The organism is Streptomyces sp. NBC_00203 (assembly GCF_045206325.1).
Lineage (GTDB): Bacteria > Actinomycetota > Actinomycetes > Streptomycetales > Streptomycetaceae > Streptomyces > Streptomyces lutosisoli.
Genome location: NZ_CP108126.1, coordinates 1,938,948 through 2,167,450 on the forward strand (window position 1 = coordinate 1,938,948; position 228,503 = coordinate 2,167,450).

Consider the following 228,503-nt stretch of genomic DNA (forward strand, 5'->3'; position numbering starts at 1 on the left):
CGACGCGCTGCTTCTGGCCGCCGGAGAGCTGGGCCGGGTAGACCTTGGCCTTGTCGGAGAGGCCGACCAGGTCGAGGAGTTCGAGTGCCTTGCGGGAGCGCTCCTTGCCGGAGACGCCGAGGATTTCGAGCGGCAGCTCGACGTTGTCCTGGACGGTGCGCGAGGACAGCAGGTTGAAGTGCTGGAAGACCATCCCGATGTGGCTGCGCGCCTTGCGGAGTTCCCTGCCCGCGCGCGGCCCGCGGCCGGCGAGGGCGGTGAGGTCCTGTCCGGCGACGGTGACCGTGCCGGAGGTGGGACGCTCCAGGAGGTTGACGCAGCGGATGAGCGAGGACTTGCCGGCGCCGGACTGGCCGATGACGCCGTACACCTCGCCTTCGCGGACGTGCAGATCGACGCCGTCGAGGGCGGTCACTTCACGGCCGCGCGAGCGGTAGACCTTGGTGAGGCCCGTTGTCGTGATCACTGGGGTATTCCGTCACTGTCGAGTGCGGGGCGTGGGTGTGCGCCGGGCACGGGTGCATTCGGTCGGGAACGCGGCACGGTTCTCGCGGTGGCGATGGAACCGGAGGTATCCGGGGGGAGAACTTGTGCGCGGGGCAGCCCGGTCACGTACGCGGTACGGACACAGGGCGCGGCGATCCCGCTTCGGGGCGCGGGATCAGGCGGTGGTGCAGGGGCCCTCTAGAAGGCGCACATTCGACACATACAACGAGCACCGGGCGTCATGGTCGCCTCGGTCGCAAGGATGCGGCTGCTCGTCGTGGTCATGGGATCAAGTAAAGCAGAACCACAGGTGGAGCCTGCCACCACTGTCCGCTATGCGGACAGTGGTGGACGCCTTTCAGTCGCGGACGGAGATCTCCACTCCGGTACGCGTGACCAGTACGGACAGGGCGGAGAGGTCCTTGACCACGAGGTCGGCATCCAGCTCGTGGGCCTGATGGGTTGTGGCCAACGCCACGGTGGTCATCCCGGCGGCGCGGCCCGCCTGGAGCCCGGCGGGGGCGTCCTCGAAGACGACGCAGCGGGCCGGGTCGACGCCCAGTTCGCGGGCGGCGAGGAGGTAGGGCTCGGGGTCGGGCTTGCCGCGGGTGATGTCGTCGGCGGCGATCATCGTCTTGGGACGGATGCCGACCTCGTCGAGCCGCGCCTCGGCCAGCCGCCGGGTGGCGGAGGTCACCACGGCCCAGCGCTCGGCGGGCAGGGAGTCGAGCAGCGCCAGGGTGCCGGGCAGCGCCTCAACTCCGCCGGGTACGTCCTCGACCTCCAGCTGCTCGATCCGCGCGAGGGCCTGCGGGACGATGCCGGCGGGCAGCAGGTCGGCGGCTATCTCGACGGCGGGCCGGCCGTGCAGTTCGATCCGGGCGAAGTCCTCGGCCGTGATGCCGTACTCCCGCGCCCATCGGGTCCAGCACCGGTTCACCGACGCCAGGGATGAGACGAGCGTTCCGTCGTTGTCGAACAGAAGGGCTTCAGCGTGGATCTTCATGCCGTCGACCCTACGGGGCTGCCGGAACTTGCCGGACGGGACCACCGGCGTCGATCCTCCTGGCATGAGACCCGAAGTGCAGGCCTTCGCGACCGCCGGGCCGCTGCCCGACTGGGACGCCGACGAGGACGAGATCGACCGGCGGGTGCGGCAACTGGAGGCGATCACGCGACCTGTCACGGCCGAGGAAGCCGGAGCGCTGGTGGGCTGCTTCGGGCCGGACGACTGCTACGGCGTCGCGTGGACATTGCTGCATCTCATCGAGACCGGCCCGAACCCGGTACTCACCGACCGGCCCGCGCCCGACGCCAACGAGTGGCACCACACACTGTGGCGGCGGGCCGCGAACGCCGGGCTCGTCGCCGACGAGACGACCGCCTGACGGCCGGGGGCGAGGGCACCGGGTCTTTTGGGTCGTAATAGGGTCGCGGCATGCTTGATGCCCTGACGGTTGCCACCGCCGTCGCCGCGCTCGCGCTCGCCGCCTGGTGCGGCTGGGCCGCCTACCGTGATCAGCCCACGAAGGACTGGCACTTCATCGGCATGGCCGTGGTGTCGCTGCTCGCCGCGGTTCAGCTGGTGATCGGCATCGTGCAGCTGGCGCGTGGGGAGAAGGCGGAGCAGGGCACGACGATCTTCGTGGCGTATCTGCTCGGCGCCTTCGCCTGTGTTCCGGCCGTGGGCTTCATGTCGCTGGCGGAGCGCACCCGCTGGGGTTCGGTCACGGTGGCGGCCGGCGGAATCGTCCTCGCCGTCCTTGAGGTGCGGCTCTATGACATCTGGGGAGGCTGAGATGACGGCCACGGAGGAGAACGGGATCGTGCCCGGCGAGGCGCGGAAGAAGCGGACGCGACTCATCAGCGGCCCGGGCATGCTGCTGCTCTGGCTGTACGGCGTGATGGTCGTCGGCGCGGTCTCGCGGTCCGCCGTGCAGATCTCGACGGAGTTCGACAAGGCGCCGCTCGCCTACTCGCTGTCCGCGGTCGCGGGTGTCGTCTACGGCTTCATCACGTACTCGCTCGTTCGCGGCGGCGAGACGGCCCGCAGGGCGGCGCTGGTGTGCTGCGCCGCCGAGCTCGCGGGTGTGCTGATCGTCGGGACCTGGACGCTGGTGGAGCCGTCCGCCTTCCCCGACGCCACGGTGTGGTCGGACTACGGGATGGGCTATCTGTTCATCCCGGTGCTGCTGCCGCTGTCGGCGATGTACTGGCTGCGCAAGGCCCGTACGGCCGTCCGGTAAGACATACGGGCGCTCGGTGAGCGCTATGCGCTGGCCGCGAGCGCGCCCGCGTCGGCGCCCTTCGCCAGGGTCACCAGGGTGAGCCGCTCGTCGACCTGTTCCCGGGAGACCGGCGCGTAGCCGTGCTTGCGGTACAGGCGCAGGTTGCGCTCGCTGCGGTGGCCGGTGAAGAGCTGGAAGGACTTGGCCGCGCCGTCCGCGCCGAGTTGTGCCTCGATCGCGGCGAGCAGACGTCCGCCGAGGCCGTGGCTCTGCATACGCGGGTGGACGATGAGCTTGTTGATGCGGGCCGTGCCGTCGGCGTCCACCGCGCCGCGGACCGAGGCCACCACCTCTTCTCCGAGCCGGGCCACCAGGACGGTGCCGCCCGCCAGTTCCGCCCTGAGGGAGTCGAGCGGCTGCGTGAGCGGCTCGATGCCGTAGTCGCCGTACAGCTCGGCCTCGCTCTGGTAGCAGAGGTACTGCAGCTTGAGGATCTGCTCGGCGTCCTGCTCGGTCGCCGCCGAGATGGTCACGCTCATGCCCATGTGTGCATACCTCCCGCTCACCTGTTCCACCGGTCGTCCCTCACTCCTATCCCCGCCGTCAGCGAGCCGCAACCTCCACCGTGAGCAATCGACGCAGACATCCCAGACATCTGGAGCGTTCCGGACCAAGACTGCCCTGTGAGATACCCAACTCCCCCGCGATCTCCCGGTAGGTGAGGTCATCCGGGGAGAGCAGCGCCGCCATCAGGCTCGGGCAACGGCCGGGCAGCCGGCGCACCGCGGCGTGCAGCGCGCGACGACGGTCGGCGGTCATCGCCTGCTGCTCGGGGCCGGGCCCGCGGTCGTCGGCGGGTTCGGCGGCGTAGGGCAGTTCGATGCGGGCCGTACGGCGGCTGCGGCGGGCCTCGGAGCGTACGGCGCGGCGCACCCACCCCTGCGGGTCGACGGGCGGGCCGCCCGCGTCGAGTCGCTCCAGGAGGCGCAGCCAGACGGCCTGTTCCAGATCGCTCTGCTCGGCTCCGGACGCATATGCCTCGGCCGAGGCCTCGGCGGCGAGGAGCGGGCGCAGCGTGGCAACCATGTCGTGTGTCATATGCGGCACGACGCGGCCGCCCCGGCGCGAGGTTGCCGAGGCGGCCGACTGTCACCCCAACCGGGGTGGCGGGGTCATCCGTTGACGAAGTCCGCGCGGGCGAGCACCGCGGTGTCCGCGTTGTCGGAGAAGACACCGTCGATGCCGGTCGCGAAGTATGTCTTGAACGCGCCGAAGACGTCGCCGTACGCGGTCGGGTCGGTGCCCTTGCGGAAGTTCGCGGGCAGGAAGGGGTTCTCGTTGCGCATGGTGTACGGGTGCAGGATCAGGCCCGCGTCGTGCGCGTCGTCGACGAGCGTGGTCGGCGTGAGGAGGGCGCCGCTCGCGTCCTTCGGGATGACCAGGTCGAGGGTCGGGCCGATGCCCTGCGCGTACGAGGCGATCTCGGCGAGGCCCTTCGGAGTGATGAGGTCGGCGACCGTGCGCGGGTCGCCCGCCTCCACGAAGTCCCAGGGGCGGGTGCTCGCGGCGGAGAGCAGCACGACGAGCGGGTTGCCGACCAGCTTGTTCAGGCGCTGGATGCTGCTCGGCTCGAAGGACTGCAGGATGACGGGCGAGTTCTTCTTGTCCTTGCCGTACTTGCGCAGCAGCCCCGCGACCCGCTCCTCCAGGCCGAGGCCCAGCTTGCGGAAGTAGGTGGGGTGCTTGGTCTCGGGGTAGATCCAGACCTGCTTGCCGCGCTTGCGGGTCTGCTCGTCCTGCCAGCGGAGCACCTCTTCGAACGTGGGGATCTCCCAGCGGCCGTCGTAGAGGGTGTTGTGCGGGCGGTTGGCCGGGATGCGCTCGACAGCGCGCAGGGTCTTCAGCTCGGCGAGCGTGAAGTCCTCGGTGAACCAGCCGGTGACGGCGACCCCGTCGAGGGTCTTGGTCGTCTTGCGGCCGGCGAACTCGGGGTGCGCCGAGACATCCGTGGTCCCGCCGATCTCCGGCTCGTGACGGCATACGAGGTGGCCGTCCTTGGTGGGCACCAGGTCGCCCGCCTCGACGACGTCCGCGCCCAGGTCGAGGGCCAGCTGGTACGAGCCGAAGGTGTGCTCCGGCCGGTAGCCGCTGGCCCCGCGGTGCCCGATGACGGTGGGCTTGGGCAGGCTCCGGTAACCACCGGAGGAGCTGCCGCCCCCTTGCCGCTCGCCGGCTCTCGCCGCGCCGGGCAGTCCGAGGACGGCTCCGCCGGCCCCGAGCACCGCGGCCCCGAGCAGGGCTCGCCGCGCCGTGCCCCACTCCTGTCCGTTCGACTCCTGCGACTCGTGCGACTGCTGCGCCCCCATGAGCGCTCCTCCCGCCGTAGTGCCCCCGCGTGTCAAAGCGGGACGATCGTAGGTGCCCTCCCATGACGGGAGGGAGACCTGCGGTCGAACACGTGGGTGACCCTGGATGTCGTACGGAATGCGGAATGTGACGGTCCGTCGGCTTCGAAGCGAGAGGGGCGGGTAGGCGGTCGGCGAGGACGCTTTCACCCGTTCGCCAGGTGCGACGCGCGATGTCCGTCACATCGTGTCGCCCGCATGTCGGCCGCCCACTGGCGCGCCACCGCAGGTAAACCTGCGTCAACAGTGCGTATCCAGTCGGTGAACCCGATGTGCAATCACCCGGGGGCCGCGAGTATCGTCCTCACCTGCACAGACTTCCATACCGATCCCTTGACACCGGAGGGCCCGTTGTCCCGCTTCGCGCTCATCAAGGCAGTGCTCGGACCGATCATGCGCCTGATGTTCCGCCCACGGGTGGAGGGCGTGGAGCACATCCCGGGTGACGGTCCGGTCATCCTGGCCGGCAACCATCTCACGTTCATCGACTCGATGATCATGCCGCTCTTCTGCGACCGCCAGGTCTTCTTCATCGGCAAGGACGAGTACGTCACCGGCAAGGGCGTCAAGGGCCGCCTGATGGCCTGGTTCTTCACCGGCTGCGGCATGATCCCGGTCGACCGGGACGGCGGCCGCGGCGGTGTCGCGGCGCTGATGACCGGCCGCCGGGTGCTGGAGGAGGGCAAGGTCTTCAGCATCTACCCGGAGGGCACCCGCTCCCCCGACGGCCGGCTCTACCGTGGCCGTACGGGTATCGCCCGGCTGGCCATGATGACCGGCGCGCCCGTCGTCCCGTTCGCCATCATCGGCACGGACAAGATCCAGCCCGGGGGTGCGGGTATGCCGCGGCCGGGTCGTGTCACGGTTCGCTTCGGTGAGGCCATGGAGTTCTCGCGGTACGAGGGTATGGACCGTGACCGGTATGTGCTGCGGGCCGTGACCGACTCGGTGATGACTGAGGTCATGCGGTTGTCGGGGCAGGAGTATGTGGACATGTACGCCACGAAGGCCAAGGCCGCGTAGGCGCGCAGCGGAAGGGGAAGACCGCACAGCGCCGTTGGGCATCTGCCGTTCGGCGTGTGCGGCTGCTCGTGGGTTGCTCGCGCAGTTCCCCGCGCCCCTATCGGGGCGCCTCCTCGAGTCCCGTTTCCAACCTCTGTCCTTTCAGCAAGAACCATGCCGCCGCCGCTGTGGCGAGGAGCACGATCGCTCCGCCGCCCGACGCGAGGGTGAGGCCGTCGACGAAGGACTCGCGGGCCGCGTTGAGCATGGGCTCGGAGGTGTGGGCCGGCAGGCCCTTTGCCGCCTCGCGCGCGCCGCCCAATGACTCATGGGCCTCGGCCGGGGTGCCCGCCGGGCCGGTGAAGCCCGCGTAGACGCCGGTGACGATGGAGCCGAGCAGGGCGATGCCGAGGGCGGCGCCCAGTTCGTACGCCGTTTCGGAGACCGCGGACGCGGCGCCCGCCTGCTCCTTGGGCACGCTGGAGAGGATCACGTCGGCGGTGACGGTGAACGAGAAGCCCGCGCCGATGCCGACGAACAGCAGCGCGGCGCCGAGCAGCGGGTAGCCGGTGGACTGGCTCAGCAGGGTGAGCGCACCGAGCGCCAGGCCCACCGCGGCGAGACCGCCGGTGACCACGGCTCGCACCGAGAACCGCCGGGCGACCGAGCCCGCGACCAGACCCGTCGCCACCGCGCCCACGGCTGCGGGGACTTCGGCGAGCCCGGCCTCGAACGGCCCCCTGCCCTGCACGAGTTGCAGGTACTGGGAGAGGAAGAAGACGAGCCCGGACATACCGAGGACGGTGAACAGGTCGGCGAGCACCGCTCCGGAGAAGCCCCGGTTGCGGAACAGCCGTACGTCCAACAGCGGTGCGGGCAGCGTGAGTTGACGTCGTACGAACCAGTACAGGGCGGCGGCACCGAGCAGGCCCGCGGCCGTCGGCTCCCAGGCGAGCCCGTGCGCGGCGGCCTCCTTCACCGCGTACACGACGCCGATCACTCCGACGAGCGAGAGCGCGACGCTGGTCAGGTCCCACGGGCCGCGGCTCGGGCTCTTCGACTCGGGCAGCAGCTTGATGCCGACGAGGACGAGGACGACCATCACGGGGAGGTTGATGAGGAAGACGGAACCCCACCAGAAGTGTTCGAGCAGAAGACCTCCGACGACCGGGCCGACTGCCGTACCGGCCGAGGCGGTTGCGCCCCAGATGCCGATGGCGAGGCTGCGCTCGCGCGGGTCGTGGAAGATGTTGCGGATCAGGGCGAGCGTGGCGGGCATCAGGGTGGCGCCCGCGACACCGAGCAGCGCCCGCGCCAGGATCATCAACTCCGGTGTCGTGGCATAGGCGTTGAGCACCGATATCAGGCCGAACGCGGTGGCGCCGACGAGCAGCAGCTTCTTGCGGCCGATGCGGTCGCCGAGGCTGCCCATGGAGACGAGCAGACCGGCGATGACGAACGAGTAGACGTCACCGATCCACAGGAGCTGCGTGCCCGAGGGCTTCAAGTCCTCGCTGATGTACGGGGTCGCGAGGCCGAGGACGGTCGCGTCGACGGCCACCAACAGCACGGCGAGGACGAGGACGGAGAGCGCGAGCCAACGGCCCGGGCGCTTCTCCACCTCCGTCGCGACAGCCGGCTGCAGGGTGCTGGTCATGGTTCCTCTCTCCTTAGTGCGCCGCCGAGCAGCAGCTCGACGATCATGTAGTGGAAGTCCTTGGTGGCGACCCGGCCTTCGGTCACGGCCCACGCCCCCGAGGCCATCAGCCCGTAGAGCGCTTCGGTGAGCCAGGCCGGGGTGAGGTCGATGCGGAACTCGCCGCTGTCCTGGCCGCGCCGGAACAGCGCGGCGATCCGGGCGTCTATCCGCGCCCAGCCCTCGTTCTGCTCCTCGCCCTCGAACAGCTGGTTCTCGGTGTAGAGGAAGGCGAGCAGGCCGGCCGCCTTCTCCAGCTCCTTCACCAGACGGCGTACGGCTTCTTGGGCTGCGCCCTCGTCGGGGCGGGCGGCGTCCAGGGCCGCCTCGCACTCCTCGATTCCGAGCGCCTCCAGCGCCCGTACGAGTGCGTCGCGCCCCGCGAACTGGCGGTGCAGTGTGGCCCGGCTGATCCCGGCCGCCTTGGCGACCTCGTCCATGGTGGCGGTGGATTTGCGGGTGAGCAGGGCGGCTGCGCTGCGCAGCACGTGTTCGCGGTCGACAGCCATGAGACAAGCATAGACCATGTGAGACATCATTGTCTCACCAGACTCGCGAGAGTCTCACACCCTCCTTGCTTGCGGTGTCTCTTAGTGCCCCCCTGTTCACGGGGAGGGGCTTAGCGCTCACTGTTCACGGGGGGCTCGGTGCCCCCACTTCACGGGGCGCTCAGTGCCAGGGCAGCTGTCCGCGTCGCTCCCAGTACGCACGCGGGTCCTCGGCCAGGGCCGCGAGCCGGGACAGCTGGTCGTCGTCGAGGTCGACGACCGCCGCGTGCAGGTTCGAGGCGAGCTGGCCCGCGGTGGCCGCGCCGGACAGCACGACGCCCGCCCAGGGCTGCCGCAGGATCAGCGCGAGGGCCACGGCGTCGCAGCCCAGGGTGGTCTCCGCGGCGATGGCCTTCAGCGCGTCCGGCGCATGAGGATCCGCGAGCCGGCCGTTGGCCATGCCCTCCTTGACGATCACCGTGAGTCCGGCGTCATGGGCCTCGGCGAGCGCGGGCGCGGCCGAGGTCTCCAGCACGTTGTAGGTGGACTGGACGGTACGGAAGAGGGGCTCGCCCTCGACCGTCACGGCGAGCGCGGCGCGGATGGCGTCGGCCTGGGCGGGCCCGCTGGTGGAGAAGCCGATGGAGAGGCCCTGCGCGGCAGCTTCGGCGAGCTTGGCGTGGAGTTCCTTGTCGGTGAGGGCCGGGCTGTCCGGGGTCAGCGAGTGGATCTGGTAGAGGTCGAGCCGGTCGTCGAGCAGCTCGGCCGTCTCGGCGCGCTGCCGCTCGTAGGTGGCGACACTGTGGTCCTTGACCTCGTGCGCCTCGGCGTCGGTCCGCCAGTCCGCCGTGTAGGTATAGCCCCATTTGCTGCCGACCACGACGTCGTCGATGTCGGGCCTGCCGCCCAGCCAGTCGGCGAGGAACTCCTCGGAGCGGCCGTAGGACCGGGCGACGTCGAAGTAACGCACACCCTGGGCGTAGGCGGCTTCGAGGAGCTCGTGGGTGCGGGCGCGCAGCGTTTCGACGCTGCGATTCTCTCCGAGGTCATGGTCTCGACCGAGGTTGATGTAACCCGGGCGGCCTACTGCGGCGAGGCCCAGGCCGATGTGGCAGGTGGGCGTCGTGGCGGTCGCGAGACGGGCGAAGGGCATCGCGGGCTCCGTTCGGTCGGCTCCGGTGCGGCTCCTGACCAACGTAACCCGCGATGACCTCCGCCTCAGCGCTCGGTCGGTGCGGTGATTTGGCGGGTGCGGGATTGTGGGGGTTGCTCGCGCAGTTCCCCGCGCCCCTTTCGGGGCGCTTCCCTTACCGCTTCTCTTTGGCCGTGGCCCACGCGTGCTGGGCCGCCACGTCCGTCTTCACCTCGGCCAGCTGGATCGCGACCGCGCTCGGGGCCGTGCCGCCTCGGCCGTCGCGGGACGCCAGGGCGCCGGGGACATTGAGGACCGACCGCACCTCCGGAGTCAGGTGGGCGCTGATCTTCGCGAACTGCTCGTCGGTCAGACCGTCCAGCTCGATGCCGTCGGCCTCCGCCACCTTCACGCACTCGCCGGCGACCTCGTGCGCGACGCGGAACGGCACGCCCTGCTTGACCAGCCACTCGGCGATGTCGGTGGCGAGCGAGAAGCCGGCCGGGGCCAGCTCCTCCATGCGCTCACGGTTGACGGTCAGCGTGGCCATCATGCCGGTGAACGCGGGGAGCAGGACCTCCAGCTGGTCGCAGGAGTCGAAGACCGGCTCCTTGTCCTCCTGGAGGTCACGGTTGTACGCGAGCGGGAGGGCCTTGAGGGTCGCCATCAGGCCGGTGAGGTTACCGATCAGACGGCCCGACTTGCCACGCGCCAGCTCCGCGATGTCCGGGTTCTTCTTCTGCGGCATGATCGACGAGCCGGTCGAGAACGCGTCGTGGAGGGTGACGAAGGAGAACTCCTTCGTGTTCCAGATGATGACCTCTTCGGCGATCCGGGAGAGGTTGACGCCGATCATCGCGGTGATGAAGGCGAACTCGGCGACGAAGTCGCGCGAGGCCGTGCCGTCGATGGAGTTCGCGACGGAGCCGTGCTCGAAGCCGAGGTCCTTCGCGACCGCCTCCGGGTCCAGGCCGAGCGACGAACCGGCCAGCGCGCCCGAGCCGTACGGCGACACGGCCGTCCGCTCGTCCCACTGGCGCAGCCGCTCGGCGTCCCGGGACAGGGACTGGACATGCGCGAGGACGTGGTGGGCGAAGAGCACCGGCTGAGCGTGCTGGAGGTGCGTACGGCCCGGCATCGCGACATCCGGGTGCGCCTCGGCCAGACCGATCAGCGCGTCCTGGAGCTCGGCGATCAGACCACCGATGATGCGGGCGTGGTCGCGCAGGTACATGCGGAAGAGGGTCGCGACCTGGTCGTTGCGGGAGCGGCCGGCGCGCAGCTTGCCGCCGAGGTCGGGGCCGAGGCGCTCCAGCAGTCCGCGTTCCAGGGCGGTGTGCACGTCCTCGTCGGCGATGGTGCCCACGAAGGACCCGTCCGCGACATCGGCTTCGAGCTCGTCGAGGCCCGCGATCATCCGCGTCACCTCGTCCTCCGTGAGGAGGTTCGCCTTGTGCAGCACGCGCGCGTGGGCGCGTGATCCGGCGATGTCGTACGGCGCGAGACGCCAGTCGAAGTGGACCGACGCGGACAGCTTGGCCAGGGCCTCGGCGGGACCGTCGGCGAAACGGCCGCCCCAGAGCCGTACGTCTCCGCTGTTGCTGCTCACTTGCGTGCTCCTAGAAGACATGGATGTTGATGTGCCAGTGCCTCCCCACCTGTGAGTGAGGAGGCGGCCAATCGGATTAGCCAAACGTAACCACTCCGTGGCAGAGTGTCACGCGCACGCCCGGCGCCCAGGCGACGTCGGGCACCCTCCTCGGCGAGGTCGCAAGACCTCACCGACCAGCGTCCGGAGGGACGTGCCACGCGGACTGACGGCTCCTGCCATTCAGCACCAGGGCACGAAGGCGATTGGCTCACATCCTGAGCAATATTCAGGCTCTCTGGCCGATCAGAGACGCTAGTGCGTGGGAGGTTTGCGCCGGGCGGACCTGGCTTACGCCTGGTCCCGCTTGGCGGCGATCTTCGACGACAGGCTGTAGATGTCGATGAAGCCCTTGGCCGCGGCCTGGTCGAACGAGTCGCCCGTGTCGTACGTCGCGAGGTTGAAGTCGTAGAGCGAGGTGTCGGAGCGCCGGCCGGTGACGACCGCGCGGCCGCCGTGCAGGGTCATCCGGATGTCGCCGTTGACGTGCTGGTTGGCCTCGTTGATGAAGCCGTCCAGGGCGCGCTTGAGCGGGGAGAACCACTGGCCGTCGTAGACCAGTTCGCCCCAGCGCTGCTCGACCTGCCGCTTGTAGCGGGCCAGTTCGCGCTCGACGGTGACGTTCTCCAGCTCCTGGTGGGCCGTGATGAGCGCGATCGCGCCCGGAGCCTCGTACACCTCGCGGGACTTGATGCCCACGAGCCGGTCCTCGACCATGTCGATCCGGCCGATGCCCTGGGCGCCGGCGCGCTCGTTGAGCTGCTGAATGGCCTGGAGCACGGTGACGGGCTTGCCGTCGATGGCGACCGGGACGCCCTCCTTGAAGGAGATGACGACCTCGTCGGCCACGCGTGGGGTGGCCGGGTTCGAGGTGTACTCGTAGATGTCCTCGATCGGCGCGTTCCAGATGTCCTCCAGGAAGCCCGTCTCGACCGCGCGCCCGAAGACGTTCTGGTCGATGGAGTACGGGGACTTCTTGGTGGTGGCGATCGGGAGCTGCTTCTCCTCGCAGAAGGCGATCGCCTTGTCCCGGGTCATCGCGTAGTCACGGACCGGGGCGATGCACTTGAGGTCGGGGGCGAGGGCGACGATGCCGGCCTCGAAGCGGACCTGGTCGTTGCCCTTGCCGGTGCAGCCGTGGGCGACCGTGGTGGCGCCGTGCTTCTGGGCGGCGGCGACGAGGTGCTTGACGATCGTCGGGCGGGAGAGGGCGGAGACCAGCGGGTAGCGGTCCATGTAGAGAGCGTTGGCCTTGATCGCCGGGAGGCAGTACTCGTCGGCGAACTCGTCCTTGGCGTCCGCGACCTCGGCCTCGACGGCACCGCAGGCGAGCGCGCGCTTACGGATGACGTCCAGGTCCTCGCCGCCCTGGCCGACGTCGACCGCGACAGCGATGACCTCGGCGCCCGTCTCCTCGGCGATCCAGCCGATGGCGACGGAGGTGTCCAGACCGCCTGAGTAGGCGAGTACGACGCGCTCGGTCACGGGTTTCTCCTCACACTGCATTCGCTGACATGCATGAGTATGCAGCACTCTGCATGATTCGTCAATCGAGGGGCCGTCAGGGCAGGGGTGCCGGGGCGGGGCGCCGGGAGCGGCCGATTCGAAAATCTCAGCGGTGATTGAACGCAGGAAATCGCTTTCCCGTACTTCCCCCCGAACGCAGGCGCCGCGTTTGTACACCCGCTCGTACACCCGCTTCCCGTGCACCCAACTTCCCGTGCACCCACTCCTGACCAAGTGAGGCTTCCGCATGTCCAGGGCCCTTCCGAAGTACAACAAGCGCCGCGTCGTGATGATCGGCGGCGCCGCCGCAGTGGTGCTGTCCGGAGCGGTGATCGCCGGCAACGCCTTGGCCGGGGAGACATCCAAGAGCGGCGCGCAGAACGCCACGACGAAGGCCGCGTCCCCGGGCACCGTGAACTGCCCGGCCGTCGCGCCGAGCCTGCCCGCGATCCCCGCCTCCGCCAAGGCCGAGGTCGACCGCAACCTCACACTGCTGAACACCCAGATCTCCGAGGCCAACAAGCGGCTCGTCGACACGGTCGGCCAGGGCGGACCGAACTTCATCCAGAACGCGATCCTCGGCCCCCTCAAGGACAAGCGGGTCGCCACGATCAATCGCATCGCCACGGCCATCGGGCGCACCGCGGCCAAGCCGCAAGGTCTGGACGCGCTCGCCCCGTGCACGCTGAACGCGGTGGGGGGTGCCGCCGCCGCGACGCCGACCGCGAGCGCGAGTGCCGCGGCGACCGCGCAGGCGAGTGGCGCCGCCGGCACCGCGAGCGGCTCGACCGCCGCCGGCACCATCAGCTGCCCGGACGTCGCGTCGAAGTTGCCGGCGATTCCCGCCTCCGCGAAGGCCGAGGTCGACCGCAATCTGGCGCTGCTGAACACCCAGATCTCCGAGGCCAACACGCGACTGGTGAACACCGTCGGGCAGGGCGGACCGAACTTCGTCCAGAACGCGATCCTCGGTCCCCTGAAGGACAAGCGGGTCTCCACCATCGACCGCATCGCCATCTCCATCGGGCGCACCGCGGCCAAGCCGCAGGGCCTGGACTCGCTCGCCACCTGCACGCTCAACAAGTGACGGACGGCGCATGACGGACTCCGTGGCCGCCCCGCGCGCCGGCCGGGGTGGCCACGGAACCGTCGACCACAGAACCGTCGGCCACGGAACCTTTAATTCCTTAGACGGGCGAACGACTTTCCTCAATAATCGTTAGACATGGGAAAGACCTATGAGCGCATAGACGGCAGACTGCGTACGTTCATCGAGGCGCAGCCCCTCTTCTTCACCGCGACCGCGCCCCTGTCCGGGGACGGCACGGTCAACCTCTCCCCCAAGGGAGTCACCGGTTCGTTCGCCGTGATCGACGAACTGACCGTGGCCTATCTGGACTTCGCCGGAAGCAATGCCGAGACCATCGCGCACCTGAGGGAGAACGGCCGGATCACCCTCATGTGGTGTGCGTTCCAGGGGCCACCGAACATCGTGCGGGTGCATGGGCGTGGTGAGCCGGTCTTCCGTGACGATCCGCGCTTCAAGGGGCTGCTCGGTCACTTCCCTTCCATCGACCCGACCCCGCACGGTCTGCGCGCGATCATCGTCGTGACTGCCGAACTTGTTCGGGACACCTGTGGCTATGCGGTGCCGTTCATGTCGTATGACGAGGATCGTGATCTGCATGCGAAGCGGTTTGCTCGGGAGGACGACGTCTCGCTGAGCGAGTACTTCACGAAGAAGGATCACGTGGCTACGAGCCTGGATGGGTTGCCTGGGTTGCCGCTTCCGTTGCCGCCGCGTTCGGTTTGAGCAGCGTTCTGTTGTCTTTTGGGTGCGGGTTGTACGTGGCTGGTCGCGCCCGCGCGGCGGAGCCGCACATGTCACAGCCCCGCGCCCCTTAAGGGGCGCTTCCGTCGCCGTCGGTCGGCAGTCGGACCGTGAACCTCGTCGCCCCCGGGCGGCTCTCCAGGGTGACCGTTCCGCCGTGAGCCTCCACCACCGCCGCCACGATCGACAGGCCCAGCCCCGCGCCACCGCCCGCGCCACCGGTGCGGCGGCGATCGGCTCGGGTGAAGCGTTCGAAGACGCCAGGCTGGACGTCCTCCGGGACTCCCGGGCCGTCGTCGTGGACCGTCAGGACGGCCGTCGTGTCGTCGACCTCCAGTGACACCGTGACCTTGGTGTCAACGGGTGTGTGCAAACGTGCGTTGGCCAACAGGTTGGCCAACACCTGTTGGAGTCGGTGTGCGTCGCCCGTCACCGTGACCGGCTCCTCGGCGAGCTCCAGGGTCCAGCGGCGGTCGGGGCCGGCGGCTCGTGCGTCGGTGACCGAGTCGAGGACGAGGTGGGTGAGGTCCACGGGGAGCTGTTCGAGGGGGCGGCCGGCGTCGAGGCGGGCGAGCAGCAGCAGGTCGTCGACCATCTCGCCCATACGGGCCGACTCGGCGGCGATGCGTTCCAGGGCGCGGGTCACCTTGGGGGGCACCGGGCCCGGGTGCAGCAGCGCCAGTTCCGCGTGGCCGCGGACCGAGGCGACCGGGGTGCGCAGCTCATGGCTGGCGTCGGCGGCGAAGCTGCGCAGCCGTTCCTCGCTCGCGTGCCGCTTGGTCAGCGCGTCCTCGACATGGCCGAGCATGCGGTTGAAGGCACCGGCGACACGGCCCACCTCGCTGCGCGGATCGGACTCGGGCGCGCGCGGCGGCAACGCCACCTCGCCGCTGGCGAGCGGGAGTTCGCTGACCCGGGTGGCGGTAGCGGCGACCCGGCTCAGCGGGCGCAGCGACCAGCGCACCCAGAAGGCTCCGGCTATACCGGCGATCGCGAGGGCCGCGCCGAAGACGGCGGAGGCCACCAGCTCCAGACGGTGGACCGCGGCCGTGACCGGCTCCATCGGCAACCCGGTGATCAGGACGTCACCGTCGAGTCCCCGCGCCGCCATCACGCGGTACTCGCCCACCCCTGTCAGACAGATGGTGTGTGCCCTGCCGTCGGCCGGGACTCCGGTGAGGGCCTTCCTGTCGGCGGCTGTCACGTTCACGTTCTGGGCGGTCGCGTTGGTGCCGGAGGGTACGACCGACGCGTTGGTCACGTCCCCGCCCAGCAGCCGGGCGCCGAAGGTGCCGGTGCTCTGCTTGCGGGTGTCGCCATGTTCGTCGCCGTCGTGGTCCGACTTCGGTGTGGCCGTCGGGTGCTCAAGACTCGCGGGGAACCGCACTCCCACGTCGCGCAACTGCTGGTCGAGGCGCCCGGTGAGGAAGCCGTTCAGTTCGTACACGGCGGCCACCCCGACGGCGGCGCAGCTGACGGCGAGCAGCACCACGAGCCCCGCGGTGAGCCGGGCCCGCATCGTGCGCGGGCGCGGCAGCCTTCGCACGCCCGCTCCCAGCCACGACCATCGGCGCCTCGCCCACGCCCACGGCCGCGTCGGCCACGGCCACCGCCGCGGTGTCATCCCGCCACCGGCTTGATCACATATCCGGCGCCCCGCACCGTGTGGATCATGGGTTCGCGACCCACGTCCACCTTCTTGCGGAGATACGAGATGTAGAGCTCGACAACATGGGCCTGGCCGCCGAAGTCGTACGACCACACACGGTCGAGGATCTGCGCCTTGCTGAGGACGCGGCGCGGATTGCGCATCAGGAAGCGCAGCAGTTCGAACTCGGTCGGCGACAGCTCGATCAGCTTGCCGCCGCGGGTCACCTCGCGGGCCTCCTCGTCCATGACCAGGTCGCCGACGGTGAGCCGGGGCCCCTCGTCCAGCTGCCGGGCCATGCCCGCGCGGCGCAGCAGTCCGCGCAGCCGGGCGACGACCTCCTCCAGGCTGAACGGCTTGGTGACGTAGTCGTCGCCGCCCGCGGTGATGCCGGCGATCCGGTCCTCGACGGCGTCCCGCGCGGTGAGGAAGAGGACGCAGACGTCGGGCTTCACGGTGTGCAGTCGGCGCAGTACGGCGAAACCGTCGGTGTCCGGGAGCATCACGTCGAGGACGACGGCGTCGGGCAGCAGCTCCCGGGCCTCGGTGACGGCCGAGGCCCCGTCGCCCGCCGTGCGCACCTCCCAGCCCTCGTAACGCAGGGCCCCGGAGAGCACCTCGGCGAGATCCGGGTCGTCGTCGACGACGAGGACGCGTACGGGGGTGCCGTCGGGCCGGGTGAGCGCGAGCCGGCCGTTGCCTCGGGAGCGGGGAGTGTTCATGTCCTCTCCAGGATCACCCCTCGGCGAGGTCGCGCCGCCCCCTCCCGCCTCTGAGTTTTCTCTGAGTCCGCGGTGAGCGGTCCGGCGTGGGGCGGCGTCGCGCATCCGTTCAGAGCGTCCTCAGAAGTTCCGGACGCACAGTTTCCTCCCGGACATCCGGAAGGACGGACATATGACCACGACGTACGAGCGGGCGGCCCTCCCGCGCCAGGCACGAGGGCGTCGGCGCCCCCGGCCCTCCCCCGCCGGGCCGCTGCTGGCCCTGCTGTGGGCCGGCGCCGCCGCGGTCGTCGCCCTGTGGTGGTACGACACCCGGTCGGTGGTGGGCCTCGCCGGCTGGCTGACCGACGCCGGGAGGATCTGCGGGCTGCTGTGCGGCTACAGCTGCGCGATCCTGGTGGCGCTGATGGCCCGGGTCCCGCTTCTGGAGCGGCGCATCGGCTCCGACCGGGTGGCCCGCTGGCACGCCATGGCGGGCCGGTACACGGTCTGCCTGCTCGTCGCGCACATCGCGCTGATCCTCTTCGGGTACGCCGCCCAGGACGGGTCGGGCATCGTGGACGAGACGCTGAGTGTGGTGTTCGACTACCCGGACATGCTCAAGGCCACGATCGGCACGCTCATCCTCTTCGCCGTCGGGATCACTTCGGCGCGCGTGGCCCGCCGCCGGATCAGCCACGAGTTCTGGTACTACGTGCACCTGCTCACCTACGTGGCCGTGTTCCTCGCCTTCTTCCACCAGCTCGCGCTCGGCTCGGACTTCGTCGGCAGCGCCGCCGCGCGGGCCGCCTGGTACGTGCTCTATCTGGGCACGGCCGCGCTGGTCGTGTGGTTCCGGCTGCTCGCGCCGGTGCGGCTGAACCTGCGGCACAAGCTGCGCGTCGAGTCCGTGTACCGCGAGGCGCCGGGCGTCTTCTCCATCGTCGTACGCGGGGAGCGGCTGGACGAACTGAAGGCCCAGGCCGGGCAGTTCTTCCGCTGGCGGTTCCTCGCCGAGGGGATGCGGTGGACCTCCACGCCGTACTCGCTGTCGGCGCCGCCGCGCCCCGACCTGATGCGGATCACCGTGAAGGCGCTCGGCGACCACAGCGCCGCCGTGGGGCTGCTGCGGCCCGGCACCCGGGTGTGGGCGGAGGGCCCGTACGGCGCGCTGACCGCCGAGCGGAGCACCGCGCCCAAGGCCCTGCTGATCGCGGGCGGCGTCGGCATCACCCCGTTGCGCGCCCTGTTCGAGGCGCTGCCCGGTGACCTCACGCTGCTCTACCGGGCGCGTACGGCCGAAGACCTCGCGTTGGGCGCCGAGTTGGAGGCCATCGCGAAGTGGCGCGGGGCGCGCGTCCTGTACGCGGTCAACGGCGCCGACGGGACGCGTCCGCGATTCACCGCCGAATCCCTGCGCGAGGCCGTGCCGGACATCGCCGGGCACGACATCTACCTCTGCGGCCCGCCCGCGATGGCGCGGGACCTGTACGAGGCGCTGCGCGCGGCGGGGGTCCCCGACCGCCGTATCCACCACGAGTCGTTCGAGCTGTGAGGCCGCCTTGCACGCCCTGAAGAAGAACCGTCCGCTGCGGCGAGTGACGCTGGCCGCCGCGACCACCGTCACCGGTGTCGTCCTGCTGCTGTCGCTGAAGCCGCACACGCCACCGACCGTGGTCCAGGCGTCCTCGTCGTCGGGCCAGTCCCAGTCCTCCGGAAGCTCATCCGGAGGCACATCCGGAGGCTCCCCGAGCAGCTCCCCCAGCAGCAGCTCCGGAAGCACGAAGAGCACGGGTACCAAGACGGTCACCGGCGACACCGTCCAGACCCGTTGGGGCCCCGTCCAGGTGCGCGTGACGGTGAAGAACGGCAGGATCACCGATGTCACGGCGGTCGCGTACCCCACCGACAATCCGAAGGACCAGGAGATCAACAGCTACGCGATTCCGCAGCTCAGGCGGGAGGCGCTGGCGGCCCAGAGCGCGCAGATCGACTCCGTCTCGGGGGCCACGTACACCAGCGACGGGTACAAGCAGTCCCTCCAGTCGGCACTGGACTCGGCGGGCCTCTGAACGCACGGCCGTCGGGGACCGTATCTCTGGGCCAGGGGGCCACTCCCCTCGCCCCGTCCCCACGGACGACACACGGAGGAACCGTGTCCACGATCGCCGGTGGTCGCGCCGCGCGGCGCCAGACCATGCGCCGTATTCGCCCACGCCGCTCGCCCGCCGTCCCGTTGCTGCTCGCCGTCTGGGCGGGCGCGGCCGGGGTCATCTGGCTGTGGTGGAACAACACCCCGTCCATCGCTGACGACAACAGCAAGATCCTCAACGCGGGCCGGATCACCGGGCTGCTCGCCGGCTATCTGATGGCGCTCGTGGTGCTGCAGATGGCCCGGGTTCCCGCCCTGGAACGCCGGGTGGGCTCCGACCGGGTCGCCCGCTGGCACGCCATGAGCGGCCGGTACACGATCTGTCTGGTCCTGGCCCATCTCTTCCTGACCATGTGGGGCTACGCCCTGCAGTCCGGCAAGGGGCTCGGCGGGATCGTGCAGCAGACCATCGACTCGGTCAACCAGCTGCCCGACATGGGCAAGGCCGCGATCGGCACGGGTCTGCTGGTGCTCATCGGGTTCATCTCCATCGGCGGTGTCCGCCGGCTGATCCCGTACGACACCTGGTACCACGTCCACCTGTTGACGTACGCCGCCGTGTTCCTGACGTTCTGGCACCAGCTGTCCACCGGCAACGACTTCGCCGTGGAGCCCACCGCGAAGACCGTCTGGTACGGGCTGTACGGGTCGGTGACCGCGCTCGTTCTCTGGTACCGGATCCTCTCGCCGATCCGGCTCAACCTGAAGCACCGGATGCGGGTCGAGGCGGTCATCGAGGAGACGCCCGGGATCGTGTCGGTGCTGATCAGCGGGCGGAAGCTGCACCGGATGGGCGCGGAGGCCGGGCAGTTCTTCCGCTGGCGCTTCCTGGCACCGGGCATGCGGCTGAGTTCCCACCCGTACTCACTGTCGGCGGCGCCCCGCCCCACCATGCTGCGCATCACCGTGAAGGCGATCGGCGACCACAGTTCCGCGCTGCGCGACCTGGAGCCGGGCACCCGGGTCTGGGCCGAGGGCCCGTACGGGGCACTGACGGCGGGCAAGCGCAGCCGCGGCAAGGTGCTGCTGGTGGCGGGCGGCGTCGGGATCACGCCGATGCGGGCGCTGTTCGAAACCCTGCCCGGCGCGTCCGGTGACCTGACGCTGCTCTACCGGGCCAACAGCACCCAGGACCTGGCCCTGTGGGACGAGCTCGCCGTCATCTCCAAGGAGCGCGGGGCCCGCCTGATGTACGCGGTCAACAGCCCCGACGGGGAGCGCCCGGACATCTCGGCGGAAACGTTGCGCCGCAAGCTGCCGGACATCGACCGCCACGACGTCTTCATGTGCGGGCCGCCCGGCTTCGCCCAAGAGGTGTACGAAGCACTGCGCGGCGCGGGGGTCCCCGCCCGCCGCATCCATCACGAGTCGTTCGAGATGTGAGCGACGGGAGTCAGGAGCGATGAAGAAGAGCCACCCCATTCGGCGCGTCGTGCTCGCCACCGCCGCCACCGTGTCCGGGATCGTCCTGCTGCTGTCGCTGAAGCCCGCGTCCGATCCGGCCGCCGCGTCGGCGCAGGGCGGAGCGGCGGCCCAGCAGACGGCGGCCGGGCAGGAGTCGCCCCAGGGCGGCAGCGCGTCACAGACGGGCTCGCAGACCGTCACCGGAAGCGTCACCCAGACCCAGTACGGGCCCGTCCAGGTACGGCTCACCATGAGCGGCGGCAAGATCACCAAAGCGGAAGCCGTCCAGGCTCCCAAGGGCGGCACCAGCGACCAGAAGACCGCGCTGGCCATCCCCAAACTCAACGAGGAGGCCGTCGCCGCCCAGAGCGCGGACATCGACGCGGTCTCGGGGGCGACCTACACCAGCAGCGGCTACAAGCAGTCCCTCCAGTCGGCCCTGGACAAAGCCAAGACCGCGGGCAGCGGTACGTCGGGATCCTCGGGGTCGGCCGCCGGTTCTTCGGGCTCGTCCTCGTCGCCCCAGGCACCGGCCACCCAGGCCCCCGCCACGCAGGCCCGCATCATCACCGGAAACGTCGCCCAGACCCAGTACGGGCCGGTCCAGGTCCGCATCACCGTGAGCGGCGACAAGATCACCAAGGCCGAGGCGGTCCAGGCACCCAGCGGCGGCACCAGCAGCCAGAAGACCGCGCTGGCCGTACCCAAGCTCAACCAGGAGGCCGTCGCGGCCGGGAGCGCCGACATCGACGCCGTCTCCGGTGCCACCTACACCAGCGGTGGCTACAAGCAGTCCCTCCAGTCGGCCCTGGACAAGGCCGGTGGCTGAGTCCGCGGAGGCGCCGCCCGCGCTGCGCCACGCCGAGGAGGTCATGGGTACGGTCTTCTCCTTCGACGTACGGGGAGGAGAACCGGGGCCCGTCCAGGCGGCGTTGGAGGAGGCGATCGCCCAACTCCACCGCGTGGACGAGGTGTTCAGCACCTACCGCGAGGACAGCCAGATCTCGCGGCTGGCGCGCGGTGAACTGAGCGTCGAGCAGTGCGATCCCGAGGTCGCCGAGGTGCTCGGTCTGGGCGCGGAGGCCGAGCGGCTGAGCGAGGGCTGGTTCAGCACGAGGTACGAGGGACGGCTCGACCCGACGGGGATCGTGAAGGGCTGGGCAACCGAGCGCGCGGCCCGGCACCTCGCCGCCGCCGGGGCGAGCGGGGTGAGCGTCAACGGCGGCGGCGACGTCCAGCTGTACGGCGTGCCCGGGTCGCACCGGCCCTGGCGGGTCGGCATCTCGGACCCGCTCCGCCCGGGCTCACTCGCGGCCGTGGTCTCCGCGGCCGGCGTCGACGAACTGGCCGTGGCCACCTCCGGCACAGCCGAGCGCGGCGCCCACATCGTCGACCCGAGCACCGGCAAGTCCGCGGTCACCGACCTGGTGGCGGTGACCGTGGTCGGCCCCCACCTGACCTGGGTGGACGCCTGGGCAACGGCAGCCTTCGCAATGGGCTCCCGCCAGGCGTTGGACTGGCTGGAGTCGCTCCCGGACATCGAGGCCTTGCTGATCACGGCGGGAGACGAGGTCAGATGCACCGGGGGCTTGGCTCAACGCCTGGGGTGAGGACAGCGCCCCGATAGGGGCGCGGGGAACTGCGCGACCAGCCACAGACAACCCGCACCCGACCGACAACCTCAGTGATTGTTCTGAGCCAACCGCAACAAGTGATCGGCCAAAGCCTGACCCCCCGTGGGATTCCGACTGATCAACAGCAACGTGTCGTCCCCGGCAATGGTGCCAAGGATGTCCTGCAGCTCAGCCTGATCAATAGCCGAGGCCAAGAACTGCGCAGCCCCCGGCGGGGTACGCAGAACCACGAGGTTCGCGGAGGCCTCCGCGGAGATCAGCAGCTCCGCGGACAGCCGACGCATCCGCTCTTCCTTCGCCGACTCCCCCAGCGGAGCGCGCGGCGTACGGAACCCGCCCTCACTCGGCACCGCGTAGATCAGATCGCCGTCGTTGTTGCGGATCTTCACCGCGTTCAGCTCGTCCAGGTCCCGGGAGAGCGTCGCCTGCGTGACGCTCAGCCCGTCGTCGGCGAGAAGCTTCGCCAACTGGCTCTGCGAGCGCACCGGTTGCCGGTTGAGGATGTCCACGATCCGGCGGTGGCGTGCGGTGCGGGTCTGCGGCACGGCAGGCCCTGCGTGCTCATGGTCCTGCGCCTGACTCATCGTCGTCGTCCCATTTCCCGGGATCATCCGTCCCCGTTGGCTGCGTCGAGGATGCCGGGAAGGGCCTGGAGGAACGCGTCCACCTCGTCGTCGCCGAGGTTCAGCGGCGGCATCAGCCGTACGACATCGGGGGCGGGCGCGTTCACCAGGAAACCGGCGTCCTGAGCCGCCTGCTGCACCTGGGGCGCGAGCGGCTCGGTGAGCACGATACCCAGGAGCAGCCCCGCACCCCGGACATGGTCGATCAACGGGTGCCCGAGTGACTCGATTCCGTCCCGCAGCTTCTCGCTCGCGGACTTCACGTTCTCCAGGAGGCCCTCGGACTCGATCGTGTCGAGTACGGCGAGTCCGGCGGCGCAGACGACCGGGTTGCCGCCGAAGGTCGTGCCGTGGTGTCCGGGCTTCAGCAGCCCGGCGGCCCGGCCGAAGGCGACGGTGGCGCCGAGCGGCAGTCCGCCGCCGAGGCCCTTGGCGAGCGTGACGATGTCGGGCAGGACGCCCTCGTGGGCCTGGTACTCAAACCAGTGTCCGGTCCGACCGATTCCGGTCTGTACCTCGTCGAGAACCAGCAGCGATCCGGTGGCGGCGGTGATGGCACGAGCCGCCTTCAGATATCCGGCGGGCGGGACCACAACCCCGTTCTCACCTTGGATCGGCTCGATGATGACGAGGGCCGTCTCCTCGGTGACCGCGGCGGCCAGTGCCTGCGCGTCGCCGTACGGGACATGCGTGACGTCGCCGGGCAGCGGCAGGAACGGCTCCTGCTTGGCGGGCTGGCCGGTGAGGGCGAGGGCGCCCATGGTCCGGCCGTGGAAGCCGCCGGTGGTGGCGACCATGTGCGTCCGGCCGGTGAGCCGGCCGATCTTGAAGGCGCCCTCGTTGGCCTCGGCGCCCGAGTTGCAGAAGTACACCCGGCCCTCGCGCCCGAAGAGCTGGAGCAGCCGTTCGGCGAGCGTGACGGGCGGCTCGGCGATGAAGAGGTTGGAGACATGGCCGAGGGAGGCGATCTGCTTGCTCACGGCCTCGACGATCGCGGGGTGGGCGTGCCCGAGTGCGTTGACCGCGATCCCGCCGACGAAGTCGAGGTACTGCTTGCCGTCGGCGTCCCACAGCTTGGTGCCCTCGCCGCGGACGAGCGGCAGCCGAGGGGTGCCGTAGTTGACCATGAGCGAGCCCTGCCACCGCTGGGTGAGCTCTTCGTTGCCGGCCACGTCCTGGTTCGCGGTCATACGGCATCCCCCTCTTCCTCGTCCGGCACGACCATCGTGCCGATCCCCTCGTCGGTGAAGATCTCCAGCAGGATCGAGTGCTGGACCCGGCCGTCGATGACGCGGGCCGTGGTGACGCCGTTGCGCACGGCGTGCAGACAGCCCTCCATCTTCGGCACCATGCCGCTGGCCAGCTCGGGCAGCAGTTTCTCCAGCTGGGAAGCGGTGAGGCGACTGATCACCTCGTCGCTGTTGGGCCAGTCCTCGTAGAGGCCCTCGACGTCCGTGAGGACCATGAGGGTTTCGGCGCCAAGTGCCGCAGCGAGTGCCGCAGCCGCCGTATCAGCATTGACGTTGTAGACATGTCCGTCGTCCTGGGAGCGGGCGATCGAGGAGACGACCGGGATGCGGCCGTCGGAGAGCAGCGCCTCGATGGCACCGGTGTCGATCGCGGTGATCTCGCCGACCCGGCCGATGTCGACGAGCTCGCCGTCGATCTCGGGCTGGTGCTTGGTGGCGGTGATGGTGTGCGCGTCCTCGCCGGTCATGCCGACGGCGAGCGGCCCGTGCTGGTTGAGCAGCCCGACCAGCTCGCGCTGCACCTGCCCGGCCAGGACCATGCGTACGACGTCCATGGCGTCCTCTGTGGTGACCCGCAGGCCCGCCTTGAACTCGCTGACGATGCCGTGCTTGTCGAGGGCGGCGCTGATCTGCGGGCCGCCGCCGTGCACCACGACGGGCTTGAGGCCTGCGTGGTGCAGGAACACGATGTCCTGCGCGAACGCCGCCTTCAGCTCCTCGTCGATCATGGCATTACCGCCGAACTTGACGACGACCGTCTTGCCGTTGTGCCGGGTCAGCCAGGGCAGCGCCTCGATGAGGATCTGGGCCTTGGGGAGTGCGGTGTGTTTCCGTGCCGTATTGCTCATGAGGAGTACGCGCTGTTCTCGTGGACGTAGTCGGCGGTGAGATCGTTGGTCCAGATCGTGGCGGTCTCGCCGCCGGCGGCGAGGTCGGCGACGATGTGCACTTCGCGGTAGCGCATGTCGACGAGCTCGCGGTCCTCGCCGACTCCGCCGTTCTTGCAGACCCATACGCCGTTGATGGCGACGTTCAGCTGGTCGGGCTCGAAGGCGGCCTTGGTCGTGCCGATCGCGGACAACACCCGTCCCCAGTTGGGGTCTTCACCGTGGATCGCGCACTTGAGGAGGTTGTTGCGGGCGATGGAGCGGCCCACCTCGACGGCGTCGTCCTCGGTCGCGGCGTTGATGACCTCGATCTTGATGTCCTTGCCGGCGCCCTCGGCGTCGCGGATGAGCTGCTGACCGAGGTCGTCACAGACCGCGCGGACGGCCTCGGCGAAATCCGCGTATTCCGGGGTGACTTCGGAGGCGCCGGAGGCGAGCAGCAGCACGGTGTCATTGGTGGACATGCAGCCGTCGGAGTCGACGCGGTCGAAGGTGACGCGGGTGGCGGCGCGGAGCGCCTTGTCCAGGGTGTCGCTGTCCACGTCGGCGTCGGTGGTGAGCACGACCAGCATGGTGGCCAGGCCCGGGGCGAGCATGCCCGCACCCTTGGCCATGCCGCCGACGGTCCAGCCGTCGTTCGTCACGACCGAAGTCTTGTGGACCGTGTCGGTGGTCTTGATGGCGATGGCGGCCTTCTCGCCGCCGTGCGGGCCGAGTTGGGCGACGGCCTGGTCGACGCCCGGGAGCAGCTTGTCCATCGGCAGGAGGACGCCGATGAGGCCGGTCGAGCAGACGGCGACCGTGCCCGCGCCGGTCTCCCCGAACCCCGCGGCGCTGAGCGACTCCGCGACCTTCTCGGCGGTGGCGTGGGTGTCCTGGAAGCCCTTGGGCCCCGTACAGGCGTTGGCGCCACCGGAGTTGAGGACGACGGAGGTCAACTGGCCGCTCTTGAGCACCTGTTCCGACCAGAGGACCGGCGCGGCCTTCACGCGGTTGGAGGTGAAGACGCCCGCGGCGGCAAGGCGGGGCCCGTTGTTGACCACGAGGGCCAGGTCCGGGTTGCCGTTCTCCTTGATCCCGGCGGCGATACCGGCCGCCGTGAATCCCTGTGCTGCCGTGACACTCACGGTGCAACTCCGATCGTGGAAAGCCCCGTGGCCTCATCGAGGCCGAGGGCAATGTTCATGCTCTGCACGGCACCGCCCGCGGTGCCCTTGGTCAGGTTGTCGATGGCGCTGATCGCGATGATGCGGTGCGCGGCGGCGTCGTACGCGACCTGGATCTGAACGGCGTTGGAACCGTAGACGGACGCCGTGGCGGGCCACTGGCCCTCGGGCAGCAGGTGCACGAACAGCTCGTCCGCGAACGCCTTCTCGTACGCGGCCCGTACGGACTCGGCGGTGACGCCGGGCTTGGCCTTCGCACTACAGGTGGCGAGGATGCCGCGGGGCATCGGCGCGAGCGTGGGCGTGAAGGAGACGGTGACGGGCTCACCGGCGGCGGCGCCGAGGTTCTGGATCATCTCGGGGGTGTGCCGGTGGCCGCCGCCGACGCCGTACGGGGACATGGAGCCCATGACCTCGGAGCCGAGCAGATGCGCCTTGGGCGCCTTTCCGGCACCGGACGTCCCGGAGGCGGCGACGATCACGGCCTCGTTCTCCGCCAGCCCGGCCGCGTACGCCGGGAAGAGCGCGAGTGAGGCGGCCGTCGGATAGCAACCGGGCACCGCGATGCGCTTGGACCCCTCCAGCGCAGCGCGGGCACCCGGCAGTTCGGGGAGGCCGTACGGCCAGGTCCCGGCATGCGCGGAGCCGTAGAACCTCTCCCAGTCGGCCGGGTCCTTCAGCCGGAAGTCGGCGCCCATGTCGACGACGAGGACGTCCGGGCCGAGCTGCTCGGCGACGGCGGCGGACTGCCCGTGGGGCAGCGCGAGGAATACGACGTCATGCCCGGCGAGCACCTCGGGGGTCGTCTCCTGGAGGACGCGGTCCGCGAGCGGCAGGAGGTGCGGCTGCAGCGCGCCCAGGCGCTGACCCGCGTTGGAGTTGCCGGTCAGAGCGCCGATCTCGATCCCGGGGTGCCCCAGGAGCAGACGCAGCAGTTCCCCGCCCGCATACCCACTCGCTCCCGCCACTGCCGCACGTACCGCCATGGAACCCTCCTCTTGGATGGCATGACTATACGTTTCGCTGCACGTTTATGCAATCCCGGTATCGGTGGGCCGGAACCGACGGAACGACGGAACGACGGAACGACGGAACGGAAGGGGTGAGAGCCAGGAAGCGAGGTCGCTCAGCCGGAGGCCGTCGGGGGTTCGGCGATTCCGACGATGAAGTTGCCCAGGGGCGGACGTCGGCCGACCAGCCGAGGGTGGCGAGATCGTCGGTGAGGGTGGTGGGGTCGTGGAAGATCTTGACGATGCGGTACTGGCTTCCGTCGTCGAGGCGGCGCAGTTCCGCGGCGACCTCCTCGCGGGCGGCCTCCGCGGGGCCCTCGTCGATGAAGATCGCTCTGCCGTGCGGGGTGAGGGCGGCGGCGACGGTGTTCCAGAACTGGCCCATCCGGGACAGTGGGACGTGGGAGAGCCAGAAGGCGAAGAACACGGTGTCGTAGCGGCGTGGGGGCTGCCAGGTGAAGACGTCGGCCTGGACGAACTCGACATCGGCGGATGCGGTCCGCTCCCGCGCGATGCCCAGGACCTCGGGCGACGAGTCGACGGCCGTCATCGAGTGCGCCCGTGCGGCCAGCCTTCCGGTCCACTGGCCCGTTCCGCAGGCCAGCTCCAGCACGTCTCCGGTGATGGGGAGCTCGTCGACCGCCGTCACCAGCTCGCGCAGGTCCTCACGCTCGGCATAGACCCGGTCGTACTCGAAGGCGCGGGCCCGGTAGTACGCGATCTGCTCCGCCACCAGAGCATCGTCATCGGTGTCCATGACCATCGACGACAGTGGCGGCAGCGGGGCCCCGTCGGCCGCTTTCACGGACCGCGACGGACCCGCCACACGACTGGGCGGGAACCCGCCACACCACCGGGCGAGGACGCGGGAGGCGGTCAGGAACGCTTGGCGGCCCGCTCCGCGTTCTTCTCCTTGATACGGACCGATTCCTTGCGGACGTCGGCCTGCGTGGAGCGCTCGCGCCGCAGCCAGCCGGGGTCCTCCGTCTTGAGGGCCTCGATCTGCTCGGTGGTGAGGGCCTCGGTGACCCCGCCCCGGGCGAGGCCGGCGATGGACACGCCCAGCTTGGCCGCGACCACCGGACGGGGGTGCGGGCCGTTGCGGCGCAGTTCCTGGAGCCACTCGGGCGGGTCGGCCTGCAGCGCAGCCAGCTCGGCACGCGAGACGACACCCTCCTGGAACTCGGCGGGGGTGGCCTCGAGGTACACGCCCAGCTTCTTCGCCGCGGTCGCGGGCTTCATCGTCTGGGTGGTCTGGTGCGACGTCATGGTGTCAAGGGTATCGAGCATGTGAGCCACTGCCGACCATCACGTGTTCGGGAGGCGACGTCACGGGTGCGGCACCCGGTCGTGGTCACGTGCGGGACCTGGTCGTCGTCACGGTGCGGGACCTGGTCGTGGTCACGGGTGCGGCACCCGTGACCATGACCGGTAACCTGACGAAGTGACTGGCTCCGAAGCTCCCCCCTCGTTCCGGCTCGCGTACGTCCCGGGGGTCACGCCCGCCAAGTGGGTGCGGATCTGGAACGAGCGGTTCACCGACATCCCGCTGACCCTCGTCCCGGTCTCCGCCGACGAGGCGTTCGGCCTGCTGCGCGGCGGTGGCGCCGACGCGGGCTTCGTACGACTGCCGGTCGACCGGACCGACCTCAGCGCGATCCCCCTGTACACCGAGACGACGGTCGTCATGGTCCCCAAGGACCACATCGTGGCGGCGGTCGAGCAGGTCTCCACGGAGGATCTCGCCGACGACATCGTGCTGCACCCCCTGGACGACACCCTCGGCTGGGAGCGCCTGCCGGGGAAGCCCGCGCTGGAGCGCCCCGCCACCACCGAGGATGCCGTCGAGCTCGTCGCGGCGGGCATCGGCGTCCTCGTCGTCCCGCAGTCCCTGGCCCGCCTCCACCACCGCAAGGACCTCACCTACCGGACGGTCACGGACGCCCCCGAGTCACGCGTCGCACTGTCCTGGCCCGAGGAGAAGACCACCGACCAGGTGGAGGACTTCATCGGCATCGTCCGCGGCCGGACGGTCAACAGCACCCGCGGACGCTCCCAGACCCCGGCCGCCGACGGGCAGAAAGCGAAGTCCAAGGCCAAGTCCACGCCCCAGCGGTCGGACTCGGGCGGTGGCGCACGGCGCAAGTCCACGGCCGGCAAGGCGGGCGGCAAGAACCCCCGCGGCACTGGTTCCGGTGGCCCCAAGGGCGGCGCCAAGCGCGGCAAGCCTCGCCGCCACTCGTAGCCCCCGCACCTCAGGTACGACACCCCCGCACCTCGGATACGACGGCACCCCGCGGTTACCGCGTCTTGCGCGCCGCGTAGGCGCGTGCCGCCCGCACCCGGTTGCCGCACTTCGTCGTGCACCAGCGCCGGGCCGCGTGGGAGCGGAGGAACCAGCGCGTACAGCCGTCGGCCGCGCACGGGGCGAGCTGCGGGGATTCCGGGCCGGTGAGGAGTTCGGCCGCGTCGTCGGCGAGGAGGGAGAGGGCGGCGCCCGCCGGGTTGCCGGTGTCGGGTTCGTCGGCGCGGTGCGGGCCGTCCGCGGTCCAGGCGAGGCGGGGCGTCGCAGGGGCCGCGGCCAGCGCGGAGTTGAGGGCGTCGAGGCTCTCGCGCGGCGGTACGGAACGGACCTCGCGTGCCTCGAAGAGCGAGCGCAGCGCCTCGCGCAGGCCGAGGAGCCGGCCGAACTGCCGGCCGTTCAGCGCCACCCGGTCCGGCAGCAGCTCGTGCCGTACGAGCCAGAGGTGCGCGGCCTCGGTGTCGTCGAGCAGGTCGACCGGGCCGTGGCTCAGCGCGAAACGCGTGTTGACCAGGGCCAGCGAGACATAGCGCTCCTCGCCGGGGACCGGCGGCTGATGCAGGTAGTGGGGGGCTTCATGCTCCACGCGGTGTTCCACGCGCCTCATGCTAACGCTTGCGATTCTCCGTGAGGAGGCCTAGCGTCCCTCACGGCAAACGGTGCACAAACCCGTGAGACACCCAGCCAACAACCCGTGAGAGGTGAGCCCCCGTGGCCTTCGACGTGGACGCGCTCCGCAAGGACTTCCCCATCCTGGAGAGGACGGTGGAGAGCGGCGCCCGGCTCGTCTACCTCGACTCCGGCGCGACCACCCAGAAACCCCTCCAAGTCCTGGACGCCGAGCGGGACTTCTACCTCACCCACAACGCGGCCGTGCACCGCGGCGCGCACCAGCTGGCCGGGGAGGCCACGGAGGCGTACGAGGACGCGCGGCACACCGTCGCGCGTCTCATCGGCGCGGAGGACGACGAGATCGTCTTCACCAAGAACACGACCGAGGGCATCAATCTGGTCGCGTACGCGCTCGGGAACGCCGGCCGCATCGGCCCCGGCGACCGCATCGTGGTCACGGAGATGGAGCACCACGCGAACCTCGTCCCCTGGCAGCAGCTCGCCGAACGCACCGGGGCGACGCTGGACTGGTTCGGACTCACCGACGAGGGCCGCCTCGACCTCACCCGTGTCGACGAACTGCTCGACGAGCGCACCAAGGTCGTCGCCCTCACCCACCAGTCGAACGTGCTCGGCACGCTCAACCCCGTGCGCCAACTCGCCGACCGAGCCCACGCGTTCGGTGCGCTCGTGGTGGTCGACGGCGCCCAGTCGGTCCCCCACCGGCCCGTCGACGTACGCGAACTGGGGGCCGACTTCCTCGCGTTCTCCGGTCACAAGATGCTCGGCCCCAGCGGCGTCGGCGTGCTGTGGGGGCGGCGTCAACTCCTCGCGGATCTCCCGCCGTTCCTCACCGGCGGCTCGATGATCGAGATCGTCGAGATGGACCGCACGACGTTCCTGCCGCCGCCCCAGCGCTTCGAGGCGGGCGTCCCGATGACGGCGCAGGCGGTGGGGCTGGCGGCGGCCGTGGACTATCTCCAGCGGCTGGGCATGGCCGAGGTGGCCGCGTACGAGGAGCAACTCACCGCCTGTGCACTGGAGTTGCTCGGCGAGATCCCCGGCGTACGGATCGTCGGCCCCCGTGAGCTCACCGACCGCGGTTCCGCGGTGTCGTTCACGGTCGACGGCATCCACCCGCACGACGTCGGCCAGATCCTCGACGAGCGGGGCGTCGCCGTCCGCGTCGGCCACCACTGCGCCCGCCCGATCGTGCGGCGCTTCGGGATCCCGGCGACCACCCGGGCGTCCTTCTACGTCTACAACACCCCGGCGGAGGTCGACGCTCTGGCCGAGGGTGTTCGCGCAGCTCAGAGGTACTTCGGCGGTTGATCGCCGGCCGTCCTGAAGGCTCTTCGCGGCGTGATCGCCGACGAGGCTTGACCTGGAGCGCGCTCCAGGTTCTACCGTTCTTGTCATGACCAGCGGACAGCCCCACCCGCACAGCCAGGAGCCGACGCTCACGATCGCCCAGGTCGTCGAGCACACCGGACTCTCGCACGACACGCTGCGGTACTACGAGAAGGCCGGCCTGATCGAACGGGTCGGCCGGACCACCGGGAACCAGCGGCGTTACGAGCTGGCCGACCTGGCCTGGCTGGAGTTCCTGATCCGGCTGCGCGAGACGGGCATGTCTATCGCGGACATGCAGCGGTTCGCGGAGCTGCGGGCACGGGGCGACGTCTCGGTCCCCGAGCGGCTCGCGTTGCTCCGGGAGCATCGCGCCGACCTCGCGGACCGGATCCGCGCCCTGCGCCGTAACGCGGCCGCCCTCGACAACAAGATCGACCACTACGAACGGCTGCTCGACCAGCCGGGATCGGACGACCTCTCATGAGCGACGCCCTCATCGACAACGCCCCCATGAACAACGCCACCACCCGCGAGGAGCGCTTCGAGCACGGTCTGAAGATCCTTGAGCGCGTGGACGGCGAGGCCGGGCAGCGCGTGGTCGACGCGCTCTCCGACATCAACCCCGAACTGGGCCACCAGATCGTGGCCTGGGCCTTCGGCGACATCTACGACCGGCCCGGACTCGCCCCGCGCGACCGCCAGTTGGTGACACTCGGCATGCTCACGGCGCTCGGCGGTTGCGAGACCCAGCTGGAGGTGCACGTCAATGCCGCACTGAACGTGGGACTTTCGTCGGAGCAGATCGTCGAGGCGCTGCTGCACTCCGCGGTGTACTGCGGCATACCGAAGGCCATGAACGCGACCCTGGTCGCGAAGAAGGTCTTCGGCGAGCGTGGACTGCTGCCGGTCGGGCAGCAGCCCACGGCCGGGGCTACCTCTTCTTGATCCTGAGGAACGTCACGGAGTTCGCCGGGAAGGTGTACGTGAACGTGTCGGCGACCCCTTCGAAGGTGGACTTCACCGGGGCGACCGCGGTGGCCGTCTCCGTGTTCACCGCGTCGGGCGCGGCCTGGAGCGTGGTGACGGCGGCCTTGTGTCCCACCTTCGCCCCACCCAGGGAGATCGCGGTACGGGCGTCCGCGGACTGGGCGTTGACGACCTTGACGATGAGGTCACCGGTCTTCGCGTCCCGCGTGACGACCTGACGGAACGGCTCCGCGGGCTTGTCGTCGGTGAAGCTCCCCCACTCCTGGCCGTCCAGGTAGAGGGTGACCTGACGGCCTCGAACCTTGACGTCGATGTCGTACGCCTTACCCGTCTCGATCGAGCCTGCCTTGGAGATCAGCGTCGACTTGCCGCCGTCCACGGCCTGTTCGACGGCGGAGGTGGTGTTGTTCCAGCCGCCGAGGTTCCACCAGTAGTAGTTGCCGGTGTCCTTGACTCCGAAGGCGACGAGGAAGCCCTCCTTGCCGGACTTCTTGGTGGCCTTCACCTGGAGGTCGTAGTCGTGCCAGGCCGGGTCGCCCGCCTGGACCATGGTGTTGGTCGCGGCCTCGTCGGTCTGTACGTACTGTCCGTCCTCAAGGCTCCAGCTCCCGGTGCCCGTGTGGGTCCACTGCGAGGCGTCACCGCTGAAGTCGTCGCTGAGCAGTGTGGTCCCGTCCTCGCCGGTGACCAAGACATCGTCGTACGCCGCCGTGGTCGCCCACGTCGACAGGCCGACGGCGCCCGAGATCGGCGCGCTCAGCGACGGTGTGGTGGTGGCGCTGCTGGCAACCACCCGGTCGCCGACGTTGCTCATGAAGAGCTTCTGCACCTCGTAGTCGGCCGAGTTCCACGAGGCGTGGTTGTTGAACCAGATCATGTCCGGGCGCCACTGCACATAGTCCTCGTTGGCGAGCAGCGGGGCGTACGAGGCGAGCTTCACGACGTCCGCGTTGCGTTCCAGGCCGGTCATGTATGCGGCTTCGGAGAGGGCGTTCTTGAAGGTGTTGCCGCCCGAGGCGTACTCACCGAGGAAGACCTTCGGGCCGTTCCTGTCGTACGAGTCGTAGCGGTCGTTGTTCTGCAGGAACCACTGCGGGCTGTTGTAGTAGTGCTCGTCGACCATGTCGACGCCGGCGTCCTTGTTGAGCTTCCAGGCCGTGTCGAAGGTAGTGCCCGAGTCGTCCGGGCCGGCGTTCGAAATCACCGTGACGTCCGGGTACTTGGCCTCGATGGCGGCGCGGAACTGGGTGAAGCGCGAGAAGAACGCCTCGGGGAGGTTCTCCTCGTTGCCCACTTCGAGGTGCGTGAGGTGGAAGGGCTTGGGGTGGCCCATCCGGGCGCGCTTCTTGCCCCATTCGCTCGTCACCGGGCCGTTGGCGAACTCGATGAGATCGAGGGTGTCCTGGATGTGCCGCTTGAGCAGCGCGTCGTCGTCGGTGGCCTTGTTCTGGCCGCATCCGGTGACGAGCGCGGGCACGACGGGCAGCGGCATCGCGCCGATGTCCTCGGCGAACTGGAAGTACTCGTAGTAGCCGAGCCCGTAACTCTGGTTGTAGCCCCAGAAGTTGGAGTTGGTGGCGCGCTGCTCGACCGGGCCGACGGTGTCCTTCCACTGGTACGAGCGCTTGCGCTGATAGCCCGACGCCTCGTCATATCCCTGCATGCTGCCGGTGTTGACCAGGCAGCCGCCCGGGAAGCGTACGAAGCCCGGGTGGAGGGCGGCGATCTTCTCGGCGAGGTCCTTGCGCAGGCCGTGGCCCTTGTAGGTGTCCCGGGGGATGAGGGAGATCATGTCGAGCGCGACGGGGTTGGCCGCGGCGACGGTGAGGCGGCCGGTAGTGCTGGTGCGGGTCGCGGTGAACGTCGCCCGGTACTTGGCCCAGCCGCCGCGCGCGGTGACCTGACGGGCCTCGGCGAGCGTGCCCTCGGACTCCTGGAGCGTCAGGGTCAGGGGCGACGCAGCATCGGCGCGGGCCCAGACCGAGAAGTCGTACACCTTGCCGCTCTCGACCGAAATCCCGGTGTTGTAACCGGAGTTGGTGACGGACGAGCCGCCGTCCAGGGAGAGGTAGGTGCGGTTGCGGGCGTTGAGGCGGCCGTCGTCGCTCGCGGCCTGCGCGGTGCCGGAGACGGTCCAGGAGGTCAGCGGCGTATAGGAATTGTTGTCGGCGGTGCTGTACTCGAACGACCGGTTCTGTACGAGCTCCGCATACAGGCCGCCGTCGGCGGCGCGGTTGATGTCCTCGAAGAAGACGCCGTACATCGTGTCGTCGATCTTCGCGCCCGAGCCCTTCGGGTCGACGGTGATCGCGTAGTCGGTGACATCGGCGGCGGCGTTCGCCGGAGCGGTCCCGGGAACGACGGTGGAGGCCACCAGGAGTGCGGTGGCCGTGAGTCCGAGTCTCCAGCGGGTGCGGGTGGGTGACATGGATACTCCGCGGCTCTGTAGTTAGTGTGGAGTTGTTCGAAATATCAGACGTCGATCAATACTTCGAACGGCAAGATAAGGAGGGGGCCAGAGTGCGTCAATGGGTCGCGCAGCATCGGACGGGACGGAGAGCGGGACGGTATGGGCGAGTTCTGGCCAGTCACGGACGTGCTGGCCTACCTGGCCGGGAGCTGGCGGGTCGAGCGTGCCGTGCGGGATCTGGCGAGTGACGCGGAGGGGCGCTTCACCGGCACGACGGTTTTCGGACCACTGGAAGATCCGGAGGACGCGGGGCTTCTGCACCACGAATCCGGCACGTTCGTCTGGCAGGGCGTCGCACGGCCCGCCGAGCGGACGCTGCGGTTCCTGCGGGGGCCGGCCTCGGGTACGACCCTCGTCGAGTTCTCGGACGGCCGGTACTTCCACGACCTGGACCTGAGCAACGGGCGGCACATCGCCGACCATCCCTGCTCGGCGGACCTCTACCGGGGCGAGTTCACGGTGTACACGGAAGACCGCTGGCGCACGGTGTGGCGCGTCGGCGGGCCGGCCAAGGACCTCGTCCTGACGACCGACTACGCGCGCGTGCGCCGGCACGGGTCCGGCGATCCCTGCTGAACAGGCCCAGGCGGCTCCTGCTGAATAGGCCTAGACGCGCTGCATCCCGGCCTCCAGCCGGAGATTCCAGCGTCTGTTGTTCCCGGTGAGGGTGACCGTCGACAGGGGGCGCACATCGATGTTCCAGTACGTCGACGGCTGGGCCTTGAGCGCGTAGACCAGGGCGGCCCGCACCACGGACGGTTCGGCCACGGCGACGATGCGACTGCCGTCGTCGGCGGGGCGGGTGTCGAGCCAGCCGCCGACTCGGGAGATGAAGGACATCAGGGACTCACCGCCATGCGGCGCCGAGCGCGGATCGGCGAGCCAGGCGTCGACGGCCTCGGGTTCGCGGGCCATCGCCTCGCCCAGCGTGAAGCCGCGCCACCGACCCATGTCGCAGTCGCGCAGCGCGAGCTGGACGAGCGGCCCGTAGCCCAGCGCGTCGCCGGTGGCCCGGCTGCGGGGCGTCGGCGAGCAGTAGCGCAGCTCGGCCGCCGCCAGCGGCACCAGCTCGGCGGCGGCGCGCTGCACTTCGTCCCAGCCGGCCTGGTCGAGAGGCCGGTCGTCCTCGAAGCGCTCGGCGAGCAGCGAGGAGCTGCGCGCGGCGGCTACGAACGTGACCCGAAGATGCATGCGGAGATCGTGGAGTGCGGGACTCCGCTGGTCAAGGGGTGTTACGCAGGGTACATGCGGGCTCACTGAAGCGGGCTCGGTGGAGGGTGAGCGCCATCCACTGGTCGGGGCGGGCGAGCGGCTCGAAACCCGGCTTCGCGCAGACGGGGCGAACCGTTGCCGGTTTCGCCCCCGCCGCCCCTACCCGTCCCATCCCTGGGGGCTGCGCCCCCAGACCCCCCTTCGGCCTGAAAGGCCTCGTCCTCAAACGCCGGACGGGCTGAATGGTGCGGGCCGGGTGGAAGGTGCCGCGGAGCTAGAAGGCGCACGCCGCCCGCAGTCTCCGTACGCCCTCCGTGATCTCCTCCGTCCCCGCGACCGCCGCGAAGCTCAACCGGAGGTGGGCGGCAGGGGGTTCGGCGCTGAAGTAGGGGCGGCCGGGGGTGACGGCGACGCCTGCCCGGAGCGCGGCGGTGACCAGGGCGTTCTCGTCGGTGCCGTCGGGCAGGCGGAGCCACAGGTGGTAGCCGCCGAACGGGATGTGGGGCAGGGCGAGTTCGGGGAGGTTCAGGCGCAGCGCGGCGGTCATGGTGTCGCGGCGGGACTTCAACTCGGCGGACACGGCGCGGAGATGGCGGGGCCAGGCGGGCGAGCCGACGAGTTCGAGGGCGGCCTCCTGGAGCGGGCGCGGCACGAAGAAGGAGTCGACGACCTGGATGGCGCGCAGCCGCTCAAGTACCGGACCGCGCGCGGCCAGTGCGCTCACCCGGAAGCTCGGCGAGGTCGCCTTGGTCAGCGAGCCGACGTGCACGACGACTCCGTCGGGGTCCTCGGCGGCCAGCGGACGCGGCAGCGGGCCCGCGTCCTCGTGCACGAGACGGCGTACGAAGTCGTCCTCGATCACGAACGCGCCCGCCTCGCGCGCGATCCGCAGCACCTCGACGCGCCGCTCGGGAGCCAGCACGGCGCCGGTCGGGTTCTGGAACAGCGGCTGGCAGACGAAGACCCGGGCGCCGGTCGCCTTGAACGCGTCGGCGAGCAGGGCGGGCTTCACCCCGTCCGCGTCCACCGGCACGGGTACCGGCCTGAGACCGGCCGCGCGGGCGATCGCCAGCATTCCGGGGTATGTGGGCGACTCGACCAGGACCGGGGCGCCCGGCGGGGCGAGGGCCCGCAGCGCCGTGGTGAGCGCGGACTGCCCGCCCGCCGCGATGAGCACCTCGGCCGCGGTGATCGCGCCGCCGACGCCCCGCGCGAACCACTCACGCAGTTCCGTGAGCCCCTCCATGGAGGGCCGGGACCAGGCACCCGGGCGGCGACCTGCCCGGGCCAGGGCCGCGCCCATCGCCCGCTCCGGCTGGAGCGACGGGTGCAGATAGCCGCCGTTGAACTCGATGACCCCGGGCGGCGGTGCAGCGAGCGAGACGAGGACGCCGGACGCGTCCACCGTGCGCGGTACGAGTTCGGTGGCGGCGTCCGCGCTGAGCGCGACCTCCTGCCAGGAGGTGTCCCCGGTCGGCGTGATGGCGCTGCGCGGCTGCGCCCGGAACGCGCCGGCGCCGGGCCGGGTGACCACCAGTCCCTCGGCGGCGAGCTGCGCCAGCGCCCGCGACACGGTCACCGGGCTCACCCGGAACCGCTCGACCAGCGCCCGGCTCGACGGCAGCTTTCCACCTGGCGAGTAGCGGTCCAGCTCTCGCCGCAGCTGATTCGCCAGTTCATCGCCACTGCTACGCTCATGCATGAGAGCACAGAGTAGCGCTACCGACGGCATGGGATAGCGGTCAGCACGCAGGGCAGCGTCCGTACCGACCCGGCTCACCACGAGGACCGCCACGAGGACGGGGCCCCTGGTTCCCGCGCCGCCAGCCCCCAGGCCGCCGGAAACCCCCGCCCCCGCACCGACCGCCGCTCGGGCACCCTCCAGGCCGCCCTCGGTGTCACCGCCTTCTCGCTCACCTTCCCGGCCACCGCCTGGGGCCTGGAGGGCTTCGGGCCCTGGTCCCTGGTGGCCGTGCGCAGTGGGCTGGCGGCGGTCATCGCGGGCAGCTGTCTGCTGGCCCTGCGTGTTCCCGTGCCGGACCGTCGGCACTGGGCGGGGCTCGCCGTCGTCGCCGCGGGCGTCGTGCTCGGCTTCCCGATGCTGACGACGCTCGCTCTTCAGACGTCGACCACCGCCCACGCGGCCGTGGTCGTCGGGCTGCTGCCGCTGACGACCGCGCTGCTGTCGGCGCTGCGCACCGGAGCACGGCCCTCACGGATGTTCTGGACGGCGGCTCTCGCGGGCGCGGCGGCGGTGATCGCGTTCACCGTGCAGCAGAGCGGTGGCGCCCTGACCGGCGCGGACGCGTATCTCTTCGGGGCGCTGCTGGTCTGCGCGGCGGGCTACACCGAGGGCGGCCGGCTCGCCCGTGTCATGCCGGGCTGGCAGGTCATCGGCTGGGCGCTGATCCTGTGTCTGCCGCTGACGCTGCCGGGCGCGCTGGTCGCACTGTCGTACGAGCCCGTGCGGCTGACCGCGCACAGCGTGGCGGGGCTGCTCTGGGTGGCGGCCGGTTCGCAGTTCCTCGGCCTGGTCGTCTGGTATCGCGGCATGGCGTCGATCGGGATTCCGAAGGCCAGCCAGTTGCAGCTCGCGCAGCCGCTGCTCACACTGGTGTGGTCGGTACTGCTCCTTGGCGAGCAGCTCACACCGGCCGCACCCCTGACGGCCGCCGCCGTTCTGGTCTGTATCGCGCTCACCCAACGGGCGCGGGGCTGACCGGTACGCACGGGCCGGGCCAACCGGCGCCACCAGCCGTAGACTTGCGGCCACGGACCGCTACTCCCGTATATGACGAGGAGACCGTTCAGATGCGCGCATCCGAGGGCGACCAGATTGTGCAGCACGGCAGGGTTGTCGGCCAGCACGACAAGGTCGGGAAGATCACCGAGGTCCTGGGGCCGGAAGGCACTCCGCCGTACCGCGTGAAGTTCGAGGACGGGCACGAGGGAGTGTGCTCTCCGGGCCCGGACACCGAAATCCGTCACAAGGACACCGGCACCATGCACTAGCCGAGCCCGGGGATCGCCCCCGAGCTCAGCGCGGCGGTTTCGCCGGCTGCTGATAGTGGTCGGCGACGACCCGCGCCATCGCGTCGATGCGGTCCGCGGCGACCTCCGCGCCGGAGAAGAAGGCATGCCCGCGCACCTGCGGCCAGCCGCGGGCGAAGGTCAGGTGCCGGGAGAGTTCGGCGGGGTCCTGCCAGGCCGCGGGCTGCGCCGGATCGCCCGCCTTGTACAGCGCCTCCCCGATGTACAGCTGTGTGCCCGTGCCCTCGGCGACCTTGGCCCACCAGGGCAGCAGCCGCGCGTAGTCGGCGGCGGTGAAGCCGATGTTCCAGTACAGCTGCGGGCAGATGTAGTCGATCCAGTGCTCCCGGACCCATTTCCTGGTGTCGGCGTACAGGTGGTCGTACGTCTGCACCCCGGCCTTGGTCGGCGAGCCGAGCGGGTCGGTGGTGGCGTTGCGCCACACCCCGAAGGGGCTGATCCCGAAGCGCGTCCCGGGCCGGATCTCCTTGATACGGGCCGCCATCTCCAGGACCAGGCGGTCGATGTTGTCGCGTCGCCAGGCGGCCTTGCTCGAAAAGCCCGCGCCGTGGGCCGCGTACGTCGCGTCGTCGTCGAAGACCTGACCGGCGACCGGATACGGGTAGAAGTAGTCGTCCCAGTGCACGGCGTCGATCTTGTACTTCCGCACCGCGTCGAGCATCGCGGTCTGGACGAACTTCCGGACCTGGGGCAGCCCTGGGTCGTAGTAGAGCTTCCCGCCGTAGCGCACGACCCAGTCGGGGTGCCTGCGGGCGGGGTGCGAGGGGGCGAGTCTCGTCGGGTCGGTGTGGCCCGCGACACGATACGGATTGAACCAGGCGTGCAGCTCCAGGCCGCGCGCGTGGGCCTCCCGCACAGCGGTGCCCAGCGGGTCCCAGCCGGGGTCCTTGCCCTGGACGCCGGTCAGGTACTGGGACCACGGCTCGTACGGCGAGGGCCACAGCGCGTCGGCCGTGGGGCGCACCTGCAAGATCACGGTGTTGAGGCGAAGACGTACGGCGGTGTCGAGATGGTCGAGCAGTTCGGCACGCTGCTGGCCGGCGGGCAGGCCCGGGCTCGAAGGCCAGTCACGGTTGGAGACGGTCGCCAGCCACATCCCGCGCAGCTCACGCGCCGCCCGTGCCCGGCCCGGGGACGCGGCACCCGGGGAAGCCGGACCCGGGGAGGCAGCACCGTCCCCCGCCGTGGCAAGTCCCGAAAGCGTCGCCACAGCGGCCACGGCAAGCGCCCGACGTGACAGTCGCCCCATCTCCACACCCCCACTACGCTCCGGATCCGCATCGTCACGGATCGTCTCCCCGCACAGCATGCCCGACCCGCACGATCGATCATCGATACTTCGGAGTAACGTGCACGATCGGAGCAGGCACCGGACAACGGGGGTCCTGCGGAGGTCGTAGATCAGCGAAGGGGACGATGTGACCGACATCGAACGCGTCGGAGTGGTGGGCTGCGGCCAGATGGGAGCGGGCATTGCCGAGGTGTGCGCCCGCGCCGGTCTGGACGTCAAGGTCGCCGAGACCACCGGCGAAGCCCTGGAGATCGGCCGTACCCGGCTCTTCAACTCCCTCTCCAAGGCTGCCGAGCGCGGAAAGATCTCCGCGGAGGAGCTCAAGGCCACCCAGGACCGGCTCAGCTTCACCACGGACCTCGGCGAGTTCGCCGACCGCGACCTGGTGATCGAGGCCGTCGTCGAGAACGAGCAGGTGAAGACCGAGATCTTCCAGGTGCTCGACCAGGTGGTGACCCGGCAGGACGCGATCCTCGCCTCCAACACCTCCTCGATCCCGCTGGTGAAGCTCGCCGTCGCCACCTCGCGTCCCGACCAGGTCATCGGCATCCACTTCTTCAACCCGGCCCCGGTGCAGCAGCTCGTCGAGCTGATCCCGGCGCTGACCACGTCCGAGGGCACCCTCAGCCGCGCCCAGCTGTTCGCCGAGAAGGCCCTCGGCAAGCACGCGATCCGCGCCCAGGACCGCTCGGGCTTCGTGGTCAACGCGCTGCTGATCCCGTATCTCCTGTCGGCGATCCGGATGTTCGAGTCGGGCATCGCGAGCCGCGAGGACATCGACAACGGCATGGAGATGGGCTGCGCCCACCCGATGGGCCCGCTCAAGCTGTCCGACCTGATCGGCCTCGACACGGTGGCCTCGGTCGCGTTCAGCATGTACGAGGAGTACAAGGAGCCGCTGTACGCCGCTCCCCCGCTGCTGCAGCGCATGGTGGACGCGGGACGGCTCGGCCGGAAGTCGGGCTCGGGCTTCTATACGTACGCCTAGTGACAGCAGGCTTCTGACTACAGTCCGTACTGCTCGGGCTCGCGCGGGCCCGGCACCCTTTTCGGTGCCGGGCCCGCGCCATTCACACACCGTGTGCGCGCCGGGCTCGCATATGCCCCTCGCACACGCTCCCCACGCGTCCACCAGGCGAGTTGACTTTCCGTGCGCATGTAAGGGATGTGACGACTACGGAAAGGAGCGGACTTGTGACCGCCGACCCCGAGCATCCCGTGATCCCAGGGGAACTCGCAGAGTTACGCCGGTCCCTCGAAGTGGGGTTCACCCGCATCGAGGGAGGACTGGCGCTGCTCACTCAGCGCGACGACCAGACTTCCAAGGATCTCGACGACCTGAGCGCACGGGTCGTCGCCCTCGAACACACCCGCTGGCCCCTGCCCGCCGTCGCGGTCGTCGCGGCCGTGGGCGCGCTGGCCGTGGCGGTCTGGCAGGCTCTCGGCCATTAGGCCTCTGGACGCGTGGGGGGAATGGATCAGGGCAACGCGTCCTGCCCGAGCCTGAGATGGTGCAGAAGGAGCAGTGCGGCAGCCATGTTGGCGGCCGGGACCTCACCGCGGGCGACCATGTCGGGGACGAGCTTCAAGGGAACCCACTCCCTTCGGTCCGACTCGAAATCGTCCACGGGGTGTCCGATGTACGCGCCTTCCTCGGCCCAGAAGATGTGGTGCCGGGCGTCGGTGAGCCCGTTGGAGGGCTCGACGCTCATCAGATGCCGTAAGGGTCCCGGCCGCCAGCCGGTCTCCTCCTCCAGTTCGCGGGCCGCCGCGACGGCGATGTCCTCACCGTCCTCGACGACGCCCGCCGCGAGTTCCCACCCCCAGCTGTCGGTGATGAAGCGGTGCCGCCACAGGAGCAGCACCTCGTTGGCCTCATTCACCACCGTGGCCACGGCAACGGCCCGCAGCCGTATCAAAAAGTGATCGAGGTGCCGACCGTCCGGCAGCTCCACATCCGCGAGATTGACGCTGAACCAGCGGTTTGCGTACACAGTTTGTTCGTTCTGTTTCGTCCACTGCACGGTTCTGCCACCTTCCGCCGAGTAGATGGCAATATCGCAGCAGGAGCGTCCTGACAGCAGGCTCACAGGGTCGGGGCGCAGTGCAGCGGCGGCGGCAGGCACAGTGTCGTAGAGCGGTGCGCAGCTTTCCAGAGCGGTGCGCTTGAGCGGTTTCCAGCGTGGTGTGCCGGTGCGGTTTCTAGAGCGGTACGCGCAGTGCGCCGTCGATGAGTTCGGCGGCCTCGGTCGTGCCGGCGCAGCCGCTGCGCACCAGGTGCTCGCGTACCGCGCGGAGTCTGTCACGCAGGCGCTGGGACTCCATCCCGCGTGCCTGTTCGGCCATTTGGACCGCGGTGGCCACCGCTTTGTCGGCGTTGCCCTGCCGCAGTTCGATCTGGCTGAGCATGGCGAGCCGGTGCACCCGTCCCCGGTCGTGGGCCGGGTTGCCGACGGCGGCCGTGGCGTGCTCCGCCGCCGCCACGAGGTCACCCAGGCTCAGCAGCGCCTCCGCCACCTGGACATTGACCAGGCCCGGCTGGACATAGCCGGTTTCGTCCGGCTCGTAGCCGCGCCGGATGCGGTCTGCGGCCTGTTCGGCACGCCGGATGCAGGACAGCGCGCTGCTGCCGTCGCCGAGGTGTGCGTACGCCTTGGCCTGCATCGCGTAGAGGTCGGAGGCGAGCGCCGGAGTGATGTGCCGCCCGGCGGCGCGCAGCGCGGCCTCGGCGAAGGCGACCGCCTGCCGGTACTCGCGCATGAACAGCGACTGGTTGACGAGCAGGGCTATGACATACGCCCCAAGTCCCCGGTCCCCACTGGCCTTCGCCAGCCGCAGCGCCTGGTGGAAGTAGCGCTGGGCGAGTCCGTGCGCGTCGGAGTCATAGGCGCAGATGCCCGCGATGGCGACCAACCCGCCGGTGGCGCGGTGGAGTTGGCGGCCGGTGGCGTCGGTGTAGCTGCCGCGCAGCAGCGGCGCCGTCTCCGAGTTGAGGAAGCCGACGATCCGGGTGCGGGTCGCTATGCCGCCCGCCTTGCGGTACATCTGCTCGTAGTGGGCGCGGGCCGCGCGCAGCATGTCGATGTCGGCCATGCTCACGAGGTGGCGTCCGCCGCGGGAGACGTCCACGTCCTCGGGCGGGTTCTCCCACTCCCACACGGGCATCACGGCGGGTGTTCCGGTGACGGCCGGGGCACCGAGGATGTGCGGGCGCTGCTGTTCGTCGGAGCGCCACAGGGCGGTGGCGCGCTCGACGAAGCCGGAGAGCGAGGTGCCGTGCGGGGCGGACGGCTGGCCGGGGACGCCGAGGCCGATGTCGTCGAGTGTGACGGGCCGGTGGAGTCGGCCGGCGAGCACCTCGCAGATCAGGTCGGGCACCTGGCCGCGCGGTCGCTGGCCCTTCAACCAGCGCGCCACGGCGGTGTGTTCGTACCTGAGCGCGAGACCGCGCGCTCTCCCCGCCTGGTTGACGTGGGCGGCGAGTCCCGCGTGCGAGATGCCGGCCTCGTCAAGAATCGCGTCGAGCAGAGTGTTGGGCTGCATGGAGGCCCCCCGGGTGGCTCGGTGCCGTCAGACTAGTGCGTCCCGATTCACACGGGGTGTGAAACGAGTGCTCGTATCCGGGCAGTACGCGCACTGTCGCAGAGCGTTTCTGGCCTGTTGACTGAAATGCCTCGCAAGAGGCCGGCCGGGCCGCCGGCTCCCCCTCGTACAGTGCGGCGGCCCGAATCCGCGCCGTCCGCCCAGCTGCCTGCCCGACACTCCGTGGCGGGGCGGACGGCTCCGCCGGTTGCGCCGGGTAACTGCAGGTTGTGCGTCGACTGCGGGTGCGTCGTGGCTGGTCGCGCCCACGCGGCGGAGCCGCATAATGTCACAGCCCCGCGCCCCTAAAAGACTAAAAGCAGGGCGCTGGTGCTTACGTGACCTGATGGGTCACGGAGTGGCCGTGCTGCATCGGGACTCGGGTGCGGTCGTTGCGGAGGACCAGTACGGCCACGTCGTCCGTCGGTCTTCCGCCCGAGTGGCGCAGGACTTGGGTGAGGACCGCCCGCAGGACCGACTGAGGTGAGACCGGGTGGGTGCGGGCCGCCTCGGCGAGCGCGACCGGCAGCGGGAAGAAGCGGCCGTGGGTGTCGCGGGCGTCCTCGACTCCGTCGGTGTGCAGGAACAGGGTCTCGCCGGGGAGGAGTTGGCCGCAGTGGATGGCCGTCAGTTCGGCCGGGAGAGGGAACGGGCCGAGCGGAGGCATTGGTTCGGCGCCGGTGAGCCGTTCCACGCGGCCGGTGCTGAGCAGATACGGCGAGGGATGCCCGCAGTTGAGGGCGTACACCTCGCCGTCGCGGCGGATCTCCAGCAGCAGCACGGTGACGAACTCCTCGGCGACCGGGCTGTCGGGGTCGAGCCCCGTCGAGGGGTGTTCGGCACGGGCCCGCTCCCGCAGATGCCGGGCCAGGGCGCGCTCCAGCCGCTTGAGGACGGAGCCGAGTTCGGGCTCGTCGTGCACGGCTTCGCGGAAGCTGCCGAGGACGGCGGCGACGGTTGCGATGGCGCCGAGTCCATGCCCGCGGACATCACCCATGACGATCCGTACGCCGTGCTCGGTGGCGATCACCTCGTACAGGTCACCGCCGACACTCGCGCCACGGTCCGCGGAGAGCTGGGCCGCGGCGATGCTCAGCCCGTCGATGCGCGGGGGCAGCGGCCTCAGCAGTACGTTCTGGGCGGCGCCCGCGACCTTGCGGAGCTGTCTGAGCTCTCCCAGCAGCGCCCTTCTGACGTGGAGTATCAGGCCCGTACCGACAGCGAAGAAGACGGCGCTGGTGACGATCCGGGCGCCGAGCCCGTTCTGCTGCGCGAGCGGGCAGGCCATTTTGTACGTGATCGCCATCGCGCCCCAGGCGATGGGCAGACCGATGCTCAGCACCCGGCGCAACGGCCTGCGTTCGGCCCGGCGCAGCGGTCGGTCGAGGACGACGCGCGGGCCACCTCTCCGCCTCGTCCGGGGACTTCCGCCGCGCACCGCCCGAGTGAGCCCGGCCCGCAGGCCATCGCCCCGGCCGCGCGGCCCGAGGCCCGCCCGGGCCAGCACCCGCGAATGCCTCCGGGGCGTTGCCCTGCAAGGAGCCCCAGCCTTGATACGGATCATGCCGATTGGCCCCCCAATAGGCCCTGACAACGCAGACGGCCTCCGAGAGGCCGGTCCGATTCTGTCGACCACATGCCCCGATCGGGCCAGATCGCCCGGAGTTGTCACCCGAATGAGTGAGCCACCTTCGGACACCTGCATTTATGCAGGTGGGGGGTCAGGGGAAGCGCCTCAAAAGGGGCCCGGAAGGGCCCCGAAAGGGGCGCGGGGCTGTGACATTGCGCGGCTCCGCCGCGGGGGCGCGACAGCCGAGCCCCGAAAGGGGCGCGGGGAACTGCGCGCCCAGCCACGTCCAATCCGCAGCCGACCAACGACGCACAGTTCCCCGGTACTCCCAGCGGGGGCCTAGCCCCGCAACACCGCTCCCGTACGCTCAGCGGCCAGCGCCACCGCCGCGTCGCGAGCGGCCGACGCCTCGTCCACGGTCAGCGTCCGGTCGGCGGCACGGAACCGCAGCGCGTACGCCAGCGACTTCTTGCCCTCGCCGAGCTGCTCGCTGTTCTCGTAGACGTCGAACAGCCGGATGGACTCGAGGAGTTCACCCGCACCCTCGCGCAGCGCGGCCTCGACGTCCGCGTGCGGGAGGGTCTTGTCGACGACCAGGGCCACGTCCTGGGTCGCGACCGGGAAGGTCGAGATCTTCGGGCCCTTGGGGACGCCCGCGCTCGCCTGCTCCAGCGCGTCCAGGTCCAGCTCCATCGCGCAGCTGCGCACGGGCAGGCCCAGGGTCTTCAGGACGCCGGGGTGCAGCTCACCGGCGTACCCGATGACCTTCTCCGTACCGTCGACGACGACCGCGAGTTCGGCGCAGCGGCCCGGGTGCCACGGCCCGTACTGGCCGGAGCGGACGAGGAGTTCGGTCCCCGCCTCGCGGGCCAGGGAGCGCGCGGCCTCGATCGCGTCGGCCCAGTCGGCCGGGCGGCCCTTGCCCCACCAGCCGGCCTGCTCGCGGGCACCCGCGAGGACGACGGCGGCGTGCCGGGGCTGGACGGGGAGCGCGGCCGTGAGGGACGCGATCTCCTCGTCGGTGGGACGGCGGTCGACGGGCAGCCGGCCCGCGACGCGCAGTTCGTCCTGCGGCTGGAAGACCAGGCCCGTCTCGAAGAGCGCGAGGTCGTGGCTGCCACGGCCGTCGTTGCGGCGCAGGGCGTGGAGCAGGCCCGGCAGCAGCGTCGTACGGAGCGCGGGCTCCTCGTCGGAGAGCGGGTTGACCAGCTTGACGACCTTGCGCTTCGGGTCGTCGGCGGCCAGGCCGAACTGGTCGAAGACGTGCTCGCCGATGAACGGGTAGTTCAGCGCCTCGACGTATCCGGCACCGGCCAGCGCGCGGCCGAAACGGCGGTGCAGCCGCTGCCGGTCGGTGAGGCCCCGGCCCGCAGGGGGCTTGGGCAGGGTGGAGGGCAGGTTCTCGTAGCCCTCCAGGCGGATGACCTCTTCGGCCAGGTCGTTCGGGTCCGTCAGGTCGGGCCGCCAGGACGGCACGGTGACGATCAGCTCGTCCTGCCCGTAGACGTCGCAGCCGACCTGCTGGAGACGGCGTACGACGGTCTCGCGGCCGTAGTCGACACCGGCCACCTTGTCCGGGTGATTCGCCGGGATGGTGATGGTGTGCGGCGCGGAGGGCGCGATGACCTCGGTGACTCCGGCGTCGGCGGTGCCGCCCGCGAGGAGGACCAGCAGGTCGACCGTGCGCTGGGCCGCGGCGGACGCGGCCTGCGGGTCGACGCCGCGCTCGAAGCGCTTGGACGCCTCGGAGGCCAGCTTGTGACGGCGGGCCGTACGGGCGATGGAGAGCGCCTCGAAGTGCGCGGCCTCGATGACGACCTCGGTGGTGGTGCCCTCGGTGTCGTCGATCTCGGTGTTGGCACCGCCCATGACGCCCGCGAGGCCGATGGGGCCGCGGTCGTCGGTGATCACCAGGTCCTCGGCGTCGAGCGTGCGCTTGACGCCGTCCAGGGTGGTGAGCTTCTCGCCCTGCTCGGCCCGGCGCACGCCGATCGCGCCCTGGACACGGGTGCGGTCGTACGCGTGCAGCGGCTGGCCCAGCTCCAGCATCACGTAGTTGGTGATGTCGACGGCGAGCGAGATCGGGCGCATGCCCGCCTTCTGCAGGCGGCGCTTGAGCCAGATCGGGGAGTGTGCCTCGGGGTCGAGACCCGTCACCGTGCGCGCGGTGAAACGGTCGCAGCCCATCGGGTCGGAGATCTGCACCGGGTAGCCGAAGGCGTTCGGGGCCGGTACGTCGAGCAGCGCGGGGTCGCGCAGCGGCAGACCGTACGCGGTGGCGGCCTCGCGGGCCACGCCGCGGATCGACAGGGCGTAGCCACGGTCGGGCGTGACGGCGATGTCGAGGACCTCGTCGACGAGCTGGAGCAGCTCGATGGCGTCCGTGCCGACCTCGTGCTCGGGCGGCAGGACGATGATGCCGCCGCTGCCGTCGTCGCCCATGCCCAGCTCGTCGCCGGAGCAGATCATGCCGTGCGAGGTCTTGCCGTACGTCTTGCGCGCGGCGATCGCGAAGTTGCCGGGCAGGACGGCGCCCGGCAGGACCACGACGACCTTGTCGCCGACGGCAAAGTTGCGGGCGCCGCAGACGATCTCCTGGGGCTCACCGGTGCCGTTGGCGGTGCCGACGTCGACGGTGCAGAAGCGGATGGGCTTCTTGAACTCCGTCAGCTCCTCGATGGTCAGCACCTGGCCGACGACCAGAGGGCCCTTGAGGTCGGCGCCGAGGTGCTCGACGGTCTCGACCTCAAGGCCTGCCGAAATGAGCTTGGCCTGGACGTCGCGGCCGGTCTCCGTCGCCGGCAGGTCGACGTACTCCCGCAGCCAAGAAAGCGGGACCCGCATCAGATCTCCATCCCGAACGGCCGGGTGAACCGGACGTCACCCTCGACCATGTCTCGCATGTCTTCGACGTTGTGGCGGAACATCAGCATCCGCTCGATGCCGAACCCGAAGGCGAATCCGCTGTACTTCTCCGGGTCGACGCCACAGGCGACCAGCACCCGGGGGTTGACCATGCCGCAGCCGCCCAGCTCGATCCAGCCCTCGGAGGAGCAGGTCCGGCAGGGGCGGTCGGGGTTGCCGACGGACTCGCCCTTGCAGACGTAGCAGAGCATGTCCATCTCGGCGGACGGCTCGGTGAAGGGGAAGTAGGCCGGGCGCAGCCGGGTCTTCATGTCGGCGCCGAAGAGCGACTGGACCATGTGGTCGAGGGTGCCCTTGAGGTCGGCCATGGTCAGGCCCTCGTCGACGGCGAGGAGCTCGATCTGGTGGAAGACCGGGGTGTGCGTGGCGTCCAGCTCGTCCGTGCGGTACACGCGGCCGGGGCACACGATGTAGACCGGCGGCTCACGGTCGAGCATGGCGCGGGCCTGCACCGGGGAGGTGTGGGTGCGCAGCACGACACCGGACTCGCCGTGGTCGCCCGTGGGCCCCTGGACGAAGAAGGTGTCCTGCATCTGCCGGGCCGGGTGGTCGGGCGTGAAGTTCAGGGCGTCGAAGTTGAGCCACTCCGCCTCGACCTCGGGGCCCTCGGCGACCTCGTATCCCATGGACACGAAGACGTCCGCGACGCGCTCCATGAACGTGGTCAGCGGGTGGCGGGCGCCGGCCGGTACGCGGTCGTAGGGCAGCGTGACGTCCACCGCCTCCTCGACCAGCACCCGGGCGTCGCGCTCGGCCTCCAGCTCGGTCTGGCGGGTGGCGAGGGCCTTGTTGACCGCGCCGCGGGCCTGGCCGACCACCTTGCCGGCGGCGGCCTTGGCGTGCGGGGGCAGGGCGCCGATCTCGCGGTTGGCGAGGGCCAGCGGCGAGGTGCCGCCGGTGTGGGCGACCTTGGCCTCCTGGAGCGCGTCGAGGTCACCGGCGGCCGCGAAGGCGGCGAGCGCCTCGTCCCGCATGCGCTCGATCTCTTCCGGTTTCAAGGCCTCGACCTCTACAGGGTCGTACGACTTATTCGGTGCCGACATCTCTTCCCGTGCTTCCGGTTGGCTGGCGGATGGTCCCCGTCCCGACTCGGGGGACGCGCATCGTCCCTGAAACGTGAAACGGGGACGCAAAGGTGCCAAAGGCCGAGTCTAACGGGGGTGGGGCCCTGCCCCGGACTGGTGTCCACGGGAGGCCCGGATGCGGATGCGCCCGTGGGGGCCGCTGCGGCGTTACAGAAGGTACGCCGGGGTGCCCACGGGCAACGTAAATCGGAACTCGGCGCCGCCGCCGGGGGCGCGGCCGACCGTGATGCTGCCGCCGTGGGCCTCGACGATGCCCTTGACGATGTAGAGCCCGAGACCGGTCCCGCCGCGCTTGCTGCCCCGCCAGAAGCGGGTGAAGACGCGGTTCATGGATTCCTCCGGGATGCCGGTGCCCTCGTCGCTCACGGTGACCGACGTAGCAGCGTTGACAGCGTTTGCAGCGTTCGCAGTGTTCTCATCGGATCCCCGCTCTCGCGGTGACGCCGAGGGCGTGACGTCGATGGTGACGGTTCCTTCGCCGTGGCGCACTGCATTTTCGAGCAGGTTGCTGAGCACCTGGTCGATCTTGTCGGGGTCGGCCCACAGGGCGGGCAGCGGATGCTCGATGCGCAGCAGGAAGCGGTCGGCGGGCTGGCCCGAGGTGACGTAGGCCTGGATGTGACGGCCGACGGCCGCGCCGATGTCGACGGGCTGGCGGCGCACTTCGAGGCGCCCGGAGTCGATGCGGGAGATGTCGAGCAACTCGGCGATGAGCCGCGTCACACGGTTCGCGTCGGCGTCGACGGTCTCCAGCATGAGCTTCTTCTGGTCGTCGGTGAAGCGTTCCCACTTGGCCAACAGGGTGGCCGTGAAGCCCTTGACCGAGGTGAGCGGCGAGCGCAGTTCATGGGCGACCGTGGCGATCAGCTCGGCGTGGCTGCGCTCGGTGCGGCGGCGGGCCTCGGTGTCGCGCAGCGAGACGACTACGCGGTGGACGGGACCGGTGGGCTTCGTCCGCACATAGCGCGCCGAGACGAGGACCTCACGGCCGCCGTGCAGCAGCAGATTGCGCTCGGGCTGACCGTTGCGGATCGCGAGACCGCCGTACGGGTCGGTCAGCTGCCACCATCTGCGGCCCTCAAGATCTTCTAAAGGGAGCGCCGACTCCAGGCGGCGTCCGAGGACCTCGGCGGCGGGGACGGCGGTGATACGGGCCGCGGCGGCGTTGAAGCAGATCACCCGGCCGTGTTCGTCGGCGACGACGAGTCCGTCGGGGAGGTCGTCGGGGTCGACGCCCAGCGCTCCGAGCCCGGCCGCGGGGTCCACTCCGGATTCGGCTCCGAGGTCGGCTTCGGCCGCGGCGGCGACATCACCGCGCCGGGACGGGGACGCGGTGGTGCCGCGCACGTCCCGTGCTCGCGACGCCTTCTGCGCACCGCTCGTGCCGACAGTCATCCCCGTACCCCACCTCTCGTCTGGCGCCGAGGGCCCCCGAGCCCGTCACCCTACTAGCTGTCGGTGACGGAGCGGCACCCTCCGGAGGCGCGCTGCGCACGGGCGGATGCGTAGAGACATACGGCTGCGGCCGTGGCCAGGTTCAGACTCTCGGCCTTTCCGTGAATCGGTACGCGCACGACGGCATCGGCCAGCGCGCGCGTCTCCTCCGGAAGCCCCCACGCCTCGTTCCCGAACACCCAGGCCGTGGGCCCGCCCATGGTCCCCTTGTCGAGTTCGTCGTCGAGGTCGTCGTCACCGGCGCCGTCCGCCGCGAGAATCCGTACGCCCGCGTCCTTGAGCCCCTGGACGGCCCGCTCGACGGGCACACCGACGGCGACGGGCAGATGGAACAGGGACCCGACCGAGGCCCGTACGGCCTTGGGGTTGTAGAGATCGACGGACGCGTCGGTGAGCACGACGGCCTCGGCACCGGCGGCGTCCGCGCAGCGCAGCACGGTCCCGGCGTTCCCGGGGTCCCGGACATGCGCGAGTACGGCGACGAGCTTGGGCCCGGCCTTGAGGATGTCCTCGAACGAGGTGTCCAGGAAGCGGCAGATCCCGACGAGCCCCTGCGGGGTGACGGTCGTCGAGATGTCGGCGATCACGTCCTCTTCGGCGAGGTGCACCCGGGCTCCGGCGTCCCGGGCCTCCCCGATGATGTCGGCGTAGCGCTCCGCGGCCTCGACGGTCGCGAAGAGCTCGACGAGAGTGGGGACACCGTCGGGCCGATGCGCCGCCGCCTCCCGCACGGCCTGCGGTCCCTCGGCCAGGAACAGCCGCTCCTTGCCCCGGAAGTTCCGCTTCGCCAGCCGCCGCGCGGCAGAGACGCGAGGCGAGCGCGGGGAGATCAACTCGGGGGCGACAGCCATGGGTTCACCTTCGGAGGATTGCGGAGGGTTGTTCGGTGTCCGCCGCGCCGAGCCGAAGCGACGACGGAAGAGCGCCGGGCTACCGGCGACGTTCACGATCCAATCGCCGGCTGAGGGCAGCCGCGCCCCTTAAGGGGCGCGGGGAACTGCGCGACCAGCCACGATCGACCGTGAGCCACGAGACGACCCACACCCCTACGGCGCAGAGCGAAAACGCAATGGACCCGCAAGCCGCAAGGCAAGCGGGTCCACAGCCACAGCTACATCCGGCTCAAGGCCAGCGCAGCGTCACGCAGCCTTCGGCGCGTTGACGTCCGACGGCAGCGCCTTCTGCGCGACCTCGACGAGCGCGGCGAACGCGTTGGCGTCGTTGACGGCCAGCTCCGCGAGGATCTTGCGGTCCACCTCGATGTTGGCGGCCTTCAGACCCTGGATGAGGCGGTTGTACGTCATGCCGTTCTGGCGGGCAGCGGCGTTGATGCGCTGGATCCACAGCTGACGGAAGTCGCCCTTGCGCTTCTTGCGGTCGTTGTAGTTGTAGACCAGCGAGTGGGTGACCTGCTCCTTGGCCTTGCGGTACAGGCGCGAGCGCTGACCGCGGTAGCCAGAGGCGGCCTCGAGGATCGCCCGGCGCTTCTTGTGGGCGTTGACTGCCCGCTTGACGCGTGCCACTTGTTAACTCCTTGTAGCGGGGCCGTGGTGATCGTCACACGGCCCGAAATCGATGGGGTCCCGGTCCAGACGTACGGCGCGCGGCGATCAAATGATCAGGCGCCGACAGGTCACTTGCCGAGAAGCTTCTTGATCTTCGCGGCGTCGCCCGGGGCCATCTCGGCGTTGCCGGTCAGGCGGCGCGTCACGCGGGACGACTTGTGCTCGAGCAGGTGGCGCTTGCCGGCGCGCTCACGGAGCACCTTGCCGGAGCCGGTGATCTTGAAGCGCTTGCTGGCACCGCTGTGCGACTTGTTCTTCGGCATAGCGCCGTTCTCTCCTCGTCAGTGGCGTTCCGGTGCCCGGTCGTGAAACCGGGCACGGTGGAACGTCATATGTATGGATTGCCATCCCGGGGCGTGAGCCCTGGGATCACGCCTCGGCGGATGCCTCGGCCGGAGCCTCGGCGGTCTCGACCTCAGCGGTCTCGACCTCGTCGGCGATGTCCTCGTCGACGATGTCGCTCTCCGCGGCGTTCTGCGACTTGCCCGGGTTGGCCTTCGCTTCTGCCTTGCGAGCCGCCTGAGCCTCACGGGCCTCGGCCATCGCCTCGGTCTTCTTCTTGTGCGGACCGAGAACCATGATCATGTTCCGGCCGTCCTGCTTCGGGTTCGACTCGATGAACCCGAGGTCCTCGACGTCCGACGCGAGACGCTGCAGCAGTCGGTAGCCCAGCTCGGGCCGGGACTGCTCGCGACCACGGAACATGATCGTGATCTTGACCTTGTCGCCCTGCTTGAGGAACCGGACGACGTGACCCTTTTTGGTGTCGTAGTCGTGCGGGTCGATCTTCGGCCGGAGCTTCATTTCCTTGATGACCGTGTGCGCCTGGTTCTTGCGCGCCTCACGGGCCTTCATGGCCGACTCGTACTTGAACTTCCCGTAGTCCATGAGCTTGCAGACCGGCGGACGTGCGTTCGCCGCCACCTCGACCAGGTCGAGGTCGTACTCCTGCGCAAGCTCCAGGGCCTTGGCAAGCGGAACAATCCCGACCTGCTCGCCGCTGGGACCGACAAGTCGCACTTCGGGAACGCGAATCCGGTCGTTGATGCGGGGCTCGGTGCTGATGGATCCTCCTCGGTAGCACCACACGGCGGTCTGGCGGACAGCCGCGTATGTCTCTGATGACAGTTGGACCAACCACCGCGGGGCATGAAAAATGCCCCGGACGGGACACAGGCGGGGCTCCAAGGAATACCGGAGCACCGCCGCGGTGAACCGCGGGGCGCACATTCGGGCGACTCCACCGTCCGTACGGAACGGTGGTGGCCGCCTGACCGGGTGACCCGCCGTCCCGGAGGATGGTCGGGTGGGAGTTCGGAGCCTCCACTTGTGGGCCGAGCACATAGGTGTCCGGCCGGTCGTTACACAAGGTTAGCAGCTCGGGGCAGCCAGGGCTAACCGACGACATCCGCGGGTACTGAAGAGGGCCGACCAGGGGTGTGTAGGGATCGCTCCCAGCTACGACCTATCGTGTGATGCATGAGTGACACCCCTCCCCAGACGCCCGACTACGACACCATGACCCGCGACATCGCCGAGGTCCCCGCGGTCGAGGTGATCGTGACGGTCGCCGTCAACCTGATGAGCGCCGCCGCAGTGAAGCTCGGTCTGACCGAGGAGGGCGACGAGCACAAGGACCTGGACGAGGCGCGCAAGCTGGTGACCGCGCTGGCCGGGCTGCTCGACGCGAGCGCGACCGAGATCAGCTCCTTCCACGCGGCGCCGCTGCGCGACGGTCTGAAGTCGCTGCAGCTGGCCTTCCGCGAGGCGTCGATCGTCCCGGACGAGCCGGGCCAGGGCCCGGGCGAGAAGTACACGGGCCCGGTCTACGGCTAGGACCGCACCGCCAGGACATCAGGAACGTACATAGAGGGGCTCGCCCGGCGGCGTCGCTCCGGCCGGCAGAAATGCCAGGTCGAGGCCGCGCACCAGGCGGGCCCTCAGCGTTTCGTCGGCCGCGAGCCGCTCGCCGAGCGCGCGGGCGGTCTCGGCCGGGGCGGCGGACGGGTCCAGTACGAGGGCGAGGATGCCGTCGGCCTGACCGGGGCCGAGGTGGGCGCGGAGCACCTGGGGCTCGGCGGCGACCGCGGCCCGTACCGCGTCGACGACGGCCGGGTCGGCGAGCGGGTCGGCGGACGTACGCCCCTCGGCGAGCGCCAGCAGGGCCGAGCCCGTCAGTTCGTAGGGCACGGGCCCCGCCATGTCCAGCACGATCGTGTCGGCCTTCTCGTGCGCCGCCGCCTGCAGGGCCTGATGCAGGGGTACGGCGACGGGGCGGGCCTCAGGGTCCCAGCGGGCCAGCGACTCGGTGGACGTGAAGGCGGGCAGCGCGGTGCGGCTGCCGGCCTTCAGGGTCGGCACGGCCATGTCGCTGGTCTTCTCGTGGCGCAGCCCGCCCGCCCGTCTCCCACCACCGCCCTTCCAAGGAGCTTCGCGCCCCTCCTTACTGTCCTCCTCGACCTCGCCGAGGACGGCCACGACGGGCACGAGCAGCCGGGCACCCGTGAGCGCCTCCAGGACGGGCTGTACGGCGGTGCGGTCCTCGGCCCAGGCCGCGAGCGCCGCGCTCAGCCGGGGATCGGCGGAACCGTCGTCGTCGGAGAAGCCGGAGTCGGGAATGTTCTTGTTCGCCACGGTCCCCGACCCTATAGGGGGGATGCTGCTGCGCTTGTGCGGCCCCGGAAACCCCGCAGTGACGGGACTCATCGGTTTCTCAGGTTTCCCTGACACACCTCTAACATTCGTCTAACCGCGGACACAGGCCTGGCATCCAGCATCGCGGGATGGACCGTCACAGAGCACGCGGGCGCCGAGCCCGCCCCTCCCGACGCACGCCAATCCTCTACACCTTGGTGGCCTCCGCCGTCCTTGTGGGCGGTACGGCTGCCGGGGCCGTGTACGTGAAGGCGCAGGCGCACGACGGCCCGGGCCTCGTATCGTCGTCGGCGGCGTCGTCCGCCCCCTCGGCGTCGTCCTCGACATCGCCGGCCGTCAGCGAGGAGGCCTCGGTGGAACCTGTGGCCGAGCCCTCGGTGGACCGGGACGCAACCCTCGCCGAGGCGATGAAGGACGTGACCGTGGCGGACACCGCGAAGGTGTCGGTCGCGGTCCTCGACACCGACTCCGGCGAGAGCGCCACGTACGGCGACTCCGCCTTCGACACGGCGAGCATCGTGAAGGTCGACATCCTGGCCACGCTGCTGCTCCAGGCGCAGGACGCGGACCGCCATCTGACGGCGCAGGAGAAGACGTACGCCACCTCGATGATCGAGAACAGCGACAACACATCGGCGTCGGCGCTGTGGCGGATCATCGGCAAGGCGAAGGGGCTCGACGCCGCGAACAAGCGCTTCGGACTCACGGACACCGCGGGCGGCGACAACATGCTGTGGGGGCTGACCCAGACCACGGCCGCCGATCAACTCACCTTGCTCCAGCAGGTGTTCGGGGACGATTCGAAGCTCAGTGAGTCCTCGCAGACGTACCTTCAGGGGCTCATGGGGGAGATCGAGGTCGACCAGCAATGGGGGGTGTCGGCCGCGGCCGACGGCTCCAAGTGGGCGCTGAAGAACGGGTGGTTGGCGCGCAGCACGACCGGGCTGTGGGACATCAACAGCATCGGGCGGGTCACCGTCGACGGGCACGACTATCTGGTGGCGACGCTGTCGAACGGCAACTCGACGCAGGCGAAGGGGATTTCGCTGGTGGAGGCCACGGCCAAGGCCGCGGTGGCCGCGTTCGCGGACAGCCAGGCCTGAGCGTTCGTTCCGTCGCCGCCGTCGTCGTAGCCGCGGCCGGGTGTGGCTGGTCGCGCCCACGCGGCGGAGCCTCGCATGTCACAGCCCCGCGCCCCTCTCGGGGCGCGTTTTACTGAGTGCGCTCCGAGAATCGGCGGCCCCGCCACAGCGCCACCGCCGTCGCGAGCAGGACCGCGCCGAGGCCGCCGGCGAGTGGGCCCGCCCAGCCGGCGGAGTTGTTGTCGCCCTCGGGGGCGTCGGGGCCCGTACCGAAGTACTTCTCGCCGTACGCCGCCGAGTCGAGGCCCTCAGGCTTGATGCGGGCGGCGGCCTTGATGGCGGCGGCGGGGTCGATGAAACCGAAGCCGCGGGAGTCGTCGTGGCCGCCGGTGGGGGCGTCGCGGGCGGTGTCTTCCAGGAGCTGCTTGATCTGGGCCGGGGAGAGGCCCGGGTGAGCCGCCTTGACGAGGGCGACCGCGCCGGAGACGAACGCGGACGCCGCGCTGGTGCCCCAGCCCGAGTAGTAGCGGTCGTCCGGGTCGGCGATGACGACGTCGACGCCCGGGGCGCTGACGGTGGCGTACCAGCGGCGGGTGGAGAACGAGGCGCGGGTGCCGTACCGGTCGACGGCGGTCGCGGCGATCACGCCCGGGTACGCGGCCGGGTAGGAGATGTGGTCGCCCTTCTCGCCCCCGTTGCCGGCCGAGGCGACGACGACGGCGCCCTTCTTCAGGGCGTACTGGACGGCCTCGTCCTCGGCGGGTTCGGGGTGGGCGGACTTGGAGTCGTCGCCGAGGGAGAGGTTGATGACGTCGGCGCCGTGGTCGGTGGCCCAGCGGATGCCCTCGGCGAGGGCGTTGCCGCGGGTGTTGCGGGCCTTCGTCCGGGCCGAGTCGCCGTCTTCGAGGATCACCCGGACCGGGAGGATCTTGGCCTTGGGGGCGATGCCCATGACGCCGTCGGCGTTGCCCGCTCCGTGGCCGTGACCGGCGATGATGCCCGCCATGGCGGTGCCGTGCCGGGCCCAGGAGCGGTCGCCGCGGGAGGCTCCGAAGCCGACCATGTCCTTGCCGGTGAGGACGTTGCCCGCGAGGTCCGGGTGCTGGGCGTCGACGCCGGTGTCGAGGACGGCGACGGTGATGCCCTTGCCCTTCGTCGTGCGCCAGGCCTCCTGGGTGTGCATCGCGTCGAGGGCCCACTGCTGGGCGCGTATGCCGTCGGCGTGGGCGGCCGTGGACGGGACCAGGGCGAGGGAGGCGGCCAGCAGGACGCTGAGGAGTCCGGTCCTGCGGGTCACTCCGGCCCTGCGGGACGCTCCGGCCTTGCGGGTCATGAAGGCTTCTCCGTGGCCGAGGTGGCGGTCTTGCGAAGGCCTCGCTCCACGCGGTCGGCGAGGCCCTGTGCCTCGTGGCCGAGGCCCGCCTGGGCCGGGGCCGTGGTGGCGCCGGCCTTCATGGCGTCGGCGGCGGGCTGGGGAGCCGTGACGGTGCGGCCGTCCGCGAAGCCGGAGACGGCGTAGACGACGACGGGGGCGTCGGTGAGGACCGACACCGTCCAGGAGGCGCGCTGGGCGTCGCCGAAGCCCTCGGCGGCGGTGCCCTTCGCGGCGTACGGGCGGGGCATCAGGTCGGTGCGGCTGCCCAGGCCCTCTTTCTGGAAGCGGGCCTTCAGAGAGGTCATGGCCGCCGCGTCCGCCTTGGTGAACAGCAGGCCGACGGTGGTGACATGGCTGCGGGTCGCGTCCGTGTAGGTGGCGCGCAGCAGCCGCAGGCAGCCGACCGGGGCGAGGGCCTTGCGCAGCAGCGGGTCGAAGGCGTCCTTGCAGCCGGTGTCCGGGGCGACGGCGATACGCGTCCAGGTACGGTCGGCGCCGCCGGGGCCCGCGCCGTCGCCCTGCACGGTGGGCGGGAAGAGCTCGTCCACGGGCACGCTGTGCCAGAGCTCCGCGGCCGCCGCGTAGGCGCTGCGCGAACCGGGCCCGTCCGCGCCGTCACCGGTCAGCCAACTCCCCGTCGCCGCACCGCCGATGAGCCCGAGCCCGAGGACGACACAGGCCGCGGCGGCCGCTGTACGGGGTCGGGTGCGCCGCCTGGCGACCGGGCGCGGGCGCGGGCCGTCGTCGTACGTCTCCGGCTGCGCGAACGACACGAAGGGGCGCTCCACGCTCGGGGTCACTGACGGGGTTACTGACAGAGGTGTGGGAGCCGGGGGTGTGGGAACCGGGGGTTTTCCGGCGGGGTCCTCGGCCGGGATGGGCCGCAGTCGCCTGGTGGTCTCGCTGGGCCCCTCCACGGACACGCCGGCACGGCGTGCGGCAGCGGCGGGCGACACACCACGGCCGCTCTCCGCGGTCACGGGCGGCGCGTCCGGGAACCGCGCGGAGGCAGCGGGCGGCGGCGGGCCCACCTGACCGGCCCGGCGCCCGGGCCGCAGCTCGGGAAACCGCCGGGCCTCCGCCCCGGCCGCCGACGCGGAGCCCTGCGGGCCACTGGTGGCGTCCGGCGCCGACACCGGCGTATCGGAGGAGGAGTCGAAGAAGTCGAAGGACCTCGCCGGCGCCGGCACACGCGGGCCTCGCCCCGCACCCGACACCGCGCCGCCACCGGACGACCGAGGACCATCACCCTCCACGGTCCCTTCACCCGGCCGGGACCATGACGAGGACGAGGACGAGCCGAAGGCCTCCCCCGCCGCAGGCGGGTTCACCGGACGGGGCGGAGGGCTGCTGCCCGCCGGTGCGGCCTGGGGGCGGGGCGGAAGCACGGGGCTGCCGGACGGCGAGTCCACTCGCCGTGGCGAAGACGACGAGGCATCCCCCGACGACGAGCCCACCGGACGGGGCGCCACGGCATCGCCGGACCCCGAGCCCATGGACCGGGCCGAAGCCGACGGAGCCGACGGCGGGGTCACGGGCCAGGGCGGGAGCGACAGGGCGTCACCCGCGGCCGGATCCTGCACGCGGGGCGACGAGGCATGGCCGGTCGGCGGGGTCGTCGGGCGGGGCGGCGCCAGTGACTCTGCCCGCGCCGCGGTCTCTTCCCGCGACGGGGGCTGTCCCGGCGACGGGACCTCGCGCCCTGCGGTCTCACCCCACCCCGCGGCTTCGCCTCGCGACGCGGGCTCTCCCCGAGAGTCGGTCCCGTCCGGCACGAACGACTCTCCCGACATCGGAGGCCGTTCCGGGCGAGGTGGAGTCGCCGGGCCGGGCGGAGACGTAGGACTGGGCGCAGCTGGAGTCGAGGAACCGGACGGTGCCGAGGAACCGGGCGGAGTCGACGGACGCGGGGGGATGGAGGCGCGGCGCGCTTCCGTGCTCATGGACCCCCCGTTTCCTCGTACCGGGCTGTCGGACCGCCTCGGAGCTCGGCGGGGCCGTTTCACAGGTGCGGAAGGGAAACCGCCACGGGCACGCATACCCGCACCGGTGGACCGTCACCCCGGGCAGAGCCCGTCGGGACAAGGTCGTTCCTCCCTGCGTGCGCGTCACTCTACGGGTTGCCCCTGGCCCGGAGGGAACCAGTCCGAGGCCCCGGGGCATCTGCCCGGAACGTCCCCCTACCCTGCGGTAATCGAGTCTGGCAGGCTTCGGTCATGACTGCCCGCGCCGCAGACCGGGCCCGTTACGACCGGGCCACCGCTCACCTCGACGCCCCCGTCGCGATCGTGGACCTGGAGGCCTTCGACGCGAACGCGGACGATCTCGTCCGCCGGGCCGGCGGCAAGCCGATCCGTGTCGCCAGCAAGTCCGTCCGCTGCCGCACCCTGCTCGAACGCGTCCTGGACCGGGACGGCTTCGCGGGAATCATGTCCTTCACCCTCGCCGAGTCCCTGTGGCTGGCGAGGTCCGGCTTCGACGACGTACTGCTCGCCTATCCCTCGGCGGACCGCAAGGGCTACGCCGAGCTGACCAGCGACCCTAAGCTCGCCGCCGCCGTGACCGTCATGATCGACGACCCGGCCCAGCTCCGTCTCATCGACGAGGCCCGGCAGGGCGGCACCGAAGTCGTGCGCGTCTGCCTGGAGCTGGACACCTCCCTCAAGCTGCTCGGCGGGCGGGTCCGCGTCGGCGCCCTCCGTTCGCCGCTGTACTCCCCCGCCCAGGTCGCCGACATGGCCCGCGCCGTCGTCCGGCAGCCGGGGTTCAAGCTCGTCGGGATCATGGCGTACGAGGGTCATATCGCCGGCGTCGGGGACTCGGTCGAGGGAAGGCCCCTGCGCTCGCGTGCCGTCCGGCTGATGCAGGCCACCGCCCGCAAGGAGCTCGCCCAGCGGCGGGCCGACGTCGTCCGCGCCGTACGGGCCGTGGAGCCCGACCTAGAGTTCGTCAACGGTGGCGGCACCGGCAGCGTCCAGCACACGGCCGCCGAGGACGCGGTCACCGAGATCGCGGCCGGCTCCGGGCTCTACGTGCCGAGGCTCTTCGACAACTACACCTCGTTCACCGGGCGCCCCGCCGCGCTGTTCGCCCAGCCCGTCGTCCGCCGGCCGGGCGTCGGGATCGTGACGGTCCTCGGCGGCGGTTACCCGGCCTCGGGCGCTCCGGGCCCCGACCGGCTGCCGGTCCCGTACCTCCCGGAGGGGCTGAAGTACGACCCCCAGGAGGGCCCCGGCGAGGTGCAGACACCGGTGCTCGGCTCCCCGGCCGACGATCTGCTCATCGGCGACAAGGTGTGGTTCCGGCACGCCAAGGCCGGCGAACTGTGCGAGCGGTTCGACACGCTGCATCTGGTGGAGGGCGATGCGGTGACGGCCACGGTCCCGACGTATCGCGGCGAGGGCCACACCTTCCTGTGACCCACTCCATCCCCTGTTCCCTGTGATCCGGGTTCACTTCCCTGTGACCCGGTTCATTTCGACGGGCCGATGCTGCTGCCCACGCCCCCACCCGTGTCCGCGTCGCCCACCGGCCGGATCCCCTTGGTGATCCTGTCCATGTCGGTGAGCGGCGGGCCGTCGGGTCCCGCGTCGAAGGCGAAGCGGACGATGACGAGCGACTCCGAGCCCACGCTGGACGGGAAGGCCAGCGACTCGACGTAACCGCCGGGCCCCACCCGGGTTTTGACCTTCCACCGCACGAAGTACCCGGCACGTCCGGCGACGGCGACCTGGCCCGACTTCACCTCCTGGTGGGACGTGATGCCCTTGAAGGGGCGGTTGTCGATGAGGTCGCGGTCGTACGAGCTCTTCGCGGCGTCCTCGATGTCCTGCTGGGCGAGGGCCTTCGGGGACCTCTCGTCGTTCGCCGTGACCGTGCGCGAGATGACCCGGCCGTGCCGGCAGAGGCCGGGGTCGCCCGGGCAGTCGTACGTGCCCGGAGTCGTCATCACGACGTCGTGCTCGGCGACGTACTGGGGTCTGACCCAGCCGTCGAGCAGCGGCAACGTGATGCCGTTGAGCTCGTCCACGACGACGGACGGGTCGTCCGCCGAGGGTGCGGAGGTGGACGCCGAGGGCGACGGGGTGTCGCTCACGGAGGGGGACACCGCAGTCGTCGCGGTCGTCGTCGCCGCGTCGCCGCTGCCGTCGTCCCGGCGGAGCAGGACGGCGCCCGTGACGATCGAGGCGACGAGGACGACTCCGGCCACGGAGAGCGCGACGGCCTTGGCGCGGCCGGAACCGCCCCCTGCGGGGGACTCCGGCTGCGTCAACGGCAGTTGGGGCGCCTCGGGCTGGCGCCGGTGGTCGGTCCACGCGGTCCCGTCCCACCAGCGCTCGACGAGCGGGTACGACGGGTCGCGGTACCAGCCGGGCGGAGGCGTCATGCTCATCCCCGCACTCTAGGACGAGCCCCGAAGATCAGTACACGGTGTCCGCCCGGTCGGGCACGACCGAACCGTCCTCCCTCAGTACCGGGCCTCTGGTCCCGTCAGGCTCGTTGTACGCGGTGGTCGAACACGGGTAGGGATCCCGCCTGCGCGGCAGCGGCTCGATGAACATCGGGTTGATCACCCAGCGGCCGTCGGCGTCGTCGTACGCCCGGCACATGAGTTCGTTCTTGTTGCGGTTGAGGACGAGGTGCGCGCCGGTGGCGTCGCCGACGAACGTGACGTCGGTGTCGGCGTCGCCGCCCGCGATCGCGGTGCGGTGGCGCCGGTCCTGCTTCTGCCAGGCGGCGGCGCCGCGCACTCCGTAGATCTCCTGGTTGATCCAGCAGCGCTTCCCGTCGATGTACGGGATGGCCTCGCCCCGGCTCGCCGGTACGTCGCCGCAGCCCTGGTTCCAGGTGGTGATCCGCCCGCGCCGGTCGAGGACGGAGCGGATCGCGAGCGTGTGCCGGGCGTCGACGCCGACGCCGCGCGACCAGACCTCGGTGACGGGTTCGGAGCCCGCCGAGACGATGTAGACGTCGAATCCGGCTCTTTGGAGCGTACGGATCAGATCGCGCTGCTGGTCGTAGTAGCGGACGTACGCCGGGATCGTGTGGGTGCCGAGGGTCTGCGTCGAGCCGACGGGCGCGGCGAGGGCCGCCTTCCGGGCCTGTCGGGCGTACGAGGTCAGCTCGGCGGTCGTGTGTCCGGCGAACAGCTGGGGCACCCAGGCGTACTGCGGGACGGTGCGCCGGTGGTTCCAGTCGCCGGCGAAGGCGGCGGCGCCGCTCATAGTCCGCCCGTCCTCGCGGATCTCGAAGATCTCGTCGGTGCAGCGGGTGTTCGTGGCGGTCGGCAGGGGCGCGCCCACGGGTACGCCGGTGCCGCAGGCGGCGGTGAGGGCGGTGTCCGCCGCGTCGGTGAGCCACTCGCTGGTGGCCTGCCAGTTCGCCGGGCGCAGGATCTTGTCGTGCTTGAGGGCCCAGGCGAGGGTGGCGTCGGTGACGTCGTTCTTGGTGACCGTGTTGTCCCAGTCGAAGGCGGCGACCGGCCGGCCCGCGCCGACGTGCCCGGCGCAGGTGCCCCGTTCGTCGATCACCTGCTGGAGGTGGGCGCGGTTGTCGCCGTACCAACTCACGGACAGTCGGGGGCAGTCCGGGGTGACCGGGCTGACCGGCGGTGCGGCCTCGGCCGGTGCGGCCGCCAGGGCGGCGGCCGCAACCAGGGTCCACGCGAAAACGGATCGGTATCGCATGGGACGTACATACACCGGGGTGATCTACAGGGGCGTGACGTACGCGCCCGAGATTCCGCCGTCCACCAGGAAGTCGGTGGCGTTGACGAAGGAGGAGTCGTCGCTGGCGAGGAACGCGACCGCCGCGGCGATCTCGTTCGCCTCGGCGAACCGCCCGACGGGGATGTGCACGAGCCGCCGAGCGGCCCGCTCCGGGTCCTTGGCGAACAGCTCCTGGAGGAGCGGGGTGTTCACCGGCCCGGGGCACAGGGCGTTGACCCGGATGCCCTCGCGGGCGAACTGGACGCCCAGTTCGCGGGACATGGCCAGGACGCCGCCCTTGGAGGCCGTGTACGAGATCTGCGAGGTCGCCGCGCCCATCCGGGCCACGAAGGACGCCGTGTTGATGATGGAGCCCTTGCCCTGACGCCGCATGTAGGGGATCGCGGCCTTGCAGCAGAGGTAGACGGAGGTGAGGTTGACCTCCTGGACGCGCTTCCAGGCCTCCAGGCCCGTCTCCAGGATGGAGTCGTCGTCGGGCGGCGAGATGCCCGCGTTGTTGAAGGCGATGTCGACGGAGCCGTAGGTGTCGTACGCCGTCTTGAAGAGCGCCTCGACCTGCTCGGGGTCGGTGACGTCGACCTTGACGAAGATCCCGCCGATCTCCTCGGCGGCCGCCTTGCCGCGCTGCTCGTCCACGTCGCCGCAGACGACATGGGCGCCCTCGGAGGCGAGCCGGCGCGCGGTGGCGAGGCCGATGCCGCTGCCGGCGCCGGTGATGACGGCGGTACGGCCGACGAGACGGCGGCAGATGTTTCCTTCGGTGGCTTCGGTCACTGTGCGGGGCCCTCCGTACTGATGAAGACGTTCTTGGTTTCGGTGAAGGCGGTGAGCGCGTCCGGGCCGAGTTCGCGGCCGATCCCCGACTGCTTGAAGCCGCCGAAGGGGGTCCAGTAGCGGACGCTGGAGTGGGAGTTGACGGACAGGTTCCCGGCGCGGACGGCTCCCGAGACGCGCAGCGCCCGGCCAACGTCACGCGTCCAGATGGAGCCGGAGAGGCCGTAGTCGGTGGCGTTGGCGAGCCGGATCGCGTCGGCCTCGTCCTCGAAGGGCAGGACCACGGCGACGGGGCCGAAGACCTCCTCGACGGCCACGCGCGCGTGGGGCTCGACCTCGGTGAGGACGGTGGGCGGGAACCAGAAGCCGGGGCCTTCGGGCGCCTTGCCGCGGATGCCGGGCGCGCCGGCGTCGACGTACGACCGTACGCGCTCCAGCTGCGCCCGGGAGATCAGCGGGCCCATCTGCGTCTGCTCGTCGGACGGGTCGCCGACGACGACGGACTCGACGGCGGGGGCGAGGAGTCCGAGAAAACGGTCGTACACGGAGCGCTGGACGAGGATGCGGGTGCGGGCGCAGCAGTCCTGGCCGGAGTTGTCGAGGAAGGACATGGGGGCGGCGGCCGCGGCGGCCTCGATGTCGGCGTCGGCGAAGACGATGTTGGGGCTCTTGCCGCCGAGTTCGAGGGTGACGCGCTTGAGGAGGGCCGAACCCTTCGCCAACACCCGTTTGCCCACGGTCGTTGACCCGGTGAAGACGATCTTCGCCACCCCCGGGTGCTCGACCAGGGCGTTGCCCGCGACGGGTCCCGCGCCCGGCAGCACCTGGAAGAGGTGCTCGGGAAGGCCCGCCGCCAGGGCGAGTTCGGCCAGTCGCAGGGCCGTCAGGGGTGTCGTCTCGGCGGGCTTGAGGATGACCGCGTTGCCGGCCGCGAGCGCGGGGGCGGTACCCCAGGCCGCGATGGGCATCGGGAAGTTCCAGGGCGCGATGACGCCCACGACACCGAGCGGTTCGAGGATCGTCACGTCGAGGCCGCCCGGGACCGGAATCTGGCGGCCGGTGAGCCGCTCCACTCCCCCGGCCGCGTAGTCGAGCAGATCACGGACGTTGCCCGCCTCCCAGCGGGCGTTGCCGAGGGTGTGACCGGCCTCGCGGACCTCAAGGCGGGCCAGTTCTTCGAGGTGGTCGTCGACGGCGACGGCGAAGCGGCGCAGCAGCCGAGCGCGGTCGCCGGGAGCCAGGGCCGCCCATGCGGACTGCGCCTTCGTCGCCCGTACGACGGCGGCGTCCACGTCCTGCGCGGTGGCGCCCGGCACGGTGGCGATGACTTCTTCGGTCGCGGGATTGAGTACGGGAAGCTCGTACGGGTCGGACAGCCCGTACCACTCGGCCTGCTGGGACTGCTCGGACAAGAAGTGCCTCACATGCGTTCGAAGGAGCGGCGCAGCTCCCAGTCGGTCACCGCGGCGTCGAAGGCGTCCAGCTCGACGCGTGCCATGTTGCGGTAGTGCGCGACCACCTCGTCGCCGAAGGCGGCCTTGGCGATGGGGCTGTTCTCCCAGAGCTCGGCGGCCTCGCGCAGGGTGGTGGGCACGTGCTCGTACTCGGCGGTGTACGCGTTGCCCGCGCACGGCTCCGGCAGCTCCAGCTTCTGCTCGATGCCGTACAGACCGGCCGCGACGAGTCCGGCGACGGCCAGGTGCGGATTGACGTCACCGCCGGGCAGCCGGTTCTCGAAGCGCATCGAGCGGCCGTGGCCGACGACACGGAGGGAGCAGGTGCGGTTGTCGTACCCCCAGGCGACGGCGGTCGGCGCGAAGGAGCCGGGCTGGAAGCGCTTGTACGAGTTGATGTTGGGCGCGTAGAGGAGCGAGAAGTCGCGGAGGGCGGCGAGCTGTCCGGCGAGGAAGTGGCGCATCACCTCCGACATGCCACCGGGCCCGTCCCCGGCCATGACGTTGGTGCCGTCCGCGTCCGTGAGCGAGAGGTGGATGTGACAGGAGTTGCCCTCGCGCTCGTTGTACTTCGCCATGAAGGTGAGCGAGACGCCCTCCTGGGAGGCGATCTCCTTGGCGCCGGTCTTGTAGATGGCGTGCTGGTCGCAGGTGACGAGGGCCTCGTCGTACTTGAAGGCGATCTCGTGCTGGCCGGGGTTGCACTCGCCCTTGGCCGACTCGACGGTCAGGCCCGCGGCCTGCATCTCGTTGCGGATGCGGCGCAGGAGGGGCTCGATGCGCCCGGTCCCGAGCACCGAGTAGTCGATGTTGTACTGATTGGCAGGGGTCAGCCCTCGGTAATGGGCATCCCAGGCCTGCTCGTACGTGTCCTTGAAGACGATGAATTCGAGCTCGGTGCCGACCTGGGCGGTGTAGCCGAGTTCGGCGAGGCGGTCGAGCTGGCGGCGCAGGATCTGGCGGGGCGCGGCCACGACCGGGGAGCCGTCGTTCCAGGCGAGGTCGGCGATGAGCAGGGCGGTGCCCTCGTTCCACGGGACGAGCCGTAGGGTGCTGAGATCCGGGTGCATGGCAAAGTCGCCGTAACCCCGGTCCCAGGAGGACATGTCGTACCCGTCGACGGTGTTCATCTCGGTGTCGACGGCGAGGAGGTAGTTGCAGCCCTCCGTGCCGTGCTCCAGGACCTCGTCGAGGAAGAAGCGCGCGGCGAACCGTTTGCCCTGGAGCCGCCCCTGCATATCGGGGAAGGCCAGGACTACTGTGTCGATCTCGCCGCCCGCGACGAGGGCGTGCAGCTCCTCGACGGCGAGCGGGGGTGTGCGGTCTGCCACCGGAAAAGCCTCCTTGGGTCAGCCGAGAGCCATAAGGTATTGCCGAGAACCATTGCTTGGGAAGGGGGCACGACCAGATGACGCAGGCGGGTCCTGACAGTGGTCCGGCGAGCGGTCCGGGAAGCAGTACGGGAAGCAGTACGGGAAGCGGTCCGGGAACCTTGGGCGACGGGCTGACGCCGGTGCTGCGCCCGGTGCGGGCGGGCAACGGTTTCGAGGAAGCCCTGGAGCAGATCCTCCAGGTCGTCCGGCTCGGCCTGGTGCCGGGCGGCGAACGGCTGCCCGCCGAACGGGAGTTGGCGGAGCGGCTCGGGATCAGCCGGGTAACGCTGCGCGAGGTGCTGAAGGTGCTCCAGGACCAGGGCCTGGTCGAGTCGCGGCGCGGCCGGTACGGCGGGACCTTCGTGGTGCCGAGGACCGACGCGCCCGGCGAGCAGGAGCTGCGGCGGCGGGTCGCCGAGGTCGACATCGAGGACGTGCTGCGCTTCCGCGAGGTGCTGGAGGTGGGTGCGGCGGGACTGTGCGCCGCGCACGGGCTCGACGACGACCAGGCCGACCGGCTGCGCGAGGCGCTCGCCCGCACCCACGACGCGCCGCTGGCCGACTACCGGCGCCTGGACACGATGCTCCACCTCACCCTCGCGGAACTGTGCGGTTCCCCGTCGCTGACGGCCCAGTACGCGGCCGTCCGCGCCTCCGTCAACGACCTCCTCGACTGCATCCCCCTTTTGGTACGGAACCTGGAGCATTCCCAGCGGCAGCACACCGCGCTGGTCGAGGCGGTGCTCGACGGGGACGCGGACGGGGCGCGGGAGATGATGCGGGAGCACTGTGCGGGAACGGCGGCGCTGCTGCGAGGGTTCTTGACGTGACGGGACCTTGCTTCCACCGGACTGGCTCGGCAAAGGTATAAGTCTGTTCCATTGATGTCCGGCGTCTGTTCCTTTGACGTCCGGCGTCTGTGCCATTGACGTCTTTCCATGGAAGCGAGGGAGGCAGCGTGGGCAGGCCGTTGATCGGTGTGAGTACGTATCTGGAGTCCGGGGCGCGCTGGGGGGTGTGGGAGCTGGAGGCCGCGCTGCTGCCTGCCGGTTATCCGCGGCTCGTGCAGCGGGCGGGCGGGCTCGCCGTGATGCTGCCGCCGGACGACCCGGCGCAGGCGGCCGCGACCGTCGCCCGCCTCGACGGGGTGGTCGTCGCGGGCGGCCCCGACGTCGACCCCGTCCGCTACGGCGCCGAGCGTTCCCCGCGTACGGGGCCGGCCGCGCCCGAGCGTGACGCCTGGGAACTCGCCCTGATCCGGGCCGCGTTGGCCTCCGGCACGCCGCTGCTCGGGATCTGCCGGGGCCTGCAACTCCTCAACGTCGCCCTGGGCGGCACGCTCGTCCAGCACATCGACGGGCATGTGAAGGATGCCGGTGTCTTCGGGCACCACGAGGTGACGCCCGTGCCGGGAAGCCTGTACGCCGGTGTCGTCCCGGAGGTGACGGCCGTGCCCACGTACCACCATCAGGCGGTGGACCGTCTCGGCGAGGGCCTGCGGGCCTCGGCCCATGCGGCGGACGGGACGGTGGAGGCGATCGAACTCCCCGGCGCCTCGTGGGTGCTGGGGGTCCAATGGCATCCGGAGGCGGGCGAGGACGTACGCGTCATGCAAGCCCTGATCAACGCCACATAGGCCAGACCACCGGGTTCTCGCCCCCGCCGCCCCTACCCGTCCCATCCGTTCCTGGGGGCTGCGCCCCCAGCCCCCCTAAAAGATTGCGCAGTTCCCCGCGCCCCTTAAGGGGCGCGGGGAACTGCGCGAGCAACCCCCACCCACCCGCACCCGACACACAACCGAACGGGGTCTGGGGCGGAGCCCCAGGAACGGGATGGGACGGGTAGGGGCGGCGGGGGCGAAAACACCCGGCCTCAGCTACACGCCCCGTGTCAGGGACAGTAGGTCTCGGGCCGGGCCCGTGGGGCGGTGGCCCGTTGGCCAGACGGCGCGGAGGGAGCGGGCGAGTTGGACGTCGGCGAGGGGGATGTTCACCAGGCGGTGGGCCGAGAGTTCCTCGCCGAGGGCCAGCTCGCTCAGGACGGCGGGCCCGGCACCACTGACCGCCGAGGCCTTGACCGCGGTAGTCGAGGAGAGCTCGATGAGGGGCCGGGCAAGGCCACCCAGCGCGGTGTCGAGGACCTGACGCGTACCCGACCCCTCCTCACGGAGGATGAGCGGCGTAGCCGCCAGCTCGGCGGCGGACAGGGGCGCCCGGCGCCGCGCCCAGCGATGTCCGGGTGACGTCACCACGATCAGCCGGTCATGGGCGATCACCGTCGAGTCCAGACCCGCCGGAACCGACAACCCCTCCACGAAGCCCAGATCCGCCTCACCGGCGAGGAGCCGTTCCGCGACGGCGGCGGAGTTCCCGGCGAGCAGCGACACCGCCGTGTCGGGCCGCTGCGCACGCAACGCGATCAGCCAGCCCGGAAGCAGATACTCGGCGATGGTCATGCTCGCGGCGACCCGAAGCCGCGAGTCCCGCCGGTCCCGCAACGCCTGCGCCCCCGCGTCGAACGCCTCGGCCGCCTCCACCACCCGCCGCGCCCAGTCCGTGACCAGCGCCCCCGCGTCGGTGAGCCGCGACCCGCGCGGCGACCGGTCGACGAGGGCCACTCCCAGCTGCCGTTCCATGGAGCGGATCCGGCTGCTGGCCGCCGGCTGGGTGATCCCCAGTTCGCGAGCGGCCCGCCCCAGACTTCCGAGGCGCGCCACGGCCAGCAACAGCTCCATCGCCCCCAGGTCCGGCACCCGGTGCGCGATCCCGGACGCGGACGACTCCCCGCCTCTGCTCCCGCTCGCCCCGGCTCCGTTCGCGCCGGTCGGCTCTGTTCCCGTCGACGACTCTGCCCCGGTCGGCCCTTCCGCGTTGCCCATAAACCCAGCTTATGCCCCCATAGAACGACACTCCCTGGTGGGGAGCGCGGCGCCACGCGACCGTGGGGACATGGTCACCGCAGCCCAGCCCCTCACCCTCCGCAAGGCCGGAACCCCCCGCACCTCGGGAACCCCTCGCGCCGTCGCCGTCCGGCACCTCGGCCCCAACTGGTACGCCTCGGTGATGGGCACCGCGATCGTGGCCACGGCGGGCGCCGGACTCCCCGGGGACGTTCCGGGCCTGCGGACCGTCTGCACCGCCGTATGGGCGCTCTCACTCGCGGTGCTCGTGACCCTGCTCGCCGCCCGCGCGCTGCACTGGACGCACCACCGCGACCAGGCCCGCGCCCACCTCCTCGACCCGGCGATGGCCCCCTTCTACGGCTGCCTCTCCATGGCCCTGCTGGCCGTCGGCGGCGGCGCCCTGGTAGTGGGCCAGGACTGGATCGGCACCGGGGCGGCGGTCGCCCTGGACGCCGTCCTGTTCACCGCCGGTACGGTCGTCGGGCTCGTCGCCGCCGTGGCCGTGCCGTACCTCATGGTCGTACGCCATCGGATCGAGCCCGGCCAGGCGACACCGGTCTGGCTGCTTCCGCTCGTCGCGCCCATGGTCTCCGCCGCCCTCGGCCCCCTCCTCGTCCCCCATCTGCCTTCCGGACAGGCCCAGGAGACTCTTCTCCTTGCCTGTTTCGCGATGTTCGGACTGAGCCTGCTGGCCACCTTCGTGATGCTGCCGGTGATCTTCGCCCGGCTCATCACCGGAGGGCCGCTGCCCCTCGTGCTCACCCCGACCCTGTTCCTCGTACTCGGCCCGCTGGGCCAGTCGACCACCGCCGTCGGCAAGTTCGCGGACTTCGCGCCGGGCGTGGTGCCCGCCCCGTACGACCAGGGGTTCGGCATGCTCGCCGTCCTCTACGGCGTCCCCGTGACGGGCTTCGCGCTGCTCTGGCTGGGGCTGGCCACCGCGATGCTTCTGCGGGCGCGTCGCCGGGGCATGGGTTTCGCGATGACCTGGTGGGCGTTCACGTTCCCGGTGGGGACCTGTGTGACCGGCGCCGAGGGGCTGGCCCGGCACACCGGCCTGGTCGCCTTCGACGTGCTGGCGGTCGCCCTGTACGTGCTGCTCGTGGCCGCCTGGTCCGTGGCCGCCGTGCGCACGGCACGCGGTCTGCTCAGCGGCGAGCTGCTCGCAGCGCCTCGCCGAGCAACCGGGGTGCTTGCGCCAACGACGGCCCGTACCAGGTGAGTCGGCGGCCGTCGACCAGCGCGCAAGGCGTGCCCTCGAAGGCTTCGGGTCCGTCGTCGGCGGTGAAGCGGTACGGCTCGTCGGGCAGGACGACGAGGTCCGGGGCCGTGGCCCTGAGTTCGGGGAGCGGGATGCGGGGGTAGCGATCCTCGTGGCGCGCGTACACGTTGTCCACGCCCAGCCGGGCCAGCACGTCCCCGGCGAAGGTGTCCCGGCCCAGGACCATCCAGGGCCGCCGCCAGACCGGCACGATCGCGGTCGTACGGCGGTCGGGAGCGGGCAGCCGCGCCCACGCCGTCTCCGCCTCGTCGAGCCAGCGCGGCCGGCTGCCCGCGCCGCACGCGTCCAGCACCCGCGCCAGCTCGCGGAAGGCTCCCGGCACATCCCGCACCTCGGTGACGAGCACCTCGATTCCCGCCTCCCGCAGGGCGGCCAGATCGGGCTCGCGGTTCTCCTCCTCGTTGGCGACGACCAGATCGGGCGCGAGCCGCACGATCCGGTCGACCCCGGGATTCTTGGTGCCCCCGATCCGTACGACATCGAGGTCCGCGGGATGGCTGCACCAGTCCGTCGCGCCGACCAAGGCGCCGGGGACGGAGACAGCCACGGCCTCGGTGAGTGAGGGCACGAGCGAGACGACACGCGGTACGGCACGTGTCACGGCCGTACGCCCCAAGTCGTGATCAGCGGAAAGGAGTTGACGGCGAAGTCGGGGTCGTCGAGGAGACGCATACAGTCGGCCAGCTGCTCCTCGGTCAGGCCCTTCTCGACCAGGCGGCCGGCCAACTGGCGGATGTTGACCTGGTGCAGACGGGTGCCGGACGAGCCGCCGCGCCAGGACTCGGCGTACGTGGCGGACGCCACCTCGGTCAGACCCGCCCGGCACAGCGCCGCGTAGGCATGCGCGCCCCAGCGCATGTCGGCGCCGGCCGCCGTGATGATGCCCATCACCGCGTCGTGCATCCTCTCGAACAGTGCGGCCGACTCGGGCGAGGGGGACGCGAGCACGGGGATCCAGCCGCAGTCGAACTCGTCCAGCACGAGCAGACCGCCGGGGCGCAGCGCCCGCACCAGCCGGTCGAGGGCCGCCCCGCGTTCGGGCACGTGGAGCAGCACGAGCCGGGCGTGGATCAGGTCGAAGTCGCCCTCCGGGAGCTCTTCCGCGCCGATGTCGTGCCGTACGACGCGCAGGTTGGCGCGTCCGGGGAGGCCGTCCATCCAGCATGGTTCGAGGTCGGTCACGAGGACGGAGCCCGTCGGGCCGACCCGGTCGGCGAGCCAGCCCGCGACGGAGCCGCCGCCTCCGCCCAGCTCCAGGCAGCGCATCCCGGGACCGACGCCCAGGTCGGCGAGGCGGGCGAAGGTCACCGGGTCGTAGCAGGTCTCCAGGGCGTCGAAGCGCCCGCCGGCGAGCTCGGAGGTGTTGTCGAAGGCGTAACCGGAGGTGCCGGACATGGCGTCAGTATCGCAGCGCCCCCCTGCATGGATCCGCCATGGAAGGTCAGCGCCAGCCAAAGGTGTGCAGGTGTGCCCGTCAGGAAGGGAACGGTCAGCGTCTGCCGAAGCCGTGCCGGTCCTCCACCGCGTCGATGTGATCGGCGACCTCGACCACGATCACCCGGGTGTCCGGAACGGTCGCCCGCCAACGATGACGTACACCGCCCGTCAGATACAGCGTGTCGCCGCGCCCGAGCCGATGGGCGCGGCCCTCCGCCTCGACTTCGACGGCGCCGTCGGCGACGTACATCAACTTGTCGTTGCGGTGCTGGAGTTCGCGCCCCTCGTCGTGGTCACCGGTGAACTCCGTGGCGTGCAGCTGGTGGTGACCGCGCACCAGGGGGCGCACTTGGGCTTCGGGAGTGAACTCGGCACCGGCGTCGGCGCGCACGACGTCGACGCTGCACGCCGGGTCGGCCGCGGCGAGCAGTTCCACGGCGGTGGTGCCGAGGGCGTCGGCGACTCTCTCCAGGGAGCTCTTGCTGGGCCGGGCCCGCTCGTTCTCGACCTGGCTGAGAAAGGGGACCGACAGTCCGCTGCGCTCGGCCACGACAGCGAGCGTGAGCTCCAGTGCCCGGCGCCGCCGCCGGACGGCCGCGCCCACCCGAAGGGGCTGTTCTTTGTGGTCGCCCATCGCTCCGGCTGCCTCCCTTGCGTCGTCGGTCCGCTGGTTCGTCAGTTTCTTCGGGTTCTTCGGTCCACTACCTCTGAAGAGTTGTTTGCACCCTACGCATGTTCGGCAAACCGTTTCATGCACCCGTCACATCGCTGTCACATCGAAGGAGTCAGAGGGTCACAGTTCTCGCCAATACACGAGCTGACCCGACTCCCCCGGCGCCGCACCCTCGCGCGGCACGAAAAGGCTGACCAGCAGGGCCGGATGCCCGTCCGGATCAGTGAGCAGGGTCGCCGAGGGATTGGCGAAGGCCCGGCTGCCGCCGTGGGTGCGCAGGGTCAGCCGGTCGGCCCGACCGGTCGCGGGATCGTAGGCGTACGTCCGCCAGCTCCCGAAGTCCTTGCGCCACCGCTGACCCTCTATCAGTACCAGCTTCCGGCCCCCGAGTCGGAGGAGCGAGCGGTCTCCTATGTTGCCGCCGGTCCCCCAGGACTCCAGGGCGCGGTCCAGGCGCCGGTCGGACTGGGCCTGCCAGGTCGTGAAGTCCGTGAGGGTGGCCCGGAGTTGGCGGTCCGTGTCGCACTCCGCCCGGTAGTGGCCGGTGAGTTCGACCGTGCCGTCGTGCACGGAGGTGATGTCCGGCGTGCCCTCGGCGCAGCGCGAGAGGGTGCGCGGCGCGTCGTACGCGTGGGCCGCCTCGCCGGCCAACAGGGCCGCCACATCGGCGTAGCCGCGTACGGCGATGTGGTTGTCCGGATCCCTCTCGTACGCCAGTACGTAGCCACCGGTGTCGTCGGCCGCGAGTGCGGGCTGGCTGGTGCCCGCGCCGAAGTCGTGGCGGCGGGTCCAGGTGCGCAGATCCGTGGAGGTGGCGAGTGCCGCGGACGCCAGCCTATTGGCGACCGTTGGCACGATCGAGTGAACCGTCAGATGATCCGTAGAGCCGGTTGGCGGCCATGTGTAGCTTGGGCAGTGCGACCTGGGACGCCGGGTGTGGCGCCAGCAGTCGGGGCCCCCGCTCCACCAGAGAGATGGTTCGGGGCCTCCCCGTCGCCTCTGGCCACGCCCACTTGGCCAGGTCGTAAGGGATTCCGCCCGCCTGGTACGGACCGCACGCACGACGTGCGTCGCCGCCCGGGACGCGAAAGCGGAGGACCAGTGCGCCCAAGACCGTTCGGGGCGCGCCGGTGGGTTCTGCTCACCGCCCAGGAACGGTGGGCTTCGCCACACGGTGCGGCCCTCTCGCGCGTGCGTGGGCGGTCGGTTTCGAGACGGACCGCCCACGCACGCGTGGTCCTACTGCGGAGTCATCCGCTCCACCATGTCCGGGTGCTCCTTCAGCCAGGCGGCGACGGCGTCCTCCTCGTGCCCCTGCCCGCGCTGCTTGATCTCGCTCTCCAGGCTGCCGAGTTCGGCCTCGCTCATCCTGAAGTTCTTGATCCACTTGGTGAGCTGCGGATACTGGCCCGGGAACTTGCTGCTGGAGATGGTCCGGATGGTGTTGCCCTCGCCGAACAGCTTCTTGTCGTCGGCGAGCTTGGTGAGCTTGTACTCGCTGTAGGCCCAGTGCGGGGACCACAGCACGACGGCGACCGGCTGCTTCTTGGCGTAGGCGCGCTTCAGCTCGGCGAGCATCGCGGGCGTGGAGCCGTCGACGACCTTGTACTCCTTGTCGAGGCCGTAGCCCGGAAGCACCTTCGTCTTCAGGAGGTTCATCTCGCCGGTACTCGGCTCGATGCCGATGATCTTCCCGTCGAAGGTGCTGCCCTTGCCCTTGAGGTCCGCGAGGGACTTGACGTCCTTCACGTACGAGGGCACGGCGATCTCCAGGGAGGTCGGCTGATACCAGGTGCCGAGGTCTGTCAGGTCGTCCTTGTGCTGGTCCCAGTAGTTGGACTGTGCGTACGGCAGCCACGCGTCGAAGTTGAGGTCGAGGTCGCCGGAGGCCAGTCCCGTGTAGACGGGGCCGACGTCCATCTGCTTGAGGTTGAGCGTGTAGCCGCGCCGGGCGAGGACGTTCTTCCACAGGTAGGTGACGGCGACGTCCTCGTCCCAGGGGAACCAGGCCACGTCCAGGGGGCGCTTGGCCTCGGCACTGGCGGCGGTGCTCTTGACCGGGGCCAGCTTGTCGACGACGCCGGGGTTCTTCTTCAGCCAGGCGCGCACGGCGTCCTGCTGCTTGCCCTTGCCCGCCTTGTTGATCTCCGCCTCAAGGCCGGTGAGCTGCTTCTCGGTCATCTTGAAGTTCTTGAGCCACTGTCCGACGACCGGGTTGTCCTGGGCGAAGCCCTTCCGGGCGAGCGTGTGCACTCCGTCGCCCTTGCCCCAGGCGCCCTTGGGGTCCTTGAGCTTCTTCAGCTTGTAGTCGCTGTACGCCCAGTGCGGCGACCAGAGGGTGACGACGACGGGCTCCTGCTTGGCGTACGCGCGCTTCAGCTCGGCCAGCATGGCGGGCGTGGAGCTGTCGACGACCTTGTACTCCTTGTCGAGGCCGTACTCCCCCAGCACCTTGTTCTTGAGCAGGCTCATCATTCCGGCGCTGGGCTCGATGCCGGTGATCTTGCCGCCGAACTTGGCCGCCTGGCCCTTGAGGTCGTCCAGGGAGTCGATGCCCTTCATGTACGCGGGCACGCTCAGCTCCAGCGAGGTCGGGCCGTACCAGGAGCCCAGGTCGTCGAGCTTGCTGCCGTACTTCTTCCAGTACTGCTCGTGCGTGGTCGGCAGCCAGGAGTCCGTCTGGAAGTCGATGTCGCCCTGGGCGAGGGAGGTGTACAGCGGGCCCGCGTCGAACTGCCTGGTGTCGACCTGGAAACCGCGTTCCTCCAGGATCTCCTTCCACAGGAAGGTGGAGGCGACGCCCTCGTCCCACGGGATGTAGCCGATGGTGACCTTCTTGCCCTGGCCGACGTTCGCGCCGTCGGCCGTGGTGGACGTCGTGTTCGTGCCGCCGAAGATGCCCATGCCGCCGGCGACAAGGGCGAGCACGACGACGCCCGCCATGGCCACGGCGGGCCGGGGGCGGTAGGACCAGATCTTCAGGCCCTGCGCGGCGCGCAGTCGGGCGGCGGCGCGGCGGCCGAGCGGGGAGACCTGGGTGCCCAGGGCGCTGGTCATGCGGTCCAGATAGATGGCCAGGATGACGATGGCGACGCCGGCTTCGGAGCCGAGGCCGACGTTCAGCTGGCCGATGGCCTCGTTGACGTCGCCGCCGAGGCCGCCGGTGCCGACCATGCCCGCGATGGCGGCCATGGACAGGCCCAGCATGATGACCTGGTTGACGCCGGCCATGACGGTGGGCAGCGCGAGCGGCAGCTGGATGCGCAGCAGGGTGTCGCGGGGTGTGGTGCCGAACGCGTCGGCGGCTTCGACGAGTTCCTTGTCGACCTGGCGGATGCCCAGCTCGGTCATGCGGACGCCGGGTGCCAGCGCGAAGATCAGGGTGGCCACGATGCCCGCCGGGGCGCCCGTGCCGAAGAAGAGGATGGCCGGGATGAGGTAGATCATCGCGGGCAGCGTCTGCATGAAGTCGAGGACCGGCCGGACGATCCCGCTGACCCGGTCGGAGCGCGCCGCCCAGATGCCGACGGGCACGGAGACGACCAGCGCGATGAGGGTCGCCACGAGGACGAGCGAGAGGGTCACCATCGCGTCCTCCCACAGTTCAAGGGAGTCGATGAAGGCGAAGCCCACGAAGGCGAGGACACCGGCGGAGGTGCCGCGTAGCCAGAACGCGATGACGGCGAAGATGCCCGCGAGGAGCAGCGGCTCGGGAGCCTGAAGGACGGCGTCGATACCGTCGTACGTGCCCTGGAAGACCGTCTTGAAGAAGTCGAAGAGCCAGGCCATGTGGCCCAGCAGCCAGTCGACGGCGCTGTTGACCCAGTCGCCGAAGGGGATCCTAGGCACCGGCCTTCACCGCCTTGTTCCGAGGACTGGCGCAGCCTGCGGGGGTCTCCCGCTCGTCGCCGAGGAAGGCGACGAGGCGCTGCCGGGGAACGACACCGACGAGCTCGCGCCGTTCGTCGAGCACCGCGACGGGGTGTGTGAGGCGGGCGCTGATGGCGCAGAGGTCCACGAAGGAGGTGTCGGGCGTGGCGGTCTCGCAGGCGCAGTCCGCCTCGTCGCCGCGGACGTCCGTGTCCATGACGGCGTCCGCGGTCAGGACGCGGGAGCGGTCGACGTCCTGGGTGAAGGAGGCGACGTAGTCGTTGGCGGGGCGCACCAGGATGTCCTCGGCGCTGCCGGTCTGCACGATGCGGCCGTCGCGCATGACGGCGATCCGGTCGCCCAGGCGCATCGCCTCGTTGAGGTCGTGCGTGATGAAGACGATGGTCTTCTTGAGCTTCTTCTGGAGTTCGATCAGCTGGTCCTGCATGTCGCGGCGGATCAGCGGGTCGAGCGCACTGAAGGACTCGTCCATCAGCAGCAGGTCGGCGTCGGTGGCGAGCGCCCGGGCGAGACCCACACGCTGCTGCATCCCGCCGGACAGCTCGTCGGGCCAGGACTTCTCCCAGCCGGCGAGTCCTGCCAGCTCCAGGGCCCTGGTGGCGCGCTCCTTGCGCTCGGCGCTCGGCACGCCCTGGACCTCCAGGCCGTACGCGGCGTTCTCCAGGACGCTGCGGTGCGGGAAGAGCGCGAAGTGCTGGAAGACCATGCTGATCTTCTTTGAGCGGACCTCGCGCAGTTCACGGGCGCTGAGCGCGGTCAGGTCCTGGCCGTCGAAGCGCACCTGTCCTGCGGTCGGCTCCAGGAGTCCGTTGAGCATGCGCAGCAGCGTGGACTTGCCGGATCCGGACAGGCCCATGACCACGAAGATCTGGCCCGGCTCCACCGTGAAGGACGCGTCGATCACCGCGGCGGTCGCGCCGTCGGCGCGCAGCTCATCGCGGTCGGCCCCCTGCCGGAGCCGCTCCACGGCCTCGCCCGGTCGTCTCCCGAACACCTTGTACAGATGCTCGGCCTCAAGCCTGGATGACACGTGTACCTCTCGTTGGAACGATTCTCTGGAACGGTTTGAACCAGTTTCAAATGGTTTGAACGGCCGGAACGGAATACGCCAAACGGTTGAAAACGAAACCGGACTCGCTCAGAGGCGGCGCCTGCCCCCGCTTACCCGGAGCAAACACAGGAGTGGTTCAGGTCACTGTCAGTGGCGTACGGCATGATGCGAAACGTGACGCAGCAAACTCGACGACTCATGCTTCTCGACACCGCCTCGCTGTACTTCCGCGCCTATTTCGGCGTCCCGGAATCCGTGAAGGCCCCGGACGGCACGCCGGTCAACGCCGTGCGCGGGCTGCTCGAATTCATCGACCGCCTGGTCAAGGACCACCGCCCCGACGATCTGGTGGCGTGCATGGACGCGGACTGGCGCCCGCAGTGGCGGGTCGACCTGATCCCGTCCTACAAGGCGCACCGGGTGGCCGAGGAGCACGAGGCGGGCCCGGACGACGAGGAGGTGCCGGACACGCTCTCACCGCAGGTGCCCGTCATCGAGGACGTCCTGGACGCGCTGGGCATCGCGCGGGTGGGGGTCGAGGCGTACGAGGCGGACGATGTGATCGGCACGTTCACCGGACGCGCCACCGGCCCGGTCGACATCGTCACCGGCGACCGTGACCTCTACCAACTGGTCGACGACAAGCGGGGAATCCGCGTCCTGTATCCCCTCAAGGGTGTCGGCACGCTCCAGCTCACCGACGAGGCATGGCTGCGCGAGAAGTACGGCGTGGACGGCCCGGGGTACGCGGATCTGGCGCTGCTGCGCGGCGACCCGAGCGACGGTCTGCCCGGAGTGCCCGGCATCGGCGAGAAGACGGCCGCCAAACTGCTCGCCGAGTTCGGCGACCTGGCCGGCATCATGGCCGCGGTCGACGACCCGAAGGCCAAGCTGACCCCGTCACAGCGCAAGCGTCTGGACGAGTCGCGGCCGTACGTCGCGGTCGCGCCCACGGTCGTCAAGGTCGCCGGCGACGTCCCCCTGCCGGACGTCGACACGGCGCTGCCGCACGCGCCGCGCGATCCCGCCGCGCTGGACGCGCTCGCCGCACGCTGGGGCCTGGGCGGGTCGTTGCACCGCTTGCTTTCGACCCTTCAGGCATAAGTGGTACCGCTTCATGCATAGGTAACTCAGAGGAAGGGATGCTAAGTTAGGTAAGCCTAACCATGTGAACCAGGAGGCCGTCATGGCAGAGCGCCCGGCACGCAAGCCCCGGAAGCCCCACTCCGCGCAGGTTGTGCGGACCGAGCGACTCACCCCGCACATGCAGCGCATCGTGCTGGGCGGCGACGGCCTGGCCGAATTCACCGCGGGCTCCAGCACGGACCACTATGTGAAGCTGCTCTTCGGCCCCGAGGGTGTCAGCTACCCCGAGCCCTTCGACATGGAGCGCATCCGCGAGGAGTTCCCGCGCGAGCAGTGGCCCGTGACACGGACGTACACCGTGCGCGCCTGGGACCCCGAGCTGCGCGAGCTGACACTGGACTTCGTGATTCACGGCGACGAGGGTCTGGCCGGACCGTGGGCCACCCGTGTCCAGCCGGGCGAGGTCGTACGGTTCATGGGCCCCGGCGGCGCCTACGCCCCCGACGCGGGCGCCGACTGGCATCTGCTGGCCGGTGACGAGAGCGCGCTGCCCGCGATCGCGGCCTCCCTGGAGGCGCTGCCCGACAGTGCCGTGGCCCATGCCTTCATCGAGGTCTCCGGCCCCGAGGAGGAGCAGAAGATCAACTCCGATGTGGAGGTCGTCTGGCTGCACCGCGGGAACCGGCCCCAGGGCGAGGCCCTGGTGGAGGCCGTACGCGCCCTCGAGTTCCCGCAGGGCCGGGTGCACGCCTTCGTGCACGGCGAGGCGGGCTTTGTGAAGGAGCTGCGCCAGCTGCTGAGGGTCGAGCGCGAGGTCGCGCGCGAGGACCTGTCGATATCCGGCTACTGGCGGCTCGGGCACAACGAGGACGGCTGGCAGGCGTCGAAGCGCGAGTGGAACGCGCAGGTGGAGGCGGAGCAGGAGGCGTCCGCCTGACCACAGGGTGACGGTGCGAGACATGGAAGGCGGGCCGCCGGTTCGGTGGCCACGGAAGGCGGCCACCGACTTGGTGGCCGCCTTCCGGTCAACTGCCTCTCGGCCTACTACCTCTTGGCCGACTACCTCTTGGCCAACCGCCTTACACCGACCGCTGGTACGACCGGAACGTACGGATCGACAGCCACACCGCCGCCACCGCGAGCGCGAGCAGCGCGCCTCCCCGGCTGAACACGTCGCCCCAGTCGGGGTCGGCCGACATCGCCGAACGGCCCGCCACCATCGCCCAGTTGAGCGGATTGAAGTCGGCGATGTGCCGCATCCAGCCGGGCATCTGGGACGGGGCCATGAAGGCCGAGGAGAGGAACGTCAGCGGCAGCAGCAGGAAGGTGTTGATGCCGATGATCGACTCCCGCTCCTGGACCAGCATGCCCAGCGCGTTCGACAGCGCCCCGAAGATCGTGCCGAGCAGTACCGAGGCGATGATCAGGATCGCGATCCCGCCGATCCCGCCCGGGTAGTCGGCACCGCCGAGCAGTCCGAGCAGCACGATGATGACCGACTGCAACGCGGTGACCAGGCCGTTGTTGACGACATTGCCGTTCATCAGGGCGGCCCGGCTGACGGGTGTGGTGAGGAACCGGTTGAGGGTTCCCCGCTGGATCTCGTCCAGCGTGGTCATGCCCGCCCACATGTTGGAGCTGAGCGCGCTCATCACCACGACGCCGGGCACCAGGTAGTCGAGATACGAGGTGGTGCCGAAGCCGCCCAGCTCGACGACCTTCTTGAAGAGGTTGCCGAACAGGAACAGCCAGACCACCGGCTGGATCAGCGTGATCAGCATGAAGGCGGGCTGCCGTACGAACACCATAAGTTGACGCTGGGTCATGTACCAGGTCTGGGAGACAGCAGTACTCATCGGGCACCTCCGGCGACGGCGAGGCTCTCGGTGGACTCGGCTTCCGCCTCGGAGTAACGGCGGCCCGCGTAGCGGAGATAGACGTCGTCGAGCGAGGGGCGGGCCACGGTCGCGGCGGCGACTGAGACCCCGGCGCGCTCAAGGGCCCCGAGCAGGGCGGGCACCGCGGCGGCTCCGTCTTCGGCGCGGACACTGATCCGGCGGCCCTCGATGAGTGCCTCGTGCACGCCGGGCAGCCGGGTGAGGGTGCCGTTCAGCAGCGTACGACCGGCTTCGCCGACCGCGTCGCGCAGCTCCAAGTGGACGGCGTCACCGCGGAGTTCGCCCTTCAGGACGTCCGGTGTGCCCTCGACCACGACACGGCCACGGTCGACGATGGCGATGCGCTCGGCGAGCCGGTCGGCCTCTTCGAGGTAGTGGGTGGTGAGCAGGATGGTCAGGCCCTCGTCGCCGGCGAGGCGGGCGATCTCGTCCCACATCGCGGTGCGCGCCTCGGGGTCGAGACCGGTGGTGGGCTCGTCGAGGAAGAGCACCTCGGGACGGTGGACCAGGCCGAGCGCCACGTCCAGGCGGCGCCGCATGCCCCCGGAGTAGCCCTTCACCTGGCGCCCGGCGGCGTCGGCGAGCTTGAAGCGCTGAAGGAGCTCGTCCACCCGGCGGCCGAGGTCGGCTCCCTTCAATCCGTAGAGCCTGCCCTGGAGTTGGAGGTTCTCCCGGCCGGTCGCCACCGGGTCGGCGCCCGAGCTCTGGGCGACCACGCCGATCGCACGGCGCACCCGGTCCGGGTGGCGCAGCACGTCATGGCCCGCGACGGTAGCGGTGCCCGAGTCGGGGCGGGCCAGGGTGGTGAGGATCTTGACGGTGGTGGACTTGCCGGCACCGTTCGGACCGAGGAGTCCGAAGACGGTGCCCGTCTCGACGGTGACGTCCATGCCGTTGAGGGCGGTGACGTCACCGGGGTAGGTCTTGACCAGCTGACGCGCCGCTACCGCGGGCGCACGGGTACTGCTCATGGCGACTGCTCTCCTGAGTGAGCGAATGCGAAATATCCGCAGGAGCGGATCGACGACTGATCCGCGCGTGCGGACGTACGACTGATCCGCATGAGCGGAAAACGACTGATCCGCGTGAACGGATCGACGATTGATCCGCGTGAAGAGCGCCGGGCTATCCTGGGTGTGCCGCACCTCGATCGCCTGGAACTGCCTCACGGTGGATTCGGTTCGGGGTTCGAGACCCTGGTGGAGCTGCTGCAACAGCTCTGCCGGGGTCTGTTTACGTCTGGGTCACTCCTCGAAGTGGCGGTCCTCCAACTCCTGGAACTCCGGCGGGATCTCCCCCGTCTCATGGAAGCTCCGCCACTGCTCGACACCGTCGAGCGTGCCGTCCTTGAGCTCCCGCAGGAGGCCGCGGACCCACTCGGCCTCCGCCTCGACCATGTGCAGGCGGTACTCGCTCTCCACCAGGAAGATCCGCGGCAGACTCTCGGACAGCTTCGTCAGACCGCCGCGTGTGCTGGCGGCCTGGAACTCAAGCGTCTTGAGCCGCTCCCCCAGCAACCGCACGACCTCGTCGGGATGGATCACCCCGACGAGCGACAGCGCGGTCTCGAAGATCGGGAACTCCTGTGCCGGAACGGCGATCAGGTCCGACAGCCACTCCGTGGCCTCCTCGCGCCCGGCGTCCGTGATGCCGTAGAGCGTGCGCTCAGGGCGCTTGCCCTGCCGCTGCACCTCCGCGACCTCGACGAAGCCGTGCTTCTCCAGGTTCTGGACGACGGTGTAGAGCGAGCCGTAGTTGATCTTCAGGCTGGTGTCCTTGCCGCGTCGGCGCAGGGTCTGGGCGATCTCGTACGGGTGCATCGACCGCTCAGTGAGCAGCACCATGACCGCGAGCGCCAGCGGATTGCTCAGCTTGCGGCGTTTCGTCACCATGATGATCCCACCTCGCCTCCGAATATCCGTAGCCGAACATATCGCGTATCCGAAGAGAGCGTCAATACACACGATGTATCGCGTTCTGGCAGGGAAGGCAAGGCGTGAGGACTTAGGCCCGCCGCCGACATGGCCGCGTCACGCGAGCGAAACAGGGTCTCCCTAATTTCTGTCACCCGACAGGAATTCAGCTCGTCGTCCCGCTCACCCTTCCGCGCCGAAGGCAGGTGCCGCCGTGACCACCACCGCCCCCTCCGACGTACGCCCGGACCCGCCGGAGTCCCCCGGCGACCGCTCCCTGGCCGAGTTCGGCTACCGCCAGGAGCTGCACCGCAGCCTCGGCCGGTACGCCTCGTTCGCCGCCGGGTTCTCCTTCATCTCCGTGCTGACGACCGTCTTCCAGTTCTTCGCCTTCGGGTACGCGTTCGGCGGCCCCGTCTTCTTCTGGACCTGGCCGGCCGTGCTGGTGGGCCAGCTGATGGTCGCCGCGTGCTTCGCGGAGCTGGCCGCGCGCTATCCGATCTCGGGCGCGATCTACCAGTGGTCCTCGCGCCTGTCGAACCTCTCGTTCGGCTGGTTCGCCGGCTGGATCATGGTGATCGGGCAGATCGTGGTGGTCGCGGCGGCCGCGCTCGCGCTGCAGATGGTGCTGCCGGCGATCTGGTCCGGCTTCCAGCTGGTGGGCAGCGACCCCTCACCGATCAGCGCCGACGGCGCCGCCAACGCGGCCGTGCTCGGCGTGATCCTGCTGGTCCTGACCACGCTGGTCAACGTCGTCGACAACCGCGTGATGTCCGTGATCAACCGGGTCGGCGTGACCGCCGAGATCATCGGCGCGGTCCTGATCATCGTGCTGCTGCTCACGCACTCCGAGCGCTCTCCCGGCATCACCTTCCACACGGGTGAGGGCAGCACCGGCCTCTTCGGCGCGCTCATGGTGGGCTCCTTCATGGCGGCGTACGTGATGATCGGCTTCGACAGCGCGGGCGAGATGAGCGAGGAGACCCACAACCCGCGCCGTACCGCGCCCCGTACGATCCTCGCCGCGCTCGGCGCGGCGGGCCTGCTCGGCGGGCTGATCGTGCTCGGCGGTCTGCTGGCCGCGCCCAGCCTCACGGACGGACATCTGGGCGTCGACGGCCTGAGCTACGTCCTGACCAGCAGCCTCGGCGACGGGGTCGGCCGGGCGCTGCTCGCCGACGTGGTGGTGGCCATCGCGGTGGCGACCCTGGCGATCCAGACAGCCGCCTGCCGCATGCTCTTCTCGATGGCCCGCGACAACCAGCTCCCCTTCTCCCGCCGCCTCGCGAAGGTCAACCCGCGCACCGGCATGCCGAGCGCCCCCGCCCTGGTCGTCGGCGTCCTCGCCGCCGCCCTGCTGCTCCTCAACTTCGCTTCCCCGGACGCCTTCCTGGCGATCGGCACCACCTGCATCGTGATGCTGTACCTGGCGTACGCGATGGTGACCGGGCCGATGCTGGTCCGCCGTCTGCGCGGCGAGTTCACCGGCTCGGACGGCGTCGACGAGGAGGGCCGCCCCCTCTTCTCCCTCGGCCGCTGGGGCATCCCGGTCAACGCGCTCGCCCTCGTCTACGGCCTCTTCATGACCGTCAACCTCGCCTGGCCCCGGGCGGCGGTGTACGACCCGGCGGGCGGGCACTGGTACTTCCAGTGGTTCACTCTGTTGTTCTTGCTGGTCACGGTGGGGCTGGGGTGCCTGTACCGGTGGCTGAGGGCACATCGAGGGCCAACTGCGGAGGCCTGACGGGGAATCAGCAAGTTGCCGTCACCGTCCAGCGTCGCCGAAGCCCGACGAGCACTCGGCCAGCGCCTTCGTGAGATCCGCAAGGATGCGGGTCTGACTGCTGTGGCGCTGGCCGGTCTCGCGGGCCGGCACGAGTCCAAGTGCTCCCGTATCGAGCACGGGCGAACTCCACCTCCGGACGCGGATATTCGCGGGTAGCACTTCTCCAGCCCAGCGATCAAGCCAACCCGATACAGACGGGTGATCCTCCGTCAATCAGGCACTCTGCAGACACTCCACTCGGACCTGGACACCGTGAGGGGTCAGGGTCACACGGGGTTCGATATGCGGCAGTTGATGGTCACCACTCGAGAGCCTCCATTGGGCCACGATCGTGGACAGGGCGAGTGTCGCCAAGGTCATCGCATAGTTGTCACCGATGCACTTGCGCGCACCTCCGCCGAACGGAATGAAAGCACCGCGCACGTGTTCCTGTTCCGGAAGCCACCGGTCGGGATCGAAGGAGTTGGGGCGCGGATTGAATCGTTCATCGTGGTGGATGAGATACGGGCTGTAGATGAGGGTGGTTTCGGGGGGGATCACAGCGTCCGCCAGCCGCGCTTCCGTGGCGGTCATTCGAGTCAGGATCCATCCCGGAGGGTAGAGACGTAGTGTCTCGGTGATGACCCGGCGCGCCAGGTCGAGCTGGGGTAGATCATCCCAAGTGGCCGTTCGGGTGCCGAGAACCTTGACTGTCTCGATGCGCAATCGCTCTTGGACATCGGGGTTTTGGCACAGGAGATGCACAGCCCAGGTAAGAGCCACTGCGGTGGATTCGATGCCGGCGACGAGCAGGGTCATGATCTGAGCATGGATCTCGGCGTCGCCGAGGACTTCTCCCGCGTCGTCATGCGTCTTGAGGAGCATCGACAGCACATCGCCGTGGGTCTCATCGTCTTGCCGGTACAAGCTGATGGTCTTGCTGACCGCGGCCGATGCTCGGTTGCGAGCCCGCTCGTAGCGCACGTTGGGGGGGAGCGGCAGACGGCTCAGCCAAGGCGGGAGGACAGCCTGCTGATAGATACCTCGGAAGATATCCGGCAGACATTCCTTGACGGTGTCTATGGCGGGCCGCGCGGCTTCAGCCGTGAACAATGTTCGAGAAATTGCGTCACTCGCGAAATCGTACATCTGCGCGGCTACGTCTACAGTCCGTCCGTCGCTCCAGCCGATGGTGAGCGTGTCGATTTGCTGGGTCATGATGGCGGCGTATTCACGCAGGCAAGTGCGAGAGAAGGCCGGCTGTAAGCTGCGTCGCTGCCGCCGATGGGCGCTGTGGGGGCACGAGGCAAGACCGTTCCCAAGCGCATTCCCGATCCGTTCGATGATGGGTCCGCCCTTGTCGTAAGTGCGGTCATGCAGGAGAACTTGCTGGACGAGTTCAGGCCGGCAGACTACGACGGCCGTTTGTGTACCCAGCCGTATCTGCACCAAATCGCCATAGGAGGGGAGGGTGTTCAGAAAACGCAGCGGGTCACGGAGCAGGGGAAACAGATGCCCGACGATCGGCAGTGCCCCTGGAGCCTGTGCGATGCCTACATGGTCCGTTGCCATGGCGTGTTGGCCCTTCTTGTCGATCCAGGATGTTGGCGAGCTACTGCTCCAAGCCGTTCTTGGTTCGCATCGATGGGGCGGGAGCCTCGTAGAGGCCGGCGTCGAGGAAGACGGTGCGTATTCCTTGCTCGTCACCCGCAACTATGCCGGAAGGCACGATCCTGACTCGGGATCATCGCCTGCAGGTGAGCATGCTGTTGATCCGACTCGTCCGAGGCGGTGGGGATTGCGTAGCGGGTGGTGTTCCCGTACCAATGCAGGCATCCATTCGTCCACTGCCGCATTCCGGCAGTGACCTTCAGAATCTCTTCACGGGTGCGGGGCGGCACACCACGGCTCTCCAGGAAGGGCCGGAGCTGCTCTTCGGCGGCCAGGAAGTCGGCCACGCGCCCCTGAACCTTGGCAACGGCCGAGTCGATGGCTTCCTGCAGCGAGATTCCGTCGGCATGCTGCATGACGATGACGACGTTGTGGAAATCTCCACGCATGTCATCCAGGCGAATCGAATGCAAGTCATTCTGCCAGGCGACCACATCGCTCGCAGCTTCGACGATCTTCCTGAACAAGCCTGTCTCATAGATACTTTCAGGCACCTCCGTGCCCTGGCTGAGTTCGACCAAATCGAAGCCGAACTCCATGCCTACCGACAATCGCCTGGTCTGGGTGAAACTGTCAATCCCAGGGGGAGTGCCGCGGAACCGATTCTCGGATTCCTCGGTGAATCCTTGAAAGAACAGGTCCAGGTGCCTGTTCAGTCGTCCATGGAGCGCTGGCGAGAGCCTTTTGCCAGTACGGATGGACAGATCCGTGAGCGCCTCAGTGAAAGGAGTTTGCTCCCATGCGGGGGCAGGGTCTTCCCCGGTGTTGATGATGCTCATCAGCCGCTGGTGGACCGGAGCCCAGGCTTCCGGATCGTCATAGACCTTCAACGTGTGCAAGTCGTCCAGGATGAAGGTGAAGAAGAGCCATTCCGCGCAAAGGCAGAGATCGCGGAATGAAGCTTCTGGATAGGTCCAGGCAACAAATTGCCCGTAGCCTGCTTCCAGCCGCTCCCGGCCGCCCTGTGTCTCTGTCAGCCCGAGGCTCTTTCCGAGTGAGCGGACATACTCTTCGATCCGCCGGGTGTATGGGCTTACGGTCGGGGGGGTGGGCTCCGCGTACGTCGGGATCATGGCGAGCACTAAGTCCTCCATGTCTATGGCGCCGGAGTTGGCTGAGGCGCGTGAGGCGTGGGGCAGGTTGCCTGCTCTCGCAGCGAGAAGCCGAGGATTCGGTGGACGATCGGCGCTTCACGGTGACGTACGAGGACATCCCCGTGTGCGCTGTTGGCGCGCCCGCTCACGGGCGCGCTCCAAGAGGGCCGAGGCAGTGGCGGCCGCGGTGGGCGACGACGGGACGAGTGGCGCCACGGGCTCCCCCTTCCACGGTGGCGCGAACAGGACGCGCCGCCTTCGACGGTTGCAGCTTCTATCACATCGCAGTTCGGTCCAGACCGGTAGTGGACGCCATTGATCCATGCTTGAACGAGTTGCACTCACATCTGGACGGTCGCAGATCGCGACACGCGCGCCCCCTCCGGCAGTTGGGGGCTTTGGCGGCGGTCCTCGGCATCACCCAACAGGACGCCTCGTTGCTGACGGTGCCCGCATCCTGCCGACGGAGCGCGGGCGGGCACACCGTATTTCCACCGGCCCAGGTCCGTGCTGGTCCGGTCTTCCACCGGCCCGAACACAAGGTCGGGACCGGCTCGTACCCTGCCTGTCAGTGCGCCCTCGTACGCTTGATCGTGATGAGACGCAGAAGCCCGATCCCCCCTTCTCCCCTGCCGCAGCGCGACGGGGTCGATCCGGTGCGGGTGAAACTGCCGCAGGGGGCGGCGTGGTCAACCGTGCGTGATCATCTGGTGGAGCGGCTCGCGGCCGGGACGGGGGTGATCGACGGGATGCTGGACGCAGGGCTGATCGTGGACGCCGACGGGCGTGCCGTGCCGCGTGACATGGCGTACGTGCCGGGCATGTTCGTGTGGTTCCACCGAGAGCTGCCGTACGAAGTGCCGGTGCCGTTCGCGCTGGACGTCGTGTACCGCGACGAGCATGTCGTCGTCGTCGACAAGCCGCATTTCCTGGCCACGACACCACGCGGCAGCCATGTCACGGAGACCGCGCTTGCACGGCTGCGCCGGGAGCTGGGCCTGCCCACGCTGGGCGCCGCCCACCGGCTGGACCGGCTCACCGCCGGGCTGGTCCTGTTCACCGTGCGCCCAGCGGAGCGCGGCGCGTACCAGTCGCTGTTCCGCGACCGGCTCATCGCCAAGGAATACGAGGCCGTCGCCCCGTACGATCCGGCGCTCGCTCTGCCGCGCACCGTGCGCAGTCGGATCGTGAAGGAGCGTGGGGTCATGGCGGCGCGCGAGGTCGAGGGCGAGCCCAATGCCGTCAGCGACGTGGAGTTGCTGGAACAGCGGGACGACGGGCTGGCTCGCTACCGGCTGAGACCCCGCACCGGACAGACGCACCAACTGCGGGTGCACATGAGCGCGTTGGGGGTGCCGATCCTCGGCGATCCCCTCTATCCGGTGGTGACCGGCCCCGTGACGGCCGGCGACTTCCGGCGCCCGCTCCAACTGCTCGCGCGGGCCCTGGAGTTCACCGATCCGGTCACGGGGCGCGAGCACCGGTTCGTCAGCCCGCGTGTGCTGCGGGCCTGGTCGTCGTACGAGGAGTGGGCCGGGTAGCCCCGGCGCTCCGGTCGGCTCAGTCGCCGCGCCACCAGCGCAGGAGGCGCCGGAACACTCCCGGTCGGCGGCCCAGTTCGGGCGTCACCACCGGCGTCGTAGCGGCGGGCTCCGGAGCTGTGGGCTGTGGCTGTGCCTGTGGCTGCTGCGTGCTGACCAGCCAGTCGTTCGGGCGCTGCGGCGGCACCGGGTTGATGGAGGGCCGCTGCCTGACGTCCTGCTGAGGCTTCGGCGCGAACTTCACCGGCAGTTCCACCAGGTGCCGGTTCGAGATGGACGCCCGCCAGCGCAGCTCGTGCTCCTCGCAGGCGAGTTGGACGTCCGGAAGGCGGGTCAGCAGCGCGTCGACGCCGACGTCGGCGATGGCGCGGCCGATGTCCTGGCCCGGGCACTCGTGGGGACCGCCGCTGAAAGCGAGGTGGGAGCGGTTGCCCTGCATGTTGGCCGTGAGGTCGGGACGGACGCGCGGGTCGACGTTGCCCGGCGCCATGCCCAAGATGAGGCCGTCACCCTTGCGGATGCGCCGGCCACCCAGCTCGGTCTCCTGCTTGGCGACGTACGGGAGGATGGCGCTGAACGGCGGCTCGTCCCACAGGGACTGCTCGACCGCCTGAGGCACCGTCATCTGGCCGCCGTTGAGCCGGGCGCGGAACCCCGGGTCGGTGAGCACGACCCGCAGCACGTTGGCGATCAGGTTGGCGGTGCTCTCGTACGCGACGATCAGGACGACGCGCAGGTGCTGGCCGATCTCCTCGTCGTCGAGCCGCGCCGGGTGGTTGATCAGGTGGCTGGTGAAGTCCTCCCTGGGTTCGGCCCGGCGGCGGGTGGTGAGCCGCATCAGCACGTCCATGAGGTACGCGTTGCTGGCGATGGCGGTCTCGGTGCCCTTGAGCATGTCGCGGGCGGCGTGCACCAGCCGGTCGTTGTACTCCTCGGGCATGCCGAGGATCTCGCACATCATCGCCATCGGCAGGTGCTCGGCGAACTGGGCCACCAGGTCGGCCCTGCCCTCCTCGCAGAACTTGTTGACGAGGTGCTGAGTCGCGCGGTTGATGTGGCGGCGGATGCCCCGGTGGTCGATGGTCGACATGGCGCCGGTGACCGCGGCGCGCAGCCGCAGGTGCTCGTCGCCCTCGGCGTGGCAGCAGATGGGCTGCCAGGCGACGATCGGCATGAGCGGGTGATCCGGCTTGACCGTGCCGTCCTGCAACGGGGTCCACAACCGGGTGTCACGGGTGTACTGCGAGGGGGTGCGCAGCATGTGCATGTTCTCGGTGTGTCCGAGCACGACCCAGATCGGCACGTCCTCGTGGAGCAGCGCGGGGGCCACCGCGCCGTGCTCGGCGCGGAGTTTCTCGTACACGGCTCCCAGGTCCTCGGCTTCGGGGCCGTACAGCCGGCGCGGTCCGTCGGGACCGAGGCCGTGGGCGGGGCAGCCGGGCGGCGGGCCGAGCGTGGGGTCGTCCGTACCGGTCGGGGAGTGGGATTCAGGCGTCACGGTGATCGCTCCGAAACTGAAGTGGATCCGGTGTCTTGGGAGTTGGCGTATCTGCGTACGGATTCGGTGCGTGCGGGGGGCTCAGTTCAGGCGCGCGTCATGGCCAGCGAGTGCAGGAAGCGCATCAGCGTCATCAGGACATCCCGGCTGGAGGCCCTGCGGCGCGCGTCGCACTTGATGATCGGGATGTCCTCGGCGAGGTCGAGCGCGGTCCGCAGGTCCTCGACCGGATAGCGGGGCGCGTCCGGGAAGTCGTTTATGGCGATGACGAACGGCACACCGCGCTCCTCCAGGCGGCCGATCACGTCGAAGCTGACCTCCAGGCGGCGGGTGTCGACCAGGACGACCGCGCCGAGCGCGCCCTCGAACAGGCCGTTCCACAGGAACCAGAAGCGCTCCTGGCCAGGGGTGCCGAACAGGTAGAGCACCAGTTGTTCGGTGATCGAGATGCGGCCGAAGTCCATGGCGACGGTGGTGGCCGTCTTGGTCTCGGAGCCGTAGTTGTCGTCGACTCCGATACCGGCCTGCGTCATGGTCTCCTCGGTGGTCAGCGGCCTGATCTCGCTGACGGAACCCACCATGGTCGTCTTGCCGACCCCGAAGCCGCCCACGATCACGATCTTCACGGCGGCCTGCGCCGTGTGCGGCAGATGGTCCTCGGCGCGAGGGCCGGTGATCGTGTCAGAGCTTTTGAAGTCCATGCATCACCGCTTCGAGGAGGGAACGGTCGGGGAGCGCCGAGCGGACGATCGGGGCGCGCGCCTGTACCAGTTCGGCCGCCAGCAGCTCGGTGAGCAGGACGGTCACCACGCTGAACGGCAGATTGAGATAGGCCGAGAGCTCGGCCACGGAGAGAGGGGCCTTGCAGAGCCGGAGCAGCGCCGACTGCTCCGGCTGGGCGGCGGGCGTCGGCTCGTCGGCGCACGCCACGATTAACGTCACCAGGTCGAGGGCGGCCCGGTCGCCGCCCTCGCCTCCGCCCGTGAGCACATACAGGCGCTCGGGGTCCCTCGGGTTGTCCTGGCCCTCTGCGGGGGACCCCCTCTCGGGCGACCTCTCTTGGGGGGGCTCCTGGAACTCTTCCTTGGGGTAGCGCCGCCGGCGTTGCGGAGGAGTCATACGGTCTGCCCGTTGCGCCGCGGCGGACTCGTCAGGTGGGCGCCGATCCGTACGACGAGGTCGCGCATACGGTTGCTCATCAGTCCGGGCTCCGCCGTCTGGTCGGCGAGGACCGCGAGGTAGGCGTTTGGCCCTGCCGACATCAGGTAGAAGTAGCCGCCGTTGATCTCGATGATGACCATGCGCATCCGGCCGTCGCTGTTGGGGATCTCTCCCGCGACGGCTCCGGCCAGGCTCTGCAGGCCCGCGCAGGCCGCGGCGACCCGGTCGGCGGCGTCCGGATCACCGCCGAACCGGGCGATGCGCAGTCCGTCGGCGGAGAGCACCACGATCTGCTGGATGCCGGGTACGCCGTCGGCGAGCTCCTTGAGCATCCAGTCGAAGTTGGCTCGCTGCTGGATCACTTGAGGTCCCCCTCGTCGTCGGCCTCGGCAGGGGCCGACTGGTTGTTCGAGCTGAATGCGGTCGGATCCGGGTCACCCTTGAGTCCGTTCATGAACGCCTCGACCCACAGTCCCGGTTCGGGCTCCTTCTCCTCCGGAGCGGGCTCGGCGGCCCAGGAGGGTGCCGCTGCCGCCGCGGCCTCGGCCGCCTCCGCCTCGGCGCGGGCCTCGGCGATCCGCTGGCTGAGCGGGACCTTGACCCGGCTGCGGCGCTGCGGCAGCCCGTTGGGCGTCCATTCGGTGACCGCGGGGACGTCGTCGTCCAGGGAGCCGCCGTTCGGGTTGGGAATGCGGGGTCCGGTGGTCGGGCGGCGCTTCTTGGGCTTGCGCGCCGGGCCTTCGACTCCGCCGGTGTCCATCTGCGGTACGGCGGTCGCGCCGATGCCGTGGGCGACACCGAGGGCACGGTCGGCGGTGAGCATGGCGCTCGGCGCGACGAGGACGACGCGGACACCGCCGTACGCGGACTGCCGCAGCGAGACCTGCATGTCGTACATCCGCGAGAGCCGGCCGACGACGGCCATGCCGAGCCGGGGGTTCTCCCCCAGGAAGTCGAGGTCGGAGCCCTCCGCGGCCTTCCGGAGCAGGTCCTCGGTCTTTGCGCGGGCCTCGTCGCTGAGGTTGACGCCGCCGTCCTCGATCTCGATGGCGATGCCGGTCTGCACCTCGATTGCGGTGACGTGCACCTTGGTGTGTGGCGGCGAGTAGCGCGTGGCGTTGTCGAGGAGCTCGGCCAGGGCGTGGATGAGCGGTTCGACGGACACGCCGTTGACGGCGACCTCGACGATGTTGTGCAGCTCAATGCGGCGGTATTCGAGGATTCGGGACATCGCGCCGCGCAGTACGCTGAACAGCGGTACGGGCTGCGGCCATTGACGCCCCGGACGGCCACCGCCGAGCACCGCGATGGAGTCGGCGAGACGGCCGATCAGCGCGGTGCCGTGGTCGATGCGCAGCAGGTCGTCGAAGACCTCGGGATTGCGCCCGTGGTCCTCCTCCATCTCGCGGAGTTCCTTGTTCTGCTGGTGGACGATCGCCTGGACGCGCCGGGCGATGTTGACGAAGGCCCGGTGGGCCGCGTCACGCATCGACTCCTCGGTGTCGACGATCTTGAGCACCGTCGCCAGCAAGTCGCGCTGCGACTTGGGGACTTCGAGGAAGCCGGGGTCGTCGCGGCCGAGGGTGCGAACCACCTCTGCGGGTGAATCGCCGCCGCGCAGGCGGTCGAGCGCCGCGGGCAGGACCTCGTGGTGGAGGCGCACGATCTCCTGGTCGTGGGCGACGATGCGCTGTTCCAGGTAGGCGGTGCGCCGAGCGAGTTCGGCGCGCAGGCCACGGGCGACGCGGCCGCGGCGTACGGCTTCGGCGCCGATCGCGACGACCAGCAGTGTCGCGATGCCGCCGCACCAGCCGACGGCGGCCCGGGCCGGGTCCGTCACAACGGCGACGGCGGCTCCGGTCACCACGGCCATCAGTATGGCCGGCAGCAACAGCACGCGCGCGTAGGGAAGTTCACGGCCACCGGGAGGCGATTGAACACTCACCATGTATGCCCTCTGAGACAAATCGGCTGGGGGGTCGGGGAAGTTTGTGGGGGAAACGTCATGGTCAAACAGAATTTTCGGAACTTTTGGGAACAAGCGCACGAATACACCTCAACTCGGTGCGCTGCGGGCGAGCTTAGTCCGACCGGATCATCGCTGTGTCATATTCGGCAAGCACCTGAAATCGCCTGCGGGACAGGAGTACTCTCGGCCCCATTTACACGCTGAGCCTTCATTCGCACACGGTGCGTGACGGCGCACGGCCATGCGAAAACCGCTGCCCGGGCGGGTGAAACCCCCCTGAAATGCGGTGAGTTCAGATCCCGGCGATCCGCAGCGCCGCGTCCGCCGTGGCCTCCGCGAACGCCGACACCGGCCGCTCCGGCTCCGAGCGGTGCACGAGGATGACACCCTCGATCAGCCCGAACAGCAGATCCGTCCGCAGGTCCAGCTCACTCTTGGCGAGCGCGCCGCCCGCCGCCGTCGCGGCGAGCAACTGGCGGTAGGCATCCTTGAGTTCGGCCCGTACGGCATGGAAGCCGGCGAAGCGTTCGGTGCGCACCTCGGGCAGCAGATAGAGCCCGCCGAGGTTGTGCGGGCCACCGCAGAGCAGCTCGACGTCCGTGCGGCACAGCTCCCACAGCCGGGCCCCGGCCGGGGTCGCGTCGTCCGCGAGGAGCTCACGGGCGAAGGCCAGCGAGGGCGTGACCGTGGACTCCAGGAGCTCGGCGAGCAGCTCCTCCTTGCCGGAGACGTAGTGGTACATGGACGCCTGACGCATCCCGGCCCGCTCGGCGACGGCACGGGTGGTCGTGGCGGCGTATCCCCGCGTGGTGAACAACTCGGCGGCGGCGTCGAGCAGTTCGGCACGGGGGGTGAGCCCGCTGTCCGGCCGCTGCGCGGCCCGCGGCCTGCCTACCTTTCGCCCACCACCTGTGCCCATGCGTTCGATCCTAGCTGCGGGTTCGCTGTGTCCGGCCGCGCCCGCGCGGCGGAGCCGCATGGCGTCACAGCCCCGCACCCCGTGAGGGATCGGTAACCGTACGGCAACACACGGGCAACGGCTGCGACCCCCTGGGCTCCTAATTTCTGTCGGGCGACAGAAATAACCCAGGAGCCGGAGGACCCGCGATGGCGACAGCAACCACCTACGGAGCACGCGACCACGCCCGAGCCCAGGACGGCACCCGCACCGAGGCCATGCCCGTCGTCCCCGCCAGCGCCTGGCCGACCCCGCCCTGCGAGGCAGGCCACCTGGTGTGGGCGGAGACGGTGGCGGGCGGCAACTACACGCACAAGGTGCTGGCCCGGGGCACGGAGCTCAGGCTGACCGACCTGAAGGGCGATGCCTGCGCGCACGTCCTTCTGTACGTCGCCGACCGCCCGTGGGAGCGCCTGAACGTGGCGGACACCGTCAAGGTCCAGTGGAACGCCTACCTGGGCGAGGGACAGCTGCTCCTGTCCGACCAGGGCCGCGTGCTGGCCTCGGTGGTCGCCGACACCTCCGGGCGGCACGACGCGCTGTGCGGCACCTCCACGCTCGTACGCAACACGGAGCGGTACGGGGACGGCACCCCGCAGTCGGACTCCCCCGCCGGACGCGAGCTGCTCAAGCTGGCCGCCGCCAAGAACGGGCTCGAACCGCGTGATCTGGCACCCTCGCTCTCCTTCTTCCAGGGCGTGGAGGTACGCGACGACGGCTCGCTGGACTTCACCGGCTCGGCAGGACCCGGCGGCAGCGTGACCCTGCGCGCCGAGCAGGACGTCACCGTACTGATCGCGAATGTGCCGCATCCCGCCGATCCGCGCCCCGCGTACGTGAGCACCCCCCTGGAGGTGCTGGCCTGGCGCACCGAGGCGACCAAGCCGGGCGACCCGCTGTGGGAAGCCACACCCGAGGCCCGTCGCGCCTTCCTGAACACCGCCGAGTTCCTTGCCACGAGGGGGATCGCATGACCCGCGTCACTGTCCCGGCCCGGGCCGCCTGGTCGGCCGTCATCCGCACCGGCGAGACGCTCACCGTGACCGATCTGCACGGCAACCAGGCCGTCGACTTCCTGGTGTACGACGCCCAGGACACGGCCGTCCGCTACAGCGCGCCCGACACGATCCACGCGCAGGGCAACCTCTTCCTCACCACCGGCAGTGTGCTGATGTCCAACGAGCACACCCCGCTGATGACCGTCGTGGAGGACGAGGTCGGCCGGCACGACACGGTCGGCGGCGCCTGCTCCAAGGAGTCGAACACCCTCCGGTACGGGCACCACACCTGGTCCCAGCACGCCTGCGTGGACAACTTCCTCGCGGAGGGCGCCAAGTACGGCCTCGGCAAGCGCGATCTCGTCTCGAACATCAACTGGTACATGAACGTGCCGGTCGAGAAGGACGGCACCCTCGGCATCGTCGACGGCATCTCGGCCCCGGGGCTGAAGCTGACGCTGCGCGCCGAGCGCGACGTGATCGTGCTGGTCTCCAACTGCCCGCAGATCAACAACCCTTGCAACGGCTTCGAGCCGACGGCCGTGGAGATGACCATCGAGGCGGTCGATGTCACAGCGGCAGCCGAGGCAATCGGGGCAGCCGAATGAGCTTCGACACGCTGCTGGTCGCCAACCGCGGCGAGATCGCGGTGCGGATCATCCGTACGGCCCGCGAACTCGGACTGCGCACGGTCGCCGTGTACTCCGACCCCGACCGCTCCGCGCCGCACGTCCGGCTCGCCGACGAGGCGGTACGGCTGGGCCCGGCGCCCGCCAAGGAGTCGTACCTGGACGCCGACCTCGTCCTGAAGGCGGCCAAGGACACCGGCGCCGGGGCGATCCACCCCGGATACGGCTTCCTCTCCGAGGACGCGGCCTTCGCGCGGCGCTGCGAGGACGCCGGGATCGTGTTCGTGGGGCCGACGCCGGAGCAACTGGAGCTGTTCGGCGCCAAGCACACGGCGCGGGCCGCGGCAGAGGCGGCGGGGGTGCCGTTGGCGCCGGGTACGGGGCTCCTCCCCGGTCTTCCGGAGGCCTTGGAAGCGGCCGCGCGTATCGGCTATCCCGTCATGCTCAAGGCCACCGGCGGTGGTGGTGGCATCGGTATGTCGGCATGTCGTTCCGCCGATGAACTGACCGAGGCCTGGGAGCGGGTGCAGCGCGTCGCCGCGGCCTCCTTCTCCTCGGCCGGAGTCTTCCTGGAGCGCCTGGTCGAGGACGCCCGCCATGTCGAGGTGCAGGTCTTCGGCGACGGCCGGGGCCGCGTCGTCACCTTCGGCGACCGCGACTGCTCGCTCCAGCGCCGCAACCAGAAGGTCCTGGAGGAGGCCCCGGCACCGGGCCTGCCCGCCGCCGTGCGGTCCCAACTCGCTTCCGCGGCCCGCGACTTGTGCGCCAGTGTCGGATACCGCTCGGCCGGAACCGTCGAGTTCGTGTACGACGCGGCGCGCGAGGAGGCGTACTTCCTGGAGGTCAACACCCGTCTCCAGGTGGAACATCCGGTCACCGAGGAGATCTACGGCGTCGACCTCGTCGCCTGGATGCTGCGGCTGGCCCGCGGGGAATCCGATGTCGTACGGGACCCGGGGGCGCCCCGCGGCCACGCCGTCGAGGCCCGCGTGTACGCCGAGGACCCCTCGCGCGAACACCGGCCGAGCGCGGGCCTGTTGACGCGGGTCGAGTTCCCCGGTGGCGTCCGCGTGGACGGCTGGGTCGAGACGGGCACCGAGGTGACCACGTCGTACGACCCGATGCTCGCGAAGGTCATCGCGTACGGCTCGGACCGGGCGCACGCCCTGGAGCGGCTCGACGAGGCGCTGGCCAGGACCCGGATCGACGGCATCGAGACCAACCTGGGACTGGTACGGGCCGCGCTAGCCGACGGCTCCTTCCGGCGGGCCACGCACTCGACGGCGACGCTGGCCGGCGTCACCGATCCCACTCAGCGCATCGAGGTCGTGTCCGGCGGGACGCTCACCACGGTGCAGGACTGGCCGGGCCGCACCGGCTACTGGCAGGTGGGCGTGCCACCGTGCGGCCCGATGGACGACCTGTCGTTCCGGCTGGGCAACCGGGCGCTCGGCAACCACGAGGGCGCGCCGGGCCTGGAGTGCACGCTCCAGGGGCCGAGCCTGCGCTTCACCCACACCACGACGGTCTGCGTCACGGGCGCTCCGGCGCCGGTCACCGTGGACGGCACGGCGGTCGCGCAGTGGGAGCCGGTGACGGTGCCCGCGGGGGCCGTACTGGAGGTCGGCGCTCCCGTCGAACACGGCCTGCGCACCTACGTGCTGTTCGCGGGCGGGGGCCTGGACGTGCCGGCGTTCCTCGGCAGCGCGTCCACCTTCACGCTGGGCCGGTTCGGCGGCCACGGAGGCCGGACCCTGCGGACGGGCGACGTGCTGCACGGCGGCTCGGCCACGGAGCACGGGGCGCCCGTGCCGGTCGGCGAGCGCCCCGCGTTCTCTGCCACCTGGCGGGTCGGCGCCCTCGAAGGCCCGCACGCCGCACCGGAGTTCTTCACCGAGGACGACATCCACGACTTCTACGCCGCCGACTGGAAGGTCCACTTCAACTCGGCCCGCACAGGTGTCCGGCTGGTCGGGCCGAAGCCCCGCTGGGCGCGCACGGACGGCGGCGAGGCGGGCCTGCACCCGTCCAACATCCACGACACGCCGTACTCCGTCGGAGCGGTCGACTACACGGGCGACATGCCGGTACTGCTCGGCCCCGACGGTCCTTCGCTCGGCGGCTTCGTCTGCCCGGCGACGGTCGTCAGCACGGAACGCTGGAAGCTCGGCCAGTTCCGCCCCGGCGACACCGTGCGCTTCGCGCCGCTCGCCGACGACGGCTCGGCGCGGCCCGCGATCGTCGACGGCGGAGTGCTCGCCCGGGACGGCGACGTGACCTTCCGGCGCAGCGGCGACGACAACCTGCTGGTCGAATTCGGGCCCATGCAGCTCGACTTGGCGCTGCGCATGCGCGTGCACGCCCTGATGGAGGCGGTGGCCGAGGCCGACCTCGACGGGGTCACGGATCTCACGCCCGGCATCCGCTCCCTCCAGATCCAGGCGGACCCGCGCCGCCTCCCCCAGCGCGAACTCCTCGCCGCCGTACGGCAGATCGCGCGGACGCTGCCGCCCAGCGACCAGCTGGTGGTCCCCTCCCGCACGGTTCACCTCCCCCTCTCCTGGGACGACCCGGCCACCCGCGAGGCGATCGCCCGCTACATGGCGGGCGTCCGCGACGACGCGCCCTGGTGCCCGTGGAACATCGAGTTCATCCGCCGTGTGAACGGCCTGGACGCGGTGGAGGACGTGTACCGCACGGTCTTCGACGCGGAGTACCTCGTACTCGGCCTGGGAGACGTGTATTTGGGCGCCCCGGTGGCGACACCGCTCGACCCGCGCCACCGCCTGGTCACCACCAAGTACAACCCGGCACGCACCTGGACCGCCGAGAACTCGGTCGGCATCGGCGGCGCGTACCTCTGCATCTACGGCATGGAGGGCCCCGGCGGCTACCAGTTCGTCGGGCGTACGACCCAGGTGTGGTCGGGCTGGCAGCAGCGCGGCGCGTTCGAGCCGGGCTCGCCCTGGCTGCTGCGCTTCTTCGACCGCATCAAGTGGTACCCGGTGGACGCCGACGAACTGCTGGAACTGCGGGCCGACATCACATCGGGCCGCTTCGTACCGCGCATCGAGGAAGAAGTCTTCTCACTCGCGGACTACGAGAGCTTCCTCACCGAGAACGCCGACTCCATCGCGGAGTTCAGGACCCGCCAGGGCACAGCCTTCTCGGCGGAACGCGACGCCTGGGAGGCCGCGGGCGAGTTCACCCGCGCGGAGGCGGCCTCCACACCCACCGCTCCCCCCGTCGAGGTGACCATCCCCGAGGGCGGCCGCCTGATCGAGGCCGAATTCGCCGCGTCCGTCTGGCAGCTCAACGTCAAGCCGGGCGACACGGTCACCACCGGTCAGCCGCTGCTGGCCCTGGAGGCCATGAAGATGGAGTCACGGGTCCCCGCCCCCATGAACGGAGTAGTACACGAGATCCTGGCGAAGCCGGGCGACCAGGTGGAGGCGGGCACGGCACTGCTGGTCCTCGCTCCGGCGAGCTGAAGACGCGAGTAATTCCAACGGCGCCCTGACACCCCGCCGTCGTCCGTGGTCACACGGCACGCACGCCGACGGCCACCTGACACCGCCGCTGGTCTGTGGGCAGGCGTTCCGCAGGGCGGAACGGGTGGGCACAGACCACCCACCGGCCCGCAGCCGAAAAGCAAGGAGCAACCAATGTCCGCCCTGACCAGAGTCCAGCTGGCCTACGCCCACATCGAGGCCACGAACCGCCCCGAAATCTGGATCGACCTGCGCCCCCAGGCAGAGGTCGAGCGGGAAGCCCAAGCCATCGACGCCCAAGTCGCCGCAGGCGAACACCTCCCCCTCGCCGGCAAGCTCCTCGCCGCGAAGGGCAACATCGACGTGGCCGGACTCCAGACCACCGCCGGCTGCCCGGCCTACGCATACACCCCGGAGACCGACGCCCCCGCGGTCGCCCGCCTGCGCACTGCCGGCGCACTGATCCTCGGCACCACCAACCTCGACCAGTTCGCCACAGGCCTCGTCGGCACCCGCTCCCCGCACGGCGCCGTGCGCAACGCCCTGGACCCGGCCAGAATCAGCGGCGGCTCCAGCTCAGGATCGGCCGTAGCCGTAGCCCTCGGCATCGTCGACCTCGCCCTCGGCACGGACACCGCGGGCTCGGGCCGCGTCCCCGCCGCGTTCAACGGCATCGTCGGCCTGAAGCCGACCCGCGGCCTGGTGCCGACGGCCGGCGTCGTCCCGGCCTGCGCCTCGCTGGACTGCGTGACCGTGTTCGCCCGTACGCTCCCGGAGGCCGAGCAGGCCCTCGCATACCTGGCCTCCCCGTCGGATCGCGAACTCCCGGCGCTCCCGCAGCGCACCCCCGGCCCATGGCGCGTCGCCGTCCCGCCGACGGCGCAGCTCGGCGAACTGGACGAGGGCTGGGCACAGGCTTACGAGTCCGCCGTCGCCCAACTCGCCGCGGCCGGTGCCGAGATCCGCACCCTCGACCTCACCCCGTTCACCGAGGCGGCGGCGATGCTCTACGAGGGCGCGTTCGTGGCCGAGCGCTACACGGCAGTGGGGAGCTTTGTCGACAAGTTGATCAGCGAGGGCGGTGAGGGTCTCGACCCGACGGTCGCCGGGATCATCACCCGCGCCCGCGACATCCCCGCCCACCAGCTCTACGCCGACCAGGACCGTCTCGCCGAACTCCGCACCCGCGCGATCGCCGAGCTCGGCGACGCCGACGCACTGCTGCTGCCGACCACGCCCGGCCACCCCACGCTCGCCGAGGTCGCCGCCGACCCGCTGGGCGCAAACGCCCGCCTGGGCCGCTTCACCAACTCCACGAACCTCTTCGACCTGGCGGCCGTAGCCGTCCCGGCCGGTCTCACGCCCGCCGGTCTGCCCTTCGGTGTGATGCTGATCGGCCCCGCGTTCACCGACGAACGACTGGCGCGGATCGCCGGGCTGCTCCAGCCCCGGCTCCGGATCGCCGTGGTCGGTGCACATCTGTCCGGCCAGCCGCTCAACTCCCAACTCATCGCCCTGGGGGCAGAGTTGGAGCGCACGACGACCACCGCACCCGTGTACCGCCTGCACGCGCTGCCCACCACCCCGCCCAAGCCGGGCCTCGTCCACGTCGGCGAGGGCGGTGCCGCCATCGAGGCCGAGGTGTGGCGGCTGCCCGCCGAAGGCCTCGGGCAGCTGCTCGCCGCCCTGCCCCGGCCGATGGCGCTCGGCCGGGTCGAACTGGCCGACGGCAGTCACGTCCCCGGCTTCCTGTGCGAGCCGTCCGCGCTCGAAGGCGCCGAGGACATCACGGCGTACGGGGGCTGGCGGGCGTATGTGAACCGCTGACGCACCACGCCCGCGCCTGTTCCCCTGAGCCGCACGGCTGGTGCGCCCCGTAGGGGCGCGGGGAACTGCGCGACCAGCCCCCACCCACTCGCAGCCGAGAAACCACCGGGGGTCTGGGGCGAAGCCCCCAGGGATGGGACGGGTAGGGGCGGAGGGGGCGAGAAAACCGCCCCGCCCACACCCACAGGTTGCCCGCGCGGCTCACCCCACCGAGGAGTAAGCCACCACCCCGCGCAACAGTCCGTCGACCGCCTTGCGCGCGTTCTTCGCGACGGTCGAGGTCCCGCCGCCGGAGACGGGCGCGGCGGCCGCGATCTGGCCGAGTACGTCGATGACCTGCTTGCACCAGCGCACGAAGTCACCGGCGGGCATCTCGGCCTCGCGCAGCACCTCGTCGAGGCCCTTGCCGGAAGCCCACTCGTACGCGGCCCAGGCGAAGCCCAGGTCCGGCTCGCGCTGGCCGACGCCCTCGGTCTGGGTGATCCGGAACTCCTCCTCAAGCGCGTCCAGGTGGCCCCAGATGCGGACCATCTCGCCGAGCGCGGCCTTCGCCTTGCCGGAGGGCACCTTCGGTGCCATGGCGTCGTCGGCGACCCGGGACTCGTAGACCAACGCCGAGGCGCAGGCCGCGAGTTCGGCGGGGCTGAGTCCCTCCCAGACTCCGGCGCGCAGGCATTCGCTGGCGAGCAGGTCCAGTTCGCCGTACAGCCGGGCCAGCCGCTTGCCGTGTTCGGTGACGTCGTCGGCGCGCAGGTAGTCCAGCTCGGTGAGGAGGGCCACGATCCGGTCGAAGGTGCGGGCGATGGTGTTCGTCCGGCCCTCGATGCGGTGCTCCAGCTGCTTGGTGTCGCGCGCCAGCCGGTGGTAGCGCTCGGCCCAACGGGCGTGGTCCTCACGGTCGCTGCACCCGTGGCAGGGGTGGGCCCGGATCGCCGTGCGCAGCCGGGCGATCTCGCGGTCGTCGGCGGCCTCGGCCCGCTTCTTGCGGTGCCGGTCGGGGACGATGTGCCCGGCCTTGGTGCGCAGCGCGGACGCCAGGTCGCGACGGGACTGCGGGGAGCGCGGGTTGAAGGACTTGGGGATGCGCATCCGGTCCAGCGCCTCGACCGGCACCGGGAAGTCCATCGAGGCGAGCCGCTTCACCTGGCGCTCGGAGGTGAGCACCAGCGGGCGGGGGCCGTCGTGCTGCTCGAAGCCGCGGTGCCCGTTCGACCGGCCGGCGGGCAGGCCGGGGTCCAGCACCAGCGCCAGGCCCGCGTACTTGCCGGTCGGGACATGGATGACATCGCCGGGCTTGAGCTTCTCCAGGGCGACGGCGGCTTCGGCACGCCGCTGTGTGGCGCCCTGCTTGGCCAGCTCGGTCTCGCGGTCCTTGAGCTCGCGGCGCAGCCGCATGTACGCGTCGAAGTCGCCCAAGTGGCAGGTCATGGACTCCTTGTAGCCCTCAAGGCCCTCCTCGTTGCGCTGCACCTGCCGGGAGATCCCGACGACCGACTTGTCGGCCTGGAACTGCGCGAAGGACGTCTCAAGGAGCTCGCGCGAGCGGTGCCGGCCGAACTGCTCGACCAGGTTCACCGCCATGTTGTACGACGGCTTGAAGCTGGAGCGCAGCGGATAGGTGCGCGTGCCCGCGAGTCCCGCCAGGTGCTCGGGGCTGAAGCCGCGCTGCCACAGCACGACCGCGTGGCCCTCGACATCGATGCCTCGGCGGCCCGCACGACCGGTCAGCTGGGTGTACTCGCCGGGGGTGATGTCGGCGTGCTGCTCGCCGTTCCACTTGACGAGCTTCTCCAGCACCACCGAGCGGGCGGGCATGTTGATGCCCAGCGCGAGGGTCTCGGTCGCGAAGACGGCCTTGACCAGGCCGCGTACGAAGAGTTCCTCGACGACCTCCTTGAACGTCGGCAGCATGCCCGCGTGGTGGGCCGCGATGCCGCGCTCCAGGCCCTCCAGCCACTCGTAGTAGCCCAGGACGTGCAGGTCCTCGTCGGGGATGGAGGCCGTGCGCTCCTCCACGAGTTCGCGGACCCTCGCCCGCGCCTCGTCGTCGTTCAGCCGAAGGCCCGCGTACAGGCACTGCTGGACGGCGGCCTCGCAGGCCGCGCGGCTGAAGATGAACGTGATGGCGGGCAGCAGCCCTTCGGAGTCGAGCCGCTCGATGACCTCGGGGCGGCCCGGCGTCCACATGCGCGAGCGCTGTCTGCGCTCCCGCTCGCGGTCGGCCTCGCGCATGGCGCGGCCCCGTCTGCGGTCCTGGTACGACGGGCGGCTGGCCTCCATGCGCGCCATGCGCGTGAGGTCGGGGTTGACGGCCTTCTTGCTGCCCTCGCCCTCCTCGAAGAGGTCGTACATCCGGCGTCCGGCCAGCACGTGCTGGAACAGCGGCACGGGCCGGTGCTCGGAGACGATCACCTGGGTGTCACCACGGACGGTGTCCAGCCAGTCACCGAACTCCTCCGCGTTCGACACGGTCGCCGAGAGCGACACCAGGGTCACCGACTCCTGGAGGTGGATGATCACTTCCTCCCAGACGGCGCCACGGAAGCGGTCGGAGAGGTAGTGCACCTCGTCCATGACCACATAGCCGAGGCCGAGGAGGGTCTGCGAGCCCGCGTAGAGCATGTTGCGGAGCACCTCGGTGGTCATCACGACCACCGGGGCCTCGGAGTTGACGCTGTTGTCGCCGGTGAGCAGGCCGACCTTGTCCGCGCCGTAACGGCGGCACAGATCGGCGTACTTCTGGTTCGAGAGCGCCTTGATCGGCGTGGTGTAGAAGCACTTCTTGCCCTGCTGGAGGGCGAGGTGGACGGCGAACTCGCCGACGATCGTCTTGCCCGAGCCGGTGGGCGCGGCCACCAGCACACCCTTGCCCGCCTCGAGAGCCTGGCAGGCCTCGATCTGGAAGGGGTCGAGGCCGAAGTCGTACATCTCGCGGAAGGAGGCGAGCGCGGTGGCCTGCTCGACAGCGCGCTGCCGTGCTGCCGCATACCGCTCGGCCGGTGAGAGGTCCTCTGTCATCGTGCTTTCGAGACTACCGGGAGGCACTGACAACAGGACGATCAATATCCGGATCCATACCTGTGAACCCCGGGATCACCGCAGCTCAGGGAAGCGCCACCCGCACCGCTGCCGGTATACAGTCCGCGGTCAGCGGCAGCGGCCCCAGCGGCTCCCCGTCCGCGTACCCCGTGCTGTGTTTTCCCGGGGGATACCCCCGGACCCCCGCCTCCGCGACGAGTTCGACCCTCGCGGCCCGGTGCACGGTGACCTTGGGATGGTCGAGGTGGGTGCCCTTGTAGACCTTCGGGAACACCTTGAGCAGCGTCGTACGGCTGCAGTCCCCCACGACCGTGATGTCGAACAGTCCGTCGGTGAGGTCGGCGCCCGCGCAGATCTTCATGCCGCCGCCGTACGACGATCCGTTGCCGACGGCCACGAGCGTCGCCTCGATCTCCTGGACCTCGCCGTCGTCCAGCGTGATGCGGTACGGGAAGGGCTTGAAGGCGGCCAGTTCGGCGAGCATGGCGAGGTCGTACTTGAAGCGGCCGGTGGGCCACCGCATGCGGTTGCCGCGGTCGTTGACCCGGGAGTCGAAGCCGGAGGCGAGGACGGTGCCGAACCAGGTGTCGCCCACGCGCCCCAGGTCGATGTCGCGCAGCCGCGCCCCTTTCAGAGCCTCGGCGATCAGGCGTCCCGCGGCCGCCGGGTCGCGTACGGGGAGGCCCAGGGCCCGCGCGAAGTCGTTCCCGGTGCCGACGGCGACCAGGCCGAGCGGGGTGCGGGTCCCGGCGACGGCCTGGAGGGCCAGGTTCGCCATGCCGTCGCCGCCGACGGCGATGAGGGCGCCGGTGCCGCCCTCGACTGCGGCACGCGCGCGCGTGAGGGCGTCTTGCGCGTTCTCCCCGAGGATCGCATGGACGGAGAATCCCGCCGCCCGCAAAGCCGAAGCGGCCGGCTGCGCCGCGTGGGCGCCCCGGCCGCGTCCCGCGGTGGGATTGACGAAGAGGGTGATCTCGCTGGTCACGGCCCTGACCCTACGAGATCTACGTGCTTCGTCAGGTCACGTCGTCATAACCGTTGACCCGGTCCGAGCCCGCCTGCTCCGGCAGTGCCCGGCTGGCCGACACGGTCTCGACCTCGCCGATGTCCTCGGGCGTGAGGTCCAGGTCGGAGGCCTCGTCGTCGTCGGGGCCCTCGGCGTCACGCCGGCGCTTGCGCCGGTCGTTGACGAGCGAGAAGGCGACCGCGGCGAAGTACAGGACCCAGATCGGTCCGGCGAGCGCCAGCATCGTCAGCGGGTCGGTGCTGGGCGTGGCGATGGCCGCGAAGACCGTGATGCCCATGATCATGCCGCGCCACCAGCCGAGCATCCGCTTGCCGGTCAGCGCGCCCGTGAGGTTGAGCATGATCAGCAGCAGCGGCAGCTCGAAGGAGAGGCCGAAGACGAGCACCATGCGCAGGACCAGGTCGAGCAGGTCGTCCAGCGGAAGCAGGTTGTTGACGCCGTTCGGCGTGAACCCGATCAGCACCTTCGCCGTGGTGGGCAGCACCTTGTAGGCGAAGTAGGCGCCGCCCAGGAAGAGCGGGACACCCGTGCCCACGAAGGCGAGCGCGTACTTCTTCTCGCCCCGGTGCAGGCCGGGGGCGATGAACGCCCACAGCTGGTAGAGCCAGACAGGAGAGGCCAGCACCACACCGGCCATCAGGGACACCTTCAACGCCAACGTGAACGGCGTGAGCAGACCGTTGATCGTGATCTGCGCACACTGCTGGCTCTTCTGGTGGGCCTGCGACAGTTCCGCGAAGGTCTTGCTGCAGCCCACCGAGTCCAACACCGGCTTGGTGACGATGTTGATGATGTCGTTGTAGAAGAAGGCGGCCACTATCGTGATGGCGACGATGGCCAGCATCGCCTTCGCGAGCCGGTTGCGGAGCTCGCGAAGGTGGTCCGCGAGGGGCATCCGCCCCTCGGGGTCTCTCTCCTGCTTGCGGGCAGACTTAAGCAACCCACGTCCTCATCTCGTGCGGCGGGCCGGAGTCGTCCGGCCCACTCCCTGGATCAGCGCTTGGTCGTGTCCGTCGGCTCGCTGACCGGGCGCGAACTGGTCACGTCGCCGGGGGCGGCCTGGATCGTGCGCTGAGCCGGGGGCTGCTCGTCGGTGCTGGGCGGGCCTGCCGGGGCGGGCGTGCTGCCCTCGTCCTTCATCGCCTTGGCCTCGCTCTTGAGGATGCGAGCGGACTTGCCGAGCGAGCGCGCCATGTCCGGAAGCTTCTTCGCGCCGAACAGCAGGATGATGACGACGAGGATGAGAATGATCTCGGGAGCTCCGAGCCTTCCGAACATAAGTCTTTACCTTCTCACCGAGGCTGCATGGTCGGGGTGCCGTCCGATCGGTCGGACATCTGTCCGATCGTCGTGTTGACAGCGATCGTAACGCTCAGGGGTAAACGCGGGGCAATCCCTGTGCGTACTCCCAGTTCGCGACCCGCGCCTCGTTATCCGGGCCGCGATCAGCAGCGTACCTGCCGTTGCCGGAAAGTTGACAGGGCGAAAGCCACTCAAAACGCAGGGCGCCCGCTACTCACAGTGCATCCACAGAGCGGGCGGTGGTCACAGCCGCGCGTTCCAGGTCTTCGGCGGCTCGATTGATGCGCTGCGCGGAGTCGGAAACCTGTCGCCCCAGACGCTCCGCTTCCACAAAGACACGGACAGCGAGCACTCCGAGAACGGCGATTCCCAGGAAACCCACAGCGATCGCAAACATCGGCCAGAACATGACGTCGACCCTAGAGGGTGGAGTGCAGGCGCAGGGTCCGCACCCCGCCTCCGGTGAGCAGCTCGACGATGCGCTCGCCCGCGGGCTTGCGCACGGCGATGCCGCACTCGGGGCAGGTGAAGGAGTAGAAGGTGGTGCGGCTGCTGGCGCCGATGGCCAGCCGCAGGGCGCTCGCCCTGAGCTCGAAGCCGGCCCGGCAGTCGGGGCAGGCGGCCTTGAACATCACGTCGACCACCCTTCTCATCCCGGCGAACGCGGCCACCACCGACATCTCCGGCGCACCGGAAGGCGCCCCCGCTCTCCCCGGCCCGCCGGTCTTCTCCGAAACAGCGGCCTTCTCCGGGGTTCCGGCCTTCTCCGGCGCACCAGACATCGACGACGTGCTCAAAGCCCCTGCTCCTGCCTGTCGTACGGCCCGTCCTGATCCCCTTGAAGCCCGTCGAGCCCGTCGAGCCCGTCGTAGGCCGCGAGCGCCTCCCGGGCGGCCTGCCGGGCGCTGTCCGCGAGGTCCTGCGGCGACACGATCCGGCCGTCGCCGCCGAGGCGCAGCGCCAGTCGGCGCAGTGACGTGGGATCGGGGGTCCGCAGGGTGATACGCAGCCCGCCGTCCGGCAGCTCATCCGCGCTGTCGTGCGGGTAGTACTCGGCGACCCAGCGCCCGCCGGGCCCCACCTCGACGACCACCTCGGGATCCTCGGCCGCGGGCTGCACAAGCCCCTCGGAGAGGTCCCGCAGCTCCACCTCGGGCGGCGCGGACGGCTCGTCCAGGATGCGGATCTCGGCGACCCGGTCGAGCCGGAAGGTGCGGCGTGCCTCGGAACGGCGGCACCAGGCCTCCACATAGGTGTGGCCGACGCTGACCAGCCGGATCGGGTCGATCTCGCGCTCGGTGAGCTCGTCCCGCGAGGGCGAGTAGTAGCGGATCCACAGCCGGCGCCGCTCGGAGATCGCCCGGTCGACGTCCGCGAAAACGCCGCCCTCCGACTCGAAGGTCACGGACAGCCGGGAGCTGGCGCCCGCCGCCTCGCCGGAGGCGGCCTCCACCTTGGCGGTGGCGCGCAGCAGCGCCTGCCGGTCGCCCTCGCGCAGGCCCGGCAGCGTGGACACCGCGCGGGCGGCCACCAGCAGCGCGGTCGCCTCGTCGGCGGCGATACGCAGAGGCTCCGCGACGTCGTCCGGGTTGTGCCACCAGATCCGGTCGCCGTCGGTGTCGATGTCGAGCAGATCACCGCCGCGGAAGCTGGTCCCGCACAGCGGCAGCACGTCGAGATCGGAGATCAGCTCGTCCTCGGTGATCCCGAAGGCCCGGGCCACGTCACCGACGCGGGCGCCGGGGCGCTCGCGCAGATATGTCACCAGGGAGAGCATCCGCCGGGTCTGGTCGATCGCGTTCGTGGGCCTGGCCGGTTTTCCTGCCACTTTCTTACGTTCCCCCTCAGCCCTTGGCCACAGCGCGCAGCCGGTCCACCACATCGGCCCGCAGTTCGGCGGGCTCCAGGACCACCACGTCGGGCCCGAACTCGACGAGCCAGGCGTCCAGGCCGTGCCCGTACGGAATCTCCAACTCGTCCCAGCCGTCGCCCAGTTCCCGCACCGAGACGGCCTTGGCCCGCAGCGGGTAGCCCGAGCCGCTGCGCAGCCGGATCAGCGCGGAGCGGTCGGCGATCTCCCCCGCCCAGCTCGCGACGGTCTCGCGCACGGTGACGACGTCGGGTACCTCGGCCGTGTACCGCCCCGCGCGGGCGCGGACCTTGCCGGTGATCCGGGAGAGCCGGAAGACACGCTCGGCGGCGCGGTCGCGGTCCCAGCCCGCGACGTACCAGTGACCGCGCCAGCACTCCAGGGCCCACAGCTCGACGTGCCGGGTCTCGGGGTGCGCGGCGGTGGCCTTGCGGTAGTCGAAGACGACCGGACGGCGGTCACGGAGGGCGAGCATCAGCGGTTCGAAGGCCGCCTCGTGGACGGGGATGTGCGGTTCCAGGGCGCCATGGGCCTCGTAGGGGTCCACGTCCTCGGGCAGACCCGCGGCACGCAGCTTCTGCAGGGCGCCGCTCGCGGCACCGGCCAGCCGGGCCTGCTGCCAGACCTTCGCGGCGAGGCCGAGGGCGGCTGCCTCCTCGGCGTCGAGGGTGATGGGCGGGAGGCGGTTGCTGTCGCGGCGGGCGAGGTAGCCGACCTCGCCGTCGAGGTTCTCGACCGTCTCGATGACCAGGCCGAGCTCGCGGAGATCGTCCTTGTCGCGCTCGAACATCCGGTTGAAGGAGTCGTCGGAGCCGGCTTCCAGATAGGCCTCGATGGACTCACGGAGTTCGCGCTTGCTGAGCGGCCGCCGAGTCCCGAGCAGACACAGCGCCAGGTTCATCAGCCGCTCGGCCTTGGCAATGGCCATCGATGCCCTTCCCTATGGTGCTTCCGACCGATGACCGTACCGCTCCGGAGTGTCGCGGCAAAAGCCGAGGGCCCATGCCCGGACAGGCATGGGCCCCAGGTGATCGGGTCCGGTCAGACCCTGATCACACGGCGTACGAAGATCGGACCGAAGTCGGGCCTTCATGATGATCGGACCGGAGCCGGAACTCCATGACCATCAACCCCGACGCCGATCCCCGTGCTGGTGTCAGACCGCGACCAGGTCGCAGACGAAGATCAGCGTCTCGCCGGGGGCGATGACGCCACCGCCGGCGCCGCGGTCGCCGTACGCGAGGTGCGCCGGGATGACCAGCTCGCGGCGACCGCCGACCTTCATGCCCTGCACGCCCTGGTCCCAGCCGCTGATGACCTGGCCGGCACCGAGCTTGAACTCCAGCGGGTTGCCGCGGTTCCAGGAGGCGTCGAACTCCTCACCGGTGGAGAAGGCCACGCCCACGTAGTGGACCTTGACGAAGTCGCCGGCCTTGGCGACCGGGCCGTCGCCCTCCCAGATGTCCTTGATCTGGAGGTCCGCCGGGGGCTCACCCTCCGGGAAGTCGATCTCGGGCTTCTCGATGCTCACGTCTCTAGCTCCTGCTTGTTTACGTAAAGGCAACTCGGACAGTCTTACATCCCCGGAGGGGTTACATCTTCGCCAGGATGTCGACCGAGAAGACGAGCGTGGAGTCCTTCTTGATACCGCTGCCACTCGGCGGGCTGTCGCCGTAGCCCAGGCTCGGCGGGACGACGATGAGGACGCGGCTGCCGACCTTCTTGCCGGTCAGGCCCTGGGACCAGCCCTTGACGACCTGCTGGAGCGAGAACGAGGTCAGCTGGCCCCGGCCGTACGTCGAGTCGAACTCCTTGCCGCCGTCCCAGAGCACACCCTCGTACTGCACGAGGACGCTGCTGTCGGCCTTGACCTCGTCGCCGTCGCCCTCGATCACGTAGTTCGCCACGAGCTTGGTCGGGGCGGTCGCCTTCGGCACGGTGATGGAGGGGGCCTTGCCGTCGGTGTTGGTGCCGACCTTCGGGAGGGCCGCGTCGCTCTGCGCGACATCCTTGCCCTTGGCGGAGCTCTTGGCGTTGAAGGTGTTCTGGATGTCGACGACGAACACCAGCGTGTCGGTGCCCTTGATGCCCGCCTGGGTGTTGCCCGACGTGCCGTAACCCCAGGTCGGCGGCACCGCCATCTCGACGCGGCTGCCCACCTTCTTGCCCACCAGGCCGTAACGCCAGCCGTCGATGATGCCGCCCTGCGCGAGCTGGATGACCAGGGGCGTCTTGCGGTCGTAGGAGTTGTCGAAGACCTTCGCCGTGTCCCAGATCTGGCCCAGGTAGTTGGCCTGGATGTAGTCGTTCTCCGCGACCGTCCGGCCGCCTCCCGCGATGGCCGTCCTGACCGCCAGGTTCTTCGACGGATCCCCGGTGCCCTTGGCGACGGTCGGCTTCTCGTCGAACTTCGTACCGGCGGTGATGGCCGGCAGCGGACCGTCGACGATCTTCGGCGGCGGGGCCGACGAGGCGGAGGCCGAAGCCGACGGGCTGCTGCTGGACTTGGCCGTGTCTGACTTGCCGTCGTCACCGCATCCGGCGAGTGTGACCAATCCAGCGGGTACGGCGATGAGGAGTGAGCGTCGGCGCACGGTGAGGGCCTCGTATCGATCGATCTTGGTTGATGGCGTGCGCGCAACTCTACGACGTGAGAAGGGCGCCGTACGGAAAACGTACGGCGCCCCGCGTTGCGTTCCGGATTCACTCCCGGAACGTACGCATCACATTCCCGCGATGAGCTTCTCCACCCTGTCGTCGACCGAACGGAACGGGTCCTTGCACAACACGGTGCGCTGTGCCTGGTCGTTCAGCTTCAGATGGACCCAGTCGACGGTGAAATCGCGGCGCTGTTCCTGAGCGCGCCGGATGAAGTCGCCCCGCAGCCGCGCCCGAGTGGTCTGGGGCGGCACGGACTTGCCCTCGAAGATCTTCAAGTCGTTGCAGATCCGGGCGGCTTGTCCCTTCCTCTCCAACAGGTAGTACAGCCCTCGGCGACGGTGGATGTCGTGGTAGGCGAGGTCTATCTGCGCGACCCTCGGGTGGGACATCGTCATGTTGTGCTTGGCTCGGTACCGCTCGATGAGCTGGTACTTCATGACCCAGTCGATTTCGGTACCGATCCGGTCGAGGTCCTCGGCCTCGATCGAGTCGAGCACACGGCCCCACAGTTCCAGGACCTGCTCGACGGTGCCGGTGCGGATTCCGCGGCGCTCGCAGAAGTCCACGGCCTTCTCGTAGTACTCGCGCTGCACTTCGAGCGCGGAGGCCTCGCGGCCACTGGCCAGGCGCACCTTGCGGCGGCCCGTGATGTCGTGGCTGACCTCGCGGATCGCCCGAATGGGGTTCTCCAGGGTGAGGTCACGCATCACCGTGCCCGCCTCGATCATGCGCAGGACGAGGTCGGTGGCTCCGACCTTGAGAAGCATGGTCGTCTCGGACATGTTCGAGTCGCCGACGATGACGTGCAGCCTGCGGTAGCGCTCGGCGTCGGCGTGCGGTTCGTCGCGGGTGTTGATGATGGGCCGGGAGCGGGTCGTCGCGGAGCTGACGCCCTCCCAGATGTGCTCGGCGCGCTGGCTGACGCAGTACACGGCGCCGCGCGGGGTCTGCAGCACCTTGCCGGCACCGCACAGAAGCTGCCTCGTGACGAGGAACGGAATGAGGATGTCCGCGAGTCGGGAGAACTCCCCGTGCCGGGCCACCAGATAGTTCTCATGGCACCCGTAGGAGTTACCTGCCGAGTCGGTGTTGTTCTTGAACAGGTAGACGTCGCCCGCGATTCCTTCCTCGTGCAGGCGTCGTTCGGCGTCCACCAGGAGTCCTTCGAGAATGCGCTCGCCGGCCTTGTCGTGGGTGACGAGTTCCGTCACGTTGTCACATTCGGGTGTCGCGTATTCCGGATGTGATCCCACGTCGAGATAGAGGCGGGCACCGTTCCGCAGAAAGACATTACTGCTGCGGCCCCATGACACGACACGGCGGAAGAGGTACCGCGCCACCTCGTCGGGAGACAGGCGACGCTGTCCCCTGAACGTACACGTGACGCCGTACTCGTTCTCCAGCCCGAAAATGCGGCGGTCCATGACTGAACATTACGCCCGATCCCCCGAGCTGAAACGGGGTTCGACAGCACGGTTTGGATCATTTTCCGATGAGACCGCAACGACCGCGCTGTCCCCGGTAGCTGCGAGGACCCGCCCCGTGGCCAGCAGAACCACCAGCGCGGCGGCCCCGGCGGCACCCGGTACGGCGAAGCCCCACACCGCCCCGCCCCACTCGACTACGGGTCCCGCGAGGCCCGTTCCGACCGACGCGCCCACGGTGAACGTCGTCACAAGCCAGGAGAACGCCTCGGTGACCGTGCCGCGCGGCGCGTGCCGGTCGACGAGGACGAACGCACAGGCGATACAGGGCGCCAGGAACACTCCGGCGAGCGCGGTGAGCGCCGTCATGGCGACCGGGCCCGGCACCAGCGTCAGCGGCAGGTAACACACCGCCAGAAGGGCGACGAGCACCCGCAGTCGCCGCTCCGGCGCGCCGCTCCACTGCCGCACGCCGTACACCGCGCCGCCGACGAGAGCGCCGAGACCGATGCCCGCCATCAGCCAGCCGTACACCGCGTCCCCGCCGTGGCCGTCGGCGTACGACACCGCCGCGACCGTGATGGAACCGAGGGCGATCCCGACGAACAGGAAGGCGGCGAGGAGGGCCAGCAGCCCGGACGAGCGCAACGCGCCGAGCCAGTGCGCCTCGCGCGGTGCCGAGCGCCACGCGCGCGAGGGCGGCGACACGACTACGGAGAGGGCGCCCAGCACGCCGATGGCATTCAGCACGAGCAGCGCGGCCTGCGCGGACCAGAGCGACACGCACAGCGTCACCAGCAACGGCCCCACCGTGAACATGACTTCCTGCGCCACGGCGTCCATCGCGTACGCCGTGTGCACCTGGTCCTCCCTGCGCAGGACAGAGGGCCACAGCGCCCGCAGACCGCCCTCCAGGGGCGGCGTGAAGAGCCCGGCAACGGCCATCGAGGCATACGCGAGCGACGGCGTCTGCGTGCCCGCGAACGCGAACACGCTCATCCCGAGAGCCGAGACGAGCGCGGCGGGCAGTTGCACCCGCGGCTGCCCATACACGTCCACAAGGCGCCCCAGCAGCGGCTGCCCCACCGCATTGGCCACGCCGTACACGGCGGCCAGCACGCCCGCCAGGCTGTACGTGCCGCCCTCGGCGCGGATGAAGAGCACGACGGCGATGGCGGCGGTGGCGTTCGGCAGCCGCCCTATGAGGGTGCCGACGAGCAGCCGGGTGGCGTGCCTCGCCCTGAGGATCTCCAGGTACCCCGCAGCCATGTCGAGCCCTTCTCGTAGCGCGCGACGCCGGAAGTTTTACGTATAACGCCGCTCTCCATACGTACCATGTGCGCTGTCCGTGAGTCCATACGAGGGAGCAGGTCGACGGTGGCACGAGGTAGTACGCGCCCCACGAGCCGTGACGTCGCCCAGGCCGCCGGGGTCTCCCAGGCCGCCGTCTCCCTCGTCCTGGGAGACAAGTGGCGCGGCCGGGTCTCCGAGGCCACGGCACAGCGGGTCCGGGAAGCCGCCCAGGAGCTCGGCTACCGCCCGAACCTTGCCGCCCGCAACCTCCGCCTGGGCCGCACCCGCACGGTCCTCCTGGTGGTCCCCGCGCTCACCACCGAATTCTTCGCGGGCGTCTACACCGGCGCGGCCCGCGTCGCGGCCGAACACGGCTTCGGCGTGGTCCTCTACCCCTCCCCCGAGGGCATCGGCCCCGCCCGCAACCCCTTCGGCTCGGCGGCAGCGGCCCTCGACGGCGTGATCGCCTCCTCCATGGCCGCCGACGCCCTCACGGCGATCCGCGGCGACCAGCTCCCCCTGGTCATGCTCGACAGCGACCCCGAGGGCAGCCTGGGCGCGGCCACGGTCAATCTCGACATCAAGGACGGCGTACGCCAGGTCGCCGAACACCTCCTGGCCCTCGGCCACCGCCGCTTCCTGCACCTGGCGGCCGACATCCCCTCCTGGACCTTCGAGGTACGCGCCCGAGAACTGGCCACCCGCCTGTCCGAGGTCCCCGGCACAGACCTCCGCACCACGCGCGCCCCCATCACCATCGAGGACGCCCTCAACGCCGCCGAAACAGCACTCGCCGCCCCCGGCCCCCGCCCCACGGCCCTGGTCTGCGACGACGACAAACTCGCAGCCGGCGCCTACAAAGCGGCCCGCCGCCTCGGCCTCCACATCCCCGACGACCTCTCCATCACCGGCCTGGACGACCTGGCCCTCTCCCGAGCCATCGACCCAGAACTGACCACCGTCCGCCTGGACGCCGAACGCTTCGGCGCACAGGGCATGGAAGCCCTCCTGGCCGTCCTGGACGACCGCACACCCCCACAGGGCGACATCCCGGTAGAACTGGTCGTACGAGGCTCCACAGCCCCACCCCGCCAGCCCGCCACCTGATCCCCCACCCATCCCCAACCGACACGCACCCGCAGCCGACGACACACGGGGCCCCACACACCCCAGCCGACACGCACCCTCACCCCGTACGACGACGCACCCGCGGTCGGCGACGCACGGAAGGGGCCGTGCCGGTACGTCCAGCCCGTCGCATACGTGGTTATGGCCAAGTTCATGCTGTGGCAGCAAACAGCAATGCCCACCGGCGACGGGCTGGACGTACCGGCGCGGCCCCGACCCCCCAAACGACAACCCCCATCGGAAACGCCGAGCGCCCCGACCAATTCGGCCGGGGCGCGCGATGGACAAGGCAAAGCAGAGGCGGTCACTCCTCGTCGTCGCCGTCCTCGGCCTCCGTGGCGGTCTCCGCACCCCCGGCCTCCAGCAACCGGGAAAGCTGACGCCCCACGATCCGCTTGAACTTCCGCTTCTGCGGCCGCGTACGGTCCAGCACCGCGACCTCCAGCCGCTCCGCGGGAATCTCCCGCTCACCACCGTTCGGCTCCCGCGACAGCGACTGCACCGCCAGCTTCAGCGCCCCCGCCAGCGACATCCCGTCCTCATGACGCTGATCGAGATAGGTACTGATCTGCTCGGCGTTTCCACCGACCGCGACCGACCCGTGCTCATCCACGATCGACCCGTCGTGCGGCAGCCGATAGATCTGGTCACCCTCAGGGGTCTCCCCCACCTCGGCAACCACCAACTCCACCTCGTACGGCTTCTCAGCAGCCGACGAGAAAATCGTGCCCAGAGTCTGGGCATAGACGTTGGCGAGACCACGAGCGGTCACGTCGTCACGGTCGTAGGTGTAACCCCGAAGATCGGCGTAGCGCACGCCACCGATCCGAAGGTTCTCGTACTCGTTGTACTTGCCGGCGGCCGCGAAGCCGATCCGGTCATAGATCTCGCTGAACTTGTGCAGCGCCCGGGACGGGTTCTCGCCGACGAACACGATGCCGTCGGCGTACTGCAGCACGACCAGGCTGCGGCCGCGGGCGATGCCCTTGCGGGCGTACTCGGCCCGATCGGCCATGGCCTGCTGGGGTGAGACATAGAACGGCGTCGACACCGGTTATCCGTCCCTTTCAGTCGAAGTCACTGGGTCACCTGGGCAAGAAGGGCCGGGTCAGAGCAGCGCGGCCCGCGGGCCGTCGGGCTGCTCCAGGCGCCGCTCCAGGATCGCGCGGGCGATCTCGGAGGACTCCTCGTCGGTAAGCCGGCGGAAGCCGTCCTCGGTGATCACGGTGACGATCGGATAGATCCGGCGGGCGACATCGGGGCCACCCGTCGCCGAGTCGTCGTCGGCCGCGTCGTACAGGGCCTGGATGACGAGGGTCGTGGCCTGCTGTTCGTTCAGATCGTTGCCGTACAGCTTCTTCATGGCGCCGCGCGCGAAGATCGAGCCGGATCCCGTGGCCGCGTAGCCGTGCTCCTCGGAGCGGCCGCCCGTGACGTCGTAGGAGAAGATGCGGCCCTTGCCACGGTCCACGTCGAACCCGGCGAAGAGCGGGACCACGGCCAGACCCTGCAGGGCCATGCCGAGGTTGGAACGGATCATCGTGGACAGGCGGTTCGCCTTGCCCTCCAGGGAGAGTTGGGCACCCTCCACCTTCTCGAAGTGCTCCAGCTCCAACTGGAACAGCTTCACCATCTCGACGGCCAGACCCGCCGTACCGGCAATGCCCACCGCCGAGTACTCGTCAGCCGGGAAGACCTTCTCGATGTCGCGCTGCGCGATCATGTTGCCCATGGTGGCCCGCCGGTCACCGGCGAGGACCACACCTCCGGGGAACGTGACGGCGACGATGGTCGTGCCGTGCGGGGCCTCGATGACGCCCTGGACGGGCGGCAGCTGCCGCTTGCCCGGGAGCATCTCCGGCTGGTGCTCGGACAGGAAGTCCATGAAGGACGACGACCCAGGCGTCAGGAAGGCAGCTGGTAGACGCCCGGTGCTACGAGTGTTGGCTTCCACGAGGATCCTTCCAAGTAGGCGGCAGCCCGACGAACAGCGTCGGGATCATCTCCCAACTTGCCGATGGCCGAATTGCAGTTGAAGCACAGTACGCCACGGACCCTACCCGTCTCGTGGCAGTGATCCACATGAATGGCAGGAGCTTTCAAACAGATCACGCAGAGCCCCATTTGAGAGGCCACCATCTCGTCACGGTCAGCTTCGGTGAGGCCGTATTGGCGCTTCAAGTGCCCCGCACGTCCCCTGGCTGCCCTACAGGCCTTGCAACTCGTCGAGAGACCGTCGGAGGCGGTCGCATTGCGATGCCAGTCGCTATGGGGCTTGATCTCCCCGCAGCCTGGGCAGAACTTGTGACCTTCGGGCACTCTCACCCTCGGCCTGACATTCTTGCCCTTGGCCAGCTGTCGAGTTTGGTGGTACTCCGCCCAGCACTCTCGACAGTAGGCCTGCAGCCCATCATGGGCCGATCTGTTGCTGGCGAAGGCCGCTCGCGGCTTGGACTCCTTGCACCGCGAGCAGCGCTTCACGCCTTCTTCGTTTACCAACCCGGAAGCCCCCGCTACCTCCGATTCGAAGGCTACTCGCCACCTTTCTGAACGAAACTTCGAACGAAGTCCTCGGCATTCTCCTCGAGGACATCGTCAATCTCGTCCAGGACGGAGTCGACATCGTCGCTCAGCTTCTCCTGGCGCTCCTTGAGGTCCTCGGAGGCCTGCGCGTCTTGCGCTGTCTCCTCGACCTCCTCGGTGTTGCGCGTCGCCTTCTGCTGTCCGCCGCCGGTGTCCTTGGTCGCCATAACCCTCACCCCGCTCGGTTCGACGTTCTTGATCAGACCCTACAAGCAGGGTCCGACATCGGCCCCGCAGTTGCTACAACGTACGGGGGCCACCTCGATGATTCCCGTACGCCGGACTTTCCACCCTGTCCGGCGGGTGCCGGACAGGTGCCCGCTCAGCCGCCCGAAAGGACCCTGACCAGGTCCTCAGCCGTACGGCAGCGGTCGAGGAGCTCCTTGACGTGATTACGCGTTCCGCGAAGCGGCTCCAGGGTTGGGACGCGCTGGAGCGAGTCCCGGCCGGGCAGATCGAAGATCACCGAGTCCCAGGAGGCGGCCGCGACGTCGTCCGCGTACTGCTCCAGGCAGCGTCCGCGGAAGTACGCGCGCGTGTCCTCCGGCGGCTTGGTGCGGGCCCGCTCGACGTCCGACTCGTCGAGCAGGCGCTTCATCTTGCCGCGTGCCGCGAGGCGGTTGTAGAGGCCCTTCTCGGCGCGTACGTCGGCGTACTGGAGGTCGACCAGGTGCAGCCGGGCGGCGTCCCAGTCGAGGCCGTCACGGCGTCGGTAGCCCTCCATGAGTTCCCGCTTGGCGACCCAGTCGAGCTCTCCGGAGAGGCTCATCGGGTCGTTCTCCAGGCGGTTCAGGGTGTCCTCCCAGCGGAACAGGACGTCCTTGGTCTGCTCGTCCGCGTCGGCCCCGAACCGTTCTTCCACGTACTTGCGCGACAGCTCGAAGTACTCCATCTGCAATTGCACAGCGGTGAGTGTGCGTCCGCTACGGAGCGTGACCAGGCGCTTGAGGGTCGGATCGTGCGAGACCTGGTGGAGGGTGCGTACGGGCTGGTCGACGGCGAGGTCCACGGCGATGAAGCCGTCCTCGATCATGGACAGGACCAGGGCCGTCGTGCCCAGCTTGAGATAGGTCGAGATCTCGGAGAGGTTCGCGTCGCCGATGATCACGTGCAGCCTGCGGTACTTCTCGGCGTCCGCGTGCGGCTCGTCGCGGGTGTTGATGATGGGGCGCTTCAGGGTGGTCTCCAGGCCCACCTCGACCTCGAAGTAGTCGGCGCGCTGGCTGAGCTGGAAGCCGTGTTCGTGTCCGTCCTGGCCGATTCCGACGCGGCCCGCTCCGGTGACGACCTGGCGTGAGACGAAGAACGGCGTGAGGTGGCGCACGATGTCCGAGAAGGGGGTCTCCCGCTTCATCAGGTAGTTCTCGTGCGTGCCGTACGAGGCGCCCTTGTTGTCGGTGTTGTTCTTGTAGAGGTGGATCGGCTGGGCGCCGGGGAGCTGGGCCGCGCGCTCCGCGGCCTCCGCCATGATGCGTTCGCCGGCCTTGTCCCACAGGACGGCGTCCAGCGGGTTGGTGACCTCGGGAGCGCTGTACTCCGGGTGTGCGTGGTCCACGTACAGCCGTGCGCCGTTGGTGAGGATGACATTGGCCAGGCCGATGTCCTCGTCGGTGAGCTGGCTGGAGTCGGCGGCCTCGCGGGCGAGGTCGAAGCCTCGCGCGTCCCGCAGCGGGTTCTCCTCCTCGAAGTCCCAGCGGGCGCGGCGCGCCCGGTGCATCGCCGCCGCGTAGGCGTTGACGATCTGGGATGAGGTGAGCATGGCATTGGCGTTGGGGTGGCCGGGGACGGAAATCCCGTACTCCGTCTCGATGCCCATTACTCGCCGTACGGTCATGCGGCCCTCCTTGCCCGGCAGCGCCCTCGGTCGGGGGCGCTGCTCAAGTACCGCTGGTGCTCCGGTGCGTGTGCGGTGCCCGTCCCCGCAACGCGCGACTCGGCGGTACGAAAGAGCCTAGAGCGCCTTTGCGCTGGTGGGGAGATCATTTGCGTCATTGCTCTGCTCCAGCCGTGCCCCGGAAAACAGTCGGCTGCGGGTACCCGCTGAGGGCACCCGCAGCCGCCCTGTCTTTTACAGGTACTGACCGGTGTTCGCCACCGTGTCGATGGAGCGTCCGGTGTCCGCGCCCTGCTTTCCGGTGACGAGGGTACGGATGTAGACGATCCGTTCGCCCTTCTTGCCGGAGATTCGGGCCCAGTCGTCCGGGTTGGTGGTGTTCGGCAGGTCCTCGTTCTCCTTGAACTCGTCCACGCAGGCCTGGAGGAGGTGGGAGACCCGAAGGCCCTTCTGGTTCGCCTCGAGGAAGGCCTTGATGGCCGCCTTCTTGGCGCGGCCGACGATGTTCTCGATCATGGCGCCGGAGTTGAAGTCCTTGAAGTAGAGGACTTCCTTGTCGCCGTTGGCGTAGGTGACCTCGAGGAAGCGGTTCTCCTCGGACTCGGCGTACATCTGTTCCACGGCGGTCTGGATCATGCCGTGGACGGTGGCCGCCCGGTCCCCGCCGTGCTCACCGAGGTCGTCGGAGTGCAGCGGGAGGCGCGCGGTGAGGTACTTCGCGAAGATGTCCTTCGCGGCCTCGGCGTCCGGGCGCTCGATCTTGATCTTCACATCGAGTCGTCCGGGGCGCAGGATCGCGGGGTCGATCATGTCCTCACGGTTCGAGGCGCCGATCACGACCACGTTCTCCAGGCCCTCCACGCCGTCGATCTCGGCGAGCAGCTGGGGGACGATGGTGTTCTCCACGTCCGAGCTGACGCCCGATCCACGGGTGCGGAACAGGGATTCCATCTCGTCGAAGAAGACGATGACGGGGGTGCCCTCGCTGGCCTTCTCACGTGCGCGCTGGAAGACGAGGCGGATCTGCCGCTCGGTCTCGCCGACGTACTTGTTCAGGAGCTCGGGGCCCTTGATGTTGAGGAAGAAGCTCTTGCCGGTGGCCTGTCCGGTCACTTCGGCGACCTTCTTGGCCAGCGAGTTGGCCACGGCCTTGGCGATGAGCGTCTTGCCGCATCCGGGGGGCCCATACAGCAGGACGCCCTTGGGCGGCCGCAGTTCGTGCTCCTTGAAGAGGTCGGGGTAGAGGTAGGGGAGCTCGACCGCGTCGCGGATCAGTTCGATCTGGTTTCCCAGGCCGCCGATCTGCTCGTAGCCGATGTCCGGGACCTCTTCGAGGACGAGCTCCTCGACCTCGCTCTTCGGGACGACTTCGTAGACATAGCCGGAACGGGGTTCGAGAAGCAGGGCGTCGCCGGGTCGGATGACGACGTCCAGGAGGGGCTCGGCGAGCCGTACCACCCGTTCCTCGTCGGTGTGCCCCTGTACGAGGGCGCGCTCGCCGTCCTCGAGGATCTCCTTGAGGGTGACGATGTCGCCGACGCTCTCGTACTCCATGGCCTCGACCACGTTGAGGGCTTCGTTGAGCATCACTTCCTGGCCGCGCCTGAGCTCTTCGAGCTCCACGCTGGGGCTGACGTTCACCCGGAGCTTGCGGCCCCCGGTGAAGATGTCCGCCGTGCCGTCCTCGTTCGCCACGAGGAAGACACCGAAGCCTGCCGGCGGCTGTGCGAGCCGGTCGACTTCTTCCTTGAGGGCCACGATCTGGTCGCGGGCCTCACGGAGCGTGTTGGCGAGCCGCTCGTTCTGTGCGGACACGCCGGCCAGGTTGGTCTGCAGCTCGACGATCCGCTCTTCGAGAATCCTCGTGTGCCGCGGAGAGTCGGCGAGCTTGCGTCGCAGGACGGCGATCTCCTGCTCAAGGTAGGCAATCTGCCCGGCGGGGTCATCGGACCCTCGTCCCGGGCGGATGCCGCGGTTCATGTCGTCGTCGTGGGCTGCCACGGTCCTCACCTCCTCCAAGGGGAGCTGGACGCTTCCAGACCCTACCTGGGTGGGTGTCGATTGAAACCCCTAGATCACAAAGACTGTCGGGGTGTGTCCGATCTTCACCCTTGCGCTCTCCCTCACGCCAGGGGAATACCCACCCAACATGATTGGGAAGCGGACGGAGGTAGGGTCGAAGTGTTCAACACCCGTCAGAGCTGGCCCGACTTGCTGGCCTGGCGGATCGCTCGGCGCAGGAAACGGCAGGAGAAATGACCGTGCAGCAGGAGGCCGGAGTCGACGGCGAGGCACTTGAGGTCTGGATCGATCAGGATCTCTGTACCGGCGACGGAATCTGCGCCCAGTACGCGCCCGAGGTCTTTGAGCTGGACATCGACGGTCTGGCCTATGTGAAGAGCCCCGACGACGAGCTGTTGCAGGTCCCGGGTGCCACAACGCCCGTACCGCTTCCGCTTCTGCGCGATGTGACCGACTCCGCGAAGGAGTGCCCGGGCGACTGTATCCATGTACGTCGGATTTCGGACAAGGTCGAGGTCTTCGGCCCTGACGCGGAGTGACTCCAGGGGTACCCCACGTCACCGACTGTCTGCTTTCTCACACCCTCCGCGGCGCGGAGGGTGTTTTCGTGTGCCGCGGACTTCGTCAGGTGCTCAGACGCTCTGGGCCTCGGACGGGGTCGAGCGGAGGAACGCGCCGTTCTTCCACTGCCACTTGGCGCGGTCTTTCACGTCCGGGCAGCAACTCGGTACGTCGGTCGAGGAGTAGCCGAGCAGGGTGGCGGTGACGGTTTCGTCGCGCAGCGCGAAGTCCGTGACGCTCAGGCGGTCCTTGGGGTCGACCAGGGTGGCCACGACGCGGGGCTTCTTCGCGCCCGCGGCCTGGGTGAGGACGTAGACGCCGTTGGGCGGGGTGCCCGAGCCCGCGTCGCAGCGGACGACGGCCACGGTCTCCGGGCGGCCGTCACCGTCGAGGTCTCCGGAGGCCTTCTTCTGGACGAGGACCTTGGTGGGCCCGCACTCGATCGGGAAGTCGACGCCGGCGGGGTCGGGAGCGATCGCGGCCGCCGCGGACTTCGTCTCGGGGCCCGGCGATGCCGCCGTCGCCGAGTCGGGCTGCAGGACGGAGGACAGCGCGACGACTCCGGCGATGGCGGTGGCCGTGGCGACCCACTGGATGGGGCTGGTGTGCGTGTGTGCCAGTTCCGGGACAACGGATTGCTGCACTAGGAGCGTCTCCTGTGAGGGCTGTGCCGGTGGGGGTGTCCCGCATGGTGCCACACGTCACAGTGTGGTGGAACGGCGGGGTCCGGACTTCTGGCGGCGCGTCAACGGAAAAGCGCTATGGCCGAGTTCCCGGGCGTTTCCGGGAACTCGGCCACAGTCGTGGTGCGTTGGGTACGTCAGCGGCCGGAGCCGCCGTCGGCGTTCGGACCGGTGTAGTCCTCGCCGTATGCGCCCTTGGCGGGGCGGCGGCGGCGCATGGGCGGCTCGACGCCGTCCGCGAGGCGGCGGGCGGTGAGCAGGAAGCCGGTGTGGCCGATCATCCGGTGATCGGGGCGGACGGCCAGGCCCTCGACGTGCCAGTTGCGGATCATCGACTCCCAGGAGGTCGGCTCGTTGAAGCAGCCGATCTCGCGGATGGACTCCACGGTCCGCGCGAGCTGGGTGGTGGTCGCCACGTAGCAGCAGAGGATGCCGCCGGGGACGAGGGCCTTGGAGACGGCCTCCAGGCACTCCCAGGGGGCGAGCATGTCGAGGATGACGCGGTCGACGTCGGTGTCGCTCAGGTTGTCCTGGAGGTCGCCGACGGTGAGCTGCCAGGCGGGGTGCGGGCCGCCGAAGTAGCGCTCCACGTTCTGCTGGGCGATTTCGGCGAAGTCCTCGCGGCGCTCGTAGGAGTGCAGCATGCCCTGGTCGCCGATGGCGCGCAGCAGGAAGCTGCTGAGCGAGCCGGAGCCCACGCCTGCTTCCACGACGCGTGCGCCGGGGAAGATGTCGGCGAAGGCCAGGATCTGCCCCGCGTCCTTGGGGTAGACCACGGCGGCGCCGCGGGGCATGGACAGGACGTAGTCGGGGAGCAGGGGGCGCAGCGCGAGATAGGCGACGTTGCCCGTGGTGCGGACAACGCTGCCCTCGGGAGCACCGATCAGCTCGTCGTGGGGGAAGGAACCCTTGTGGGTGTGGAAGTTCTTCCCGGCCTCGAGCGTGAACGTGTAGTGGCGGCCCTTGGGGTCGGTCAGCTGAACCTGGTCCCCGACCTTGAAGGGCCCGCGCCTGCGGGCGGCACCGGTCGGTTCGGACATGTGACCAGCCTACCGGTCCCTGCGCGGGGCGCTGACCATGGGAGGTACGTGCGGACACTGCGGGTGATGCGTCTTCGAGGGATCCCTTCAGGAGGGGCGGGCCATCGCCTTGACGAAGGCTCGCTCGACGTCCGCCGCCGACAGGACTCCGTAGATCTCGCCGGAGTCCTCCACCACCAGGTATTCGGTCGCCGGGGTCGCGCGCAGGGCGTCCAGGAGGTCCTCGCCCGCGAGCTCGGCGGAGACGCGCATGCCGTCGGTGAGGTCCTGGGCGAGGCCGCCGACGGCGACCCAGGGGCGGCGGTGTTCCGGTACGCCGACGATGGCGGCCTCGCGGACCAGGGAGAGCGGTTCGCCGTCGGCGTCGACCACGACCAGGGCGCGGGCGCCGGCGTCGTTGGCGCGGCGCAGGGCTTCCGAGAGGGGGGTGTTGGTCTCGACGGGGACCGCGCGCCGGGTGAGTGAGCGGGCGCGCAGCTCCGGCAGGTGTTCGCGCAGCCGGGCCATCCGCAGGCTGTTGCCGGCGCCGGTCCAGATGATCGCGGCGAGGATGGCGGCGAGCAGGGCGTCCGTGACGGTGTCCATGCCGCCGATGTCGTCCGGGGTGTCGCCGAGCATTCCGGACTGGGTGAGCAGGGGCAGCCCGATCAGTACGGAGACGGCGAGGGCGCGGCCGACCCAGGCGGCGGCGATCGTGCCGCTCATCGGCCTGCCGGTGATCTTCCAGACGACGGCGCGGAGCATGCGGCCGCCGTCCAGGGGCAGTCCGGGCAGCAGGTTGAAGGCGGCGACGATGAGGTTGGAGATCATCAGGCCGGCCAGCAGGACGCCGGGGACGGTGCCCGGTTCGACGGTCTGCATGGCCACGTAGAAGAGGCCGGACAGGATGAGCGAGAGCAGCGGGCCGACGAAGGCCAGTACGAACTCCCGGCCCGGTGTCTCGGCCTCCTTCTCGATCTCCGAGACCCCACCGAAGAACTGCAGCTGGATCCGGCGCACCGGCAGTTTGAAGCGCAGGGCGGCGACGGTGTGGGCGAGCTCGTGGACGAGCACGGAGGCGTAGAAGACGACCGCGAAGAAGAGGGACACCAGGTAGCGCGCGGCGCCGAGGTCCGGCAGCACGCGGTCCAGCTGGCCGCCGAACACCCAGGTGATCAGCGCGGCCACGAGGAACCAGCTCGGCGCGACATACACCGGTACGCCGAAGGGCCGTCCCATGAGTAGCCCGCCACCGGGCTCCTTGCCGCGGCGCGGCGGCCGGCCCTTGCCGGAACCGGACTGGGCCAGGGTCCGGGTGGACGCGGCGGGGTCGGCCGAGTCGGCTTCCGGGGGCTGGGGGCCGTTCTTCACAAAGGTGTGGTCGGCGGCATCGGTGTCGGTGGTTTCGTCGGCACCGTTTTCGGACCGGGGCTCGTCCGGAGGGCCCTGGGGCGTCTCGGGATCGGCAGAGATGTCAGGGGCCGTCTCGCCGCCCGGCCGGGCCTGGGCCGAGGCATCGGCGTCGGGCTGGGGCTCGGGATCACCGGGGGCCGTGGGCGCGGGCCCGGTGGGGCGCTCGTGACGGTCCGGTCCGGGGCGCGTGGCGTCCACGGCCGGGCCGGTGGAGGCCTGCGGCCCCTCGTGGCGCTCGGCCGCTTCATCGGTACCGGACCGCGGCTGCCCGCTCCCGCCGCTCTCGTCCACGATGTCCCCTCGTTCGAAGCGTCTCCCGCCCCGATCATGCGGAGCAGGAGGGTCTGGGTCGATGGTATGCGGCCGTCTCGACGCGTTCCGCCCCGGCACCCCCTCCGTTTTCCGCGCCGTCGCCCGCGACGGCGGGGTACTGCTCGTATCGCTCACGCGGGCCGTCCGGTGTCGTCGCCGGCGGGTGCGGCCGACCTGCTTGTCCGTCTGGGGGTCCGGGGGTTGTCCCCCGTAATGGCGCGGTGCTGTCAGTGGCGGGCCGTAAGGTCTGTCGTCATGGAAACCAGCACCGAGGGCGTCGCGGAGAACGGCGCCGACAGCGCCGGGGCCGCCGTACCGGCCGAGCGGACCGAAGCCGTCGCGGTCGAAGCGACCGGGGTCGTCGCGAGCGAAGCGGCGGAGGGTATCGAAGGTACCGAGGCTGTCGCGGCCGCCGCTGCCATACCGGCCGCCCCCGCCGTGCCGCCCACGTCGCTGTCGCCGTCGCGTGCCAGTGACTTCATGCAGTGCCCGCTGCTGTACCGGTTCCGGGTGATCGACAAGCTTCCCGAGAAGCCGAGCGAGGCGGCGACCAGGGGCACTTTGGTGCACGCGGTCCTTGAGCGGCTCTTCGACGCACCGGCGACGGAGCGGACGGCGCCGCGCGCCAAGTCGTTGATCCCCGGGCAGTGGGACCGCTTGCGGGAGACCCGACCGGAGGTCGTGGAGCTGTTCGCCGACGACCCGGAGGGCGAGCGGCTGGCGCGCTGGCTCACCGAGGCCGAGCAGCTGGTGGAGCGCTGGTTCACGCTGGAGGACCCGACCCGGCTCGAACCCGCCGAGCGGGAGCTGTTCGTCGAGGCGCGGCTCGACTCCGGGCTCAAGCTGCGCGGCATCATCGACCGGGTCGACGTGGCGCCGACGGGCGAGGTCCGGATCGTCGACTACAAGACGGGCAAGGCACCACGGCCCGAGTACGCCGAGGGCGCCCTGTTCCAGATGAAGTTCTACGCCCTCGTGGTGTGGCGGCTGAAGCAGGTGGTCCCGCGCCGGCTCCAGCTCGTCTATCTCGGCAGCGGTGACGTGGTGACGTACGACCCGGTGATCGCGGACCTGGAGCGGGTCGAGCGCAAGCTGCTCGCCCTGTGGGACGCGATCCGGCAGGCCACCGAGAGCGGTGACTGGCGGCCGCGGCCCACCAAGCTGTGCGGCTGGTGCGATCACCAGGCGGTATGCCCGGAATTCGGCGGCACTCCCCCGCCCTATCCGCTGCCTGTCGTGGCGCCCGGGCCGGACGGCGTGTGAGCCGAGGGGGCTGGAGCGCCCCAGAGGCGAGCCGGTGAACGCGCGCAGGGCAGAATGGGGCCGGACTAGCGAAGGAGACTCACGTGGCCATCCGCGTCCTACTGGTCGACGACCAGCCGCTGCTGCGTACCGGCTTCCGGATGATCCTGGAAGCGGAGCAGGACCTTGCGGTCGTCGGCGAGGCCGGTGACGGTCTCCAGGCACTCGACCAAGTACGTGCCTTGCAGCCCGATGTGGTTCTGATGGACATCCGTATGCCGCGGATGGACGGTGTCGAGGCGACCCGGCAGATCTCCGGCCCCGGCCGGGACGGTCCGGCGAAGGTCCTCGTCCTGACGACGTTCGACCTCGACGAGTACGTGGTGGAGGCGCTGCGCGCGGGCGCCAGCGGCTTTCTGCTGAAGGACGCGCCCGCCGATGAGCTGGTGCAGGCGATCAGGGTGGTCGCGGCGGGCGAGGCGATGCTCGCGCCGAGCATCACGCGCCGGCTGCTCGACAAGTACGCGGGCCATCTGCCGTCCGGCGACGAGCCGGTTCCGGACACGCTGCACACGCTGACCGACCGTGAGGTCGAGGTGCTGAAGCTGGTGGCTCGCGGCCTGTCGAACGCGGAGATCGCGGCCGACCTGTTCGTCAGCGAGACCACGGTCAAGACGCATGTGGGCCACGTCCTGACCAAGCTGGGGCTGCGTGACCGGGTGCAGGCCGCGGTGTACGCGTACGAGAGCGGGCTGGTGCGCCCCGGCGCGCAGTAGCCCGTCGCCGCACATACGTTGAGGGCGCCTCCTTCTGGAAGGGGGCGCCCTCAACGTATGTACACGGCTGGTCAGCCCTTGCTGATCTCCCAGAAGCGGAACACGGTCGAGGCGTCGAGGCAGTATTCGAGCCCGTAGACGTTGTCGCGGACGACGGCGTACTGCTTGGCCTGCCAGATCGGGATGATCGGCACTTCGTCGGCCACGAGGTCCTGAAGCCTGCCGTAGTCGGAGTCGGTCGAGGAGCGGTCGCTCGCGGCGGCGGTCTTCGGGATGAGCTGGCCGGTGATCGTGCTGTTGGTGAAGTTGTTGCTCAGCACGTTGCCCTTGCCGAAGAAGGGGGCCGTGAAGTTGTCCGGGTCCGGGTAGTCGGGCACCCAGCCCTTCACGTACACGCCGTACTTGCCCTTGGCGATGTCCTTCTCGTACTGGTCGTAGGCGACGGACTTCACGGTGGCGTCGAACAGCCCGCTGGCGTTGAGCTGCTTGGCGATCGCCTCGAACTCCTGGTCGGTGGACGGGCCGTAGCGCGACGGCGTCGACCAGAGCGTCAGCTTCACCTTGCCGCTGATGCCCTCGGCGCGCAGCGCGGCCTGGGCCTTGGACTTCGAGGGGCGGGCGCCGTAGGTGTCGAAGAACGACGTGCTGTGGCCGGTGATGCCGGCCGGGATGATCGAGTAGAGCGGTGTCGCCGTGTCCTCGTAGACCTCGTTGACCAGGGCGTCGCGGTCGAGGAGATAGGCGATGGCCTTGCGCACGCCGAGCTTGCCGGCGACCGGGTCGTCCATGTTGAAGACAAGGTGCTGGACTTCGGCGCTGGTGCCCTCGACGACGTTGATGCCACTGCCGGTGGCGGTGTCGTCCTCGATGTCCGCGATGTCCTTGGCGGCGAGGCCTCGGTAGGCGATGTCGATCTGGTTGCTGAGCAGCGCGTTCTTCAGGGCGGACTGGTCACCGTGGAAGAACTTCAGCGTCATGCCGGAGTTCTTCACCTTGGCGGTGCCCTTGTAGTTGCCGTTGACGGAGAAGACGGCCTTGTCCTTGCTGAAGGAGTCCAGCGTGTACGGGCCCGAGCCGACCGCCTTGCTGTCCGTGCGCAGTCCGTTGCTGGAGTACTGCTGGTGGTCGACGATCGAGCCCGCGCCGGAGGCGATCTTGCTCGGGAAGGTGGCGTCGGCGTACTTGAGGTGGAAGACGACGGTCTTCCTGTCCGGCGTCTCCACCTTGTCGAGCATGGGGAACATGATCGCGGGACCGGCGTCGTCGTTGATCTCCAGCATGCGGTCGAAGGAGAACTTGACGTCCTTCGAGGTGAGCTCGTCACCGTTGCTGAACTTCAGCCCGTCCTGCAGCGTGCACTTGTACACCTTGGTCGAGGTGTCCGTGAACGTGCACTCCTTGGCGGCCTCCGGGACCGGCTCGGTGCCGCCGTTGGGGAAACTCAACAGCGACTGGAAGACGTTGTTGAACAGCAGCCAGGAGCCCGGGTCGTAGCCGGACGCCGGGTCGGTGGCGAGGACGTCGTCGGACATCCCCATGACCACGGAGGAGCCGCTGCTCCCGGAGTCGCCCGTGTCCGAGCCGCATCCGGTGAGCAGGCCGGAGGCCAGCCCCGCCACGATGGGTAGGACCGGCCACTGGTTGCGCATGTTCACGAGCATGTGCCTTGTCGTCGGGTCTCGAGAACCCGGGGCCGCCCCGGCCCCGGGTCGGGGAGATCGGTCAGCCGCTGACTCCTCGGCCGAGCTCCCACAGCTGGAGGGTCGAGGAGGAGTTGAGCGCCCACTCCGTGCCCGTGATGTCGTCCTGCGCGGCGATGTACTGCTTGCCCTGCCACAGGGGCAGCAGCGGGACGTCGTCGGCCACGATGTCCTGGATGGTGGTGAGGCTCTTCGACGCGGTGAGGCGGTCGGCCTCGCGCCGGGACTCCGGGATCAGGGTGTTGATGACCTGGCTGTTCGTGTAAGGCGACTTGAGGAAGTTGTCCTTGTCGAGGAACGGGGCCAGGTAGTTGTCGGCGTCCGGGAAGTCGGGGAACCAGCCCATGCCCCAGACGTCGTAGTCGCCGGCCCGCTCGGCCGGGACGAACTTGTCCCAGGCCGTGCCCGAGATGCTGACGTCGAAGAGGCCGCTGGAGTTCAGCTGCTTCTTCAGGACCTCGAACTCCTGCTCGGTGGCCGTGCCGTAGTGGTCGGTCGTGTAGTGCAGGGTGAGCTTCACCGGGGTCGTGATGTTGGCCTTGGCCAGCGCCGCCTTGGCCTTGGTGACGCTCGGGTCCCCGTACTTGTTGAAGAACGAGTTGGAGTGGCCCGTGATGGTGGCCGGGACCATCGAGTAGAGCGGCTCGGCCTGGGAGCCGTACACCTTGGAGACGAGCTCACCGCGGTTGACGAGCTGGGCCATGGCCTGGCGGACGGCCTTGGTCTTCACCGACGAGGCATCGGTGTTGAAGGCCAGGTAGCGGATCTCCAGGCCGGGCATCTCGATCAGGTCGATGTTGCTGTCCGTGGTGCTGCCGAGCTTGGTGATCTGGGCGGGCGTCATCGAGCGGGTCATCAGGTCGATGTCGCCCTTTTCGAGCGCGGTGCCCATGGCGTCGGCGCTCTCGTAGGAGCGCATCTCGACCTTGCTGTTGTTCACCTTCAACTGACCCTTGTAGTTAGGGTTCTTGGTGAAAACAGCCTTGACCATCTTGTCGTTCTTGACCTCGGCCTGAAGGGTGTACGGGCCGGAGCCGTCCACCTCGAAGCCGTCGCGCAGCTTGCCCTTCTCGTAGTCCGCGGGGTTCACGATGCCGGCAACCGGGGTCGACAGCTTGAAGGGGAAGGTGGCGTCCGCGGTCTTGAGGTGGAAGATGACCTCGCGGTCGCCCTGCGTCTCGACGGTGTCGATGGTGGAGAGCAGCGCGAACACACCACTGTCGGACTTGAGCGACAGGGCGCGGTCGATGGAGAACTTGACGTCCTTGGCGGTAACGGGGTCGCCGTTGGAGAACTTCAGGTCCTTGCGCAGCGTGCAGGCGTAGCGCTCGTTGCCCGTGTCGCTGAACCCGCACTTCTCGGCCGCCTCGGGCTGCGGGTCACCGTCGCCGCGCGGCTGGACCATCAGGGTCTGCACGGTCTGGCGGAGAACGTTCCAGGTGCCCACGTCGTACGCGTACGCCGGGTCGAGGGGAGCCGGGGCATCCTTCGAGGCCGTGAACCCGTCCGTGGTGCCGACAACGATGGCATCGCCGCTGTTGCTCCCGCTGTCGGACCCGCCACACGCGGCGAGCACCGGGGCGAGCAGGCCGACCACGGCCGGCAGCACCAAAGTCTTGCGGTTCATGCTCGAGTTTCTCCAGAGCTGTAGATTCCGCGAACCCGCATGCAGGGGTGGTGCGGCGGGTCACGGGGGGTACGGCGATGTTCTCGCGACGACATTAGTCCGCACCACCAGGACGGCTCGCAGGTACCGGAGTTGAGTTCCCATCACGCTACGAAACCGGGCGTGGACGCACCGATAACCCGACAGCGGAAGGATTCGTGCAGGATTCCACCAATCGGGACACAAGGGCACGTCGACCACCCCCGAAAGGGGGGTTACGGCACATGTCCGACCCGATGTCGACCCCTCGCGGCGTGGCGAACGTCACACTCTCAACTCGGTTGGCGAGTACCGGAATTCGGCCATCCGGCTCGCGAATGAATTCCTGCGAGGGGGTCACCTGCGGTTACCTCGGGGAACCCTCGGCTATTCCCCGTATTCGTTCCGCACGCTCGGTGATTCAGTTCTGCACGCTGGGTGAACGCCTAGCGCATTTCCGTCATCAAGCCGCGTAGAAAAGGCAGGTCGACCTCTTCGAGGGATGTCACCACCGTGCGCCGGGCGGCGGGGGCGATGGGCGCGACCGAGGGTACGGCAACGACCTGGCATCCCGCGGCCTCGGCGGCGGCGACGCCCGTGGCGGTGTCCTCGATGACGGCGCACCGGGCCGGAGCCGCGCCGAGCCCCGAGGCCGCGAGCAGATAGGGGTCGGGGAACGGCTTGGTCCGCTCGACCTCGTCGCCCGCGACGGTCAGCGAGAAGTAGTGGGGGCCGAGCGAGCCCAGGATGCGGTCGATGATGCGGCGGTGCGAGGCGGAGACCAGGGCGGTGGGGATCTCGTGCGCCGCCAGCTCGGCGAGGAGTCTGGCCGCGCCCGGCATCAGCGGCAGCGAGCGGCCGATACGGCCCTCGAACCCGTCGTTGAGCAGCACGGTCAGCTCGGCGAGGGTGATGTCGGCTCCGGTGGCCTCGATGAGGAATCCGGCACTGCGGGTCATGGGGCCGCCGACCACGACATGGCGCCAGGAGTCGTCGAGGGTGTGGCCGAGGGCCGCGAAGACCTCGACCTCGACGTCCCACCAGAAGCCTTCGGTGTCCACCAGAGTGCCGTCCATGTCGAGGAGCACGGCCTCCAGGGCTGAGCCTTCGGCCGTACGGGTACCGAGCGCGGGGACCGTACTGGTCATCCGGGCGCACCTCCTTGAGGGACGATCAGGCCGGTTGCCCTTTTTTGGCAAAGGGGCAACCGGCCTGCAGTGGACCGACCAGTGTACGACTTATCGGATCAGTACGCGTCTCGGTAGTCCTCGGCGCGTCTCAGTACGGCTCGGCGGGTCTTGGTACGGCCCGGCGCGCCTCAGCGCGCGTTGAAGTACTTCGCCTCCGGGTGGTGGATGACGATCGCGTCCGTGGACTGCTCCGGGTGGAGCTGGAACTCCTCGGAGAGGTGGACGCCGATGCGCTCCGGCTCCAGGAGCCGGGCGATCTTGGCGCGGTCCTCCAGGTTGGGGCAGGCGCCGTAGCCGAGCGAGAAGCGGGCGCCGCGGTACTTGAGGGCGAACATGTCCTCGATGGCTGCCGGGTCCTCGCCGGCGAAGCCCAGCTCGGAACGCACGCGCGCGTGCCAGTACTCGGCGAGCGCCTCGGCCAACTGCACGGACAGGCCGTGCAGTTCGAGGTAGTCGCGGTAGGAGTTCGACTCGAAGAGCTTGGCGGTCTCCTCGCCGATCCGGGAGCCGACGGTGACGACCTGGAGGCCGACGACGTCCGTCTCTCCGGACTCCTCCGGGCGGAAGAAGTCGGCGAGGCACAGCCGGCGGCCGCGGCGCTGGCGCGGGAACGTGAAGCGCGTGCGCTCGTTGCCCCGCTCGTCCAGGAGGATCAGGTCGTCGTCCTTGGACACGCACGGGAAGTAGCCGTAGACGACGGCCGCCTCCAGCAGGTTGTCCGTCTGCAGCTTGTCCAGCAGCCCGCGCAGCCGCGGGCGGCCCTCGGTCTCGACCAGTTCCTCGTACGTCGGCCCGTCGCCCGCGCGTGCCTGCTTGAGGCCCCACTGCCCCTTGAACAGGGCGCCCTCGTCCAGCCAGGAGGCGTACTCCTTGAGCTGGATGCCCTTGATGACGCGGGTGCCCCAGAACGGCGGCTCGGGCACGCGGTTGTCGACCGCGATGTCGGAGCGGACGTGGCCCTCTTCGGGGCGCTCCTCGACCACCGTGTCGGCCGCGGCGGCCCGCACCCGGCGCTGCTTCAGCTCCGGCAGGACCGCGCCCGGCACCCCGCGCTTGACGCCGATCAGCGCGTCCATCAGACGCAGGCCCTCGAAGGCGTCCCGGGCGTAGCGGACCTCGCCCTGGTAGATCTCGTGCAGGTCCTGCTCGACGTACGCCCGCGTGAGCGCCGCCCCGCCGAGGATGACGGGGTAGTCGGCCGAGAGCCCGCGCTGGTTCAGCTCCTCCAGGTTCTCCTTCATGATCACCGTGGACTTGACCAGCAGCCCGGACATGCCGATGACGTCGGCCCGGTGCTCCTCGGCGGCGTCGAGGATCGCGGAGACGGGCTGCTTGATGCCGAGGTTGACGACGTTGTAGCCGTTGTTGGACAGGATGATGTCGACGAGGTTCTTGCCGATGTCGTGGACGTCGCCGCGCACGGTGGCCAGGACGATCGTGCCCTTGCCCTCCGCGTCCGACTTCTCCATGTGCGGTTCGAGGTAGGCGACGGCCGTCTTCATGACCTCGGCGGACTGGAGCACGAACGGCAGCTGCATCTGGCCGGAGCCGAAGAGTTCGCCGACGACCTTCATGCCGTCCAGCAGGGTCTCGTTGACGATGTCGAGGGCGGGGCGGGTCTGGAGCGCCTCGGCGAGGTCGGCCTCCAGGCCGTTCTTCTCGCCGTCGATGATGCGGCGCTTGAGCCGCTCGTCCAGCGGCAGCGCGGCCAGTTCCTCGGCCTTGCCGGCCTTGAGGGACTTGGTGGTGGCGCCCTCGAACAGCGCCATCAGCTTCTGCAGCGGGTCATAACCCTCGGCGCGGCGGTCGTGGATGAGGTCGAGCGCGGTGGTGACCTCCTCCTCGGAGAAGCGCGCGATCGGCAGGATCTTCGACGCGTGCACGATCGCCGAGTCCAGGCCCGCCTTGACGCACTCGTCGAGGAAGACCGAGTTGAGCAGGATGCGGGCCGCCGGGTTGAGGCCGAAGGAGATGTTCGACAGGCCCAGCGTGGTCTGGACGTCCGGGCGGCGGCGCTTGAGCTCGCGGATCGCCTCGATGGTGGCGATGCCGTCCTTGCGGGACTCCTCCTGACCGGTGCAGATGGTGAAGGTCAGGGTGTCGATGAGGATGTCCGACTCGTGGATGCCCCAGTTCGTCGTCAGGTCCTCGATCAGCCGCTCGGCGATGGCGACCTTGGTCTCGACGGTGCGGGCCTGGCCCTCCTCGTCGATGGTCAGCGCGATCAGCGCGGCGCCGTGCTCCTGGGCGAGGCGGGTGACCTTCGCGAAGCGCGACTCGGGGCCGTCGCCATCCTCGTAGTTCACGGAGTTGATGACGGCCCGCCCGCCCAGCTTCTCCAGGCCCGCGCGCAGGACGTCGACCTCGGTGGAGTCCAGGACGATCGGCAGCGTGGAGGCGGTCGCGAAGCGGCCGGCCAGCTCCTGCATGTCCGCGACGCCGTCCCGGCCCACGTAGTCCACGCAGAGGTCGAGCATGTGCGCGCCCTCGCGGATCTGGTCGCGGGCCATCTCCACACAGTCGTCCCAGCGGGCCTCCAGCATGGCCTCGCGGAACTTCTTCGAACCGTTGGCGTTGGTGCGCTCGCCGATCGCCATGTACGCGGTGTCCTGGCGGAACGACACCGTCTGGTAGAGGGATGCGGCGCCCGGCTCGGGCTGCGGGGTGCGCTGGTACGGGGCGGTGTCACGGACGCGCTCGACGACCTGGCGCAGGTGCTCGGGCGTCGATCCGCAGCAGCCGCCGACCAGCGAGAGGCCGTAGTCGCGGACGAAGTTCTCCTGCGCGTCGGCCATCTCGGGCGGGGTCAGCGGGAAGTACGCGCCGTCCTTGGTGAGGATCGGCAGGCCCGCGTTCGGCATGCACATCAGCGGCGTACGCGAGTGGCGGGCCAGATAGCGCAGGTGCTCGCTCATCTCCGCGGGGCCCGTGGAGCAGTTCAGGCCGATGAGGTCGATGCCGAGCGGCTCCAGGGCCGTCAGCGCCGCGCCGATCTCCGAGCCGAGCAGCATGACGCCGGTGGTCTCGAACGCGAGCGAGCAGATCAGCGGCATGTCCAGGCCGAGCGCGTCCATCGCGCGGCGTGCGCCGATCAGGCTCGCCTTGGTCTGCAGCAGGTCCTGGGTGGTCTCCACGATCAGGGCGTCCGCGCCGCCGGCGATCAGGCCCTCGGCGTTCTGCTGGTAGCCGTCGCGCAGGACGTCGTACGCGATGTGGCCGAGCGAGGGCAGCTTGGTGCCCGGGCCGATCGAGCCGAGGACCCAGCGCTGGCGGCCGTCCTTGGCGCCGAACTCGTCGGCGACCTCACGGGCGATGCGGGCGCCCGACTCGGACAGCTCGAAGATCCGGTCGGCGATCTCGTACTCGCCCGCCGCCGAGTGGTTCGAGCCGAACGTGTTCGTCTCTACGCAGTCGACGCCCACCTCGAAGTAGGCCTCGTGGACGGAGCGGACGATGTCGGGGCGGGTGACGTTCAGAATCTCGTTGCAGCCTTCGAGGTTCTCGAAGTCCTCCAGCGTCGGGTCCTGCGCCTGGAGCATCGTGCCCATCGCGCCGTCGGCCACGACGACGCGGCTGGTGAGGGCCTCGCGGAGTGCGTCGATGCGGGTCCGGTTCTCGGCAAGCTCGGACGAAAGGGACGGGTTCGGCAACGAAGCCATGAAGGTGCTCCCTGGAGTGCGACGGCTGTCGGCTTTGCGCTTCCCATGGAAGGCGCACGCCGTCAGGGTAGCCCGGAGCACCGGCAAAAGGTCAGGGGCGTCCACGGGGCGGACGGGCGTGGCGTCGGTGACGGCGGTGCCACGACGGACGAAACATGTGGCGCCCACCCATTAGCGGGAGATCGGCAACGACCGGTAGTGTTCGACATTGCCGAACGGTGGCAGTGAGTCGCACGCCGGCGGTCGAAGGGGACGGAGGCAGCACGGCGATGGCACGGAACATCCAGTCGCTCGAACGGGCGGCGGCGATGCTGCGCCTGCTCGCGGGCGGCGAGCGGCAGCTCGGCCTGTCGGACATCGCGTCCTCGCTGGACCTGGCCAAAGGCACGGCCCACGGCATCCTGCGCACCCTTCAACAGGAGGGCTTCGTCGAGCAGGACGCCGTCTCCGGGCGCTATCAGCTGGGCGCCGAGCTGCTCAGGCTGGGCACCACCTACCTGGACGTGCACGAACTGCGGGCGCGCGCCCTGGTGTGGGCCGACGATCTGGCCCGCTCCAGCGGCGAGAGCGTCTATCTGGGCGTGCTGCACCAGCAGGGCGTGCTGATCGTGCACCACGTGTTCCGGCCCGACGACAGCCGCCAGGTACTGGAGGTCGGGGCCATGCAGCCGTTGCACTCCACGGCACTGGGCAAGGTCCTGTCGGCATACGACCCGGTGGCGCACAGCGAGGTCCTGGAGGCCGAGCGCAAGGTGTTCACGCCGCGCACCATAAGCGAGCTGGACGATTTCGAGGGCGTGCTGGACCTGACCCGCGCGCGCGGGTACGCGGACGACGTCGAGGAGACCTGGACGGGTGTCGCCTCGGTCGCCGCGCCCATCCACAACCGGCGCCGGATGCCGGTCGGCGCGGTGGGCATCACGGGCGCCGTGGAGCGGGTCTGCAAGGACGGGGAGCTGCGCCCGGATCTGATCGCGGCGGTACGGGACTGCGCCCGCGCGGTGTCGCGGGACCTGGGCGCCGGGCGGTTCTGAGCGCCGCACAGTTCTGAGGATCGTACGAAGCAAGGCCGGGAAGCGGGGCGCTTCCCGGCCTTTGTCGTGCCCCCGCAAGATCGACGACTCACCGATAGCTCATAGCGATCAATAACGATCGTGTTTTCGATAACGGAGCTCTTGACGTGCTGGTAACGCGACGGCAAGACTCCCGTCCATCGGTCGACATTGTCGAACACCTACCGGCAATACGCGCTAGAGTGTGGCGATGCCAAGGGCCGAATCGCTCTCGCTCCCTGAGAGCAACGAACCACCGGAGGGACCCGGGGTTCGGCTTCCCCTGGACGAAGGACAAAGGAGTCGCGGGTGTCCAGCTCCGACATCTTCATCGGCGAGACCATCGGTACCGCCGTTCTCATCCTGCTGGGCGGTGGCGTGTGCGCCGCCGTCACGCTGAAGGCCTCCAAGGCGCGCAACGCCGGATGGCTCGCCATCACCTTCGGGTGGGGCTTCGCGGTACTGACCGCGGTCTACATCTCGGCGCCCCTCTCGGGTGCGCACCTCAACCCGGCCGTGACGCTCGCGCTCGCGATCAAGGACAACGACTTCAGCAACGTCGCCACCTACTGGGGCGGGCAGCTGCTCGGCGCCATGATCGGTGCGGCGCTGGTCTGGGTCGCCTACTACGGCCAGTTCCTCGCCCACCTCACCGACAAGGAGATCGTCGGCGGTCCGGGCGCGCAGGCCACCAAGGTCAAGGCCGTCGAGGCCCAGGAGACCGGCGCCGGCCCCGTGCTCGGCGTCTTCTCCACCGGCCCCGAGATCCGGAACGTGGTGCAGAACCTCGCCACCGAGATCATCGGCACCGTCGTGCTCGTCCTCGCGGTCCTCACCCAGGGCCTCAACGACAACGGCAACGGCCTGGGCACCCTGGGCGCCCTGATCACCTCCCTCGTGGTGGTGAGCATCGGCCTCTCCCTCGGTGGCCCGACGGGCTACGCGATCAACCCGGCCCGTGACCTCGGTCCGCGCATCGTGCACGCCCTGCTCCCCCTGCCCAACAAGGGCGGTTCCGACTGGAGCTACGCCTGGATACCGGTCGCCGGTCCGCTGATCGGCGGCGCGATCGCCGCAGGCATATACAACGTCGCCTTCGCTTAGGAGCAGGGCCCGCAAGCTGCCCGGCAGCTTGCGGGCGCACAGCCCGAGCACCCGCTGACAGCACCGCTAAAGAGCCGCACGCCTTCCAGCACCGCTTAAAGCACGCGCCGTGGATACAGCCCCTCCCATACGGAACCTTCAGGAGCACCCCGTGACCGACGCACACACCGCCGGCCCCTTCATCGCCGCGATCGACCAGGGCACGACCTCGTCCCGCTGCATCGTCTTCGACCGCGACGGACGCATCGTCTCCGTCGACCAGAAGGAGCACGAGCAGATCTTCCCGAAGCCGGGCTGGGTCGAGCACAACGCCGCCGAGATCTGGACCAACGTCGAGGAGGTCGTCGCCGGAGCCATCGAGAAGGCCGGCATCACCCGCGACGACATCAAGGCCATCGGCATCACCAACCAGCGTGAGACCACGCTGCTGTGGGACAAGAACACCGGCGAGCCGGTCCACAACGCCCTCGTCTGGCAGGACACCCGCACCGACGCTCTCTGCAAGGAGCTCGGCCGCAACGTCGGCCAGGACCGCTTCCGCCGCGAGACCGGTCTGCCGCTCGCGTCGTACTTCGCCGGTCCGAAGGCCCGCTGGCTGCTCGACAACGTCGAGGGTCTGCGCGAGCGCGCCGAGGCCGGGGACATCCTCTTCGGCACCATGGACACCTGGGTCATCTGGAACCTGACCGGTGGTGTCAACGGCGGCCACCACGTCACCGACGTGACCAACGCCTCCCGCACCATGCTGATGAACCTGCACACCCTGGAGTGGGACGAGAAGATCGCCGAGTCCATCGGCGTCCCGCTGAACATGCTCCCCGAGATCCGCTCCTCCGCCGAGGTCTACGGCGAGGTCACCGGCGGCAAGCTCGGCGACCTGCTCGGCGGCATCCCGGTCGCCTCCGCGCTCGGCGACCAGCAGGCGGCCCTGTTCGGCCAGACCTGTTTCTCCGAGGGCGAGGCCAAGTCCACGTACGGCACCGGCACGTTCATGCTGATGAACACCGGTGACAAGATCATCAACTCGTACTCGGGCCTGCTGACCACCGTCGGCTACCGGATCGGCGACCAGGCTCCGGTCTACGCCCTCGAGGGCTCCATCGCCGTCACCGGCTCGCTCGTCCAGTGGATGCGCGACCAGATGGGCCTGATCAAGTCCGCCGCCGAGATCGAGACGCTCGCGTCGTCGGTCGAGGACAACGGCGGCGCCTACTTCGTGCCGGCCTTCTCCGGTCTGTTCGCCCCGTACTGGCGCTCCGACGCCCGCGGTGTGATCGCCGGTCTGACCCGGTACGTCACCAAGGCGCACATCGCGCGCGCCGTCCTGGAGGCCACCGCCTGGCAGACCCGTGAGATCACCGACGCCATGACGAAGGACTCCGGCGTCGAGCTCGCGGCCCTCAAGGTCGACGGCGGCATGACCTCCAACAACCTGCTGATGCAGACCCTGGCCGACGTCCTGGACGCCCCCGTGGTGCGTCCGATGGTCGCCGAGACCACCTGCCTCGGCGCTGCCTACGCCGCCGGTCTCGCCGTCGGCTTCTGGTCCAACACCGAGGACCTGCGCGCCAACTGGCGCCGGGCCGCGGAGTGGACCCCGAACATGGACGCGGAAATCCGCGACCGTGAGTACAAGAGCTGGCTCAAGGCCGTCGAGCGGACCATGGGCTGGATCGAGGACGAGGAGTAAGAACCAGCATGACCAGTCAGTCCACCACGCAGACCGTGCCTGCCCTCGGTACGCACCCGGCCTCCGGCTCGAACCCGAGCCGCGCCGAGACCCGGGAGCAGCTTTCCAAGGCGACGTACGACCTTCTCGTGATCGGCGGCGGCATCCTGGGCATCTCCACCGCCTGGCACGCTGCGCAGTCCGGTCTGCGGGTGGCTCTGGTCGACGCCGGCGACTTCGCCGGCGCCACCTCTTCCGCCTCCTCCAAGCTTCTCCACGGCGGTCTGCGCTACCTGCAGACCGGCGCGGTGAAGCTGGTGGCGGAGAACCACTTCGAGCGCCGTGCGGTCTCCCGCCAGGTGGCCCCCCACCTGGCGAACCCGCTCACGTTCTACCTCCCCGTGTACAAGGGCGGGCCGCACGGCGCGGCGAAGCTGGGCGCGGGTGTCTTCGCGTACTCGGCCCTGTCGGCCTTCGGTGACGGCGTCGGGCATCTGCTCTCGCCGTCGAAGGCCGCGCAGGACGTGCCCGAGCTGCGCACCGACAACCTGAAGGCCGTCGCGGTGTACGGCGACGACCAGATGAACGACTCCCGGATGGCCCTGATGACGGTCCGCGCGGCCGTCGAGTCCGGCGCCGTCGTCCTCAACCACTCCGAGGTCACCGGCCTGCGCTTCACCAAGGGCCGGGTCACCGGAGCGGACCTCAAGGACCGCACGAACGGCGAGGAGTTCGGCGTCGACGCGCGCCTCGTGCTCAACGCCACCGGCCCCTGGGTCGACCACCTGCGCAAGATGGAGGACCCGAATTCGGCGCCGTCCATCCGTCTGTCGAAGGGCGCGCACCTGGTGCTGAAGCGCACCTCGCCGTGGAAGGCCGCGCTGGCGACCCCCATCGACAAGTACCGCATCACCTTCGCCCTCCCCTGGGAGGACATGCTCCTGCTCGGCACCACCGACGAGGAGTACGAGGGCGACCCGGGCGAGGTCGCGGTCAACGAGAAGGACATAGCCCAGATCCTGGACGAGGCCGCGTTCTCGATCCGGGACCAGCAGCTCTCCCGTGACCTGATCACGTACTCCTTCGCCGGTCTGCGGGTGCTGCCCGGCGGCCCCGGCGACACGTCGAAGGCCAAGCGCGAGACGGTCGTCACCGAAGGCCGCGGCGGGATGCTCTCCGTCGCGGGCGGCAAGTGGACCACCTTCCGGCACATCGGCCGTACGGTCATGCAGAAGCTGGAGTCGCTGCCGGGCCACCCGCTGGGCGAGGACTTCGAGCCGATCTCCCAGCTGCCGAAGAAGCTTCCGCTCCCCGGCGTCGCCAACCCGCGCGCGGTCGCCCACCGCCTGCTGGTCGACGGTCCGGCGCCCGGCCCGCGCATGGCGGCGGACACCGCCAAGCACCTGGCCACCCACTACGGTTCGCTGGCCTTCGACATCGCCCGGCTGGCGAACGAGAACCCGGAGCTGGGCGAGCGCGTCCACCCGGACGCCCCGGAGATCTGGGCGCAGGTCGTGTACGCCCGGGACAACGAGTGGGCCGAGACGCCGGACGACGTGCTGCGCCGCCGGACGACGCTGACGATCCGCGGTCTCGCCACGGACGAGGTGCGGGGCAAGGTGCAGGACCTGCTCGACAAGAAGTAGCAGATGCTGCGGTGATGTGAGGGGCGGCTCCCACGGGGGAGAGCCGCCCCTTTCGCATGTTCGGGCACGGGGAGGGAACGGGGGCTCGCACACGGGGAAAGCGGCCTCGTTCACGGGGGAACGGGGGCTCCTGCACGGGGGGAACGGGGCTTCCGGGACGCTGCCATACCGCGTACATACGCCCGCAATGTCCCGCAGCGAGAGTAGGAGGATGCCTCCGGTTCCCCTCTCCGTGCTCGATCTCGTGCCCATTTCCTCCGGCTCGGACGCTCCGACCGCGCTGCGCAACACTGTCGAACTGGCCCGCGCGGCCGAGGAGTTCGGCTACCGCCGCTACTGGGTGGCCGAGCATCACCTCAATCCCGGGGTGGCGAGCTCGGTGCCCGCGCTGGTGATCCAGGCCGTGGCACAGGCGACCCGGGAGATCCGGGTCGGCTCGGGCGCCGTCCTGCTCGGCCATCAGACACCGCTGTCGGTCGTGGAGCAGTTCGGGATCCTGGACGCCCTGTTCCCGGGGCGGATCGATCTGGGGCTCGGGCGGTCGGGGCGGCCCAGGAAGGCTCCTGAGGCGTCCGCTTCGCCCGAGGGCACGTTCACGGACGAGGGCCTGTATCTCCCGCCTCGCTTCACCGGCTTCGGGCAGCTTCTCCAATCCCCGCGCTTCCGGCTCCAGTTGAGCCTGTTGCAGCAGCCGGGTGCCGAGGCTCCGGCTTACGAGGAGCAGGTCGCCGACATTCTCGCTCTGCTGGCCGGCACATACGTCGACCAGGACGGCACCGAGGCGCGTCCGGTGCCCGGTGCGGGTGCGGACGTCGACGTGTGGATCCTCGGCAGCAGTGCGGGCGAGAGTGCGGAGGTGGCGGGGGCGCGGGGGCTGCCGTTCGCGGCGAACTATCACGTCTCGCCCGCCTCGGTCGTGGAGGCGGTGACGGCCTACCGCCGGGCGTTCCGGCCGTCCTGGGCGCTGGCCGAGCCCTATGTCGCCGTGTCGGCGGACGTCGTGGTGGGGGCGGATGACGACTCCGCGCGGCGGCTGGCTGCCGGGTATGCGGCGTGGGTGCGGTCCATTCGCAGCGGGGAGGGGGCCATTCCGTTTCCGACGCCCGACGAGGCGTATGCGCGGCAATGGAGTGATGCGGAGCGGGAGTTGGTGGCTGATCGGGTGGATACGCAGTTTGTGGGGGCGGTGGAGACGGTGATCGAGCGGTTGCGGGCGTTGCGGCGGGCGACGGGGGCGGATGAGCTGGTCATCACCACGATTACGCATGATCACGCGGATCGGGTTCGGTCGTACGAGTTGCTGGCGCGGGCCTGGGCGAAGCGGGCCTGAGGGGTGCGCAGTGGTTTCTCGCCCCCGCCGCCCCTACCCGTCCCATCCCCCAGGGGCTCCGCCCCTTCGACCCCGTGGGTTGTGTTTCGGCTGCGGGCCGGTGGGGGCCGTTCGCGCAGTTCCCCGCGCCCCTAAAAGGGGCGCGGGGAACTGCGCAATCTTTTGGGGGTATGGGGGCGCAGCCCCCAGGAACGGGCAGAAAAGGGGTGCTATGAAGTTTCAGGTTCTTTCCATTGTTGGGCATGCTCCGCATCCGGTGAGCGGGGAACTCGCCTCGCCGGCCGACCGGTTGGCGGAGGTGGTCGACGTCGGGGTGGCGGCGGAGCGGCTCGGGTATGACGGGTACGCGGTCGGGGAGCGGCATGCCGGGCCGTTTCTGTCGTCGAGTCCGACGGTCGTGCTGGGTGCGCTGGCGGCTCGGACGAGTCGTATCAGGCTGCTCACCGGTGTCACCGTCGTCGCGATCCTCGACCCGGTGCGGGTCGCCGAGGACTATGCGACGCTCGATCAGATCTCGCGCGGTCGTGTCGAGTTGGTGGTGGGCAAGGGGGCGGAGGCCGGGCACTTCGACCTCTTCGGGCTCGACGAGGAGCGGCAGTGGGATCTGCAGCGGGAGAAGTACGAGCTGTTGCGTCGGCTGTGGAGTGAGGAGAAGGTCGACTGGGAGGGGGAGTTCAGGCCCGCGCTGAAGAACGTGACGACCGTGCCACGGCCCTACGACGGGCCGCCGCGCGTCTGGCACGGCTCGGCGACCTCCCTCAACTCCCCGGAGCTGGCCGCGAAGCACGGCGATCCGCTGTTCACCGCCAACGCCATCCAGCCGCGCGCCGCCTACGCCCGGCTGATCGACCACTACCGGGAGCGGTTCGAGGCGTACGGGCACAATCCGGCGCACGCACATGTGGCGGCGGGCTCGGGCGGGCTGCTGATCGCGGACACGCACGAGCAGGCCGTCGCCCGGTACAAGGACCTGTACGAGGCGAAGGTCCGGCAGTCCTTCCGCCCGCACCTGGAGGGCAAGGCGGGGTACAACACACCGTTCCGCACCATCGAGGACGCGATCGCCGACGGGCCGCAGCTCATCGGCTCGCCGCAGCAGATCATCGACAAGATCCTCGGCTATCACGAGGTGTACCGGCACGATCTCCAGTCGATCACCGTGGACGCCTTCGGACAGTCGACGGACGAGCAGATCGAGACGTTGCAGCGGTTCGCCGAGGAGATCGCGCCGGTGGTGCGCCGCGAGGCGCCCTCTACGCTGTGGGAGTGAGCGCCTCCACGACGGCGCGTACATCGTCGGGGCCGGTCAACTCGGCCCGCCTGACGATCAGTTCGCGGCCCAACAGCAGTGCCCGGCGCGAGGCGGGCACCGGGTCCGGCAGCGTCGTCAGGTCGGTGAGATGGGCGAAGCCGATGATGCGGCGGACGATCTCCGCGCCGGCGAAGCCGACCGATTCCGTCCAGACGCGGCGCAGGAACCGGTCGAGGTAGGCGTCGTCGAAGAAGGTGTCGACCCGGGACGGCCACAGGCGGCGGAACTCGGTCGCGAACGCCTCCCAGGAGAGGCGGAGTTGGTCACCGTGGTCGGCCAGGGCGCCCAGGGCCCTCGCTCGTTCCTCCGACACCAAGGTATTGGCCCAGTAGAGGCCGAGGTCGAAGCCGATCGGGCCGACGAAGGAGAACTCCGGGTCGAAGACGCGTACCACCGGGGCGTCTTCGCGCGCGCCGACCATGATGCTGCCGGTGTGCAGGTCGCCGTGGAGCAGGGCCTGCGCGCTGGTCATGAAGACATGCCGGAGGTCCGCGACCTCGGTGCGCAGGCGGGCGTCCGTCTTGAAGGAGGCGGCCAGGTCGTCGAGGCCGGGGTGCCAGTGGTTGTGCTCGTGCTCGATGTACGGCTCCGACAGCACCACGTCCTCAGTGATCTTGCACAGCTCGGGGCTGACCGAGGCCGCGACGAGCGCCTTGCGTTCGGCCGACGGCATGCCGAAGTCGCTGGTCGCGAAGGACAGTTGAGCCACGAACTCGCCGACGCGGGCCGAGGTGCCGGAGCCGTATGCCGCACCGTCGTTGAGAACCGTACGCAGGACCTCCAGATCGGACATGTCCTCCATGACGAGGGCGTAGTTGTCCGAGTCGTAGCCGAGGACCGCCGGGATCTTGTCGGGGGCGACCTTGGCGACCTGCTCGTACGCGCGGGCCTCGGCGTCGGCGCGCTCGGGGCTCATCGGCCAGGAGGGGCCCGCGACCCGCACCCAGGGCAGGGCCTGCTTGACGGCGAGGCTGCGGGTGCCGTCGGTGGAGGTGGCGAGGAAGACGCGGTTCATGTTGCCGTCGGAGACCTCGCGGACAACGGGGTCGTCCGTGCCCCAGTGGCCGCGCTCGCGCAGATAGCCGGCGACGTCCTCGGTCTCCAGGATGCGGTAGCCCATCGGTGAACTCCCTTATGCGGTGCGGCGCTTGGACAGGGTGAAGCTGAAGACCAGGGCGAGGATGAGGACCGCGCCCTCGACGACGTCCTGCGTGTAGTACGGCAGTCCCTTGATGGTCAGGCCCGTGGTGATGATGCCGATCAGCACGGCTCCCAGGGCCGTGCCCCACACATTGGGCCTGCCGCGGCCGAGCACCGACGTGCCGACCAGCGCGACGGCGACCGCTTCCAGGAGCTGGGAGGTACCGGCGGAGACGTCTCCCTGCCCGATGCGGGAGGCCAGGATCAGGCCGCCGATGGAGGCGAGGACGCCGGAGAGGACGTACGCGAGAGCCCGGTACCCGCCGACGCGGATGCCGGCCAGCCGTGCGGCCTCCGGGTTGGCGCCGATCGCGTACAGCACGCGCCCCCAGCGGGTGCGGGCGAGGAACACCCAGGCGACGACGGTCAGCGCGCCGAAGATCAGCACCGAGACGGGGATGCCGAGGACCGTGCCACGGTCGATGCGCAGGAAGCCCTCGGTGAACCTGCCGGGCGCGGTGGTGCCGTCGGACTGGGTCATGCCGGGGGTGATGGACTGCCCGTCGACCAGGATGAGTTTGATGCCCTGGATCACGAACATGGTGCCGAGCGTGGCGAGCATGTCGGGGATCTTCAGGACGACGATCAGCAGGGCGTTGAGCAGGCCCGCGAGGGCGCCCGCCGCGATGACGGCGAGGATCGCGACCGTGCCGACCTGGTTGTACGTGACCATCGTCTTCGCCGCGACCGTCACCCCGAGTCCGGCGACGGCGCCGACGGACATGTCCATTCCGCCGACGGCCATGGTGAGGGTGACGCCGAGGCCGAGGATCGCGGCGACGGAGACGTACCGGAGGGTGTCGAGGAGCGTCGCCGAGTCGCGGAAGGTCGGCTCGCTGATCCCGAAGTACGCGAAGAGCGTGACGGTGACGAAGATGAAGCCGTACTTGATGACGGCGTTCTGGACGCGCGGGCCGAGGGCGCCGGCGGACGGGGTCGCCGTCTTCGCCGGGGCCTCGGTGTTCTGGGTGGTGGTCATGTGCCCTACGGCTCCTGATCGTCGGGCATCAGACGGATGCCGAAATGGTCTGGATCACGCGGTCGCGCTCCGCGTCTTCCCCGTACGCGTCGAGCCGGATCTCGCCCGCGGCCAGCACGACGACCCGGTCGGCGACCTCCAGGACCTCGTCCACGTCCGCGGACAGGACGAGGACGGCGGCGCCCTCCGCGGCCAGCGCGCGGGCCCGGCGTCCGATGTCGCGGCGGGCACCGATGTCCACGCCTCGGAACGGCTCGTCCAGGATGAGGACTCGCGGGCTCTCGGCGAGCCAGCGGCCGACGACGACCTTCTGCTGGTTGCCGCCGGACAGCTCCTCGACCGTGCTGTGCTCGTCACGGGCGACGACACCGAGCTGCTCGATGGCGGCGCGGCCGAGCGCGTCCTCCTTGGTCCGGCTCACCAGTCCCGCCGTGGACAGGGACTTGAGGAACGGCAGCGAGATGTTCTGCGCCAGCGACCAGCCGGGCACCAGCGCGTCCGTGTGCCGGTCCTCCGGCACGAGGTGGACGCCGCTGCGGATCGCGTCGGCCGGGCGGCGCGGCTCGTACGGCCGGCCGTCCAGCTCGAGCGCTCCCCCGGTGAAGCGCTCGGCGCCGAACAGGCCGCGGGCCAGCTCTGTCTTGCCCGCGCCCAACAGGCCCACGACACCGGTGACTTCGCCCGCGCGGAGGTCGAGGTTCTGGGGGGTGTGGCCGTCGAGGAAGGGGACACCGCGCAGGGAGAGCACGACCTCGCCCTGGTGCCCCGCCTTCTGAGGCCGTGCGGTCGTCGCCTCCTGTGCCTGGGCGAGCATGGCGCGCAGGGCGCTGTCCCAGTCGAAGGGCTTGGCCTGGTCCTCGGTGAGACGGCCGTCTCGCAGGACGACCAGCCGGTCGGCGAGCGCGTCGATCTCACCGAGCCGGTGGGAGACGTACAGCACGGCGATGCCGTCGTCGCGCATCCGCTCGACGAGCGCGAAGAGGCGCTCCGCCTCGGCGGCGGAGAGCGCGGAGGTCGGCTCGTCGAGGATCAGCAGCCGCGGGCGGGTGGCCAGCGCGCGGGCCAGGATCAGCAACTGCCGGTCGGAGATGCCCAGTTCGGTGACATCCCGCCGCAGTACGCTGTCGCTCCAGCCGAGGTCCAGCGCGGACTGGATCTCGCGGGCGCGGGCCAGTACGCGGCGACCGCCCAGGAACGGGTTGCCGCGCGCCTGGGCCAGCTCCTCGAACACCAGGTTCTCGGCGACCGTGAGGCCGGGCACGATGCCCTCGCCGATGCGCTGGTGCACGGTCTGGATACCCAGCCGGCGGGCGGCCAGCGGGGAGTGGAGCGCGGCGGGCTCGCCGTTCACGCGCACTTCCCCGCCGTGGTCCGTGTGGACGCCCGAAAGGATCTTGATCAGCGTGGACTTGCCCGCGCCGTTCGCGCCGAGCAGCGCGACGACGCCGCCCGGGGCGATGTCCAGCGAGACGGAGGCGAGCACCGTCCTGCCGCCGAAGGCCATGCTGACGTCACGGAGGCCGACCGCCGCGACGGTCTCGACAGGGGTGTCAGTGGGCGACATTGGGGATCCAGTCCGCGGTGCTCACCTTGGACAGGTTCAGCGCGGGCAGCGCCTCCCGCAGCTGGTCCATGTTCTCGATCCCCTTGCTCTTCAGGAAGTCCTGGGTGATCGCGACGGCCGGGAACTCGACCGAGGCCTTGTTCAGCTGACCGGCCAGCTCCAGGGCGGCCGTACGGACGACGGCGGCGCCCACCGCGGACGGGTCGGTGCCCGCCGTGGCGACCCACGGGCTGTCCTTGGCGGTCATGTTCTGGATGTCGGCGTTGGAGACGTCCGCGCCGAAGACCTTCACCTTGTCCTGGAGCTTCTTGTTCTGGACGGCGAGGACGGTGCCCTTGGCCAGCTCGTCGTACGGGGCGAAGACGCCCGTCACGTCGGAGTGCTGGGTGAGCGCGGCGGAGACCAGGGGAACGTTGTCAGTGGCCGTGGAGTCGGTCACCTTGCCGACCTTGAACTGCTGCTTCCAGCCGTTGGCGTCGACGGTCGACTTCCAGACGCTGTCGCGCTTGTCGAGGGCGGCGTATCCGGCGACGTTGACGTAGCCGACCTTGGCGTTCTTGCCGAGGTCCTTGGCCATCACGTCGAGGACGGCCTGGGCCATGCTGGCGTCGTCCTGCTCGGTGCTGACGACCGACTTGTTGGTCTGGTCGACGTCGTAGACGACGACCTTGATGCCCTTCTTCACGGCCTTGTCGATCTCGGGCTGGATCGTGGACGGGAAGCCGTGGTCGACGATGATCGCCTGCGCGCCGGAGTTGACGGCCGAGGACAGGTCGGTGGCCTGCTTGGCGTTGTCGGCCTGGGCGTCGTACACGGTCAGGTCGATGCCGAGGGCCTTGGCCTGCGCCTTGGCGCCGTTGCCCCACTGCTCGAAGTAGTCGCCGGCGCCGCTCTGCCGGACCAGGGCGACCTTGACGGTGCCCTTGCTGAAGGGCGCGGGCTTCTTTCCGGTCGCGGCGGAGGCCGAGGCGGCCTTGTCGCCGGTGCTCTGCGAGGCGTTCGACGACTGGGAGCAGCCCGCGAGCAGAAGCGCGGAGACGGAGGCGAGGGAGAGCGCGGCAAGGGGAACGCGGGTACGGGACATGAGGGGGCTCCAGATACACGAATGGCGCAGAGGGAAGCGAGGAAGAAAGCAAGGAGCTTGGACCCGGAGCAAGGGAAAGGAATGCGCCACCGCTCAGACAGGTGGCGAACGCCCGGGAGAATCAGGGCGCGTCGGAGCTCCGGATGAGGTCAGCGACAGCTGGCTGTGGTCGACCGGAGCAAGTCCACGTACAGCCGCCGCACGAGCAGCAGCGTCTTCATATGCAGATCATGAGAACGATTTCAGCCAGCCGTCAAAACAATGGAAGCGGTTTCTCGACAGGTGAGACAACAACAACCTCACACCTGGTCGCCGCGCACCCTGGAGTTACCATCACGGGACCGGCACCCGACCCGGCACAGTGAGGCCCTGATGAAGACACCCCGCGCGACGGCACCCTGCATGCCCTGCATGCCGTGCTGTCCTGGCGCGATGTGTCGCGGCTGACCAGCCGTCCGCCGCCGCTCGCCGTCACCGCCGTCACCGCCGTCTTCTTCCCCCCTTCCTCTCCCGCCCGTCCGGTGCTTGTCTCGGTATCCGGACATCCCTTCCAGCTTCCAGGAGTTGCTCCCATGACCCTGCTGACGACCTGGCCCGAGTCCGGACCCGAGTCCGTCGTGCGCCGTACCTCCGACCCCGCCGAGATCGCCGCGGCACTCGCGCCGATCGGGGTGCGCTACGAGCAGTGGCCGATCCGCGCGGACGTGCCGGCGGACGCCGACAGCGACACCGTGTTCGCCGCGTACGGCCCGGAGATCGACAAGCTGAACGCCGAGGAGGGCTTCACCACGGTCGACGTCCTCGGTCTGCACCCGAGCGACGACCCCGGGTTCCCGGCCAAGGCGAAGGCCGCGCGGGAGAAGTTCCTTCAGGAGCACACCCACGACGACGATGACGAGGTCCGCTTCTTCGTCTCGGGATCCGGGATCTTCTACCTCCATGTGAACGGCGAGGTGCACGCGGTGTACTGCGAGAAGGGCGACCTGCTGGGCGTGCCGCGCGGCACGACGCACTGGTTCGACATGGGCACGAAGCCCGCCTTCACCGCGATCCGCTTCTTCCACGAGGAGGACGGCTGGATCGGCAGCTTCACCGGCTCCACGATCGCCTCCCGCTTCCCGGACTACGACACGATCGACGCCGGGTACCAGCGGGACAGGGCCGCCGCGTGACGTCGCACTTCGACGTGGACTCCGTGGTGCTCGACATCGAGGGCACCACGAGCGCCACGGGGTTCGTCGTGGACGTGCTCTACCCATACTCGCGCTCTCGTTTCGGAGCGGTGCTCTCGGAGCGGAGCGGTGATCCGGATGTGCTGCGGGCGGTCGCGCAGGTGCGGGAGCTGATCGGCGAGCCGGACGCCGACGCCGTACGCGTCGAGAAGACCCTGAACGAGTGGCTCGACGAGGACCGCAAGGCCACCCCGCTCAAGACCCTCCAGGGCCTCATTTGGTCCGAGGGCTTCGCACGCGGCGAGCTCGTCTCGCACTTCTACGACGACGTGGTCCCGGCGCTGCGCCGCTGGCACGCCGCGGGCGTCCGCCTGCACGTGTACTCGTCGGGCTCCGTCGCCGCGCAGCGCGCGTGGTTCCGGTCGTCCCCCGAGGGCGATCTGCTGCCGCTCGTCGAGGGGCTGTACGACACGGAGAACGCGGGGCCGAAGCAGGAGCCGGAGTCGTACGCGACGATCGCGACCGCCATCGGTACCGCCCCCGGCCGCATCCTCTTCCTCTCCGACCGGCCGGGCGAGCTGGACGCGGCGCGTGCCGCGGGCTGGCAGGCCGTGGGCGTACGCCGCCCCGGGGAGCCGTACTACGAGCAGGGCGTCGGCGATCACCCCGAGGCGGGGACGTTCGACGCGATCACCATCGCAAGGAGCACCACATGACCGTCGACATCTCAGCCCTCGGCCTGGAGGAGGCGGGCGCCGTCCTGGCCGCCGAATCGGCCCGCTTCGCCTCCTTCGGCTGGATGCGCGGCACGTCCGGCAATCTGTCGGTGGTCCTGTCCCGGGATCCGCTGCGCCTCGCGGTCACGGCGAGCGGGCACGACAAGGGTGAACTGACGCCCGCGGACGTGGTGCTGGTCGACGGGAACGGCGCCGCCGTCTCGGGCGGCAAGCCGTCCGCCGAGGCCGAGCTGCACGCGCGCGTCGCCGCGCTCACCGGTGCGGGTGCCGTTGTCCACGTTCACACGGTCGCGTCCGTGGCCATGGGCCGCCGCGAGCCGGGCGGCATCGTCTTCAAGGACGTGGAGATGCTCAAGGGCGTCGGCCAGCCCGCCCACGACGTCGAGGTCACCCTCCCTGTCATCGCCAACAGCCAGGACATGAAGGTGCTGGGCGACCGTCTGGAGGCGGCGCGCGACCCGCGCATGCCCGCGGTGGTCGTGGCGGGCCACGGGCTGTACGTGTGGGGTGCGGATCCGCGTCAGGCGCGGCACCACACCGAAGTGGTCGAGTGGCTGCTGGAGTTGGAGCTGACGGGACGCTGAGACCGGCGAAAGGCCGCGGTCCGGTGTGTCACCGGACCGCGGCCTTTCCTTGCCTCGAACGGGCCTCGACGACCCGCACCGCTAGCGCAGGTGATCCCCCGGCAGCTCCCCCGCCGACACCGTCAGCACGCCGCGCTCCGTCACCAGGCCCGTCACCAGGCGCCCCGGAGTGACGTCGAACGCCGGGTTGTGGCCGCGGGACTCCGCGGGAGCCGTGCGGACCCCGGCCCACTCCAACACCTCGTCCTCGCCGCGGAGTTCGATGTGGATGTCGGCGCCCGAGGCCGTCGACAGATCCACCGTCGTCGTGGGGGCGGCGACCAGGAACGGTATGCCGGCGTCGGCGCAGGCCAGCGCGACGCCCACCGTGCCGACCTTGTTGGCGGTGTCGCCGTTCGCGGCGATGCGGTCGGCGCCGACGATGGCGGCGTCGACCTCGCCGCGCAGGATGGTGCCGGCCGCCGCACCGTCGGCCTGGACGTAGTGCGGTATGCCCTCCTGGACCAGTTCCCAGGCGGTCAGCCGGGAGCCCTGGAGCAGGGGTCGCGTCTCGTCGGCGTACACGACCTCGACCTGGCCGCGCGTGTGCAGTTCGCGGATGACACCGAGGGCCGTGCCCCAGCCCGCGGTGGCGAGCGCGCCGGTGTTGCAGTGCGTCAGCAGCCGCAGCGGCCGGTCCACCCCCACCCGCTTGAGCAGCCAGTCCGCGCCGTACGCCCCCATCGCGCGGTTGGCCTCGACGTCCTCGCGCTGCACGGCCGCGGCCTCCGCGAGAACCGCCTCGATGCCCGCGTCGAAGCGGGTCATCACCCGGTCCACGCACACCATGAGGTTCACGGCGGTGGGGCGTGCCTCGCGGATGCGGGCGACCTCCGTGCGCACCCGGTCGGTGTCCCAGCCCTCCCGCTCGCCCTGGAGCAGAGCCAGCGCCACTCCGTACGCCCCCGCCGCCCCGATCGCCGGAGCGCCCCGCACGACGAGCCGCTGGATCGCGTCCACCAGCGCGTCGACGTCACGGATTTCGACGGTCTCGGTGCGGTGCGGCAGCACGGTCTGGTCGATGAGCGCGAGGCTGTTTCCGGTCCAGTCGACCGCTCGCAGTTCCTGGGGCATAGCGGGGCACTCCTGATGATCCGAGGGTGCGCGCAACCGTACATGACCTCGAAGAACCACAGTTCGAGACAGTCGAGCAGGTGTCCTGAAACCGGTGTTACAGTCCAGCACCCGCAGCCCGAAGGCCGATGTGAAGGAGGACGCGTGCTGCTTACGATGCGCCGTTTCCTCGACCACGGCCGGTGCGCCAGCGACGTCTGTCGCGGCTGACCCGCACCCGTCAGCGCCGACGTTCGCCCTCACCCTCTCGCGCTCCCCTCCCCCAGAGCGCGGTTTGCCGTACCTCCGGAAGGTTCACCGATGCCTCGCAGATCCCGTCGTTCCCTCCAGTTCGCCGCCCTCGCCGCGGGCACCGCGCTCCTCGCCACCGCCTGCAACGCGGCCGCCAAGGACACCTCGTCCGACAGCGCCAAGAGCGGTGGCAAGTCCTTCACGCTGGTCACGCCCGACGCCGTGGGGCAGAACGAGTTCCTGAAGCTCGCGGTCGACGGGGTGAAGGCCGCGGCCAAGGCGCACGACGGGACGCAGAAGGTCTACGAGTCCTCGGACACCGCCTCGCAGCAGCAGAACGTGCAGGCCGCCGTGGAGGCGAAGCCCGACGTCATCGTGCTCGTCGGCTTCGAGTTCGCCGACCTGGTCGCTCAGCAGGCCAAGGCGCACACCGACCAGCAGTTCCTGATGATCGACGCGTGCACCACGAAGACGTACAAGAACGTCAGTTGCGCGGTCTTCCGTGAGCACGAGGGCGTGTACCTCGCGGGCGCGGAGGCCGGGCTGCTCAGCAAGAGCGGCAAGGTCGGCGCGGTGGACGTGCTCGACACGCCCCAGTTCCGGCGTTACAGCGACCCGTTCGCGGCCGGCGCCAAGAAGGTGGCCGCCAAGACGTCGACCTCCACCCGCTTCGTCGGCGGCCAGTCCCCGTTCGACGACTCGGCGCGCGCCAAGGAGCAGGCGAACTCGCTGCTGTCCAAGGGCACCGACCAGATCATGGCGGCCGCCGCGGCCGGCAACTACGGCGTCTTCGAGGCCGCGAAGGCCAAGGGCGCATACGCGTACGGCGTCGACGTCAACCAGTGCGTCTCCTCGCCGGGCACGGTCGTCGACAACGTCATCAAGCGCACCGACGTCGCCGTGCAGAAGGGCATCGACGCGGTCCTCGGCGGCAAGGAGGGCACGACGGTCTCGTACGGCCTGAAGGAGGGCGGCATCAGCCTCACGGGTCTGGAGGCCGGCGTCGACACCTCCAAGTGCGTGATCGCCCAGCACAAGGACGTCCTGACCAAGGTCAAGGCGCTGCGCGACCAGATCGTGTCCGGAGAGCTGAAGGTCGATGACCCGGCAGCGAGCTGACGACTCCACCGGCTCCCCTGCGTCCACCGAGTCTGTCGCCGTCGAGCTCCGGGGAATCACCAAGCGGTTCCCCGGCACGCTCGCCAACGACTGTGTCGACCTGACCGTCAGGCGCGGCGAGATCCACGCCCTGATGGGCGAGAACGGCGCGGGCAAGTCCACGCTCATGTCCGTCCTGTACGGCATGGAGCGGCCGGACGCGGGGTCGGTACGGATCGACGGGCGCGAGGTGTCCTTCGGCGACCCGGGTGACGCCATGGCCGCCGGGCTGGGCATGGTCCACCAGAGTTTCAAACTGTTCGACTCGCTGACGGTCGCCGAGAACGTCGTCTACGCCGCCGAGCCGCGCCGCTTCGGTCTGGTCGACCGGGCGGCGGCGCGGCGCCGGGTGCGTGAACTCGCCGAGGAGCACGGTCTCGCCGTCGATCCGGACGCCCGGGTCGGCGACCTCCCGGTCGGGCTGCGGCAGCGCGTGGAGATCCTGAAGCTGCTGCACCGCGGCGCCCGTACGCTCATCCTCGACGAGCCCACCGCGGTGCTGACCCCCGCCGAGGCCGACGCCCTGTTCGCGGTGCTCAAGTCGCTGACCGCGCAGGGCCGTACGGTGATCCTTGTCACGCACAAGCTGCGCGAGGTCCTCGAAGGCAGCGACAACGTGACGGTGCTGCGGGACGGCCGGGTCGTCGCCCGGCTGGTCACCGCCGAGACCTCCGCCGACGAGATCGCGGCCGCGATGACCGGCCGCGCGGTCGAACTGGACCGCGTGCACGCCGAAGGCACCCCCGGCGACGAGGTACTGAAGGTCGAGGACCTCGGCACGGACGCGGTACGAGGGGTCCGGCTCACCGTCCGCGCCGGCGAGATCGTCGGCATCGCGGGCGTCGCGGGCAACGGCCAGAGCGAGTTGATCGAGGCGCTGGCCGGGCTGCGGCCCGTCACCGCCGGGCGGATCGCCCTGCGGGGCCACGACATCACGCACGCCTCCGCGACCGAGCGGCGCGCCAAGGGCCTCGCGTACGTCCCCGAGGACCGGCACGCGGTCGGCACCGCGCCCGCCGCGTCCGTCGCGGACAACCTCGCGATGGGCCATCACCGTACGTCCCTGTCGGCACGGGGGTTGCTGCCGCCCGCGGCCGTACGGGCGCACGCGCGGCGTCTCGTCGAGCGCTTCGGCATCAAGGCGGCCACCCCCGAGGTGCCCGCCTCCGCGCTGTCCGGCGGCAACCTCCAGAAACTGCTGATCGGCCGCGAACTCGCCCACGACGCCCCGCTGTTGCTGGTGGAGCAGCCGACGCGCGGTGTCGACATCGGCGCCATCCAGAACATCCACGACGAAATCGTCGCCTACCGCGACGCGGGCCACGCCGTGCTCCTCGTCTCCGCCGAGCTGAGCGAGATCCGCGCTCTCGCCGACCGGGTGCTGGTGATGTACGAGGGCCGGGTCACCGCCACGTACACCAAGGACGCGGCGGACGAGCGGACGCTGGGGCTCGCGATGGCGGGCGGCGCGAAGCCGGAGAAGCCTCCGGTGGAGGTCGGCGACTGACATGACCCAGCACGACACAAAGGGCTTGGCCATGACCCAGCACGACACAAAAGGCCTTGCCATGACCCGAATAGCGGGAGCCCTGCGCTCCCCCGTCGCCTTCTCCGTGCTCGCCGGGGTCGTGATCGGCGCGCTCTTCCTGGTGGGCACGGGGGCCGATCCGTTCGCCGCGTACGGCGCCGTCCTCAGCGGCTCGCTCGGCGCCGACGGCATCGGCTCGACCCTGTCCACCACCACCAGCGTCCTCGGTCTGGCGCTGGCGCTCGCCATTCCGCTGCGGGCCGGGCTCATCAACCTCGGCGGCGACGGGCAGATGGTGCTCGGCGGGATGGCCGCGGCGGTCACCGGCCTGTACGTGCCGGTGCCCGCGCCGCTCGCCGTTGTCCTCGCGCTGCTCGCGGGCATGGCGGCGGGCGCCGGATACGCCGCCCTGGCCGCCCTGTGCGAGAACCGCTTCGGTGTACCGCTCCTGGTCAGCAGCCTGCTGCTCAGCTATCCGGCGTCCTCGCTCGCTTCCTACCTGGCCCGCTATCCGCTCAAGGAGCCGGGCTCCAGCCTCCCGCAGACGCGGCAGCTGCCGGACGGGGTCGCGCTGCCGGCCTTCGGCTCGTCGACCGTGACGGCCGGGCTGCTGCTGGTGGTCCTCGCGGCGGCCGCGTACTGGTTCACGGACAAGCGCACGGCGATCGGGTACGAGATCCGGATGACCGGACTCAACTCCCGCTTCGCCGCGTACGCGGGCGTCGAGCGCAAGGGTCTGACGCTGCGACTGATGGCCACCTCGGGCGCCCTCGCCGGGCTCGTCGGCGCGATCGGGGTGCTGAGCTTCCCGTACCGCTTCCTCGACGGCGCGCTCACCGCTCCCGGTTACACGTGGACGGGGCTGACCGCGGCGCTGCTCGCGGGCGCGGCCCCGCTGGGCACGGTCCTCGCGTCGTTCTTCTTCGCGATGCTTCAGGTCGGCGGGCTCTCGATGGAGCGGACGACCGAGGTGCCGCGCGAGCTGACGCAGGTGCTTCAAGCCATTGTGATCGTTTTCCTGGCCGCCCGGCTGAGCCTTCCGCGCAGGTGGTTCCGAAGGTCGCGTCAGCAGCGGGAGGCCGTCTGATGTTCTTCGACTCCGATCTCCTCATGTCCGCGCTGCGCGCGCTCACCCCGATCCTGCTGGCCGCGCTCGGCGGCGCGATCTGCGAGCGCGCGGGCGTCTTCAACATCGGCCTCGAAGGCATGATGCTGATGGGCTGCTTCACGTCCGTGGCCACCAGCTGGTTCACCGGCAGCCCCTGGCTCGGCGTTCTCGCGGCCGCGCTCGCCGCCGCCGCGTACTCGCTGATCCTCGCCGTGGGCGCGGTGACGCTGCGCGGGGACGCGGTGGTGCTGGGAGTGGCCATGAACCTCCTCGCCGTGGGCCTGACCAGCTTCCTGTTGCGTACGGTCTTCGGTGTGCAGGGCACTTTTGACGATCCGTCACTGGCCGGGCTGCCGTTGGTCGGTGGCTTCTCGCCGCTCGCCTATGTGGCGTGGGCGGCGGTCGGTGTGGCCGCGCTGATGCTCTCGCGGCATGTGTGGGGGCTGCGGCTGCGCGGGGTCGGCGAGGCCCCGGAGGCGGCGGCCACGCTCGGCGTGAGCCCGGCCAAGTACCAGTACGCGGCCGTGCTGTTCTCGGGTGTGCTGTGCGGGCTCGCCGGGGCCCAGCTCGCTCTGGGCAACGTCACGTTGTTCTCCGAGAACATGACGGCGGGCCGCGGCTGGATCGCCGTCGTCGCCGTGATGCTCGGCCGCGCCCTGCCTCTCGGCGTGCTGCTCGCCGCGCTGCTCTTCGGCCTCGCCGAGGCCGCCGGCTTCCGGCTGCAAGGGCTCGGCCTGCCGCAGCAGGCGACCGACGCCGCGCCGTACGTCGTCACGCTCGGCGCCCTCTTCCTCACGACGGCCCGCCGCCGTCGCCGTACCCGCCCCGCTGGAGCCGCTTCATGACCGCCCAGGATCTGCTGCCGATCACCCGCATACCGCGCACCGGCCTGCCGCCGTACGCCCTGGTCGTCGGCGACCCGGCGCGTGCCGCGGCCGTCGCCGCGCTGCTGGACGGGGCCGAGGAGGTCTCGTACCACCGCGAATACCGTGTGTTCAGCGGGAGTTGGAAGGGTCTGCCGGTCACCGTCGCCTCGCACGGGGTCGGCGCTCCGGGTGCGATCCTGCTCTTCCAGGAGCTGGCCGACGCGGGCGTCACGACCTTTCTGCGGTTCGGTACGGCGGGCGCGATGCGCGCCGGTATCGGTGACGGCGACCTGGTCATCGCGGAGGCGGCGGTACGGGACGACGGTGTGACCCAGCAGCTGCTGCCGCCCGAGTATCCGGCGGTGTCGTCCCCCGAGGCGGTGCTCGCCCTCCAGCGTGCGGCCCGCGCGGCGGACGCCCCGCACCACCGGGGCCTCGTCTGGACGCGGGCGGCCTTCCAGCCGGGGCTGATCCCGCTCACCGCGTACGACAACGCGGGCCTCGCGGCGATCGAGATGGAACTGTCCGCGCTGCTGGTCACCGCCTCGCTGCGGGGCCTCGTCGCGGGCGGCGTGCTCGTCGTCGACGGCGCGAACGCGGACGATCTGGTCGACGAGGAGAACACCGGCGGCTACAACCCGCACCGCGATGTCGTCGCGGCGGGCGTCGAACGCGGCGCCGTGGTGTCCCTGGAAGCACTGCGGCTGCTGGCCGAGGAGCGCGTGGAGCACGAGGAGTCCGCCGCGTGAGCGAGCACGCCGATCTGCTGGTCCACGGCGGGGACATCCTGACGGTCGACGAGGCCGGGACCGTCCTGCGCTCCGGAGCGGTCGCGGTCCGCGACGGAGAGATCCGGGAAGTCGGCCCCGCCGACGAGCTGCGCGCCCGCTACGACGCTGCCGAGACCCTCGACGCGACGGGCTGTCTCGTGCTGCCCGGCCTCGTCAACACCCACACCCACCTGGCGATGACGCTGCTGCGCGGCCGTGCCGACGACGTCACCCTTCAGGGCTTCCTGGAGCGGGTGGTGCGCTGGGAGACCGAGCTGCTGTCGGCGAAGAACGTGGCCGCGGCGGTGCGGGTCGCGATCGCCGAGAGCGTACGGTCCGGGGTGACCTCCGCGCTCGACATGTACTGGTTCCACGAGGCGGCCGAGCGGGTGGCGCGCGAGACGGGCTGGCGCCTGCACACCGGTCCGACCTTCATGGACGTACCGGACCCGGCGGACGGCATCGCGTACGAGGACCGTCTGGCGTGGGCCCGGCGCGACCTGGCCGACCGGGTGTCGACGAAGCCCGGCACCCGTCCGGTGCTGTTCGCGCACTCGACGTACACGCTCACGCCCGAGCAGCTGACCGGCATCGCCGCGCTGGCACGGGAGTTCGGCGCGCTGCTGCACATCCACGCGGCGGAGAACGCGACCGAGGTCGCCACCGTCGAGGTGCGCTACGGCAAGCGCCCCGTGGAACTGCTCGACTCGCTCGGGCTGCTCGGCCCCGATCTGCTGCTCGCGCACGCCGTGGATCTGACGGGTCCCGAGATCGCGGCCCTGGCCCGCACCGGCACCTCGGTCGCGCACTGTCCGGTCTCCAATCTGAAGCTCGGGTGCGGTATCGCGCCGGTGCCGCGGCTGCTCAGCGCCGGGGTGACCGTGGGGCTCGGCACGGACGGCGCGGTCAGCTCGAACACCCTGGATGTGCTGGGCGCGGTACGGCAGGCGGCCCTCGTCCACAAGGCGGCCGGCGACCCCACCGCGGTCGGCGCCGAGCAGGCGGTCCGGATGGCCACCGTCGAGGGCGCCCGCGCGCTGGGGCTCGGCGACCACCTGGGCTCCCTGGAGGCGGGCAAGCGCGCCGACCTGATCGTGCTGGACCTGAACGCGCCCCATCTGCGTCCGCTGCACGACCCGTGGTCCACGCTCGCGTACGCCGCGCACTCGGCGGACGTACGGGACACGGTCGTCGACGGCAGGATCCTGATGCGGGACCGGACGCTCACGACCCTCGACGAGGTGGCGGCCCTGGCCGATCTTGAGGCGCTCACCTGAGCTGACATCGGACTTTCCCCCCGTTCAGCCCACTGAACCCCCATAATGGCGTGAGACATCGGATGTCTGAACGACAGGGAGGCCCGCCATGGCAGTCACCGACGAGGCGATCGAAAAGATCAAGGGAATGATCGTCTCCGGCGCACTGCGTCCCGGCGACCGGCTTCCCAAGGAGAGCGAGCTCGCCGCCGAACTCGGGCTGTCCCGCAACTCCCTGCGGGAGGCGGTGCGCGCGCTCTCCCTGATCCGCATCCTCGACGTACGCCAGGGCGACGGCACGTATGTCACCAGCCTGGATCCCCAACTCCTCCTTGAGGCGCTGAGCTTCGTCGTCGACTTCCACCGCGACGACACCGTGCTCGAGTTCCTCGCCGTGCGCCGGATCCTGGAACCCGCCGCCACGGCGATGGCGGCCTCGCGCATCAGCGAGCAGCAACTGGACGCGCTGACCGCCCAGTTGGACGCCCTCGGCGGCGCGCCCTCGGTGGAGGAACTCGTCGGCTGCGACCTGGAGTTCCACCGGGGCATCGTGCAGAGCTCCGGCAACTCGGTGCTGTGCTCCCTCCTCGACGGCCTGTCCGGGCCCACCACCCGGGCCCGCATCTGGCGCGGCCTGACCCAGGAGGACGCGGTCAGCCGCACCCTGCACGAGCACCGCGCGATCCTCAGCGCCCTGCGCGACCGTGACGCGGAGGCGGCCCGGTCGTGGGCGACGGTGCACATCGCGAGCGTGGAACAGTGGCTGCGGTCGACCCTGTGAACTGCCGTTCCGGGTCCGCCAGATGGTGTTGCAGTTCGATGTGGCGGAACTGGTAGACGGCGCCCACCCGGCGAAGTACGCCCCGGTGCTCATGGGCGTCGGCGAGGAAGGCCATGAGGTCGCGGGGCAGTTTCGCACGGAGGGCGAGGTACCAGCGGGCCACGGCGTAGCGGCCCCAGGCGGTCTGCCGCAGCCCGGCGGCCAGGCCCATCAGCAGGGCGGGCATCATCCCGATGGCATAGCACCAGACGTAGTCGTCGGTGATCGTCGGATGCCACAGGCGCGGTGCCACGAACGTGAGCATGCACCACTCCTGCGCACCGAACACGGCGGCACCGAGCACTACCGCGGCGAGCACGCATGTGCCCATCGTGCGCCGGTCGTTGCGCAGCAGCGCCCGCCCGTCGACCGAGCCCGCGAGATCCACGGGAACGGTCCGCAGCCCCTGCACGAGCATGCAGGCCACCGCGAACAGCGCCCCTTGCCGCCATGACTCCCAGGCGGCTTCGAGCGGCTCGGCCGGGGCGACGTAGAACCTGCCCGGTTCACCCCCGAGCACCTCTGTGAGGACGCCCTCCATGAAGTAGACGGAGGCCACCAGCGTCCCGGCCAGCACTCCCTGGGCGATGACCCGGCGGTCGATGGACCAGCGGACCCGGGCGACCGGGCAGGCGGGGTCCGCGGGCATGCCGTCCAGGCCCATCGTGCAGGCGAGCAGCGTGTAGAGCACGGTGCTGAGCGTGCCGCAGGCGTTGTGGAACGCGGCCATCCACAGGCCCGCTGTGACGACCCCGGTCAGCAGCACTCTCCGGTCCCAGCCGGACGGCCGGCGGAAGACGGGCCGGCTCCCGACCGCGAACCCGCAGCAGATCACCGCCATCAGGGTCACCGCGCCGCTGTCCGCCAGCCGTTGCAGCAGCACGTCGGTCAGTTCGGCGGACGGGGCGGCGGCGGCACCCAGTACGGACACGACCAGCCCGGCCGCGACACCGCCCACCAGCCCGCCGCACAGCCCTCCGGCCAGCACACCGAGGCCGCCGCGCCACGGCCAGCTCGGGTCGTAGTCGGGATCGTGGGTGAAGTGGTGGACGACCTCCAGGACCGTCCCCTCCGCCAGCCATGCCAGAGCCCCGAGCAGCACCCCGGCCAGCGCCCTCGGCAGCACGCCCGGCACGGTTCCGTGCAGCTTCCACCAGGCGACCTCGGCCGCCCCGTCGAACCCGCGCTCCATGTGAACCGCCAGATACCGCAGGGCGGTTCGGGCCTGCTCCGCCGTCCATCGGCAGGGCCTGCGTGCATGCGGCCGGTACGCCGCCCCGACGAACGCCTCGAAGAGATGGTGCTCCACCGCCGCCCGGGTGGGGCAGCGCAGCAGTTCACCGGGGTCCGGCAGAGCGGCGTGTCCCTCCCCCGGGCGCGGGTTGTAGACGGACCGGGCCAGGGACACCATCAGCGGGCTGGTGAGAGCTCGCGCGGCGGGCGCGTCCGCGCCCAGCACCTCGACGACCGGGTCCCAGCGCCCGGCGGCCGGGGTGCCCGAGCCGCCCGCGTCCCGGAGCAGATAGCGGGCGACGTCCTCGCCGCCGAGCGGTTCGAGGTGGATGCCCGCCATCCCGCTGAGCCTCGCGGGCACCCCGGTGCGCGGCCGGAGCGCGGCACGGTACTCCGCGGGACGGCTCGACAGCACCAGCCCGCACCCGTACGGCAGCGCCTCGCTGATGCCGTGCAACGCCATGGCGCCCACGGCGGCCGGGAGTTCGTCGAACCCGTCGAGCACCGGGAGGACCAGCCGCTGGTCCAGCAGCATCCCGGCCCGGGTGACGCACCCGTACCGCTCGGGCGCGGGGGCGCCCAGCTCCGCGTGGTCCTGCACGAGCTTGCGCTCCATCCAGCCGCGCAGGTCCTGGGCGGCCGGGTCCCAGGAGGCGAGCGGGAAGAGCACGGGCACCGGCTCGCCCTCCTGCCGCCGCCCGATCAGCCCGAGCACCAGCCGGACGAGCAGCAGCGTCTTGCCCGAACCGGGGTCGCCGAGCACCAACAGCCGCCGCGTGGGGACGCGTTCGGTGAAGACCGCGTCGATCTCACCGCCCCGCCCGGCAAGCCCGTACGACGCCGGCGCACCGGTGGACGGATCCGGGTCCCTCTCCTCGACCAGCCCGGTACCGGCGGTTCGCCAGGCCACGGGCAGGGGATACGGATCCTCCAGGCGCCGTACCCGCGCCTCGGCCTCCCACTGATGGCGTACGGCGGTGGCGAGCCGGTCGGCGACAGCGCCCGGGCCCTCCACCGCGGCCGCCTCGATCCGGTCGGCCCGGTAGGCGCTCCAGGCGAGGTAGGCACCGGCCCCGGTCGGCAGCAGCGCGGCGAACACGGATGCCGGGTCGTCCAGGTGCGGGGCCACCAGGCACGCCCCCACGGTTCCGACGCCGAGCAGGGCCAGATAGACGATTCCGGCTCGCCGCACACCCGACCTGGGGTCAACTCCGCTCACCCGACGAAGAGTTCCCTACCCGTCCGCCGCCCGGCACCGAATCGGCGTACCCCCACACGAGTGGGTGAACCCGGGCGCCGTAGTCCTCCTCGGACAGCTCGGATGACTGGGCGTGGTTCAGGGTGACGATCACGGGTGTTTCCGTGGCGTCGGCGGGGCAGTGATCCGTTCACTCCCCCGTGCAAGGGGGCTGCGGAGGTCCCCTCGGAACGCCGTAAGGTTGGGGCGTACGCGAGGGCACGTCGGAAGGAGGCGCTGGGTGATCGAGCTGGAGGGGGTTCCCGAGCTGATCGACCCAGTCATGGTGGCCGCGTTCGAAGGCTGGAACGACGCCGGCGACGCTGCCTCCGCCGCGGTCGCGCATCTCGACAGGGAATGGAAGGGCGAGGTGTTCGCGGCGCTCGACGCCGAGGACTACTACGACTTCCAGGTGAACCGCCCCACCGTGTGGCTGGACGGCGGCGTACGCAAGATCACCTGGCCGACCACGCGTCTGTCGGTGGTCCGGGTCGGCGGCGAGAAGCCGCGCGACCTGGTGCTGGTCCGGGGTATCGAGCCGTCGATGCGGTGGCGCTCGTTCTGCAACGAGCTCCTCGGCTTCGCGCACGAGCTGGGTGTCGAGCTGGTGGTGATCCTGGGCGCGCTGCTCGGTGACACCCCGCACACACGTCCGGTGCCGGTCAGCGGGGTCACGTCCGATCCGGACCTGGCCCGCACCATGGACCTGGAGGAGACCAAGTACGAGGGCCCGACGGGCATCGTCGGCATCCTCCAGGAGGCGTGCACACACGCGGGCGTACCGGCCGTTTCACTGTGGGCGGCCGTACCGCACTACGTGTCGCAGCCGCCCAACCCGAAGGCGACACTGGCCCTCCTCAACCGCCTGGAGGACCTCATCGACCTGCGCATTCCGCTGGGCGAGCTGCCCGAGGACGCGCGGGCCTGGCAGCTGGGCGTGGACCAGCTGGCCGCCGAGGACAGCGAGGTCGCCGAGTACGTGCAGACGCTGGAGGAGGCCCGGGACACCGCCGAGCTGCCGGAGGCGTCGGGCGAGGCGATCGCCCGCGAGTTCGAACGCTATCTGCGACGCAGGGACGGCAGCGGTCCGGCGGCGCAGGCCGGGGGCCACGCGACGGAGACCGGCGACTCGGCCTCGTACCTCCGCGACGGCCCCGGCGGCCGCACCCGGCCGCCGAAGCCGCAGCGGCCCGAGACGGACACCGGATCCGAGCCGGACGCTGAATCCGAGGCCGACGCGGGATCCGAGGCCGACGCCGGGACCGATGCCGGTTCCGAGACCGAGACCGATTCCGAGTCCGGTTCCGGTTCCGGTTCCGAGGATTCCTCGGAGGACTGAACCAGCAGGGGCGGTACGCGGGATGCGTACCGCCCCTGAGTCGTCGCAGGCCCGTCAGGCCCGTCAGACCTGGTCCACCGCCACCACGTCGTACTCCGTGTCCGGCGTCGGCTCGACGTCGAAGCGGGCGTTCGGCAGATACAGCCGGCCGTCCCAGGCCGCGACCGTCGTCGGGATCCTGAAGCGCGGGTCGGTGATCCGGGCGATCGCCTTGCCCTGGGTGCCGGCGGCGTTCAGACGGAAGACGTCGATCAGGTTCTGTGCCTGCTGAACGGCGTAGAGGGTGCGGCCCACGAGCAACAGACCGTCGCCATTGGGGAGTCGGGAGGCGCCTAGGTCCACGACGGTGGCCGCCCCCGTACGGGGATCGACCCGCATCAGTGTGCCGCCGCCCGCGACCGTGTTCACCACGAGCAGCGCGCGGCCGTCGGGCGTGCGCTCGATACCGTTGGCGGTGAAGTCGGGGCCCTGCTCCCAGTCACCGGTGAGCGGCACGGCCGTGACGGCTCCGGGCTCGCCGTGCCTGCCCAGCGCGAGCCGGTAGAGCCTCGCCTGGTAGGAGTCCGTGAACCAGGCGGCGTCCGGTGTGAGGATCACGTCGTTCACGAAGGTGCCCCCGACGGCGTACACCTTCTCGATCTCTCCGCTGCGGGCGTCGACCGTCCGCAGCTCGCCGCTGGCGCCGCCGGCGAGGAAGAGCCTGCCGTGCCGGTCGGTCTTGAGGCCCACGGTGGGGTGTTCGGCGCCGAGGCCCTCGCTGATGACTCCCCCGCGCCCGGTGTTCAGGTTCACGCGGTAGATGTCGCCGTTCGCCAGAGAACCGAAGTACGCGAACGGGGCGGAGCCGATGGTGATCCCTTCGGGCCGGAAGCCGTCGGGGAGCGGGAACCGGGCGGGCCGGTGCTCCTCGGCCGCGTGGGCGGTGCCGCCGAGGAGGGCCGCTCCTCCGAGCGCGGCGGTGGCGGTGAGCAGTCTTCGACGTGCGAAGGAACGGTGCATGGAGCGTCCTTCCGCAAGGGGCCGGTTCGCACCGGCCAAGGGGTCAACAGCCGCTGTCACCCCATCACATGACACACGCCTCCGCAGCCTTTGGCCGGATTGATACGTGACATCTGTTTCAAGACGGATTGCACAGGTTTCCCCATTCAACTTGTTTTCAAACCAAGTTGGCGAATGCGGGGTGGACGAGTCGCCGTGGGCGTGCCAGGTTGTGCCCCGAAGGCGCGGCCCGGGGACGGGACATGGCACCGCGTCGTCCCGCAACGGAGCACCACACGGCACGGCAGAGCACACGCATGGACCGGCACCCGCAGGGATCGAAGGGAGCGGTACGCGATGACCGACCAGGTACAGCCGGCGCAGGGCCCGGGAACGTCCGGGCCGGGGCCCGACGGAGCCGGATTCACCTACCGAGGAGCCGAGCAGGAGCTGATCGTCGTCGCACGCCCCGAGGCCCGGCTGCGCGCCCGGGCCGAGGGCGTCCGCTCGGCGGTGGGCGCGGACGTATCGGCCCTCAACATGTTCCTCAGCGACGAACAGCTCGCCCTGGAACCGCTGTTCGGCAGCGAGGAGCGACTCCAGCAGTCGCAGCAGCAGTCCGCGGTGGCGGGCACCGAGAGCGGGCCCGACCTCGCGCTGTTCTACCGGGTGCGCGGCGTCGCGAGCCGTGCCCAGGAGCTGCGCTCACGGATCGCCGCACTGCCGGAGATCGACACGGCGTATGTGAAGCCCGGCGCCGTCCCCGCCTCGGTGGGCTCGGTCGGGCAGAGTTCGGACGACAGCCGGCGCATGAAGGAAGGGGCGCCCGTCACCCCCGACTTCACCAGCCGCCAGGGCTATCTGCGCCCCGCGCCCGAGGGCATCGACGCGTACTGGGCCTGGCAGCGGCCGGGCGGTACGGGCCAGGGCGTCACGGTGATCGATGTCGAGGGGGCCTGGCAGCTCGGGCACGAGGACCTGGCGGCGAAGCTCGCGGGCGTGGTCGTCGGCACCCCGCTGACGGACCTCGCCTGGCGCAACCACGGCACCGCCGTCATCGGGGTGATCGGCGGCGACCAGGGCGAGTTCGGGATCACCGGTGTCGTGCCGGACGCCGTGACCGCGGCCGCGTCCTTCCAGGGCATCGGCTCGGCGGCGGCGATCCACGCGGCGGCCGACCGGCTCGGCCCCGGCGACATCCTCCTGATCGAACTGCACGCTCCAGGGCCGCGGTTCGACTTCGAACAGCGCGACGACCAGCAGGGCTACATCGCGATCGAGTGGTGGCCGGACAACTTCGCGGCCATCCGGTACGCGACCGCCAAGGGCGTCCTCGTCGTGGCGGCCGCGGGCAACGGCGCCGAGTCGCTCGACGACGCGGTGTACGAGCGCCGCCCGGCCGAGTTCCCCGAGTGGTGGCGCAACCCGTTCAACCCCTCCAACCAGTCCTCCGGCGCGGTCCTGGTCGGCGCGGGCGCACCGCCGCCCGGCACGCACGGCCGCGACCACGGCCCGGACCGCTCACGGCTCGCGTTCTCCAACTACGGGGCACGCGTGGACGCGCAGGGCTGGGGACGCGAGGTCACGACCACCGGCGGCTTCTGGGACCGGCCCGGCGACTTGCAGGGCGGCGCCGAGGAGATCGGCTGGTACACGGACACGTTCTCCGGGACCTCCTCCGCCTCCCCGGTGGTGGTCGGCGCCCTGGCCGCCTTGCAAGGCATGCTCAGGGCGGCAGGGCAGGAACCGATGTCCCCGGAGCGTGCGCGCGCGGTGCTGCGGGCCACGGGCTCGCCGCAGCAGGACGCGCCGGGCCGGCCCGCCTCCCAGCGGATCGGCAACCGGCCGGACATCAAGGCGGCGGTCACCCATCTGCTGCCGGAGGCGGTCGGCTCGGGCCAGGCCGAGCGGTACTGGGACGAGCTGCTGCCGTATCCGCGTGAACTCCCGCCCAGGCTCCGGCTGTACGTGTCCGGGGCATGGCGCAACCTCAACACCCCGTCCCCCGAGATCCGCCAGGCGGTGCACACCGCCTTCGCCGGGGGACGGCCCGACGTACGTGTCTGGTTCTCGGACGACGAGATCGTCGGCCTGGTGGTCACGGGCTGAGGACCTGTTCGTCATGGACCGACGGAACGCAACCAACCATTGATGGAAGGTGGCACCCGCATGAGCACGATCCCGCAGATGAGCCAGCAGGGCCAGCAGCAGGGCCAGCAGGGCCCGAGCACCGCGCCCCCTCAGCAGTTCGGGCAGCAGCAGGGCATGGGCCAGCAGCAGCCCTTCGGTCAGCAGATGCAGCAGCCGTTCGGCCAGCAGGGCATCGCTCAGCAGCAGATCCCGCAGCAGCACATTCCGCAGCACCTCCAGCAGCAGCTCCAGCAGCTCGGCCAGCAGCAGCCCTTCCAGCAGCTGCTCCAGCAGCTCGGTGGGCAGCAACAGCAGCTGGGGCAGCCGCTGGTCCTGTCGAGCGCCGTCGAGACGCAGGCGCTGGTGAGTGGTGTGGCCACGCGCTTCTGGGACGTCGTCACGCCGCTCCCGGGCCAGCCGTCGATTCTCTACCTGCTCATCAACAACGTGTGGCACGGCCTGGTCAACCCGAACCAGGTGACGCATGACGAGGTCCAGGAGGCCTTCGCCTACGGGCAGCAGGTCATCGGGATCTTCGACTCCGCCAGCGGCGCCATCCAGGCCGTCATCGTGAACAAGTAACGGCGGAGAGCTCTACGCACAGAGGGCGCCGGGCGGGTGAGAACCCGCCCGGCGCCCGGCCGATGTCACAGGGGTGCGGCTAGAGAGCCACCCCGAGCAGGGCGTCCACGGCGCGCGAGACGACGCCGGGGGCGCCCTCGTCCGTACCGCCCTGTTCGTGCTGGAGCGCGGCCCAGCGGTCGACCGCGGCGAGCGCCGCGGGCGCGTCCAGGTCGTTCGCGAGGGCGTCGCGGATCTCCGCGACGAGCGCGTCGGCGGACGGCCCGTCGGGCCGTGACACCGCCGCCCGCCAGTTCTCCAGGCGCGCGACCGCGTCTTCGAGGACGGCGTCCGTCCACTCCCAGTCGGCCCGGTAGTGGTGCGCGAGCAGCGCGAGCCGTATGGCGGCCGGGTCGACCCCGTCACGCCGGAGCGCGGAGACGAAGACGAGGTTGCCCTTGGACTTCGACATCTTCTCGCCGTTGAGGGCCACCATGCCGGCGTGGACGTACGCCTTGGCCATGGGGAACTCACCTGTCAGCACCTGGGCGTGCGAGGCGCCCATCTCGTGGTGCGGGAAGGCGAGGTCGGAGCCGCCGCCCTGGACGTCGAAGCCCATCCCCAGGTGGTCGAGGGCGATGGCGACACACTCGATGTGCCAGCCGGGCCGGCCGCGGCCCAGCGAGCCGCCGTCCCAGCTCGGCTCGCCCTCACGGGCGGCCATCCAGAGCATCGGGTCGAGCGGGTTCTTCTTGCCCGGACGGTCCGGGTCACCGCCCCGCTCGGCGGACAGCAGGCGCATCGCGGCAGCGTCCAGGTTGGACACCTGCCCGAAGTGCGGGTCGGACTCGACGGAGAAGTACACATCCCCTTCGAGCTCGTACGCCGCGCCCGCGTCCCGCAGCCGCTCGACGAGCGGGACGATCCCGGGTATCGCCTCGACGGCGCCGATGTAGTGCTGCGGCGGCAGCATCCGCAGGGCGGTCATGTCCTCACGGAAGAGGGCGGTCTCCTTCTCGGCGAGTCCCACCCAGTCGACGCCGTCGCGCTCCGCCCGCTCCAGGAGCGGGTCGTCGACGTCGGTCACGTTCTGGACGTAGTGAACCTGCCGCTTGGTGTCGAGCCACACGCGCTGAACGAGGTCGAACGCGTTGTAGGTCGCCGCGTGCCCCATGTGGGTCGCGTCGTACGGCGTGATGCCGCACACATAGATACGGGCGACGGGACCGGGGTCAAGACGTACGAGCCCACCGGTCGCGGTGTCGTGGATCCGGAGGTCGCGGCCCTCACCAGGCAGGGCGGGGACCTCAGAAGCGGGCCAGGCATGCATGTCATGAGCCTAACCGGACGGAAGTTCCGTATACGAACCGGCCAGCTCCTGGTGGCCGGGAACACACCCTTGCGCGGGGCCGAGTGGTGTGCAGGCGAGCCCTGGGGGCCGGTGCCTGAGAGCTCGGGGCGCTCTGTGCTTCGGCAACCGCGGGTTCGCTGTGGTTGATCGCACAGTTCCCGGCGCCCCTGTCGGGGCGCCGGGTCGGCTCATACCGGTGGCCAGGGAATCGCCGGCCACTCCCCGCTCGGCTCCGGGTGCTTCCCCGAGGTGAGCATCGCGTCGACACGCGCGCGTGTGGCGTCGATCTCGGCGGCGGTGATCAGTTCGGCCAGCCGGGTGGCGAGCGGTGCGCCCGGCGCCAGGCCGTCGCGCAGGGAGGTGAGGACGTCGACCGCCTCCGTGGTCAGTGACTCCCCCGCCCAGCCCCACAGCAGCGTGCGCAGCTTGTTCTCGGCGTTGAAGGTGACCCCGTGGTCGATGCCGTACAGCCGGCCCTCGCCGGAGGGCAGCAGATGGCCGCCCTTGCGGTCGGCGTTGTTGATCACGGCGTCGAGGACGGCGAGCCGTCGCAGCCGGGTGTCGTCGGCGTGCACCAGCAGCGCCGTCTTCCCTTCTCCGACCTCGGCGAAGCCGATGGCCTTCCAGCCCTCCTCGGGCTCCTCGCGGTCCACCAGGGCGAGCAGCTCGGCCCCGCCGTCCTCGGCCGACGCCTCGATCCAGAGCTGGCACATGCCCTCGCCGTACGGCCCGTCGCGCAGCACGGTGGGCGGCACGAGCCCCCATCCGGTCGCCTCGGAGACCTCGTACGCGGCGACCTCGCGCTGCGCCAGGTTGCCGTCCGGGAAGTCCCACAGGGGCCGCTCGCCGGCGATGGGCTTGTAGACGCAGAACGCGTCCCGGCCGTCGTACGACACGGAGCAGTACAGCACCGCGTTCGAGGCCTCACGGATCCGTCCGCGCACCTTGAGCTCGCCCTGGGCGAGCAGCTCTGCCGTGGTCACGCTCCGCGGCGGTATCCGTTCTGGCGCGGACATACGTGTCCTTCCGGGTCGAGCGGGAGGCTGCACAGCGGGCACGGGGGCCGGCCGGCGTTGACGACGTCGAGGGCGCGTTTGGCGAAGGCCCGGGCCTGCGCGCCGGTGAGCCGGACCCGGAGCATCGGCGGGCCGTTCTCCTCGTCCTGGAGCAGCTTCTCCTCGGCCTCGGCGAGATCCTCCTCGGACTCCGCGTCGAGCTCCACGAGGGCCTGCGCCTCGACGATCATGCGCTGCTCGTCACCGTCCCAGGCCAGCGCCATGGTGCCGACCCGGAACTCCTCCTCGACGGGGGTGTCGAGGGGGGCGGTGTCGGACACCTCGGTCGGGGCCATGGCCGGGACGGGCGCGCTGCCGCCGGTGCGCCGTACGACCTCGTCGAGGAGCTCGTCCATGCGTTCGGCGAGCGCGGCGACCTGGGTCTTCTCCAGGGCCACACTGGTTACCCGGGGTCCTGAGGAGGCCTGCAGGAAGAAGGTACGACGCCCGGGCAACCCGACCGTACCGGCCACGAAGCGGTCCGGGGGGTCGTAGAGGAACACCTGACGGGACACGTCCTGTCTCCATTGAATCGGCATGAGAACCGGCTGACCGCGCCGGTCCTCATCGGCTGCTGAGAACTTGCTGACAACTACTGCGCTGCTTCGACCGCTTCACCCTACTGCGGCCGACGATCACGGTGCGCCCGCGCCGCCCCCGACCGGGGCGTCACCGCTCGGGGGTTCCTCGCGCGGCGCCAGGGACGCGAAATCGCCGGTGTCCCCGAGGCGCACGAGAAACGGCCTCATCCGTGTGTAACGGATCGCGGTGATCGAACACGGTTCAACAGAGATCCGCTGGAAGAGGTCGAGGTGAAGTCCGAGTGCGTCCGCGACGAGGGACTTGATGATGTCGCCGTGCGAGCACATGAGGTACACGGCGTCACCGCCGTGATCGCGCTCCACGCGCTCGTTCCACTCGCGCACCGCCTCGGCGGCCCGTGTCTGCATGGCGCGCATCGACTCGCCGCCGGGGAACGCGGCCGCGGACGGATGCACCTGTACGACCTCCATCAGCGGCTCGTCCCTCAGCTCGGCGAGCTTGCGGCCGGACCAGTCGCCGTAGTGCGCCTCCCCGATGCGCTCGTCGGTGTGCGCCCGCAGCTCGGGCCGGGCGTCGAGCAGCGGCTGGACGGTCTCCTGGCAGCGCTGCAGAGGGCTGGTGACGACCTCGGAGATCGGCAGCCCGGCGAGCCGCCCGGGCAGGGCGGCGGCCTGCTGGGCGCCGCGCTCGTCGAGGGCGACGCCGGGCGTCCAGCCGGCGAGCAGTCCCGCGGTGTTGGCGGTGGAACGTCCGTGCCGGACGAGGATCAGGGTGGGCATGCGGCCCAGCGTAAACGGGCGCCTCGGGGACAGGCCGGGGCCTGTGGACAACGGCGGCCGGAGTGCGCCCGTGCCCGAGCGGCGGAAGAATACGCTCCGTGATCGTCGACTGCGCCATCTACCGTGCCGGGCACCGAACTGAGGGCCCCGACGATCTCTCCGACGCCCTGGCGCAGGCGCGTGCCGCGGGCGACGCGTTCATCTGGATCGGGCTGCACGAGCCGACGGAGAAGGAGTTCGACCTCGTCACCGAGGAGTTCGGGCTGCACCCGCTGGCGGTCGAGGACGCCCTGAAGGCGCACCAGCGGCCCAAGCTGGAGGTGTACGACGACTCGCTGTTCATGGTCCTCAAGCCGGTCAGCTACGAGCCCGACAGCGACGTCGTCTCCACCGGCGAGGTCATGGTCTTCATCGGGGACTCCTTCGTGGTGACCGTCCGGCACGGCGAGGGCTCGCCCCTGGCGGCCGTACGGCTGCGTCTGGAGGCGGAGCCCGACCTGCTCCGGCACGGGCCGACCATGGCGCTCTACTCGATCGCCGACGCCACGGTCGACCACTACCTGGAAGTGGCGACCGAGCTGGGGACCGACCTGGAGGAGCTGGAGGCGGAGGTCTTCTCCCCGACTGTCGGCGGTTCGCGGAACACCGCGTCCAGGATCTACACGTTCAAGCGGCAGGTCCTGGAGTTCCGCAGGGCCTCGGTCCCCTTGGCGGTACCGCTGACCCGGCTGTCCGGGGCGGGCGCGCCCTTCGTGAACGACAAGGCGCAGCCTTTCTTCCGCGATGTCAACGACCATCTGATGCGGGTGAACGAGTCCGTGGAGGGCCTGGACCGGCTGGTCTCGGACATCCTCTCGGCGCATCTCGCGCAGATGAGCGTGCGCCAGAACGACGACATGCGAAAGATCTCCGCATGGGCGGCCATGGCCGCGATCCCCACGATGATCGCGGGAATCTACGGCATGAACTTCGACCACATGCCCGAGCTGCACTGGTTCTGGTCGTATCCGGCGGTGGTGCTGGCGATGGTCGCGCTGGAGATCCTGCTGTACCGGCAGTTCAAACGGCGGGGGTGGCTGTGATCGGGCTTCGAGCGGCGGGGGTGGCCGTGCGGGTCGGTCCGGGGCGATCAGGCTTCACGCGCGCGTGACGGCGGCTTACGCGAACTCGGGTGCCGCCACGGGGCCGCCGAGCGCGTCACGCCGCTCGGGCATCCTCAGGGAGACCATCCGGCGCCAGCCCACGGCCCGCTCGTAGACGTAGACGGCGTGGATGCCCACGGTGAGCGTGGCCCCCTTGGCCCTGGACCAGCCGAGGATGCGCCCCATGTGGGCCATGACGGCGAGGCTGACGTCCCGGTAGACGCGGATCTCGGCCAGCGCGCACTCGCGCAGCGCCTCCTGGATGGCGCGGCCGTGTCCGGCGTGCGCGAGACGCAGAAGTTCCTCGTGGCAGTAGGCGAGGTGGTTGTCCTCGTCGCTGGAGATCATCTTCACCGCGCGGCCGATGTCGGGGTCGTCCGCGAAGTGCTTGCGCAGCAGCTCCATCTGCTCGGAGGCGCGCTGCTCGGTGACCCGGCTGTGGGCGAGATACGTGACGATGTCCCGCGCGGTGAGGGGCTGGTCGCTCTTGAGCTTCTCGTGCGCGAGGCCGATGCCGTGCCGCTCCAGGAGCATGGTGTAGTCGGTGTCGGACGGCACCTCGACGGGCTGGAGGCCGCGCTTCTTCATGAGGGCGTTGAAGATCCGCCCGTGTTTGTCCTCGTCGGCGCCGTGCCGGGCGATCTTGGGTGCGAGTTCGCGCTCGCCGGGCGGGACGAGCGCGGCGATGCGGGCGTTCTCCCAGCCCCCCTGCGATTCCCCGCTGGCGGCGATGGAACAGAAGAGCCGGAACGACTCGTCGTGGTCGAGGATCTCCTGAAACAGACTTTTGGCCGAAAGCATCTCGCTGACACCTCTCTGCAGGGTTGCGCAGAAAACGAGTCAAATGGGATGCCAGGAGCGCGGCAACCGATGTGTCGGACAAATCCGCCAAACGACGGATGACGAGGGAGGCCCAGGCGCGTAACCAAGGGGACGCGGGCGCGTTGTTCTCCGTGACGGCCGTGGCGGGGAAGACCCCCCGAGCCCCCACCACGGCCGCAGAACCTCTCCTCCGGCCTGCTGTATCGCGCTACGCGAGCCCGGCCCGCTCCAGGGCCTCGAAACCGGCCCGGAGCGAGGCGATCCGGTCGTCCAGGGTGAAGCCCGCGGGGGCCAGTGAGAGCGTGGTGACCCCGGCCGCGGCGTACGCCTGCATCCGGTCGGCGATGCGGTCGACGGAGCCGAGCAGCGTGGTCTGGTCGATCAGGGTGTGCGGAATGGCGGCGGCCGCACCCGTCTTGTCGCCGGACAGGTACTTGCCCTGGATCTCGGCGGCTTCCTTCTCGTACCCCATGCGCTGGGCGAGCTGGTTGTAGAAGTTCTGCTTGGGGCTGCCCATGCCGCCGACGTACAGCGCGGTGTACGGGCGGAACATGTCGGCCAGCGCGGTCACGTCCTTGTCCTCACCCACGGCGAGCGGCAGCGTCGGGCAGACGTCGAAGCCCTCCATCGTCTTGCCCGCCTTCTCGCGGCCCGCGCGCAGATACGTGATCGCGGTGTCCTCCAGGTGGTCGGCGGAGGGGAAGATCAGCAGCGCGCCGTCGGCGATCTCGCCGGTCTGCTCAAGGTTCTTGGGGCCGATCGCGGCGATGTACAGCGGGATGTGCTCGCGCTCGGGGTGCACGGTCAGCTTGAGCGGCTTGCCCGGGCCACCCGGCAGCGGCAGGGTCCAGTGCTCGCCCTCGAACGACAGGCGCTCGCGCGTCATCGCCTTCCGTACGATCTCCACGTACTCGCGGGTGCGCGCCAGCGGCTTGTCGAACTTGACGCCGTACCAGCCCTCGGAGACCTGCGGCCCGGAGACACCGAGGCCGAGGCGGAAGCGGCCGCCCGACAGCGAGTCCAGGGTCGCGGCGGTCATCGCGGTCATCGCGGGCTGGCGGGCCGGGATCTGGAAGATGGCCGAGCCGACGTCGATGCGCTCGGTCTGGGCGGCGACCCAGCTGAGCACGGTCGCCGCGTCGGAGCCGTAGGCCTCGGCGGCCCAGCAGACGGCGTATCCGAGCCGGTCGGCCTCCTGGGCGACGGCGAGATTGTCCGCGTCCATTCCGGCGCCCCAGTAGCCGAGGTTGATGCCGAGCTGCATGGCCGATCCCCTTACCGATCAGTAACGTCCCTTGTTCCGGAGACCCTAGCGCGCTGGTGGGCATGGCGGCAGGGACGGGCTCGGGCATGGCCGGTCCGGGTCGCCCACAGAGCCCTGATCCCGGTTGTCCACAGGCACCCCACGTATTGAGTTCTGGCCAGTAATCTCGGCGTCCATGGAGCAGAGGCATCTCGGCCGTACCGGCCTGCGTGTGTCCCGGATCGGACTCGGCACCCTCACCTGGGGGCGGGACACCGGCGAGCATGACGCCGCGGACCTCTTGAAGGTGTTCTGGGAAGCGGGCGGGACCCTCGTCGACACCGCGGACGTGTACGGCGACGGGGACGCCGAGTATCTGCTCGGACGCCTCATAGAAGGGCTCGTGCCGCGCCGGGACCTGGTCATCTCGACGAAGGCGGGGAGCGTTCCCGACCCGGACCGCCGCTTCGACGGCTCGCGCGGCCATCTGCTGTCCGCCCTCGACGCCTCTCTCGCGCGCCTGGGCACGGACTACGTGGACGTGTGGCACATCCACGCCTTCGACCCGGCCACACCGCTGGACGAGACCCTCCAGGCGCTCGACCTCGCGGTCAGCAGCGGTCGCGCGCGCTACGCGGGCGTGTCCAACTTCTGCGGCTGGCAGCTCGCCAAGGCGGCGACCTGGCAGCTCGCGGCGCCGGGCGTGCGCACCCGCCTGGCCAGTACGCAGATGGAGTACTCCCTCCTCCAGCGCGGCGTCGAGCGGGAGGTGCTGCCCGCCGCCCTCGACCTGGGCGTCGGCCTGCTCCCTTCCTCACCGCTCGGGCGGGGCGTGCTCACGGGCAAGTACCGGGGTGGGGTGCCGTCCGACTCCCGGGGCGGATCGGAGCACCTCGCGCCGTTCGTCGCGCCGTACCTGGACGAGACGGCGAGCAGCATCGTGGACGCGGTGACGACCGCGGCGGACGGTCTCGCCGTGACGGCGCTCCAGGTGGCTCTCGCCTGGGTCCGCGACCGGCCCGGCGTCGCCGCCCCGATCGTCGGCGCGCGCAACGCGCAGCAGCTCACGGCCGCGTTGTCAGTGGAGACCCTTAGTCTTCCTGACGAGATCTGCCGGGCGCTCGACGACGTGTCGGCACCGGTGCACCACTATCCCGATCACGACTGGAGCACGCTGTGACCACGGAGCCGGAGACCACGGAGGAAGCGGAGCCGGGGGCGACGGGCGCGGACATGGCCGCCGACGCCCCGGAGACCGCGGGCGACGACGCCGACGCGGCCGAGGGCGACGCGGACGCGTCCTCCGAAGGCGGGGACGCGGAAGCGTCCTCCGCGAGCGGGGACACGGAAGCGGAAGGCTCCGAAGGCGCCAAGAAGCTGTCCGAGGCCGAGGCCGAGCTGGCGGCCCAGCGCCTGGAGCGGGAGCGGATCGAGCGGCGGAAGGCCGAGAAGCAGGGGCCGGTCGAGGCCGGGGCCAAGCTCACTGGGAAGGCCGCGGATCTGCTCGCGGCGGTGCGGGCCGTGGAGAGCGGCGAGAAGCCCGTGGCCACCGCGTTCCGCGAGCCCGAGCCCGCGCCACGCAGGGTCACGCAGGAGCCCGCGCGGCGCCCGCAGCCCATGGCCGCCCCGGCCCCCGCCCCGTCGGCCGCCGCACCCGAGACCGTCGGAGCCGTACGCGCGGTACTGACCGAGGGCGGCGCCCCCGACGCTCTCGCGCCGCAGGCCGTCGCGGCCCTGGGCGAGGGCGCCGACGAGCAACTGCGCGAGGACCCCTGGCAGTTGCTGCGGGTCGCGGGGGTGCGGCCCGAGCAGGCCGACGGGTTCGCCCGCGCGCTGCTCGGCGCGGAGTGCGGCCCCGACGACGAGCGGCGCGGCCGGGCGCTCACCATCTGGCTCCTGGAGCAGGCGGCCCTCGCCGGACACACCGCCCTCGACGCCCCGGCGCTCACCGCCGCGCTCTCCCAGCGCTCGGTGCCGGATGCCGACGCGGCCGTGCAGAGCGCCCTCGCGGAGGGCGAGGCCCTGGTCTTCCAGGACGCGCTCGACACGGCGCCGGCCCCCGCCGCGCAGGAGGAGGAATCCGAGGAGGCCGAGGAGCGCCCGGTCCGCGTCCTGGTGGGCCTGGAGCGGTACGCGCTGGCCGAGGAGAGCCTCGCCGACGGACTGGCCCGGGTGATGAACTCCGTGCCGAAGGAGGACGGTTCGGCCGCCGACTGGGAGCAGGCCGCCGCCGCGGCCGGCCGCTCCACCGCGGAGCTGATCCGCGCGGTCGCGGGCCACGGCCTGGTCCTGCACACGGGCGGGGACGCGTCCCAGACCGAAGCGGCGGCGCTGCTGTACGCCGCGCGCGGTCTCGGCCTGCGCGGCTGGGCCGCCACCCACACCGCGGGCGGCCGCGACCGCTTCACGGTCCAGATCGCCCAGTACGACCTGCCGGACGGCGCCGCAGACGGCACGGGCACCGGTGTCGTCACCGTCGCGGGGCTCCTGTCCGGCGCCGAGGGGCCGGGCCGGGACGCGGACGGCGCCTTCGACCTCGATCTCCTCGTCGTCCTCGACGCGCCGCAGCTCGACGTCGAGACGGCGGCCGTGCTCGCCGAGTCGCTGCCGGACGGCGCGCGGCTGGTGTTGAGCGGGGACCCGGGGGTGCTGTGGTCGGCGGGCCCGGGGAAGGTCTTCGCCGACCTGCTCGCCGCCCGGGTGTGCCCGCAGGTGGCCTCGCGGACGCCGGACCCCGGGCCGATCGGCGAGCTGGTCTCCGGGGTCGGTATCGGCGAGCTGAACCAGGTCGAGGCGCCCGGCAAGGAGGTCGTGATCGTCCCGGTGCGGGACGCCGGCGAGGCGGTGCACCGGACCGTGCAGCTGGTCGCGGACTCCGTGCCGCGCGCGATCGGCATCCCGGCGGAGCAGACCCAGGTGATCACGCCGGGGCACGGCGGCGCGGTCGGCACGCGCGCGCTGAACGCCGCCCTCAAGGAGCGGCTGAACCCCGGCCCCGGCCGTTTCGGCGGCTTCGACCCGGGCGACCGGATCGCGTACTCCCCCGCGCCGGGCCGTTCGGTGCCGGGACATGTGGTGAAGGCCGACGCCGACGGGCTGCACCTGGAGTGCGCGGGTCTGCCCGTCGTCGTACCGAAGGAAGGGGTGGAGCAGTCCGTGCGGCACGGCTGGGCGCTCACGGCTCACCAGGCGGTGGGCATGCGCTGGCCCGCCGCGGTCGTGGTGCTCCCCGGTGACGCCGCGCAGTCCCTGACCAGGCCCTGGGTGTACACGGCCTTCGGCCGCGCCGAGCGTCATCTGTCGGTGGTGCACGGGGTGGAGCAGGCCCTTCAGCGGGCGGTGGCGGAGGTCCCGCAGAAGCCGCGCACCACGCGCCTGCCGGCCCTGCTCAAGGCGCAGGCACCGGCCTCGGGCTGACCTTCTCCGGCACCCGGCGCCCCGCTCCGTGCACGCAGAGGTGGCGGCCACCGAACCCCGGTGACCGCCACCCCCGTACGTACGCCCTCAGTGATCCACCGTGCTCAGTGGTCCGCGTCCAATGGCTCAAGATCCCCGTCGGAGCCGAGACCGTCCTCCAGGTCGTCCTCCGCCTCGTCGTCGAAGACGGCGCTGACGTCGAAGCGGCAGACCACGCGCTGCGGATCGATCGATTCGAACGGGATCTCCAGCCATTCGCCGGGCTCGGCCGGATCGTCCGATGCGGTCACCCACAGGGTGGAGTCCGCCTCCTCCAGGCCGAACTCCTTGTGCCGGGAGGCGATCTCGTCCGGTTCGAACTCGCCGAACAGGACCCCGAGCGCACCGTGGATCGTGCCGGACGCCGCGTCGAAGCCCGCGGTGGCGGTCGCCCCGTCCTCCTCCACGGCCTCCACGCGCTGGGCCTGCGCCAGCAGTCGCTGTGGCTCCACCACCGCGTAGTCCCGGCGGATCAGCACACTGAGCGCATTCGGCTCCTCGGGGCCCGTGTACGGCGGCAGGGTGTCGTCGGTACCGGGGATCTCGAAGGGTGTGACCTCGTCGTAGCGGTCGTAGAGGAGCTCGTCGTACTCCTCGGCCGCGGCGGCCAGCTCGTTGAACGCCTCGTAGACGGCCGGGTCGTCTTCGCCCGTCCTGCGCTCGACCGCGGCCAGGTGGCGGTCGAGAGCGGTCTTGACCGCCTCGGCGGCGGCGCGTACCTCGGCAGCGGTGGGCTGCACAGCATCAGACATAGTGCAGACGCTATCCGTACACGGCCTCTGCCCGCACAATAGATGCGATGCCGGAATACGAATTTGTCGACGTGTACGTACCTCGCGGGGTCTCCCGCAAGGAGACGACACGTCTGCTGACGGACCATGCCGAGTACGGACACTGGGAGTTGGACCGCCTGAGCCTGCTGCGCGACGGCAGCCGCAGGGTGCGGTTGCGCCGACGGATCATCCGCCAGGTGCGCGCCACGTGGTGACGACAGGCCGCTGAAACGGAGCGGGCCCCGCAGTGGCGGGGCCCGCTCCGTTCTTCACGTCACAGGGGACATGCGTGACGTTGTGCTCATGTTCGTGCCGGTTTATGCCGCCGATCGTGCCTTGCGGTAGAGCAGGGCACCGGCCAGCAGCGCCCCCGCACCGGCGGGCACGACCACACCGAGCGGCAGGTCACTGCCGGTGTGGGCGAGCTGCGCGGCGCCCTTGGGCTGGGTGACGGACTGCGTCCCCGGGTGGTTGGCGTGCGAGGAGCCGCCCGGGTGCTTGCCTCCCGGGGTGGACGGCTGGCCCGGCTGCCCGGGGTGACCCGGAGTGCCCGGGTTGCCCGGCTGACCCGGGTGCCCGGGGTGGCCCGGCTGCCCGGGGTGACCCGGCTCTCCGGGGTTACCCGGAGGCGGCGTCTCGTGACCGCCGCCGGGCGGAGTGGTGGAGTGACCGCCGCCCGTCCCGTTGGCGCAGTCGTTGCCCGCCGCCGCGTTGCCGACGCCGACCACGTTCACGCTGTTGCCGCAGACGTTGACCGGCACGTCGATCGGCGCCTGCACATGATTGCCGGAGCCGACACCCGGCGAGTCACTGGCGTGCCCGCCGGCCTGCGCACCACCGCCGGAGTGGGAGCCTCCGTCGCCGTAGCCGCCCCCGGAGGAACCGCTGCCGCCGCCGTGGTTGACGCACGTGTTGCCCATCGCCGGGTTGAGCACCCCGACGACGTTCACGGTGTTGCCACAGACGTTGACCGGCGCGTGCACCGGCGCCTGCACCGTGTTGCCCGACAGCACGCCGGGCGAGTCCGAACTGGAACCGTTCGCACCCGAGTCGGCGTGTGCGTAGCCGCCGGTCGCGGCGAGTACGCCGGTCGCGGCCGCCACGGTCATCAGGCCCTTGCGGGTGACCTGTCGCATAACTGAATTCCCTGCCTTAGCCCTTGGCTTGGACCATCCGGAACGCGCACGCATCCGTCCAGTGCGTGCGCCGAAAGCCGGTCGGCCCCGGAGCGCATGGCGCGCACTCCGGGGCCGACGGGCTCAGACCCTCATGGGGTGAGGCACAACGTCACTTGTTGATGCAGGTGTTGCCGAAGGCGGGGTTCAGCAGCCCGATCACGGAGACCGTGTTGCCGCAGACGTTCACCGGGACGTGAACAGGCACCTGGATGACGTTGCCGGAGATGACGCCCGGGGAGTGCACAGCGGCACCCTGAGCACCCGCATCGGCGACAGCCAGGCCCGCACCCGCGAGAACCAGACCACCAGTGGCAGCCGCAGCAGCGACGACCTTCTTGATCATTATTCCTCCTTGTTGGCAAATGCGATCCCAAGTAGCTGATCGCAATACCTGTAACGAGGAGGGAGTAGTAGAGCTACGAGCTTATGGTCGCATTCACCCTTCCCGGGTGATCTCCGTACGCGCGGGCGAATACCGGGGTCAACACGTCACGACGCGTCGATGAAACGGTCGAGCACACGCACGCCGAACTGCAGCGCATCCACCGGCACCCGCTCGTCGACACCGTGGAACATGCCCGCGAAGTCCAGCTCCGGCGGCAGCTTCAGCGGGGCGAAGCCGAAGCAGCGGATGCCGAGGTCGGCGAAGGACTTGGCGTCGGTGCCGGCCGAGAGCATGTACGGCACGGCGCGCGCGATCGGGTCCTCGGCGGACAGCGCGGTCTGCATGGCGTCGACCAGCGCCCCGTCGAAGGTGGTCTCCAGCGCCTTGTCCGCGTGCACGTCCTCGCGCTTCACGCGCGGGCCGAGAATCCGGTCCAGGTCGGCGAGGAACTCCTCCTCGTACCCCGGCAGATAACGGCCGTCGACATGCGCGGTGGCCTGCCCCGGAATCACGTTGACCTTGTACCCGGCACCCAGCTGGGTCGGGTTGGCGGTGTTCTGCAGGGAGGCGCCGATGAGCTTGGCGATGCCGCCGAGCTTGGCGAGCGTCGCGTCCATGTTCTCCGGGTCGAGCTCGGTGCCGAGCGCGTCGCCGAGCTCGTCGAGGAAGTGCCGCAGCGTCTTCGTCACCCGGACCGGGAACTTGTGCCGGCCGAGCCGCCCCACGGCCTCGGACAGCTCGGTGATCGCGTTGTCCTTGTGGATCATCGAACCGTGCCCGGCGGTGCCGTCCACGGTCAGCTTCATCCAGTGCATGCCCTTCTGGGCGGTCTCCACGAGATACAGCCGCAGCTTCTCGTTGACCGTGAAGGAGAACCCGCCGACCTCGCCGATCGCCTCCGTGACGCCCTCGAAGAGGTCCGGGTGCTTGTCGACCAGGTGCCGCGCGCCCCAGGTGCCGCCCGCCTCCTCGTCCGCGAGGAAGGCGAGGACGATGTCGCGGGGCGGCTTGCGCCCGCTGCGCAGCCGGTCCCGGACGACCGCCAGCGTCATGGCGTCCATGTCCTTCATGTCGACCGCGCCGCGGCCCCACACCATTCCGTCCGCGATCTCTCCGGAGAACGGGTGGTGGGTCCAGTCCGCCGCGTTGGCCGGTACGACGTCGGTGTGGCCGTGGATGAGCAGCGCGGGCCGCGAGGGGTCCTCGCCCTCGATGCGGGCCACCGTGGAGGCGCGCCCCGTGTGCGACTCGAAGATCTGCGGCTCCAGCCCGACCTCGGCGAGCTTCTCGGCCACGTACTCCGCGGCCTTGCGCTCGCCCGGCCCGGAGTGGTCCCCGTAGTTGCTGGTGTCGATCCGGATCAGCTCGCGACAGAGGTCCACGACCTCGTCCTCGCCAGAGACGCCCCTGGCCGTGTTCGACTCGCTCACGCTGCTTCCTCCCACTGTCACTGCTGGTGGTCCCCCTCATCCTCCCTCCGATCCCTGCCGCTGCCCAAGGCCGGTCCCGGCCCGTCACACGCCGTTCACGCGGGAACAGGGCGTGATCAGGGGCCCTGGAAAGCCTGGTAATGTTTCCTCTGTCGCCGCGAGGGAAACCCCGCGCGACAGACACCTTGTCCGGGTGGCGGAATGGCAGACGCGCTAGCTTGAGGTGCTAGTGCCCTTTATCGGGCGTGGGGGTTCAAGTCCCCCCTCGGACACCATATGAAGCAGTGATCAGGCCCTGGCCGGGAGCAATCCCGTCCAGGGCCTGCTGCTGTCCGGGACGGGTGCGTGGTCGTCGTTACGGCGGGTGCATGGTCGTCGTCACACGGACAGTGCCCGCGCCCTCCCGTTGCGGTCGTGCCAGGCCGCGCGGTGCGCCCGTGCCTCGGCCTCGGCCCGGCGCAGGGCCGGGTCCGGCACCGGCAGCCGGCACAGGGTGTCGAGGGTGTCGAGCATCCGCCCGGCGAACCGCTGCCCGAGCGGGGTGAGCCGGCCGGAGTCCAGGAGCACGAGGGTCGCCTCCCGGGTGGCCGAGCGCCAGCGGGCGAACCGGAGGTGCGCGGCGGCCCGCAGGGCGGCGTCCGGCTCCGTCTCGCGGCGCCGGTTCCAGAACTGTGCCACCCCCAGATGCGCGTACGCCCCGTGGAAGAGCCCCAGCAGCGGGCGCGGGTCACTGCGCCAGGGCGCGTAGTACAGCTCCTGGCCGCCCGCCTCGAACAGGTCGAAGAGGTGCAGCAGGGCCGCGAACTTGTTGTGCTGCATCTCGTGCGCCATCGTCACCGCGAACACGGTCCCCGTCGGGGGCAGCGACATGGCGACGCAGCCGAAGGTCTCCGCACTGCTTCCGCTGACGCTGCCCCGGGCGGTGCCGGTCAGCGGCACCAGGAGCCGCGGGCCGGCGGCCAGCTCCGCGTAGGTCTCCGGATGGTCGGCGCGCAGCAGCCGGCAGGCGTCCCGCGCGACCGACGCCCAGCGGCGCACCTCGTCGGCGCCGAGATCTCCGGGGCGCCCCTCCGCGTGCGGGAAGCACGACGGGTCCAGGGGGTCGAGCAGCAGCGGTGCGTCGGTGTCCAGGACGGTCAGCAGGTGGGCGCCCCGCCAGCGCCCCTTGCTCCGGTACGAATCCCTGGGCACCGTGACCGGGCCGGGAACGAGGGCCGATCCGGGTACGGCGATCCGGGCCCGGCCGTCGTCACCGACGCGCACCTCGACGCGCTCGCCGGGGCGGGCGCCGGGGAAGTGGGCCCTGCCGAGCGAGGGCAGCGCCACCCAGGGGCCCGCCGCCGGCCAGCGCACACGCATGGGCAGCCCGGCGCGGACGGCCGCCGCGGCGGCGAGCGTGGTGAACCAGTGCACCGGCGGCTGCGCGCCCTCGCGCCGTTGGGTCAGACGCGCGAGCAGGCCGAACAGTGCGGGACCGGCCGACGGATGGGTCAGGACGGCGGCCGCGGCGTCGGGTGCCGCGTTCCGGGCGGCGACGAGCAGCTCCCACGCCCGCTCGGCCTCTTGGGCCACGGCGCCCCCGGTGTCACGGGCGGCGGCCGTCACCGCGTACACGCAGGCGAGGCGTCGGCTGTGCTCGGCGCGGGCGAGCAGCCGAAGGGCCCCGGCCCCGCCGCATCCGGCGGCGACCTCGTCGAACAGCACGCCCGGCATGCGGTGCGGCAACGGCGTCATGCCACCTCCGACGACAACGAGGACGAAGACGAGAGCGAGGGCGAGAGCGAGGCCGCCGGCCGCGCGGACGGCGACATGGCCAGGCGTGTCACATCCTCGGCCAGGCGTCCGCGCACGCGTCCGATCAGTGCCGCCAGGTCGGCGCAGTACACGCTCGGGTTGGCGAACCCCGTGTCGTGGCGGTACCGGTTCGCGTAGTGGCCGCCCCCGCACACCCGGTGCAGCGGGCAGGCGCGGCACTCGGCGCACAGTCCGTCGGCGCCCCACTGGCGGGCCGCGACGCCGGGATGGCGCAGCAGCGCGTCGAAGGAGTGGCGCTCCACGTCGAGCCCGGTGCGCGCGGCCCCGGCGTACGCGGTGCGCAGACTGTCGTCCTGGGCCAGCGAGCCGTCGGTCTCCACCACCGCGTAGCGCACCGGGGACAGTCCGAGGGCCTCCGTCTGCGGTTCGGCTCCCAGCAGAAGGGCCATCAGGTCGTCGAGGAGGCGTACGCCGGTCTCGCGCACGGCCGCCCCGTACCAGCGCTCGAAGACGGCCCACAGCCAGTCCGCGTACGGGGTGCGCCGCCCACCGGGGTCGAGGCCGGGCGGCGGCGTGCGCCAATTGCCCAGCGGCAGAAGGAAGTCGACGGTGGGCGGGCGGTGGGAGAGCAGGTCCTCATAGGTGCGTACGGGGTCGTTGCGCAGGTCGATCGTGCACAGCAGCGCGGCGAACAGCGGCCGGTAGGGCTCGCTCGCCAGCAGCCGCAGGGCCGCGTCGACCCGGGCATGGCTGCCGCGCCCGTCGGCGCCCCGGCGGTGCCGGTCGTGGGCGGCGCGTCCGCCGTCGGTGCTCACCCCGATCCGGATGCCCAGTTCGCCGCAGAGGTCGAGCCGTTGCTCGGTCAGGCGTACGCCGTTGGTCTGCAGGGACAGACGCAGCCGTACGCCGTCGCCTACGGCCGCGCGCAGGGTCGAGGCCGTGCGGGCGAGCGCGGCGTCGCCGGCGAGCAGGGGTTCACCGCCGTGCAGGACGACGCCCGCCTCGTACAGCCCGTGCCCGGACAGGTGCTCGGCGATCCGCTCGGCCGTGCGCTCGACGGTGGCGGGGGCCATGGTCCGCGGCTGCGCGCGCCAGCTCTGGTCGTGCGAGCGGTACATGTAGCAGTAGTCGCAGGCCAGGTCGCAGCGGCTGTGCACCTTGAGGACGAAGGAGTGGATCGGGTACGGGACCCAGCCGGCCGTCTCCCGTGCCACCACGTCGGCAGCCCTCGGCCAGGGCGGCTCTGCATGGCGCAGTGGCGGTCGACTCATCCGCTTCCCCCCGAAGATGTGCGCCGCCGTCCCCGTCGTATGTCCCCGTCGTACTTCAGGACCTGGCGCACTCTGTTTGACCAGTATTCGTTCGGGGTGCGGCGAGCGTCAACATCACGAATGAGCCAACGGGTTCCGTATTGCGGGCAGTTGACGAAGCACGGGGCGCACGACCGCTGCCGCGCGGGCAGGGGGTGGCGTTACGCTGAAGTGGACATCGGTCACCCGCTCCGCGTCCACGCGGGCGGGCCGCAGCCGCACAGCGGTCCACGAACATCCTGGAGTGGACACCATGGCAGTTGCCGAGGGAGCCACCCCCGCCGAGCCGGGTACGGGCGAGGGCCGGGGTCCGGTGCCCGACGCCCAGTCCGTCGTCCTGGACATCGCCGGACTGGCACTCGAAGACGTCGCCGCCCTGCCGGACTCCGTGCTCGGCGCGCTGCTGCGCCGGGTGCACGACAGCTGCGCGGCGGGCGACCCGTTCGTCACCGGGCACACCGAGAGCGCGTGAGCGAAGTGGGCGGGGTGCGGGCGACCCGCGGATCTGACGTACACCGGGCGTGCACAGCCGGGGGTGGGGCGGCGAGCCCTATACTGACACCCTCGCATGTCCGTTATGTCCACCTTCCGTTGCTGTGCCGCGCCGAGCGGAGAGGTCATGCCAGACGCCAACCCCCTTGACCGCGCAGGTTCGTTCACCATCTTCTTCACCACGTCGGAGAACCTCGGGCTGAGCACCACGCTGCGCAACGCGGCGGACATCCTCGCCGAGGGCAACCGCAGTGTGCTGCTCGTGGACGGCCGCTCCGGCGATCCGGCGGACGGCCTGCCGGTGCCCGACCCGGTGCCTGGGCTGGTTTCCACCGCGACACTCACCACCCCGGCGGCGCTGACCGCGCTCGCCGGCGACCCCGTCGCGGCCCGCTACGACCACGTCCTCGTCGAGGCTCCGGTGCCGGACGCTCCCGGCGCCGTGGAACCCACCCGGCTCGTGGGGTTCGCCGACGCGGTCGTCATCTGCTTCGCATTGACCGCCTGGTCCATCGACGGTGCCGCCGCCCTCGCCGAGGACCTGTCCGGCGCGCAGAGCGACCGGCCCGTCCGGGTGCTCACCCTCGGGCTCAAGAGCGATGTCGGGGTCCACGACCGGCTGCGGGACGCGCGCGAACGGGTGCGCCGCAAGTTCGGGCCGCTCGCCCAGGCCCGCGAGGAGCGCGAGTTCCCCTTCCTGGAGATCCCGTACAACCCGCTTTACCTGGACAGCCGCAGCCTCGCCGTCGAGACCGAGGGCGTCGGCACCGTCACCGGTCTGCGTCCCTACTACGAGCGGCTCGCCGACTGGCTTCGGGTGCGCCGCCCGGCCCGGTTCACCCACGTCACCGTCGTCCACTCCGCACGGCACGCCCTCTGGGCGGCCTGGCTGCAGGACCGGCTCGGCGAACGGGGCGTGCGGACCGTACTGCGCAGGGACGACACCTACGCCGGTGAGCGCCCTTCGGCCGGTGCGGCCCTGCTCTTCCTCTCGCCGGGTGACGCGGACGACACCCTGCTCGAACAGATCGGCGCCCTCTCCCACACCGATGTGCGGATCGTCCTGGTCGACGAGCCGTTCCCGCACACGGCGGCGGCCCACCACGAGCGGATCGACCTGCGCGACACCACCGAGGACGAGGCGCTGCGGCTGCTCTGCACCACCCTCGGCCTCGACCCGGCGGGGCCCCGCGAGGGCACGCGGGGCGCACGCTTCCCGCGGCTGCCCGAGACCACCAACGTCGCCCCGCGCAACGGCGATTTCATCGACCGCGACGCCCTGCTGGCGACGCTCGACGAGCAACTGCGGGCGGCCGGCCGCGAAGGCGGCTGCCTGGTGCTGCACGGCCCCAGCGGCTGGGGCAAGAGCGAGACCGCCCGGGAGCTGTGCCACCGCTACGGCGCCCGGTACGACGTGGTGTGGTGGGTGCGCGCCTGGGAGACGCTGCGAGTGCAGCGCGGTCTGGCCCGGCTCGCCGGCCGCCTCGGCACCGCGGAGGACCAGCTCGGCATCGTCGCACCCGACGGCGGCGTCTCCCGGCTGCTGACCCGCCTGTCACGCCCCGACTCCGACTCGGGGAACTGGCTGATCGTCTACGACGGTGTGGTCGACCCCGCCGAGCTGCACGGTCTGCTGCCCGTTCCGCACGAGCGCGGCCATGTACTGATCACCAGCCGCGTCGCGCCGCCGGAGCGGCAGCCGGACGCCCGCCCACCGCATATGACGGCCACCGCCATCGGACCCATGAGGCCCGCCGAGTGCCGCGCCCTGCTGTGCGAGCGGCTCCCGGAGATCACCGAGGACCAGGCCCAACAGGTGGGCAGCGTGGTGGACTCCGTCCCGCTCGCCCTGCATCTGGCCGCCCACTGCCTCGCCGAGCGGGCCGACGCCCACCGGCGCGACGATCACATGGGGCCGGACGCCGCGGCCCGCGCGGCTGTCGCGGACCTCCTCGCCGAGTACCGCACCTGCAAGACGGAACTCCTCGGTGAGACCGGCTCCGTACCGCCCGTCGCCGTCATGGTGCGGGTGGCCCAGAACGTCGCGGGGGCCACCCCGGGCGCCGCCGCCTGGCGCGCCGAGAGCCCCGCGCACGACGCCCTGGGCTGGCTGCTGGGCGCCGCCTCCCTGCTCACCGGGCGCGGCACCGGCCTGGAGCTGCTGCGCTCGCGCCGCATCCTGTCCGAGCTGGCCCGCGACGACTCGGCCGAACCCGAGGCCGTCGAGGGCACCCTTCGCCACCGGCACCCCGACGACGTACAGCTGCCCGACGAGCACATGGTGAGCGTCGCCCTGTGGGCTCTGGCCCAAGTGGGGCTGCTCGACGTCGACTTCGACCGCAAGGAGCAGCCCCTCGTACAGCATCACGCGCTGCGCGACCTGATCCGCGACGGCATGGACCCCGCCAAGCGGGAGCACGTCGAGTCGGTGCTGCGCAGTGTGCTCGCCGAGTACGTACCGCAGGAGGACCAGGACCTGCCCGCCGACTGGGCGCGCGAGGTGTACTCGCTGCGGCTGTGGGAGGACTCCCGGCCCCGGGTGCGCCGCTCGATGCTGCGCCATCTCAACGCGCTCAGCCAGCGCGGCGAGAGCGCCGACCTCGCCCGCCTCCTCGACATCTCGGGGCGGGCCCGCGAGGCATGGCGGGCCGACGGCGACGAGCAGACGCCCGAGTATCTGCGGCTGCTCAACCTCACCGCCCGCGCCCACCGCCTGGGCGGCGACTACGAGTGCTCCCGCGAGCTGTCCCAGGAGGCGCTGCGCGGTCACCGCAGGCTGCTCGGCCTGACCCACCCGCGCACCCTGCTGTCGGCCGACTCGCATGCCGCGACCCTGCGGGCCCTCGGCCGCTTCGAGGACGCCCTGATCCAGATCAGGCCCGCCCTGGAGGGGCTCACGCTGCTGCTCGGCTCGAAGCATCCCGCCACGGTCCAGGTCGAGCACAACCTCGCCCTCACCGAGGCGCTCACGGGACGTGTCTCCGTCGCCCTGGGCCGTCTCCAGGCACGCTTCCGCTACCGGCAGGCCGTCGGCGGCAAGGAGGACCCGATCGCCTGGCGCGCGGCCGATCTGCTCGCGTACCTGTACCGGATGAGCGGGCGCGACGGCGAGGCACGGGACCTGCTGCGCCAGCGGCTGCGCCGGTACGGCGACACCTGGGACGGGGGGCGCCTGAAGACGGAGGTCGGCCTGGCCGTCAGCGAGCGCCGCCTCGCCGACGGCTTCCCCGCCGTCAAGGATCCCCGCTACGGCTTCGAGATGGCCCACGAACGCGACCTGCGGGCCTTGAAGCTGTACGTCAGCCGCTTCGGCGCCGACCGCTTCGACACGCTGCGCTGCCAGTTCAGTTACGCCGCGGATCTGCACGCCCTCGGCAAGGTGGAGGAGGCCGAACAGCAGGCGCGCCAGTGCGGGGACGCGCTGGCGGCCCGGTTCGGTGTGGGGCACCCCTACACGGGGCTCAGCCAGGTCCGGCACGCGGTGTATCTGCGGTCGATGGGCGAGGTGCAGCGCGCGGAGGACGAGGGCCGCGCCGCCGTGCACCTGCTGTCCCACAAGGTCGGCCAGTCCCACCCGTGGGTGGCCGTCGCGGAGAACTCCCTCGCCGCCACCCTGGCCGCGGCCGACCGCACCGACGAGGCCGCCCAGCTCGCCCGCAGCGCCCTGAACCGGCTGCGCGACCTCGGCGTCGCTCACCGCCCCGACGGACGGCGGGTGCGGGCCCACCACGCACGGCTGACCGGATCCGACACATCCCGCCCGGTGCCTCCGTCGGGCTTCGACATCGACCTGGAGCTGCCCGGGCTGTAAGAAGAAGACGGACACACGGACACGAGGAAGGCACCGGCACGGGACGCCGGCCCGCACGGGCGTCCCCGCAGTCCCCAGCGAAAGGCGAGCGCACGTGGCAGCCCCGGCACCGCACCGTACGGAGACCCTGAGGGAGTATCACTGGTCGGCCGAACGCCACGGCTGGATCACGGAGTTGTGCGAGGAGGCGGCCGTCGCGGCCCCCGAGATCCGGTCGTTGTCCCACTACAGCAACGGCATCCTCGACTTCGTGGTCTGCCGCGCCGAGCGGGCCCCCCTCAGCAGTCTGGTCACCGAGGCCGACGACGACCTGCACGACGAGTCGCTGCCCGGCAGCCGGCTGCTGCTGTGCGCCCAGGACCTCGGCGCGGTGCTGCGTCCGCTGGGCACCGGAGAGCTGATGCGCACCGTCGTCGCCAACGGGCGCGGCGGCCTGTGGGGCGGCCGGGTCAAGCCCGGCGAGTACCTGGCGGCGCTCGCCGACGGCCCCGACCGCGTCCCCGCCATGGACGACGCCATGAACTGCCTGGTCACCCGGATCCGTACCGAAGTGCACAGGCTGCCCGACGAGTTGCCCGGGGGTGACCCGGACGCGAAGCCCCGGCTCGTCTCCGCGGACACCGAGAACGCGGCACTGCGCGTCGACTTCGGCACGGCCGCCGCGCCCGTCCCGGCCTACGAGCAGCGGCTGCGCTCCCTGTGGCACCACCATGTGAACACCACCGACCTCCAGTACGCGGGCTACTACCGCGACTGGACGCTGGTGTGCGTCGGCGACGTCTTCGACGCGCCCGAACTCGGTCCGCGCTTCATGGATGTGAGCGTGCGCAGTCGGCGCACCTCCTACCGGGACCTCTCGCGGGGCCTGCGCGGCCACGTGGTCCGCCTCACCGACGCGCTGCATCTCGTGGCCCCGGCCCCGGCCGGTCTGGCGCCCATCGACCGACTCGTCCTCGATGTACAGGAAGGCGCGGTCTACGTCGCCTGGCTCTCGCCGCGCGAGTTCGTCGTCGGTGTCACCCTCGACCAGACGCAGGTCGCCCGCGCCGAGGCCCGGTTGCACGGGCTCGCGCACGCGCTGGGCGAGATCACGGCACAGTCGCCGCGCTGAGCGTGCCCCACACCTCCTCGGCGAGCACCTCCACCGTGCGGGCCGCCGTCAACGGGTGCGCCTGGCCGGCGCTGCCCAGCAGATGCACCGGCAGCACCTCGACCGCGGTCTCGTACTCCCGGCAGATCCGGCGCAGTTCGCTCAGCTGGTCGTCGGTCGGCACACCCCGCAGCGCGGTGCGGTGCCAGGCCGCGACGGATCCCCGGAAATCCTCCGTCAGCGCCCGTACCAGCGTGGCGCAGCCCAGGGCGCCGAGCTCCGCGGGCGTCGCGGCGCTGCGTCGCGTCATGGTCCGCCCGGCCACCCGCCGGGTGACCGTGTCGAGGACCGCGAGCGCCTCCCGGAACCGGCGTCGCACCGGTCCCGGCAGATCGGCGGCGGCCTGCTCCGGCTCGGACGGGGACTCGGGCACCGGCCCGGTGAGCTGCGGCGTGGACGGCTCGGTGCGCGGCAACGCCGCACCCGGGCGCGCTTCCAGCGTCAATGTGGCCATCGCCTGGCGCAGTTCGGTGAGCTGGGCGGTCTGCCGCTCCAGGTCGCGGCGCATCCGCTCGCCCAGCTGGACGAGGTCCTCCTCGCGCCGTACCTCCTCCAGCCGCCTGCCGAGCTGCCGCAGCGCCTCGTCGACGCTCTGCGCGAACGGCCCCTGCCGGTACACCAGCGGCCGGGAGCCGATCGAGCGCGCCAGGCGGTCCTGCATGGGCTGCGACACATGGCCGTTGACCACGAGCAGCGCCTCGAACCGTGCCGGATGCACCGCGTTGCGCAGTCCGTGCACATGGGCGGCGATCCGTTCCGCGTCGCCCGCGAGGAGGACGGAGCGGGTGAGGATCACCGCGAGATAGGTGTTGGGGGCGGGGGCGAGCCAGTACAGCACCTCCTCGTCGGTGTCCGGCGGGGAGGACACCCGGGCCGGGACCGGGTCGCTGGAGGCGATGCGCCACTGCCCCAGGTCGAGGGCCTTGTGCACGTCGGCCGTGACCTCCCGCTTCGAGACCTTCTCGTGCAGGAAGCTCACCGCCTCCAGTACGGCCGCGGCGGTCACCTCCCGTACGGCGCCGTGGCGGTCCTCGCTGAGCTGCCAGGCCTGGCGGCAGGTCCTGAGCACCTCGCGGGGTACGCCCTCGGTCAGCTCGTACAGCAGCCGCAGCGCGTCCGGGCCGAACGGGCCGGAGGACCGGCGCGGCCGCGGGATACTCCGGTCGGGGCCCGCCTCGACGTAGGCCGCGACCAGTTCCCCGGTGAGGCGCTCGCTGAAGCCGGTCGGCCACAGCTGGACCACTCGTTCGTGCACGCTCGCCCGCAGCGCCTGGAGTCCGTCCGGCGAGACGCAGAACACCAGGAGACCGCCGCGGCTCGCATAGATGTTGACGAGGCGTTCGAAGGCGTCGACGAAGGTGCGCCGGTTCTCCTCGGGCCAGTCGAGAACCTTCTCCAGGGAGTCCATCAGCAGCACATAGGGGCTGCCCACCCGGCCGTGCAGGAATCCCTGGACCGCCAGCGCGTCGAAGACGCGGTCTATGCCGGCCGCGGCGTACTGCTGTCCGCCGGCTCCGCCCGACGGGCCGATGGCCTCGGTGATGCCGCGCTCGCGCAGTGGCTCGGCGGGCTCCTCGCCGTTCAGCCACTTCCACACCATCCTGGTGAACGGCGGCTCCTGGAGCAGCGCCAGCGCGGTGGCGAAGCGGCGGTGCTCGGTGACCTCGCCCAGTGTGCCGCGCAGGTCCGCGTGGATCACCTCCGGGTCGTAGCGCAGCGCCGACACCACTTTGTCCGGGTCGAGGCTGCGGTCCCGCAGTCCTGCGGCGATCTCGTCGAGTGTGCCCAGGCGCGGATCGCTGCCCTGTTCGCCGACGCGGTTGGCGGTCACGTACGCGTAATAGTCCCGGACCAGTTCCTCGAAGGCGCGGCGTCCGCGGGAGGTGTCGCCGGGGCCGCGCAGCCGGTCCCGGTACATCCGGCCCATGTCCTGGGCCGGTTCGTCCACGATCCACATCGCGGGGTTGTCCGGGCGCGCGCCGAGCGCCGCGTACACCTCGCGCAGGGCGTGGCTCTTGCCCAGCCCGAAGTCGCCGACCAGGGCGATCGTCCTCCCGCGCCGGCCACCGGCGGGACGTTCGGCGAGGTAGTCGTCGACGAGTTGGGAGAGCTCCTTGAGGGTCGGCGTGCCGACGGTCGCGTTTCCGGAGTCCGCCGCTTCGACCGGCGCGGCCCCGAGGTCGGCCGAGGGGCCGAGGCGCACGACTGGGATCAGCGGGAAGGGGTTGTCGTGCCAGATGTCTCCACTGACTGAGGCCACGATGGCACTCCTCGTGTTTCCGATGACGTCGATGCGAGGGGCGGGCGGGTGCGGGGGTGCGGGGCCGGGTCAGGAGCCCGTGGACGGGCCGGGCGGATGGGGCAGCGCGTTGGGGCCGCCGGGTGTGGTGCGCCGCAGGGTCGCCAGGTCCGGACCGGACCGTCCCGACGTGTGCCGGGTGAGCTCGTCGGCGGTGATCCGCACGGGTCTGCCCGCGTGTCGTTGCCCTTCGGCCACCGCGTGGAAGACGCGCCGCAACTCCCGTACGTCGGCGGGCTGCCACTGCTCGTGGGCCCGGAGCAGCTCGTCCCTGAGGCTCTGCGCGGTCCGAGGGGGCGCGCTGTCCGGGTCGGGATGGCCCGAGCGGGCGCTCTGGCTGAATTTCAAGGTGTCCTCCGGCCTGAGGCTGCCGAGTGCGAGGTGGGTGACCGCGGCGCTGGGCAGCAGCTCCGCGACCACCTCGTTCGCCGTCTCGGTCGTTCCATGGCTGACTTCGACGAGAAGTACGATCCGGCTCTGTGCATGACTCAAGCAGGTCTTGAGGAATCTGGTCCGCACACCCACGTCCTTCCAGTCGATGTGGGGAACCACGGCGAACAGCAGTGCGTCCTGCTGGGCCAGCAGGGCGCTGATCGCGCTGAACGCCTTCAGCGGGGATTCCTGGGACAGCGCCGGATCGAGTCCGGCGCCCTCGAATTGCGTGCGCAGTGTGGTGACGACCTTGTCGCGGATGGTGGCGTTGATGGTCGGGGTCGACGCGAAGTCGCCGTTCTCGTCGATGCTGATGGCGCGGCCGTCGTTGCCGTACCCGGCGGTCATCGCGACGATGTGCCGCGGCGGACGGCGGGTGCCGGGCGGCGCGGTGCGGACCAGCTCGTTCAGCTGCGCGATGTACTGTCCGGCCCGGTAGATGCACTGGTGGATGAGGGTGGTCTTGCCCATGCCGACCGGCCCGGTCACCACCACCAGGCGCCCTTGGTCCACGCCGGGCGTGACCAGGTCCGCGAGTCTGAGCAGGCACTGCTCGAAGAGGTCCAGCTGCTCCCGCGCGTGGTCGACGTCCACCCACTGGCCGGCGTGGCTCTCGTCCTCCCACGGCACCAGCGGGTGGTCGTCCCTCGGCGGGACGGCGAAGCCCGGCAGGCTCTGTCTGCTGCCCGGTACGTACACCCCGTACGGGTTGTCCTGGATCGGCGCGTTCATGCGGGCGCTCCCGGGGTCGCGGGGGCGGGGCGTGCCCGCAAAGTACGCCATCTCCAGTACAGCGCACGGCCGTTGAGGTCCGACACGGTGCGCAGCTGCCGCTCCACGGACTGCCGTACACCCTGTGCTTCCTGGGCGCGGGCGCCCAGGCCGAGGAACGCGCCGTCGCGGGCACTCGGGAGCGGACGGGCCAGCGGCAGCTCACCGGCCAGTCGCCGGGCGGTGTCGCGTCGTGCGCCGGGTCCGGACACCTGGAGAAGGGGGCCGATCAGCGCGTCACGCGCGGCGAGCACCGCCGTGTGGTCGGCGTCGGGCCGGCGCTCGTAGTCCGCCAGGTACTCCCTTGCCGCTGCCCTGAACGCCGCCGCGCCGGAGTCCAACTGCTGGGTGAGCCGGCGCCGTTCCGCCGATACGCGCTCCGAGAACTGTCCTCCGAGGGTGAGCAGGGCGCCGGCCCCCAGCAGGGGCAGCGACTTCAGGAACGTCACGAACCAGCCGTCCTCCGTGGTGCCGCCGGCCGCCGCGCCCGGGGAGTCGGATTCGGCCGCCATCAGCGCGGAGCACGCCCGTCCGAAGTCGTCCTGGCTCTGCTCGGCCCACTTCTCCAGCGTCATGCGGGCACCGGCCGCGGTGGGGATGACCGTCTCCTGGGCCGTCGCGCCGGCCTTCAGCAGACCGAGGCGTACGGCGGCCGTGACGAGGTCGCCGCGGTGCGCGGTGTCGAGGCAGTACACGAGTTGGGCGTCGCGCTCCCCTGATCCCCCGGGCGCCGCGAACGCCGGGGTGGGGGCGACGCCCCACCACACGAGTACCCCGAACAGCACGAGTGCCCCGGCGGTGACCGCCGTGCGCGTCGCCCGTAAGTCGTGCCCCATCCCCTGCCCCATGCGGACTCTCCCCGTCCGGCGACTGCCGTGCGCCGGTTCCCTCGTCTGGCTCCCCTGCCGGTACGGACCGCGGTTACGCCGGGGACCGGCCGTTCGCCAACGGCTCCCGCTCCGGCGGCTTTTCGCATGGGGAGGGACGCTCGTCGTCCGCGTCGAGTTCCCGGTGGCCGCGCCTTCGCCGCAGGCTCGGCGGATGTGCCAGCAGTACGTGTGACGTGCCGTACAGCAGGTTGACGGTGACCACGGCGGGGCCGACGGTGGCGACCGTGCCCGGGAAGTCACGCTCAACGGTGAGCGCGATGAGGACGGCCGTGATGCCGTTCTGCTGACTGAGCCCGAGCGCGATCCAGTCCCGCCGCTCAAGACCCCGTACGAACAGGGGCATGACGCCCAGCGCGACCACCGCCTGCGCGCCGAACGCGGCCACGCCCAGCACGAACCCCGTCAGCAGCGACACGCCTTGGGCGAGGAACAGTCCGAGGGCGAGGAACGCGGCCAGGAAGGCGCCGCCGACCGCGCGGTCGAGCGCCTTGCCGAACGCCGCCGTACGCACCACGAGTCCGGCCACCGCCACCGCGAGCATCAGCATGCTCCCCGCGGCGAGCACCAGCATCGCCACGACCAGCAGCCCCGCCGAAGCCGCCCCGGCACGCCGGGCGCGCGGCGAGGCGGGCACCTTGGCCGCCACCCTCCGGCCGGCCCACCACAGGAGCAACACCCCTGCCAGCAGTGCGGCGTTCAGGGCGAGCCCGGTCGCGTAACCGCGCGCGCCGCCGCCCGCGACCGCCGGTGTGCCCTCGTACCCCGCCTTCGTATAGGCGTAGCTCGCGACGTACAGCGTCAGCAGTACCGTCATCGGGTCGTCGAACGACGCCCACGCCGTCAGCAGTGAGCGGGCGCGCGGCGACATGCGTCCACTTCTGGAGAGGGCGGCGACGGACAGCGGGTCGATCTGGGCGACCGCGATACCGAGCACCAGGTATGCGGGCCGCCCGAACGACAGCACCATCACACCCGCGATCAGGGCCGCTTTGAGGACGACGCCGAGCGTCACGGCCGCCACCACGCCGAGCACGTCGGAGCGCACGGCTTCGAGGTCGATCGAGTACGTGCTGCCGTACAGGCCGACGGCGAGCAGGAGGCCCGCGCCGAAGAGATAACCGCTGGTGCCGACCAGTGCGGAGGGATCCACCGCCAGCCCGGCCAGCAGGCCGAGACCCAGCAGCCCGACTCCGCCGATCACGATGCCGGGAACCGACACCGGCAGCATCCAGGCACGGGCGCGTTCGGATGTCGCCACCGCCACTTCCCCCCTCGGTCCGCTTCTGCCGGGTCTGTTCGGGTTCGCCGCCTCCTGGCACGCAAGCTCGCCCCGCGGCCGTCCGCGGCCGTGGGGCAGGTGAATCGTAGGGGTCCCGAGTGCCGCGCGTAAGCCGAACACCGGCCTGCTGTACGGCGGTTGACCGTCGACCCATATGAATATCCGAAGTGGAGCGCCAAGGCCGCGTCGCACGGCCCCAACTTCACGATGCCCGTTCCCGGGCACCGCCGAACGCGAGGCTCGCAGGGCGTCTTGTGCTGTGTTACGTGGAGGTGTGGGCCAGATCTCGTCAGGATGACGTACCCCCACGTCAGAACTCTGGAATCAATGGTTCCGGTGCCCCGCAAAACCTCCTCGCATGGCTGATGACCAGGTCCGCGACTAGCGTCGTACTAAAATTGAAGGCTTGTTTGGAGTTGGACCGGAATATCCCCAGGCATACCTGCGGGCCCACCAGCTCCCCGGACGCTCCGGGAACAACACGTGAGGACCCGATGGCAGCCCTCCAGCAAGGCCCCGCACTCGCGTTGTCCGACGACGAGGTCCGTGCGGAGTTCGGCGACCGGGGGCGGTTCTCCGCCTCCCCGGCCGCCTCGCCGCGCACGCTCGTCGACATCCTCGACGCCTCCGTTCGGGCGTACGCCGACGAGCCCGCCCTGGACGACGGGCACCGCTGCCTCACCTACCGTGCCCTGGCCGTCGAGGTCGAGGCCCTGCGGCGGCGGCTCAGCGCCGCCGGGGTGGGCCTCGGCGACCGGGTCGGCGTCCGGGTCCCCTCCGGCACCAACGAGCTGTATGTCGCGATCCTCGCCGTACTGGCCGCCGGCGCCGCCTATGTCCCGGTGGACGCCGAGGACCCTGACGAGCGCGCCGAGCTGGTGTTCGGCGAGGCGGAGGTGCGCGCGGTCCTCGGAGCCGGACACGAGCTGACCGTGACCGGCCGCTCCGACGTTCCGGCCGCGCGGCCCGGGGTCGAACACGACGCGTGGATCATCTTCACCTCCGGCTCCACCGGCAGGCCCAAGGGCGTGGCCGTCAGTCACCGCAGCGCCGCCGCCTTCGTCGATGCCGAGGCCGGCCTCTTCCTCACCGAGGACCCGATCGGGCCCGGCGACCGGGTCATGGCGGGCCTCTCCGTCGCCTTCGACGCCTCCTGCGAGGAGATGTGGCTGGCCTGGCGGTACGGCGCCTGTCTGGTGCCCGTGCCGCGCTCCCAGGTGCGCAGTGGCGCCGACCTGGGGCCCTGGCTGGTCGAACAGGAGATCAGCGTCGTCTCGACCGTGCCGACGCTCGCCGCGCTCTGGGAGCCGGAGACTCTCAACGACGTACGGCTGCTGATCTTCGGCGGCGAGGCCTGCCCGCCCGAGCTGGTGCAGCGGCTCGTGACCGAGGGGCGGGAGGTCTGGAACACCTATGGGCCGACCGAGGCGACCGTCGTAGCCTGTGCCTCCCTGATGACCGGCGAGGAGCCGGTCCGTATCGGGCTGCCGCTGAACGGCTGGGAGCTGGCCGTCGTCGACGAGGCCGGGGAACCGGTGCCGATGGGCGGCAGCGGGCAGCTCGTGATCGGCGGGGTCGGGCTGGCCCGGTATCTCGACGCCGAGAAGGACGCGGAGAAGTACGCGCCGCTGGACTCGCTGGGCTGGGAGCGGGCGTATCGCAGCGGCGACCTCGTCAAGGCGGAGCCCGAGGGGCTGATCTTCCTCGGGCGGGCCGACGAGCAGATCAAGCTCGGCGGACGCCGGATCGAGCTCGGTGAGGTGGATACCGCGCTCCAGGCCCTGCCGGGCGTGGCGGGGGCCGCGGCGGCCGTCCGCACGGCCCGCGGCGGCAACCAGCTCCTCGTCGGCTATGTCGTCACCCAGGACGGCTGGGACCACGCCACCGCCGTCGAGAAGCTGCGCGCCGAGCTGCCCGCCGCCCTGGTGCCGCTGCTCGCCCCGGTCGACGACCTGCCCACCCGCACCTCCGGCAAGGTCGACCGGGCCGCGCTGCCCTGGCCGCTGGAGGGCCTGGAGACCGGTGGTGCGAAGGAACAGCTCTACGGCACCGAGGCCTGGCTCGCCGAGCAGTGGAGCGAGGTGCTCGGCATCCCCGTCGCCGGCGCGGCCGACGACTTCTTCGCGATCGGCGGCGGCAGCCTGGCCGCCGCCCAGCTGACCACCAGGCTGCGCACCCGCTATCCCAGCGCGGCCGTGCTCGACATCTACCAGCAGCCCGTCCTGCGCAAGCTGGCCCGGCACCTGGAGAAGTCCGCGCAGGACGACGGCGCCGCGCGGACCGTCGCGCCGGTGCCGGTGCGGGCCAAGCTGGCGCAGCTGCTCCTGCTGGTCCCGCTGTTCACCCTGCTCGGACTGCGCTGGACCGTGGCGCTGGCCGCGCTCGGCAACGTACTGCACTGGTTCGGCCCGTATCCGTGGGCACCGAGCGCGTCGTGGTGGCTCGTCGCCGCCGGGGTGCTCGTCTTCTTCAGCCCGCCGGGGCGGCTCGCGATCGCGGCGGGCGGTGCGCGGCTGCTGCTGCGCGGTGTCAGGCCCGGCCGGTACCCGCGTGGCGGAAGCGTCCATCTGCGGCTGTGGACAGCCGAGCGGCTCGCCGAGTTCAGTGGCGCGACCTCGCTCACCGGTTCCTGGCTGGAGCGGTACGCCCGTGCCCTGGGCGCCAAGGTCGGTGCGGACGTGGATCTGCACTCGCTGCCGCCGGTGACCGGCATGCTCAAGCTGGGCCGGGGGGCCGCCGTCGAGTCCGAGGTGGACCTGTCGGGGCACTGGCTGGACGGTGACCGGCTGGAGATCGGCGCGCTGAAGGTGGGCGCCGGTGCGGTGGTCGGGACGCGCAGCATGCTCTTCCCGGGGGCTCGGGTCGGCAAGCGGGCCGAGGTGGCCCCGGGTTCCGCCGTGGCCGGGCAGATTCCGACCGGGCAGCGCTGGGCCGGGGCGCCCGCGGTCAAGCTCGGCAAGGCGAAGCGGGCGTGGCCCAAGGAGCGGCCGCAGCGCGGCACGTACTGGCGGGCGATGTACGGGGCGACCGGGTTCGCGCTGACCGCGCTGCCCCTGCTCGCGGGTGTCGCCGCGCTCCTCGTGGGCCATGTGTTCGTGGGCGCGGACGCCGGGCTCGGCGAGGCCTTGCGCGGTGCCGCGCTCGCCCTGGTGCCGGCGACGCTCGCCTTCGGTCTCGCGTACGCGCTGCTGCTCCTGATCGCCGTACGGCTGCTGAGCCTGGGGCTGCGCGAGGGCACGCATCCGACCCACAGCCGCATCGGCTGGCAGTCCTGGACCGTCACTCAGCTGATGGACCGGTCCCGGCAGACACTGTTCCCGCTCTACGCCGGGTTGATCACGCCGGTGTGGCTGCGGCTGCTCGGCATGAAGATCGGGCGGGGCGCCGAGGTCTCCACCGTCCTCGCGCTGCCCAGCCTCACCACCGTCGGAGAGGGCGCCTTCCTCGCGGACGACACGCTGACCGCGCCGTATGTGCTCGGGGGCGGCTGGATGCGGATCGGGCGGGCCGAGATCGGCCGCCGGGCGTTCCTCGGCAACTCCGGAATGACCGCGCCGGGCCGCAGCGTGCCGGACGGCGGTCTGGTCGGGGTGCTGTCGGCGACGCCGAAGAAGGCGAAGAAGGGCAGCTCGTATCTGGGGCTGCCGCCGGTCAAGCTGCCGCGCTCGACACAGGACGGCGACCAGAGCCGTACGTACGACCCGCCCGCGCACCTGCTGTGGGCGCGAGGCCTGGTCGAGCTGTGCCGGATCGTGCCGGTGTTCTGCTCGGCGGCCCTGGCCGTGCTGACCGTGGCCGCGCTCAGCGCGCTGGGGGCCTGGGCCTGGGCGCTCGCCGGGCTCGTGCTGCTCGCCGTGGGCGCGCTCGCGTGCGTCCTGTCCATCGTGGCGAAGTGGGTGCTCGTGGGCCGGCACCGGGCCGGTGAGCACCCGCTGTGGAGCGGATTCGTCTGGCGCAACGAGCTCGCCGACACGTTCGTCGAGGTCGTGGGCGTGCCGTGGCTGGCCGGATCCGTGCCCGGTACGCCGCTGATGACGGCGTGGCTGCGCGGGCTCGGCGCCCGGATCGGCCGGGGCACCTGGGTCGAGAGCTACTGGCTGCCCGAGACGGACCTGGTGACGCTGGAGGACGCGGCGACGGTGAACCGTGGCTGTGTCCTGCAGACCCACCTCTTCCACGACCGGATCTTGCGGACGGATACTGTGGTCCTCCGTGAGGGCGCCACCCTGGGCCCGGGCGGAATCGTCCTGCCCGGCAGCACCGTCGGGGCCCGCTCCACCCTGGGTCCCGCGTCGCTCGTGATGGCGGCGGAGTCCGTTCCCGACGACACCCGCTGGCTGGGCAATCCGATCGAGGCATGGCGTTCATAGAAGACGTGATCGGATCGGATACGAAGGGCGGTACAGCGGCAGGTCGTACGAGCACAGGGCAGGGAGCAGACGCAGCAGTGAGCGTTCAGCAGACAGTGGGATCGGACCCGTACTTCCCGGTCAACGGTGATCCCCGTTACCGGGTGCACCGGTACGAGCTCGCGCTGGACTACCGCCCCGGCCCGAACCGGCTCTCCGGCACCGCGCGGCTCAACGCCATAGCGGGCCGTGCACCGCTCGCCGAGTTCCAGCTGAACCTGGCCGACTTCCGGATCGGCCGGGTCCGCGTCGACGGCAAGGCACCGCACTACACGCACCGCGGCGGCAGGCTGCGCATCCGCCCGCCGAAGCCGATCCGGGCCGGTGCCGCCTTCACCGTCGAGGTGCACTGGTCGGGCAACCCCAAGCCGGTCAACAGCCCCTGGGGCGGGCTCGGTTGGGAGGAGCTGGAGGACGGGGCGCTGGTGGCGAGCCAGCCGGTCGGGGCGCCGTCCTGGTACCCGTGCAACGACCGTCCGGCTGACAAGGCCTCGTACCAGATCTCGATCACCACACCCTCCGCGTACTCGGTGGTGGCGGGCGGCCGGCTGCTGACCCGTACGACGAAGGCGTCGACGACGACCTGGGTCTACGAGCAGGCGGCGCCGACGTCCAGCTATCTGGTCGGCTTGTCGATCGGGAAGTACCAGACGGTGCTGCTCGGCGACCCGGGCCTCGGCGGCGTACCGCAGTCCGGGCATCTGCCGGGGCATCTGCTCGCCGAGTTCTCCCGGGACTTCGCCCGGCAGCCCGCGATGATGGAGCTGTTCGAGGAGCTCTTCGGGCCGTATCCGTTCAGCGAGTACGCGGTGGTGGTGACGGAGGAGGAGCTCGATGTCCCCGTCGAGGCACAGGGGTTGTCGACGTTCGGCGCCAACCACGTGGACGGGGCGCGGGGTTCGGAGCGGCTGATCGCGCACGAGCTGGCGCACCAGTGGTTCGGCAACAGCGTCTCCATCGCGGACTGGCGGCACATCTGGCTGAACGAGGGCTTCGCGAAGTACGCGGAGTGGCTGTGGTCGGAGCGCTCGGGCGGCCGCACGGCACAGCAGCACGCCGCCACCGCGCACCGGAAGCTGTCCGCGCTGCCGCAGGACCTGATCCTGTCCGACCCCGGCCGCAAGCTGATGTTCGACGACCGGCTCTACGAGCGCGGCGGGCTCACCCTGCACGCGCTGCGCCACGCGATGGGCGACGACGCGTTCTTCCGCATGCTGCGCGGCTGGGCCACCCTGCACCGGGGCGGAGCGGTCACCACGGCGGCCCTCAGCGCGCACGTCTCCCGCTACACGGCCGAACCCCTGGACGACGTGTTCGCGGCCTGGCTGTACGAGCCGACGCTCCCGCCACTGCCGACGCCCGGCGCTCCGGTTCCGGCGCGGCCGTCCTACCCGCCGACGAACGCCGACTCGGCCTAGGCAGAATGGGCAGCATGGCAGCCATGACCAGTCGTTCCTGCCCCTGCGGGCTTCCCGAGCCGTACGCGAAGTGCTGCGGGCGTTTCCACCGCGGTGAGGCCGCGGCGCCGACCGCGGAGGCGCTGATGCGGTCGCGGTACGCCGCCTTCGTGCAGCGGGACGAGAAGTACCTGCTGCGGACCTGGCACCCGCGCACACGGCCCTCGTCGGTCGACTTCGACCCCGGGATGCGGTGGACCGGCCTGGAGATTCTCGGTACGAGTGACGGGTCGGCGTTCCACTCCACGGGCACCGTCACCTTCCGGGCCTCCTACCGGGGCGGCACGCTGCACGAGCGCAGCCGGTTCGAGCGGGTCGACGGTGCCTGGGTCTACGTCGACGGGGACTTCGCCGAGTAGCCGTCAGGGCGCGAGGATGTCCAGTTCGTGCAGCGCGCCGACGGTGATCTCGCGGGTGAGTTCCTCCGCGCGGACGGCGTCGCCCTCGCGGACGGCCTCCGCGACCTTGACGTGCAGGGTGACGGCCGCGGGATCGGGGTCCTCGAACATGACTTCGTGGTGGGTACGGCCCGCCAGGACCTCCGTGACGACGTCACCGAGGCGGGCGAACATCTCGTTGCCCGACGCGCTGAGGATCACCCGGTGGAAGGCGACGTCATGGACGAGGTACCCCTCCAGCTGATGGCCGCGTGACGTCGCGACCATGCCGAGCGCGCACTCGGTGAGCTCGGCGCACTGCTCCGCGGTGGCGTGGCGGGCGGCGAGGCCCGCGGCGACGGGTTCGACGGCGGAGCGCAGCACGGTGAGTGAACGCAGCTGGTGGGGGCGGTCGGCGCCGGCCAGCCGCCAGCGGATGACCTGAGGGTCGTACACGTTCCACTCGGCCTTGGGTCGGACCGTCACGCCGACGCGGCGGCGGGACTCGACGAGGTACATCGATTCGAGCACCCGGACCGCCTCACGCATCACGGAGCGGGACACCTCGAAGCGCTGCGCGAGCTCGTCCGTGCGCAGGACGCTGCCCGGCGGGTACTCACCCGCCGTGATCGCCGGCCCGAGGCATTCCAGTACATGTCCGTGCAGCCCCCGGCCCCGTGTGCTCATGGAGCCAGCGTACGAGGATGCCGCCGGGAACAAAAAGTCAGACTTATATGTCACAGACTCTTGAATTCGTCGTACCTAATGAGTTTCAGTGTCGTCGACATCAGATGTCGACGAAGACGACGAAGACAGCGAGAGCACGATGCAGCTAGTGCGTACCCCCCACGTGGTCGTGGTCATGGGCGTCGCAGGCACCGGCAAGACCACCATCGGTCCCCTGCTTGCGGCCCGGCTCGGCGTTCCGTACGCCGAGGGCGACGACTTCCACCCGCAGGCCAACATCGACAAGATGACGGCCGGGCACCCGCTGACCGACGAGGACCGGTGGCCCTGGCTGGACGCCATCGGCCACTGGGCGCACGACCGGGCCGGACTCGGCGGGGTGGTCAGCAGCTCGGCGCTCAAGCGCGGCTACCGGGACCGGCTGCGGGCGGCGGCCCCCGGTGTCGTCTTCGTCCACCTCACCGGTGACCGGAAACTCATCGAGGACCGGATGTCGCACCGCCAGGGGCACTTCATGCCGACGGCGCTCCTGGACTCCCAGTTCGCCACGCTCCAGCCGCTGGAAGCGGACGAGGCGGGTGTCGCCGTGGACGTGTCGGGCGACCCCGGGGAGATCACCGAGCGGGCCGTGGCCGCGCTCCGGGCTCTCGCCCAGCCCTCGCAGTAGCCCCCCTCGCAGTAACCCCCTTACCTACTCAGGCCTTTCTCAAAGCAAGGGAACCACCGTGACCAGACTCAGCGTCGAGATGCTGGCAGCGGACGCCGTCGAGCCGATCACCTCGGCCGGCCATGCCCAGCTGGGCATCGCCGTGCTGGCCGGCATCGCCGTCATCGTCCTGCTCATCACGCAGTTCAAGCTGCACGCATTCCTGGCCCTGACCATCGGCTCGCTCGCCCTCGGCGCGTTCGCCGGGGCACCGCTCGACAAGACCATCGTCAGCTTCACCGCCGGCCTGGGCACCACCGTCGCCGGCGTCGGCGTCCTGATCGCCCTCGGCGCGATCCTCGGCAAACTCCTCGCCGACTCCGGCGGCGCCGACCAGATCGTCGACACCATCCTCGCCAAGGCCGGCGGCCGCGCCATGCCCTGGGCCATGGTGCTCATCGCCTCTGTGATCGGCCTGCCGCTGTTCTTCGAGGTCGGCATAGTCCTGCTGATACCCGTCGTCCTGATGGTCGCCAAGCGCGGCAACTACTCCCTGATGCGCATCGGCATCCCGGCCCTCGCCGGCCTGTCGGTGATGCACGGCCTGATCCCGCCGCACCCCGGCCCGCTGGTCGCCATCGACGCCGTCGGCGCCAACCTCGGCATCACCCTCGCACTCGGCGTCCTCATCGCCATCCCGACGGTGATCATCGCGGGCCCGGTGTTCTCGAAGTACGCGGCCCGTTGGGTGGACGTCCCGGCCCCCGACCGCATGATTCCGACCCGTGCCTCCGAGGACCTGGAGAAGCGCCCCGGCTTCGGCGCCACCCTCGCCACCATGCTCCTGCCGGTCGTCCTCATGCTGTCCAAGGCCCTGGTCGACATCATCGTCGACGACCCCACCCACATGGTCCAGCGCGTCTTCGACGTCATCGGCTCCCCGCTCATCGCCCTGCTCACCGCAGTCATAGTCGGCATGTTCACCCTCGGCCGCGCCGCCGGCTTCACCAAGGACCGGCTGGCGTCCACGGTCGAGAAGTCCTTCGCCCCCATCGCCGGCATCCTGCTGATCGTCGGCGCCGGCGGCGGCTTCAAGGCGACCCTCATCGACTCCGGCGTCGGCCAGATGATCCTGGACATCTCCAAGGACTGGTCGATCCCCGCCCTGCTGCTCGCCTGGCTGATCGCTGTGGCCATCCGCCTGGCGACCGGTTCGGCGACGGTGGCCACCATCTCGGCGGCCGGTCTGGTCGCCCCGCTGGCCGCCGACATGTCGACCACCCACACCTCCCTCCTCGTCCTGGCCATCGGCGCCGGCTCGCTCTTCTTCAGCCACGTCAACGACGCCGGCTTCTGGCTGGTCAAGGAGTACTTCGGCCTCGACGTCGGCCAGACCATCAAGACCTGGTCCGTCATGGAGACGATCATCTCGGTGGTGGGCGGCGGACTGGTCCTGCTGCTCTCGCTCGTGATTTAGGAGTACGGGAATGGCTCACCCTCTCTTCGACATCAGCGGCCGTACGGCCCTGGTCACCGGCTCCAGCCGGGGCATCGGGCTCGCCCTCGCGCGGGGCCTCGCGGAGGCCGACTGCACGGTCGTCCTCAACGGACGGGACGCCGAACGCCTCACCCAGGCCGCCGCCGAGCTGCCCGGTGACGTCCATACGGCCGTGTTCGACGTGACCGACGGCCCCTCGGTGGCCGCCGGGATAGCGGATGTCGAGGAGCGGGTGGGCCCGCTGGACATCCTGGTCAACAACGCGGGCATGCAACTACGCGCCCCGCTCCTGGAGTTCACGGACTCCGACTGGCACCGGATCCTGGACACCAACCTCACCAGCGCGTTCCTGGTCGGCCGTGAGGCGGCCCGCCGGATGACGGAACGCGGCCACGGCAAGATCATCAACATCTGCTCGCTGCAGAGCGAGGTGGTCCGCCCCGGCATCGCACCGTACGCGGCGACCAAGGGCGCCCTGAAGATGCTCACCAAGGGCATGTGCGCGGACTGGGGCCCGTACGGCGTGCAGGTCAACGGCCTCGGCCCCGGCTACATCGAGACCGAGCTGACCAGGCCCCTGGTCGAGGACGAGGAGTTCAGCGCCTGGGTACGGCGGCGCACACCGGCCGGCCGCTGGGGCCGCACCGAGGACCTGGTCGGCGGGGTGCTCTTCCTCGCCTCCCCCGCCGCGGACTTCGTCGGCGGGCAGGTGCTGTACGTCGACGGCGGCATGACGAGCGTGCTGTGACTTCCAGGGAGACTGTGATGCTGGGTTGCGTGATCCACGGTCAGGGCGACCTGCGCGTGGACGAGTTGCCGGTCCCCGAGCCCGGCCCCGGCCAGGCACTGGTGGCCGTCCGCTACGGCGGGGTCTGCGGGTCCGACCTGCACTACTGGCGGCACGGCGGGGTCGGCGACTTCCGCCTCGCGGAGCCGATGGTGCTCGGGCACGAGGTGGTCGGGACGGTCGTCTCGTACGGTGACGGGGCCTCAGGTCCGGCGGTCGGTACGGCTGTTGCGGTGCACCCGGCGACCCCGTGCGGGGTGTGTCCGGAGTGCGCGGACGGCCGGCGGAACGTCTGCCGGGACACGCGCTACCTCGGCAGCGCGGCCCGCACACCGCACGTCCAGGGCGGATTCGCGGCCCAAGTGGCCGTACCCGCCGAACAGTTGAGGCCGCTCCCGCCCGGCCTCGAACTGCGCCGGGCGGCCCTCGCCGAGCCGCTGTCCGTCGCACTGCACGCGGTACGGCGGGCCGGAACCGTGGCGGGCCGACACGTGCTGGTGACGGGGGCCGGGCCCATCGGCTGCCTCGTGGTGGCCGCCGCGAAAGCCGCGGGCGCCGCGCGGATCACGGTCACGGATCTGCTGCCGCAGGCACTGGCGTACGCCGTGTCGGCGGGCGCGGACGCGGTCGTACGGGCCGACGATCCCGCCGATCCCTCCTGGCCCTCCGAGGTCGACGTCGCCATCGAGGCGTCCGGTGTCGCCGCGGGCCTCGACAGCTGCCTCCGCCTCGTGCGGCGCGGCGGAGTCGTCGTCCAGCTCGGCATGCTGCCGCCCGGGCAGAGCCCCTTCGCGGGGAACCTGGTGGTGAGCCGGGAGATCGAGCTGCGTGGCGCCTTCCGCTTCGACACGGAGTTCGACGAAGCGCTGGCCCTGCTCGCGGTCGAGTCCTCGTTCGACGACCTCGTCAGCGCGGTGGTCCCCGTCCGGAACGCGGAGTCGGCGTTCGCGCTCGCCGCCGACCGGAACAAGTCCTGCAAGGTGCTGCTCGATTTCGCCTCCTGAGTACCTCCTTACGCCTGCTGTCGCATCCTCGGCGGATCGCCTTGTACTCAGAGCCGGCGGACGACCGGACTCAGGGCCGCCAGAGCCGATGCTCGCTCTCCGCCCACTCCTGGCTCACCGACCCCGTCCGCAGTCCCTCGCGGGCCTCCGGGTCGCCCAGTGCCATGCCGATGTGGCCCGCGAGGACGATGCCGATCGTCAGGGCCAGCCAGTCGTGGACGAAGGTCGCCGAGGTGCGCCACATCAGTGGGGTGAGATGGGTGAACCACATCAGCAGGCCCGTGCCGAGCATCACCAGCGTGGCACCGGCGATCCAGGCCGCGTAAATCTTCTGTCCGGCGTTGAACTTGCCCGCGGGACGGGACTTCGGACGCTTGTCGCGCCGCAGGGCCGCGCGCAGCCACACCCGGTCGTGCGGCCCGAAGCGGTTCAGGAAGCCCAGGTCGGAGCGGAAGGCGCGGGAGGCCAGGCCCGCGAGGACCGGCAGTGGGAGCATCACGCCCGCCACTTCATGGATCCTGACCACGAGCTCACGGCGGCCGACGAGTTCGGCGAACTGGGGGATGTACAGGCAGGCGGCGGTGGCCACGCACACGCCCATCAGCAGAGCGGTCACGCGGTGCACCCAGCGCTCGGCGGGGCTGAAGCGGCGTACGCGGGAGGAATGCGGGGACACCGCGGGGGTGTCGTCAACTCGTGGGTGCATCGTCGCGTCCGTTCGAGCGGCCGACCCACGCGTCCACGTCATAGCCCCGGTTCTCCCAGTACCCGGGACGGACGTCCTTGGTGACGGTGATGCCGGAGAGCCATTTGGCGGACTTGTAGAAGTACATGGGGGCTACGTAGAGGCGGACGGGGCCGCCGTGGTTGTGACCGAGGGGCTTGTCCTGCATGCGCAGGGCGACCAGGACGTCGGCACGACGCGCCTGCTTCAGCGTGAGGCTCTCCGTGTACGTCCCGTCGAAGCAGTTGAACCGGATCGCTCCGGCCGAGGACCGCACTCCGGCGGCGTCGAGCAGATGGGACAGGCGTACGCCCTCGAAGGGGGTGCCCGGCACCCGCCAGCCGGTCACGCACTGGACGTCGTGGACGAGCCGGGTCTGGGGCAGGGCGCGCAGGTCGGCCAGGGTGAAGGTCTTGGGGTGGTCGACCAGGCCGTCGATGGTGAGGCGGTAGTCCGCCTCGCTCTTGTGCGGGACGGACGCCGCCACCGAGTAGTAGCGGAAGCCGCCGCCGTTGGGGAGCAGGCCGGTCAGGCCGGTGGGGTCTTTCTCGGAGGCGCCGGCGAGGAAGGATTCGAGGCCGCGCTGGAGCGTGGGCGCGGCGAACACGCCGAGCGCGCCGAGTCCGAGCGTGCCGAGCAGCACCCGGCGGCCGATCGGCGCACCGCGCTCCTGCGGACGCTCCCGGTCCGGCTGTTCCGGGCCTTCGGGGTCCCGCTCGCCCGGTCGCTCCGGGCCCCGCTCGGCGGACCGGCCGGGTCCGCGCTCTTCGGGCTGTTCAGGGTTCACTCAATGATTCGAACACCCGCCACCCTCCTGAGGCCAGCGGCGGCGGGTATCCGTCAGACTTCCGTCATCACTTCTTACTCGATGTTGAGGAAGGCATGCTCCAAGTCGGCCGCCTCAGGACACGGACTCGGCCGCCTTGTCCAGCTGGAACGCCTCGTTGCCGAGCCCGATCCGGGCATGTGCCTCGGGCTTGCGGGAGCGCAGCACCAGGCCCTGGACCACGCCGATGACCAGGGCGGCCCCGATGATGGCGGGCAGCCCCCAGCTCAGCGAGGAGTCCGGTCCGGCACCGACCAGGACGTCGAAGTCCTTGACCGTGTAGACCGCGATGACGAGCAGGGCGATGCCCGCGACCGCGGAGGTGGCGAGGCGCCAGGCCTGGGCCCGCGCGGCGCCGCGGCGGGCGAAGAAGACGATGACGGAGAGCGAGGCGGCCGCCATCAGCAGGATGACGCCGAGCGCGCCGATGTTGCCGCCCCAGGTGAACAGGTGCAGCACGGGTGCGGTCGGGTCGCCGGTCGGCTTGTCGTCGGCGACCGCGAAGCCGATCACGCACACCAGGGACACGGCGGTCTGCAGCAGCGAGCCCGTGCCGGGGGCGCCGCTCGTGCCGGCCGTACGCCCGAACGCCCGCGGCAGCAGCCCCTCGCGGCCCATGGCGAAGGCGTACCGCGCGACGACGTTGTGGAAGCTGAGCATCGCCGCGAACATGCCGGTCACGAACAGGACGTGCAGGACGTCCGTGAAGGTGCCGCCGAGCCGCGACTCGGTGAGGAAGAAGAGCAGGCCCGCGCTCTGTTTCTGCGAGGCGCCGACGATGCCCGAGGGCCCGGTGGCCACGGTGAGCGCCCAGCAGCTGAGCGCGAAGAAGACGGCGACACCGGCGACGGCGAGGAACATCACGCGCGGCACCAGGATGTGCGGCCGGCTGGTCTCCTCGGCGTAGACGGGGGCCTGTTCGAAGCCGAGGAAGGCCGCGATGCAGAAGCACAGCGCGGTGCCGACCCCGGCGCCGGTGAGGGTGTCCGGGTTGAAGGCGTGCAGCGACAGGCCCTCCTTGGCCGGGTCGGCGACGGCGGCGATGTCGAAGATGACGACGAGGGCCACCTCGATGACCAGCAGCACGCCCAGCACGCGCGCGTTGACGTCGATCTTCAGCCAGCCGAGCGCGCCGACGAACAGCACGGCCGCCAACGCCGGTATCCACCAGCCGACTTGGAGGTCGAGGTAGGTGGAGCACAGCCCGGACACCTCGAAGCCGAAGATGCCGTAGATGCCGACCTGGAGCGCGTTGTACGCGACCAGCGCGACCAGTGCCGCGCCGGCGCCCGCGGTGCCGCCGAGGCCGCGCGAGATGTACGCGTAGAAGGCGCCCGCGTTGTGGACGTGCCGGCTCATCTCGGCGTACCCCACGCTGAAGAGCACGAGGACGACGCCGAGGATGACGAAGAGCAGCGGCTGCCCGACGATGCCCATCACCGCGAATGTGGTGGGCATGACACCCGCGACCACCATGAGGGGGGCGGTCGCCGCGAGGACGGACAGCAGCAGGCCCCCCGTGCCCAGCCGGTCGGCGCGCAGTGCGCGCTCCTGCCCCTTGAAGGTGCTGATGCCGCCGCCGGCGACGGCGGGTCTGCCCGTGTTCGACGTACCTGATGTGCTCGATGTGCTCGAACTGCCCGTCGTCATCGCGGGGTTGTCCTTTCGGATGTTCGGATTCCGGGTGGTCGCGGATGGAGCGGATGGAGCGGATGGAGCGGATGGAGCGGGTGGAAGCAGGTGGAAGCGGATGGTCGTCGTGGCTGGTCGTCCCGCCTGGTCGTTCACACCGCGCCGAGCGCGCTGTCGCGCGCGGCACGGAAGGCTTTGTGCGGGTCGCGGTCCGGGTACGACCACGGCGCCGGGGTGGCGTGCTCTCCGATGCGATGGAACAGGGCGGCGGCCTCGGCGCCCCGGCCCTCGCAGAACTTGGCGTGGGCGAGGAAGTTGAGGTCGACGAGGCGGCGCGCGTGGTCGTCGCGCTCCCACTCCAGCCACCAGTCGAAGGCGGCTTTCATCACCTGGCGGGCCCGGCGCCCCACCCAGTGCCCGGAGGCGACCGGATCGGCGGGCTCACGGCCGGCGGTGGCGAGGACGCGGTAGCGCTCGGCGTGCGCGACGACCGGGAGGATCGCGAGCGGCGAGTCGGCGGGGGCCTGTTCGGCGGCCCAGTTGGCGAAGTCGTACACCTCGTGCAGCGGGTCCTGGCCCGCTTCGGCGCGCCGCTCGGCGAGCCGGGCGACCATCAGATGGTGGGCGTGATGGTGATCGGCGTAGCGGTGGCGCACCTCGTCGAAGAGCTGGACCACGTCGTCCTCGGCGCCGAGGGCACGCTCCAGGATGAGCAGGCCGAGCCAGGGCGTGGGGTCGGCGGGCGCGAGTGCCGCGGCGGTGTGGCAGGCCTCGCGGGCGCGCTCGGGGCGTTCCTTGCCCTTCAGGGCGCGCTGGACGACGGCACTGCCGAGGAGTACGGCGGCGTCGGCGGACTCGGGTTCGGCGAGCTGCCAGTCGCGGGCCCAGGCGAGCGCGGCCGATTCCTGCGCGAGGACGGTGACGCGATGACCGCGCCGGTCCCAGTCGTCGCCGGTCGCGGCCAGCAGCGCGCGGACCGCGGTCCACCGCCCCTGCTTGAACGAGGCGCGCGCGGCGACGAGTTCGGCGTCGTCGAGCGCGGCGTCGAAGGCCTGGGCCGCGCGCTTGCGACCGCGGCCGAGGGGAGGCGGGGGTGGTGACACCGCGAGTCGTCCTCACAGGCGCGGTTCGTCAGGGGCCGATCACGCACAGCAAAGCCGCAGCCAAGGGTTCGCGTCAAGGGCCGCCTTGGTCACTACACGTGTCAACTACCCCAGGGGGTCGCGGAGTTGATCCCGCGACCCACCGCCCCTCCCCATGGGCTCACCGGGGCTCAGCCCACCGCCTTGGCCGCCGCCCGGCCCGCCGTACGTCCGGAGAACAGGCAGCCGCCGAGGAAGGTGCCTTCGAGCGACCGGTAGCCGTGGACTCCGCCGCCGCCGAACCCGGCGGCCTCACCGGCCGCGTACACGCCCTCCAGCGGATCCCCGCCCTCGGTGAGCACACGTGAGGAGAGGTCGGTCTCCAGGCCGCCGAGGGTCTTGCGGGTGAGGATGTTGAGGCGCACGGCGATCAGCGGGCCCGCCTTGGGGTCGAGGATGCGGTGCGGGGACGCCGTACGGATCAGCTTGTCGCCGAGGTACCTGCGGGCGCCGTGGATCGCCGTCACCTGAAGGTCCTTGGTGAACGGGTTGGCGATCTCCCGGTCGCGCGAGACGATCACGCGGCGCAGCTCCGCCTCGTCGATGAGCGGCTCCTTGGTGAGCGCGTTCATCCCGCGCACCAGCGCGCCGAGGTCCTTCTCGACGACGAAATCGGCGCCGTTGTCCATGAACGCCTTGACGGGCCCGGGCACATCGGCGCGCGCCCGCCCGAGGACGTCCTTGACGGACTTGCCGGTCAGGTCGGGGTTCTGCTCGGAGCCCGAGAGCGCGAACTCCTTGCCGATGATCTTCTGGTCGAGCACGAACCAGGTGTAGTCGTACCCGGTCTTCATGATGTGTTCGAGCGTGCCGAGGGTGTCGAAGCCGGGGAAGAGCGGCACCGGCAGCCGGTTGCCGCGTGCGTCGAGCCAGAGGGAGGACGGGCCGGGCAGGATGCGGATGCCGTGGTTCTCCCAGATGGGGTTCCAGTTCTGGATGCCCTCGGTGTAGTGCCACATGCGGTCGCGGTTGATGAGGTGGGCGCCCGTCTCCTCGGCGATCCCGAGCATCTTGCCGTCGACGTGCGCCGGGACGCCGGAGATCATGCGCTCGGGCGGATTGCCCAGCCGCTCGGGCCAGTTGGCGCGGACGAGGTCGTGGTTGCCGCCGATGCCGCCCGACGTGACGATCACCGCCTGGGCCTTGAGCTCGAAGGCGCCGGCGACCGTACGGCTGCTGGCCTGGCCGCGTTCGATGCCGGACGGCTCCAGGATCTCGCCGGTGACGGTGTCGACGGAGCCCGCGCTGCGCGAGAGCCCGGTGACGCGGTGGCGGAACTTCAACTGCACCAGGCCCCGGGCGACTCCGGCCCGTACCCTCCGCTCGAAGGGCGCGACGAGACCGGGCCCGGTCCCCCACGTGATGTGGAAGCGCGGCACCGAGTTGCCATGTCCGTTGGCGTCGTAGCCGCCGCGCTCGGCCCAGCCCACCACCGGGAAGAAGCGGACGCCCTGCTTGTGCAGCCAGGAACGCTTCTCGCCAGCCGCGAAGTCGACGTACGCCTCGGCCCATTGACGCGGCCAGTGGTCCTCGGGCCGGTCGAAGGCGGCCGTGCCCATCCAGTCCTGGAGGGCGAGCGCGTGGCTGTCCTTGATGCGCAGACGGCGCTGCTCGGGCGAGTCGACGAAGAAGAGCCCGCCGAAGGACCAGTGGGCCTGGCCGCCGATCGACTGCTCCGGCTCCTGGTCGAGAAGGATCACCTTGCGGCCCGCGTCGACGAGCTCCGCGGTCGCCGCGAGCCCCGCGAGGCCCGCTCCGATGACGATCACATCTGCGTCGTAGGCCATGGGCCCTTCCTCTCGCATTCCGACTGGTCGGATCGGCGTCGTCATGAGGGTTGCTCATGAAGTTCCCCATGGGGGTCCTCATGAGGGTCCTCATGGGGACCCCCATGAGGTCTTTGTCACGAACCGATCGGCATTGTCGCTGGTTGATGAGACATTGGTGGTGGTTGACCGCGAGGGTCGACCACGCCTTGTTACTGATCGGTCAGATCCTTCGGCAGAAGAGTGACCGAGTCAACTGTCTGGTTCCGGGGACTCCCGGGGGCAGGCGCTGGTCCATGGCACTACAGTCGGCGGGAACGCAACCGTGGCTCGCCTGACGTCTAGAGGTACTCAGCGTGTCGGTTCTCGTTCTGATCCTTGCCGTGAGCGCGGCCTGCTGTCTGGGCTTCGGCTTCGTGCTCCAGCAGAACGCCGCCTCGCACGCGCCGCTGAGCGACTTCCTCTCCCCCCGTCTGCTGCTCGACCTCATCCGCGTGCCCCGGTGGCTCGGCGGCATCGGGCTGATGGTGTGCGGCATGGTCCTCGGCGCGATCGCCCTGGGCAAAGGCGAAGTCTCCCTGGTGGAACCGCTCCTCGCGACCAATCTGCTCTTCGCGCTCGCGCTCTCCCGCCACCAGACCAAGCAGTCACTGGGCCGGCAGGGCTGGGGCGGGCTCGCGCTGCTCGCGGGCGGCGTCTCGGCGTTCATCGTGGCGGGTCAGCCGGAGGGCGGCGACGCCGTCAGCAGTCCCCTTCGGCACTGGCTGATCATCGGGATCATGGTGGGCCTCGCACTGCTGCTGACCACCTACGCGAAGCGGTCCCGGCTGAGCGCCGGGCCCGTGCTGCTCGCACTGGCCGCGGGGCTCCTGTACGGCGTCCAGGACGCGCTCACCCGCGTCAGTGGGCAGCGGTTCAGCGCCGGCGGCTGGAGCGAGCTGCTCACCGGCTGGCAGCCCTACGGAGTGCTGGTGCTCGGCGTGACGGGCCTGGTCCTGGTGCAGAGCGCGTTCGAGACCGCACCCCTGCGGATGTCACTGCCCGCACTCACCGCGGCCCAGCCGCTGGCCGGGATCGTCTGCGGGGTGGGCTTCCTCGGGGACCAGCTCCGTACGGACGCGGGGGCGCTCGCCTGGCAGGCCGCGGGGCTCGCGGCCGTCGTGGTCGGCATCGTGCTGCTGGGGCTGCATCCGGCGATGCCGGCGGGGACCGTGGCGGCGGAGCGGTCGCGGGATCTTCAGCCGCATTGAGGGGTACGAGGGATACGGCGGGTCGGGCGCCGGGGGCGTGGCCCCTCGCGCAGGCGCCGGTTCGGCTCGCGCCGGGCTCGTGGCTGCTTGGATGAGGTCATGAGTGCCGCCGACGAAATCCTCGACATCGTGGACGAGAACGACGAAGTCATCGGGCAGTCCCCTCGCGGAGAGGCCTATGCGCGCGGTCTGCGCCACCGATGCGTGTTCATCCAGGCCCGGAACGCCGAGGGCCGCCTCTTCGTCCATCGCCGCACCGCCACCAAGCTGGTCTTTCCCTCCCTCTACGACATGTTCGTCGGCGGGGTCGTCGGCACGGGCGAGTCCTACGACGACGCGGCGCTGCGCGAGGCCGAGGAGGAACTCGGCGTCTCCGGGCTCCCCCGGCCCGTCCCCCTCTTCAAGTTCCTGTACGACAACGGTGCCGGTCAGACCTGGTGGTCGGCCGTGTACGAGGTCCGCTGCGACCTTCCGGTGAACCCTCAGGTGGAGGAGGTCGCCTGGCACGACTTCCTCTCCGAGGAGGAGGTGGAGGCACACCTGACGGACTGGACGTGGGTGCCGGACGGTCTGGCGGCGTATGAGCGCCTGCGGGACTACCGCGCGCTGGACTGAACCCACGTTCGTCGCCCCCGCCGCCCCTACCCGTCCCATCCCTGGGGGCTGCGCCCCCAGACCCCCTGGGTTGTGTGTCGTCTGCGGGCGGTGGGGGTTGCTCGCGCAGTTCCCCGCGCCCCTAAAAGAGCCGGGGCGGGCGGGGGGATGCGGGGCGAAGCCCCGCTCTTTAGGGGCGCGGGGAACTGCGCAATCTTTTGGACCAGCCCCCACCCACCCGCAGCCAACACACAACCGAACGGGGTCGAAGGGGCGGAGCCAAAACCGCTCGGTCCCAGCCCGGTAGGGTCACGGCGTGATCGAACTCGTGCGGAATGTCCGGCTGTGGTTCGCGCCCCAGGAGATCCGGGAGGAGGGCAGGACGCCCGACTACCGGTTCTCGCTGGCGAACGAGCGGACCTTCCTGGCATGGCTCCGCACCGCCCTCGCCCTCATCGGCGGCGGCTTCGCCGTGGACCAGTTCCTGCCGGACCTCCGATGGGCCTGGCGAGCAGGCCTCGCCCTGGCCCTGCTCGCCGCAGGCGTGCTCTGCTCACTCCGCGCCGTCAACCACTGGATCGCCTGCGAACGGGCGATGCGACGAGGCGAGGACCTGCCGGTGTCACGCTTCCCGGCCCTGCTGAGCATCGCCGTGGCGATCGTCGCCCTCGCGATGGTCGTCGTCGTACTCGCAGGCTGGGCAGGATGACGACGCCCACCCCCGAAGGACGGGAAGAGCAGGAAGAACGGGACCCGGGCCTCCAGCCGGAACGCACCCGGCTCGCATGGCGCCGCACGACCCTCTCCAGCACCGTCGCCGCCGTACTCGCCACGAAGGCCGCCCTGAACGGCGGCCGCTCGGCGGGCGGGATCGTGGCCTGCGCCATGTGCTGCGCGCTCTGGCTGGGCTTCCTGGCCGTCGCCCACCGCCGTATCCAGGTGCTCGCGACGTCCGGCCCGGGCGGCCCACCGGCGCTCACGCCCCGGCATGCGACGGCGGCGACCCTGTGCACGGTGGCACTGGCGGTGTGCGCGGCGGCGCTGGTGTTCTGAGGACCTGGGGCAGCCGCCGGCACCGGGGGTACTCGGGTGGCACACAAGTCGGAATAGCCGATATGCCGGAATTGAGGCACTTTGTGGCGCTAGCCTGAGCCGTCACTCCACGCCACTTCCGAAGGCGAGCCGCACCATGACCACTCTTCACCAGGAGCACCCCACCCACGAGCACACCCACGGCCCGGGCTGCGGTCACGCCGAGGTGCGGCACGGGGACCATGTCGACTACGCGCACGACGGCCATCTGCACCGTGAGCACTCGGGGCACTGGGACGAGTGCGAGCCGAGCGGTCACACCGCACACGACGGGCACGGCCACCAGCACGGCCAGGACTGCGGGCACCCCGCCGTCGAGCACGGCGACCACCTCGACTATCTGCACGACGGCCACCGGCACGCCCAGCACGACGGACACTGGGACGACCACTAGAGCCCACTAGAGCGTGTCTCTGGACGACAGGGCCCAGGCATCCGCCGGCGGCCACCCGGCGTCTCCCCCGGTTCTCGGCGCTCCGGGGGAGACGCCGATCACGTTTCGCGCACGCGCTGGACGACATACCGACTGGTCGGCATCATGGTCACGTCCCGTTTCCGCGTGTGTAGGAGCAATGATGAGCCCAGACCACCCGCCAGGTCTCGATCTCGACCAGTTGCGCGGCCTGCTCGACCGTGAGCGGCCCGGACTGGTGAACGGCCCCCTGACCGGCCGGCTGATCGAAGGCGGACGGTCGAACCTCACGTACGCGCTCACGGACGGCACCGCGAAGTGGGTCGTACGGCGGCCTCCGCTGGGCCACGTGCTGGCCACCGCGCACGACATGAAGCGCGAGCACCGGGTGATCAGCGCGCTGCACCCGACCGCCGTGCCGGTGCCCCGCCCGCTGCTGCTGTGCGAGGACGACGCGGTGCTCGGCGCGCCGTTCTACGTCATGGAGTTCGTGGAGGGCACCCCGTACCGCACCGCCGAGCAGCTCGCCCCGCTCGGCCCGGAGCGCACCCGCGACGCGGTGCTCGGTCTTGTGGACACGCTGGTCGAGCTGCACTCGGTGGACCCAGCCGAGGTGGGCCTCGCGGACTTCGGCCGGCCCGAGGGCTTCCTCGACCGGCAACTGCGCCGCTGGGGCAAGCAGTTGGACGCGTCCAGGAATCGTGAGCTGGCCGGGATCGACGAGCTGCACGCGGCGCTAGGACGCGAACTGCCGCACTCCCCCGCGCCCGCCGTCGTGCACGGCGACTACCGGCTCGACAACGTGCTGATCGGCGAGGACGACCGGATCAAGGCGATCCTGGACTGGGAGATGTCCACGCTCGGCGATCCGCTCACCGACCTCGGGCTGCTGGTGATGTACAGCGCGCCGCTGGACCTCCCCAACTCCCCCATCAGCACGACCGCTTCGGCCGCCGGACACCCGGACCCGGCCGAGATCATCGAGCGGTACGCCGCGCGCTCGGGGCGCGACGTGTCCGCCGTCTCCTGGTACACGGCGTTCGCCTGGTTCAAGCTCGCCGTGATCCTGGAGGGCATCCACTACCGCTACACGCTGGGCCAGACGGTCGGCGCGGGCTTCGACCGCATCGGCGAGCTGGTTCCCTTCTTCATCGAGCACGGCCTGACCACCCTTCAGGAAGGCTGATCCGCCATGGACTTCGCATTCGACGCGCGCACCGAGGAACTGCGCCAGAAGCTGCTCGCCTTCATGGACGAGTACGTCTATCCGGCGGAGGCCGTCGCGGAGGAGCAGCGCGCCCGGCTGGCCTCGCCGTGGGACACCCCCGCCGTGGTCGAGGAGCTGAAGGCCGAGGCCCGCAGGCAGGGCCTGTGGAACCTCTTCCTCCCCGACTCCGAGTACGGCGCCGGGCTGACCAACCTCCAGTACGCCCCGCTCGCCGAAATCACCGGCCGTAGCCCGCACTTGGCGCCCACCGCGCTGAACTGCGCCGCGCCGGACACCGGCAACATGGAGGTGCTCACGCAGTTCGGCGACGAGCAGCAGAAGAAGCAGTGGCTGGAGCCGCTGCTCGCCGGTGAGATCCGCTCGGCGTTCGCGATGACCGAGCCCGAGGTGGCCTCCTCCGATGCCACGAACATCACCACGCTCATCGAGCGCGACGGCGATGAGTACGTCATCACCGGCCGCAAGTGGTACATCTCCGGGGCGATGAACCCCGACTGCAAGATCTTCATCGTGATGGGCAAGACGGACCCGGACGGCGCCGACATCCGGCGCCAGCAGTCGATGGTCCTGGTCCCCCGCGACACCCCTGGAGTCGAAGTCCGGCGCGCCATGCAGGTGTACGGCTACGAGGACCACTCCCACGGCGGGCACGCGGAGGTCGTCTTCGACCACGCGCGCGTGCCGGTGTCGAACCTGGTCGGCGAGGAGGGCGGCGGCTTCGCCATCGCCCAGGCGCGGCTCGGTCCTGGCCGTATCCACCACTGCATGCGGCTGATCGGCATGGCCGAGCGGGCGATCGAGCTGATGTGCCGCCGGGCCGTGTCCCGCACGGCGTTCGGCAAGCCGCTGGCCCAGCAGGGCGTCGTCCAGAACTGGATCGCCGACGCGCGCGTCGCCGTCGAGCAGTTGCGTCTCCTGGTCCTCAAGACGGCCTGGATGATGGACACGGTCGGCAACAAGGGTGCCCACACCGAGATCCAGGCCATCAAGATCGCCACCCCGCGCACGGTCGTCGACATCCTCGACAAGGCCGTCCAACTGCACGGCGCGGGCGGCGTCAGCCAGGACTTCCCCCTGGCCGAGCTGTGGGCCAGCGCCCGCACGCTCATGCTCGCCGACGGTCCGGACGAGGTCCACCAGCGCTCGCTGGCGCGACGGGAGATCAAGAAGTACGTGTAACGGTACGGGCCGGTGGGGGTCGGGGAGTTCCTCGCCCCCGCCGCCCCTACCCGTCCCATCCCGTTCCTGGGGGCTGCGCCCCCAGACCCCCCTGAAAGATTGCGCAGTTCCCCGCGCCCCTTAAAAGACTGGGGTTGTTCGTCGTCTGCGGGACGGTGGGGGTTGCTCGCGCAGTTCCCCGCGCCCCTTTTAGGGGCGCGGGGAACTGCGCAATCTTTTGGACCAGCCCCCACCCACCCGCAGCCAAAGAACCCACCCCCGGGGTCGAAGGGGCGGAGCCCCTGGGGGATGGGACGGGTAGGGGCGGCGGGGGCGAGAAAGACCTTCTACGGACGCAGCGCGCGCAGCAGCAGGTCCGCCAAGTGGTCGGCGACCTGTTGCGGGGTGAGGGGCCCGTCGGGGCGGTACCAGGTGGACAGGTGGTGCACGGAGCCGAAGTGGTAGTCGACGACCAGGTCGGCCGGAGTGGCCGTGGAGAAGACGCCCTTCTTCTGACCCTCTTCCACCAGCGCGCGGAAACGCTCGTGGTACCGACGCCGCTCAGCCCGCACCTGCTTGTCCTTCTCGGGACTGAGGTGATGCATCGACCGGAAGAAGATCGACGCGTCATCGAGGTTGTCGATCGTCGTGACGACCACGTCGGCCGCGGCACCCCGCAACCGCTCCTCCACAGGCGCATCGGCATCCGCGAACGCATCCAGCCGCTCCTGCTGAATACGCAGCACGCGCGCGTACACCTCATGCAGCAGGTCGTCCTTGGAGCCGAAGTAGTGGTACAGCGCCCCCTTGGTGACGCCGGCCGCCTCGACGATCTCCTGCACGGAGGTGCGGTCGTAGCCCTGCTCGGCGAAGAGCCGGGTGGCGGCGGCCAAGAGCCGCTGCGGGACGGGCGTACCGTCACCGTCCGTCGTCCTGGGCACTGCCGCCACCTGCCTTCCGGGTGTTCCGGTCAAAAGCTGTCGTCTACTGGTCGTCTACTGAGAGTCGTGGGACCGGGAACGTAGTTCCCGACGGAGGATCTTCCCACTCGCCGTCTTCGGCAAGTCGGGCAGGATCTCCACCTGCCGCGGATATTTGTAGGCGGCCAGTCTCTCCTTGCAGTACGCGGCGAGCGCGTCGGGGTCCTCTTCGGCGCCCGGCCGCAGGCTGATGTACGCCTTGACGGTCTCGCCGCGGTAGCCGTCCGGTATCCCGACGACGGCCGCCTCGCGCACCGCGGGGTGCGTGTAGAGGACGTCCTCGACCTCACGCGGCCACACCTTGAAGCCGGACGCGTTGATCATGTCCTTCTTGCGGTCGACCACGTAGAGCCAGCCTTCGGAGTCCATGAACCCGATGTCACCGGTGCGCAGCTCGCCGTCCGGGAAAGTCTCGGCGGTGGCTTCCGGGCGGCGCCAGTAGCCGGGCACGACCTGCGGCCCGCGGACGAGGATCTCGCCCTGCTCTCCGAACGGCACCTCCTGGCCCTGGTCGTCGACGATGCGTACGACCGTGTCAGGGCCCGGCACGCCGACGGCCAGCGTCCCCGAGACCGGGTCGACGGGAGCCTCCCGGCCCGGCGGTACGGAGGCGCAGGGCGCGGTGCACTCGGTGAGCCCGTAGCCGTTGCGGACGTACGGTCCGAAGCCGGCCCGGAACTTCTCGACGAGGGCGGGCGGCAGCGGGGCGCCGCCGGAGGAGATGTTCACGAAGGAGGAGAAGTGGTCCGGCGTGACGGCCGGGTGCGCGGCCAGCGCCATGAAGGCGGTCGACGGGCCGACCGTGTAGAGAGGCTTGTGCTCGGCGAACGCGTCGAGGACGACCCCCGCCTCGAAGCGGTACGCGAGGACCAGCGTGCCCCCGCTGTTGAGGCAGGCGGCGAGCTGGCAGACCATCCCGGTGATGTGGAAGAGCGGCGCCATCGCGAAGTAGACGGGCGCCTCGGGCAGCCCCAGGCCCGTCCGCTGCCGCTCGGCGTTGTACATGATGTTGCCGTGCGTGTTGGTGGCCCCCTTGGGGGTGCCGCTCGTGCCCGAGGTGTAGCTGATCAGCGCGATGTCGGACGGGCCGAGGTCACGCCCCTCGGGGGCCTTGTGGCCCGCCTGGGCGACGGCCACGAGGTCGTCGGCACCCTCGGCGACCGGCAACCGCTCGAAGGCCAGCACACGCGCGTCGTTGCGCGTTTGGAGATCCAACTCGCATGCCGTCAGCACGATGCGTACGGGCGAGTCGGCGGCCGTCTCACGCAGATACGACTCCCACGCGCGGTCCGAGCACACCAGGGCGCTCACTTCCGCGTCGTGCAGTACGTGGCCCACCTCTCCCGACTTGTACATCGGGTTGACCGGCACGACCGTCGCGCCCGCCTTCCAGGCGCCGAGCAGGGCGAGCACGAAGTGCGGCGAGTTCTGCAGCAGGATCGCGACCCGGTCGCCGCGCTCCAGGCCCCGGGCGGCGAGGTGCCCGGCGACAGAGTCGCTCAGCTCGTCCACCTCGCGGTAGCTCAGCCGTCCGTCGAAGTAGGTGAGCGCGGTGCGGTCCGGGGTGTGCGTCACGGCCTCGCGGAGGGCGTGCACCAGGGTGTCGGCGGGGCTCACCGGGCCGCGCTGGGCGTCGTTGAGCAGGGCCAGCCAGGGGCGGTCGGCGTAGGTGGTCACTGGCCCGCCTCCCACTTCTGCTGGATGTGGTTCATGTTCGTCAGCCAGCGGTCGGGCTCCGCGGCCCGCACCTGGTAGTACCCGGCGACCTCGGGGTGCGGCAGGATCAGGAAACGGTCCTCCTCGATCCCCTTGAAGAGCGCGTCGGCGACGGCCTCGGGCTCGATGGCGGTCGGCTGGAGCACCAGGTCACCCGCGCTGCCGGTGGCGTCGAGCATGTCGGTGCGCACGCCCTGCGGACAGATCGCGTGGACGTTGATGCCGCGGTGGCGGTAGGTCAGCGACAGCCACTCGGCGAAGGCGTACGCGCCGTGCTTGGTGACGCTGTAGGGCGCGGCACCGATCATGGTGAGCAGTCCCGCGGCCGAGACGGTGGAGACGAAACGGCCGCTGCCGCGCTCCAGCCAGGCCGGGAGCAGCTCCTGGGCGGCCCGGACGTGCGCCATCACGTTCACGTCCCAGGCGAGCGCCCAGACCTTCTCGTCGGCCGCCTCCGAGCCGCCCGAGGCGAGGCCCGCGTTGGCGCAGTAGACGTCGACCGTGCCACCGAGGGCATCCCGCGCCTCGGCCACGATCGCGGACGCGTCGCCCGGGACCGCGATCCCGCCGATCTCATCGGCCACGGCCTGCGCCTTGGCGGCGTCCAGGTCGTTGACGACGACCCTGGCCCCCTCGGCAGCAAATCGACGGGCCAGCGCGGCCCCGATGCCGCCTCCCGCTCCGGTGACGACCACTCCGGCATCCTGCACGGCTTCCACCATCGGTCTCCTTCGACGCGACGCAACGCAAACTCGGCTCTGCTGCGGCTCCAGACTAACCAGTCGGTATGTAGCAAGGGAAGGGTCAGCAGCGCCCCTGAAAGGGGCGCGGGGAACTGCGCGACAAGCCACGACGCACCCGCAGCCTACGATCTCCCCGCGGAAGCCTTTAGCCTGCCTATGGCAACCTTCCGCGATCACGGAGGTCCCACCATGCGCCTCTCAAGACGGTCCCTGCTCGCAGCCGGCGCGACCGCAGCGACCCTCGCACCGCTCCCGGCCGGAGCAGCCGAAGAACGCGGCAACAAGCTACACACCGGCTTCGAACGCCTGGCCCAATCCGGCTACGCCCAGCTCCGCGGCCGGCGCACCGGCATCGTCACCAACCCCACCGGCGTCACCCAGGACGTACGCCACATCGTCGACGTCATGCACGCTGACGACCGCGTGAACCTGACCGCCGTCTTCGGCCCCGAGCACGGCTTCCGCGGCACCGCGCAGGCGGGCGGCTCCGAGGGCCGCTACGACGACCCGGCGACCGGGCTCCCCGTCTACGACACGTACCTGAAGAGCGGGCAGCCCCTCGCCGACATCTTCACGGCCTCCGGCGTGGACACCGTCGTCTTCGACATCCAGGACGTGGGCGCCCGCTTCTACACGTACATCTGGACGCTGTACGACTGCATGGAGGCCGCCCGGCTCGCGGGCAAGCGCTTCGTGGTGCTCGACCGGCCCAACCCGGTGACCGGGCGGGCGGCCCAAGGGCCCGTCCTGCACAAGGAGTTCGCGACCTTCGTCGGACGGCAGCCCATCGCGCAGGCGCACGGGATGACGGTGGCGGAGCTGGCGAGGCTGTTCAACGGGGAGTTCCTGTCGGCGCCGGTGGAGCTGGACACCGTACTGATGTCGGGCTGGAAGCGCTCGGACTTCTACGACGCCTCCGGCCTGCCCTGGGTCCCGCCGAGCCCGAACATGCCGACGGCCGACACCGCCCTGGTGTATTCGGGGACCTGTCTCTTCGAGGGGACGAACCTGTCGGAGGGGCGGGGCACGACCCGCCCGTTCGAGCTGCTGGGCGCGGAGGGCGTCGACGGACGCTGGGCAGCCGAGGCCGGCCGGCTGGGCCTCCCCGGCGTGTACTTCAGGGAGGCGTATTTCGCTCCCACCTTCTCGAAGTTCCAGGGCAAGACCATCGGGGGCGTACAGATCCATGTGCACGACCGGGCCGCGTACGACCCCGTACGCACCGGAATCGCCCTCCTGGTGACCGCCAAGAAGGTCTGGAGCGGCTTCACTTGGCGCTCCGACAACTGGATCGACAAGCTGACCGGCTCCACGAGTGTGCGCACGATGATCGACGCGGGGGCGAGCGCCGACGAGGTGGTGGCGGCCTGGCAGAAGGAACTTGCGGCCTTCCGGCGCGTACGCAAGGAGTACCTCATTTACCGATAGGCCTGATACGACATCAGTTCGGGCACCATCGGACTCGACGTGACGTATGGCCAACTTCTCCCACCAGTAGGACGATGCGCCCAGATCGCACCGCCCACGGGGGACGAGGGGGCTTGTCATGGCGGATCCGGCAGTGAGTGTTTCTCCCTACTGGGAGCTCACTTTCGATGCGGACGGGGACATCGACGGCCGGGAGCGGGACCGGCTGCTCAAGGAGGTGCCGCAGCGCAAGGTCCGTGACCTGGTCGTCTTCGCGCACGGCTGGAACAACGACCGCTCGGGCGCCACCCGCCTCTACAGCCACTTCTTCGAACCCGTCCCGGAACTCGCGCCGACCGCGCGCCTTGGCTACGTGGGAGTGGTGTGGCCCTCGATGCGGTTCTCGGACGAGCCGATCCCCGACTTCCCCCCGTCGGTGGCCGCCGGCGTCACCACGGTGGCGCGCCCCGTCCTCGACATGAGCAGCCGGCACGCGCTCCTGGAGGTGTTCCCGGGCCGCGCGACGGTGGTCGAGCAGATCGCGCGGCTGCTGGACCAACAGCCGGACGAGGGCGCCTCGTTGGAGGAGTTCGGACGTCTCGTACGACTGCTCGTCGAGGTCCGGCCGCAGGGACCGCAGACCGCGTTCGCCGCGGACACGCTGGCGGAGGGCGTGCCGGAGAGCGACCCCGAGATGCTCTTCGGGGACACGGCGACGGTGTGCGGCGAGTTCGCGCAGGCGCTGGCAGAGGCCGAGAATCCGGGCGCCGCCTCGTTCGCGCTGCCACGGCTGTGGGACGGCGCCCACGAACTGCTGCGCCAGGCCACGTACTACGCGATGAAGCGCCGCGCCGGCACGATCGGTGAGCGCGGGCTCGGGCGCGCGATCGGGCAACTCGCCAAGGCGGCTCCCGATGTGCGCGTGCACCTCGTCGGGCACAGCTTCGGCGGACGCCTGGTCTCCTTCGCGCTGCGCGGACTGCCCAAGGGCGTGCGCTCGGTGAAGTCGGTGACCCTGCTCCAAGGGGCTTTCTCGCACTACGCGTTCGCGGCGCGGCTGCCGCACGACCCCCGGGCGAGCGGCGTGCTGGACGGCCAGCAGAACCGTATCGACGGCCCCCTGGTGTGCTGCTACTCCCACTTCGACTCGGCGCTCGGCACGATCTATCCGCTGGCCTCGCGGATGGCGGGCGACTCCCGGGCGGTCACGGCGGACTTCGACATCGGCCGCACGCTGGGCGCCAAATGGGGTGCGATGGGCCACGACGGGGTGCAGGCGGTGGCGGGCACCAAGACCCTCACGCTCGCCGACGCCCTGCACACACCGCTGCCCGCCTCGGGCTGCGTGAACATCGACGCCGCCGCGGTGGTCAACCGCGGCGGGCCCCCATGCGGGGCCCACAGCGACATCTGCCACCGGGAACTGGCACAGCTGGTGCTGGCGGCGGGCCGTGTGAAGTGACCCGCCGCCGCACCATTTCCACTGATTTCTTGCGATAGTTACCAGTGTCTAACGGTGTGAGGTGTACTCGACCACCTGCTGATACGTCGGCCGGTTCTGCCAGGTGATCTTGCCGTGCTTGATGCCGCCGAGCGTCCGCTGGACGATCGAGTCGGCGCACCACTGGTCACCGGCCGAGCACTGGTCGTCGCCGGGGTAGACGTCGGACGCGGTCTTGCCGGCCGCCTCCTTGAGCGTGCTGATCAGGGCGTCCCGGCAGGCGCTGAGGCTGCCGGAGCCGCAGTACTTCTGCGAGAGTCCGCCCTGTACCGACTCCCCCAGCACCGCCCGGATGTCCTTGTCGACATAGCTCCACCAGCCGTACTGGAAGGAGCTTCCGGCGTGCGAGCCGGTCGGGCCGTGCGCCGCCGACGGCGACTCGTCGATGGGGAGGTTGTTGCCGAGCGCGGTGTACAGGTCGCTGCCGAGCCCCGGCTGGAACTCCGCCTTCACCAGCAGCGGCCACCAGGCGTCCAGGATGCGGATCGCGTCGGCGTTGGCGTACGTGTGCGAACCGGACGAGGTCTCCGTGCGCTTGGCGCCCGCCGTCACCCACGCGGACAGCTTGCTGACCGCCGCCGCGGCCGTGGAGTCCGTGACCGTCGAGCTGTTGACGACCTTCAGCAGGTCCGGCAGCACGTCCTCGGCCCGCAGGTCGGCGAGCGCCGCGTCGGCCATGGCCTTCACCAGCGCCGACCTGGTCACACCGCCCGCGGCGACCAGCTTCTTGACCCGGTCCTCCAGGAGGTTGCCGCGGTGTACCGAGCCGTCACCCCAGGAGGCCGTCGTGTAGTCCTTGGCCTGCTTGTTGTTCCAGGAGATGTAGTAGTCCTGGTCGACGGAGTTGGGGTGGGCGGACGCCGCGGTGTAGGTGGCGGTGTTCGTCGCCGGGTTCCAGCCCTGCCACTCGTACGCCGCCCGCGCCCACACCGGGAACTCGGCGTCGACACCGGTGGCACGCACCGGGTTGTCGCCGCTGTTGTAGTACGCGGTGTGCGTCGAGTCGGCATAGAACCAGTTGAAGGTGTAGTTGATGTGCTGCACCGCGCTCTGGAAGGTCGCCGGGCTCTTCACGTAGTCCGGGTCGTTGAGCATCTGGAAGCCGATGATCGAGTCGGCCTCGTGCATGAAGGAGGAGCGCAGGGTGGTGTACGCGACCTTCTTGCCGCCGACCGTCGCGCGGTACTCCACCGGGCCGTACTTCGTCCGGTAGACCTGCATCCGGTACGAGCCCGCCGCGGTGCCGTCGGCGGTGGTCGGCTTCCAGGAGTTGGTCTGCTCGATCTTGTCCATGGCCGTGCAGGTGCCGTGGTAGAGGTAGTGGTAGTCGTCCTGGCACAGCTCGACGGCGTACGTGTCGATGATGTCCTGGCCGGAGGTCGTCGCGCTCCAGGAGTAGTCCTGGCCGCGGCCGAGTTCGACGTACATGCTCAAGCCCGCGAACGAGGCGCCGCGGGCGCTGAGGCCCGGGCCCTGGATCTCCTGGAGCATGAGCAGCTGTGGCGCGAAATAGCCGGTCTGCGGGCCGAAGACGGCGATCGGGTGACCGCTGGCGGTGTACTTGCCGCTCACCACGAGGGCGTTGGACATACCGCGCTTGGCCGAGGTGAGGGATGTGGTGGCCGCCGTGGTCGAGGCGCTGGTGGCCGTGGAGGTGGCCGCGCTGCCGGTGCGGTCGTAGACCAGCTGCTCCTGGGTCACCGAACCGGCGTCGGGCAGTGCCTCGCCCTGCGGGCTGTCCGGCTTGGTCGCGTAGGGGAAGCTCTCGCCGTTGTGGACGGTGAGCGCCGCTTCCGCGTCGTTGCGCTCGCGGAAGGACTCCCAGAGCTTGGTGCCCTCGGTCACGCCGTACTTGGACTGGGCGGCGAGGAGCGAGATGGCGTTGTTGACCTCGCCGCCGCCTCCGGAGCCGAAGAGCGCGCCGATGACGGAGGCCAGCGCGACCAGGTCGGTGAGCTTGAAGTGGTCGATGGTGCCGGCGTTGGTGACGGAGTCCTTGTGGCCGGTCAGGACGTACTCGCCAGGGAAGTAACGGCCGCTGTCGGAGGCGTCGATGTAGGCGTTGATGCCGTCGATGTAGGCGTTGGCGTCGGCGAGGGCCTGCGTGCCGCGGGCGCCGGCATTGGCGGTGGCGTTGTCGATCTGGGCCTGCAGATCGGCTTCGGTGTAGGGCGCGTTGCGCCAGAACTCCTGCTCCAGGCCCTGGTTGGAGGCCGCGCCACCCGCGAAGGTGGTCAGCTGGCCGCGTCCGACGTGCCGGAAGACGTCCATCAGCCACAGCCGGTCCTGGGCCGCGGCGTACCCGGCGCCGTACTCGGTGCCGTAGCGGGTGGTGCCGGTGATGTGCGGGACGCCCGTCTTCTTGTCGCGGACGATCGTCACGTCACTGCGGCCGCCGGGCTGGGTGGTCGAGGCTACCTGGTCCGAAGCGACCCCGAAGGAGGCGTCGTTGAAGAAGGTGTTGATCTTGGCGTCGGTGAGCGTGGAGTAGCCCGAGGGCAGGTTGCCGTAGGGGGCGAGCTGGTCCTCCGCGTGATCCGGCTGGGTGCCGAAGGCCTGGTTGAGGAGGATCTGGGCGAGGGTCGCGTTGCCGTTCTCGCCGGGCGGGAGGATGTCGGAACACTGGCCGCCGCAGTAGTCGTTCGCGGCGGCCGCGGTGGAGGTGTCGGCGGCCGCGGCCTGGGTGAGCGGCGACAGAAGACCGGCGAGGAGCACGCAGATGGATGCGGCCTTGAGGAACTTGGGGAATCTTCGGGGAGTTCTCAGTCTGTCGAGCGTGGTGCGTGGGATGCGCCGAGGCATGGCAGCTCCTACCGACGGGGGTGAGCCGGACGTTACCGCCGGTATCCCCGGGATTGAAGATGAACATGCGTCAGTTTTTGGGATTCATCGCAGTCGGACAGCGCCGTCGACAGGCGGCTGACAGCAGCGGGAGGTAGGCCGGGATGGGCTCGGCGGGTGGCTTATGGCGGTCATCGAAAAATGGATGGAGCCGAATCGCTTGTCGATACGTCTATTCGGCGACGTCCGTACGAATCGACGCCGAAGTGACCGAAGTTCAGGTGCAGGTGTGACGGAGGTGCAGGGCGATGGCCGGTTTCCGGAGTCTGGCGAGACAGGTGCGAGATCCGAGGAGCGATCTGGCACTGCGGCGCTATTCACTGCGCAAGTGCCTTGAGAGGTTCGCCCCTTACGGGCATCGGGCGACCTGGGACCATCTGTGCTCCCGGGCCGGGTTCGGTCCCGAGGACCGTTCCCCCGATCCAGCGCGGCTCGTGGCCGCACTGGACGAGCTGGAGGAGGCCCGCTCCGTCTGGCTCGCCTACGAGGTCGAGTTCGCGCAGCGTCGCAAGAAGGAAAAGCACGACGGGCTGCGCAGGCCGGGCAGTGTCGACGACTGGCACCGGCTGACCTGGGGCGGCTTCGGGGTCGCGTGGTGCGAC

The 228,503-nt window shown here is 70.4% G+C and carries 200 protein-coding genes and 1 tRNA gene (2 of these 201 cut by a window edge); 83 read left to right on the forward strand and 118 right to left on the reverse strand.

The genetic code is table 11. The annotated features are described in order from the left end of the window. Positions 1-466, reverse strand: the beginning of a protein-coding gene (locus OG975_RS09015; protein WP_330303242.1) for an ATP-binding cassette domain-containing protein. 569 nt of this gene lie to the left of the window's left edge; only the first 466 of its 1,035 coding nucleotides appear in the window; its start codon is at positions 464-466; its stop codon lies beyond the left edge, outside the window. Between the two features lie 378 nt (positions 467-844). Continuing rightward, entirely contained in the window at positions 845-1,492 is a 648-nt protein-coding gene (locus OG975_RS09020) for an HAD family hydrolase (RefSeq protein ID WP_406328610.1), read from the reverse strand. A 64-nt stretch (positions 1,493-1,556) separates the two neighbouring features. On the opposite strand from OG975_RS09020, the gene OG975_RS09025 reads away from it, so the two are divergent. From OG975_RS09025 to OG975_RS09035, 3 genes are read left to right on the forward strand one after another with little or no spacing between them, the layout of a single operon-like run. Continuing rightward, positions 1,557-1,874 (forward strand): hypothetical protein, encoded by a 318-nt coding sequence (locus OG975_RS09025; RefSeq protein ID WP_406328612.1) that lies wholly within the window; start codon positions 1,557-1,559, stop codon positions 1,872-1,874. 50 nt (positions 1,875-1,924) lie between these two features. Then, positions 1,925-2,284, forward strand: a complete 360-nt coding sequence (locus OG975_RS09030; protein ID WP_330303245.1) for a hypothetical protein — start codon at positions 1,925-1,927, stop codon at positions 2,282-2,284. A gap of 1 nt (position 2,285) precedes the next feature. Then, a complete protein-coding gene (locus OG975_RS09035; RefSeq protein WP_406328614.1) occupies positions 2,286-2,732 on the forward strand; it encodes a hypothetical protein in 447 nt (148 codons plus the stop codon). Positions 2,733-2,755: 23 nt separating this feature from the next. Here OG975_RS09035 and OG975_RS09040 read toward each other — a convergent pair whose 3' ends face one another. From OG975_RS09040 to OG975_RS09050, 3 genes are all read right to left on the reverse strand, one after another. Next, positions 2,756-3,259, reverse strand: a complete 504-nt coding sequence (locus tag OG975_RS09040) for a GNAT family N-acetyltransferase (RefSeq protein ID WP_327427349.1) — start codon at positions 3,257-3,259, stop codon at positions 2,756-2,758. A gap of 58 nt (positions 3,260-3,317) precedes the next feature. Further along, the gene (locus OG975_RS09045) at positions 3,318-3,812 is read right to left on the reverse strand and encodes a sigma-70 family RNA polymerase sigma factor (protein WP_406328616.1); all 495 of its coding nucleotides are present in this window, start codon (positions 3,810-3,812) and stop codon (positions 3,318-3,320) included. A gap of 74 nt (positions 3,813-3,886) precedes the next feature. Then, entirely contained in the window at positions 3,887-5,080 is a 1,194-nt protein-coding gene (locus OG975_RS09050; RefSeq protein WP_406328617.1) for a glycerophosphodiester phosphodiesterase, read from the reverse strand. A gap of 309 nt (positions 5,081-5,389) precedes the next feature. Between OG975_RS09050 and OG975_RS09055 the strand changes: the two genes are divergently transcribed. After that, entirely contained in the window at positions 5,390-6,142 is a 753-nt protein-coding gene (locus OG975_RS09055; protein WP_406328618.1) for a lysophospholipid acyltransferase family protein, read from the forward strand. A gap of 97 nt (positions 6,143-6,239) precedes the next feature. On the opposite strand, the gene OG975_RS09060 is transcribed toward OG975_RS09055, so the two are convergent. The 5 genes from OG975_RS09060 to OG975_RS09080 form a co-directional block, all read right to left on the reverse strand. Further along, entirely contained in the window at positions 6,240-7,778 is a 1,539-nt protein-coding gene (locus OG975_RS09060; protein ID WP_406328619.1) for an MFS transporter, read from the reverse strand. Continuing rightward, on the reverse strand, positions 7,775-8,326 hold the full coding sequence (locus tag OG975_RS09065) for a TetR/AcrR family transcriptional regulator (protein WP_406328620.1): 552 nt from the start codon (positions 8,324-8,326) through the stop codon (positions 7,775-7,777). Before OG975_RS09065 ends, OG975_RS09060 begins: the two co-directional genes overlap by 4 nt. A 160-nt stretch (positions 8,327-8,486) precedes the next feature. Further along, positions 8,487-9,458 (reverse strand): aldo/keto reductase, encoded by a 972-nt coding sequence (locus tag OG975_RS09070; protein WP_406328621.1) that lies wholly within the window; start codon positions 9,456-9,458, stop codon positions 8,487-8,489. A gap of 154 nt (positions 9,459-9,612) precedes the next feature. After that, positions 9,613-11,046, reverse strand: coding sequence for an argininosuccinate lyase (argH, locus tag OG975_RS09075; protein WP_406328623.1), 1,434 nt, complete (start codon positions 11,044-11,046; stop codon positions 9,613-9,615). A 330-nt stretch (positions 11,047-11,376) separates the two neighbouring features. Beyond that, entirely contained in the window at positions 11,377-12,570 is a 1,194-nt protein-coding gene (locus OG975_RS09080; protein WP_406328624.1) for an argininosuccinate synthase, read from the reverse strand. 268 nt (positions 12,571-12,838) lie between these two features. Between OG975_RS09080 and OG975_RS09085 the strand changes: the two genes are divergently transcribed. Further along, positions 12,839-13,678, forward strand: coding sequence for a hypothetical protein (locus tag OG975_RS09085; protein ID WP_406328626.1), 840 nt, complete (start codon positions 12,839-12,841; stop codon positions 13,676-13,678). Between the two features lie 138 nt (positions 13,679-13,816). Beyond that, positions 13,817-14,404 carry a pyridoxamine 5'-phosphate oxidase family protein gene (locus OG975_RS09090; RefSeq protein WP_406328627.1) on the forward strand — a complete coding sequence of 196 codons (588 nt, stop codon included), beginning with the start codon at positions 13,817-13,819 and terminating at the stop codon, positions 14,402-14,404. A gap of 88 nt (positions 14,405-14,492) precedes the next feature. On the opposite strand, the gene OG975_RS09095 is transcribed toward OG975_RS09090, so the two are convergent. After that, complete coding sequence (locus tag OG975_RS09095) at positions 14,493-15,941, reverse strand: sensor histidine kinase (protein WP_406336211.1); 1,449 nt, start codon at positions 15,939-15,941, stop codon at positions 14,493-14,495. Positions 15,942-16,042: 101 nt separating this feature from the next. After that, positions 16,043-16,792 carry a response regulator transcription factor gene (locus tag OG975_RS09100; RefSeq protein WP_406328628.1) on the reverse strand — a complete coding sequence of 250 codons (750 nt, stop codon included), beginning with the start codon at positions 16,790-16,792 and terminating at the stop codon, positions 16,043-16,045. Positions 16,793-16,964: 172 nt separating this feature from the next. Here OG975_RS09100 and OG975_RS09105 point away from each other — a divergent pair, with 172 nt between their 5' ends. From OG975_RS09105 to OG975_RS09125, 5 genes are all read left to right on the forward strand, one after another. Next, positions 16,965-18,326 carry a ferric reductase-like transmembrane domain-containing protein gene (locus OG975_RS09105; protein WP_406328630.1) on the forward strand — a complete coding sequence of 454 codons (1,362 nt, stop codon included), beginning with the start codon at positions 16,965-16,967 and terminating at the stop codon, positions 18,324-18,326. 7 nt (positions 18,327-18,333) lie between these two features. After that, a complete protein-coding gene (locus OG975_RS09110) occupies positions 18,334-18,843 on the forward strand; it encodes an FMN-binding protein (protein WP_406328631.1) in 510 nt (169 codons plus the stop codon). A gap of 125 nt (positions 18,844-18,968) precedes the next feature. Beyond that, positions 18,969-20,306 (forward strand): ferric reductase-like transmembrane domain-containing protein, encoded by a 1,338-nt coding sequence (locus OG975_RS09115; protein WP_406336212.1) that lies wholly within the window; start codon positions 18,969-18,971, stop codon positions 20,304-20,306. Positions 20,307-20,325: 19 nt separating this feature from the next. Continuing rightward, a complete protein-coding gene (locus OG975_RS09120; RefSeq protein ID WP_406328633.1) occupies positions 20,326-21,156 on the forward strand; it encodes an FMN-binding protein in 831 nt (276 codons plus the stop codon). Beyond that, the gene (locus OG975_RS09125) at positions 21,149-21,937 is read left to right on the forward strand and encodes an FAD:protein FMN transferase (protein WP_406328634.1); all 789 of its coding nucleotides are present in this window, start codon (positions 21,149-21,151) and stop codon (positions 21,935-21,937) included. Before OG975_RS09120 ends, OG975_RS09125 begins: the two co-directional genes overlap by 8 nt. A gap of 71 nt (positions 21,938-22,008) precedes the next feature. Here the strand turns inward: OG975_RS09125 and OG975_RS09130 are convergent, their stop codons facing one another. The 7 genes from OG975_RS09130 to OG975_RS09160 all read right to left on the reverse strand — a co-directional run bounded on the left by OG975_RS09130 (position 22,009) and on the right by OG975_RS09160 (position 28,166). Then, a complete protein-coding gene (locus OG975_RS09130) occupies positions 22,009-22,545 on the reverse strand; it encodes an arginine repressor (RefSeq protein ID WP_327427364.1) in 537 nt (178 codons plus the stop codon). Between the two features lie 23 nt (positions 22,546-22,568). Then, entirely contained in the window at positions 22,569-23,774 is a 1,206-nt protein-coding gene (locus OG975_RS09135; RefSeq protein WP_406328636.1) for an acetylornithine transaminase, read from the reverse strand. Beyond that, positions 23,771-24,682 (reverse strand): acetylglutamate kinase, encoded by a 912-nt coding sequence (gene argB, locus OG975_RS09140; RefSeq protein WP_406328637.1) that lies wholly within the window; start codon positions 24,680-24,682, stop codon positions 23,771-23,773. Before argB ends, OG975_RS09135 begins: the two co-directional genes overlap by 4 nt. Next, positions 24,679-25,848, reverse strand: a complete 1,170-nt coding sequence (gene argJ / locus OG975_RS09145; protein WP_406328639.1) for a bifunctional glutamate N-acetyltransferase/amino-acid acetyltransferase ArgJ — start codon at positions 25,846-25,848, stop codon at positions 24,679-24,681. The genes argB and argJ overlap by 4 nt, the downstream gene beginning before the upstream one ends. Continuing rightward, on the reverse strand, positions 25,845-26,873 hold the full coding sequence (gene argC / locus OG975_RS09150; protein ID WP_406328640.1) for an N-acetyl-gamma-glutamyl-phosphate reductase: 1,029 nt from the start codon (positions 26,871-26,873) through the stop codon (positions 25,845-25,847). Before argC ends, argJ begins: the two co-directional genes overlap by 4 nt. A 25-nt stretch (positions 26,874-26,898) precedes the next feature. Beyond that, complete coding sequence (locus OG975_RS09155; protein WP_406328641.1) at positions 26,899-27,630, reverse strand: class I SAM-dependent methyltransferase; 732 nt, start codon at positions 27,628-27,630, stop codon at positions 26,899-26,901. 143 nt (positions 27,631-27,773) lie between these two features. After that, a complete protein-coding gene (locus OG975_RS09160; protein WP_406328643.1) occupies positions 27,774-28,166 on the reverse strand; it encodes a DUF5997 family protein in 393 nt (130 codons plus the stop codon). Between the two features lie 175 nt (positions 28,167-28,341). Between OG975_RS09160 and OG975_RS09165 the strand changes: the two genes are divergently transcribed. After that, a complete protein-coding gene (locus tag OG975_RS09165; RefSeq protein ID WP_406328645.1) occupies positions 28,342-29,142 on the forward strand; it encodes a LysR family transcriptional regulator substrate-binding protein in 801 nt (266 codons plus the stop codon). A 55-nt stretch (positions 29,143-29,197) separates the two neighbouring features. On the opposite strand, the gene OG975_RS09170 is transcribed toward OG975_RS09165, so the two are convergent. Further along, positions 29,198-29,797 (reverse strand): ABATE domain-containing protein, encoded by a 600-nt coding sequence (locus OG975_RS09170; protein WP_406328647.1) that lies wholly within the window; start codon positions 29,795-29,797, stop codon positions 29,198-29,200. Positions 29,798-29,910: 113 nt separating this feature from the next. Here OG975_RS09170 and OG975_RS09175 point away from each other — a divergent pair, with 113 nt between their 5' ends. The 3 genes from OG975_RS09175 to OG975_RS09185 all read left to right on the forward strand — a co-directional run bounded on the left by OG975_RS09175 (position 29,911) and on the right by OG975_RS09185 (position 32,109). Beyond that, positions 29,911-31,143, forward strand: coding sequence for a cysteine desulfurase (locus OG975_RS09175; RefSeq protein ID WP_406328648.1), 1,233 nt, complete (start codon positions 29,911-29,913; stop codon positions 31,141-31,143). An 85-nt stretch (positions 31,144-31,228) separates the two neighbouring features. Next, positions 31,229-31,648 carry a MerR family transcriptional regulator gene (locus tag OG975_RS09180; protein ID WP_406328649.1) on the forward strand — a complete coding sequence of 140 codons (420 nt, stop codon included), beginning with the start codon at positions 31,229-31,231 and terminating at the stop codon, positions 31,646-31,648. A gap of 26 nt (positions 31,649-31,674) precedes the next feature. Next, positions 31,675-32,109: a carboxymuconolactone decarboxylase family protein gene (locus OG975_RS09185; protein ID WP_406336213.1), complete on the forward strand. Its 435-nt coding sequence runs from the start codon at positions 31,675-31,677 to the stop codon at positions 32,107-32,109. Here the strand turns inward: OG975_RS09185 and OG975_RS09190 are convergent. Beyond that, the gene (locus tag OG975_RS09190; protein ID WP_406328651.1) at positions 32,096-34,579 is read right to left on the reverse strand and encodes an alpha-L-arabinofuranosidase C-terminal domain-containing protein; all 2,484 of its coding nucleotides are present in this window, start codon (positions 34,577-34,579) and stop codon (positions 32,096-32,098) included. The two genes, OG975_RS09185 and OG975_RS09190, sit on opposite strands and share 14 nt — an antisense overlap. A gap of 141 nt (positions 34,580-34,720) precedes the next feature. On the opposite strand from OG975_RS09190, the gene OG975_RS09195 reads away from it, so the two are divergent. Next, positions 34,721-35,197: a DUF6314 family protein gene (locus OG975_RS09195; RefSeq protein ID WP_406328653.1), complete on the forward strand. Its 477-nt coding sequence runs from the start codon at positions 34,721-34,723 to the stop codon at positions 35,195-35,197. A gap of 30 nt (positions 35,198-35,227) precedes the next feature. Here OG975_RS09195 and OG975_RS09200 read toward each other — a convergent pair whose 3' ends face one another. Together OG975_RS09200 and OG975_RS09205 are read right to left on the reverse strand one after the other, a co-directional pair. Next, entirely contained in the window at positions 35,228-35,812 is a 585-nt protein-coding gene (locus OG975_RS09200) for a histidine phosphatase family protein (RefSeq protein ID WP_406328654.1), read from the reverse strand. 295 nt (positions 35,813-36,107) lie between these two features. Beyond that, entirely contained in the window at positions 36,108-37,535 is a 1,428-nt protein-coding gene (locus tag OG975_RS09205; RefSeq protein WP_406328656.1) for a PLP-dependent aminotransferase family protein, read from the reverse strand. 33 nt (positions 37,536-37,568) lie between these two features. Here OG975_RS09205 and OG975_RS09210 point away from each other — a divergent pair, with 33 nt between their 5' ends. After that, positions 37,569-38,552 (forward strand): DMT family transporter, encoded by a 984-nt coding sequence (locus OG975_RS09210; RefSeq protein ID WP_406336214.1) that lies wholly within the window; start codon positions 37,569-37,571, stop codon positions 38,550-38,552. A gap of 92 nt (positions 38,553-38,644) precedes the next feature. Then, positions 38,645-38,845 carry a DUF1918 domain-containing protein gene (locus tag OG975_RS09215; protein ID WP_406328657.1) on the forward strand — a complete coding sequence of 67 codons (201 nt, stop codon included), beginning with the start codon at positions 38,645-38,647 and terminating at the stop codon, positions 38,843-38,845. Between the two features lie 25 nt (positions 38,846-38,870). Here the strand turns inward: OG975_RS09215 and OG975_RS09220 are convergent, their stop codons facing one another. Continuing rightward, a complete protein-coding gene (locus tag OG975_RS09220) occupies positions 38,871-40,133 on the reverse strand; it encodes a glycoside hydrolase family 10 protein (protein WP_406328659.1) in 1,263 nt (420 codons plus the stop codon). A gap of 169 nt (positions 40,134-40,302) precedes the next feature. On the opposite strand from OG975_RS09220, the gene OG975_RS09225 reads away from it, so the two are divergent. Together OG975_RS09225 and OG975_RS09230 are read left to right on the forward strand one after the other, a co-directional pair. Then, a complete protein-coding gene (locus tag OG975_RS09225; protein WP_406328660.1) occupies positions 40,303-41,163 on the forward strand; it encodes a 3-hydroxybutyryl-CoA dehydrogenase in 861 nt (286 codons plus the stop codon). A gap of 206 nt (positions 41,164-41,369) precedes the next feature. Then, positions 41,370-41,627, forward strand: a complete 258-nt coding sequence (locus OG975_RS09230) for a hypothetical protein (protein WP_327427382.1) — start codon at positions 41,370-41,372, stop codon at positions 41,625-41,627. Positions 41,628-41,653: 26 nt separating this feature from the next. Here OG975_RS09230 and OG975_RS09235 read toward each other — a convergent pair whose 3' ends face one another. The 10 genes from OG975_RS09235 to infC all read right to left on the reverse strand — a co-directional run bounded on the left by OG975_RS09235 (position 41,654) and on the right by infC (position 53,446). Then, positions 41,654-42,199, reverse strand: coding sequence for an NUDIX hydrolase (locus OG975_RS09235; protein WP_406328662.1), 546 nt, complete (start codon positions 42,197-42,199; stop codon positions 41,654-41,656). Positions 42,200-42,377: 178 nt separating this feature from the next. After that, positions 42,378-43,718, reverse strand: coding sequence for a transcriptional regulator (locus OG975_RS09240; RefSeq protein WP_406328663.1), 1,341 nt, complete (start codon positions 43,716-43,718; stop codon positions 42,378-42,380). 373 nt (positions 43,719-44,091) lie between these two features. Next, positions 44,092-45,063, reverse strand: coding sequence for a PP2C family protein-serine/threonine phosphatase (locus OG975_RS09245; RefSeq protein ID WP_406336215.1), 972 nt, complete (start codon positions 45,061-45,063; stop codon positions 44,092-44,094). Between the two features lie 603 nt (positions 45,064-45,666). Then, positions 45,667-48,171, reverse strand: a complete 2,505-nt coding sequence (gene pheT, locus OG975_RS09250) for a phenylalanine--tRNA ligase subunit beta (RefSeq protein WP_406328665.1) — start codon at positions 48,169-48,171, stop codon at positions 45,667-45,669. Further along, positions 48,171-49,295, reverse strand: a complete 1,125-nt coding sequence (gene pheS, locus OG975_RS09255) for a phenylalanine--tRNA ligase subunit alpha (RefSeq protein WP_381251259.1) — start codon at positions 49,293-49,295, stop codon at positions 48,171-48,173. The genes pheT and pheS overlap by 1 nt, the downstream gene beginning before the upstream one ends. A 189-nt stretch (positions 49,296-49,484) precedes the next feature. Continuing rightward, positions 49,485-50,732, reverse strand: a complete 1,248-nt coding sequence (locus tag OG975_RS09260; protein WP_406328667.1) for an ATP-binding protein — start codon at positions 50,730-50,732, stop codon at positions 49,485-49,487. A 53-nt stretch (positions 50,733-50,785) separates the two neighbouring features. Further along, complete coding sequence (locus OG975_RS09265) at positions 50,786-51,643, reverse strand: TrmH family RNA methyltransferase (protein WP_406328668.1); 858 nt, start codon at positions 51,641-51,643, stop codon at positions 50,786-50,788. Positions 51,644-51,931: 288 nt separating this feature from the next. Beyond that, entirely contained in the window at positions 51,932-52,315 is a 384-nt protein-coding gene (rplT, locus tag OG975_RS09270; RefSeq protein WP_003970214.1) for a 50S ribosomal protein L20, read from the reverse strand. A 110-nt stretch (positions 52,316-52,425) separates the two neighbouring features. Beyond that, on the reverse strand, positions 52,426-52,620 hold the full coding sequence (rpmI, locus tag OG975_RS09275) for a 50S ribosomal protein L35 (RefSeq protein WP_003977225.1): 195 nt from the start codon (positions 52,618-52,620) through the stop codon (positions 52,426-52,428). A 106-nt stretch (positions 52,621-52,726) separates the two neighbouring features. Next, positions 52,727-53,446 carry a translation initiation factor IF-3 gene (infC, locus tag OG975_RS09280; protein WP_406328670.1) on the reverse strand — a complete coding sequence of 240 codons (720 nt, stop codon included), beginning with the start codon at positions 53,444-53,446 and terminating at the stop codon, positions 52,727-52,729. A 390-nt stretch (positions 53,447-53,836) separates the two neighbouring features. Between infC and OG975_RS09285 the strand changes: the two genes are divergently transcribed. Beyond that, positions 53,837-54,193, forward strand: a complete 357-nt coding sequence (locus tag OG975_RS09285) for a DUF1844 domain-containing protein (protein ID WP_327427389.1) — start codon at positions 53,837-53,839, stop codon at positions 54,191-54,193. A gap of 18 nt (positions 54,194-54,211) precedes the next feature. On the opposite strand, the gene OG975_RS09290 is transcribed toward OG975_RS09285, so the two are convergent. Next, positions 54,212-54,991, reverse strand: a complete 780-nt coding sequence (locus tag OG975_RS09290) for an SseB family protein (protein WP_406328673.1) — start codon at positions 54,989-54,991, stop codon at positions 54,212-54,214. Positions 54,992-55,140: 149 nt separating this feature from the next. Between OG975_RS09290 and OG975_RS09295 the strand changes: the two genes are divergently transcribed. Further along, on the forward strand, positions 55,141-56,115 hold the full coding sequence (locus tag OG975_RS09295; protein WP_406328674.1) for a serine hydrolase: 975 nt from the start codon (positions 55,141-55,143) through the stop codon (positions 56,113-56,115). A 109-nt stretch (positions 56,116-56,224) separates the two neighbouring features. Here the strand turns inward: OG975_RS09295 and mycP are convergent, their stop codons facing one another. Together mycP and OG975_RS09305 are read right to left on the reverse strand one after the other, a co-directional pair. Then, positions 56,225-57,427 carry a type VII secretion-associated serine protease mycosin gene (mycP, locus tag OG975_RS09300; RefSeq protein WP_406328675.1) on the reverse strand — a complete coding sequence of 401 codons (1,203 nt, stop codon included), beginning with the start codon at positions 57,425-57,427 and terminating at the stop codon, positions 56,225-56,227. After that, on the reverse strand, positions 57,424-58,659 hold the full coding sequence (locus OG975_RS09305; RefSeq protein ID WP_406328677.1) for a hypothetical protein: 1,236 nt from the start codon (positions 58,657-58,659) through the stop codon (positions 57,424-57,426). The genes mycP and OG975_RS09305 overlap by 4 nt, the downstream gene beginning before the upstream one ends. Before the next feature lie 1,026 nt (positions 58,660-59,685). Between OG975_RS09305 and OG975_RS09310 the strand changes: the two genes are divergently transcribed. Next, a complete protein-coding gene (locus OG975_RS09310) occupies positions 59,686-60,888 on the forward strand; it encodes an amino acid deaminase/aldolase (protein WP_406328678.1) in 1,203 nt (400 codons plus the stop codon). A gap of 53 nt (positions 60,889-60,941) precedes the next feature. Here OG975_RS09310 and OG975_RS09315 read toward each other — a convergent pair whose 3' ends face one another. From OG975_RS09315 to OG975_RS09335, 5 genes are read right to left on the reverse strand one after another with little or no spacing between them, the layout of a single operon-like run. Beyond that, positions 60,942-61,856: a DUF2510 domain-containing protein gene (locus OG975_RS09315; RefSeq protein WP_406336216.1), complete on the reverse strand. Its 915-nt coding sequence runs from the start codon at positions 61,854-61,856 to the stop codon at positions 60,942-60,944. Positions 61,857-61,890: 34 nt separating this feature from the next. Continuing rightward, positions 61,891-63,156: a haloacid dehalogenase-like hydrolase gene (locus tag OG975_RS09320; protein ID WP_406328679.1), complete on the reverse strand. Its 1,266-nt coding sequence runs from the start codon at positions 63,154-63,156 to the stop codon at positions 61,891-61,893. A 24-nt stretch (positions 63,157-63,180) separates the two neighbouring features. Further along, the gene (locus tag OG975_RS09325) at positions 63,181-63,972 is read right to left on the reverse strand and encodes a 3-oxoacyl-ACP reductase (protein ID WP_327427396.1); all 792 of its coding nucleotides are present in this window, start codon (positions 63,970-63,972) and stop codon (positions 63,181-63,183) included. Beyond that, complete coding sequence (locus tag OG975_RS09330) at positions 63,969-65,384, reverse strand: aldehyde dehydrogenase family protein (protein WP_406328680.1); 1,416 nt, start codon at positions 65,382-65,384, stop codon at positions 63,969-63,971. The genes OG975_RS09325 and OG975_RS09330 overlap by 4 nt, the downstream gene beginning before the upstream one ends. A gap of 8 nt (positions 65,385-65,392) precedes the next feature. Then, the gene (locus OG975_RS09335) at positions 65,393-66,757 is read right to left on the reverse strand and encodes a glutamine synthetase family protein (RefSeq protein ID WP_406328681.1); all 1,365 of its coding nucleotides are present in this window, start codon (positions 66,755-66,757) and stop codon (positions 65,393-65,395) included. Positions 66,758-66,834: 77 nt separating this feature from the next. Here OG975_RS09335 and OG975_RS09340 point away from each other — a divergent pair, with 77 nt between their 5' ends. Both OG975_RS09340 and OG975_RS09345 read left to right on the forward strand, forming a co-directional pair. After that, entirely contained in the window at positions 66,835-67,629 is a 795-nt protein-coding gene (locus tag OG975_RS09340; RefSeq protein WP_406328682.1) for a FadR/GntR family transcriptional regulator, read from the forward strand. Positions 67,630-67,757: 128 nt separating this feature from the next. Next, positions 67,758-68,435: a gamma-glutamyl-gamma-aminobutyrate hydrolase family protein gene (locus OG975_RS09345; RefSeq protein ID WP_406328683.1), complete on the forward strand. Its 678-nt coding sequence runs from the start codon at positions 67,758-67,760 to the stop codon at positions 68,433-68,435. Between the two features lie 240 nt (positions 68,436-68,675). On the opposite strand, the gene OG975_RS09350 is transcribed toward OG975_RS09345, so the two are convergent. Next, positions 68,676-69,533 carry a LysR family transcriptional regulator gene (locus OG975_RS09350; protein ID WP_406336217.1) on the reverse strand — a complete coding sequence of 286 codons (858 nt, stop codon included), beginning with the start codon at positions 69,531-69,533 and terminating at the stop codon, positions 68,676-68,678. A 214-nt stretch (positions 69,534-69,747) separates the two neighbouring features. On the opposite strand from OG975_RS09350, the gene OG975_RS09355 reads away from it, so the two are divergent. Next, positions 69,748-70,923, forward strand: a complete 1,176-nt coding sequence (locus OG975_RS09355) for a TDT family transporter (RefSeq protein WP_406328684.1) — start codon at positions 69,748-69,750, stop codon at positions 70,921-70,923. Here OG975_RS09355 and OG975_RS09360 read toward each other — a convergent pair. From OG975_RS09360 to OG975_RS09385, 6 genes are all read right to left on the reverse strand, one after another. Next, positions 70,850-71,584 (reverse strand): helical backbone metal receptor, encoded by a 735-nt coding sequence (locus OG975_RS09360; RefSeq protein WP_406328685.1) that lies wholly within the window; start codon positions 71,582-71,584, stop codon positions 70,850-70,852. The two genes, OG975_RS09355 and OG975_RS09360, sit on opposite strands and share 74 nt — an antisense overlap. Then, the gene (locus OG975_RS09365; protein ID WP_406328686.1) at positions 71,581-72,378 is read right to left on the reverse strand and encodes a class I SAM-dependent methyltransferase; all 798 of its coding nucleotides are present in this window, start codon (positions 72,376-72,378) and stop codon (positions 71,581-71,583) included. Before OG975_RS09365 ends, OG975_RS09360 begins: the two co-directional genes overlap by 4 nt. Positions 72,379-72,472: 94 nt before the next feature. Next, complete coding sequence (locus OG975_RS09370; protein WP_330303312.1) at positions 72,473-73,054, reverse strand: helix-turn-helix domain-containing protein; 582 nt, start codon at positions 73,052-73,054, stop codon at positions 72,473-72,475. Positions 73,055-73,213: 159 nt separating this feature from the next. Beyond that, entirely contained in the window at positions 73,214-73,948 is a 735-nt protein-coding gene (locus OG975_RS09375) for a hypothetical protein (protein ID WP_406328687.1), read from the reverse strand. Between the two features lie 384 nt (positions 73,949-74,332). Further along, complete coding sequence (locus tag OG975_RS09380; protein ID WP_406328688.1) at positions 74,333-76,942, reverse strand: ABC transporter permease/substrate binding protein; 2,610 nt, start codon at positions 76,940-76,942, stop codon at positions 74,333-74,335. Further along, complete coding sequence (locus OG975_RS09385) at positions 76,935-78,014, reverse strand: glycine betaine/L-proline ABC transporter ATP-binding protein (protein WP_406328689.1); 1,080 nt, start codon at positions 78,012-78,014, stop codon at positions 76,935-76,937. The genes OG975_RS09380 and OG975_RS09385 overlap by 8 nt, the downstream gene beginning before the upstream one ends. A gap of 186 nt (positions 78,015-78,200) precedes the next feature. Between OG975_RS09385 and OG975_RS09390 the strand changes: the two genes are divergently transcribed. Both OG975_RS09390 and OG975_RS09395 read left to right on the forward strand, forming a co-directional pair. Then, entirely contained in the window at positions 78,201-79,139 is a 939-nt protein-coding gene (locus tag OG975_RS09390; RefSeq protein ID WP_406336218.1) for a 5'-3' exonuclease H3TH domain-containing protein, read from the forward strand. Positions 79,140-79,221: 82 nt separating this feature from the next. Beyond that, positions 79,222-80,058, forward strand: a complete 837-nt coding sequence (locus tag OG975_RS09395; RefSeq protein ID WP_406328690.1) for a siderophore-interacting protein — start codon at positions 79,222-79,224, stop codon at positions 80,056-80,058. Positions 80,059-80,200: 142 nt separating this feature from the next. Here the strand turns inward: OG975_RS09395 and OG975_RS09400 are convergent, their stop codons facing one another. From OG975_RS09400 to OG975_RS09410, 3 genes are all read right to left on the reverse strand, one after another. Then, complete coding sequence (locus OG975_RS09400; protein WP_406328691.1) at positions 80,201-80,977, reverse strand: ABC transporter permease; 777 nt, start codon at positions 80,975-80,977, stop codon at positions 80,201-80,203. After that, positions 80,974-81,990, reverse strand: coding sequence for an ATP-binding cassette domain-containing protein (locus OG975_RS09405; protein WP_406328692.1), 1,017 nt, complete (start codon positions 81,988-81,990; stop codon positions 80,974-80,976). The genes OG975_RS09400 and OG975_RS09405 overlap by 4 nt, the downstream gene beginning before the upstream one ends. 273 nt (positions 81,991-82,263) lie before the next feature. Continuing rightward, entirely contained in the window at positions 82,264-82,911 is a 648-nt protein-coding gene (locus OG975_RS09410; RefSeq protein WP_406328693.1) for a PadR family transcriptional regulator, read from the reverse strand. A gap of 235 nt (positions 82,912-83,146) precedes the next feature. Between OG975_RS09410 and OG975_RS09415 the strand changes: the two genes are divergently transcribed. Both OG975_RS09415 and OG975_RS09420 read left to right on the forward strand, forming a co-directional pair. Continuing rightward, complete coding sequence (locus tag OG975_RS09415; RefSeq protein ID WP_406328694.1) at positions 83,147-84,676, forward strand: amino acid permease; 1,530 nt, start codon at positions 83,147-83,149, stop codon at positions 84,674-84,676. Between the two features lie 102 nt (positions 84,677-84,778). Beyond that, on the forward strand, positions 84,779-84,874 hold the full coding sequence (locus OG975_RS09420) for a hypothetical protein (RefSeq protein ID WP_406336219.1): 96 nt from the start codon (positions 84,779-84,781) through the stop codon (positions 84,872-84,874). 57 nt (positions 84,875-84,931) lie between these two features. On the opposite strand, the gene OG975_RS09425 is transcribed toward OG975_RS09420, so the two are convergent. Beyond that, a complete protein-coding gene (locus tag OG975_RS09425; protein ID WP_406328695.1) occupies positions 84,932-86,269 on the reverse strand; it encodes a cytochrome P450 in 1,338 nt (445 codons plus the stop codon). Positions 86,270-86,400: 131 nt separating this feature from the next. Continuing rightward, the gene (locus OG975_RS09430; protein WP_406336220.1) at positions 86,401-87,441 is read right to left on the reverse strand and encodes a terpene synthase family protein; all 1,041 of its coding nucleotides are present in this window, start codon (positions 87,439-87,441) and stop codon (positions 86,401-86,403) included. A gap of 617 nt (positions 87,442-88,058) precedes the next feature. On the opposite strand from OG975_RS09430, the gene OG975_RS09435 reads away from it, so the two are divergent. Next, positions 88,059-89,003 carry an RluA family pseudouridine synthase gene (locus OG975_RS09435; RefSeq protein WP_406328696.1) on the forward strand — a complete coding sequence of 315 codons (945 nt, stop codon included), beginning with the start codon at positions 88,059-88,061 and terminating at the stop codon, positions 89,001-89,003. Positions 89,004-89,022: 19 nt separating this feature from the next. On the opposite strand, the gene OG975_RS09440 is transcribed toward OG975_RS09435, so the two are convergent. From OG975_RS09440 to OG975_RS09465, 6 genes are all read right to left on the reverse strand, one after another. Beyond that, complete coding sequence (locus OG975_RS09440; protein WP_406328697.1) at positions 89,023-90,501, reverse strand: cytochrome P450; 1,479 nt, start codon at positions 90,499-90,501, stop codon at positions 89,023-89,025. 86 nt (positions 90,502-90,587) lie between these two features. Further along, positions 90,588-91,202 carry an ATP/GTP-binding protein gene (locus OG975_RS09445; protein ID WP_327427417.1) on the reverse strand — a complete coding sequence of 205 codons (615 nt, stop codon included), beginning with the start codon at positions 91,200-91,202 and terminating at the stop codon, positions 90,588-90,590. Beyond that, positions 91,183-91,620 carry a DUF742 domain-containing protein gene (locus OG975_RS09450; protein WP_327427418.1) on the reverse strand — a complete coding sequence of 146 codons (438 nt, stop codon included), beginning with the start codon at positions 91,618-91,620 and terminating at the stop codon, positions 91,183-91,185. The genes OG975_RS09445 and OG975_RS09450 overlap by 20 nt, the downstream gene beginning before the upstream one ends. Then, positions 91,617-92,024, reverse strand: coding sequence for a roadblock/LC7 domain-containing protein (locus tag OG975_RS09455; protein WP_330303326.1), 408 nt, complete (start codon positions 92,022-92,024; stop codon positions 91,617-91,619). The genes OG975_RS09450 and OG975_RS09455 overlap by 4 nt, the downstream gene beginning before the upstream one ends. Beyond that, the gene (locus tag OG975_RS09460; RefSeq protein WP_406328698.1) at positions 92,021-93,610 is read right to left on the reverse strand and encodes an ATP-binding protein; all 1,590 of its coding nucleotides are present in this window, start codon (positions 93,608-93,610) and stop codon (positions 92,021-92,023) included. The genes OG975_RS09455 and OG975_RS09460 overlap by 4 nt, the downstream gene beginning before the upstream one ends. Positions 93,611-93,923: 313 nt before the next feature. Continuing rightward, entirely contained in the window at positions 93,924-94,550 is a 627-nt protein-coding gene (locus OG975_RS09465; RefSeq protein ID WP_406328699.1) for a TetR/AcrR family transcriptional regulator, read from the reverse strand. A 188-nt stretch (positions 94,551-94,738) separates the two neighbouring features. Here OG975_RS09465 and OG975_RS09470 point away from each other — a divergent pair, with 188 nt between their 5' ends. The 4 genes from OG975_RS09470 (at position 94,739) to atzF (ending at position 101,534) form a co-directional block, all read left to right on the forward strand. Continuing rightward, the gene (locus OG975_RS09470; RefSeq protein ID WP_406328700.1) at positions 94,739-95,563 is read left to right on the forward strand and encodes an urea amidolyase associated protein UAAP1; all 825 of its coding nucleotides are present in this window, start codon (positions 94,739-94,741) and stop codon (positions 95,561-95,563) included. After that, positions 95,560-96,195, forward strand: coding sequence for an urea amidolyase associated protein UAAP2 (locus OG975_RS09475; protein WP_406328701.1), 636 nt, complete (start codon positions 95,560-95,562; stop codon positions 96,193-96,195). Before OG975_RS09470 ends, OG975_RS09475 begins: the two co-directional genes overlap by 4 nt. Continuing rightward, positions 96,192-99,707, forward strand: a complete 3,516-nt coding sequence (locus tag OG975_RS09480; protein ID WP_406328702.1) for a 5-oxoprolinase/urea amidolyase family protein — start codon at positions 96,192-96,194, stop codon at positions 99,705-99,707. The genes OG975_RS09475 and OG975_RS09480 overlap by 4 nt, the downstream gene beginning before the upstream one ends. Positions 99,708-99,881: 174 nt before the next feature. Then, entirely contained in the window at positions 99,882-101,534 is a 1,653-nt protein-coding gene (atzF, locus tag OG975_RS09485) for an allophanate hydrolase (protein ID WP_406328703.1), read from the forward strand. Positions 101,535-101,735: 201 nt separating this feature from the next. Here the strand turns inward: atzF and OG975_RS09490 are convergent, their stop codons facing one another. The 12 genes from OG975_RS09490 to OG975_RS09545 all read right to left on the reverse strand — a co-directional run bounded on the left by OG975_RS09490 (position 101,736) and on the right by OG975_RS09545 (position 114,126). Beyond that, positions 101,736-104,597: a DEAD/DEAH box helicase gene (locus OG975_RS09490; RefSeq protein WP_406328704.1), complete on the reverse strand. Its 2,862-nt coding sequence runs from the start codon at positions 104,595-104,597 to the stop codon at positions 101,736-101,738. A 40-nt stretch (positions 104,598-104,637) separates the two neighbouring features. Further along, positions 104,638-105,558, reverse strand: a complete 921-nt coding sequence (locus OG975_RS09495; protein ID WP_406328705.1) for a diacylglycerol kinase — start codon at positions 105,556-105,558, stop codon at positions 104,638-104,640. Positions 105,559-105,589: 31 nt separating this feature from the next. After that, positions 105,590-106,540: a twin-arginine translocase subunit TatC gene (tatC, locus tag OG975_RS09500; RefSeq protein WP_406328706.1), complete on the reverse strand. Its 951-nt coding sequence runs from the start codon at positions 106,538-106,540 to the stop codon at positions 105,590-105,592. 53 nt (positions 106,541-106,593) lie between these two features. Next, positions 106,594-106,878: a Sec-independent protein translocase subunit TatA gene (gene tatA, locus OG975_RS09505; protein WP_330303336.1), complete on the reverse strand. Its 285-nt coding sequence runs from the start codon at positions 106,876-106,878 to the stop codon at positions 106,594-106,596. Between the two features lie 238 nt (positions 106,879-107,116). Continuing rightward, positions 107,117-107,311 carry a hypothetical protein gene (locus OG975_RS09510; RefSeq protein ID WP_330303337.1) on the reverse strand — a complete coding sequence of 65 codons (195 nt, stop codon included), beginning with the start codon at positions 107,309-107,311 and terminating at the stop codon, positions 107,117-107,119. Positions 107,312-107,321: 10 nt separating this feature from the next. Beyond that, positions 107,322-107,582 carry a hypothetical protein gene (locus tag OG975_RS09515; protein ID WP_406336221.1) on the reverse strand — a complete coding sequence of 87 codons (261 nt, stop codon included), beginning with the start codon at positions 107,580-107,582 and terminating at the stop codon, positions 107,322-107,324. A 113-nt stretch (positions 107,583-107,695) separates the two neighbouring features. After that, the gene (locus OG975_RS09520) at positions 107,696-108,730 is read right to left on the reverse strand and encodes a helix-turn-helix transcriptional regulator (protein WP_406328707.1); all 1,035 of its coding nucleotides are present in this window, start codon (positions 108,728-108,730) and stop codon (positions 107,696-107,698) included. A gap of 16 nt (positions 108,731-108,746) precedes the next feature. Further along, positions 108,747-109,700, reverse strand: coding sequence for a helix-turn-helix transcriptional regulator (locus tag OG975_RS09525; protein ID WP_406328708.1), 954 nt, complete (start codon positions 109,698-109,700; stop codon positions 108,747-108,749). A gap of 228 nt (positions 109,701-109,928) precedes the next feature. Continuing rightward, positions 109,929-110,303, reverse strand: a complete 375-nt coding sequence (locus OG975_RS09530; RefSeq protein ID WP_406328709.1) for an FKBP-type peptidyl-prolyl cis-trans isomerase — start codon at positions 110,301-110,303, stop codon at positions 109,929-109,931. A gap of 61 nt (positions 110,304-110,364) precedes the next feature. After that, the gene (locus tag OG975_RS09535; RefSeq protein ID WP_406328710.1) at positions 110,365-111,366 is read right to left on the reverse strand and encodes an FKBP-type peptidyl-prolyl cis-trans isomerase; all 1,002 of its coding nucleotides are present in this window, start codon (positions 111,364-111,366) and stop codon (positions 110,365-110,367) included. 129 nt (positions 111,367-111,495) lie between these two features. Continuing rightward, entirely contained in the window at positions 111,496-112,857 is a 1,362-nt protein-coding gene (gene pafA / locus OG975_RS09540; protein ID WP_019066118.1) for a Pup--protein ligase, read from the reverse strand. Positions 112,858-112,866: 9 nt separating this feature from the next. Further along, positions 112,867-114,126 carry an MFS transporter gene (locus OG975_RS09545; RefSeq protein WP_406328711.1) on the reverse strand — a complete coding sequence of 420 codons (1,260 nt, stop codon included), beginning with the start codon at positions 114,124-114,126 and terminating at the stop codon, positions 112,867-112,869. 108 nt (positions 114,127-114,234) lie between these two features. Between OG975_RS09545 and OG975_RS09550 the strand changes: the two genes are divergently transcribed. Then, the gene (locus tag OG975_RS09550) at positions 114,235-115,257 is read left to right on the forward strand and encodes a LacI family DNA-binding transcriptional regulator (RefSeq protein WP_406328712.1); all 1,023 of its coding nucleotides are present in this window, start codon (positions 114,235-114,237) and stop codon (positions 115,255-115,257) included. Positions 115,258-115,582: 325 nt separating this feature from the next. Here OG975_RS09550 and prcA read toward each other — a convergent pair whose 3' ends face one another. From prcA to arc, 6 genes are all read right to left on the reverse strand, one after another. Further along, positions 115,583-116,329, reverse strand: a complete 747-nt coding sequence (gene prcA, locus OG975_RS09555) for a proteasome subunit alpha (protein WP_406328713.1) — start codon at positions 116,327-116,329, stop codon at positions 115,583-115,585. A gap of 57 nt (positions 116,330-116,386) precedes the next feature. Further along, positions 116,387-117,232: a proteasome subunit beta gene (prcB, locus tag OG975_RS09560; RefSeq protein WP_406328714.1), complete on the reverse strand. Its 846-nt coding sequence runs from the start codon at positions 117,230-117,232 to the stop codon at positions 116,387-116,389. Beyond that, positions 117,184-117,777 carry an endonuclease VII domain-containing protein gene (locus tag OG975_RS09565; protein ID WP_406328715.1) on the reverse strand — a complete coding sequence of 198 codons (594 nt, stop codon included), beginning with the start codon at positions 117,775-117,777 and terminating at the stop codon, positions 117,184-117,186. Before OG975_RS09565 ends, prcB begins: the two co-directional genes overlap by 49 nt. A 32-nt stretch (positions 117,778-117,809) precedes the next feature. Beyond that, complete coding sequence (locus OG975_RS09570) at positions 117,810-118,028, reverse strand: ubiquitin-like protein Pup (protein WP_362077744.1); 219 nt, start codon at positions 118,026-118,028, stop codon at positions 117,810-117,812. Positions 118,029-118,183: 155 nt separating this feature from the next. After that, complete coding sequence (gene dop, locus OG975_RS09575) at positions 118,184-119,695, reverse strand: depupylase/deamidase Dop (protein WP_406328716.1); 1,512 nt, start codon at positions 119,693-119,695, stop codon at positions 118,184-118,186. A 234-nt stretch (positions 119,696-119,929) separates the two neighbouring features. Then, entirely contained in the window at positions 119,930-121,696 is a 1,767-nt protein-coding gene (arc, locus tag OG975_RS09580) for a proteasome ATPase (RefSeq protein ID WP_406328717.1), read from the reverse strand. A 254-nt stretch (positions 121,697-121,950) separates the two neighbouring features. Here arc and OG975_RS09585 point away from each other — a divergent pair, with 254 nt between their 5' ends. Next, positions 121,951-122,256 carry a ferredoxin gene (locus tag OG975_RS09585; RefSeq protein WP_406328718.1) on the forward strand — a complete coding sequence of 102 codons (306 nt, stop codon included), beginning with the start codon at positions 121,951-121,953 and terminating at the stop codon, positions 122,254-122,256. Positions 122,257-122,349: 93 nt separating this feature from the next. Here OG975_RS09585 and OG975_RS09590 read toward each other — a convergent pair whose 3' ends face one another. The 3 genes from OG975_RS09590 to OG975_RS09600 form a co-directional block, all read right to left on the reverse strand. Beyond that, on the reverse strand, positions 122,350-122,922 hold the full coding sequence (locus OG975_RS09590; RefSeq protein WP_406328719.1) for a hypothetical protein: 573 nt from the start codon (positions 122,920-122,922) through the stop codon (positions 122,350-122,352). A gap of 176 nt (positions 122,923-123,098) precedes the next feature. Continuing rightward, complete coding sequence (locus tag OG975_RS09595) at positions 123,099-124,001, reverse strand: tRNA (adenine-N1)-methyltransferase (protein ID WP_330303350.1); 903 nt, start codon at positions 123,999-124,001, stop codon at positions 123,099-123,101. Between the two features lie 87 nt (positions 124,002-124,088). Beyond that, positions 124,089-125,684, reverse strand: a complete 1,596-nt coding sequence (locus OG975_RS09600; protein ID WP_406328720.1) for a site-2 protease family protein — start codon at positions 125,682-125,684, stop codon at positions 124,089-124,091. A 276-nt stretch (positions 125,685-125,960) separates the two neighbouring features. Between OG975_RS09600 and OG975_RS09605 the strand changes: the two genes are divergently transcribed. After that, the gene (locus OG975_RS09605) at positions 125,961-126,968 is read left to right on the forward strand and encodes a RecB family exonuclease (RefSeq protein WP_406328721.1); all 1,008 of its coding nucleotides are present in this window, start codon (positions 125,961-125,963) and stop codon (positions 126,966-126,968) included. 83 nt (positions 126,969-127,051) lie between these two features. Then, a complete protein-coding gene (locus tag OG975_RS09610; protein WP_369256964.1) occupies positions 127,052-127,723 on the forward strand; it encodes a response regulator in 672 nt (223 codons plus the stop codon). Positions 127,724-127,794: 71 nt separating this feature from the next. Here OG975_RS09610 and OG975_RS09615 read toward each other — a convergent pair whose 3' ends face one another. The 4 genes from OG975_RS09615 to metH all read right to left on the reverse strand — a co-directional run bounded on the left by OG975_RS09615 (position 127,795) and on the right by metH (position 135,917). Next, complete coding sequence (locus OG975_RS09615; RefSeq protein WP_406336222.1) at positions 127,795-129,378, reverse strand: ABC transporter substrate-binding protein; 1,584 nt, start codon at positions 129,376-129,378, stop codon at positions 127,795-127,797. 67 nt (positions 129,379-129,445) lie between these two features. Continuing rightward, on the reverse strand, positions 129,446-131,050 hold the full coding sequence (locus OG975_RS09620) for an ABC transporter substrate-binding protein (protein WP_406328722.1): 1,605 nt from the start codon (positions 131,048-131,050) through the stop codon (positions 129,446-129,448). A gap of 464 nt (positions 131,051-131,514) precedes the next feature. After that, positions 131,515-132,216 (reverse strand): HAD family hydrolase, encoded by a 702-nt coding sequence (locus OG975_RS09625; protein WP_406328723.1) that lies wholly within the window; start codon positions 132,214-132,216, stop codon positions 131,515-131,517. Positions 132,217-132,386: 170 nt separating this feature from the next. After that, positions 132,387-135,917 (reverse strand): methionine synthase, encoded by a 3,531-nt coding sequence (metH, locus tag OG975_RS09630; protein WP_406328724.1) that lies wholly within the window; start codon positions 135,915-135,917, stop codon positions 132,387-132,389. A gap of 269 nt (positions 135,918-136,186) precedes the next feature. On the opposite strand from metH, the gene OG975_RS09635 reads away from it, so the two are divergent. The 6 genes from OG975_RS09635 (at position 136,187) to OG975_RS09660 (ending at position 143,988) form a co-directional block, all read left to right on the forward strand. After that, the gene (locus tag OG975_RS09635) at positions 136,187-136,951 is read left to right on the forward strand and encodes an IclR family transcriptional regulator (RefSeq protein ID WP_406328725.1); all 765 of its coding nucleotides are present in this window, start codon (positions 136,187-136,189) and stop codon (positions 136,949-136,951) included. 327 nt (positions 136,952-137,278) lie between these two features. Next, entirely contained in the window at positions 137,279-138,073 is a 795-nt protein-coding gene (locus OG975_RS09640; RefSeq protein ID WP_327427451.1) for an MIP/aquaporin family protein, read from the forward strand. Positions 138,074-138,224: 151 nt separating this feature from the next. Next, a complete protein-coding gene (gene glpK / locus OG975_RS09645) occupies positions 138,225-139,763 on the forward strand; it encodes a glycerol kinase GlpK (RefSeq protein WP_406328726.1) in 1,539 nt (512 codons plus the stop codon). 8 nt (positions 139,764-139,771) lie between these two features. Beyond that, positions 139,772-141,388: an FAD-dependent oxidoreductase gene (locus tag OG975_RS09650; RefSeq protein WP_406328727.1), complete on the forward strand. Its 1,617-nt coding sequence runs from the start codon at positions 139,772-139,774 to the stop codon at positions 141,386-141,388. 211 nt (positions 141,389-141,599) lie between these two features. Next, entirely contained in the window at positions 141,600-142,718 is a 1,119-nt protein-coding gene (locus tag OG975_RS09655; RefSeq protein WP_406328728.1) for an LLM class flavin-dependent oxidoreductase, read from the forward strand. 211 nt (positions 142,719-142,929) lie between these two features. Beyond that, a complete protein-coding gene (locus OG975_RS09660; protein ID WP_406328729.1) occupies positions 142,930-143,988 on the forward strand; it encodes an LLM class flavin-dependent oxidoreductase in 1,059 nt (352 codons plus the stop codon). On the opposite strand, the gene mtnK is transcribed toward OG975_RS09660, so the two are convergent. Genes mtnK through OG975_RS09680 form a run of 4 tightly spaced genes read right to left on the reverse strand, consistent with a single transcriptional unit; the run spans position 143,972 to position 148,857 of the window. Then, positions 143,972-145,150, reverse strand: coding sequence for an S-methyl-5-thioribose kinase (gene mtnK / locus OG975_RS09665; RefSeq protein WP_406328730.1), 1,179 nt, complete (start codon positions 145,148-145,150; stop codon positions 143,972-143,974). The two genes, OG975_RS09660 and mtnK, sit on opposite strands and share 17 nt — an antisense overlap. 12 nt (positions 145,151-145,162) lie before the next feature. Continuing rightward, a complete protein-coding gene (locus tag OG975_RS09670) occupies positions 145,163-146,209 on the reverse strand; it encodes an ABC transporter permease (RefSeq protein ID WP_406328731.1) in 1,047 nt (348 codons plus the stop codon). A gap of 28 nt (positions 146,210-146,237) precedes the next feature. Then, positions 146,238-147,773: a sugar ABC transporter ATP-binding protein gene (locus OG975_RS09675; protein ID WP_406328732.1), complete on the reverse strand. Its 1,536-nt coding sequence runs from the start codon at positions 147,771-147,773 to the stop codon at positions 146,238-146,240. Beyond that, a complete protein-coding gene (locus OG975_RS09680) occupies positions 147,760-148,857 on the reverse strand; it encodes a substrate-binding domain-containing protein (protein ID WP_406328733.1) in 1,098 nt (365 codons plus the stop codon). The genes OG975_RS09675 and OG975_RS09680 overlap by 14 nt, the downstream gene beginning before the upstream one ends. A 572-nt stretch (positions 148,858-149,429) precedes the next feature. On the opposite strand from OG975_RS09680, the gene OG975_RS09685 reads away from it, so the two are divergent. From OG975_RS09685 to mtnB, 3 genes are read left to right on the forward strand one after another with little or no spacing between them, the layout of a single operon-like run. Next, entirely contained in the window at positions 149,430-150,029 is a 600-nt protein-coding gene (locus tag OG975_RS09685) for a cupin (protein WP_327427460.1), read from the forward strand. After that, positions 150,026-150,745 carry an acireductone synthase gene (gene mtnC, locus OG975_RS09690; RefSeq protein ID WP_406328734.1) on the forward strand — a complete coding sequence of 240 codons (720 nt, stop codon included), beginning with the start codon at positions 150,026-150,028 and terminating at the stop codon, positions 150,743-150,745. The genes OG975_RS09685 and mtnC overlap by 4 nt, the downstream gene beginning before the upstream one ends. After that, entirely contained in the window at positions 150,742-151,350 is a 609-nt protein-coding gene (gene mtnB, locus OG975_RS09695) for a methylthioribulose 1-phosphate dehydratase (RefSeq protein ID WP_406328735.1), read from the forward strand. Before mtnC ends, mtnB begins: the two co-directional genes overlap by 4 nt. Before the next feature lie 81 nt (positions 151,351-151,431). Here the strand turns inward: mtnB and mtnA are convergent, their stop codons facing one another. Further along, the gene (gene mtnA / locus OG975_RS09700; RefSeq protein ID WP_406328736.1) at positions 151,432-152,463 is read right to left on the reverse strand and encodes an S-methyl-5-thioribose-1-phosphate isomerase; all 1,032 of its coding nucleotides are present in this window, start codon (positions 152,461-152,463) and stop codon (positions 151,432-151,434) included. A gap of 300 nt (positions 152,464-152,763) precedes the next feature. Between mtnA and OG975_RS09705 the strand changes: the two genes are divergently transcribed. The 7 genes from OG975_RS09705 to OG975_RS09735 all read left to right on the forward strand — a co-directional run bounded on the left by OG975_RS09705 (position 152,764) and on the right by OG975_RS09735 (position 160,161). Beyond that, positions 152,764-153,813, forward strand: a complete 1,050-nt coding sequence (locus OG975_RS09705) for a BMP family ABC transporter substrate-binding protein (protein ID WP_406328737.1) — start codon at positions 152,764-152,766, stop codon at positions 153,811-153,813. Beyond that, positions 153,794-155,359: an ABC transporter ATP-binding protein gene (locus OG975_RS09710; RefSeq protein ID WP_406328738.1), complete on the forward strand. Its 1,566-nt coding sequence runs from the start codon at positions 153,794-153,796 to the stop codon at positions 155,357-155,359. The genes OG975_RS09705 and OG975_RS09710 overlap by 20 nt, the downstream gene beginning before the upstream one ends. Before the next feature lie 61 nt (positions 155,360-155,420). Next, positions 155,421-156,467: an ABC transporter permease gene (locus tag OG975_RS09715; RefSeq protein ID WP_369257003.1), complete on the forward strand. Its 1,047-nt coding sequence runs from the start codon at positions 155,421-155,423 to the stop codon at positions 156,465-156,467. Beyond that, positions 156,467-157,333: an ABC transporter permease gene (locus tag OG975_RS09720; protein ID WP_406328739.1), complete on the forward strand. Its 867-nt coding sequence runs from the start codon at positions 156,467-156,469 to the stop codon at positions 157,331-157,333. The genes OG975_RS09715 and OG975_RS09720 overlap by 1 nt, the downstream gene beginning before the upstream one ends. Continuing rightward, positions 157,330-158,103: a purine-nucleoside phosphorylase gene (locus OG975_RS09725; protein ID WP_406328740.1), complete on the forward strand. Its 774-nt coding sequence runs from the start codon at positions 157,330-157,332 to the stop codon at positions 158,101-158,103. Before OG975_RS09720 ends, OG975_RS09725 begins: the two co-directional genes overlap by 4 nt. Further along, on the forward strand, positions 158,100-159,401 hold the full coding sequence (locus OG975_RS09730) for an amidohydrolase (RefSeq protein ID WP_406328741.1): 1,302 nt from the start codon (positions 158,100-158,102) through the stop codon (positions 159,399-159,401). Before OG975_RS09725 ends, OG975_RS09730 begins: the two co-directional genes overlap by 4 nt. 88 nt (positions 159,402-159,489) lie before the next feature. Beyond that, positions 159,490-160,161 (forward strand): FadR/GntR family transcriptional regulator, encoded by a 672-nt coding sequence (locus OG975_RS09735; protein WP_330303373.1) that lies wholly within the window; start codon positions 159,490-159,492, stop codon positions 160,159-160,161. Here the strand turns inward: OG975_RS09735 and OG975_RS09740 are convergent. After that, positions 160,067-162,652: an NACHT domain-containing protein gene (locus tag OG975_RS09740; protein ID WP_406328742.1), complete on the reverse strand. Its 2,586-nt coding sequence runs from the start codon at positions 162,650-162,652 to the stop codon at positions 160,067-160,069. The two genes, OG975_RS09735 and OG975_RS09740, sit on opposite strands and share 95 nt — an antisense overlap. Before the next feature lie 259 nt (positions 162,653-162,911). On the opposite strand from OG975_RS09740, the gene OG975_RS09745 reads away from it, so the two are divergent. After that, positions 162,912-164,009, forward strand: coding sequence for a PAC2 family protein (locus OG975_RS09745; protein WP_406328743.1), 1,098 nt, complete (start codon positions 162,912-162,914; stop codon positions 164,007-164,009). Positions 164,010-164,072: 63 nt separating this feature from the next. Here OG975_RS09745 and OG975_RS09750 read toward each other — a convergent pair whose 3' ends face one another. After that, the gene (locus tag OG975_RS09750) at positions 164,073-165,008 is read right to left on the reverse strand and encodes an SMP-30/gluconolactonase/LRE family protein (protein WP_406328744.1); all 936 of its coding nucleotides are present in this window, start codon (positions 165,006-165,008) and stop codon (positions 164,073-164,075) included. A 336-nt stretch (positions 165,009-165,344) separates the two neighbouring features. Here OG975_RS09750 and OG975_RS09755 point away from each other — a divergent pair, with 336 nt between their 5' ends. Together OG975_RS09755 and OG975_RS09760 are read left to right on the forward strand one after the other, a co-directional pair. Next, positions 165,345-167,096: a S8 family peptidase gene (locus OG975_RS09755; RefSeq protein ID WP_406328745.1), complete on the forward strand. Its 1,752-nt coding sequence runs from the start codon at positions 165,345-165,347 to the stop codon at positions 167,094-167,096. A 60-nt stretch (positions 167,097-167,156) separates the two neighbouring features. Beyond that, complete coding sequence (locus OG975_RS09760; RefSeq protein ID WP_406328746.1) at positions 167,157-167,699, forward strand: hypothetical protein; 543 nt, start codon at positions 167,157-167,159, stop codon at positions 167,697-167,699. A 79-nt stretch (positions 167,700-167,778) separates the two neighbouring features. Here the strand turns inward: OG975_RS09760 and mshC are convergent, their stop codons facing one another. From mshC to OG975_RS09780, 4 genes are all read right to left on the reverse strand, one after another. Next, positions 167,779-169,008: a cysteine--1-D-myo-inosityl 2-amino-2-deoxy-alpha-D-glucopyranoside ligase gene (mshC, locus tag OG975_RS09765; RefSeq protein ID WP_381251081.1), complete on the reverse strand. Its 1,230-nt coding sequence runs from the start codon at positions 169,006-169,008 to the stop codon at positions 167,779-167,781. Positions 169,009-169,217: 209 nt separating this feature from the next. Continuing rightward, positions 169,218-170,045, reverse strand: coding sequence for an SCO1664 family protein (locus OG975_RS09770; protein WP_406328747.1), 828 nt, complete (start codon positions 170,043-170,045; stop codon positions 169,218-169,220). Continuing rightward, positions 170,009-170,599: a DUF3090 domain-containing protein gene (locus OG975_RS09775; protein ID WP_369257027.1), complete on the reverse strand. Its 591-nt coding sequence runs from the start codon at positions 170,597-170,599 to the stop codon at positions 170,009-170,011. The genes OG975_RS09770 and OG975_RS09775 overlap by 37 nt, the downstream gene beginning before the upstream one ends. A gap of 120 nt (positions 170,600-170,719) precedes the next feature. Continuing rightward, complete coding sequence (locus tag OG975_RS09780) at positions 170,720-171,406, reverse strand: histidine phosphatase family protein (RefSeq protein ID WP_406328748.1); 687 nt, start codon at positions 171,404-171,406, stop codon at positions 170,720-170,722. Positions 171,407-171,504: 98 nt separating this feature from the next. On the opposite strand from OG975_RS09780, the gene corA reads away from it, so the two are divergent. Further along, positions 171,505-172,488: a magnesium/cobalt transporter CorA gene (gene corA, locus OG975_RS09785; protein WP_406328749.1), complete on the forward strand. Its 984-nt coding sequence runs from the start codon at positions 171,505-171,507 to the stop codon at positions 172,486-172,488. Positions 172,489-172,563: 75 nt separating this feature from the next. On the opposite strand, the gene OG975_RS09790 is transcribed toward corA, so the two are convergent. Together OG975_RS09790 and OG975_RS09795 are read right to left on the reverse strand one after the other, a co-directional pair. After that, a complete protein-coding gene (locus OG975_RS09790) occupies positions 172,564-173,349 on the reverse strand; it encodes a ferritin-like domain-containing protein (RefSeq protein ID WP_406328750.1) in 786 nt (261 codons plus the stop codon). Positions 173,350-173,578: 229 nt separating this feature from the next. Next, positions 173,579-174,634 carry an LLM class F420-dependent oxidoreductase gene (locus OG975_RS09795; protein WP_330303385.1) on the reverse strand — a complete coding sequence of 352 codons (1,056 nt, stop codon included), beginning with the start codon at positions 174,632-174,634 and terminating at the stop codon, positions 173,579-173,581. Between the two features lie 175 nt (positions 174,635-174,809). Here OG975_RS09795 and OG975_RS09800 point away from each other — a divergent pair, with 175 nt between their 5' ends. Continuing rightward, positions 174,810-175,793, forward strand: coding sequence for an aldo/keto reductase (locus OG975_RS09800; protein WP_406328751.1), 984 nt, complete (start codon positions 174,810-174,812; stop codon positions 175,791-175,793). Beyond that, positions 175,790-178,030, forward strand: coding sequence for a helix-hairpin-helix domain-containing protein (locus tag OG975_RS09805; RefSeq protein WP_406328752.1), 2,241 nt, complete (start codon positions 175,790-175,792; stop codon positions 178,028-178,030). Before OG975_RS09800 ends, OG975_RS09805 begins: the two co-directional genes overlap by 4 nt. A gap of 104 nt (positions 178,031-178,134) precedes the next feature. Here the strand turns inward: OG975_RS09805 and OG975_RS09810 are convergent, their stop codons facing one another. Next, positions 178,135-178,821 (reverse strand): hypothetical protein, encoded by a 687-nt coding sequence (locus tag OG975_RS09810; protein ID WP_406328753.1) that lies wholly within the window; start codon positions 178,819-178,821, stop codon positions 178,135-178,137. A gap of 47 nt (positions 178,822-178,868) precedes the next feature. Between OG975_RS09810 and OG975_RS09815 the strand changes: the two genes are divergently transcribed. Continuing rightward, positions 178,869-179,057: a DUF5703 family protein gene (locus OG975_RS09815; RefSeq protein WP_081223519.1), complete on the forward strand. Its 189-nt coding sequence runs from the start codon at positions 178,869-178,871 to the stop codon at positions 179,055-179,057. A gap of 102 nt (positions 179,058-179,159) precedes the next feature. Here the strand turns inward: OG975_RS09815 and OG975_RS09820 are convergent, their stop codons facing one another. From OG975_RS09820 to OG975_RS09830, 3 genes are all read right to left on the reverse strand, one after another. Beyond that, on the reverse strand, positions 179,160-179,978 hold the full coding sequence (locus OG975_RS09820) for a chaplin family protein (protein WP_406328754.1): 819 nt from the start codon (positions 179,976-179,978) through the stop codon (positions 179,160-179,162). 151 nt (positions 179,979-180,129) lie between these two features. After that, positions 180,130-180,363, reverse strand: coding sequence for a chaplin ChpH (gene chpH, locus OG975_RS09825; protein ID WP_330303389.1), 234 nt, complete (start codon positions 180,361-180,363; stop codon positions 180,130-180,132). 146 nt (positions 180,364-180,509) lie between these two features. Beyond that, positions 180,510-181,835 (reverse strand): M20/M25/M40 family metallo-hydrolase, encoded by a 1,326-nt coding sequence (locus tag OG975_RS09830; protein WP_406328755.1) that lies wholly within the window; start codon positions 181,833-181,835, stop codon positions 180,510-180,512. A gap of 187 nt (positions 181,836-182,022) precedes the next feature. Here OG975_RS09830 and OG975_RS09835 point away from each other — a divergent pair. After that, a tRNA-Leu gene (locus OG975_RS09835) sits at positions 182,023-182,110 on the forward strand. A gap of 103 nt (positions 182,111-182,213) precedes the next feature. Here the strand turns inward: OG975_RS09835 and OG975_RS09840 are convergent. Both OG975_RS09840 and OG975_RS09845 read right to left on the reverse strand, forming a co-directional pair. Next, a complete protein-coding gene (locus OG975_RS09840) occupies positions 182,214-183,569 on the reverse strand; it encodes an HEXXH motif domain-containing protein (protein ID WP_406328756.1) in 1,356 nt (451 codons plus the stop codon). Next, entirely contained in the window at positions 183,566-184,861 is a 1,296-nt protein-coding gene (locus OG975_RS09845) for an FxsB family cyclophane-forming radical SAM/SPASM peptide maturase (protein WP_406328757.1), read from the reverse strand. The genes OG975_RS09840 and OG975_RS09845 overlap by 4 nt, the downstream gene beginning before the upstream one ends. 292 nt (positions 184,862-185,153) lie before the next feature. Here OG975_RS09845 and fxsA point away from each other — a divergent pair, with 292 nt between their 5' ends. The 3 genes from fxsA to OG975_RS09860 all read left to right on the forward strand — a co-directional run bounded on the left by fxsA (position 185,154) and on the right by OG975_RS09860 (position 190,314). Further along, positions 185,154-185,372, forward strand: coding sequence for an FxSxx-COOH cyclophane-containing RiPP peptide (gene fxsA / locus OG975_RS09850; protein ID WP_381251053.1), 219 nt, complete (start codon positions 185,154-185,156; stop codon positions 185,370-185,372). A 147-nt stretch (positions 185,373-185,519) separates the two neighbouring features. Then, the gene (gene fxsT, locus OG975_RS09855; protein ID WP_406328758.1) at positions 185,520-189,203 is read left to right on the forward strand and encodes an FxSxx-COOH system tetratricopeptide repeat protein; all 3,684 of its coding nucleotides are present in this window, start codon (positions 185,520-185,522) and stop codon (positions 189,201-189,203) included. A 94-nt stretch (positions 189,204-189,297) separates the two neighbouring features. After that, on the forward strand, positions 189,298-190,314 hold the full coding sequence (locus OG975_RS09860; RefSeq protein WP_406328759.1) for a hypothetical protein: 1,017 nt from the start codon (positions 189,298-189,300) through the stop codon (positions 190,312-190,314). Here the strand turns inward: OG975_RS09860 and OG975_RS09865 are convergent. The 4 genes from OG975_RS09865 to OG975_RS09880 all read right to left on the reverse strand — a co-directional run bounded on the left by OG975_RS09865 (position 190,292) and on the right by OG975_RS09880 (position 196,003). After that, positions 190,292-192,613 carry a hypothetical protein gene (locus tag OG975_RS09865; protein WP_406328760.1) on the reverse strand — a complete coding sequence of 774 codons (2,322 nt, stop codon included), beginning with the start codon at positions 192,611-192,613 and terminating at the stop codon, positions 190,292-190,294. The genes OG975_RS09860 and OG975_RS09865 overlap by 23 nt on opposite strands. Positions 192,614-192,682: 69 nt before the next feature. Continuing rightward, positions 192,683-193,816 carry a hypothetical protein gene (locus tag OG975_RS09870; RefSeq protein WP_406328761.1) on the reverse strand — a complete coding sequence of 378 codons (1,134 nt, stop codon included), beginning with the start codon at positions 193,814-193,816 and terminating at the stop codon, positions 192,683-192,685. After that, positions 193,813-194,703, reverse strand: coding sequence for a hypothetical protein (locus OG975_RS09875; RefSeq protein WP_406328762.1), 891 nt, complete (start codon positions 194,701-194,703; stop codon positions 193,813-193,815). The genes OG975_RS09870 and OG975_RS09875 overlap by 4 nt, the downstream gene beginning before the upstream one ends. A 73-nt stretch (positions 194,704-194,776) precedes the next feature. Next, entirely contained in the window at positions 194,777-196,003 is a 1,227-nt protein-coding gene (locus tag OG975_RS09880) for a hypothetical protein (RefSeq protein WP_406328763.1), read from the reverse strand. A 515-nt stretch (positions 196,004-196,518) separates the two neighbouring features. On the opposite strand from OG975_RS09880, the gene OG975_RS09885 reads away from it, so the two are divergent. The 3 genes from OG975_RS09885 to OG975_RS09895 all read left to right on the forward strand — a co-directional run bounded on the left by OG975_RS09885 (position 196,519) and on the right by OG975_RS09895 (position 202,249). Beyond that, a complete protein-coding gene (locus OG975_RS09885) occupies positions 196,519-200,394 on the forward strand; it encodes a Pls/PosA family non-ribosomal peptide synthetase (RefSeq protein ID WP_406328764.1) in 3,876 nt (1,291 codons plus the stop codon). A 77-nt stretch (positions 200,395-200,471) separates the two neighbouring features. Next, positions 200,472-201,851, forward strand: coding sequence for a M1 family metallopeptidase (locus OG975_RS09890; protein ID WP_406328765.1), 1,380 nt, complete (start codon positions 200,472-200,474; stop codon positions 201,849-201,851). Between the two features lie 23 nt (positions 201,852-201,874). Continuing rightward, positions 201,875-202,249, forward strand: coding sequence for a YchJ family protein (locus OG975_RS09895; protein ID WP_406336223.1), 375 nt, complete (start codon positions 201,875-201,877; stop codon positions 202,247-202,249). A gap of 3 nt (positions 202,250-202,252) precedes the next feature. Here the strand turns inward: OG975_RS09895 and OG975_RS09900 are convergent, their stop codons facing one another. Further along, positions 202,253-202,954: a FadR/GntR family transcriptional regulator gene (locus tag OG975_RS09900; RefSeq protein WP_406328766.1), complete on the reverse strand. Its 702-nt coding sequence runs from the start codon at positions 202,952-202,954 to the stop codon at positions 202,253-202,255. Positions 202,955-203,093: 139 nt separating this feature from the next. Here OG975_RS09900 and OG975_RS09905 point away from each other — a divergent pair, with 139 nt between their 5' ends. Genes OG975_RS09905 through OG975_RS09920 form a run of 4 tightly spaced genes read left to right on the forward strand, consistent with a single transcriptional unit; the run spans position 203,094 to position 206,889 of the window. After that, positions 203,094-203,621, forward strand: coding sequence for a gluconokinase (locus OG975_RS09905; RefSeq protein WP_406336224.1), 528 nt, complete (start codon positions 203,094-203,096; stop codon positions 203,619-203,621). Between the two features lie 58 nt (positions 203,622-203,679). After that, positions 203,680-205,077 carry a gluconate:H+ symporter gene (locus tag OG975_RS09910; RefSeq protein ID WP_406328767.1) on the forward strand — a complete coding sequence of 466 codons (1,398 nt, stop codon included), beginning with the start codon at positions 203,680-203,682 and terminating at the stop codon, positions 205,075-205,077. Between the two features lie 10 nt (positions 205,078-205,087). Then, a complete protein-coding gene (locus tag OG975_RS09915; RefSeq protein WP_406328768.1) occupies positions 205,088-205,846 on the forward strand; it encodes an SDR family oxidoreductase in 759 nt (252 codons plus the stop codon). 17 nt (positions 205,847-205,863) lie between these two features. After that, a complete protein-coding gene (locus OG975_RS09920) occupies positions 205,864-206,889 on the forward strand; it encodes an L-idonate 5-dehydrogenase (protein ID WP_406328769.1) in 1,026 nt (341 codons plus the stop codon). A gap of 70 nt (positions 206,890-206,959) precedes the next feature. On the opposite strand, the gene OG975_RS09925 is transcribed toward OG975_RS09920, so the two are convergent. The 5 genes from OG975_RS09925 to OG975_RS09945 form a co-directional block, all read right to left on the reverse strand. Continuing rightward, the gene (locus OG975_RS09925) at positions 206,960-207,595 is read right to left on the reverse strand and encodes a cytochrome b/b6 domain-containing protein (RefSeq protein ID WP_406328770.1); all 636 of its coding nucleotides are present in this window, start codon (positions 207,593-207,595) and stop codon (positions 206,960-206,962) included. Then, a complete protein-coding gene (locus OG975_RS09930) occupies positions 207,579-208,400 on the reverse strand; it encodes a molybdopterin-dependent oxidoreductase (RefSeq protein ID WP_406328771.1) in 822 nt (273 codons plus the stop codon). The genes OG975_RS09925 and OG975_RS09930 overlap by 17 nt, the downstream gene beginning before the upstream one ends. Positions 208,401-208,514: 114 nt before the next feature. Continuing rightward, on the reverse strand, positions 208,515-210,089 hold the full coding sequence (locus OG975_RS09935) for an APC family permease (protein ID WP_406328772.1): 1,575 nt from the start codon (positions 210,087-210,089) through the stop codon (positions 208,515-208,517). A gap of 134 nt (positions 210,090-210,223) precedes the next feature. Beyond that, complete coding sequence (locus tag OG975_RS09940) at positions 210,224-211,174, reverse strand: hypothetical protein (RefSeq protein WP_406328773.1); 951 nt, start codon at positions 211,172-211,174, stop codon at positions 210,224-210,226. A 170-nt stretch (positions 211,175-211,344) separates the two neighbouring features. Then, complete coding sequence (locus OG975_RS09945) at positions 211,345-213,000, reverse strand: FAD-binding dehydrogenase (RefSeq protein WP_406328774.1); 1,656 nt, start codon at positions 212,998-213,000, stop codon at positions 211,345-211,347. A gap of 335 nt (positions 213,001-213,335) precedes the next feature. Here OG975_RS09945 and OG975_RS09950 point away from each other — a divergent pair, with 335 nt between their 5' ends. The 7 genes from OG975_RS09950 to OG975_RS09980 all read left to right on the forward strand — a co-directional run bounded on the left by OG975_RS09950 (position 213,336) and on the right by OG975_RS09980 (position 218,734). Next, positions 213,336-214,229 carry a DMT family transporter gene (locus OG975_RS09950; protein WP_406328775.1) on the forward strand — a complete coding sequence of 298 codons (894 nt, stop codon included), beginning with the start codon at positions 213,336-213,338 and terminating at the stop codon, positions 214,227-214,229. Positions 214,230-214,328: 99 nt separating this feature from the next. Further along, on the forward strand, positions 214,329-214,844 hold the full coding sequence (locus tag OG975_RS09955; protein WP_406328776.1) for an NUDIX hydrolase: 516 nt from the start codon (positions 214,329-214,331) through the stop codon (positions 214,842-214,844). Positions 214,845-215,139: 295 nt separating this feature from the next. Next, complete coding sequence (locus tag OG975_RS09960) at positions 215,140-215,532, forward strand: DUF202 domain-containing protein (protein WP_327427533.1); 393 nt, start codon at positions 215,140-215,142, stop codon at positions 215,530-215,532. Beyond that, positions 215,529-215,876 (forward strand): DUF202 domain-containing protein, encoded by a 348-nt coding sequence (locus tag OG975_RS09965; protein WP_406328777.1) that lies wholly within the window; start codon positions 215,529-215,531, stop codon positions 215,874-215,876. Before OG975_RS09960 ends, OG975_RS09965 begins: the two co-directional genes overlap by 4 nt. A gap of 136 nt (positions 215,877-216,012) precedes the next feature. After that, the gene (locus OG975_RS09970) at positions 216,013-216,309 is read left to right on the forward strand and encodes a hypothetical protein (protein ID WP_406328778.1); all 297 of its coding nucleotides are present in this window, start codon (positions 216,013-216,015) and stop codon (positions 216,307-216,309) included. 181 nt (positions 216,310-216,490) lie between these two features. Beyond that, positions 216,491-217,513, forward strand: a complete 1,023-nt coding sequence (locus OG975_RS09975) for a phosphotransferase family protein (protein ID WP_406328779.1) — start codon at positions 216,491-216,493, stop codon at positions 217,511-217,513. Between the two features lie 6 nt (positions 217,514-217,519). Continuing rightward, positions 217,520-218,734: an acyl-CoA dehydrogenase family protein gene (locus OG975_RS09980; protein WP_406328780.1), complete on the forward strand. Its 1,215-nt coding sequence runs from the start codon at positions 217,520-217,522 to the stop codon at positions 218,732-218,734. 326 nt (positions 218,735-219,060) lie between these two features. On the opposite strand, the gene OG975_RS09985 is transcribed toward OG975_RS09980, so the two are convergent. From OG975_RS09985 to OG975_RS09995, 3 genes are read right to left on the reverse strand one after another with little or no spacing between them, the layout of a single operon-like run. Beyond that, on the reverse strand, positions 219,061-219,654 hold the full coding sequence (locus OG975_RS09985) for a TetR/AcrR family transcriptional regulator (RefSeq protein WP_327427538.1): 594 nt from the start codon (positions 219,652-219,654) through the stop codon (positions 219,061-219,063). Positions 219,655-219,708: 54 nt separating this feature from the next. Next, the gene (locus OG975_RS09990; RefSeq protein ID WP_406328781.1) at positions 219,709-221,370 is read right to left on the reverse strand and encodes a class I adenylate-forming enzyme family protein; all 1,662 of its coding nucleotides are present in this window, start codon (positions 221,368-221,370) and stop codon (positions 219,709-219,711) included. Beyond that, positions 221,367-222,131, reverse strand: a complete 765-nt coding sequence (locus tag OG975_RS09995; RefSeq protein ID WP_406328782.1) for an SDR family oxidoreductase — start codon at positions 222,129-222,131, stop codon at positions 221,367-221,369. The genes OG975_RS09990 and OG975_RS09995 overlap by 4 nt, the downstream gene beginning before the upstream one ends. A 210-nt stretch (positions 222,132-222,341) precedes the next feature. Here OG975_RS09995 and OG975_RS10000 point away from each other — a divergent pair, with 210 nt between their 5' ends. Both OG975_RS10000 and OG975_RS10005 read left to right on the forward strand, forming a co-directional pair. Continuing rightward, positions 222,342-223,580 carry an exo-beta-N-acetylmuramidase NamZ domain-containing protein gene (locus OG975_RS10000; RefSeq protein ID WP_406328783.1) on the forward strand — a complete coding sequence of 413 codons (1,239 nt, stop codon included), beginning with the start codon at positions 222,342-222,344 and terminating at the stop codon, positions 223,578-223,580. A 118-nt stretch (positions 223,581-223,698) separates the two neighbouring features. Next, positions 223,699-225,021, forward strand: a complete 1,323-nt coding sequence (locus OG975_RS10005; RefSeq protein ID WP_406328784.1) for a serine-threonine protein kinase — start codon at positions 223,699-223,701, stop codon at positions 225,019-225,021. Between the two features lie 48 nt (positions 225,022-225,069). On the opposite strand, the gene OG975_RS10010 is transcribed toward OG975_RS10005, so the two are convergent. Then, positions 225,070-227,862, reverse strand: a complete 2,793-nt coding sequence (locus tag OG975_RS10010; RefSeq protein ID WP_406328785.1) for a penicillin acylase family protein — start codon at positions 227,860-227,862, stop codon at positions 225,070-225,072. A gap of 287 nt (positions 227,863-228,149) precedes the next feature. Between OG975_RS10010 and OG975_RS10015 the strand changes: the two genes are divergently transcribed. Continuing rightward, positions 228,150-228,503: the 5' portion of a hypothetical protein gene (locus OG975_RS10015; RefSeq protein ID WP_381264698.1), read on the forward strand. 252 nt of this gene lie beyond the right edge of the window; the window shows 354 of its 606 coding nt (coding positions 1-354); it begins with the start codon at positions 228,150-228,152; its stop codon lies off the right edge, out of view.

Excerpts from the sequence above, each read along its gene's own strand:
- OG975_RS09720 (WP_406328739.1), top strand. The coding sequence starts at position 156,467 with ATGTTCTTCGACTCCGATCTCCTCATGTCCGCGCTGCGCGCGCTCACC.
- OG975_RS09100 (WP_406328628.1), bottom strand. The coding sequence starts at position 16,792 with ATGAACACTCCCCGCTCCCGAGGCAACGGCCGGCTCGCGCTCACCCGG.
- mycP (WP_406328675.1), bottom strand. The coding sequence starts at position 57,427 with ATGACCCGCAAGGCCGGAGCGTCCCGCAGGGCCGGAGTGACCCGCAGG.
- OG975_RS09195 (WP_406328653.1), top strand. The coding sequence starts at position 34,721 with ATGGGCGAGTTCTGGCCAGTCACGGACGTGCTGGCCTACCTGGCCGGG.
- OG975_RS09050 (WP_406328617.1), bottom strand. The coding sequence starts at position 5,080 with ATGGGGGCGCAGCAGTCGCACGAGTCGCAGGAGTCGAACGGACAGGAG.
- OG975_RS09955 (WP_406328776.1), top strand. The coding sequence starts at position 214,329 with ATGAGTGCCGCCGACGAAATCCTCGACATCGTGGACGAGAACGACGAA.
- OG975_RS09845 (WP_406328757.1), bottom strand. The coding sequence starts at position 184,861 with ATGAGTCGACCGCCACTGCGCCATGCAGAGCCGCCCTGGCCGAGGGCT.
- atzF (WP_406328703.1), top strand. The coding sequence starts at position 99,882 with ATGTCCGCCCTGACCAGAGTCCAGCTGGCCTACGCCCACATCGAGGCC.
- OG975_RS09480 (WP_406328702.1), top strand. The coding sequence starts at position 96,192 with ATGAGCTTCGACACGCTGCTGGTCGCCAACCGCGGCGAGATCGCGGTG.
- OG975_RS09710 (WP_406328738.1), top strand. The coding sequence starts at position 153,794 with ATGACCCGGCAGCGAGCTGACGACTCCACCGGCTCCCCTGCGTCCACC.
- OG975_RS09460 (WP_406328698.1), bottom strand. The coding sequence starts at position 93,610 with ATGGTGAGTGTTCAATCGCCTCCCGGTGGCCGTGAACTTCCCTACGCG.
- OG975_RS09090 (WP_406328627.1), top strand. The coding sequence starts at position 13,817 with ATGGGAAAGACCTATGAGCGCATAGACGGCAGACTGCGTACGTTCATC.
- OG975_RS09510 (WP_330303337.1), bottom strand. The coding sequence starts at position 107,311 with ATGTTCTGGCCGATGTTTGCGATCGCTGTGGGTTTCCTGGGAATCGCC.
- OG975_RS09525 (WP_406328708.1), bottom strand. The coding sequence starts at position 109,700 with ATGGCCATTGCCAAGGCCGAGCGGCTGATGAACCTGGCGCTGTGTCTG.
- OG975_RS09770 (WP_406328747.1), bottom strand. The coding sequence starts at position 170,045 with ATGTCCGCGCCAGAACGGATACCGCCGCGGAGCGTGACCACGGCAGAG.
- pheS (WP_381251259.1), bottom strand. The coding sequence starts at position 49,295 with ATGTCGGCACCGAATAAGTCGTACGACCCTGTAGAGGTCGAGGCCTTG.
- OG975_RS09760 (WP_406328746.1), top strand. The coding sequence starts at position 167,157 with ATGAGCACGATCCCGCAGATGAGCCAGCAGGGCCAGCAGCAGGGCCAG.
- OG975_RS09185 (WP_406336213.1), top strand. The coding sequence starts at position 31,675 with ATGAACAACGCCACCACCCGCGAGGAGCGCTTCGAGCACGGTCTGAAG.
- OG975_RS09095 (WP_406336211.1), bottom strand. The coding sequence starts at position 15,941 with ATGCGGGCCCGGCTCACCGCGGGGCTCGTGGTGCTGCTCGCCGTCAGC.
- chpH (WP_330303389.1), bottom strand. The coding sequence starts at position 180,363 with ATGATCAAGAAGGTCGTCGCTGCTGCGGCTGCCACTGGTGGTCTGGTT.
- OG975_RS09220 (WP_406328659.1), bottom strand. The coding sequence starts at position 40,133 with ATGGGGCGACTGTCACGTCGGGCGCTTGCCGTGGCCGCTGTGGCGACG.
- OG975_RS09070 (WP_406328621.1), bottom strand. The coding sequence starts at position 9,458 with ATGCCCTTCGCCCGTCTCGCGACCGCCACGACGCCCACCTGCCACATC.
- pafA (WP_019066118.1), bottom strand. The coding sequence starts at position 112,857 with ATGGACCGCCGCATTTTCGGGCTGGAGAACGAGTACGGCGTCACGTGT.
- OG975_RS09545 (WP_406328711.1), bottom strand. The coding sequence starts at position 114,126 with ATGGCTGCGGGGTACCTGGAGATCCTCAGGGCGAGGCACGCCACCCGG.
- OG975_RS09340 (WP_406328682.1), top strand. The coding sequence starts at position 66,835 with ATGACGCAGGCGGGTCCTGACAGTGGTCCGGCGAGCGGTCCGGGAAGC.
- OG975_RS09430 (WP_406336220.1), bottom strand. The coding sequence starts at position 87,441 with ATGATCCCGACGTACGCGGAGCCCACCCCCCCGACCGTAAGCCCATAC.
- OG975_RS09040 (WP_327427349.1), bottom strand. The coding sequence starts at position 3,259 with ATGGGCATGAGCGTGACCATCTCGGCGGCGACCGAGCAGGACGCCGAG.
- argB (WP_406328637.1), bottom strand. The coding sequence starts at position 24,682 with ATGAGCAATACGGCACGGAAACACACCGCACTCCCCAAGGCCCAGATC.
- OG975_RS09685 (WP_327427460.1), top strand. The coding sequence starts at position 149,430 with ATGACCCTGCTGACGACCTGGCCCGAGTCCGGACCCGAGTCCGTCGTG.
- OG975_RS09515 (WP_406336221.1), bottom strand. The coding sequence starts at position 107,582 with ATGTCGGTGGTGGCCGCGTTCGCCGGGATGAGAAGGGTGGTCGACGTG.
- OG975_RS09725 (WP_406328740.1), top strand. The coding sequence starts at position 157,330 with ATGACCGCCCAGGATCTGCTGCCGATCACCCGCATACCGCGCACCGGC.
- OG975_RS09660 (WP_406328729.1), top strand. The coding sequence starts at position 142,930 with ATGAAGTTTCAGGTTCTTTCCATTGTTGGGCATGCTCCGCATCCGGTG.
- OG975_RS09410 (WP_406328693.1), bottom strand. The coding sequence starts at position 82,911 with ATGGTGACGAAACGCCGCAAGCTGAGCAATCCGCTGGCGCTCGCGGTC.
- OG975_RS09435 (WP_406328696.1), top strand. The coding sequence starts at position 88,059 with ATGAGACGCAGAAGCCCGATCCCCCCTTCTCCCCTGCCGCAGCGCGAC.
- OG975_RS09795 (WP_330303385.1), bottom strand. The coding sequence starts at position 174,634 with ATGCAGCTCGGCATCAACCTCGGCTACTGGGGCGCCGGAATGGACGCG.
- OG975_RS09130 (WP_327427364.1), bottom strand. The coding sequence starts at position 22,545 with ATGAGTCAGGCGCAGGACCATGAGCACGCAGGGCCTGCCGTGCCGCAG.
- OG975_RS09450 (WP_327427418.1), bottom strand. The coding sequence starts at position 91,620 with ATGACTCCTCCGCAACGCCGGCGGCGCTACCCCAAGGAAGAGTTCCAG.
- OG975_RS09135 (WP_406328636.1), bottom strand. The coding sequence starts at position 23,774 with ATGACCGCGAACCAGGACGTGGCCGGCAACGAAGAGCTCACCCAGCGG.
- OG975_RS09470 (WP_406328700.1), top strand. The coding sequence starts at position 94,739 with ATGGCGACAGCAACCACCTACGGAGCACGCGACCACGCCCGAGCCCAG.
- pheT (WP_406328665.1), bottom strand. The coding sequence starts at position 48,171 with ATGCGGGTCCCGCTTTCTTGGCTGCGGGAGTACGTCGACCTGCCGGCG.
- fxsT (WP_406328758.1), top strand. The coding sequence starts at position 185,520 with ATGCCAGACGCCAACCCCCTTGACCGCGCAGGTTCGTTCACCATCTTC.
- OG975_RS09350 (WP_406336217.1), bottom strand. The coding sequence starts at position 69,533 with ATGGAGCTGTTGCTGGCCGTGGCGCGCCTCGGAAGTCTGGGGCGGGCC.
- OG975_RS09405 (WP_406328692.1), bottom strand. The coding sequence starts at position 81,990 with ATGAGCAGTACCCGTGCGCCCGCGGTAGCGGCGCGTCAGCTGGTCAAG.
- OG975_RS09675 (WP_406328732.1), bottom strand. The coding sequence starts at position 147,773 with ATGTCGCCCACTGACACCCCTGTCGAGACCGTCGCGGCGGTCGGCCTC.
- OG975_RS09160 (WP_406328643.1), bottom strand. The coding sequence starts at position 28,166 with ATGACGTCGCACCAGACCACCCAGACGATGAAGCCCGCGACCGCGGCG.
- mshC (WP_381251081.1), bottom strand. The coding sequence starts at position 169,008 with ATGCATGCCTGGCCCGCTTCTGAGGTCCCCGCCCTGCCTGGTGAGGGC.
- OG975_RS09870 (WP_406328761.1), bottom strand. The coding sequence starts at position 193,816 with ATGAACGCGCCGATCCAGGACAACCCGTACGGGGTGTACGTACCGGGC.
- OG975_RS09570 (WP_362077744.1), bottom strand. The coding sequence starts at position 118,028 with ATGGCGACCAAGGACACCGGCGGCGGACAGCAGAAGGCGACGCGCAAC.
- OG975_RS09030 (WP_330303245.1), top strand. The coding sequence starts at position 1,925 with ATGCTTGATGCCCTGACGGTTGCCACCGCCGTCGCCGCGCTCGCGCTC.
- OG975_RS09190 (WP_406328651.1), bottom strand. The coding sequence starts at position 34,579 with ATGTCACCCACCCGCACCCGCTGGAGACTCGGACTCACGGCCACCGCA.
- OG975_RS09205 (WP_406328656.1), bottom strand. The coding sequence starts at position 37,535 with ATGCATGAGCGTAGCAGTGGCGATGAACTGGCGAATCAGCTGCGGCGA.
- mtnB (WP_406328735.1), top strand. The coding sequence starts at position 150,742 with ATGACCGTCGACATCTCAGCCCTCGGCCTGGAGGAGGCGGGCGCCGTC.
- OG975_RS09475 (WP_406328701.1), top strand. The coding sequence starts at position 95,560 with ATGACCCGCGTCACTGTCCCGGCCCGGGCCGCCTGGTCGGCCGTCATC.
- OG975_RS10005 (WP_406328784.1), top strand. The coding sequence starts at position 223,699 with ATGGCGGATCCGGCAGTGAGTGTTTCTCCCTACTGGGAGCTCACTTTC.
- OG975_RS09885 (WP_406328764.1), top strand. The coding sequence starts at position 196,519 with ATGGCAGCCCTCCAGCAAGGCCCCGCACTCGCGTTGTCCGACGACGAG.
- OG975_RS09670 (WP_406328731.1), bottom strand. The coding sequence starts at position 146,209 with ATGACCACCACCCAGAACACCGAGGCCCCGGCGAAGACGGCGACCCCG.
- OG975_RS09810 (WP_406328753.1), bottom strand. The coding sequence starts at position 178,821 with ATGTCTGATGCTGTGCAGCCCACCGCTGCCGAGGTACGCGCCGCCGCC.
- OG975_RS09790 (WP_406328750.1), bottom strand. The coding sequence starts at position 173,349 with ATGCTTTCGGCCAAAAGTCTGTTTCAGGAGATCCTCGACCACGACGAG.
- OG975_RS09620 (WP_406328722.1), bottom strand. The coding sequence starts at position 131,050 with ATGAACCGCAAGACTTTGGTGCTGCCGGCCGTGGTCGGCCTGCTCGCC.
- tatA (WP_330303336.1), bottom strand. The coding sequence starts at position 106,878 with ATGTTCGGAAGGCTCGGAGCTCCCGAGATCATTCTCATCCTCGTCGTC.
- OG975_RS09935 (WP_406328772.1), bottom strand. The coding sequence starts at position 210,089 with ATGACGACGGGCAGTTCGAGCACATCGAGCACATCAGGTACGTCGAAC.
- OG975_RS09925 (WP_406328770.1), bottom strand. The coding sequence starts at position 207,595 with ATGCACCCACGAGTTGACGACACCCCCGCGGTGTCCCCGCATTCCTCC.
- OG975_RS09035 (WP_406328614.1), top strand. The coding sequence starts at position 2,286 with ATGACGGCCACGGAGGAGAACGGGATCGTGCCCGGCGAGGCGCGGAAG.
- OG975_RS09020 (WP_406328610.1), bottom strand. The coding sequence starts at position 1,492 with ATGAAGATCCACGCTGAAGCCCTTCTGTTCGACAACGACGGAACGCTC.
- OG975_RS09750 (WP_406328744.1), bottom strand. The coding sequence starts at position 165,008 with ATGCACCGTTCCTTCGCACGTCGAAGACTGCTCACCGCCACCGCCGCG.
- OG975_RS09905 (WP_406336224.1), top strand. The coding sequence starts at position 203,094 with ATGCAGCTAGTGCGTACCCCCCACGTGGTCGTGGTCATGGGCGTCGCA.
- metH (WP_406328724.1), bottom strand. The coding sequence starts at position 135,917 with ATGGCTTCGTTGCCGAACCCGTCCCTTTCGTCCGAGCTTGCCGAGAAC.
- rpmI (WP_003977225.1), bottom strand. The coding sequence starts at position 52,620 with ATGCCGAAGAACAAGTCGCACAGCGGTGCCAGCAAGCGCTTCAAGATC.
- OG975_RS09970 (WP_406328778.1), top strand. The coding sequence starts at position 216,013 with ATGACCACTCTTCACCAGGAGCACCCCACCCACGAGCACACCCACGGC.
- OG975_RS09995 (WP_406328782.1), bottom strand. The coding sequence starts at position 222,131 with ATGGTGGAAGCCGTGCAGGATGCCGGAGTGGTCGTCACCGGAGCGGGA.
- OG975_RS09635 (WP_406328725.1), top strand. The coding sequence starts at position 136,187 with ATGGCACGGAACATCCAGTCGCTCGAACGGGCGGCGGCGATGCTGCGC.
- OG975_RS09045 (WP_406328616.1), bottom strand. The coding sequence starts at position 3,812 with ATGACACACGACATGGTTGCCACGCTGCGCCCGCTCCTCGCCGCCGAG.
- dop (WP_406328716.1), bottom strand. The coding sequence starts at position 119,695 with ATGACCGTACGGCGAGTAATGGGCATCGAGACGGAGTACGGGATTTCC.
- OG975_RS09390 (WP_406336218.1), top strand. The coding sequence starts at position 78,201 with ATGCGAAACGTGACGCAGCAAACTCGACGACTCATGCTTCTCGACACC.
- OG975_RS09120 (WP_406328633.1), top strand. The coding sequence starts at position 20,326 with ATGAAGAAGAGCCACCCCATTCGGCGCGTCGTGCTCGCCACCGCCGCC.
- OG975_RS09715 (WP_369257003.1), top strand. The coding sequence starts at position 155,421 with ATGACCCGAATAGCGGGAGCCCTGCGCTCCCCCGTCGCCTTCTCCGTG.
- OG975_RS09735 (WP_330303373.1), top strand. The coding sequence starts at position 159,490 with ATGGCAGTCACCGACGAGGCGATCGAAAAGATCAAGGGAATGATCGTC.
- OG975_RS09395 (WP_406328690.1), top strand. The coding sequence starts at position 79,222 with ATGGCAGAGCGCCCGGCACGCAAGCCCCGGAAGCCCCACTCCGCGCAG.
- OG975_RS09820 (WP_406328754.1), bottom strand. The coding sequence starts at position 179,978 with ATGCGACAGGTCACCCGCAAGGGCCTGATGACCGTGGCGGCCGCGACC.
- OG975_RS09215 (WP_406328657.1), top strand. The coding sequence starts at position 38,645 with ATGCGCGCATCCGAGGGCGACCAGATTGTGCAGCACGGCAGGGTTGTC.
- OG975_RS09445 (WP_327427417.1), bottom strand. The coding sequence starts at position 91,202 with ATGGACTTCAAAAGCTCTGACACGATCACCGGCCCTCGCGCCGAGGAC.
- OG975_RS09650 (WP_406328727.1), top strand. The coding sequence starts at position 139,772 with ATGACCAGTCAGTCCACCACGCAGACCGTGCCTGCCCTCGGTACGCAC.
- OG975_RS09055 (WP_406328618.1), top strand. The coding sequence starts at position 5,390 with ATGTGCAATCACCCGGGGGCCGCGAGTATCGTCCTCACCTGCACAGAC.
- OG975_RS09025 (WP_406328612.1), top strand. The coding sequence starts at position 1,557 with ATGAGACCCGAAGTGCAGGCCTTCGCGACCGCCGGGCCGCTGCCCGAC.
- OG975_RS09355 (WP_406328684.1), top strand. The coding sequence starts at position 69,748 with ATGGTCACCGCAGCCCAGCCCCTCACCCTCCGCAAGGCCGGAACCCCC.
- fxsA (WP_381251053.1), top strand. The coding sequence starts at position 185,154 with ATGGCAGTTGCCGAGGGAGCCACCCCCGCCGAGCCGGGTACGGGCGAG.
- OG975_RS09200 (WP_406328654.1), bottom strand. The coding sequence starts at position 35,812 with ATGCATCTTCGGGTCACGTTCGTAGCCGCCGCGCGCAGCTCCTCGCTG.
- OG975_RS09780 (WP_406328748.1), bottom strand. The coding sequence starts at position 171,406 with ATGCCCACCCTGATCCTCGTCCGGCACGGACGTTCCACCGCCAACACC.
- OG975_RS09605 (WP_406328721.1), top strand. The coding sequence starts at position 125,961 with ATGGAAACCAGCACCGAGGGCGTCGCGGAGAACGGCGCCGACAGCGCC.
- OG975_RS09285 (WP_327427389.1), top strand. The coding sequence starts at position 53,837 with ATGAGTGACACCCCTCCCCAGACGCCCGACTACGACACCATGACCCGC.
- OG975_RS09115 (WP_406336212.1), top strand. The coding sequence starts at position 18,969 with ATGCGCCGTATTCGCCCACGCCGCTCGCCCGCCGTCCCGTTGCTGCTC.
- OG975_RS09840 (WP_406328756.1), bottom strand. The coding sequence starts at position 183,569 with ATGACGCCGTTGCCGCACCGCATGCCGGGCGTGCTGTTCGACGAGGTC.
- mtnK (WP_406328730.1), bottom strand. The coding sequence starts at position 145,150 with ATGGGCTACCGCATCCTGGAGACCGAGGACGTCGCCGGCTATCTGCGC.
- OG975_RS09105 (WP_406328630.1), top strand. The coding sequence starts at position 16,965 with ATGACCACGACGTACGAGCGGGCGGCCCTCCCGCGCCAGGCACGAGGG.
- OG975_RS09065 (WP_406328620.1), bottom strand. The coding sequence starts at position 8,326 with ATGGCTGTCGACCGCGAACACGTGCTGCGCAGCGCAGCCGCCCTGCTC.
- OG975_RS09980 (WP_406328780.1), top strand. The coding sequence starts at position 217,520 with ATGGACTTCGCATTCGACGCGCGCACCGAGGAACTGCGCCAGAAGCTG.
- OG975_RS09920 (WP_406328769.1), top strand. The coding sequence starts at position 205,864 with ATGCTGGGTTGCGTGATCCACGGTCAGGGCGACCTGCGCGTGGACGAG.
- OG975_RS09240 (WP_406328663.1), bottom strand. The coding sequence starts at position 43,718 with ATGCAGCCCAACACTCTGCTCGACGCGATTCTTGACGAGGCCGGCATC.
- OG975_RS09900 (WP_406328766.1), bottom strand. The coding sequence starts at position 202,954 with ATGAGCACACGGGGCCGGGGGCTGCACGGACATGTACTGGAATGCCTC.
- OG975_RS09320 (WP_406328679.1), bottom strand. The coding sequence starts at position 63,156 with ATGCGATACCGATCCGTTTTCGCGTGGACCCTGGTTGCGGCCGCCGCC.
- OG975_RS09975 (WP_406328779.1), top strand. The coding sequence starts at position 216,491 with ATGAGCCCAGACCACCCGCCAGGTCTCGATCTCGACCAGTTGCGCGGC.
- OG975_RS09310 (WP_406328678.1), top strand. The coding sequence starts at position 59,686 with ATGACTGCCCGCGCCGCAGACCGGGCCCGTTACGACCGGGCCACCGCT.
- OG975_RS09060 (WP_406328619.1), bottom strand. The coding sequence starts at position 7,778 with ATGACCAGCACCCTGCAGCCGGCTGTCGCGACGGAGGTGGAGAAGCGC.
- OG975_RS09680 (WP_406328733.1), bottom strand. The coding sequence starts at position 148,857 with ATGTCCCGTACCCGCGTTCCCCTTGCCGCGCTCTCCCTCGCCTCCGTC.
- OG975_RS10010 (WP_406328785.1), bottom strand. The coding sequence starts at position 227,862 with ATGCCTCGGCGCATCCCACGCACCACGCTCGACAGACTGAGAACTCCC.
- argC (WP_406328640.1), bottom strand. The coding sequence starts at position 26,873 with ATGGCGGTACGTGCGGCAGTGGCGGGAGCGAGTGGGTATGCGGGCGGG.
- OG975_RS09465 (WP_406328699.1), bottom strand. The coding sequence starts at position 94,550 with ATGGGCACAGGTGGTGGGCGAAAGGTAGGCAGGCCGCGGGCCGCGCAG.
- OG975_RS09365 (WP_406328686.1), bottom strand. The coding sequence starts at position 72,378 with ATGTCCGGCACCTCCGGTTACGCCTTCGACAACACCTCCGAGCTCGCC.
- OG975_RS09595 (WP_330303350.1), bottom strand. The coding sequence starts at position 124,001 with ATGTCCGAACCGACCGGTGCCGCCCGCAGGCGCGGGCCCTTCAAGGTC.
- OG975_RS09915 (WP_406328768.1), top strand. The coding sequence starts at position 205,088 with ATGGCTCACCCTCTCTTCGACATCAGCGGCCGTACGGCCCTGGTCACC.
- OG975_RS09425 (WP_406328695.1), bottom strand. The coding sequence starts at position 86,269 with ATGGCAACGGACCATGTAGGCATCGCACAGGCTCCAGGGGCACTGCCG.
- OG975_RS10000 (WP_406328783.1), top strand. The coding sequence starts at position 222,342 with ATGCGCCTCTCAAGACGGTCCCTGCTCGCAGCCGGCGCGACCGCAGCG.
- OG975_RS09295 (WP_406328674.1), top strand. The coding sequence starts at position 55,141 with ATGGACCGTCACAGAGCACGCGGGCGCCGAGCCCGCCCCTCCCGACGC.
- OG975_RS09085 (WP_406328626.1), top strand. The coding sequence starts at position 12,839 with ATGTCCAGGGCCCTTCCGAAGTACAACAAGCGCCGCGTCGTGATGATC.
- OG975_RS09875 (WP_406328762.1), bottom strand. The coding sequence starts at position 194,703 with ATGGGGCAGGGGATGGGGCACGACTTACGGGCGACGCGCACGGCGGTC.
- OG975_RS09625 (WP_406328723.1), bottom strand. The coding sequence starts at position 132,216 with ATGACCAGTACGGTCCCCGCGCTCGGTACCCGTACGGCCGAAGGCTCA.
- OG975_RS09315 (WP_406336216.1), bottom strand. The coding sequence starts at position 61,856 with ATGACGCCTCCGCCCGGCTGGTACCGCGACCCGTCGTACCCGCTCGTC.
- OG975_RS09895 (WP_406336223.1), top strand. The coding sequence starts at position 201,875 with ATGACCAGTCGTTCCTGCCCCTGCGGGCTTCCCGAGCCGTACGCGAAG.
- OG975_RS09245 (WP_406336215.1), bottom strand. The coding sequence starts at position 45,063 with ATGGCGATCACGTACAAAATGGCCTGCCCGCTCGCGCAGCAGAACGGG.
- mtnA (WP_406328736.1), bottom strand. The coding sequence starts at position 152,463 with ATGCCCCAGGAACTGCGAGCGGTCGACTGGACCGGAAACAGCCTCGCG.
- OG975_RS09755 (WP_406328745.1), top strand. The coding sequence starts at position 165,345 with ATGACCGACCAGGTACAGCCGGCGCAGGGCCCGGGAACGTCCGGGCCG.
- OG975_RS09180 (WP_406328649.1), top strand. The coding sequence starts at position 31,229 with ATGACCAGCGGACAGCCCCACCCGCACAGCCAGGAGCCGACGCTCACG.
- OG975_RS09655 (WP_406328728.1), top strand. The coding sequence starts at position 141,600 with ATGCCTCCGGTTCCCCTCTCCGTGCTCGATCTCGTGCCCATTTCCTCC.
- OG975_RS09705 (WP_406328737.1), top strand. The coding sequence starts at position 152,764 with ATGCCTCGCAGATCCCGTCGTTCCCTCCAGTTCGCCGCCCTCGCCGCG.
- OG975_RS09400 (WP_406328691.1), bottom strand. The coding sequence starts at position 80,977 with ATGAGTACTGCTGTCTCCCAGACCTGGTACATGACCCAGCGTCAACTT.
- OG975_RS09815 (WP_081223519.1), top strand. The coding sequence starts at position 178,869 with ATGCCGGAATACGAATTTGTCGACGTGTACGTACCTCGCGGGGTCTCC.
- OG975_RS09260 (WP_406328667.1), bottom strand. The coding sequence starts at position 50,732 with ATGACTGTCGGCACGAGCGGTGCGCAGAAGGCGTCGCGAGCACGGGAC.
- OG975_RS09265 (WP_406328668.1), bottom strand. The coding sequence starts at position 51,643 with ATGGCTGTCGCCCCCGAGTTGATCTCCCCGCGCTCGCCTCGCGTCTCT.
- OG975_RS09585 (WP_406328718.1), top strand. The coding sequence starts at position 121,951 with ATGACCGTGCAGCAGGAGGCCGGAGTCGACGGCGAGGCACTTGAGGTC.
- OG975_RS09370 (WP_330303312.1), bottom strand. The coding sequence starts at position 73,054 with ATGGGCGACCACAAAGAACAGCCCCTTCGGGTGGGCGCGGCCGTCCGG.
- OG975_RS09945 (WP_406328774.1), bottom strand. The coding sequence starts at position 213,000 with ATGGCCTACGACGCAGATGTGATCGTCATCGGAGCGGGCCTCGCGGGG.
- OG975_RS09800 (WP_406328751.1), top strand. The coding sequence starts at position 174,810 with ATGGAGCAGAGGCATCTCGGCCGTACCGGCCTGCGTGTGTCCCGGATC.
- OG975_RS09965 (WP_406328777.1), top strand. The coding sequence starts at position 215,529 with ATGACGACGCCCACCCCCGAAGGACGGGAAGAGCAGGAAGAACGGGAC.